203 protein-coding genes, 1 other RNA gene, 1 pseudogene, 1 riboswitch and 1 other annotated feature (2 of these 207 running past the window's edge) are annotated in these 230686 nt (G+C 43.1%); of the genes and pseudogenes, 177 read left to right on the top strand and 28 right to left on the bottom strand.

Going from position 1 to position 230686, the window contains the following annotated elements; all coding sequences use genetic code 11:
• Nucleotides 1–241 carry the end of a phosphatase gene (locus tag H8S37_RS06145; RefSeq protein WP_186875119.1) on the top strand. It extends 485 nt beyond the left edge of the window, so the window shows 241 of its 726 coding nt (coding positions 486–726); its start codon lies off the left edge, out of view; the stop codon is at nt 239–241.
• A gap of 73 nt (nt 242–314) precedes the next feature.
• Nucleotides 315–602, top strand: a complete 288-nt coding sequence (locus tag H8S37_RS06140; RefSeq protein WP_117975852.1) for a YerC/YecD family TrpR-related protein — start codon at nt 315–317, stop codon at nt 600–602.
• Nucleotides 603–687: 85 nt separating this feature from the next.
• Here H8S37_RS06140 and H8S37_RS06135 read toward each other — a convergent pair whose 3' ends face one another.
• On the bottom strand, nt 688–1278 hold the full coding sequence (locus tag H8S37_RS06135) for a DUF1836 domain-containing protein (RefSeq protein ID WP_186875118.1): 591 nt from the start codon (nt 1276–1278) through the stop codon (nt 688–690).
• A gap of 275 nt (nt 1279–1553) precedes the next feature.
• Between H8S37_RS06135 and pcrA the strand changes: the two genes are divergently transcribed.
• The 5 genes from pcrA to H8S37_RS06110 all read left to right on the top strand — a co-directional run bounded on the left by pcrA (nt 1554) and on the right by H8S37_RS06110 (nt 8056).
• On the top strand, nt 1554–3812 hold the full coding sequence (gene pcrA, locus H8S37_RS06130) for a DNA helicase PcrA (protein ID WP_186875117.1): 2259 nt from the start codon (nt 1554–1556) through the stop codon (nt 3810–3812).
• A 209-nt stretch (nt 3813–4021) separates the two neighbouring features.
• Entirely contained in the window at nt 4022–4261 is a 240-nt protein-coding gene (locus H8S37_RS06125; RefSeq protein WP_186875116.1) for a hypothetical protein, read from the top strand.
• Between the two features lie 270 nt (nt 4262–4531).
• On the top strand, nt 4532–5908 hold the full coding sequence (rlmD, locus tag H8S37_RS06120; RefSeq protein ID WP_186875115.1) for a 23S rRNA (uracil(1939)-C(5))-methyltransferase RlmD: 1377 nt from the start codon (nt 4532–4534) through the stop codon (nt 5906–5908).
• A 399-nt stretch (nt 5909–6307) separates the two neighbouring features.
• A complete protein-coding gene (locus H8S37_RS06115; protein WP_186875787.1) occupies nt 6308–6871 on the top strand; it encodes a DNA-3-methyladenine glycosylase I in 564 nt (187 codons plus the stop codon).
• 54 nt (nt 6872–6925) lie between these two features.
• Entirely contained in the window at nt 6926–8056 is a 1131-nt protein-coding gene (locus H8S37_RS06110; protein ID WP_186875114.1) for an aldo/keto reductase, read from the top strand.
• Nucleotides 8057–8130: 74 nt separating this feature from the next.
• Here the strand turns inward: H8S37_RS06110 and H8S37_RS06105 are convergent, their stop codons facing one another.
• Nucleotides 8131–8751 carry a manganese efflux pump gene (locus tag H8S37_RS06105; protein ID WP_186875113.1) on the bottom strand — a complete coding sequence of 207 codons (621 nt, stop codon included), beginning with the start codon at nt 8749–8751 and terminating at the stop codon, nt 8131–8133.
• Nucleotides 8752–8845: 94 nt separating this feature from the next.
• Here H8S37_RS06105 and H8S37_RS06100 point away from each other — a divergent pair, with 94 nt between their 5' ends.
• On the top strand, nt 8846–9796 hold the full coding sequence (locus tag H8S37_RS06100) for a calcium/sodium antiporter (protein ID WP_330604864.1): 951 nt from the start codon (nt 8846–8848) through the stop codon (nt 9794–9796).
• Here H8S37_RS06100 and H8S37_RS06095 read toward each other — a convergent pair.
• Nucleotides 9784–11505 carry an ABC transporter ATP-binding protein gene (locus H8S37_RS06095; protein WP_186875112.1) on the bottom strand — a complete coding sequence of 574 codons (1722 nt, stop codon included), beginning with the start codon at nt 11503–11505 and terminating at the stop codon, nt 9784–9786. The two genes, H8S37_RS06100 and H8S37_RS06095, sit on opposite strands and share 13 nt — an antisense overlap.
• A gap of 620 nt (nt 11506–12125) precedes the next feature.
• On the opposite strand from H8S37_RS06095, the gene H8S37_RS06090 reads away from it, so the two are divergent.
• From H8S37_RS06090 to H8S37_RS06080, 3 genes are read left to right on the top strand one after another with little or no spacing between them, the layout of a single operon-like run.
• A complete protein-coding gene (locus tag H8S37_RS06090; protein ID WP_186875111.1) occupies nt 12126–13505 on the top strand; it encodes an MATE family efflux transporter in 1380 nt (459 codons plus the stop codon).
• Nucleotide 13506: 1 nt separating this feature from the next.
• Nucleotides 13507–14454, top strand: a complete 948-nt coding sequence (locus H8S37_RS06085; RefSeq protein WP_186875110.1) for a tRNA dihydrouridine synthase — start codon at nt 13507–13509, stop codon at nt 14452–14454.
• A gap of 31 nt (nt 14455–14485) precedes the next feature.
• Nucleotides 14486–15037: a phosphatase PAP2 family protein gene (locus H8S37_RS06080; RefSeq protein ID WP_186875109.1), complete on the top strand. Its 552-nt coding sequence runs from the start codon at nt 14486–14488 to the stop codon at nt 15035–15037.
• Here H8S37_RS06080 and H8S37_RS17715 read toward each other — a convergent pair.
• A pseudogene (locus H8S37_RS17715) lies at nt 15037–15126 on the bottom strand (DUF1846 family C-terminal domain-containing protein); the annotation flags it as partial. The gene H8S37_RS06080 and the pseudogene H8S37_RS17715 overlap by 1 nt on opposite strands.
• Nucleotides 15127–15250: 124 nt before the next feature.
• On the opposite strand from H8S37_RS17715, the gene H8S37_RS06070 reads away from it, so the two are divergent.
• Together H8S37_RS06070 and H8S37_RS06065 are read left to right on the top strand one after the other, a co-directional pair.
• The gene (locus H8S37_RS06070) at nt 15251–15577 is read left to right on the top strand and encodes a hypothetical protein (protein WP_186875108.1); all 327 of its coding nucleotides are present in this window, start codon (nt 15251–15253) and stop codon (nt 15575–15577) included.
• Nucleotides 15578–15600: 23 nt separating this feature from the next.
• The gene (locus H8S37_RS06065; protein WP_186875107.1) at nt 15601–17217 is read left to right on the top strand and encodes a leucine-rich repeat domain-containing protein; all 1617 of its coding nucleotides are present in this window, start codon (nt 15601–15603) and stop codon (nt 17215–17217) included.
• A gap of 139 nt (nt 17218–17356) precedes the next feature.
• On the opposite strand, the gene H8S37_RS06060 is transcribed toward H8S37_RS06065, so the two are convergent.
• Entirely contained in the window at nt 17357–18835 is a 1479-nt protein-coding gene (locus H8S37_RS06060; RefSeq protein ID WP_186875106.1) for a DUF1846 domain-containing protein, read from the bottom strand.
• 185 nt (nt 18836–19020) lie between these two features.
• On the opposite strand from H8S37_RS06060, the gene ftsH reads away from it, so the two are divergent.
• The 4 genes from ftsH to H8S37_RS06040 all read left to right on the top strand — a co-directional run bounded on the left by ftsH (nt 19021) and on the right by H8S37_RS06040 (nt 25034).
• Nucleotides 19021–21027, top strand: coding sequence for an ATP-dependent zinc metalloprotease FtsH (gene ftsH, locus H8S37_RS06055; protein ID WP_186875105.1), 2007 nt, complete (start codon nt 19021–19023; stop codon nt 21025–21027).
• Nucleotides 21028–21120: 93 nt separating this feature from the next.
• On the top strand, nt 21121–22974 hold the full coding sequence (gene uvrC / locus H8S37_RS06050) for an excinuclease ABC subunit UvrC (protein ID WP_186875104.1): 1854 nt from the start codon (nt 21121–21123) through the stop codon (nt 22972–22974).
• A 181-nt stretch (nt 22975–23155) separates the two neighbouring features.
• Nucleotides 23156–24085: an HPr(Ser) kinase/phosphatase gene (gene hprK, locus H8S37_RS06045; RefSeq protein WP_186875103.1), complete on the top strand. Its 930-nt coding sequence runs from the start codon at nt 23156–23158 to the stop codon at nt 24083–24085.
• Between the two features lie 10 nt (nt 24086–24095).
• Nucleotides 24096–25034 carry an ROK family glucokinase gene (locus H8S37_RS06040; protein ID WP_186875102.1) on the top strand — a complete coding sequence of 313 codons (939 nt, stop codon included), beginning with the start codon at nt 24096–24098 and terminating at the stop codon, nt 25032–25034.
• 120 nt (nt 25035–25154) lie between these two features.
• Here the strand turns inward: H8S37_RS06040 and H8S37_RS06035 are convergent, their stop codons facing one another.
• A complete protein-coding gene (locus H8S37_RS06035) occupies nt 25155–27797 on the bottom strand; it encodes a transglycosylase domain-containing protein (RefSeq protein WP_186875101.1) in 2643 nt (880 codons plus the stop codon).
• Nucleotides 27798–28038: 241 nt separating this feature from the next.
• Here H8S37_RS06035 and H8S37_RS06030 point away from each other — a divergent pair, with 241 nt between their 5' ends.
• Nucleotides 28039–28695, top strand: coding sequence for a YigZ family protein (locus tag H8S37_RS06030; protein WP_186875100.1), 657 nt, complete (start codon nt 28039–28041; stop codon nt 28693–28695).
• A 58-nt stretch (nt 28696–28753) separates the two neighbouring features.
• On the opposite strand, the gene hpf is transcribed toward H8S37_RS06030, so the two are convergent.
• The 3 genes from hpf to typA form a co-directional block, all read right to left on the bottom strand.
• Nucleotides 28754–29311, bottom strand: a complete 558-nt coding sequence (gene hpf / locus H8S37_RS06025; protein WP_186875099.1) for a ribosome hibernation-promoting factor, HPF/YfiA family — start codon at nt 29309–29311, stop codon at nt 28754–28756.
• 85 nt (nt 29312–29396) lie between these two features.
• Nucleotides 29397–30008 carry a transporter gene (locus H8S37_RS06020; protein ID WP_186875098.1) on the bottom strand — a complete coding sequence of 204 codons (612 nt, stop codon included), beginning with the start codon at nt 30006–30008 and terminating at the stop codon, nt 29397–29399.
• Nucleotides 30009–30074: 66 nt separating this feature from the next.
• Nucleotides 30075–31901: a translational GTPase TypA gene (typA, locus tag H8S37_RS06015; RefSeq protein WP_186875097.1), complete on the bottom strand. Its 1827-nt coding sequence runs from the start codon at nt 31899–31901 to the stop codon at nt 30075–30077.
• A 210-nt stretch (nt 31902–32111) separates the two neighbouring features.
• Between typA and H8S37_RS06010 the strand changes: the two genes are divergently transcribed.
• The 10 genes from H8S37_RS06010 to H8S37_RS05965 all read left to right on the top strand — a co-directional run bounded on the left by H8S37_RS06010 (nt 32112) and on the right by H8S37_RS05965 (nt 44451).
• Nucleotides 32112–32747, top strand: a complete 636-nt coding sequence (locus tag H8S37_RS06010; protein WP_186875096.1) for a single-stranded DNA-binding protein — start codon at nt 32112–32114, stop codon at nt 32745–32747.
• Nucleotides 32748–32855: 108 nt separating this feature from the next.
• Nucleotides 32856–33614, top strand: coding sequence for a 4-hydroxy-tetrahydrodipicolinate reductase (dapB, locus tag H8S37_RS06005; RefSeq protein ID WP_186875095.1), 759 nt, complete (start codon nt 32856–32858; stop codon nt 33612–33614).
• 32 nt (nt 33615–33646) lie between these two features.
• Nucleotides 33647–35599, top strand: coding sequence for a fructose-1,6-bisphosphatase (locus tag H8S37_RS06000; RefSeq protein WP_186875094.1), 1953 nt, complete (start codon nt 33647–33649; stop codon nt 35597–35599).
• A gap of 15 nt (nt 35600–35614) precedes the next feature.
• Entirely contained in the window at nt 35615–36463 is an 849-nt protein-coding gene (locus H8S37_RS05995) for a sigma-70 family RNA polymerase sigma factor (protein WP_186875093.1), read from the top strand.
• Nucleotides 36464–36655: 192 nt separating this feature from the next.
• Nucleotides 36656–36973 (top strand): hypothetical protein, encoded by a 318-nt coding sequence (locus H8S37_RS05990; RefSeq protein WP_186875092.1) that lies wholly within the window; start codon nt 36656–36658, stop codon nt 36971–36973.
• Nucleotides 36974–37311: 338 nt separating this feature from the next.
• On the top strand, nt 37312–38079 hold the full coding sequence (gene hisA / locus H8S37_RS05985; RefSeq protein WP_186875091.1) for a phosphoribosylformimino-5-aminoimidazole carboxamide ribotide isomerase: 768 nt from the start codon (nt 37312–37314) through the stop codon (nt 38077–38079).
• 97 nt (nt 38080–38176) lie between these two features.
• Nucleotides 38177–40747, top strand: a complete 2571-nt coding sequence (gene secA / locus H8S37_RS05980; protein ID WP_186875090.1) for a preprotein translocase subunit SecA — start codon at nt 38177–38179, stop codon at nt 40745–40747.
• A 104-nt stretch (nt 40748–40851) separates the two neighbouring features.
• A protein-coding gene (prfB, locus tag H8S37_RS05975; RefSeq protein WP_186875089.1) for a peptide chain release factor 2 occupies nt 40852–41956 on the top strand; the annotation gives its coding sequence in 2 pieces (ribosomal slippage) (nt 40852–40926 and nt 40928–41956; 1104 coding nt in all).
• Nucleotides 41957–42008: 52 nt separating this feature from the next.
• A complete protein-coding gene (locus H8S37_RS05970; RefSeq protein ID WP_186875088.1) occupies nt 42009–43226 on the top strand; it encodes a homoserine dehydrogenase in 1218 nt (405 codons plus the stop codon).
• A gap of 16 nt (nt 43227–43242) precedes the next feature.
• Nucleotides 43243–44451 (top strand): cofactor-independent phosphoglycerate mutase, encoded by a 1209-nt coding sequence (locus tag H8S37_RS05965; RefSeq protein ID WP_186875087.1) that lies wholly within the window; start codon nt 43243–43245, stop codon nt 44449–44451.
• A gap of 123 nt (nt 44452–44574) precedes the next feature.
• On the opposite strand, the gene H8S37_RS05960 is transcribed toward H8S37_RS05965, so the two are convergent.
• Entirely contained in the window at nt 44575–45087 is a 513-nt protein-coding gene (locus H8S37_RS05960) for a ferritin (protein ID WP_186875086.1), read from the bottom strand.
• A 563-nt stretch (nt 45088–45650) separates the two neighbouring features.
• Here H8S37_RS05960 and eno point away from each other — a divergent pair.
• The 9 genes from eno (at nt 45651) to H8S37_RS05915 (ending at nt 56461) form a co-directional block, all read left to right on the top strand.
• Nucleotides 45651–46946: a phosphopyruvate hydratase gene (gene eno / locus H8S37_RS05955; protein ID WP_186875085.1), complete on the top strand. Its 1296-nt coding sequence runs from the start codon at nt 45651–45653 to the stop codon at nt 46944–46946.
• Nucleotides 46947–47087: 141 nt separating this feature from the next.
• Nucleotides 47088–47672 carry an SOS response-associated peptidase gene (locus H8S37_RS05950; RefSeq protein WP_186875084.1) on the top strand — a complete coding sequence of 195 codons (585 nt, stop codon included), beginning with the start codon at nt 47088–47090 and terminating at the stop codon, nt 47670–47672.
• A 95-nt stretch (nt 47673–47767) separates the two neighbouring features.
• Nucleotides 47768–48856 (top strand): tetratricopeptide repeat-containing glycosyltransferase family 2 protein, encoded by a 1089-nt coding sequence (locus tag H8S37_RS05945; RefSeq protein WP_186875083.1) that lies wholly within the window; start codon nt 47768–47770, stop codon nt 48854–48856.
• Between the two features lie 61 nt (nt 48857–48917).
• Nucleotides 48918–50687: a collagen-like protein gene (locus tag H8S37_RS17405; RefSeq protein ID WP_279287353.1), complete on the top strand. Its 1770-nt coding sequence runs from the start codon at nt 48918–48920 to the stop codon at nt 50685–50687.
• Nucleotides 50688–51048: 361 nt separating this feature from the next.
• Nucleotides 51049–51357 carry a metal-sensing transcriptional repressor gene (locus tag H8S37_RS05935; protein WP_186875082.1) on the top strand — a complete coding sequence of 103 codons (309 nt, stop codon included), beginning with the start codon at nt 51049–51051 and terminating at the stop codon, nt 51355–51357.
• Nucleotides 51358–51373: 16 nt separating this feature from the next.
• Entirely contained in the window at nt 51374–53905 is a 2532-nt protein-coding gene (locus tag H8S37_RS05930) for a heavy metal translocating P-type ATPase (protein WP_186875081.1), read from the top strand.
• A 100-nt stretch (nt 53906–54005) separates the two neighbouring features.
• Nucleotides 54006–54674, top strand: coding sequence for an L-serine ammonia-lyase, iron-sulfur-dependent subunit beta (gene sdaAB / locus H8S37_RS05925; protein WP_186875080.1), 669 nt, complete (start codon nt 54006–54008; stop codon nt 54672–54674).
• A gap of 9 nt (nt 54675–54683) precedes the next feature.
• Nucleotides 54684–55568: an L-serine ammonia-lyase, iron-sulfur-dependent, subunit alpha gene (sdaAA, locus tag H8S37_RS05920; RefSeq protein ID WP_186875079.1), complete on the top strand. Its 885-nt coding sequence runs from the start codon at nt 54684–54686 to the stop codon at nt 55566–55568.
• A gap of 122 nt (nt 55569–55690) precedes the next feature.
• On the top strand, nt 55691–56461 hold the full coding sequence (locus H8S37_RS05915) for an AIM24 family protein (protein ID WP_186875078.1): 771 nt from the start codon (nt 55691–55693) through the stop codon (nt 56459–56461).
• Nucleotides 56462–56679: 218 nt separating this feature from the next.
• On the opposite strand, the gene H8S37_RS05910 is transcribed toward H8S37_RS05915, so the two are convergent.
• Nucleotides 56680–57207 (bottom strand): hypothetical protein, encoded by a 528-nt coding sequence (locus H8S37_RS05910; RefSeq protein ID WP_186875077.1) that lies wholly within the window; start codon nt 57205–57207, stop codon nt 56680–56682.
• Between the two features lie 523 nt (nt 57208–57730).
• Here H8S37_RS05910 and rhaD point away from each other — a divergent pair.
• The 3 genes from rhaD (at nt 57731) to H8S37_RS05895 (ending at nt 61495) form a co-directional block, all read left to right on the top strand.
• Complete coding sequence (gene rhaD / locus H8S37_RS05905; protein ID WP_186875076.1) at nt 57731–58573, top strand: rhamnulose-1-phosphate aldolase; 843 nt, start codon at nt 57731–57733, stop codon at nt 58571–58573.
• A 298-nt stretch (nt 58574–58871) separates the two neighbouring features.
• A complete protein-coding gene (locus H8S37_RS05900) occupies nt 58872–59813 on the top strand; it encodes an L-lactate dehydrogenase (RefSeq protein WP_186875075.1) in 942 nt (313 codons plus the stop codon).
• Between the two features lie 335 nt (nt 59814–60148).
• Nucleotides 60149–61495 (top strand): MATE family efflux transporter, encoded by a 1347-nt coding sequence (locus tag H8S37_RS05895; RefSeq protein WP_186875074.1) that lies wholly within the window; start codon nt 60149–60151, stop codon nt 61493–61495.
• Between the two features lie 128 nt (nt 61496–61623).
• Here the strand turns inward: H8S37_RS05895 and H8S37_RS05890 are convergent, their stop codons facing one another.
• Complete coding sequence (locus tag H8S37_RS05890; protein WP_186875784.1) at nt 61624–61995, bottom strand: metal-dependent transcriptional regulator; 372 nt, start codon at nt 61993–61995, stop codon at nt 61624–61626.
• 308 nt (nt 61996–62303) lie between these two features.
• Between H8S37_RS05890 and H8S37_RS05885 the strand changes: the two genes are divergently transcribed.
• From H8S37_RS05885 to H8S37_RS05825, 13 genes are all read left to right on the top strand, one after another.
• On the top strand, nt 62304–62513 hold the full coding sequence (locus H8S37_RS05885) for a FeoA family protein (RefSeq protein ID WP_186875073.1): 210 nt from the start codon (nt 62304–62306) through the stop codon (nt 62511–62513).
• Between the two features lie 59 nt (nt 62514–62572).
• Nucleotides 62573–62791 carry a FeoA family protein gene (locus tag H8S37_RS05880; RefSeq protein WP_186875072.1) on the top strand — a complete coding sequence of 73 codons (219 nt, stop codon included), beginning with the start codon at nt 62573–62575 and terminating at the stop codon, nt 62789–62791.
• 47 nt (nt 62792–62838) lie between these two features.
• Nucleotides 62839–65022: a ferrous iron transport protein B gene (gene feoB / locus H8S37_RS05875; protein WP_186875071.1), complete on the top strand. Its 2184-nt coding sequence runs from the start codon at nt 62839–62841 to the stop codon at nt 65020–65022.
• Between the two features lie 68 nt (nt 65023–65090).
• The gene (locus tag H8S37_RS05870; protein WP_186875070.1) at nt 65091–65279 is read left to right on the top strand and encodes a FeoB-associated Cys-rich membrane protein; all 189 of its coding nucleotides are present in this window, start codon (nt 65091–65093) and stop codon (nt 65277–65279) included.
• Between the two features lies 1 nt (nt 65280).
• Complete coding sequence (locus H8S37_RS05865) at nt 65281–65418, top strand: hypothetical protein (protein ID WP_186875069.1); 138 nt, start codon at nt 65281–65283, stop codon at nt 65416–65418.
• A gap of 11 nt (nt 65419–65429) precedes the next feature.
• Complete coding sequence (locus H8S37_RS05860; protein ID WP_186875068.1) at nt 65430–65792, top strand: heavy-metal-associated domain-containing protein; 363 nt, start codon at nt 65430–65432, stop codon at nt 65790–65792.
• Between the two features lie 29 nt (nt 65793–65821).
• Nucleotides 65822–66241: a Fur family transcriptional regulator gene (locus tag H8S37_RS05855; RefSeq protein ID WP_186875067.1), complete on the top strand. Its 420-nt coding sequence runs from the start codon at nt 65822–65824 to the stop codon at nt 66239–66241.
• An 87-nt stretch (nt 66242–66328) separates the two neighbouring features.
• On the top strand, nt 66329–66730 hold the full coding sequence (locus H8S37_RS05850) for a YbaN family protein (RefSeq protein WP_186875066.1): 402 nt from the start codon (nt 66329–66331) through the stop codon (nt 66728–66730).
• 15 nt (nt 66731–66745) lie between these two features.
• Entirely contained in the window at nt 66746–67099 is a 354-nt protein-coding gene (locus H8S37_RS05845) for a nitrous oxide-stimulated promoter family protein (RefSeq protein ID WP_186875065.1), read from the top strand.
• Nucleotides 67100–67108: 9 nt separating this feature from the next.
• Complete coding sequence (locus H8S37_RS05840; protein ID WP_186875064.1) at nt 67109–68845, top strand: ABC transporter ATP-binding protein/permease; 1737 nt, start codon at nt 67109–67111, stop codon at nt 68843–68845.
• A complete protein-coding gene (locus H8S37_RS05835) occupies nt 68842–70524 on the top strand; it encodes an amino acid ABC transporter ATP-binding/permease protein (protein ID WP_186875063.1) in 1683 nt (560 codons plus the stop codon). The genes H8S37_RS05840 and H8S37_RS05835 overlap by 4 nt, the downstream gene beginning before the upstream one ends.
• 308 nt (nt 70525–70832) lie before the next feature.
• Nucleotides 70833–71120, top strand: a complete 288-nt coding sequence (locus H8S37_RS05830) for a DUF6110 family protein (protein WP_186875062.1) — start codon at nt 70833–70835, stop codon at nt 71118–71120.
• Nucleotides 71121–71178: 58 nt separating this feature from the next.
• Nucleotides 71179–73266 carry a heavy metal translocating P-type ATPase gene (locus H8S37_RS05825; protein WP_186875061.1) on the top strand — a complete coding sequence of 696 codons (2088 nt, stop codon included), beginning with the start codon at nt 71179–71181 and terminating at the stop codon, nt 73264–73266.
• A 185-nt stretch (nt 73267–73451) separates the two neighbouring features.
• On the opposite strand, the gene fba is transcribed toward H8S37_RS05825, so the two are convergent.
• Nucleotides 73452–74303 carry a class II fructose-1,6-bisphosphate aldolase gene (gene fba / locus H8S37_RS05820; RefSeq protein ID WP_186875060.1) on the bottom strand — a complete coding sequence of 284 codons (852 nt, stop codon included), beginning with the start codon at nt 74301–74303 and terminating at the stop codon, nt 73452–73454.
• A gap of 171 nt (nt 74304–74474) precedes the next feature.
• On the opposite strand from fba, the gene H8S37_RS05815 reads away from it, so the two are divergent.
• From H8S37_RS05815 to pckA, 10 genes are all read left to right on the top strand, one after another.
• Nucleotides 74475–75800, top strand: coding sequence for a class II D-tagatose-bisphosphate aldolase, non-catalytic subunit (locus H8S37_RS05815; protein WP_186875059.1), 1326 nt, complete (start codon nt 74475–74477; stop codon nt 75798–75800).
• A gap of 386 nt (nt 75801–76186) precedes the next feature.
• Nucleotides 76187–77563 (top strand): argininosuccinate lyase, encoded by a 1377-nt coding sequence (gene argH, locus H8S37_RS05810; protein WP_186875058.1) that lies wholly within the window; start codon nt 76187–76189, stop codon nt 77561–77563.
• 77 nt (nt 77564–77640) lie between these two features.
• Nucleotides 77641–78726, top strand: a complete 1086-nt coding sequence (gene asd / locus H8S37_RS05805) for an aspartate-semialdehyde dehydrogenase (protein ID WP_186875057.1) — start codon at nt 77641–77643, stop codon at nt 78724–78726.
• 555 nt (nt 78727–79281) lie between these two features.
• Nucleotides 79282–81420, top strand: coding sequence for an MSCRAMM family protein (locus tag H8S37_RS05800; protein ID WP_186875056.1), 2139 nt, complete (start codon nt 79282–79284; stop codon nt 81418–81420).
• Between the two features lie 74 nt (nt 81421–81494).
• Complete coding sequence (gene leuC, locus H8S37_RS05795) at nt 81495–82772, top strand: 3-isopropylmalate dehydratase large subunit (RefSeq protein WP_186875055.1); 1278 nt, start codon at nt 81495–81497, stop codon at nt 82770–82772.
• On the top strand, nt 82769–83272 hold the full coding sequence (locus H8S37_RS05790) for a 3-isopropylmalate dehydratase small subunit (protein ID WP_186875054.1): 504 nt from the start codon (nt 82769–82771) through the stop codon (nt 83270–83272). The genes leuC and H8S37_RS05790 overlap by 4 nt, the downstream gene beginning before the upstream one ends.
• Complete coding sequence (locus H8S37_RS05785; RefSeq protein ID WP_186875053.1) at nt 83269–84558, top strand: Na+/H+ antiporter NhaC family protein; 1290 nt, start codon at nt 83269–83271, stop codon at nt 84556–84558. Before H8S37_RS05790 ends, H8S37_RS05785 begins: the two co-directional genes overlap by 4 nt.
• Before the next feature lie 144 nt (nt 84559–84702).
• Nucleotides 84703–86190: a threonine synthase gene (thrC, locus tag H8S37_RS05780; protein ID WP_186875052.1), complete on the top strand. Its 1488-nt coding sequence runs from the start codon at nt 84703–84705 to the stop codon at nt 86188–86190.
• Nucleotides 86191–86200: 10 nt separating this feature from the next.
• Nucleotides 86201–86545: a hypothetical protein gene (locus tag H8S37_RS05775; protein WP_186875051.1), complete on the top strand. Its 345-nt coding sequence runs from the start codon at nt 86201–86203 to the stop codon at nt 86543–86545.
• A 150-nt stretch (nt 86546–86695) separates the two neighbouring features.
• Nucleotides 86696–88300 (top strand): phosphoenolpyruvate carboxykinase (ATP), encoded by a 1605-nt coding sequence (gene pckA, locus H8S37_RS05770; RefSeq protein ID WP_186875050.1) that lies wholly within the window; start codon nt 86696–86698, stop codon nt 88298–88300.
• 188 nt (nt 88301–88488) lie between these two features.
• Here pckA and H8S37_RS05765 read toward each other — a convergent pair whose 3' ends face one another.
• Nucleotides 88489–89271: a 4Fe-4S binding protein gene (locus H8S37_RS05765; RefSeq protein ID WP_186875049.1), complete on the bottom strand. Its 783-nt coding sequence runs from the start codon at nt 89269–89271 to the stop codon at nt 88489–88491.
• A 156-nt stretch (nt 89272–89427) separates the two neighbouring features.
• On the opposite strand from H8S37_RS05765, the gene ssrS reads away from it, so the two are divergent.
• The 5 genes from ssrS (at nt 89428) to queA (ending at nt 95589) form a co-directional block, all read left to right on the top strand.
• Nucleotides 89428–89606: non-coding RNA, 6S RNA (gene ssrS / locus H8S37_RS05760), on the top strand.
• Between the two features lie 122 nt (nt 89607–89728).
• Nucleotides 89729–90631, top strand: coding sequence for a YihY/virulence factor BrkB family protein (locus H8S37_RS05755; protein ID WP_186875048.1), 903 nt, complete (start codon nt 89729–89731; stop codon nt 90629–90631).
• 29 nt (nt 90632–90660) lie between these two features.
• Nucleotides 90661–90887: a binding site (T-box leader), on the top strand.
• Between the two features lie 198 nt (nt 90888–91085).
• Entirely contained in the window at nt 91086–92105 is a 1020-nt protein-coding gene (gene pheS, locus H8S37_RS05750; RefSeq protein ID WP_186875047.1) for a phenylalanine--tRNA ligase subunit alpha, read from the top strand.
• A gap of 27 nt (nt 92106–92132) precedes the next feature.
• Nucleotides 92133–94553 carry a phenylalanine--tRNA ligase subunit beta gene (gene pheT, locus H8S37_RS05745; RefSeq protein ID WP_186875046.1) on the top strand — a complete coding sequence of 807 codons (2421 nt, stop codon included), beginning with the start codon at nt 92133–92135 and terminating at the stop codon, nt 94551–94553.
• Nucleotides 94554–94563: 10 nt separating this feature from the next.
• Nucleotides 94564–95589: a tRNA preQ1(34) S-adenosylmethionine ribosyltransferase-isomerase QueA gene (gene queA, locus H8S37_RS05740; RefSeq protein ID WP_186875045.1), complete on the top strand. Its 1026-nt coding sequence runs from the start codon at nt 94564–94566 to the stop codon at nt 95587–95589.
• Between the two features lie 104 nt (nt 95590–95693).
• On the opposite strand, the gene H8S37_RS05735 is transcribed toward queA, so the two are convergent.
• Nucleotides 95694–96479, bottom strand: coding sequence for an IclR family transcriptional regulator (locus tag H8S37_RS05735; protein WP_186875044.1), 786 nt, complete (start codon nt 96477–96479; stop codon nt 95694–95696).
• Nucleotides 96480–96721: 242 nt separating this feature from the next.
• On the opposite strand from H8S37_RS05735, the gene H8S37_RS05730 reads away from it, so the two are divergent.
• The 38 genes from H8S37_RS05730 to H8S37_RS17400 all read left to right on the top strand — a co-directional run bounded on the left by H8S37_RS05730 (nt 96722) and on the right by H8S37_RS17400 (nt 134575).
• Nucleotides 96722–97273 carry a 2-oxoacid:acceptor oxidoreductase family protein gene (locus tag H8S37_RS05730; protein ID WP_186875043.1) on the top strand — a complete coding sequence of 184 codons (552 nt, stop codon included), beginning with the start codon at nt 96722–96724 and terminating at the stop codon, nt 97271–97273.
• Between the two features lie 58 nt (nt 97274–97331).
• Nucleotides 97332–97529: a 4Fe-4S binding protein gene (locus H8S37_RS05725; RefSeq protein ID WP_334298545.1), complete on the top strand. Its 198-nt coding sequence runs from the start codon at nt 97332–97334 to the stop codon at nt 97527–97529.
• The gene (gene porA / locus H8S37_RS05720) at nt 97529–98740 is read left to right on the top strand and encodes a pyruvate ferredoxin oxidoreductase (RefSeq protein ID WP_207723880.1); all 1212 of its coding nucleotides are present in this window, start codon (nt 97529–97531) and stop codon (nt 98738–98740) included. The genes H8S37_RS05725 and porA overlap by 1 nt, the downstream gene beginning before the upstream one ends.
• A complete protein-coding gene (locus tag H8S37_RS05715; RefSeq protein WP_186875041.1) occupies nt 98727–99599 on the top strand; it encodes a thiamine pyrophosphate-dependent enzyme in 873 nt (290 codons plus the stop codon). Before porA ends, H8S37_RS05715 begins: the two co-directional genes overlap by 14 nt.
• 22 nt (nt 99600–99621) lie before the next feature.
• Nucleotides 99622–101013, top strand: a complete 1392-nt coding sequence (locus H8S37_RS05710) for an SLC13 family permease (RefSeq protein ID WP_186875040.1) — start codon at nt 99622–99624, stop codon at nt 101011–101013.
• Nucleotides 101014–101027: 14 nt separating this feature from the next.
• Entirely contained in the window at nt 101028–102092 is a 1065-nt protein-coding gene (gene buk, locus H8S37_RS05705) for a butyrate kinase (RefSeq protein ID WP_186875039.1), read from the top strand.
• 26 nt (nt 102093–102118) lie between these two features.
• Nucleotides 102119–103021 carry a phosphate acyltransferase gene (locus H8S37_RS05700; RefSeq protein ID WP_186875038.1) on the top strand — a complete coding sequence of 301 codons (903 nt, stop codon included), beginning with the start codon at nt 102119–102121 and terminating at the stop codon, nt 103019–103021.
• Between the two features lie 55 nt (nt 103022–103076).
• Nucleotides 103077–104537 (top strand): UbiD family decarboxylase, encoded by a 1461-nt coding sequence (locus H8S37_RS05695; protein WP_186875037.1) that lies wholly within the window; start codon nt 103077–103079, stop codon nt 104535–104537.
• Nucleotides 104538–104560: 23 nt separating this feature from the next.
• On the top strand, nt 104561–105130 hold the full coding sequence (locus H8S37_RS05690) for a UbiX family flavin prenyltransferase (protein WP_186875036.1): 570 nt from the start codon (nt 104561–104563) through the stop codon (nt 105128–105130).
• On the top strand, nt 105124–105501 hold the full coding sequence (lpdD, locus tag H8S37_RS05685) for a prenylated flavin chaperone LpdD (RefSeq protein ID WP_186875035.1): 378 nt from the start codon (nt 105124–105126) through the stop codon (nt 105499–105501). Before H8S37_RS05690 ends, lpdD begins: the two co-directional genes overlap by 7 nt.
• Before the next feature lie 170 nt (nt 105502–105671).
• Nucleotides 105672–106121 carry a MarR family transcriptional regulator gene (locus tag H8S37_RS05680; RefSeq protein ID WP_186875034.1) on the top strand — a complete coding sequence of 150 codons (450 nt, stop codon included), beginning with the start codon at nt 105672–105674 and terminating at the stop codon, nt 106119–106121.
• Entirely contained in the window at nt 106118–107491 is a 1374-nt protein-coding gene (locus H8S37_RS05675; RefSeq protein ID WP_186875033.1) for an MATE family efflux transporter, read from the top strand. The genes H8S37_RS05680 and H8S37_RS05675 overlap by 4 nt, the downstream gene beginning before the upstream one ends.
• Before the next feature lie 48 nt (nt 107492–107539).
• The gene (locus H8S37_RS05670) at nt 107540–108658 is read left to right on the top strand and encodes a glycosyl hydrolase family 18 protein (protein WP_186875032.1); all 1119 of its coding nucleotides are present in this window, start codon (nt 107540–107542) and stop codon (nt 108656–108658) included.
• Nucleotides 108659–108804: 146 nt separating this feature from the next.
• Nucleotides 108805–109875 carry a cobalt-precorrin 5A hydrolase gene (locus H8S37_RS05665; protein ID WP_186875031.1) on the top strand — a complete coding sequence of 357 codons (1071 nt, stop codon included), beginning with the start codon at nt 108805–108807 and terminating at the stop codon, nt 109873–109875.
• A gap of 19 nt (nt 109876–109894) precedes the next feature.
• The gene (cobK, locus tag H8S37_RS05660) at nt 109895–110671 is read left to right on the top strand and encodes a precorrin-6A reductase (RefSeq protein WP_186875030.1); all 777 of its coding nucleotides are present in this window, start codon (nt 109895–109897) and stop codon (nt 110669–110671) included.
• 142 nt (nt 110672–110813) lie between these two features.
• Nucleotides 110814–111005, top strand: a riboswitch (cobalamin riboswitch).
• Nucleotides 111006–111216: 211 nt separating this feature from the next.
• Nucleotides 111217–111990, top strand: a complete 774-nt coding sequence (locus H8S37_RS05655; RefSeq protein WP_186875029.1) for a sirohydrochlorin cobaltochelatase — start codon at nt 111217–111219, stop codon at nt 111988–111990.
• A gap of 2 nt (nt 111991–111992) precedes the next feature.
• A complete protein-coding gene (gene cbiD, locus H8S37_RS05650) occupies nt 111993–113129 on the top strand; it encodes a cobalt-precorrin-5B (C(1))-methyltransferase CbiD (RefSeq protein WP_186875028.1) in 1137 nt (378 codons plus the stop codon).
• Nucleotides 113126–113872 (top strand): precorrin-2 C(20)-methyltransferase, encoded by a 747-nt coding sequence (gene cobI / locus H8S37_RS05645; RefSeq protein ID WP_186875027.1) that lies wholly within the window; start codon nt 113126–113128, stop codon nt 113870–113872. Before cbiD ends, cobI begins: the two co-directional genes overlap by 4 nt.
• A gap of 16 nt (nt 113873–113888) precedes the next feature.
• Entirely contained in the window at nt 113889–114698 is an 810-nt protein-coding gene (cobM, locus tag H8S37_RS05640) for a precorrin-4 C(11)-methyltransferase (RefSeq protein WP_186875026.1), read from the top strand.
• The gene (gene cobJ, locus H8S37_RS05635) at nt 114691–115422 is read left to right on the top strand and encodes a precorrin-3B C(17)-methyltransferase (protein ID WP_186875025.1); all 732 of its coding nucleotides are present in this window, start codon (nt 114691–114693) and stop codon (nt 115420–115422) included. The genes cobM and cobJ overlap by 8 nt, the downstream gene beginning before the upstream one ends.
• Nucleotides 115415–116677 carry a precorrin-6Y C5,15-methyltransferase (decarboxylating) subunit CbiT gene (gene cbiT, locus H8S37_RS05630; protein ID WP_186875024.1) on the top strand — a complete coding sequence of 421 codons (1263 nt, stop codon included), beginning with the start codon at nt 115415–115417 and terminating at the stop codon, nt 116675–116677. The genes cobJ and cbiT overlap by 8 nt, the downstream gene beginning before the upstream one ends.
• Nucleotides 116674–118077 carry a cobyrinate a,c-diamide synthase gene (locus tag H8S37_RS05625; protein WP_186875023.1) on the top strand — a complete coding sequence of 468 codons (1404 nt, stop codon included), beginning with the start codon at nt 116674–116676 and terminating at the stop codon, nt 118075–118077. The genes cbiT and H8S37_RS05625 overlap by 4 nt, the downstream gene beginning before the upstream one ends.
• A gap of 4 nt (nt 118078–118081) precedes the next feature.
• Entirely contained in the window at nt 118082–119176 is a 1095-nt protein-coding gene (gene cobT, locus H8S37_RS05620) for a nicotinate-nucleotide--dimethylbenzimidazole phosphoribosyltransferase (protein ID WP_186875022.1), read from the top strand.
• A gap of 14 nt (nt 119177–119190) precedes the next feature.
• On the top strand, nt 119191–119955 hold the full coding sequence (locus tag H8S37_RS05615) for an adenosylcobinamide-GDP ribazoletransferase (protein WP_186875021.1): 765 nt from the start codon (nt 119191–119193) through the stop codon (nt 119953–119955).
• Nucleotides 119952–120593 carry a histidine phosphatase family protein gene (locus H8S37_RS05610; RefSeq protein WP_186875020.1) on the top strand — a complete coding sequence of 214 codons (642 nt, stop codon included), beginning with the start codon at nt 119952–119954 and terminating at the stop codon, nt 120591–120593. The genes H8S37_RS05615 and H8S37_RS05610 overlap by 4 nt, the downstream gene beginning before the upstream one ends.
• Nucleotides 120594–120632: 39 nt before the next feature.
• On the top strand, nt 120633–121619 hold the full coding sequence (gene cbiB / locus H8S37_RS05605) for an adenosylcobinamide-phosphate synthase CbiB (protein WP_186875019.1): 987 nt from the start codon (nt 120633–120635) through the stop codon (nt 121617–121619).
• 25 nt (nt 121620–121644) lie between these two features.
• Complete coding sequence (locus H8S37_RS05600; RefSeq protein WP_186875018.1) at nt 121645–122721, top strand: pyridoxal phosphate-dependent aminotransferase; 1077 nt, start codon at nt 121645–121647, stop codon at nt 122719–122721.
• On the top strand, nt 122703–124217 hold the full coding sequence (locus tag H8S37_RS05595) for a cobyric acid synthase (RefSeq protein WP_186875017.1): 1515 nt from the start codon (nt 122703–122705) through the stop codon (nt 124215–124217). The genes H8S37_RS05600 and H8S37_RS05595 overlap by 19 nt, the downstream gene beginning before the upstream one ends.
• Nucleotides 124205–125095: a hydroxymethylbilane synthase gene (hemC, locus tag H8S37_RS05590; protein ID WP_186875016.1), complete on the top strand. Its 891-nt coding sequence runs from the start codon at nt 124205–124207 to the stop codon at nt 125093–125095. Before H8S37_RS05595 ends, hemC begins: the two co-directional genes overlap by 13 nt.
• Before the next feature lie 3 nt (nt 125096–125098).
• Nucleotides 125099–126646 (top strand): uroporphyrinogen-III C-methyltransferase, encoded by a 1548-nt coding sequence (gene cobA, locus H8S37_RS05585; protein ID WP_186875015.1) that lies wholly within the window; start codon nt 125099–125101, stop codon nt 126644–126646.
• 9 nt (nt 126647–126655) lie between these two features.
• Nucleotides 126656–127594: an ABC transporter permease gene (locus H8S37_RS05580; protein WP_186875014.1), complete on the top strand. Its 939-nt coding sequence runs from the start codon at nt 126656–126658 to the stop codon at nt 127592–127594.
• On the top strand, nt 127582–128406 hold the full coding sequence (locus H8S37_RS05575) for an ABC transporter permease (protein WP_334298544.1): 825 nt from the start codon (nt 127582–127584) through the stop codon (nt 128404–128406). The genes H8S37_RS05580 and H8S37_RS05575 overlap by 13 nt, the downstream gene beginning before the upstream one ends.
• A 7-nt stretch (nt 128407–128413) precedes the next feature.
• Complete coding sequence (locus H8S37_RS05570; protein ID WP_186875012.1) at nt 128414–130213, top strand: ABC transporter ATP-binding protein; 1800 nt, start codon at nt 128414–128416, stop codon at nt 130211–130213.
• 10 nt (nt 130214–130223) lie between these two features.
• Nucleotides 130224–131840, top strand: coding sequence for a peptide ABC transporter substrate-binding protein (locus H8S37_RS05565; protein ID WP_186875011.1), 1617 nt, complete (start codon nt 130224–130226; stop codon nt 131838–131840).
• A gap of 29 nt (nt 131841–131869) precedes the next feature.
• A complete protein-coding gene (locus H8S37_RS05560; RefSeq protein WP_186875010.1) occupies nt 131870–132922 on the top strand; it encodes a bifunctional adenosylcobinamide kinase/adenosylcobinamide-phosphate guanylyltransferase in 1053 nt (350 codons plus the stop codon).
• A 31-nt stretch (nt 132923–132953) separates the two neighbouring features.
• Nucleotides 132954–133580, top strand: a complete 627-nt coding sequence (locus H8S37_RS05555) for a precorrin-8X methylmutase (RefSeq protein ID WP_186875009.1) — start codon at nt 132954–132956, stop codon at nt 133578–133580.
• A 17-nt stretch (nt 133581–133597) separates the two neighbouring features.
• Entirely contained in the window at nt 133598–134035 is a 438-nt protein-coding gene (locus H8S37_RS05550) for a precorrin-2 dehydrogenase/sirohydrochlorin ferrochelatase family protein (RefSeq protein WP_330604861.1), read from the top strand.
• A gap of 408 nt (nt 134036–134443) precedes the next feature.
• Nucleotides 134444–134575: a hypothetical protein gene (locus tag H8S37_RS17400; RefSeq protein ID WP_279287352.1), complete on the top strand. Its 132-nt coding sequence runs from the start codon at nt 134444–134446 to the stop codon at nt 134573–134575.
• A 601-nt stretch (nt 134576–135176) separates the two neighbouring features.
• Here H8S37_RS17400 and H8S37_RS05545 read toward each other — a convergent pair.
• Nucleotides 135177–136547, bottom strand: coding sequence for an MATE family efflux transporter (locus tag H8S37_RS05545; protein WP_186875007.1), 1371 nt, complete (start codon nt 136545–136547; stop codon nt 135177–135179).
• A gap of 272 nt (nt 136548–136819) precedes the next feature.
• Between H8S37_RS05545 and H8S37_RS05540 the strand changes: the two genes are divergently transcribed.
• The 3 genes from H8S37_RS05540 to H8S37_RS05530 are packed head-to-tail and all read left to right on the top strand — an operon-like array spanning nt 136820 to nt 139662.
• On the top strand, nt 136820–137590 hold the full coding sequence (locus H8S37_RS05540; protein ID WP_330604860.1) for a polysaccharide deacetylase family protein: 771 nt from the start codon (nt 136820–136822) through the stop codon (nt 137588–137590).
• 20 nt (nt 137591–137610) lie between these two features.
• Entirely contained in the window at nt 137611–138342 is a 732-nt protein-coding gene (locus H8S37_RS05535) for a tRNA threonylcarbamoyladenosine dehydratase (RefSeq protein ID WP_186875781.1), read from the top strand.
• A gap of 3 nt (nt 138343–138345) precedes the next feature.
• Nucleotides 138346–139662, top strand: a complete 1317-nt coding sequence (locus H8S37_RS05530) for a replication-associated recombination protein A (RefSeq protein ID WP_186875006.1) — start codon at nt 138346–138348, stop codon at nt 139660–139662.
• Here H8S37_RS05530 and H8S37_RS05525 read toward each other — a convergent pair.
• The 3 genes from H8S37_RS05525 to H8S37_RS05515 are packed head-to-tail and all read right to left on the bottom strand — an operon-like array spanning nt 139639 to nt 142218.
• Nucleotides 139639–140151, bottom strand: coding sequence for a DUF4364 family protein (locus H8S37_RS05525; protein ID WP_186875005.1), 513 nt, complete (start codon nt 140149–140151; stop codon nt 139639–139641). The two genes, H8S37_RS05530 and H8S37_RS05525, sit on opposite strands and share 24 nt — an antisense overlap.
• Nucleotides 140144–141070, bottom strand: a complete 927-nt coding sequence (locus tag H8S37_RS05520; protein WP_186875004.1) for a TIGR01212 family radical SAM protein — start codon at nt 141068–141070, stop codon at nt 140144–140146. The genes H8S37_RS05525 and H8S37_RS05520 overlap by 8 nt, the downstream gene beginning before the upstream one ends.
• The gene (locus H8S37_RS05515; RefSeq protein ID WP_186875003.1) at nt 141070–142218 is read right to left on the bottom strand and encodes an NAD(P)-dependent malic enzyme; all 1149 of its coding nucleotides are present in this window, start codon (nt 142216–142218) and stop codon (nt 141070–141072) included. The genes H8S37_RS05520 and H8S37_RS05515 overlap by 1 nt, the downstream gene beginning before the upstream one ends.
• A gap of 340 nt (nt 142219–142558) precedes the next feature.
• On the opposite strand from H8S37_RS05515, the gene rho reads away from it, so the two are divergent.
• Nucleotides 142559–143908, top strand: coding sequence for a transcription termination factor Rho (rho, locus tag H8S37_RS05510; RefSeq protein WP_186875002.1), 1350 nt, complete (start codon nt 142559–142561; stop codon nt 143906–143908).
• Nucleotides 143909–144052: 144 nt separating this feature from the next.
• Here the strand turns inward: rho and H8S37_RS05505 are convergent, their stop codons facing one another.
• Nucleotides 144053–144814: a sulfite exporter TauE/SafE family protein gene (locus tag H8S37_RS05505; RefSeq protein WP_186875001.1), complete on the bottom strand. Its 762-nt coding sequence runs from the start codon at nt 144812–144814 to the stop codon at nt 144053–144055.
• A gap of 187 nt (nt 144815–145001) precedes the next feature.
• Between H8S37_RS05505 and cysK the strand changes: the two genes are divergently transcribed.
• From cysK to H8S37_RS05490, 3 genes are read left to right on the top strand one after another with little or no spacing between them, the layout of a single operon-like run.
• Nucleotides 145002–145931 carry a cysteine synthase A gene (gene cysK, locus H8S37_RS05500; RefSeq protein ID WP_186875000.1) on the top strand — a complete coding sequence of 310 codons (930 nt, stop codon included), beginning with the start codon at nt 145002–145004 and terminating at the stop codon, nt 145929–145931.
• A 57-nt stretch (nt 145932–145988) separates the two neighbouring features.
• Nucleotides 145989–147308 (top strand): O-acetylhomoserine aminocarboxypropyltransferase/cysteine synthase family protein, encoded by a 1320-nt coding sequence (locus tag H8S37_RS05495; protein ID WP_186874999.1) that lies wholly within the window; start codon nt 145989–145991, stop codon nt 147306–147308.
• A 6-nt stretch (nt 147309–147314) separates the two neighbouring features.
• Entirely contained in the window at nt 147315–147749 is a 435-nt protein-coding gene (locus H8S37_RS05490) for an RrF2 family transcriptional regulator (protein ID WP_186874998.1), read from the top strand.
• Nucleotides 147750–147900: 151 nt separating this feature from the next.
• On the opposite strand, the gene H8S37_RS05485 is transcribed toward H8S37_RS05490, so the two are convergent.
• On the bottom strand, nt 147901–148518 hold the full coding sequence (locus H8S37_RS05485; RefSeq protein WP_186874997.1) for a MarR family winged helix-turn-helix transcriptional regulator: 618 nt from the start codon (nt 148516–148518) through the stop codon (nt 147901–147903).
• 277 nt (nt 148519–148795) lie between these two features.
• The gene (locus H8S37_RS05480) at nt 148796–149743 is read right to left on the bottom strand and encodes a LysR family transcriptional regulator (RefSeq protein WP_186874996.1); all 948 of its coding nucleotides are present in this window, start codon (nt 149741–149743) and stop codon (nt 148796–148798) included.
• Nucleotides 149744–149974: 231 nt separating this feature from the next.
• On the opposite strand from H8S37_RS05480, the gene H8S37_RS05475 reads away from it, so the two are divergent.
• The 25 genes from H8S37_RS05475 to H8S37_RS05355 all read left to right on the top strand — a co-directional run bounded on the left by H8S37_RS05475 (nt 149975) and on the right by H8S37_RS05355 (nt 178736).
• Nucleotides 149975–151573, top strand: a complete 1599-nt coding sequence (locus tag H8S37_RS05475; protein WP_186874995.1) for an ABC transporter substrate-binding protein — start codon at nt 149975–149977, stop codon at nt 151571–151573.
• Nucleotides 151574–151741: 168 nt separating this feature from the next.
• Complete coding sequence (locus tag H8S37_RS05470; protein ID WP_186874994.1) at nt 151742–152698, top strand: ABC transporter permease; 957 nt, start codon at nt 151742–151744, stop codon at nt 152696–152698.
• Nucleotides 152695–153588 carry an ABC transporter permease gene (locus tag H8S37_RS05465; protein ID WP_243207071.1) on the top strand — a complete coding sequence of 298 codons (894 nt, stop codon included), beginning with the start codon at nt 152695–152697 and terminating at the stop codon, nt 153586–153588. The genes H8S37_RS05470 and H8S37_RS05465 overlap by 4 nt, the downstream gene beginning before the upstream one ends.
• An 11-nt stretch (nt 153589–153599) precedes the next feature.
• Nucleotides 153600–154595 (top strand): ABC transporter ATP-binding protein, encoded by a 996-nt coding sequence (locus H8S37_RS05460; protein ID WP_186874993.1) that lies wholly within the window; start codon nt 153600–153602, stop codon nt 154593–154595.
• Complete coding sequence (locus H8S37_RS05455; protein WP_186874992.1) at nt 154583–155536, top strand: ABC transporter ATP-binding protein; 954 nt, start codon at nt 154583–154585, stop codon at nt 155534–155536. The genes H8S37_RS05460 and H8S37_RS05455 overlap by 13 nt, the downstream gene beginning before the upstream one ends.
• A gap of 74 nt (nt 155537–155610) precedes the next feature.
• Nucleotides 155611–156975, top strand: a complete 1365-nt coding sequence (locus tag H8S37_RS05450; protein WP_186874991.1) for a hypothetical protein — start codon at nt 155611–155613, stop codon at nt 156973–156975.
• Nucleotides 156968–157849, top strand: coding sequence for an alpha/beta hydrolase (locus H8S37_RS05445; protein ID WP_186874990.1), 882 nt, complete (start codon nt 156968–156970; stop codon nt 157847–157849). Before H8S37_RS05450 ends, H8S37_RS05445 begins: the two co-directional genes overlap by 8 nt.
• A gap of 52 nt (nt 157850–157901) precedes the next feature.
• The gene (locus H8S37_RS05440; RefSeq protein ID WP_186874989.1) at nt 157902–159128 is read left to right on the top strand and encodes a lactonase family protein; all 1227 of its coding nucleotides are present in this window, start codon (nt 157902–157904) and stop codon (nt 159126–159128) included.
• Between the two features lie 18 nt (nt 159129–159146).
• Nucleotides 159147–159986 (top strand): DAPG hydrolase family protein, encoded by an 840-nt coding sequence (locus H8S37_RS05435; protein ID WP_186874988.1) that lies wholly within the window; start codon nt 159147–159149, stop codon nt 159984–159986.
• A gap of 47 nt (nt 159987–160033) precedes the next feature.
• Entirely contained in the window at nt 160034–161431 is a 1398-nt protein-coding gene (locus tag H8S37_RS05430; protein ID WP_330604858.1) for an MATE family efflux transporter, read from the top strand.
• A 26-nt stretch (nt 161432–161457) separates the two neighbouring features.
• On the top strand, nt 161458–161976 hold the full coding sequence (locus H8S37_RS05425; RefSeq protein ID WP_186874987.1) for an aromatic acid exporter family protein: 519 nt from the start codon (nt 161458–161460) through the stop codon (nt 161974–161976).
• Nucleotides 161945–162388 carry a hypothetical protein gene (locus H8S37_RS05420; protein ID WP_186874986.1) on the top strand — a complete coding sequence of 148 codons (444 nt, stop codon included), beginning with the start codon at nt 161945–161947 and terminating at the stop codon, nt 162386–162388. Before H8S37_RS05425 ends, H8S37_RS05420 begins: the two co-directional genes overlap by 32 nt.
• 155 nt (nt 162389–162543) lie before the next feature.
• Nucleotides 162544–162744 carry a 50S ribosomal protein L31 gene (gene rpmE / locus H8S37_RS05415; RefSeq protein WP_059069942.1) on the top strand — a complete coding sequence of 67 codons (201 nt, stop codon included), beginning with the start codon at nt 162544–162546 and terminating at the stop codon, nt 162742–162744.
• A 134-nt stretch (nt 162745–162878) separates the two neighbouring features.
• Nucleotides 162879–163793: a DUF1385 domain-containing protein gene (locus H8S37_RS05410; RefSeq protein WP_186874985.1), complete on the top strand. Its 915-nt coding sequence runs from the start codon at nt 162879–162881 to the stop codon at nt 163791–163793.
• Nucleotides 163790–164671, top strand: a complete 882-nt coding sequence (gene prmC / locus H8S37_RS05405; RefSeq protein WP_186874984.1) for a peptide chain release factor N(5)-glutamine methyltransferase — start codon at nt 163790–163792, stop codon at nt 164669–164671. The genes H8S37_RS05410 and prmC overlap by 4 nt, the downstream gene beginning before the upstream one ends.
• 30 nt (nt 164672–164701) lie before the next feature.
• Nucleotides 164702–165775: a peptide chain release factor 1 gene (prfA, locus tag H8S37_RS05400; RefSeq protein WP_186874983.1), complete on the top strand. Its 1074-nt coding sequence runs from the start codon at nt 164702–164704 to the stop codon at nt 165773–165775.
• A 269-nt stretch (nt 165776–166044) separates the two neighbouring features.
• Nucleotides 166045–166947 (top strand): DUF2156 domain-containing protein, encoded by a 903-nt coding sequence (locus H8S37_RS05395; RefSeq protein ID WP_186874982.1) that lies wholly within the window; start codon nt 166045–166047, stop codon nt 166945–166947.
• 4 nt (nt 166948–166951) lie between these two features.
• A complete protein-coding gene (locus tag H8S37_RS05390; RefSeq protein WP_186874981.1) occupies nt 166952–168139 on the top strand; it encodes a pyridoxal phosphate-dependent aminotransferase in 1188 nt (395 codons plus the stop codon).
• 16 nt (nt 168140–168155) lie between these two features.
• Complete coding sequence (gene hisC / locus H8S37_RS05385) at nt 168156–169217, top strand: histidinol-phosphate transaminase (protein ID WP_186874980.1); 1062 nt, start codon at nt 168156–168158, stop codon at nt 169215–169217.
• Between the two features lie 9 nt (nt 169218–169226).
• Nucleotides 169227–170075, top strand: coding sequence for a DUF368 domain-containing protein (locus tag H8S37_RS05380; protein ID WP_186874979.1), 849 nt, complete (start codon nt 169227–169229; stop codon nt 170073–170075).
• 102 nt (nt 170076–170177) lie between these two features.
• Complete coding sequence (locus H8S37_RS05375; RefSeq protein WP_186874978.1) at nt 170178–170615, top strand: hypothetical protein; 438 nt, start codon at nt 170178–170180, stop codon at nt 170613–170615.
• Nucleotides 170616–170752: 137 nt separating this feature from the next.
• On the top strand, nt 170753–171808 hold the full coding sequence (gene ispG, locus H8S37_RS05370; protein WP_186874977.1) for a flavodoxin-dependent (E)-4-hydroxy-3-methylbut-2-enyl-diphosphate synthase: 1056 nt from the start codon (nt 170753–170755) through the stop codon (nt 171806–171808).
• A gap of 53 nt (nt 171809–171861) precedes the next feature.
• A complete protein-coding gene (locus H8S37_RS05365; protein ID WP_408631367.1) occupies nt 171862–176286 on the top strand; it encodes a PolC-type DNA polymerase III in 4425 nt (1474 codons plus the stop codon).
• Nucleotides 176287–176479: 193 nt separating this feature from the next.
• Nucleotides 176480–177715, top strand: coding sequence for a serine hydroxymethyltransferase (gene glyA / locus H8S37_RS05360; protein ID WP_186874975.1), 1236 nt, complete (start codon nt 176480–176482; stop codon nt 177713–177715).
• Nucleotides 177716–178454: 739 nt separating this feature from the next.
• The gene (locus H8S37_RS05355; protein ID WP_186874974.1) at nt 178455–178736 is read left to right on the top strand and encodes a DUF2325 domain-containing protein; all 282 of its coding nucleotides are present in this window, start codon (nt 178455–178457) and stop codon (nt 178734–178736) included.
• Nucleotides 178737–178820: 84 nt separating this feature from the next.
• Here the strand turns inward: H8S37_RS05355 and H8S37_RS05350 are convergent, their stop codons facing one another.
• Nucleotides 178821–179510, bottom strand: coding sequence for a S1 RNA-binding domain-containing protein (locus H8S37_RS05350; RefSeq protein ID WP_186874973.1), 690 nt, complete (start codon nt 179508–179510; stop codon nt 178821–178823).
• A 336-nt stretch (nt 179511–179846) separates the two neighbouring features.
• Between H8S37_RS05350 and H8S37_RS05345 the strand changes: the two genes are divergently transcribed.
• Both H8S37_RS05345 and H8S37_RS05340 read left to right on the top strand, forming a co-directional pair.
• The gene (locus tag H8S37_RS05345; RefSeq protein ID WP_186874972.1) at nt 179847–181499 is read left to right on the top strand and encodes a putative manganese-dependent inorganic diphosphatase; all 1653 of its coding nucleotides are present in this window, start codon (nt 179847–179849) and stop codon (nt 181497–181499) included.
• 17 nt (nt 181500–181516) lie between these two features.
• Nucleotides 181517–182089, top strand: coding sequence for a flavin reductase family protein (locus H8S37_RS05340; RefSeq protein ID WP_186874971.1), 573 nt, complete (start codon nt 181517–181519; stop codon nt 182087–182089).
• A 469-nt stretch (nt 182090–182558) separates the two neighbouring features.
• Here H8S37_RS05340 and H8S37_RS05335 read toward each other — a convergent pair whose 3' ends face one another.
• On the bottom strand, nt 182559–184193 hold the full coding sequence (locus tag H8S37_RS05335) for an ABC-F family ATP-binding cassette domain-containing protein (RefSeq protein WP_186874970.1): 1635 nt from the start codon (nt 184191–184193) through the stop codon (nt 182559–182561).
• A 414-nt stretch (nt 184194–184607) separates the two neighbouring features.
• Here H8S37_RS05335 and H8S37_RS05330 point away from each other — a divergent pair, with 414 nt between their 5' ends.
• Genes H8S37_RS05330 through H8S37_RS05315 form a run of 4 tightly spaced genes read left to right on the top strand, consistent with a single transcriptional unit; the run spans nt 184608 to nt 190323 of the window.
• Nucleotides 184608–185465, top strand: coding sequence for a patatin-like phospholipase family protein (locus tag H8S37_RS05330; protein ID WP_186874969.1), 858 nt, complete (start codon nt 184608–184610; stop codon nt 185463–185465).
• A gap of 4 nt (nt 185466–185469) precedes the next feature.
• Nucleotides 185470–187572 (top strand): polyphosphate kinase 1, encoded by a 2103-nt coding sequence (gene ppk1, locus H8S37_RS05325; protein WP_186874968.1) that lies wholly within the window; start codon nt 185470–185472, stop codon nt 187570–187572.
• 19 nt (nt 187573–187591) lie between these two features.
• A complete protein-coding gene (locus H8S37_RS05320; protein WP_186874967.1) occupies nt 187592–189661 on the top strand; it encodes a DNA topoisomerase in 2070 nt (689 codons plus the stop codon).
• Nucleotides 189658–190323, top strand: a complete 666-nt coding sequence (locus H8S37_RS05315; RefSeq protein WP_186874966.1) for an acyltransferase — start codon at nt 189658–189660, stop codon at nt 190321–190323. Before H8S37_RS05320 ends, H8S37_RS05315 begins: the two co-directional genes overlap by 4 nt.
• Nucleotides 190324–190405: 82 nt before the next feature.
• On the opposite strand, the gene H8S37_RS05310 is transcribed toward H8S37_RS05315, so the two are convergent.
• A complete protein-coding gene (locus H8S37_RS05310; RefSeq protein ID WP_186874965.1) occupies nt 190406–191533 on the bottom strand; it encodes a glycerate kinase family protein in 1128 nt (375 codons plus the stop codon).
• Between the two features lie 378 nt (nt 191534–191911).
• Here H8S37_RS05310 and H8S37_RS05305 point away from each other — a divergent pair, with 378 nt between their 5' ends.
• The 5 genes from H8S37_RS05305 (at nt 191912) to H8S37_RS05285 (ending at nt 196657) form a co-directional block, all read left to right on the top strand.
• Nucleotides 191912–192790 (top strand): NAD(P)-dependent oxidoreductase, encoded by an 879-nt coding sequence (locus H8S37_RS05305; protein ID WP_186874964.1) that lies wholly within the window; start codon nt 191912–191914, stop codon nt 192788–192790.
• Entirely contained in the window at nt 192787–193587 is an 801-nt protein-coding gene (locus tag H8S37_RS05300) for an MBL fold metallo-hydrolase (RefSeq protein WP_186874963.1), read from the top strand. Before H8S37_RS05305 ends, H8S37_RS05300 begins: the two co-directional genes overlap by 4 nt.
• Before the next feature lie 289 nt (nt 193588–193876).
• Complete coding sequence (locus H8S37_RS05295; RefSeq protein ID WP_186874962.1) at nt 193877–194575, top strand: ABC transporter ATP-binding protein; 699 nt, start codon at nt 193877–193879, stop codon at nt 194573–194575.
• Nucleotides 194572–196149 carry a putative ABC exporter domain-containing protein gene (locus H8S37_RS05290; RefSeq protein ID WP_186874961.1) on the top strand — a complete coding sequence of 526 codons (1578 nt, stop codon included), beginning with the start codon at nt 194572–194574 and terminating at the stop codon, nt 196147–196149. The genes H8S37_RS05295 and H8S37_RS05290 overlap by 4 nt, the downstream gene beginning before the upstream one ends.
• 31 nt (nt 196150–196180) lie before the next feature.
• Nucleotides 196181–196657, top strand: a complete 477-nt coding sequence (locus tag H8S37_RS05285) for a methylglyoxal synthase (protein ID WP_186874960.1) — start codon at nt 196181–196183, stop codon at nt 196655–196657.
• Between the two features lie 125 nt (nt 196658–196782).
• On the opposite strand, the gene H8S37_RS05280 is transcribed toward H8S37_RS05285, so the two are convergent.
• Nucleotides 196783–197787 carry a LacI family DNA-binding transcriptional regulator gene (locus tag H8S37_RS05280; RefSeq protein ID WP_186874959.1) on the bottom strand — a complete coding sequence of 335 codons (1005 nt, stop codon included), beginning with the start codon at nt 197785–197787 and terminating at the stop codon, nt 196783–196785.
• Between the two features lie 185 nt (nt 197788–197972).
• On the opposite strand from H8S37_RS05280, the gene H8S37_RS05275 reads away from it, so the two are divergent.
• The 18 genes from H8S37_RS05275 to H8S37_RS05190 all read left to right on the top strand — a co-directional run bounded on the left by H8S37_RS05275 (nt 197973) and on the right by H8S37_RS05190 (nt 218868).
• Nucleotides 197973–198905, top strand: coding sequence for a sugar phosphate isomerase/epimerase family protein (locus H8S37_RS05275; protein WP_186874958.1), 933 nt, complete (start codon nt 197973–197975; stop codon nt 198903–198905).
• A 1-nt stretch (nt 198906) separates the two neighbouring features.
• Nucleotides 198907–200067 carry a Gfo/Idh/MocA family oxidoreductase gene (locus H8S37_RS05270; RefSeq protein ID WP_186874957.1) on the top strand — a complete coding sequence of 387 codons (1161 nt, stop codon included), beginning with the start codon at nt 198907–198909 and terminating at the stop codon, nt 200065–200067.
• An 18-nt stretch (nt 200068–200085) separates the two neighbouring features.
• On the top strand, nt 200086–201339 hold the full coding sequence (locus H8S37_RS05265; protein WP_186874956.1) for an ABC transporter substrate-binding protein: 1254 nt from the start codon (nt 200086–200088) through the stop codon (nt 201337–201339).
• Nucleotides 201340–201448: 109 nt separating this feature from the next.
• Nucleotides 201449–202327, top strand: coding sequence for a carbohydrate ABC transporter permease (locus H8S37_RS05260; protein WP_330604857.1), 879 nt, complete (start codon nt 201449–201451; stop codon nt 202325–202327).
• 12 nt (nt 202328–202339) lie between these two features.
• Nucleotides 202340–203176, top strand: coding sequence for a carbohydrate ABC transporter permease (locus tag H8S37_RS05255; protein WP_186874955.1), 837 nt, complete (start codon nt 202340–202342; stop codon nt 203174–203176).
• A 54-nt stretch (nt 203177–203230) separates the two neighbouring features.
• Nucleotides 203231–204607, top strand: coding sequence for a cupin domain-containing protein (locus H8S37_RS05250; protein WP_186874954.1), 1377 nt, complete (start codon nt 203231–203233; stop codon nt 204605–204607).
• Nucleotides 204608–204798: 191 nt separating this feature from the next.
• Entirely contained in the window at nt 204799–206328 is a 1530-nt protein-coding gene (locus H8S37_RS05245) for a sodium:solute symporter family protein (protein ID WP_186874953.1), read from the top strand.
• A gap of 1195 nt (nt 206329–207523) precedes the next feature.
• Complete coding sequence (gene recA, locus H8S37_RS05240; protein ID WP_186874952.1) at nt 207524–208612, top strand: recombinase RecA; 1089 nt, start codon at nt 207524–207526, stop codon at nt 208610–208612.
• Between the two features lie 3 nt (nt 208613–208615).
• Entirely contained in the window at nt 208616–209230 is a 615-nt protein-coding gene (locus tag H8S37_RS05235) for a regulatory protein RecX (RefSeq protein ID WP_186874951.1), read from the top strand.
• A gap of 82 nt (nt 209231–209312) precedes the next feature.
• On the top strand, nt 209313–210866 hold the full coding sequence (gene rny, locus H8S37_RS05230) for a ribonuclease Y (RefSeq protein ID WP_186874950.1): 1554 nt from the start codon (nt 209313–209315) through the stop codon (nt 210864–210866).
• Nucleotides 210867–210971: 105 nt separating this feature from the next.
• On the top strand, nt 210972–211517 hold the full coding sequence (locus H8S37_RS05225) for an NUDIX hydrolase (RefSeq protein ID WP_186874949.1): 546 nt from the start codon (nt 210972–210974) through the stop codon (nt 211515–211517).
• Between the two features lie 48 nt (nt 211518–211565).
• Nucleotides 211566–212105: a stage II sporulation protein M gene (locus tag H8S37_RS05220; RefSeq protein ID WP_186874948.1), complete on the top strand. Its 540-nt coding sequence runs from the start codon at nt 211566–211568 to the stop codon at nt 212103–212105.
• Between the two features lie 860 nt (nt 212106–212965).
• Nucleotides 212966–214276: a phenylacetate--CoA ligase family protein gene (locus H8S37_RS05215; protein ID WP_186874947.1), complete on the top strand. Its 1311-nt coding sequence runs from the start codon at nt 212966–212968 to the stop codon at nt 214274–214276.
• A gap of 1 nt (nt 214277) precedes the next feature.
• Nucleotides 214278–216023, top strand: coding sequence for an indolepyruvate ferredoxin oxidoreductase subunit alpha (gene iorA / locus H8S37_RS05210; protein ID WP_186874946.1), 1746 nt, complete (start codon nt 214278–214280; stop codon nt 216021–216023).
• Between the two features lie 2 nt (nt 216024–216025).
• Nucleotides 216026–216595 (top strand): indolepyruvate oxidoreductase subunit beta, encoded by a 570-nt coding sequence (locus tag H8S37_RS05205; RefSeq protein WP_186874945.1) that lies wholly within the window; start codon nt 216026–216028, stop codon nt 216593–216595.
• A gap of 22 nt (nt 216596–216617) precedes the next feature.
• Complete coding sequence (locus H8S37_RS05200; RefSeq protein WP_186874944.1) at nt 216618–217040, top strand: ACT domain-containing protein; 423 nt, start codon at nt 216618–216620, stop codon at nt 217038–217040.
• 34 nt (nt 217041–217074) lie between these two features.
• Nucleotides 217075–218406, top strand: coding sequence for a phenylacetate--CoA ligase family protein (locus H8S37_RS05195; RefSeq protein ID WP_186874943.1), 1332 nt, complete (start codon nt 217075–217077; stop codon nt 218404–218406).
• A gap of 18 nt (nt 218407–218424) precedes the next feature.
• Nucleotides 218425–218868, top strand: a complete 444-nt coding sequence (locus H8S37_RS05190; RefSeq protein ID WP_186874942.1) for an amino acid-binding protein — start codon at nt 218425–218427, stop codon at nt 218866–218868.
• Nucleotides 218869–219002: 134 nt separating this feature from the next.
• Here the strand turns inward: H8S37_RS05190 and H8S37_RS05185 are convergent, their stop codons facing one another.
• Nucleotides 219003–219200, bottom strand: coding sequence for a cold-shock protein (locus H8S37_RS05185; protein ID WP_004840409.1), 198 nt, complete (start codon nt 219198–219200; stop codon nt 219003–219005).
• 347 nt (nt 219201–219547) lie between these two features.
• On the opposite strand from H8S37_RS05185, the gene H8S37_RS05180 reads away from it, so the two are divergent.
• From H8S37_RS05180 to H8S37_RS05135, 10 genes are all read left to right on the top strand, one after another.
• The gene (locus H8S37_RS05180) at nt 219548–220300 is read left to right on the top strand and encodes a DeoR/GlpR family DNA-binding transcription regulator (protein ID WP_186874941.1); all 753 of its coding nucleotides are present in this window, start codon (nt 219548–219550) and stop codon (nt 220298–220300) included.
• Entirely contained in the window at nt 220297–221217 is a 921-nt protein-coding gene (gene pfkB / locus H8S37_RS05175; RefSeq protein ID WP_186874940.1) for a 1-phosphofructokinase, read from the top strand. Before H8S37_RS05180 ends, pfkB begins: the two co-directional genes overlap by 4 nt.
• 13 nt (nt 221218–221230) lie before the next feature.
• Nucleotides 221231–223168, top strand: a complete 1938-nt coding sequence (locus H8S37_RS05170; RefSeq protein WP_186874939.1) for a PTS fructose transporter subunit IIABC — start codon at nt 221231–221233, stop codon at nt 223166–223168.
• 51 nt (nt 223169–223219) lie between these two features.
• Nucleotides 223220–223477 (top strand): HPr family phosphocarrier protein, encoded by a 258-nt coding sequence (locus H8S37_RS05165; RefSeq protein WP_186874938.1) that lies wholly within the window; start codon nt 223220–223222, stop codon nt 223475–223477.
• Nucleotides 223478–223740: 263 nt separating this feature from the next.
• Nucleotides 223741–224265: an RNA polymerase sigma factor gene (locus H8S37_RS05160; RefSeq protein WP_186874937.1), complete on the top strand. Its 525-nt coding sequence runs from the start codon at nt 223741–223743 to the stop codon at nt 224263–224265.
• Nucleotides 224255–224632 (top strand): hypothetical protein, encoded by a 378-nt coding sequence (locus H8S37_RS05155; RefSeq protein WP_186874936.1) that lies wholly within the window; start codon nt 224255–224257, stop codon nt 224630–224632. Before H8S37_RS05160 ends, H8S37_RS05155 begins: the two co-directional genes overlap by 11 nt.
• Nucleotides 224629–225519, top strand: a complete 891-nt coding sequence (locus H8S37_RS05150; protein ID WP_186874935.1) for a zinc ribbon domain-containing protein — start codon at nt 224629–224631, stop codon at nt 225517–225519. Before H8S37_RS05155 ends, H8S37_RS05150 begins: the two co-directional genes overlap by 4 nt.
• A 266-nt stretch (nt 225520–225785) precedes the next feature.
• The gene (locus tag H8S37_RS05145) at nt 225786–227117 is read left to right on the top strand and encodes a putative DNA modification/repair radical SAM protein (RefSeq protein WP_186874934.1); all 1332 of its coding nucleotides are present in this window, start codon (nt 225786–225788) and stop codon (nt 227115–227117) included.
• Nucleotides 227118–227138: 21 nt separating this feature from the next.
• Nucleotides 227139–227942, top strand: coding sequence for a TIGR03915 family putative DNA repair protein (locus H8S37_RS05140; RefSeq protein WP_330604856.1), 804 nt, complete (start codon nt 227139–227141; stop codon nt 227940–227942).
• A gap of 46 nt (nt 227943–227988) precedes the next feature.
• Nucleotides 227989–230355, top strand: a complete 2367-nt coding sequence (locus H8S37_RS05135; protein WP_186874933.1) for an ATP-dependent DNA helicase — start codon at nt 227989–227991, stop codon at nt 230353–230355.
• On the opposite strand, the gene H8S37_RS05130 is transcribed toward H8S37_RS05135, so the two are convergent.
• Nucleotides 230352–230686 carry the end of a LysR family transcriptional regulator gene (locus H8S37_RS05130; RefSeq protein ID WP_186874932.1) on the bottom strand. 544 nt of this gene lie beyond the right edge of the window, so 335 of the gene's 879 nt are visible here — the last part of the coding sequence; its start codon lies off the right edge, out of view — the gene reads right to left on this strand; it ends in the stop codon at nt 230352–230354. The two genes, H8S37_RS05135 and H8S37_RS05130, sit on opposite strands and share 4 nt — an antisense overlap.

The raw sequence follows: 230686 nt of genomic DNA, 5'->3' as shown, positions 1-230686 counted from the left end.
CTCTTTAAGACCGCAGAGCTTTCGGCAGGGAGCCAGGGAAAATATGCTGACAATGCTGGACTTGTGCCGGCAGTATGATGTATTTGTGTCAACAGGAAGTGATGCCCATGTAGATGTAGATGCAGGAAATTTTACATACGTAAGAGAGGTGCTTGCGTATTGCAATTTTCCATGGGAATTGGTAGCGACGACAGATTTCCAACTCTTGAAGGGATTCTTAAATCTATATAAAACGGTATAAAAAGGTAGACTTTAAAAGTTTAGTGTGCTAAAATGTATAATAGTCATTAGGCTGTTAAAGGAGAGCGTAAATTATGAGTAAAAAGATAAGAACAGAAGCAGTAGACTATCTGTTTCGTGCGATTTTGAGTCTGGAAAATAAAGAAGAATGTTATACGTTTTTTGAAGATATCTGTACGATCAATGAGCTGCTTTCGCTTTCGCAGCGATTTGAAGTGGCGAAAATGTTAAGAGAACAGAAGACATATCTGGAAATAGCAGAAAAGACAGGAGCTTCCACTGCCACAATCAGCAGAGTGAATCGTTCTCTAAATTATGGAAATGACGGGTATGACATGGTGTTTGAAAGGATTAATAAATAGCAGAAGAAAACAAAGACGCTGATGCTTCAGACAGAAATCAGTGTCTTTGTTTTTTATGACAAAACAGCAAATATATTTTGGAGATTTACGTCTCTTTGAGACTGTCGATCAACTTTTCGATAAGCTGCTTTTTGACATATACATCAAAGCTCAGATTGCAGATAAATGTAAAGAGCTGGAGATATTCCCGATCTTTATCCGGTAAATCTGTGAACGTGGTTTCTGCCTGTTCATGGGCTGTTTTTACCGTTTCTTTTAAAGGCTCGATGCGCTCCTTTTCGATCCGGCAAATTTCCTCATACAGAGAGGACATATCTATGCTGCCGTTCCCGTCAAAATAATTTTCTGTAATAGGCTTTAAGAGAGATTCGATGTCTTTTATGGACAAAATATTTTTGAAATAATAAATAAAAATCAGGATTAGGACATGCTCTTTGGAATATTTCTTCTTAACAGGCGGAGGAAGCAGATTGTTTTTTGCATAGTTATTGATCATTGTTTTTGTCAGAATTTTATCGTCCTCATGCCGTTTAGTGGAAGCAAGCTGGCTGTCCATGAAAGTAGTTACCTGATCCATGTATAAATCAATATTAGGAATGTCACCCGGATGGATATAATCGATACGGGAAAGACTTTCTAAAATACTGTTCAACATATCATTCGTATTTATTGTCATAGTATCACCTCGATGTATTTATTATATAGTAATTAAAACTATATGACAAGTTTTTTCTATTTATAGTTAGCAGAAAGCTTTATAAGTGATACGGCGATCTGTTTTACTGATCTGGCAGACAGGCAGCAAGACGAATTATAGTTGACAATTGGGAATGTGTGTTCGATAATGATAATACCCGAAGAGAAAGCATTTATTGTATAGGAAGAAAGAAAACAAAGGAGAAAAGACAGTGCCTGCATATTTTGGCGCTGCTTGAGGATAGGAGAAGAGGTATGAGTATATATGACAGCTTAAATGAGCCGCAGAAGGAGGCGGTATTTCACACAGATGGTCCGCTTTTGATTCTGGCAGGAGCCGGCTCTGGAAAGACAAGAGTGCTGACGCACAGGATTGCATATCTGATTGAGGAAAAAGGAATAAATCCATGGAATATCCTGGCAATTACTTTTACAAATAAAGCGGCAGGAGAGATGAGGGAACGTGTAGATCAGCTGGTGGGATTCGGTTCTGAAAGTATCTGGGTGAGTACCTTTCATTCCATGTGTGTCAGGATTCTGCGGCGGTATATTGACCGTCTTGGCTATGACACAGCGTTTACTATATATGATACAGATGACCAGAAAACTCTGATGAAGGAGGTTTGTAAGCTGGCGGATATTGATACGAAGGTTTACAAGGAAAGAGTCATTTTAAGCGCTATTTCCTCTGCGAAGAATGAGCTGGTTTCTCCGGAAGAATTTGAACTGAACGCAGGAGGGGACTACGGCAGGCAGAAAATCTTAAAGGCTTACCGGGAGTATGAAAAACAAATGCGGTCTAACAATGCGCTGGATTTTGATGACCTGCTTGTAAAAACAGTGCAGCTTTTTCAGACCCAGCCAGATGTATTAGAGTATTATCAGGAACGGTTCCGCTACATTATGATCGATGAGTACCAGGATACAAATACTGTGCAGTTTAAGCTGGTCAGTCTGCTTGCACAGAAGTATAAAAATCTTTGTGTAGTCGGGGATGATGACCAGTCCATATATAAATTCAGAGGAGCAAATATAAAAAATATTCTGAATTTTGAACAGGAATTCCCAGATACTAAGGTGGTGAAGCTGGAGCAAAATTACCGTTCAACTGGAAATATTTTAAATGCGGCAAACGCAGTAATCAGGAATAATTGCGGCAGAAAAGAAAAGACACTGTGGACAGAAAATGAAGAGGGAGCCAAGATTGCCTTACGCCAGTTTGACACTGCCTACGACGAGGCAGATTTTATTGCAGAGGACATTGAGAAAAATATAAGAGAAGGCGGATCTTATAATGATAATGCAATTCTCTATCGGACAAATGCGCAGTCCCGTCTGTTTGAAGAACGGTTTGTGGCGGCGAATATTCCATATAAAATCGTTGGAGGGATTAACTTTTATGCCCGCCGGGAAATTAAAGACTTACTTGCCTATTTAAAAACGATTGACAATGGACAGGATGACCTGGCAGTACGCCGTATTATCAATGTACCTAAGCGGGGGATCGGGCTGACAACTATCAACCGGGTACAGGAGTCCGCGCTGGAAAGGGGAATCGGCTTCTACGAGGCTTTAAAAGGGCTTGATTTGATTCCGAATATCACCAGGGGAGCGGCAAAACTAGATTCTTTTGTAGCGCTGATTGAATATTTTAAGGGGCGGGCCAGGACAGAGAGTATCTCAGATTTGCTGCAAGAAATCATAGAAAAGACAGGCTATATGGAGAGCCTGGAGGCAGAGGCAAAAAGAGAGGACGAGGCACATGACAGGGCTGAAAATATCGACGAACTCCTAAATAAGATTGCTGCATATGAAGAAAACTGTGAGGATATGGGAGAAAAAGCAACACTAAGCGGATTTCTGGAAGAGGTCGCATTGGTGGCGGATATTGACAGCCTGGATGAAGAACAGGAATATGTGGTGCTGATGACTTTACACAGTGCGAAAGGTCTGGAATTTCCAAATGTCTATATGGCAGGAATGGAGGATGGCCTGTTCCCTAGTTATATGACAATCAGTTCCGGCGATCTGGAAGAGATGGAAGAAGAAAGAAGGCTCTGTTATGTAGGAATTACCAGGGCAGAGGAAAAACTGACCGTAAGTTGTGCCAGAATGCGAATGGTGCACGGAGAGACACAATACAACCGAATGTCTCGTTTTTTAAAGGAAATTCCTGTTAATCTGCTGGATACTGGCGAGGTATTTGTGAAAAAAGCAGAAGAAACAGAAAAAGAAAAGACAGTGTTTGCAGCTTCTAATCCTTATTTTCATGCTAAGAAGAGCTTTAAGGCACAGCCATTTTCAGTGATGAAGGGAGCAGAACAGTTTGCGGCATCCAAGGCAAAAGGATTGGATTATACAGTAGGAGATCGCGTGCGTCACCTCAAATTTGGCGAAGGAATCGTGGAGAACATTGCAGAAGGCGGACGGGATTATGAAGTGACTGTGGAGTTTGATACTGCGGGGCGAAAGAAAATGTTTGCTTCCTTTGCAAAATTAGTGAAAGCAGAATAGTCCTGCTTTTCATTTGAGGCGACAGATTTATTTTCTATATGCGGATAGGACGGTATTGCTTGTCTGCCTTGTGTGCTGATACAAACTATAGAAATGAACAAAATATAATTGAGATTTTGGCATAAATTAGTAGTAATCTGAAAATGATAGTGTTATAATAACAGAAAGTAAACCATTGTCGGCAGGACAGGGGAAAGGACGTGAATAGCATGAGCAAGGTAGAAGAATTAATAGCAGAGACAAAATTAAATGATTTATTACACAGAAATGAATCAGAGAAACATAAGAACACTGTAATCTGGGTACTCGCAATTATTGGGGCAGTGGCAGCAGTGGCAGCCATCGCTTTTGCGGTATATCGGTTCTTTACACCAGATTATCTGGAGGATTTTGAAGACGATTTCGATGATGATTTTGATGATTATTTCAGCGAGGAAGATCAAGTGTAACAGGTTCAAATAAGACAAAGAAAATATAGGCAGGATGTAGTCAAAGACACTGCACCCTGCCTGTTTTATGCCATGATTGCTGTAAAAGGAGTGAAGATATGGCAGCGTTGGCTTTTATGACAGAATAGCTATCCTATCTGAAGAAGATGTGTGTGGTACGCTGATTGAAAGTAACGCAACAGGACGCAAAATTTACTCTTTATCGACCGTAAGTGCTCTTGTAAAGAGAAGGTAACGAAGTAGAATATATAAAAGAGGGAACATCAGGCTATGAAAAAAGGACAAGTATTAGAAGGAACTGTTGAGAAGGTAGAATTTCCCAACAAGGGAATCGTTTCTATACCGGAGGAAGAAAAATGTGTAATCGTAAAGAATACGATGTCGGGACAGAAAATCAAGTTTTGTATCCATAAATTTAAGCGGGGAAATCCAGAGGGAAGACTTCTGGAGGTGCTGAAAAAATCTCCTTTAGAAACAAGAGAGCCAGTCTGTAGTATTTTCCCAGAATGTGGGGGATGCATGTATCAGACAATGTCCTATGACGAGCAGCTTAAGATGAAGGCGGGACAGGTAAAAGAAATTCTGGATGACGCTGTAAAAGGGGATTGGTGTTTTGAAGGAATAAAACCATCTCCGCAGGAGTTTGCATACCGCAATAAGATGGAGTTTTCCTTTGGGGATGAATATAAAGACGGCCCGCTGTCTCTGGGGTTGCATAAAAAGGGAAGCACCTATGATGTGCTGACTGCTTCAGACTGTAAACTGGTACATGAGGATATGACAAAAATTCTGTCATGCGTGCTTGCATATTTTAAAGAGAAGAAAACGAGCTATTACAAAAAAATGCAGCATATAGGTTATCTAAGGCATCTTCTATTGCGTAGGGGAGAGTATACGCAGGAGATTCTGGTAAATTTAGTGACGACGTCACAGGAGGAATTAGATCTGCAGCCTCTTGTCCAAGCACTTTTGGAACTGGAATTAAAAGGGCGGATTGTCGGGATTCTGCACATTGTGAATGATTCACTTTCAGATGTAGTGCAGAGTGATGAGACAAGGGTTTTATATGGACAGGAGTATTTCTATGAGAAGCTGCTGAACTTAGAATTTAAAGTAACGCCGTTTTCATTTTTCCAGCCAAATTCAAAGGCTGCGGAAGTCTTATACAGTACGGTACGAGAGTATATCGGGGATATTCAGGATATGACAGTGTTTGACTTATTCAGTGGAACCGGGACAATCGCGCAGCTTCTCGCGCCTGTGGCAAAAAAGGTGATCGGCGTAGAGATTGTCAGAGAAGCGGTGGAAGCGGCGCGGGAGAATGCGGCGCATAATGGGCTGTCCAATTGTAAATTTATAGCAGGAGATGTATTTAAGGTACTGGATGAAATCGAAGAAAAGCCGGATGTCATTGTACTGGATCCACCAAGAGATGGGATTCATCCAAAGACACTGCCGAAAATATTAGATTACGGGGTAGAAAAGATTGTATATATATCCTGTAAGGTGACTAGTCTGGCAAGAGATCTGGAAATGATACAGGCGAAGGGATATAAAGTAGAAAAATGCGTGGCTGTAGATCAATTTTGCCAGACGGTGCATGTGGAAAGTATCATGCTTTTGTCCCATGAAATCCTGGTGGCATAATTAATATAAAAGTGGAGTTTGGTGTGGAGAGAAAACGAGGTACCACTTGATAAGACCGTGAAGAGTTCTGCGGTGTATAAACCAAGAGAGTGTGTGAACTATAGAATGATACAGGAATATACAGAAGGAAAGTACGGTTTTGAGGTACAATCACATATATTGCAGAGGAAAAGAGAGAATTAAGATTGCGGCTGTATGATGCACAGTCTGTATGGCCTAGAAAATGCTTGAGGAAGTTAGAAAAATTTAAGTTTAGAAGAGATACGAAAGCGCTTTGACAGAGGAGTTTTTCAGAGGCTAGTTGAAAGTAGAAGCACCGGTGGTTATAATGATGAAGAGACAAAGGAACCTTTGAATCTAACTGAGGAAAACATATTACAGGGAGAAAGAAGATATATGATGAGATGGAAAGATGGAAAGTCAAGATGCTGGTGGGCGAACCCTAAAAATGAAAAGTATATACACTACCATGATGCTGAATGGGGCGTTCCGGTATATGACGATCACAAATTGTTTGAAATGCTGGTACTGGAATCTTTTCAGGCAGGACTGTCATGGGAGTGTGTATTGAATAAACGGGAGGCGTTTCGGAAAGCATTCGATGATTTCGACTTAGAGACGGTTTGTACTTATGACGAGAAGAAGATAGCAAGTCTTATAGAGAATCCAGAGATTATACGAAACCGTCTGAAAATTCAGGCCGCTGTAAATAATGCGAAGGTGTTTCGCAGACTACAGGAGGAATACGGTAGCTTTTCCGATTATCTCTGGCATTGGACGAACGGAGAGGTGATTTATGAAATGGGAAAGTCAAGCTCTCCTTTGTCCGATGCAGTATCTAAAGATTTGAAAAGACGTGGAATGAAATTTGTAGGTACAACGATTATCTACGCGTATATGCAGGCAGTGGGCGTGATTTTTTCTCACGATGAGGAATGTTTTTTGAATGTAAAAATGAATTGACATGGAGCTGGCTCCAGAGTTTATAATAAAGGAAGAAGGAAAGGAGTGGATTTTATGGAACAATATCTCGGAGAAAAGATTCCGAAGCTGGGGTTTGGACTGATGCGTCTGCCAATGAAAGACAATGCCATTGATATAGAGCAGACAAAAGCAATGGTAGACAGATTTTTAGAAGAAGGATTCTATTATTTCGACACGGCGTATGGATACAATAACGGAGAATCAGAAAAAGCAATCAAAAAAGCACTGGTGGACAGGTATCCGCGTGAAAAGTTTATGCTTGCGACAAAGCTTCCGGCATGGGCAGGGGCGAAGAACAGAGAAGAAGCAGAACAGATGTTTTATACCTCTCTTGAGCGCACAGGAGCAGGGTATTTTGACTTCTATTTATTACATAATTTAGGAGAACAGAGAACCCACTTTTTTGATGATTACGATATTTGGAACTTTCTGGCAGAGAAGAAAAAAGAGGGGCTGATTAAGCATCTCGGATTTTCTATGCATGACAAGGCAGAGGTGCTGGATGAAATATTGACTGCCCATCCAGAAATGGAATTTGTACAGTTACAGATCAACTATGCCGACTGGGAGGATCCGACAATTGAGTCACAAAAGTGTTATGAAGTGGCACGAAAACACCAAAAACCGATCATTATTATGGAACCAGTCAAAGGCGGCACTCTGGCGAATCCACCAAAAGAAGTGACAGAGGTTTTAAGGCAGGCAAATCCAAAGGCATCTCCGTCCTCCTGGGCGATTCGCTTTGCAGCATCGCTGGATGGAGTGATTACGGTATTATCTGGTATGTCTAATATGGAGCAGATGGAAGATAACCTTTCTTATATGAAAGAGTTTCAGCCACTGACAACAGAGGAACAAAAGACAGTAGAAACAGCGCGAGAGATTTTTAACGCCTTTCCGAAGGTGCCATGTACAGCGTGTGCATACTGTATGAAAGGCTGCCCGCAGCATATCGCAATCTATGGTTCCTTCCAGGCATATAATATTTACAGTATGTATGGAGATTTAGGCGGAGCGAGGAACAAATATACGTGGAATACAGATGGGCATGGCTGGAAGAAAGCGTCCGCATGTATTGCGTGTGGAAAATGTGAGAAGGTCTGTCCGCAGCATATTTCTATTCGGGAGGAGCTGAAAAAAGTAGCAGCAGCTTTAGAAGGGTAAAAGGACAGGCGGGGGCTTACAGACAGGGGCAGGATATTTCTTAAAAAGGAATATCCTGCCTGCTTTTTATAGATTCAGAGCTTTGTAAATGCGAGGATGACAAGAAAAATACCTGCGACAAAGGAGAGATCCAAGCGGAATTTTTCTCCAATCTTGCGGCCGATCAGGAGCCCTGTATGGGCGGCTGTTTCTCCAAACAGAAATGTACACAGAACTGTCAGCGGTACAGACAGCTTCATAAATGCAGCCATTGTGCCAATTACCAGACTATCCAGGGACATGGCAAGAGAGAAGAAAAAGGTCTCTTTCCAAGAAAGTGTTTTGTTGTAGTCACGGTCTGCCTCTATCGGATTTCCATAAATATTGATAATAAAATGCAGGCTGGAAAGGGTAAAATGGATATCCTTATGCATTTGTTTATGTGCTTTTAAATAACCGCGTATACTGGAATCAGTAAGCTTAAGAATTCCCAGAAAAAGAAGTGTAAAGAAACAGACTCCTTTTGTAAAGCTTTCCGGAACCCAGTAATCAATGAGCCTTCCAAATAAAAGAGAGACGCCAAGGAAAGACGAACAGACTCCATTTAGGAGCAGAATCTGTTTCCAGGAAAATTTGATACCGCCAGTTCCATATGCAGTACATGCGATGAATGTGTCCAGACAGAGCGTAGGGGCAAGCAGAAAAATATCAATCATAACCAATATGCCTTTTTCACTACTATATTCTGAAAATATATATTTGACATAAAACTATCGCTGGAATCATATAATCAGTGGAGGGGGTGAAAATGTGACAGGTTTAGGTTCTGAAGTATTACTGTTTATTATGGGAATGGTGTTTTTGGTGTGGGGCAGCAGTCTGTTTGTGGACAGTGCAGTTCGGATAGCAAAACATTTCCATGTACCGGAGGTACTGATAGGAGCGACGATTGTCAGTCTTGGCACAACACTTCCAGAGGTATTATTTTCAGTGACTGCTTCCTTTAAAGGATTACCGGATATGGCGCTGGGAAATGCACTTGGCTCCATATTGTGCAATACGGGAATGATTGCTGGAATTCTGCTGCTTCTTCGTCCCATGGAGATAAAGGAAGGCGAGAGACAAAATCTGATATGGAATGCAGGGATTCTATCAGCAGCTTTTCTTATCTATGCTGTCAGCGGATTTCTATTTGGAGGGCTGCCTGGTGTCTCGGGAGTAGTACTTTTTGGACTCTGTATATATTACCTGTGGAATATAAAAAAACGAATGACAAAGCAGGAGGAGACATTCTTAGAGGAACCATTTCAGACAAGTGACTGGATACGGGTTGTAATGGAAGCAGTATTGATTTATATAGGAGCTTCTGTGCTGGTGGATACAGGGCCTCAGCTTGCACACAGGCTAGGGGTTCCGGAAGTCGTGATTGCACTGGTATTTGTGGCGGCAGGTACCTCGCTGCCGGAATTGATTACTTCCCTTATAGCAATAAAAAAGAGACATGCGGCGCTGTCTCTTGGAAATATTATCGGTGCAGATATTCTGAATTTTGTTCTGGTCGGAGGTCTGTCCTCCCTTATACATCCGATCCATTATCCAGATACAGTTATGCGTCTGGATTTGCCTTTTGTGGCTTTGGTTTTAGTGACACTGTGCCTTCCGGCAGTCTTAAAGAAAAAGACAGCCAGAGGGCAGGGGGTGCTTTTGGTACTTTTCTATATAGGATATCTTCTGGTTTTAAACCGAGATTACATATTGTAGTAATGCGCGTAAATACCGTCTTTTTTTAGTAGGGTTTCATGCGTTCCACGTTCTGCTATGCCGTCTTCTGTAATGACAATAATTTCATCCGCATGCTTAATGGTAGAGAGACGGTGGGCAATAGTGATCGTAGTTCTGTTTTTAGCAAGTTCTTCCAAACTTTGCTGAATAAAGCGTTCGCTTTCATTGTCCAGAGCGCTGGTTGCTTCATCTAAGATAAGGATTGGCGGATTCTTTAAGAAAACACGTGCAATGGAGATACGCTGCTTCTGACCACCAGAGAGACGGGTGCCTCGTTCCCCGACAAATGTATCATATCCATCTGGGAGTTCTTCAATAAAGCCATGGATATTCGCCTTTTTTGCCGCGGCAATGATCTCTTCCATAGAAGCCTCCGGTTTTCCATATGCGATATTTTCTTTGATGGTTCCGCAAAACAGATATACATCCTGCTGTACAATTCCGATTTGATCGCGCAGGCTTTTAAGTGTCAAAGTCCGCACATCCTTTCCGTCAATGGTGATCCGTCCGCCGGATACGTCATAAAAACGAGGGAGAAGAGAGCAGATCGTTGTCTTTCCACTTCCAGAGGGGCCGACTAAAGCGATGGATTTTCCGGCAGGGATCTGAAACGATACGTGGGATAATACGGCCGTATCATCATCACTATAATGAAAAGAAACATCCTCGTAGGAAACTCTGCCGAGCACATTGTCGAGGGGCTGTGCATCCTCTGCATCCTGAATGTCAGGCTGTGTTTCGATAACATCTAAGAAACGGCGGAATCCAGACAGACCCTTCTGCATCATTTCTGTAAGCTCTACCAGGATTTGGATGGGATTGATAAATATACCTATATAAAGTGCGTACATTGCGAGATCAGCAGCGTGCATCTGTCCTTTTGCAATCAGATACCCTCCGAATACAAGGGTGACGAGATACATCATACCCTGGAAGAATAGATTCCATCCCATAAAGCTGCCCATACAGCTATAGTTTGCACGCTTGGATATAAGGAAACCGTGGTTGCTTTTCCGAAATTTTTTACGCTCGATTTCCTCATTGGCAAAAGACTGTACCACCCGGATGCCTGCTAATGTGTCCTGTAGACTGGCGTTGACGTCTCCAATTTTACGTCGGTTTTCCATAAAGGTTGCCTGCATGCGTTTATTCTGACTGAAAGAAAACAGAAACATACACAAAACTAAAAATAGGAGTGGAATAGCAAGCCGCCAGTTAATAAGAAACAGGAAGATAAAAGAACCAACGATTTTTATTAAAGAGATAAATAAATTCTCTGGCCCGTGATGTGCAAATTCGGAAATATCGAACAGGTCGGATACAAGCTTACTCATCATCTGCCCGGAATTGTGCTGATCGTAGTAAGAAAAAGAAAGGCGCTCATAGTGCTCAAAGAGCTGCTGGCGCATATCTCTTTCCATATGAGCCCCCATCATATGCCCTTGATAGCTTACGTAATATTTACAGAGACTCTGGACTACGTACATTAGAAACAGGGCAAGTGCAATCGGTACTAGAGCTTTTAATATTACGGCGCGGCTTTCTGTAAACAGAGTATTTGTCAGTGTACGGAGGATCTGCGGATATGCCAGATCTACAAAGCTAATCATAGCAGCGCAGAATAAATCAATGAAGAATACAATCTTGTAAGGACTGTAATATTTTATAAAACATTTTAACGTATGCAATAGAATTCTCCTTTCTTTTCATTCCCGCGGGCAACGAGCCAGGCGGCCAGGCCAGCATGGATATTTGACTTCCGTACGGCAAAAAGCCGGAAACTTTGAGAAACCACAACAATCTTAGCATAAATAGATAAAATGTACAAGCAGCCGGAGTTTTTGGCGAGAGGAAAGAGGGCAGATGAAGTAAAAAACAACGGAGACTTGACAGGGAAGGGGCTGTATGCTATCCTACCATAGGTTGAAAAAAGAATTGCAATGGAAGAAAAGAGAATATACAGGGTCGGCAATACCAATATCATTCCATGTAGCCTGTTTGTTTTATGGGAAAACAAAGACTACATGGTTTTTTATATAATAGGAAATTTTGATAAATTTCCTATTATATAAAAAGCCCTTCGGGCGGGGTGCTGCGTGCCAGTGGCACGCGTTTAGCACCGACCGAAGCGGCAGCGGAGACTGCGCACGCCGCAATAAGGAAATTTTACCGCTTTGCGGTATTGCGGCGGCGCGCAAAGTGGACAAGTCCCTCAAGAGAGTGAGGGGCGGGGGAGTTGAAGTGGGCTTGCCCACTTTGTTATGATTCAGGAATTTTGTACTCTGTTGAGGTAAAGGAGTGGATAGATATGGCAGCAGAGATAAAAAAAGAAGAAGATCACAATAAAATGGGTACGAAAGACATATTTCCGCTTTTGATGGGAATGTCTCTCCCAATGATGCTCTCGATGCTGGTACAGTCTCTGTATAATATTGTAGACAGTATCTATGTGTCAAGGCTGGGGACGCAGGCACTTACGGCAGTTTCTCTGGCATACCCTCTTCAGAATATTGTAGTTTCTGTTGCAGTTGGGATAGGAGTAGGTATTAGTTCTGTCCTGTCTATCAGCCTGGGTGAAAAAAACCAGCAGAGAGCAAATCAGGCCGCGACAATGGGGATATTGCTTACGGGGATTCACTGTATTCTGTTCGTGATTGCGGGAATACTAATTACAAAACCATTTTTAAGTCTTTTCACACAGGAGGAAGCGGTATTTGCACAAGCGTGTGACTATACATATATTGTGCTGTGCGTCTCATTCGGGGCACTTTTACAAGTAGCGATGGAAAAAATCTATCAGGGTGTAGGAGCCATGAAAACAACGATGTTTCTTCTAGGCGCTGGCTGCATTATCAATATTATTCTGGACCCGATTCTGATTTTTGGAATGTTCGGCTTTCCTGAAATGGGTGTTAAGGGCGCAGCAGTCGCCACAGTGATTGGGCAGATCAGTGCCTTTTTGCTTTATATTATTGTATATCTGAAAAAGAACCCTGGCGTTGTGATCCATCCTAAGTACATACGATTTGACCGGAAATTGATCAAACAGATTTATGCGGTAGGCATTCCGTCCTCTTTGATGATGACAATGCCGTCCATTTTAGTAGGAGGGCTCAATGGAATTTTAGCGGGTATGTCAGAAGTATATGTGGCGGTACTCGGCATTTATTTCAAGCTCCAGACATTTATCTACATGCCGGCAAATGGAATTGTGCAGGGAATGCGGCCGATTATTGGCTATAACTATGGCGCTGGAAAAATTAAGAGGGTAAAGACGACGATTCGTTACAGTCTCTTTGCAGCGGCAGTGCTCATGCTCATTGGCACGATTTTATCTTTAGGATTCCCGAAAATGATTCTGGGAATGTTCCAGGCAGACGCAGAGCTTTTAAGCGCCGGTACACTGGCGCTTCGACTGATATCCTTAGGGTTTTTAGTATCTTCTGTAGGAATTATCGCATGCGGTGTATTTGAGGCGGTTGGAAAAGGAATACAGTCTCTTATTATCTCTTTACTCAGGCAGTTGGTTATTATTCTGCCTCTGGGGTTTGCACTGTCCGGTTTTATCGGGGCGGCGGGAATCTGGATAAGCTTTCCGGCGGCAGAATTGCTGGCTGCTGTGGTGGCATGTATTTTGATGAAGAAACTAGACGGCGGAACATATTTCCCGTTTAGGAAAGGAGAATAAGATGCAATTTTATCTGGCTCCGCTGGAGGGGATTACAGGGTATATATTCAGGAATGCGGTACATGACTGTTTTGGAGGATTTGACAAATATTTTATTCCGTTTATCAGCCCGAATCAGAAAGGGCATTTCAGTGCGAGGGAGAAGCAGGATCTTCTTCCTGAACATAATGAGGGAATGTATGCGGTTCCGCAGATACTTACAAATTCCGCAGAAGATTTTTTAAGTACTGCAAAACGTTTAGCAGAATATGGATATGAAGAAGTGAATTTAAATTTAGGCTGTCCTTCCCGCACTGTGGTGACAAAAGGGAGGGGAGCTGGATTTTTGGGATTTCCGGAGAAGCTTCAGCAGTTTTTGGAACGGATTTTTTGCAGCTGCCCGCTGAAAATTTCTATTAAAACAAGACTTGGAGTAGAAACTTCAGAAGAATTTGCAGAGCTTCTTAAAATTTACAATCAATATCCTATGGAAGAGCTGATTATACATCCGAGAGTGCAGAGAGATTTTTACAGAAATAAGCCGGATATAGCGGCATTTGAAAAAGCATGGACAGAAAGGCAGAATAAAATATGCTATAATGGAGATGTTTTTACTAAGGAGGATGTACGGAGAATAAGAAAGCAGTTTCCAGAGTTAGAGTGTATGATGTGCGGCAGGGGTATTCTTATGAATCCCTCGCTAATGCGGGAAGTGCAGGGAGGAAAATATCTGGATAAAGAGGAGCTAAGGCAATTCCACGATCAGATATATACAAATTATCAGGAAGTCTTGTTCGGAGAAAAAACGGTACTTTTTAAAATGAAGGAGCTGTGGACATATCTTGCTCCTTTATTTACAGATTCAAAAAAGTATGCAAAAAAGATAAAAAAATCTGTATATTTTCATGCATATGAGGAGGCGGTGGAAGCGTTGTTCACAGAACAAGAAATCAGACGCCAGATACAGTGACATAGGAAATTTTGAACAGTGAGGAAGTAAGATGGAAGTATTAATACAGATAGACGAAAATATTCTTCTGTTTATACAGGAATATCTTCGCAGGGACTGGATGAATGGATTTTGGAGTACAGTGACTCATTTAGGAGACAGCGGATTTATTTGGATATTAATAGGCGTGCTGCTTTTGATTTTTAAAAGAACCAGGAAGGCAGGGGCTGCGGTTTTACTTGCTCTTATATTTGGCGCGGTTATAACGAATGTGATTCTCAAAAATGTAACAGGACGAATACGTCCCTATGAAGTGATCGAAGGACTCCATCTGCTGATTGAACGCCAACATGATTTTTCGTTCCCTTCAGGACATGCCTGTGCGGCATTTGCCGGGGCGACAGCACTGTATAGAACAATACCCGGGAAATATGGTATCTGTGCGCTTGTTTTTGCCGGGCTTATAGCGTTGTCCAGATTATATGTAGGCGTACATTATCCTACGGATGTGATGGCAGGAACGTTGATTGGGATTTTTTCAGGATGGGCGGCATGGAAGCTGATAGAATTTATAATGGAAAAAAAGAGAAAGACAAGGAAATAAGCAAGACGTGCATCCGTACTCAGTGCGGCGCTGATGTACAGCACAATCAGAACTTCATCTGTGTGGAGTCTGGGATTTTTGCTTTTCAGGCATATGAGGAGAGTGGCAGAAGCGCTGTTTGCAGAACAGGAAATCAAACGGCAGGCACAGGAATGACAAAATGAAAGCTGGTATATTTCACACGAATCTGATATAATAAAGGTGTTTCACAAAATGTGTGCAAAATTGACAGAAAGGGAGTTGACTTTTATGCCAAAGCCGTTCATAATTGGACAGACAGACAGACAGACAGACAGACAGACAGACAGACAGACAGACAGACAGACAGACAGACAGACAGACAGACAGATAAAGTCGGTCCTTTTTTATATATTCGCAAAAATAGGCGCGTTGCGCCCGTGCAGGGATTATCACGGACGGGACGCGCCTTTTTTCGGTCCAGAAACAATCCAATGTCTGTGTGAGGTTGGTTCTGGATGTGTCTTGCACAACGAGTTGGAAAGGAAACTTTCCTCTATTACGATTCGTAACTTGTTATAACAGTAGAAAGGAAAAGAGATAGTATGATAGTCAAAAGGGGCAAAATATTGTTAAGCCTGCTGTTCTGCTGTGTGATGTGCCTGGCAATAGCGCCCGTAACAGTACTTGCAGCGGAAAGAACCACAGCCGAGGGCTGGAAATATGTAGAAGACGGCGCGAGCGTAACGATAACCGGTTATAACGGAAACGAAACAAGCGTTATAATTCCGGGCGGGATAAACGGCAAGCCAGTCATCGCCATTGGAGAAAGAGCATTTAGTTCCAGCGGATTAAATAGCATAGAAATTCCAGCCAGTGTCACTACCATTGGAAGCTTTGCATTTTTTCTCTGCGATAACCTGGAGACTGTAATTTTTGCAGATGACAGCCAGCTCACCACCATTGGAAAATATGCGTTTCAAGCCAGCGGATTAAAAAGTATAGAAATCCCGTCCAGCGTCACCACCATTGAGAAGGAGGCATTTCTAAATACTTCTTCCTTGGAGACCGTGACTTTTGCAGATGACAGCCGGCTCACCACTATTGTAAACAATGCATTTAGTTCCAGCGGCTTAAAGAGCATAAAAATCCCGTCCAGTGTCACTGCCATTGGGGAGTATGCATTTAGGGATTGCGATAACCTGGAGACCGTAACTTTTGCAGATGACAGCCGGCTCACCACTATTGTAAACAATGCATTTAGGAACAGCGGCTTAAAGAGCATAAAAATCCCGTCCAGTGTCACCACCATTGGGGAGTATGCATTTACGGATTGCGATAACCTGGAGACCGTAACTTTTGCAGATGACAGCCGGCTCACCACTATTGTAAACAATGCATTTAGTTCCAGCGGCTTAAAGAGCATAGAAATTCCGTCCAGCGTCACTGCCATTGGGGAGTATGCATTTGCGGACTGCAATAATCTGACCAGTATGACCTTTAAAAGCAGAACGGCTCCCAGCCTGGGAGGTGTATATGTGTTCCTAAGGTGTGATGCGCTCACTGCTATTCATGTGCCATGTACGGCTTCCGGTTACATAGCAGACAACAATTGGCCAGGGGATAAGATAAAAGAAGATGTGCATAGCCTGACCGATTATGTTGAAGCGAAAGCGCCTGCCTGCGAAGAGGATGGCAATGCTGCGTATTGGCGCTGTGCGGATTGCAGGAACTATTTTCTTGATGCAGACGGCAAGACGGAGACCGACGAGGAGGGGACAGTAGTGGAAGCCATAGGCCATGCCTGGGGCGGACCTGTCTGGAACTGGTCGGATGACGGAAAAACAGCAACGGCAGCTTTCATTTGCAAGAATGATGCGAACCATATTCAGACTCCGGAAGTAAGCATAACCAGTCGGACGACACAACCGACCTGCACGGAGGACGGCAAAACGGTTTTCACTGCAAGCGTGACGTTTGGAGGAACAATCTATACGGATGAAAAAATAGTCAAGATTCCGTCTGCCGGCCATGCCGCAGGAACTGACTGGGAGGATGACGAAGATCCGGGTGAGCCGGGTAAATCGGATATACCCGGAACCGGTGATGAAAGGAATCCTCTGGTTCTGTATGTTACTTTTATGAGCGTGGGACTGCTCGGCACTGCTGTGGGCCTTTTTCTGAAAAAGAAACAGCAAAAGCATGTAAAGCACAGACGGTAACATAATGTAGGCGAAGCTTATGAGGACTGTTGGTGAATAGAGAGTTATAAACAGGGAGACATGTGAATCGACGAGTCACATGTCTCCCTGTAATGATCCCTGTAAAAAGAGAAGTGTCAATCAACAGAAAGTATTCTTTTTAATGATATATCTGATCCGTCTCGTAGATCGCTTCACAGGTAAGCTGAACACCAAGTTTCTTGAAAATTTTAATGTCCACATCAGAGAGCATGACCGAAGTATGTGCCTGACAGCCGTTTAATTTAGGAAGCTGTCTTAAGGCAAGACGTGCATCCGTACTCAGTGCAGCGCTGGTGGACAGCGCAATCAGGACTTCATCTGTGTGGAGTCTGGGATTTTTGCTTTTCAAGTAGTCTACTTTCAGCTTCTGGATCGGTTCGATGGATTCCGGAGAGATAATATGGAGTTCATGATCCAGCCCGGCAAGCTCTTTTAAAACATTTAACAGGAGAGCGGCGGAAGCTCCTAATAGGTTAGTCGTTTTGCCGGTGATAATTCTTCCGTCATCCAGCTCCATTGCCGCGGCAGGGCCGCCGGTTTCTTTTGCACGTTTTAGTGCTGCCCCTACGACTTTGCGATCCTGTATGTTAATGCCTGCCTGGTTCATCAGCAGTTCGATTTTCTGTGCCTCTTCCTCTGTACTGGCTCCCTTGAGTAAGGAATTTAAAGAGGTATAGTAACGGCGGATAATCTCCTGACAGGAGGCTTCCCGGCAGACTGCGTCGTCACAGATACAATTCCCTGCCATATTGACCCCCATATCGGTAGGTGACTTATAAGGACTTTTACCATAAATTTTTTCAAACATGGTATTCAATACAGGAAATATTTCTACATCGCGGTTGTAATTGACGGTCGTTTCCCCGTAAGCTTCCAGATGAAAAGGATCGATCATGTTGACATCATTTAAGTCAGCGGTTGCCGCCTCATAGGCAAGATTGACCGGATGCTTGAGAGGCAGATTCCATATAGGAAATGTTTCGAATTTGGCATAGCCCGCATGGATTCCGCGTTTATGCTCGTGATAGAGCTGGGAAAGGCAGGTTGCCATTTTGCCGCTTCCAGGTCCCGGTGCTGTGACAATGACGAGAGGACGAGTTGTCTTTATATACTCATTTTTGCCATAGCCTTCATCGCTGACAATCAGCGGAATATTGGAAGGATACCCGTTTATATTATAATGCAGATAAACAGAGATTCCCAGGTTTTCCAGATGGTTTTTAAATAAGACAGCTCCGTCCTGACCGGAAAACTGGGTAATAACGACGCTGCTTACGTACAGTCCCTGATCTTTGTAGGAGTCCATCAGACGCAGCACATCGGAATCATACGTAATTCCAAGATCACCACGTATTTTATTTTTTTCTATATCTTTCGCACTGATAGCGATAACAATTTCCGCCTGATCACTTAACTGCTTTAAAAGAAGCAGCTTGCTGTCCGGGGCAAAACCAGGAAGTACTCTGGAAGCGTGGTAGTCGTCGAAGAGCTTGCCTCCGAATTCCAGGTACAGCTTGTTGTCAAACTGGTCAATCCGATGACGGATATGTTCAGACTGCATTTTCAGATATTTTTCATTATCAAAACCAATTTTCATTTTTCTATTCCCCAATCCATGACATATTTCGTAACCAGTATACTATAAAATAGTATGGTTTTACAATATTTTCATAATCTTTTTATTGATTTATGAGTGGCCTGTATTTATAATGATAATAGCGTTGCAGCAGAAGGGACATACGTTGTTCTTTCCCTGCTTTAGTTGTATTTAGGAGGCAAAGAATGGACAATCAGAATAATAATAAAAATCCCAAGAATAACCGGCAGGGTTGGGGCGTTATTCTCGTCACGACACTGCTGGTCACTTTTATAGTACTGGGGTTGTATTCGCTGATGCAGGATAATAATCCAGAGGAAATCAGTTATGATAAATTTTTGGAACTGGTGGATGACAAAAAAGTAGAAGAAGTCACAATCGACACTTCCAGAATTTATATCACACTAAAGGAAGAGACAAAGAAGGAAGAAGCACAAAAAGACAATGGAACAGGTAATCTGGTTAATCAACTGGAGGAAAGCGTAAGAGGAAGTGAAAACAGGCAAAAGGATCCGGACTATTACACAGGTGTGGTAAATGATGAAGGGTTGACGGAACGCCTGGAAAAAGCAGGTGTAAAATTCAGCGCCAAAATTCCAGATACCCTTTCTTCGATGCTGTTCGAGCTTTTTATTACTTTGGTGATACCAATTTTGATGCTCGTTGTTCTCTTTAATTTCTTGATGCGCCGCGTATCCAAAGGCGGTGGCATGATGGGAATTGGCAAGAGTAATGCAAAGGTCTATGTGGAAAAAGAAACCGGTGTGACGTTCCAGGATGTGGCAGGACAAGACGAGGCAAAAGAATCTCTTCAGGAAGTAGTGGATTTTCTGCATAATCCAGGAAAATATACCGGAATTGGAGCAAAGCTGCCAAAGGGTGCACTTTTGGTAGGGCCTCCGGGAACAGGAAAGACGCTGCTTGCAAAAGCGGTTGCCGGAGAGGCAAAGGTTCCGTTTTTTTCCCTGTCAGGCTCGGCATTCGTAGAGATGTATGTAGGAGTAGGCGCGTCCAGAGTCCGCGACTTATTTAAACAGGCACAGCAGATGGCACCCTGTATTGTATTTATTGACGAGATTGATGCGATCGGTAAGACGCGAGATACAATGATGGGTGGCAATGATGAAAGAGAGCAGACCTTGAACCAGCTTTTGGCAGAGATGGACGGATTTGATACGAACAAAGGCCTGCTTCTCCTGGCGGCGACGAACCGTCCGGAAGTCCTGGATCCTGCGCTTCTGCGTCCGGGACGTTTTGACAGGCGTATTATTGTAGACAAGCCAGATTTAAAGGGCAGAATCGATGTACTGAAAGTACATGCGAAGGATGTAAAGATGGATGAGACAGTAGATTTAGAGGCGATTGCACTGGCGACATCTGGAGCGGTGGGTTCTGATTTGGCAAATATGATTAATGAAGCGGCGATCAATGCGGTAAAGCATGGACGACAAGTAGTCAGCCAGAAGGATCTCTTTGAAGCAGTAGAGGTTGTTTTAGTAGGCAAAGAAAAGAAAGACCGTATTATGAGCAAAGAAGAACGTCGGATTGTGTCCTATCACGAGGTTGGACATGCACTTGTGACAGCGCTGCAAAAGAATACAGAACCGGTACAGAAAATTACAATTGTGCCCAGAACAATGGGAGCGCTGGGATATGTGATGCAGACTCCGGAGGAAGAAAAATTTCTTAACACGAAGAAAGAACTGGAGGCGATGTTAGTTGTATCTCTCGGAGGCCGTGCGGCAGAAGAGATTGTATTCGATACGGTGACGACAGGTGCCTCCAATGACATTGAGAAGGCGACAAAGATTGCAAGGGCAATGATAACACAGTACGGTATGTCAGAGAAATTCGGCTTAATTGGCCTAGAATCTATACAGAACCGATATTTAGACGGCAGACCAGTCTTAAACTGTGGAGATGCTACAGCCGCCGAGATAGATGCAGAAGTGATGAAAATGCTGAAGGCTGCATATGAGGAGGCAAAAAGGCTGCTCAGAGAAAACAGGGATGCGTTGGATAAGATCGCAGACTTCCTTATAGAAAAAGAGACAATCACCGGTAAGGAATTTATGCAGATTTTCCGCGAAGTAAAAGGAATTGAAGAACCAGAGGAAAACAAAATGCAGACGGAAGATAAAGAAGAGACAGAACAGGAAGGAAGAATCACAATGAAGTCTGCGAATATATAGAGGAATATACGGCATAGCTGAAGAAAGATAGGCTATGCCTTTTTCTCGCAGCAGTTCTTGTCTTGAAAAGAAAAAGAAAGTATAATAAAAAACATGGAAAATACTAATTTTAACATCGAAGAAGAATTAAAGAAACTGCCGGGAAAACCGGGCGTCTACATTATGCATGACGAGAGAGACAATATTATATATGTAGGAAAGGCGATTAGCCTGAAGAATCGGGTGCGTCAATATTTTCAGAGCAGCAGAAATAAAGGGGTTAAGATCGAACAAATGGTGACGCATATACGCAGGTTTGAGTATATCGTGACCGATTCGGAGCTGGAGGCGCTGGTTCTGGAATGTAATCTGATTAAAGAGCATCGACCGAAATATAATACGATGCTGATGGATGACAAGGCGTATCCATTTATTAAAGTGACGATAAATGAGACGTATCCCAGAGTCATGCTGGCGCGGAGAATGCAGAAGGATAAGGCAAAGTATTTTGGGCCGTATTCCAGCACACAGGCTGTAAGAGATACGCTCGATTTGCTGCACAGGCTGTACCATGTCCGAAGCTGTAATCGGAATTTGCCTAAGGATACAGGGAAAGAGCGTCCCTGTCTGAACTATCATATTAAGCAGTGCGACGCTCCGTGCCAGGGGTATATTACGCCGGAGGAATATGGAAAGTCGATAAGCGAAGTCATCCGTTTTCTAAATGGAAATTATGAAGGCGTATTAAAAGAACTGGAAGAAAAGATGCATATGGCTTCAGAGGAGCTGGAATTTGAAAAGGCGATTGAATACAGAGAGCTCATAAATAGTGTAAAAAAGATAGCACAGAAGCAAAAAATCACAGACAGCAGCGGGGAGGACAGAGACATTCTCGCAGTCGCCACAGAGGAAGAAGACGCAGTAGTACAGGTATTTTTTATCCGAGGAGGACGCCTTATAGGAAGAGAGCATTTCTATCTCAGGATTTCAAAAGGAGAAGAGAAAGGCAGCATTTTAGACAGCTTTATTAAACAATATTATGCAGGAACGCCTTTCATTCCAGGGGAATTGATGCTGCCCGAAGAGATAGAGGACAAAGAATTGATAGAGGAATGGTTAAGCGCAAAAAGAGGGCAGAAGCTTTCTATCCGGATTCCAAAAAAGGGCACGAAAGAAAAGCTCGTTGAACTGGCAGCAAATAATGCGCGCCTTGTTTTGGATAAAGATAAGGAAAGGCTGAAACGGGAAGAAGGAAGAACTATCGGCGCTGTGAAGGAGATTGCGGCATTGTTGGGATTAGACAGTATCAGTCGGATGGAGGCGTTTGATATTTCCAATACGAATGGGTTTGAATCGGTCGGCTCTATGATTGTATATGAAAGAGGCAGACCGAAGCGTAATGATTATAGGAAGTTTAAGATAAAAGGGATTCAGGGAGCAGATGATTATGGAAGCATGCGGGAAGTGCTGACCCGCAGATTTACACATGGATTGAAAGAACGCAGAGAAAATAAAGAGCTTGGGAATTTTACAGTATTTCCAGATTTGATATTGATGGATGGAGGAAAAGGTCAGGTTAATATTGCGTTAGAGGTATTGGAGAGCCTGCATCTGCATATTCCTGTCTGCGGGATGGTAAAAGATGATTATCACAGAACAAGAGGGCTGTATTATCATAATGAAGAAATACCGATTGACAAATCTTCAGAAGGCTTTAAGCTGATTACAAGGATTCAGGATGAAGCGCACCGATTTGCGATTGAATTTCACCGTCAGTTAAGAGGAAAGGGACAGGTACATTCTATACTGGACGATATTGAAGGGATCGGCCCCGCCAGAAGAAAGGCGCTGATACGGCATTATATGAGTCTGGACGCTATTCGGGGCGCGAAGAAAGAGGAGCTTGCTGCCATTCCTTCTATGAATGAAAAAGCCGCAGAATCCGTATACAATTTTTTTCATAAATGATATAATGAACGCATAGCGACGAGCGCAGAATCGGGAAGACAACGACCGGCTGCGGAGCAGACATGGCGGTGCCGTCCGGATTCTATGAGAGTACAACGAACAGTGAGATGAAGCAAAGCAAAGCCGAACTGAGCGCGAGGAGCCGCCCCAAACGAGGGGCAGCGTCAGAAAGGAGAGAGTGATGGGACAAGGTATTAAATTGAGCGAAATTGCCGAAAAGATGGATTTGAAGAATCTTACTCCAGAAGTGAGTCTGTCAGATAAGGAGGTGCACGTACCTGATATTAACCGTCCAGCATTGCAGCTTGCGGGATATTTTGACCATTTTGATTCAGATCGTGTACAGATAATTGGGTATGTAGAATACACATATTTACAGACGTTGACAGAAGAAAAGAAGAACAGGATGTATGAGGAATTGCTTTCTCATCAGATTCCATGTATTGTTTTCAGCCGGAATCTGGAACCAGATGAGGAGCTGCTAAGGAAAGCAGAAAGGAAAGATACCCCGATTTTGACAACATCCAAGCAGACCTCTGATTTTATGGCAGAGATTATCCGGTGGATGAATGTAAAACTGGCTCCCTGTATTTCTATTCATGGCGTATTAGTAGATGTTTACGGCGTAGGGGTTTTGATTATGGGAGAAAGCGGAATTGGAAAAAGTGAAGCGGCGCTCGAATTGATTAAAAGAGGGCACCGTCTTGTCACAGACGATGTGGTTGAGATCCGCAAGGTAAGCGATGATACTCTGGTAGGTTCTGCTCCTGATATTACAAGGCATTTCATTGAATTGAGGGGAATTGGAATTGTGGACGTGAAATCTATGTTCGGTGTTCAAAGTGTAAGGGAGACACAGAACATTGATCTGGTGATTACACTGGAGGATTGGAGCAGAGAAAAAGAATATGACCGCCTGGGACTGGAAGAAAATTACACGGAATTTCTTGGGAACAGAGTAGTATGCCACAGCATCCCAATTCGCCCGGGCAGGAATCTTGCTATTATCGTAGAATCTGCGGCAGTCAACCACAGACAGAAACAGATGGGTTACAATGCCGCACAGGAGCTGTATAAACGTGTGCAGGAAAATCTGGCAAAAAAAAGATAGGAGAGCAGACATGAGATATTGTTTCGGAGTAGATATCGGCGGAACTACAGTAAAAATAGGGCTTTTACAAGAAGACGGGACGATCCTGGATAAGTGGGAAATTGTATCCCGCACAGAAAATGAAGGTGAGGCGATTCTTCCTGACATCTCGGAAGCAGTCTTGAAGAAAATGGAAGAACGCTGCATACAGAAAGCGGAAATCTTAGGAATTGGGGTAGGTGTGCCTGCTCCTGTGACAGAAGACGGAGTCGTCAATGGAAGCGCAAACCTGGGGTGGAAGTATAAGGAAGTGAAGAAAGAGCTGGAAGGACTGACATGCCTGAAAGTAAAAGCTGGAAATGATGCGAATGTGGCAGCCCTGGGAGAAATGTGGAAAGGCGGCGGAGAAGGGGAAGAAAACCTTATCATGGTAACGCTGGGAACTGGAGTAGGCGGCGGAGTCATTGTAAATGGGAAGATATTGACAGGAGCACATGGAGCCGGCGGAGAAATAGGACATATCTGTGTGAATTACAGCGAGACAGATAGCTGCGGCTGTGGAAATCATGGATGCCTGGAGCAGTACGCTTCAGCTACCGGAATCGTGCGTCTGGCGAAACAGAAACTACAGACATTTGAGAAACATACAGTGCTGCGTGAGAAAACACTTTCCGCAAAAGAGGTATTTGATGCGGTAAAAGCAGGGGATGAAGCGGCAAAAGAGATTGCGGTTCAGTTTGGAGAATATTTGGGATGGGGACTGGCAAATCTCGCGGCGGTGACAGATCCGGCAGTGATTGTGCTTGGCGGCGGAGTGTCAAAGGCAGGAGAAATACTAATCTCATTCATTGAGGGACCATACAGAGAACATGCCTTCTTTGCAAATAAAAATGTGAAATTTGTGCTGGCAAAACTTGGGAATGACGCGGGTATCTGCGGAGCAGCTAAATTGATGATGGATGATATTTAGGATGGATATACAGTAAGTAGTATACTTTGCACGCTGAAAAAGTTATATAAATAGGTGAAAAACCTCCTGGCGGATTTACCGTCAGGAGGTTTTTGCATGAGTCACTATATTTGAAAATGTCTATTGTCCGGTTCCTTCTCCAGAACTACCGCCAGAGTCGCCACCGCCAGAATTACCACCGCCGGTTTCCCCACCGGAGTCGCCACCGCCAGTCTCGCCGCCGGAATCGCCGCCGCCGGTTTCTCCACCAGAGTCACCACCGCCAGTCTCGCCACCGGAATCACCGCCAGTACCACCGCCAGTTTCACCGCCAGAACTGCCGCCGCCGGTTTCATTTCCGGTATTTCCGTTGCTGGAATCACTGGTATCTGAGGTGTCCTTATCATCTTCTTTGTTTTTCTCTGAATCATCAGATTCTGATTTATGTCCGGAACAGCTCTGTGTCGGAACTGTACCCTTTGCAAAATATTCGGTCAGGGAAGGGCAGCCGTCTACTGCCAGTAGTCCTGTCTTTGTACAGATTGTTTTCTGTTCTACGGAGGACGGCATTGAAAAGTCTTTATACTCCAGTCCCTCGTGGACACGATCCATAATATTTTTCCACAAAGTCATATGCCAGGACTGGCTGATACCGTCCATTGGTTTATTTTCATCATATCCTCCCCATACTGAGCAGGTATAATAAGGGGTGAAAGCAGAGAGCCACAAGTCTGTACTGTTCTCGGTCGTACCTGTCTTGCCGGCAGCAGGCATGCTGTTCAATCTAGCCGAAGTACCGGTGCCCTTTTCGATAACGTCTTTCATAGCGCTGGTTAAAAGCGCAGCGGTCGAATCCTTGAGCACCTGATGTGTATCGGGTGTTGTATTGTCCAGCAGGACATTTCCGTCATGATCAAGCACCTGTGTATACAGAATAGGCTTTGTATATACGCCGTTGTTTGCAATGGAAGCATAAGCAGCCGTCATCTCCATATTATAGACACCTCTTGTGATACCGCCCAATGCAGTAGCCTGCTGCACATCTGTCATACCAGGATAGTTCTCGTCATTGCCGTCTACCAATGTTGTAAATCCGAAATCGATCAGCTTGTCATAGCCTGTCTGTTCACCAATCGCAGTCAGCGTCTCTACGGCGCAGACATTGATGGAATGTTCAATAGCGTAGCGGACAGTGGACTGCCCTGGGTATACGTTGTCCCAGTTATTTGCCTTATTGCCGTCCTTGTAGGTAAACGGCCCTTTGTTGTCAATCATAGTTGCAAGTGTATAACCTGCGCTGTCCAATGCAGGAGCATAGGTAGAGAGAACCTTGAAACAGGAACCAGGCTGTCTGGGAGAGTCAGTGGCACGGTTCAGAGAAAGACTTGCCTTCTTTTCCCCACGTCCTCCGACAATAGCTTTTATCTCTCCTGTATACTGATCCATCAAAACGACAGAAGCCTGCGGCTGTGGTGTAATATCAATCCGTTCATCTACGATATCGCCCTCCGCAATATTCAAAGTCCCTTTATATTCGGCGATTGCACTGTTTGCCTCATCTTCTGAATAAAATACCAGAGGATATTCTCGTCCCCATGCAGAGCCGATATATTCTCCAAGCATTTCTTTACTGTAGTTTTCCACTGTACCATCTGCGCGGGTGATTGTCAGCGCATAATCAAGTCCGTATTCCCATACGCCCAGATAATCGCCTACATTTGCTACCTCCTCATCACAGATCTGCTGTATAGTGGGATCCTGGGTTGCTGTAATGGTAAGCCCGCCGCTGTACAAAGCATTGTGAGCCTGTGTCTCCGTAAAGCCTTTTCTATCCATTAAATCCTGGATGACTTGTTCAGCCAGGGCATCAGAGAAATAGGAGTAAGGGGTTGCATCAGAAGCCGGCGCTGTCTGTAGTACGCGTTCATATACTGGATCTGCCAGGGCTTCCTCATATTCTGCCTGTGTAATATATTCCTGATCCAGCATTTTTTGCAGAACCTCTTCCCGCCGTTTGGCATTGTGATCCGGATTTGTAACAGGATCATAGTAAGTAGGATTCTGCGTAATACCTGCAATCACTGTGGATTCAGAGAGTGTCAGCTCTGAGACATCCTTGTTAAAATACCGTTTGGAGGCTGCCTGAACTCCCAGACAGCTCTGTCCCAGATTGATTGTATTCATGTAGGACTCCAAAATTTCGTCCTTACTCATCTGCCGTTCAATCTCAACGGCGAGATATTGCTCCTGCAGCTTTCTTTCCAATCGGTCATAAAATGTTTTCTCTTCTGTAAAATTAGGAAATACATTGTTTTTGATAAGCTGCTGGGTTAAAGTACTGGCTCCTTGTGAAAAATCACCGCCGGAAGTAACCCCGACAACAGCGGCTCTTAAAATTCCCTGTAAGTCGATTCCGTTATGCTCATAAAACCGCTCGTCCTCAATTGCGACAAAAGCATTTGCCAGATATTCTGGAATTTCATCGATTGTCTTATATACACGGTTGGATCCGGATTCCTTGAACTGTTCCAATTCCGTACCGTCCTTAGCATATACAAAAGTGGTATATCCCTGCGGCTTAATATCTGCGGGAGTGACTTTCGGTGTATCATCTATGATTTTCTTTGCAAAAAAAGCGGCTCCGGCTATGCCGATAATACCGATAAGAAGCACACAGATGATTACTGACTTAAATACCCGGACACCTACCCGTTTCTTCTTCATGTTCTTTTTAGAAGATATATTTTTCTTCCTCCTGGAAAGATTCTCTTTTCCGTAATTCATGTCAAATCCTCCTTATATACGCCTGGGGCGATAAAACACAGACAGAAACAACCGTCTGTGACGATGAGACGCCGAAAATATTCCGGCGTGTAGAATCACTCTTATGATTATAGCAAATTTGCCAATCTAAATAAAGAAAAAAATAAAATCTTCACATTTCTAAGTAAATCTTAAGAAATTCTTGTAGTTTTTTTCAAGTCTGGTATAGTGTTAATAGCAGAAAAGAAATGAGGTTGGTAGTTTGGAACGTTATCAGACAGTATATCAGGGAGCCTCTGCGGAAATTACAGAGAAAAAATCCCGTTTTATTGCAGCGGTATTTCCGGTCTCCTCTGAAGAAGAAGCGACAGAAGCCTTAGAAAACATAAAGAAGCAGTACTGGGATGCAAGACACCACTGCTGGGCATATGTAATTGGAACAGAACAGGTGACAGAGAGGTTTAGTGATGACGGAGAACCAGGAGGCACTGCGGGAAAGCCGATTCTTGAGGTAATCAGGGGACAGAAATTATATAATGTATTGGTCGTGGTGACAAGGTATTTTGGCGGAACACTTCTTGGAACAGGCGGGCTCGTACGGGCATATTCCTCTGCGTGTAAGGAGGGGCTTGCTCACAGTACGATTATTACCAAAATAAAAGGATTTAAACTAAAAATCCAGACAGATTATAACGGGCTTGGGAAAATTCAGTATATTTTAGGAAAAGACGACGTGCCTGTGATAGAAATAAGCTATGCAGAACAGGTGGAGCTGATTGTTTTAGAGGAAAAAGAAAGAGAAAAGAGACTGCGCTTTGAGATTACAGAAGGGACAAACGGTAAAGCGCAGATAGAGCGAATCGGGATATGCTGGTTTGCTAAAGTGAATCAAAAGACAGAAATATTAGAAGAAGAGTAAGAAACAAAAAACCGGATCAGCGTAAGCAGATCCGGTTTTTTTACTATCTTTCATCTTCTTATGCAAATTCTGGTTCAATCAGACCAAAGGAACCATCTTTACGTTTATATACGACATTTACCTCTTCTGTTTCAGCATTGCAGAAAACGAAGAAGCTATGTCCGAGGAGCTCCATCTGAATACATGCATCTTCTGGATACATTGGCTTGATGCCAAAGCGTTTTGTTCTTACGATGCGGATTTCATCATCTTCGATGGAATCTTCCTCAGATTCAAAAAATTCCTTTTTAAAATTATTTCCGGAGGAAGAAGCGGTAGGATGTCCCTGACTTTTTGCAACCAGCTTGTTCTTGTATTTGCGAAGCTGACGTTCGATTACCTCCTCGACAAGATCGATAGACACATACATATCATTGCTTGTCTGTTCGGAACGGATAATGTTTCCTTTGACAGGAATCGTGACTTCGATTTTCTGACGTTCTTTTTCCACACTGAGAGTTACGATAATTTCTGTTTCAGGAGTGAAATACCTTTCAAGTTTTCCTAATTTTTGTTCGATGGCATCCCTTAATCCGGGAGTCACTTCAATGTTTTTACCACTGATAATAAAATTCATGCTGCTCAACTCCTTTTGTTCATATTATACAAGCAGAAAGAAAAAATCTGTTTGTATTATGTAGATATTATAGCATGAAACCTGTCTAATGTATAGAACGAATCACTTCAATTCGGGTGATTTTTCCATCTGTAATTTTGGCAACACGGAGACCAAAATCAGAAAAATATGTACATGCGCCTGTTCCAATTTCTGTATCTTCCTCTTTCAATTTTTTTGTGATTACATCCAACAGTGTTTCATCATTTTCATATGGAATATTTACATGGATGAGCCGATTAACATGTCGTACTTTCTGATTGGCGCGAAAGATCGTTTTTTCCGCCTCGTCAAAGGTTACAAAGAGAAACTTTCTGGTCGCAAACAAAATGGCAATAGCGATTACACCGAGCAGGCTGTTGACAGGAGAAGAGTGATCGATGATAACCTGCCGCGCAATCGCAAAAAGAAGGACTTCGAAAACGGTTATCGGTGTGTGCAGGTATAACATACGAATCATCTCCACACCTATAATTAAATTGAAGCATACGGTGAGCAGATCCTCGTAATTCGGATATTTACTGATGTCTGTCAGGTGGCTGAAGCTTCCCACCACCTGTACGATCATAATGATGATTCCGCCTGCCAGCAGCGCCGCAATAATATATTCCAAGGCAGTGGTCAGACTTTTGAGAAATGCTTTTGCATATTTTTTCATAAAGAGTTTCCTTTCATCAACGGTCTTTTGCGGACGCGGCATGGCGAAGCGGAAACGTGCAGAGCTTTATTTCAGATTGCTGCGCTTACGCATTCTGGAGTCCAGAATTTTTTTTCGAATCCGCAGAAATTTAGGAGTTACTTCCAGAAGCTCGTCTGTATCGATAAAGTCGAGCGCCTGTTCCAGGCTTAAAATACGCGGCGGAGTAAGGCGAAGCGCTTCATCAGCGCTGGAGGAGCGAGTATTTGTAAGATGCTTGGTTTTGCAGACGTTTAGCTCAATATCCTCTGCCTTTCCATTCTGTCCGATTACCATACCCGCATATACTTTTTCACCGGGCCCTATAAATAATGTACCACGTTCCTGGGCGCTGTACAATCCATAAGTTACAGATTCGCCTGTTTCAAAGGCAATAAGAGACCCCTGCTTCCGGTATTGAATATCCCCTTTATAGGGAGCATACCCGTCAAAGGTCGTATTTAAAATTCCATTTCCCTTTGTGTCAGTCAAAAATTCGCCGCGGTATCCAATCAATCCTCGGGCGGGAATGGAAAATTCCAGACGGGTGCAGCCTCCATTTGAGGCGCCCATATTTCGAAGCTCCCCTTTTCGCTGGCTTAATTTGTCTATTACGGTTCCAGTAAATTCTTCGGGCACATCTACATAGGCAAGCTCCATTGGCTCTAACTTTTTCCCCTTTTCGTCTGTTTTATAAAGTACCTCTGCCTTGCTGACTGCAAACTCATATCCTTCGCGGCGCATGTTTTCTATCAGGACAGACAGATGGAGCTCGCCGCGGCCTGATACCTTGAAGCTGTCTGCATTTTCCGTCTCCTCCACGCGAAGGCTGACATCTGTGTTCAACTCCCTGAAAAGACGCTCTCTGATATGGCGGGATGTAACATATTTCCCGTCCTGTCCTGCAAAAGGACTGTCGTTGACGATAAACTGCATAGAGATAGTAGGCTCTGATATTTTCTGAAATGGAATTGCCTGTGGATTCTCTGAAGAACAGAGCGTGTCCCCGATAGCAATGTCAGAAATACCGGAGATAGCGACAATGGATCCGATACCGGCTTCTTTTACTTCTACTTTATTCAGACCATCGAATTCATAGAGCTTGCTGATTTTTACTTTTTCCTGTTTATCTGGATCGTGGTGGTTGACAAGCAGCATTTCCTGATTGACGGCGATAGTACCGTTGTCGACTTTGCCGACACCAATGCGGCCCACATATTCATTATAATCAATGGTACTGATAAGCACCTGGGTAGGGGCCTGCGGATCCCCTTCAGGAGCTGGAATATAATCGATAATCGTTTCAAAGAGAGGCTTCATATCCTTTTCATCATCTGTTAAGTCCAGAACAGCAACGCCCGATTTGGCGGAAGCATAGACAAAAGGACAGTCCAGCTGTTCATCAGAAGCATCCAAGTCCATGAATAATTCCAGCACTTCGTCGATGACCTCGTCGGGTCTTGCCTCTGGGCGGTCAATTTTATTAATGCAGACAATCACTGGAAGATTTAATTCAAGTGCTTTGCGCAATACAAATTTTGTCTGTGGCATAGCTCCCTCAAAGGCGTCAACTACCAGGACGACACCGTTTACCATTTTCAGCACGCGCTCGACTTCTCCTCCGAAATCGGCATGTCCGGGGGTATCGATGATGTTGATTTTCACTCCATTGTAAAATACAGCAGTATTTTTGGACAAAATGGTAATTCCGCGTTCCCGTTCAATATCATTGGAGTCCATGACCCGTTCCGCAACCTCCTGATTTTCACGAAAAACACCACTCTGCTTGAGCAGCTCGTCCACCAGGGTAGTTTTACCATGATCTACATGGGCAATGATCGCAATATTTCTAATATCTTCACGTTTTGTTTTCATAAATAACACTCTTTCTTTATCCAATATTCGGGTTTTACTTTTACAACTGTATTATTCTATCATAAAATAGAAAATTTACAAGGGGGATAAAAAGACTGGCTCTTTTTGTCGAAGGATTCTTAAGGTATATCCGTTCTAAATAAGAGATACCCTTCATAAACTTAGTATTGACTCAAAAATACCAAACAGAGGAAGGGAGAACTACAAATTATGTCAGATAAGATTATTGAGAACAACCAGGTGACAATTATAGGCGAGGTGGCTTCTACATTTACATACAGCCACGAAGTGTTCGGGGAGGGCTTCTATATGGTGGATGTTCTGGTCAGACGCTTAAGTAATTCAAATGACCGGATTCCGCTTATGGTTTCAGAACGATTGATTGATGTGACACAGGACTACAGAGGAGCTTTTATTATGGTATCCGGACAGTTTCGCTCCTATAACCGCCATGAGGAACAGAAAAACCGGCTGGTGCTTTCTGTGTTTGCAAGAGAAGTGGAATTTATTGAGGAAGAACCGGACGGCGCTAAGACAAACTATATTTTTTTGGAAGGATATATCTGCAAAAAGCCGGTTTACAGAAAAACACCTCTAGGGAGAGAGATTGCGGATTTGCTGCTTGCGGTAAACCGCCCTTACGGGAAATCAGACTATATTCCATGTATCTGCTGGGGAAGGAATGCAAGGTATGCATCTGGATTTGAAGTAGGAGAACATGTGCAGGTGCTTGGGCGAATCCAGAGCAGGGATTATGTAAAAAAATTATCAGAAACAGAGACAGAAGTAAGGACAGCATATGAAGTGTCTGTCAGCAAGCTGGAATGTTTAAACGAAGAAGAATAGAGACTATTTGTGAAAAGGATATCAATGTTGAGGAAAGAACTCAAATGTGGTATCCTTTTTTTGACAGTATCGGTGAATACAGACACCGGAACATAAGGAGGAGCAAATATGGTTAAAATAATCTTACATGGCTGCAATGGGAAAATGGGAAGAATGATTACAGAAATCGTGAAGTGTGATGCAGAAGCAGCGATTGTAGCGGGAATCGACACATACACAGAGACAATGAATGAATATCCAGTGTTTGAGGACATCAAAACGTGTGATGTTAAAGCCGATGTGGTGATTGATTTTTCCAATGCAAAGGCGGCAGATGCGTTACTGGACTACTGTGAGGAAAAGAAACTGCCCGTTGTATTGTGTACAACTGGACTTTCCGAAGAACAGTTAGAGAGTGTGGATAAAGTATCCCAGAAGATTGCGGTATTAAAGTCTGCAAATATGTCTATGGGTATCAATTTATTGCTGAAATTGTTAAAAGAAGCAGCAAAAGTGCTGGCTCCTGCCGGATATGATATGGAGCTGGTGGAAAAACATCATAATCAGAAGCTGGATGCACCAAGCGGCACAGCCCTGGCGCTGGCAGATTCCATGAATGAGGCGCTGGACAATGCATATACCTACGTCTATGACAGAAGCCAGGTGAGAAAAAAACGGGACGGCAAAGAAATAGGTATTTCTGCTGTGAGAGCAGGAACGATTGTAGGAGAGCACGAGGTGTTTTTTGCGGGCACAGATGAAGTGATTGAGTTTAAGCATACAGCATATTCCAGAAGTGTATTCGCAAAGGGCGCAGTGGAGGCGGCAAAGTTTTTGAAGGGAAAGACAAGCGGCATGTATGACATGGGAGATGTGATTGCATTTTAATAGATAACTGGTTTTATATTAGGGAGGAATCCATGAAAGAGCTGGAGACAAAATATTTGGAGAGACTGTCGGATTTATATCCTACGATTGCGGCAGCGTCTACGGAAATTATCAACCTGCAGGCAATTTTAAACCTGCCCAAAGGAACGGAACATTTCCTTACAGACATTCACGGAGAATACGAAGCATTTGCCCATGTTTTAAAAAATGGTTCAGGTTCTGTCAGAAGAAAGATCGATGATGTCTTTGGAAATACTTTAAGTTCAAGAGACAAGCAGTCTCTTGCCACCTTGATCTATTATCCAAAAGCAAAGATGGAGCTGGTGAAGAAAACAGAAAGCAATATGGAGGACTGGTATAAGATTAATTTATACCGCCTAATTGAAGTAAGCAAGCGTGCAGCGAGCAAATATACCCGCTCCAAAGTAAGAAAAGCACTGCCTAAGGATTTTGCCTATGTAATTGAGGAGCTGATTACAGAGAAAGCAGAGATCAATGACAAAGAGTCCTATTATAATTCGATTATTATGACGATTATCCGCATAGGAAGAGCAGAAGAATTTATTGAGGCGATTTCAGGGCTGATTCAACGGCTGGTTGTAGATCATTTACATATCGTAGGCGATATTTATGACAGAGGGCCGGGGCCGCATATTATTATGGACAAGCTGGCAACTTACCATTCTTTGGACATACAATGGGGAAACCATGACGTGCTGTGGATGGGGGCCGCAGCAGGGCAAAGAGGGTGTATTGCCAATGTGATACGCATCTGTGCGCGTTATGGGAATTTGGATATTCTGGAGGATGGATATGGAATCAATCTTCTGCCGCTGGCCACGTTTGCGCTTCGGACGTATCAGGATGATCCTTGTACATGTTTTAAATTAAAGGGGCCGGAGAAACCGAATAAAGCGGAGATGGAGATGGATCTGCGTATGCATAAGGCAATCTCTATCATTCAGTTTAAGGTAGAAGGGCAGATTATAGCCCAGCAGAAAGCTTTCCATTTAGAGGAACGTGCGCTTCTGGATAAAATCAATTATGAGAAAGGTACGATTATGCTGGATGGAAAAGAGTACCGGCTTTTGGATACCAATTTTCCTACGATTGATCCTAAGAATCCCTATGCCCTAAGTGAAGAAGAAGAGGATATTATGGAACGGCTGGAACGGGCATTTACAGGCTGTGAAAAGCTGCAGGAGCATATGCGGCTTCTTCTTTCAAAAGGAGGGTTGTATAAAGTATACAACAATAATCTGCTCTATCATGGCTGTGTGCCTCTTAATGAAGATGGAAGCTTAAAAGAAGTAGAGCTGTTTGGAAAGAAGTATAAAGGAAAGAAACTATACGATGCTCTGGACAGTTATATACGGAAAGGATTTTTTGCCTTACATGAGCAGGAGAAACAAAACGGCAGAGACGCAATGTGGTATATCTGGCTGCATCCGGATTCTCCATTGTTTGGAAAGAATAAGATGGCGACCTTTGAACGGTATTTTCTGGCAGAGAAAGAAACACATGTGGAAAAAAAGAACCCGTATTATTTCCTTCTGGAAAATGAACAGGTTGTGGACACAATTATGAAAGAATTTGGCCTGAATCCAGAGAAAGCACACATTGTAAACGGACATGTTCCGGTAAAGAGAAAAGACGGAGAGAGTCCGATCAAATGTAATGGAAAAGTAATGGTAATTGACGGAGGATTTTCCAAGGCATATCAGAAAGAAACCGGAATCGCAGGGTATACGTTAATTTACAATTCTTATGGGCTTCTTCTTGTGGCGCACGAGCCCTTCGAGTCTACAGAAGCTGCTATCCAAAAGGAAAGTGATATACACTCTGAGATGATGGTGGTAAAAAGAGTATTAGAACGCCGTCTTGTAGGAGATACAGATATTGGAAAAGAATTAAAGGAACAAGTGAAAGATTTGGAATCGCTTCTTTTGGCATATAGAAGCGGAAGAATTGTGGAAAAATTATAATGGAGATTATGATTTATGGATGACAAAATAGAGCAGGAGATTACGATTCCAGAAGATGTGGAAGCGACAGAGCCTCTGAAAATCTACTTAAAAGAAATCGGACAGATTCCTCTTCTGACGGAAGAAGAGGAGCGTGTGCTGGGGCAAAAAAGTGCACAGGGAGATAAAGAAGCAAAGAGAAAATTAGAGGAGGGAAACCTGCGTCTGGTTGTCTCTATAGCGAAGCATTATACCGGAAGAGGGCTTTCCTTTCTGGATCTGATTCAGGAAGGAAATCTAGGGTTGATGCGCGCTGTGGAAAAATATGACTATACAAAGGAAAACCGGTTTTCCACTTATGCTTCGTGGTGGATAAAAGAAGCGATAATGCGGGCTTTAGATGAGCAGGCGCGGGAGATCCGTGTTCCGGTTCATGTGGCAGAAAGTATGAAAAAAGTCCAGAAAATACGAAAAGAGCTCCAGCAGAAGCTGGGAAGAGAGGCAACTGCGGCAGAGATTGCACAGAAATTAGAGAATAAAACAGAGGAATATGTAAAAGAAATTTTAAGCTACCTTCAGACACCAGTTTCACTGGAAACCCCTATAGGGGAAGAGGGGGATACCAGTCTGTCAGATTTGGTGGAGGATAAGGCAGAGCAGACTCCGGAGGAAGCAATGAATCTTCTTGTACAGAAAGAAGAAGTGAAAGAACTGTTGAACATGCTCAGCCCAAGAGAGCAGGAAGTCATAAAAATGCGTTTTGGCCTGGAAGGCGGGAAAGCATATACCTTGGAAGAAGTAGGAAAGGTACTGCATGTGACCAGAGAACGGGTGCGGCAGATTGAAGAACGCGCTATGGAAAAGCTAAGAAAAGGCGTAAAATAAAAAAAGTTTTCTCCTAATGCATAAACAAGGAAATTTGTGTGGATATTAATGTTATACCCTAAAAGGCATACCGTAATACATTCCCTTCGGGAAGGCGGACTTCGCCCGGTAAGGTATACTCTAAAGGACAGTAGAACATACATGTCCTGCAAATTAAGGGACACAATATTTTATGGAAAGGGAGAGATTCTTATGAAAAGAATGAAAAAATTTCTGCTTCTTGCTCTCTGCGCGGCAGTATTAAGTACAGCAACGGCGTGCGGCAGTGAAAAAGATGCAGACAATGGCGCAGATCAGACAAAGACAGAGGACAATGTAAACGATGCGACAAAGGGAACAGATACAGACGATAAATCTGACAAGGGTAATGGGATTGTCAACGATGCTGTAGATGATGTGACAGACGGAGTAGATGATGTGACAGACGATATCACAGATGACGTGGACAAAGCGGCTGATGACATGACAGAAAATAACGGCGTGGAAAAAACAACAGAGGAAAACCGATAGAAGGGGAGCTGCCCCTTCTATTTTTTATGTGATAAGCCTGGCAAGCGGCTGCTGGGCTTGTACGAGCAGGCATTTTCCCCATACGACAAAACCAGCCGGGAGGGATGTACAGGGACTACCCCCCCAGCGAAGGGAGGGCACTCGCGCGAATTAGAAGTATGTCGCTAAAGAGACCGCGCTCGGCGCGAGAGTTCCGTCTGCGGAACTCTTTATTAAGGGGGAAATTTTTGAATTCCCCTGGTACAAAAAGAAATGACGGTATTTTATTGACGTGATATAATGGATAAAAATTGTCTTGCAGAAAGGATTATTTAATCTAGAGGGAAAAGGAGAAAGCGATGAAATTCAGACCATGTATTGATATACATAACGGGAAAGTGAAACAGATTGTCGGGGGAAGTTTAAAAGACGAGGGAAATGAAGCGGTGACAAATTTTTCTACAGAACAAAGTGCCGCGTGGTATGCGCAGTTATATAAAAAAGACGGATTAAAGGGCGGGCATATTATTCTTTTAAATTCCAGAGAGTCTTTGTATTTTGAAGCGACAAGGCAGCAGGCGCTGTCAGCGCTTCGAGCCTATCCGGGAGGCATGCAGATAGGCGGGGGAATTACGCAGGAGAATGCGGCTGATTATATAGAAGCCGGGGCGAGTCATGTGATTGTTACCTCTTATGTATTTTCGGGAGGAAAATTCCACCAGGAGAATCTGGAAAAGCTGGTGAAAAAAATTGGGAAAAGGCGTCTGGTTTTGGATTTAAGTTGTCGCAGAAAAGGAAAAGACTACTATATTGTGACAGACAGGTGGCAGAAATTTACCGATGTAATATTATCAGAGCAGGTGCTGTACCGCCTTGCCGGAAGCTGTGATGAGTTTTTGGTTCATGGAGTAGATGTGGAAGGAAAAGCGGCAGGATTTGACAGAGAACTGGTACATATATTAAAGGAACATACCTCCTGTCCGGTTACTTATGCAGGAGGAATTGCAAGTATGGAGGAGTTAAAGGAATTTGAAAAGGAATGTGAAGGAAGGCTGGATTTTACAATAGGGAGTGCGTTGGACTTGTTTGGAGGAAAAGTCCCTTATCACATTATTGCAAAGCTGTAAAGGAATTATGAACAAGTTATGAATTGGTTGAATTAGGCAATCGTTAGTGATAAAATGGAGCGTAGAGTAAATTTAAACAAGGAGTAAATTGCAGATTATGGGTTTAGTAGAGAAGATTTTCGGGACACATAGCGAGAACGAATTAAAACGTATCTATCCGATTGTGGACCGGATTGAGGCAATGGAGCCGGATATGAAAGCGTTGTCCGATACAGAGCTAAAAGAAAAAACGCGGGAGTTTAAGCAGCGGCTGCAAGACGGAGAGACGCTTGACGATATTCTGCCGGAGGCATATGCGGTAGTCAGAGAAGCGGCGGGCAGAGCGCTTGGCATGCGGCACTACAGGGTGCAGCTGATCGGCGGGATTATCCTTCATCAGGGACGAATCGCGGAGATGAAGACAGGAGAAGGAAAGACCCTTGTATCCACTCTTCCGGCATATTTGAACGCATTGGAAGAAAAAGGAGTTCACATTGTCACAGTCAATGATTACCTGGCAAACCGTGACGCCCAGTGGATGGGGAAGGTACATGAATTCTTAGGTCTGACGGTAGGTGTTGTCTTAAACGGAATGGACAATGACGAACGCCGCGCCGCATACAACTGTGATATTACCTATGTGACAAATAACGAACTGGGATTTGACTATCTGAGAGACAATATGGTGATATATAAAGAGCAGCTTGTACAAAGAGGACTCCACTTTGCCATTATTGATGAGGTGGACTCGGTTCTGATTGATGAAGCGAGAACACCTTTGATTATTTCTGGACAGAGCAGTAAGTCTACGAAGCTGTATGAAGCCTGTGATATTCTGGCACGCCAGCTGGAGAGAGGTGAGGCAAGCGGCGAGTTTTCCAAGATGAACGCAATTATGGGCGAGGAGATTGAGGAGACAGGAGATTATATCGTCAATGAGAAAGAAAAGGCAGTAAATTTAACAGAAGACGGTGTAAAAAAAGTCGAGAAGTTTTTCCACATTGAAAACCTTGCAGATCCGGAAAATCTGGAAATCCAGCATAATATTATTCTTGCGCTGCGTGCCCATAATCTGATGTTCAAGGATCAGGATTATGTCGTAACGGCAGAAGGAGAGGTTATGATCGTCGATGAATTTACAGGGCGTATCATGCCGGGGAGACGGTATTCTGATGGGCTGCACCAGGCGATTGAGGCAAAAGAACATGTAAAAGTCAGAAGAGAGAGCAAGACGCTGGCGACCATTACTTTCCAGAATCTGTTTAATAAATTTGACAAAAAAAGTGGTATGACGGGTACTGCACTCACAGAAGAAAAAGAATTCCGTGACATTTATGGCATGGATGTTATTGAAATACCGACAAATATGCCGGTGCAGAGAAAAGATTTAGATGACGCAGTATTTAAGACAAAGCGTGAAAAATATGAGGCGGTAGTAGAGGCAGTTAAGGAGGCGCACGCAGGAGGACAGCCGGTTTTAGTCGGCACGATCACAATTGAAGTTTCCGAGCTTTTAAGTAAAATGCTGAAAAAAGAAGGAATCAAGCATAATGTGTTGAATGCGAAATACCATGAATTAGAGGCGCAGATCGTCGCGGACGCAGGTGTGCACGGCGCCGTTACTATTGCGACAAACATGGCGGGGCGTGGTACAGATATTAAGTTGGATGAAGCGGCAAGAGAGGCTGGCGGTTTGAAAATTATCGGTACAGAACGCCATGAATCCAGGCGTATTGATAACCAGCTGCGCGGCCGTTCCGGACGTCAGGGAGATCCGGGAGAATCCCGTTTCTATATTTCTCTGGAGGACGATCTGCTCCGGCTGTTCGGTTCAGAAAGGCTGATGGGGGTTTTCAATGCTCTGGGCGTGGCGGACGGCGAGCAGATCGAACATAAGATGCTTTCTAGTGCGATTGAGAAAGCCCAGAAAAAGATAGAAAGTAACAACTTTGGAATCCGTAAGAATCTGCTGGAGTATGATCAGGTGATGAATGAACAAAGAGAGATCATCTATGGAGAGAGGCGCAGAGTACTGGATGGAGAGAGTATGCGTGATACTATCTACAGCATGATTACAGAGTATGCCGAGAATACGGCGGACAGATTTGCTTCTGCCGAGGCAGAACCGGAAGACTGGGACATCAAGGGAATGGAAGTCGCTATCCACGACATCATTCCGCAGCTTATCCTTCCGCCGGAAAAAGAGCTGATGGGAATGCAGCAGAAAGAGCTGAAGCATCTTTTGAAGGAAAAAGCGGTGAAAGAATATGAGAACAAAGAAGCAGAGTTCCCAGAGGCAGAACAGTTAAGAGAGATCGAACGGGTTGTGCTTTTAAAAGTAATTGACGCACGGTGGATGGATCATATTGACGATATGGATCAGCTGCGGCAGGGAATCGGGCTTCAGGCGTATGGGCAGAGAGATCCGCTTGTCGAATACAAGATGATGGGATATAATATGTTTGGCGAGATGACAGGCGCGATTGCAGAGACGACGATTCGTACATTGTTCCATATCCGCGTTGAGCAGAAAGTCGAGAGAGAGGAAGTAGCGAAGGTGACAGGCACGAACAAGGATGAAAGTTCTGTGCGGGCGCCGAAGAAGCGAGAGGAGAAAAAGATTTATCCGAACGACCCATGCCCATGTGGAAGCGGCAAGAAATATAAACAATGCTGCGGCAGGAAATAAGAAAACGTTCGATAGGATACGCAATGATAAAGTGCGGCATTTTAACTGATGCCGCACTTTTTCGGATAATTATTTACTGAAATAAAAAGAAAGAGGTGAAAAAGGTGGTTTTATTAGAAGAATTGAAAAACAGATTGTCTGCTTACGAAGAGCCGCTGAAAGATTTGAGGGATTCACTTTGACTTAGCGTCAAAGAATGAGCAGGTAGAGGAATTGCAGAGGAAAATCGAGGAACCAGGCTTTTGGGACAATCCGGAAGAATCACAGCAGACGATGAAGGAACTGAAGGATTTGCAGGGATTTCTAGAGCAGATCGAAAAGTTAAGCGCCCAGTACGAAGATTTAAAGGTTCTGATTGAGCTAAGTGCAGAGGAAGCAGACGAGGAAGTGGCGGCAGAAATTGAGGAAGAACTGGAACAGTTTGAAAAAGAGTTCGAGGAAATCCGGATTCGGACACTGCTGACAGGTCCTTATGACAAAGACAATGCGATTGTGACCCTGCATGCCGGAGCCGGAGGGACAGAATCCTGTGACTGGGCGGGTATGCTTTACCGCATGTATGTAAGATGGGCGGAGAAAAAAGGGTTTGCCGTAGAGGTACTGGATTATCTGGAAGGTGATGTGGCAGGAATCAAAGGAGTTACCTTTGAAGTGAAGGGTATAAATGCATATGGATACCTGCGTTCGGAAAAAGGGGTTCACCGTCTTGTGCGCATTTCCCCCTTTAATGCGGCAGGAAAGAGACAGACTTCTTTTGCCTCCTGTGATGTGATTCCAGATATAGAGGAGGATATCGACATTGAGATCAATGAAGACGATTTGAAGATTGACACATATCGTTCCAGCGGTGCGGGCGGACAGCACATCAATAAAACATCCTCTGCGGTGCGGATTACGCATCTGCCGACGGGAATTGTAGTACAGTGTCAGAATGAGCGTTCACAGCATATGAACAAAGACAAGGCCATGCAGATGCTCAAATCTAAATTATATCTGATGAAACAGCAGGAACAGGCAGAAAAGATGTCAGATATCCGGGGCGAAATCAAGGAGATCGGGTTTGGAAGCCAGATCCGTTCTTATGTCATGCAGCCGTATACTATGGTAAAAGACCATCGGACGAATGTAGAGGTAAGTAATGTAAATGCGGTGATGGATGGCAGTCTGGATACGTTTATTAATGCTTATCTGAGCAGAAAGGACGCATAATGTCAGTGGAAGAGGCACGGACAACAACAAACAGTAGAGAAGGGAGAAAAAGATGGTAAATATAGCAGTGTTGGGATATGGAACGGTAGGCTCCGGTGTGGTAGAAGTAATCAATACAAATGGAAAGCGGATTAATCAGAGAGTAGGAGATGAAGTCTATATCAAATACGTATTGGATCTGCGGGATTTCCCGGGCGATCCGGTGCAGGAGAAGCTGGTACACGATTTTGAGGTGATTGTAAATGATCCAGAGATCCAGATCGTAGTGGAAGTGATGGGAGGTATTGAACCTGCATATACGTTCGTAAAACGAAGTCTGCTCGCTGGAAAAAGCGTGGCGACCTCGAATAAAGCTCTGGTGGCAAAGCATGGGGCAGAGCTTTTGTCGATTGCAAAAGAGAAAAATATTAATTTTCTGTTTGAGGCAAGCGTAGGGGGAGGAATTCCGATTATACGTGCGCTGAACTCTTCTATAACAGCGGACGAGATTGAAGAGATTACCGGAATATTAAATGGGACGACAAATTACATGCTTACGAAGATGTTTTATGAAGGTGCGGACTATGACGAGGTGTTAAAGGAAGCACAGGAAAAGGGATACGCAGAACGTAATCCGGAAGCAGATGTAGAAGGATACGATGCATGCCGTAAGATTGCGATTCTTTCCAGTCTGATTTCAGGTTATCAGGTAGATTTTGAGGACATTTATACAGAAGGAATTACAAAGATTACAAAACAAGATATGATGTATGCAAAGGCAATGGGAATGACAATCAAGCTTCTTGCTTCCAGCAGAAGAGAAAAGGAGCATCTGCATGCAATTGTAGCTCCGTATCTTCTTCCTGAAGAACATCCGCTATACAGTGTAAATGGTGTTTTTAATGCGGTTTTTGTACATGGAAATGTGCTGGGAGATGCAATGTTCTATGGAAGCGGCGCAGGGAAGCTGCCAACCGCCAGTGCAGTGGTAGCTGATGTAGTGGACGAGGCAAAGCATTTAAACAAAAATGTAATGACTATGTGGGAGAGCGAGAAAGTAGAGCTGTTCCCGATAGAAGAGACTTCAAAACGATTCTTTGTGCGTATCAGCGGAGATGCGGAGGCGATGAAGCCGCACCTGGAAAGTAAATTTGGAGCGATTGATGTAGTAAAGGTAGAGAAGCTTGCAAATGAATTTGGATTTGTAACCGGTGTGATGACAGAAGGGGAATACAGCAGAAATGCGGCGGAATTCCCGGGAATTCTGCATATGCTCCGGATAGAAGAATAAGAGGGCATGAAGGCGTATGAAATACATAATTGTACTGTGTGACGGAATGGCAGATGAACCACTCGAAAAACTAGGAGGAGAGACACCTCTGGAGGCGGCGGTGACAGTAAATATGGATAGACTTGCCCGAGATGCAGAGATTGGAATGGTGCGCACTGTGCCGGAAGGAATGGCGCCGGGAAGTGACACTGCGAATTTATCAGTGATTGGGTATGATCCAAAAAAATATTATACCGGACGTTCTCCTCTGGAGGCATTGAGCGTGGGGGTTGACATGACTCCTTCGGATGTGTCCTTCCGCTGCAATCTTGTCACACTCTCAGAAGAAGGCGATATATATGAGGAACGAAGAATACTCGATCACAGCTCCGGTGAAATCACAACACAGGAGGCAGCCATCCTTCTAAACGCATTAAAAGAAGGGCTGAAAAAAGACGGCTATGCGTTCTATGTGGGAACAAGCTACCGGCATTTACTGGTTTGGAAAAATGGAAAAGTAAGAGAGCTGACTGCTCCCCACGATATATTGACAAAAAGGATTGGAGATTACCTGCCGTCTGATCCTGTACTGCGGGAAATGATGGAGAAAAGCTATGCTATATTAAAAGATCATCCAGTGAACCAGGCACGTAAGGAAAAGGGATTAAATCCGGCAAATTCTGCATGGTTCTGGGGTGCTGGTACGCGGCCTGTGCTTACATCTTTTGAGAAAAAGAATCGGGTCAAAGGCGCAATGATTTCTGCCGTAGATCTGCTCAAAGGGATCGCAGTAGGGGCCGATATGTATAATATTACAGTGGAGGGGGCAAACGGGGGACTTCATACAAATTATGCGGGAAAAGCTAATGCTGCGGTAAAAGCACTGACAGAGGAAGGATATGATTTTGTCTATATTCATATTGAGGCGCCGGATGAGATGGGACATCAAGGAAATATAGAAGATAAAATAGAGGCGATTGAACGGATTGATGCGCAGATTATCGGGCCGGTAGCAGATAAGCTGAGAGAAGCAGGGGAAGCTTTCCGTATGCTGGTGCTTCCGGATCATCCGACACCGATACGTCTAAGAACGCATACTGGCAGTCCTGTGCCATATCTTTTGTATGACAGCACACAAAAAGCAGAAGGAAAAGAAAGCTATTGTGAAAAAACAGCAGAGCAGACAGGAATTTTTCAAGAAAAAGGACATGAACTGTTAAAGCATCTTCTGGAAAAAGGGAAATAAGCTTTATGAATATGTCAGCATCAAAGTACGAGCTGGACTTTTAAGAGTCCAGCTCGTATTTACTATTTTGGTATTGAAATGATTGGAATTTCTGTTTTTTTCAGACACTTGTCAGAGTAAAAATTACAGCACAAGAGAAGGAGCCGCATAGGTACGGGCAGCCATCTCCTGATCTAACAAATACAGGCTCTTCGGATCAGATCCAAAAAGCTCCATTTTTTTAATCAAATCAGAAGCGTTTGTCTCCTCTTCCCCCTGCTCCTTTACGAACCAGTCTAAAAACTGCATTGTACGGAAATCCTTTGCATCGCTTGCAGCTCCATAAATATTGTGAATCAATCCAGTTACATAACGCTCGTGGTTTAATGCAGCTTTTAAAATATCGATATGTTCATTTGCATTGAATTTAGGCTGCTCAATGGTCTCATAGGTTACAGGAATATCATTGTTCTGCATATACTGTACAAATAGCATGGCATGATCACGTTCTTCCTGCGCCTGTATCTGATACCAGTTGGCAAATCCATCCAGGCCCGCATCTGAAAAATAATTAGAAAATGCAAGATAGAGATATGCGGAATAAAATTCTTTGTTTACCTGCGTATTCAATAATTCTGCTACTTTTTCGTTTACCATTATATGTTTCTCCCTTCTTTTACGTTTGAAGTATGGGCGTCTGTAGTATTTGAAAATCAGAATCGCCCTTTCGTAACAAACATAGCACAGGTATATAAAAAAAGCAATTGTTCTATGCGGAAAAAATATCCTTTAAGGTAACAGTTCAGCCATACAGTGTGCGGGAAGCATAAAACATGCTTGCATATTTTTGCGAGTGTACATCTGTATGAGCTAAGCGCCCATCAATGAGTAAAACGGTGGCGGCAGCCACGATAAGCACGTAGTGCGGTTTTACGAATGGCGCGGGCTGAACTGTTACCTTTTAAGAGACAGAAAACAGATATGTATATTTTAAACAGAAATAGGAGAAAATGTATAGGAAGAATTGTATCTGAAATACCTAAAATGTTTAAAATGAGAATATCTCTCATATAATGAGTTGATTTCGAGAAAAAGTTTTGGTAGAATATAGTAGGTTAGAAATAACTAACCACATGTGAATAAGTCATGGAGAACTCCTTTTTGCCCTGTAATACCTGAGCCAGGACAAAAAGGAGCTGCCATGGGAAAGGACGTATTATATGGATTATTTAGAAATTGAAAAGGTAATAGGACGTGAAATTATTGATTCCAGAGGAAATCCGACAGTTGAGGCTGAAGTACATCTGGCAGACGGCACGATTGGGAGAGGGGCAGCGCCGAGTGGTGCTTCTACAGGTGAATTTGAAGCTTTGGAATTGAGAGACGGAGACAAGAACCGTTTTGGAGGAAAAGGGGTTTCCAAAGCAGTGGAAAATATTAATACAATTATTTGCAATACCTTAGAGGGTATGGATGCATCAGATATATATGCGGTAGATAAGGCTATGATAGAGGCGGATGGAACACAGGACAAGTCTAAGCTGGGGGCAAACGCAATTCTGGCTGTTTCTATTGCATGTGCAAGGGCAGCGGCAATTTCCCTGGATATTCCCCTGTATCGCTTTTTAGGAGGAATCAATGGAAATTGTCTTCCGGTTCCTATGATGAATATCTTGAACGGCGGGGCACATGCTGCAAACACAGTGGATGTGCAGGAATTTATGATCATGCCGGCAGGGGCTTCTACATTTCAGGAAGGACTGCGTTGGTGTACAGAGGTATTCCATGCATTGGCAGCACTTTTAAAAGAAAAAGGGCTGGCAACTTCTGTGGGCGATGAAGGTGGTTTTGCGCCTGATCTTGCAAGTGATGAAGAGGCAATCGAATACATCTTAGAAGCAGTGAAAAAGGCAGGATATGAGCCGGGAAAAGATTTTGTACTTGCAATGGATGCGGCGTCAAGTGAATGGAAGGGAGAAAAGAAGGGCGAATATGTACTTCCCAAATGCAAGAAGAAATTTACTTCAGCAGAGTTAGTTGAACACTGGGAGGCGCTCTGCGATAAGTATCCGATCTATTCTATCGAGGACGGCCTGGATGAGGAAGACTGGGAAGGATGGCAGCTTCTGACACGTAAGTTAGGTGAGAAGGTGCAGCTTGTCGGTGATGACTTGTTTGTAACAAATACAGAAAGACTGAAAAAAGGAATTTTACAAGGCTGCGGCAATTCTATTTTGATTAAATTAAACCAGATTGGTTCTGTGTCTGAGACATTAGAGGCAATCAAAATGGCGCATAAAGCAGGGTATACGGCAATTGCTTCCCACCGTTCAGGAGAGACAGAGGATACGACGATCGCCGATCTGGCAGTGGCGCTGAACACCTGCCAGATTAAGACAGGCGCGCCGAGCAGAAGTGAACGTGTGGCAAAATATAATCAGCTGTTAAGAATTGAAGAGGAATTAAATAACAGTGCGGTATATCCGGGATTCGAAGCTTTTCATGTGAAAAGATAAAAAATAAGAAATGAGTCAGGAACCGGCAGGACAGTAGTTCTGCCGGTTCTTTGTATGTGGACTTCACAGAGAATGAAAAACGGACAAGGCCGTTGTAAGAGAAAAAGAAAATGGATATAATTATAGGTGAGGAGGAAGAATATGTGCGGTAGATATTATATAGATGATGAAACAATGAAAGAGATAGAAAAGCTTGTGAGAAGCTTGGAGAAAAAACTTTTTGTTTACGGCAAAGGGAGAGATATTTATCCTTCGCAGGAGGCGGCGGTACTGTTTGAATATCAGCAAAACGTATCGGCAGATTTTATGAACTGGGGGTTTCCTGGTTACGGGAAAGGGCAGCTTCTTATTAACTCCAGGGCTGAAAGCGCTCTGGAAAAGAAAACCTTTCGGGAAAATATTTTAAACCGGAGATGTGTCATCCCTGCAAAGGGATTTTATGAATGGAATATACGAAAAGAAAAAAGTGCTTTTTTTCGTGATGACGGTATGCCCCTTTTTATGGCGGGATGTTATGGGGTGTTTGATGGACAGAGAAGATTCTCAATTTTAACTACAACAGCGAATGTGTCTGTTTCTCCAGTACATGCCCGCATGCCGCTTATTTTAGACCGAGATGAAGTATCTGACTGGATATTAGAGGGAAGAAGTACCAGAGATTTATTGCATAAAATACCGGCACCGCTTAAGAGAGCGCAGGACTATGAGCAGATGAGCCTGTTTTGATGGAAAAAGTTTAAAAGTGAGACGGAAAGCGGTATAGGTGTATCTTCTTTTTTGTGTTTTCATAAAATGAAAAATAAAAAGGAGATTACAAAATTATGGCTTCAATTAGTCTCTGTATGATTGTAAAAGATGAAAAGGAAGTGTTGGACAGATGTCTGACAGGGGCGGAAAAACTTGTAGATGAAATTATAATTGTGGATACGGGTTCTAAGGATGGGACTGAAAAAATAGCAGAAAAATATACAGATAAAATATATTATTATCCATGGAAAGATGATTTTGCAGCGGCACGAAATTTTGCTTTTGAAAAAGCAAATATGGAATATTGTATGTGGCTGGACGCAGATGACGTGATTTCAGAGGAAAATGCGGCAAAATTTCTTAAAATGAAAGATACGTTACCAGAAGATACAGATATGGTCATGCTTCCGTATCAGACAGCATTTGATGAAAGGGGAAATCCTGTATTCTCTTATTACAGAGAAAGGATTGTAAAAAATAAAAGAGGATTTTTCTTCCAGGGGAGAGTACATGAAGTGATTCCTCCATCGGGAAAAATTTTGCGCAGAAATATTCCGATCGAACATAGAAAAAAGAAACCTTCGGCAGGAGAGAGAAATCTGCGGATATATCGACAGATGGAAGAGGAAGGGACATATTTTGACAGTCGGGCTTTATATTATTACGGCAGAGAATTGTGCGCACATGCACAATATGAAAAGAGCAGGGAAATTCTGGAAAAGTTTTTAAAACGAAAGGATGGTTGGATCGAGAACCGGATAGAGGCAACGCGGCAGTTGGCTTTTTGTTTTTACCAGATGGGAGAAGAAGAAAAGGCACTGTATTCGCTTCTGTGCGCATTTCAGTATGATGTGCCGCGGGGAGAGACCTGCTGTGATTTGGGAAAGCACTTTTTTGACAGGGAACAGTATGAGCAGGCGATTTACTGGTACAAACAGGCTTTTACAGCAAAGAAAGAAACGGAATCAGGTGCATTTGTGCAGGAGGATTGCTATGGTTTTATTCCCGCTATTTCTTTGTGTGTATGTTATGATAGAATAGGAAAACAGAAATTAGCAGAGCAGTACAATGAGATGGCTGGAAGATATAGACCGGATTCCGTTTACTATCTAAAAAATAAAGTATATTTTCAAAAATATCGGCAGGGTGGCAGTGCAGAATAGGCAAAAAAGAATTCAGAACATATATTAATAGAGAAGTTTATAAGAAATGAAGGAAAAATATATGTTATGGTTTAAGAAAAATAAGGATGAGGAAGTAAGAAATCAAGAGATGCAGGAGCAATCGGTTCGTTGTGGATGCAATCAAAAACCATCTTGTCCGCCTCCTTGTCCGCCCTGCCCTCCTGGAAGACCCGGGGCTACAGGCCCAAGAGGTCCAAGAGGACCTGAAGGAAGAATGGGACCAGTAGGCCCAACCGGAGCGACTGGCCCATCTGGAGGGCCGACCGGAGCGACTGGGGCGACCGGAGCCACTGGAGTAACTGGAGCGACCGGAGCCACTGGAGCAACAGGTGCTACCGGTACAGCAGCGACGATTCAGGTTGGAACGGTGACGACAGGAGAGCCAGGAACAAATGCAGAAGTGACAAACCGGGGAGATGAAAACAACGCGGTATTTGACTTTGTAATTCCACGTGGGGCCACTGGAGCCGATGGAGCAGCAGGAGCCACCGGAGCGACTGGAGCAACAGGAACAGCAGCAACAATTCAGGTTGGGACGGTGACAACAGGAGAGCCAGGAACAAATGCAGAAGTGACAAACCGAGGAGATGAAAACAACGCGGTATTTGACTTTGTAATTCCGCGTGGAGTAACCGGTCCGACTGGAGCAACGGGAGTAACCGGTCCGACTGGAATAACGGGAGCCACCGGACCAACGGGTCCAGCCGGAGCGACTGGAGCAACAGGCCCAGCCGGAGCCACTGGTACCACCGGAGCTACAGGCGCTACAGGAATGGCGGCAACGACCCAAGTTGGAACAGTAACGACAGGAGAGCCAGGAACAAATGCGGAAGTGACAAACCGAGGAAATGAAAACAATGCAATATTTGACTTTGTAATTCCACGTGGAGCAACTGGAGCAACCGGAGCGACTGGGGCCGATGGGGCAGCAGGAGCCACAGGAGCGACTGGAGCAGACGGAGCAGCAGGGGCCACCGGAGCTACCGGAGCAACAGGAACGGCAGCAACAATTCAGGTTGGGACGGTGACAACAGGAGAGCCAGGGACAAATGCGGAAGTGACAAACCGAGGGAATGAAAACAATGCGATATTTGACTTTGTAATTCCACGTGGGGCAACTGGAGCAGCAGGAGCGACCGGAGCCACAGGAGCGACTGGAGCAGACGGAGCAGCGGGAGCTACCGGAGCCACAGGAGCGACTGGAGCAGACGGAGCAGCGGGGGCCACCGGAGCTACCGGGGCAACAGGAACAGCAGCAACAATTCAGGTTGGGACGGTGACAACAGGAGAGCCAGGGACAAATGCGGAAGTGACAAACCGAGGGGATGAAAACAATGCGATATTTGACTTTGTAATTCCAAGAGGAGAAACAGGAAGCGGCGGCGATACGCCGCGGGAATTTTTGTCAGCGTATTCGACACCACCTCATCCGGGAACCAGTGGAGCTACGTTGGATTTTGATAGAAATAATGCTTCAAATGGAACTTCGATCAGCCATACAGAAGGAAGTGCAGACTTTACAATAGAAACGCCGGGATATTATTATGTGTCTTTCCATGGCACACTCTCTCCGGCAAGCGGAGTAGATTTTCCTTTGGCACTTTCTCTGGTTTTACAGCAGCAGGGTGCCGCTGTTCCGGGGACATCGGTTTATCATACCTTCCAGACATCAACGGATACCAGTAATGTTGCCTTTACGCAGATTATAGAAGCGGCAACTGCCCCTATTACTTTGAACATGGTAGGAAGCGGCGGCAATTTTATTTATGCGAATATATCCATGGTAATTCACAGAATGAGTGGGCTGTAAAAGGATTTGTCAGGAGACACCGGCATTGGGAAACCAGTGCCGGATTTTTTGTCTATATTAGATTCGGGTGTCAAAAGGTAACTTTTCAGATTTCGGTGCGCGGAACATTCTGATGAACCTCCTAATACGAAAATCGCGTCAGCAAAGGATTCTGTGATTTTTGAGTTTCATCTCCATTGCGCATAAAGTCGTCTGGCAAGTTATCTTTTTGTGAAAATTGCCGGAAGCATTTGCAAAAGTTACCTTTTGACACCCTAATCCTATATTTAAAAAAATAAATTATGAGAAAAAATCTCAAAATAAAAAATAAACTTGAAATATACCCCTTGAGGGTATATAATCTGAAACAGAGGTGAAGAAAATGAAAGAAACAAAAGAATGTTGTTGCACACATAAAACAAAAGAACGGTCAGAAAAAGAGAGCAGGGATTTAATAAACCGCTTAAGTCGGATCGAAGGGCAGGTACGGGGAATAAAGAAAATGGTAGAAAATAATGCATACTGTACAGACGTTTTGATCCAGGTATCTGCAGTGAATGCTGCGTTAAACAGTTTCAATAAGGAGCTTCTTTCCAACCATATCAGAACTTGCGTGGCAGAGGATATACGGGAAGGTAAAGAAGAGACAATTGATGAACTAGTTACGACTTTACAAAAATTGATGCGGTAAGCGAGGAGGAGAAACAATGAAACAATATACGGTGACGGGAATGAGCTGTGCCGCCTGCAGCGCACGTGTGGAAAAGGCAGTTTCCAAAGTCCCGGGAGTGACCTCCTGTTCTGTGAGCCTGTTGACAAATTCAATGGGAGTAGAAGGGGATGCCGATGCGGCGGCCATTATATCAGCGGTGGAAGAGGCTGGATATGGGGCAGAAGAAAAAGGAAAAGAGAAGAAAAGCAGTGCTGTTTTGGCGGCAACGCAGGAAGATTCTCTGAAAGACAGAGAAACACCGTTATTAAAGAGAAGACTGATTGCTTCGCTGTGTTTCCTCATTCCTTTGATGTATTTTTCTATGGGGCATATGATGTGGAACTGGCCAGTACCAGCGGCTTTAAATGGCAATCATGTTGCAATGGGGTTAATACAGCTTCTTTTTACATCGATTGTCATGGTGATTAACCAGAAGTTTTTTATCAGTGGCTTTAAAAGCTTATGGCACAGAGCACCGAATATGGATGCCTTGGTGGCATTAGGAGCGACGGCTTCTTATGGGTACAGTATTTATGCGCTATTTGCTATGACAGACGCACAGATGCGTGGAGATATGGCAGGTGTAATGGCATATATGCACGAGTTCTATTTTGAGTCAGCAGCAATGATTTTGACGCTTATTACTGTTGGAAAAATGCTGGAGGCACGTTCAAAAGGAAGGACAACGGATGCTTTAAAGAGCTTGATGAAACTGGCGCCAAAGACAGCTACTGTACTGAGAGAAGGTACGGAAGTAGAAGTGTCAATTGAACAGGTGAGAAAGGGAGACGTTTTTGTAGTGCGCCCCGGTGAAAACATACCAGTGGATGGAATTGTACTGGATGGAAACAGTGCAGTTAATGAGTCTGCCCTTACTGGAGAGAGTATTCCAGTTGATAAGAAACCGGGAGATCAGGTATCTGCGGCGACGCTGAACAATTCCGGATTTATCCGGTGCGAGGCTTTAAGGGTAGGGGAAGATACCACCTTGTCCCAGATTATCCAGATGGTAAGTGATGCGGCAGCTACAAAGGCGCCGATTGCAAAAGTTGCAGATAAAGTGTCAGGTGTTTTTGTACCGGCGGTAATTTCTATTGCTGTAGTGACGATCATTGTATGGCTTCTGCTCGGGCAGACTGTTGGATTTGCTTTGGCAAGAGGAATTTCTGTTTTGGTAATCAGTTGTCCCTGTGCGTTGGGATTGGCCACGCCTGTTGCGATTATGGTTGGAAATGGTATGGGCGCGAAGAATGGAATTATGTTTAAGACGGCAGTATCCCTGGAGGAAACAGGAAAGATGCAGATTGTTGCATTAGATAAGACTGGAACCATCACAAGCGGGGAACCTCGTGTGACAGATATAATTCTGGCAGATCAAATGACTGAGGAAGAGCTGTTGTCTTTTGCCTATGCATTGGAGAAAAAAAGCGAGCATCCCCTGGCTCATGCAGTATTGGCGCAGGCACAGAAAAAAGGTATTGCTCCTGCAGGAGAGACACAGGATTTCCATGCTGTTCCAGGAAACGGGCTTTCTGGAAGACTAAATGGAAGCTTGCTGGAGGGCGGAAATTTGAAATTTATCAGAGAAAGAGCTATTATTTCTGACGAAATACAAAAGAGAGCAGAGCAGCTTGCAGAGGATGGAAAGACACCTTTGTTTTTTAGTAGGGATGGAAAGCTGATGGGGATTATTGCAGTAGCGGACGTAATAAAAGAGGACAGTCCACAGGCAGTAAAAGAGCTGCAGAATATGGGAATTCATGTTGTTATGCTGACCGGAGACAATGAGCGTACCGCTAAGGCAATTGGACGTCAGGCTGGAGTAGATGAAGTGATTGCAGGCGTATTACCAGATGGAAAGGAAAGTATTATCCGCAAGCTGAAGAAAAAAGGGAAGGTTGCCATGGTGGGAGATGGAATAAACGATGCACCGGCACTTACCAGAGCAGACATGGGAATTGCTATTGGTGCGGGGACGGATATTGCCATTGATGCAGCGGATGTAGTTCTGATGAAAAGCAGATTAAGTGATGTACCGGCGGCAATCCGTTTAAGCCGTGCAACTCTTAGGAATATCCATGAGAATCTTTTCTGGGCGTTTATTTATAATATAATAGGAATTCCGCTGGCTGCGGGAATCTGGATTCCGATTTTTGGATGGCAGTTGAATCCAATGTTTGGAGCAGCAGCTATGAGCTTATCCAGCTTTTGTGTTGTGACAAATGCACTGCGTCTGAATTGGGTTAAAATGTATGATGCAGCCAGGGATAAAAAAATAAAACAAAATAAAATGAATGAAAAACAGGAGGAGACAACAATGAAAAAAACAATGAAAATCGAAGGAATGATGTGTGAGCACTGTGAGGCGAGAGTAAAGAAATGCTTAGAGGCGCTTCCACAGGTGGATGAGGCGGCGGTAAGCCATAAGGACGGCACAGCAGTTGTTGTATTAAATGCAGAGGTATCTGATGATGTACTGAAAAAGACAGTGGAAGAACAGGATTATACAGTGGTTGGAATTGACTAAGAAAAAACCCGTTTTATATAGTAGTATTTACCAATATGGGGTACTATATAGATAAAACGGGTTTTTGTATTGTAACAAAGTATGGGAGGCGGAGTTAAATATGGAATTTTTAAGTATATTTGATGTATTAGGGCCTAATATGATAGGCCCGTCCAGTTCGCACACAGCAGGTGCCGCATCAATTGGACGGATGGCATGGAAGATGTTCCAGGATCGTATAAGAAATGTGAAGTTTATTTTGTATGGTTCTTTTGCCAGAACCTGTCAGGGACATGGAACAGATAAAGCTCTGCTTGGGGGGATTCTTGGATTTGAAACAGATGATATACGTATTCGTAAATCGTTCCAGCATGCAAAAGAACAAGGTATTTCCTACGAATACATTCTGGATACGGAGACAGTACCGGATCATCCTAATACGGTGGACATTAAATTAGAGGGATGTAAAGGGAAGAAGATGTGTATAAGGGGGGAGTCCGTCGGCGGCGGAAAAATAAAAATTACACGCATCAATGGAATCCATGTAGAGTTTACTGGGGAGTACAGTACCTTGATTGTAAAGCAATCTGATAAGCCTGGAGTAGCAGCCCATATCAGCCAAAGCCTTGCAGGTCAAAATGTGAACATAGCATTTATGAGACTATTTCGTGAAAATAAAGGGGAATTTGCATATACAGTGATAGAATCAGACGAAAAGATACCGGAAGCAATACTAGAAGAGATTAAGCAGAATCCGGCCGTACAGGAAATTTTACTGGTTCAGTTGTAGGAGGCAGTTATGGATTTTAAATCAGGAGCAGAATTATTAAATTTGTGTGAAAAAGAAAAGACAGTCATTTCTGCGATTATGAAGCAGCGTGAAATAGATAACGGAGAAATAACAGAAGCGGAAATAGAGGTCAAGATGCACAAAATACTGGATATTATGAAAGCGTCGATAAAAACACCACTGATACATCCAGAAAAATCAATCAGCGGATTAATAGGAGGAGAGGCGCAGAAGATTGCTATATTTGGGAAAAGTACAGGCAGTGTCTGTGATTCTTTTATGAACCGTGTAATCACCTATAGTATGGCTGTGCTGGAGGTCAATGCTTCTATGGGGCTGATTGTCGCTGCGCCGACGGCAGGGTCATCTGGGGTAGTCCCGGGGGTACTGCTGGCGTTACAAGAAGAAAAAAATTTCACAGATGAAAAAGTATATCGCGGACTATATTGCGCTGCCGCGATCGGGTATCTTCTGATGAGAAATGCGTCCGTCTCTGGGGCAGAGGCAGGATGTCAGGCAGAGATTGGCTCTGCTTCTGCGATGGCAGCAGCTGCAGTGACAGAGATAATGGGAGGGACGCCACAGATGTGTTTAAATGCTGCGGGAATGGCACTTGCCAATATGCTCGGATTAGTCTGTGATCCAGTGGCAGGACTGGTAGAGATTCCCTGCCAAAGCAGAAACTCTTTAGGTGCCTTAAATGCGATTGCCTGTGCGCAGACTGCTTTAAGTGGTATAACATTTCAAATTCCTTTTGATGAGATGGCAAAAGCAATGTATCGGGTAGGTAAGAATATGCCGATGGAATTAAAGGAAACTGCTTTAGGTGGATGTGCGGGCACGCCCACAGGATGCTCCTTGAAATGTACTACCTGTAAAACAAAGGCTCCATGAACTAGGAAAGAAAATATATTTGATGAATATGCTTTGATATTATAAAATGAGTTGGTGATTTCTCTCTTTCTTAATGATAGAATAGATATAGCGGCAGTTTGCAAAAAGAAAGGGGAAAAATTATGTATCATATTTCGAATCTGTTTAATAACGATGACATCAAAGTGCTGGATTCAAAAGGAAGCTTTTCTGTTATTGAATATCAAAGAGACTTAAGCGTTACGCCAGAATCAGCGATAGTAGCGTATTACTGCAATGCCATGAATATCCGGAAGAGACAAGTGGTATGTGTGTTGAATCAGTCGTCTGTTGTATTGCAGGCAGGAGCTATGCAGTGGATGGCAGGAGATGTCAATGCTACAACGGGAATCAAAAGTGTGGGTGATTTCTTAGGCAAAGCGGTACGGGGAAAAGCAACCGGAGAATCAGCAATTAAGCCGGAATATACAGGCACAGGGACACTGGTACTAGAGCCTACATATAAATATATCATTCTACTGGATGTAGGAGAGTGGAATGGTTCTGTGGTACTGGATGATGGCTTGTTCCTGGCATGTGATGCGGGACTTCAGCACAAAGCAGTAATGCGTTCTAATCTGTCATCAGCAGTGGCTGGCGGTGAGGGGCTTTTTAATTTGGGAGTTATGGGGAATGGGATTGTGTGCCTGGAGGCACCTTGTCCGAAAGAAGAACTTATTGAGATTACACTTAATAATGATACATTGAAGATTGACGGGAATATGGCGATTGCCTGGAGTGGAAGCCTGAATTTTACAGTAGAACGTTCTGGAAAAACATTGATTGGATCGGCTGCTTCCGGAGAAGGTCTTGTAAATGTGTACAGAGGAACGGGGAAAGTGTTGATGACACCGGTTTTGGACAAACCAGTCTGATTAAGAATTACTAAGAGCTTAAAAAGTAAAAAAGAATGTGCTTTGCACATTCTCGCGCCCAAGCGCGGCTGTGTCAGCAGTCATTTCCCGCTTGTGCACAGTATGCATCCCTCTCCCGGAGGTTTCATTTTATAGAAAACGAAATTTGCTATACAATTAAGAAGAGACTGCTGCGGCTTAAACAAGCTGAATGAAGCCCGTTTAAGCCGCAGCGGTCTTTATTCATCATCAACGTCTTTTTTAGATTTTGTTTTTGAAGAGAATCCCAGTTTATCCGGAGATTTCCATATAAATAAGGCGCCAAGCCCTGCTATGATATAGAGCAGGGTGACTAAAATAGCGGAATTATCTTGAAGCGCCCATACAATCAGAACAATAGAAGCTAGAACTGCGATTAGCTCCAGTGTAGAAAAAAAGCGTTTCTCACGACGTTCCTTGTATTGAAGAACGCGCTCTTCATGGTTGTTTTCCAAATAGGAGGTGATATGATCTTCTGTAATTCTGCATGCCACCTGATCAGAAGGCGTAAAAGCATGAAGATTTTCCAGAATCTCCTTGTAAACTGCCTCGTAGACTTCTGGATTTACTTTGGGCTCTTGTATGTCCTTACCGGCTGTGTCGTGGAAAGCTTGCTCGGGAGAGCTGGCAGTTTCGCTCTCTTTTTGCATATTTATATCTTCTGTTATCTGCGGTTTTACTTCTGGACTTTGAGATGTCATTTCATTGGCTTTGTTTTCTTGTTCCATTTTTGTACCTCCTGGCATTTCTATAAGGATTTAGGTGTGAAAAACTACTATATATAAAAACCCTTCTTCTATTTAAAACCTAGCGTCAGTGTACACCGACGTTATATATTTATCATAACAGTTATTTGCAAAAGAGAAAAGAAAAATGTCGAAAATTGAGGGTTCTTTTTTATAAAACTAGTAACAGTTCAGCCCGCGCCATTCGTAAAACCGCACTGCGTGCTTATCGTGGCTGCCGCCACCGTTTTACTCATTGATGGGCGCTTAAGCTCATACAGATGTACGCTCGCAAAAACATGCAGGCATGTTTTATGCTTCCCGCACACTGTATGGATGAACTGTTACTAAAACTATAGTTTCTATATGATTATGTATTGCATTTCACAAAAAATGTGGTACAATTAAAACAACGGAAAACCACATATAATAAAAAGAAAACTAATAAAAACCACATAAATTTGTGTGGTATTTGGTGAAAAGTAATGGAAACAGTGGGATTCAAAGAAAACATAGGAGGTAAAGTATGAAAGTCTTAGAGTGTAAATTTCTCCAGGATTTTGTCAAAATGGCAGAAGATGGATATCAGCAGGGCTGGCATGAAAGAAACGGTGGTAATTTGTCTTACCGCCTGAAAAAGGGTGAAGTAGATGCAATCCGCCAGCGCCTTTCGGAAACTGCATCTTGGCAGCCAATTGGTACTTCTGTACCGGGACTTGCAGGAGAACATTTCCTCGTAACAGGAAGTGGAAAATATTTTCGGAATATTATTGTGGATCCAGAGGCATGTCTGGCGATTATCGAAGTAGATGGAAGTGGAAATAATTATCGCATCCGTTGGGGACTTGCAGAGGGAGGAAATCCGACGAGTGAGCTGCCGACACATTTGATGAACCATGAAATAAAGAAAAAACTTACGGGTGGAAAACACAGAGTAATTTATCATGCACATACGACAAATACGATTGCATTGACATTTGTCCTTCCGCTTAATGATGAAGTATTTACCAGAGAGCTTTGGGAGATGGCGACAGAATGTCCGGTTGTATTTCCGGAAGGTGTCGGCGTCGTAGGCTGGATGGTGCCGGGAGGCCGTGACATTGCAGTGGCGACAAGTAAACTGATGGAGCAGTATAATGCGGTTATATGGGCGCATCATGGTATGTTTTGTTCAGGAGAAGACTTTGATCTGACTTTTGGACTCATGCATACCATTGAAAAGTCTGCGGAAATATTGATCAAAGTAATGTCTATGGTACCACAGAAAAGACAGACGATTGAGCCGGATGATTTCAGAGCTTTGGCGAAGGGATTCAATGTAGAGCTTTCTGAACGTTTCCTGTATGATAAGAGAAGCCTGTCTATTTAGAGAAAAGAATTAAGAAATAGAAAAACTGTCGGACACAGATGCTGGGAGAAAGGAATGCATCTGTGTCTTTTTTTGTATAGGAAACTTTGTTCCCTATACAATAAAACCCTCCAGGTGGATGCATACTGCGCGCAAGTGGAAAATGGCTGCTGACACAGCCGCGCTTCGGCGCGAGAATGTGCAAAGCACATTCTTTTTATGTATAAATGCTTGTAATCTGCGGAAAATACTGTATAATGAAAATATAAATAATTCCTAGTAAAATAGTCGGGATTATCGAAGAAAGGAGGAGCTCTAGATGATTAATATACAAAAGGCAGCAGTAATAGGGTGTGGATTTGTAGGTTCTTCTATTGCATATGCTTTAATGCAGAAAGGAACTTTTTCGGAGATTGTTCTGCTGGATGCGAATCAAAAAAAGGCAGAAGGGGAGGCAATGGACATCAGCCATGGGCTTCCGTTTGCGCATGCAATGGATATTTATGCAGGAGGATATGAAGACATTCGGGATGCATCTGTCATTATTATTACAGCAGGGGCAAATCAGAAGCCTGGAGAAAGCAGGCTGGATTTAGTACAGAAAAATGCAAAGATTATGAAATCTGTGATAGGAGAGATAAAAAGAGTCAAATGTGAAGGAATTCTGTTGGTTGTCTCTAATCCAGTGGATATTCTGACATATGTAGCTTTGAAAGAATCGGGATTCCCGCCGTCTCGGGTAATCGGATCAGGAACTGTTTTGGACACGGCAAGGCTGAAATATATTTTGAGTGAGAAACTGAAAGTAGACAGCCGGAATGTACATGCTTTTATTATCGGAGAGCATGGAGACAGCGAGCTGGCTGCCTGGAGCTGTGCAAACATATATGGGATTCCGCTTCAAGAATTTGCCAGAATGAAAGGATACAAAAGCTTTGCAAAGGAGATGGATGAGATTTATCATGCAGTGCGGGACAGTGCTTATGAGATTATTGAGCGCAAAGGAGCGACTTACTATGGAATCGGAATGGCGGCCGCGAGGATTGCCGAGTCAATTGTACGCGACAGCCACACTGTAGCGCCGGTGTCTGTTTTGCTGAATGGAGAATACGGTCTCTCTGGATTATGCTTAAGTATTCCGGCAATTGTCGGAAATGAAGGAGCAGAGCAGGTGCTGGAGATAGCGTTTAGTGAAGAAGAAAACGAGAAGCTGAAAAAATCTGCCGGAGAATTAAAAACAGTATTAGAGAACATTCGGTAGATAAAAGTATAGCATGCGATATTAAAAAAAGAAATTTCTAGAGGAATTTCTAGAGAAAAAAGGTCTTTACAATTAAAGAAATATCTGATATAGTACAGGTGTTCACTCGGAGGGTGAGTCATTCACAGGAAATGGCAAGCTGGATAAGGTGACAGGCTGAAATGTCTGTTAGTTTATCTGGCTTTTTTATTGTATAGGAATATACAATAAAACCCTCCAAGTGGCTGTACACTGCGCGTAAGCGGAACATGGCTGTTGACACAGCTGCGTTTCGGTATAAAAGGTGTGCAAAGTACATTTTTGTTTATGTTAAAAGACAGAGAAAGGAGCATACAATGGAATTTTTAAAGGAAAATGTGAAAAAACTTTACTTTAAATATTTATCTGCCGCATTTGGAAGCGCTTTAATTACTTCTATTTACGGAGTTGTGGATATGGCAATGGTGGGACAATATCAGGGGCCGGACGGCACTGCTGCCTTGGCGGTCGTTGCACCAGTGTGGAATATTATATATAGTCTTGGATTGCTTATGGGTATAGGTGGTTCTGTCTTGTTTGGTGCTGTCAGGGGGAAACAAAAAGGGGGAACAGAAGACAACGAATATTTTACGGCAGCTCTTATTGGAGCATGTATTCTTGCGGTGGTAAGCTGGATTGCAGTAGCTGTCTTTGACAGACAGATGCTGGTTCTTTTTGGGGCGGAAGAGACATTACTTCCTCTGGCAGAACGGTACTTACTTCCAGTAAAATTTGCTGTGCCGTTTTTCCTGTTTAACCAGATGCTCGCTGCATTTTTAAGAAATGATAATGCGCCGGGACTGGCTACAAAAGCTGTTTTAAGCGGCGGTATATTTAATGTTTTCGGAGACTACTGTTTTGTATTTGTGCTGGATATGGGAATATTTGGGGCAGGTCTTGCAACTGCTGTCGGAGCAGCGATTTCTTTTTTCATCATGCTGACACATTTCTTTGCCAGGACGAATACATTGCGGCTGGTAAGACCGAAACGTCTGATTTATAAACTGCGACAGATTTCTGTAAATGGGTTTGCGACATTTTTTATAGATGTGGCGATGGGGATACTGACGATGCTGTTTAACAGGCAGATTATGAAATATGCAGGCACAGACGCGCTGGCAGTATATGGGATTATTGTAAATATCAGTACATTTGTACAGTGCTGTGCATATAGTGTAGGACAGGCAGCACAGCCAATTATTTCCGTAAATTTCGGCGCAGGAAAATGGGACAGGATTCGGCAGACATTGCGATATGCGCTGCTTTCAGCCGGATTTTTCAGTATAATATGGACAGGCTTATCCCTGGCAGTGCCCAATATGTTTGTACAAATTTTTATGGAGCCGACAGAAAATGTGCTTCAGATCGCGCCTTCGATTATTCGGGCTTATGGAATTTCATTTTTATTGCTTCCCTTGAATATTTTTTCTACGTATTATTTTCAGTCTGTAATGAAACCGAAAATCTCCTTTCTTGTCTCGGTTGCGAGAGGAATGGTGATCAGCAGCTTTTTTATCTATCTTTTGCCGGCTGTGGCAGGGGGAGAGGCACTTTGGTTTGCCATGCCTATTACGGAATTGACTGTAGCCATATTTGTTGTGATATGGATGGTGCGCTGCACTAGGCAGGGAGAAGGAAAAGTTTATTCTATAGAAACAATTTAACAGATGTAGTATATATGTAAAATCAATTATGTGAACGGAAATTAAGAAGACAGGCAGAGTTTTGAACTCTGTCTGTCTTTGAATTGAGAAAGAATTTTTTATTCGATACATTCCTTTTATTTATCTGTTTATTTTGCTTTTTCTTTAATATGGTTTTTGATTGCCTCGAAGCTTTCTGCGCTGATGACATGTTCAATCCGGCAGGCGTCGGCAGCAGCTATACTAGGATCCACTCCGAGTCTCTCAAGCCAGGAAGATAGCAGCGTGTGACGCTCATATATACGGTCGGCAATTTCCTTTCCTGATTCGGTCAGCGTAATATATCCTTCAGGGGATACGATAATATGATTATTCTCCCGGAGCTTTTTCATAGCTACACTGACGCTGGATTTTTTAAATCCAAGTTCTGCCGCGATATCTACAGAACGGACAACAGGGTGTGTGTTGCTTAATATTAAAATAGTTTCCAGATAATTTTCAGCAGATTCATTTACATTCATCATCATAGATACACCTCATTTTTCTATAGTTTATGTACTGTTTGATATAGCGGCAGTGCGGGGGTGTTTACACTACGTCACTTTACATAATAGTTAGTATAACATATCCGGTTTATAACATCAAATATAACAAAATATAAAGTAAAGAATGAAAAAGGTATAAAGAAGTCCTTGACAACTAATTAGTGTTAGTATATACTAACTGTTGAATGAATAGATAAAATGAAAAAGATTATCAATTTTAATCTGAATTTTTTCATTTGTTTCATGGCTGTAACGAATTTTGTAAAGAAAGAAGAGGATGAAGGATGCCGTTGACAATGGCTGGTATTGGAGAATCAAATATCATACGCAGAGTAGGCGGAAATGAGGAGACAAAACGTTTCTTGGAAAACCTGGGATTTATAACCGGCGCGGAGGTTACAGTACTGTCCGCAATCGGAGGAAATGTGATCGTTAATATTAAAGATTCCAGGGTCGCTATTAATGCTGATATGGCGAGGCATATTATGGTCTGAAAAGACGGAAGCTTTGCTGTATATATAAAGTTTTACATCAGGGAAAGGAGATAAAGACAATGACATTAGGAGACGCAGAAGTAGGAAGCACCGTTGTTGTTACAAAAATTGAAGGGGACAGTGCGTACAAGCGCCGTATTATGGACATGGGTATCACGAAAGGTAGCGAGCTCTATATCAGAAAAGTGGCGCCACTTGGCGATCCTGTAGAGATAACTGTAAGAGGATATGAGCTTTCTGTAAGAAAAAATGATGCGCAGTGTGTACAGGTAAAATAGGATTACATAACATAATTCGACAACAGACGTTAAGGAGGTAAAAAGGAATGGCAATTAAGATTGCACTTGCCGGAAATCCAAATTGCGGTAAAACTACTATGTTTAACGCGTTGACTGGAGCAAACCAGTATGTAGGAAACTGGCCGGGAGTTACAGTTGAGAAAAAAGAGGGGAAAGTAAAAAGCAAAAAGGCAAAAGGAGAAGAAGTTGTTGTTACAGATCTTCCGGGGATTTATTCCCTCTCGCCATATACACTGGAGGAAGTGGTAAGCCGTGATTATGTGCTCAATGAGAATCCGGATGTCATCGTGGATCTTGTCGACGCCACAAATATTGAACGCAATCTGTATCTGACAACACAGCTGATCGAAACGGGTGTCCCCGTGGTAATTGCACTGAATATGGCGGATTTGATTGAAAAGAGAGGGATTAAGATTGATACAAAGCGCCTTTCTATGCTGCTTGGCTGTACAATCGTCGAGACGTCCGCTTTGAAACAGACAGGACTTCAGGAGCTGATTGATGAAGCTGTCAAGGTTGCAAAGAAGAAAGAGACAAGGCTTCCGGGAGAAATTTTCTCTAAAGAAATGGAAGCAGCGGTTGAAGATGTAAAAGGGCTCCTTCCGGATTCTATTACCGAGGAGAAGAAGAGATGGTATGCAGTGAAGTTCCTCGAGAACGACAGCAAGGTCGTGGAGGCTGTAAAGCTTTCTGACGTCGCACGATCTACGGTTGCTGACCTGCGAACCAAGATTGAGAAAAACCATGACGACGATATGGAGAGTATCGTAACCGACGAGAGATATAAATACATACAGAAAATTATAACAACAACTGTACAGAAAGGAAAAGAAAAGCTGACCGCATCCGATAAGATTGACCGGATTGTAACAAATCGTATCCTTGGTATTCCAATTTTTATTCTTATAATGTGGGCTGTTTATTACGTATCTGTAACAACTGTAGGTACATTCGTTACAGACTGGACAAACGACGTGTTTGTAGTAACAATTCAGAACGCTGCAGGCGGCTTCCTTGAGCGCATAGGAACAGGTGTAGTTGTACAGGGACTGGTTGTAGACGGTATTATCGGGGGGCTTGGAGCAGTGCTTGGATTCGTTCCTCAAATGGCGATTTTATTCCTGTTTTTGTCTATCCTTGAGGACTGCGGGTATATGGTTCGTATCGCTTTTGTTATGGATCGTGTATTCCGTCATTTTGGACTGTCAGGAAAGAGTTTTATTCCACTGCTCATTTCATCAGGATGCGGAATTCCAGGGATTATGGCTTCCAAGACGATTGAACAGGATAACGACAGACGTCTTACAATTATGACGGCAACGTTTATTCCGTGTGGAGCAAAGCTTCCGGTTATTGCCCTGATGGGCGGCGTGATTGCAGGAGAAGCAGCAGGATACGCAGAGAGTTCTTTCATTGCTCCTCTGATGTACTTTATTGGAATCGTAGCAGTGCTTGTATCTGCAATTATCTTAAAGAAGACAAAACCATTCTCTGGTAAACCGGCTCCGTTCGTAATGGAGCTGCCGCAGTATCATTTTCCACAGGTAAAGACAGTTCTTCTTCATGTTTGGGAAAGACTGAAGGGCTTTATTATCAAAGCCGGAACAATTTTATTCCTTGCATGCGTTGTTATGTGGTTCTTAAGCAGCTATGGATTTGCGGAAGGTGGCTTCGGATTGGTAGAGGATAGCGCGGACAGTCTTCTTGCGGCGATTGGCGGAGTGATCGCACCGATTTTTGCACCGCTTGGATTTGGTTCCTGGGAACCGGTGGCGGCATCGTTGTCTGGCTTTACGGCAAAAGAAGCGATTGTATCTACGATGGGTACTCTGGCAAGTGTACAAGGAGACGTAGAGGATGCAGTGAATGTAGCGTCAGGAGTAGGAGCATGGTTCCCGACAGCTATGGCAGCTTTCTCTTTCCTTTTGTTCAATCTCCTTGACTCTCCTTGTCTGGCAGCGATTGCTACAATGGCGCAGCAGATGCAGTCCAGAAAATGGTTCTGGTTTGCAATTTTGTTCCAGAATGTATTCGCATATGTAGTAGCGCTTTGTGTATATCAGATTGGTTCCTTTGCAGTTGGTGGTGGATTTACAGCCGGCACAGCGGCAGGCTTCTTGCTTGCGATTATTCTTTTGGTATTGCTGTTTAGACCAGATCCATATAAGAATCAGAAAGTATATGCAAAACGTTCTGTACAGAACGTATAAAACAGAGTTTCGGGGAAAGCTGGATACAGAAAAGTGTCCGGCTTTCCCTTTAAAGGAAGGTGTAGAGTATGATCGCAAATATTGTGATTTTGACACTCATAGTTGCTTATTGTATTTTCCTGATATACAGGGGATATAAAAATATAAAGGCAGGAAAGCACATAGGATGTGCGGGTTGTAGCGGCAATTGCGGACAATGTGCGGGCTGCGGCGGGCATTCCAAGAAAATGACAGATTCAAAGGAAAGGCGGCTGTGATATGGGAGATTCAACAGGTTCCATGTTCTACGCTTTTGGAGCTTTCCTTCTGATTTATATTGTGGGTGCCTCTATATATCAAGGGTATCTTTGGCTTAAGAAACGCCATAACCGTAGAAAAAATGATGAAAAAAAATAAGAGGGATTGCAATGGCAGATATAATTGTAGTAATAATTGTAATTATTTTACTTGGGTTTGCGTTCAAGGGCTCAATTATGCATTTTAAGGGAGAAGGTCCCTGTTGTACAGGAGGAACCGGTTCTGGGAAAAAAGCAAAAGAAAAAACTCTGGACGGACCTGTAATAGGCAGAAAAACGATTAAAATATCCGGTATGCACTGTGAGAATTGTGTAAACAGTGTGACGAAAGCGATTAATAACGTCGAAGGAGCATCGGCGAAGGTAAGCTTAAATGACGGCAGTGCAGTTGTATCTTATGATCGTGAGGTAAGCGAGATGGATTTAAAGCATGCTGTCGAGGACGCTGGATTTAATGTAATAAGTATATCGTAACGGCTGACAGAGGTGGGACGGAGGTTACCATGAGCAAGAAAGAACAAATCATTGAACGGCTGAAGGAAAACGGATGCAGGATTACAAAGCAGCGTCTCATGTTAATCGATATTATTCTGGAAAATGAGTGTTCCAGCTGCAAGGAAATATATTATAAAGCGTCTAAAATGGATGAGCGTATTGGCGTTGCGACTGTCTATCGAATGATAAACGCCCTTGAAGAGGTCGGGGCAATCAGCAGAAAGAATATGTATAAAGTGAATTGTTCTGAGAACTGTAATTTTGAACATGCCTGTAAGATCGTATTGGATGATGAAACAAGTTTTCAGTTGTCGTCGGGCAGTCTAAATAAGGTGATTCAGGAGGGACTGAAGCGGTGTGGATATGTGAAAGATCAGAAAGTGACATCTATTAAGGTTCATTCTGAAAATGAAAAGTTGAAATGTTGACAAAAAGCGCTTACTGAGAGTATTCCCGATAAGCGCTTTTTGTCTGTAAAAGTCAATTGGCATTAGAAAGAAGAAAAAGAGGTGGCTATGAAAAAAATAGTAAATGGATTTTTTATTGGATTGGGATTTTTCTTTGTCGGACTTGGGACAGTTGGAATTGTTCTTCCTGTGCTGCCGGCAACTCCATTTTTAGTGTTGGCAACGATTTGTTTCGCAAAAGGCTCTAAAAAGTTTCATACATGGTTTTTACAGACAGGGCTGTATAAAAAGTATGTGGAGCCGGCTGTACACAAGAAAGAAATGTCGAAGAACGCAAAAAGAAAGACATTGTATACACTATGTCTGATTTTTTTAATCAGCTTTTTAGTTGTTCCGATATGGTATGTTAAGGGAATCATTTTTTTAGTCGCCCTTTTTCATATTTATTATTTTACATTTAAAATTCGTACAGCTAAGACAGAGGAAAAGAAGCTGGAAATGGCAGAATAACAGGCAGGTGCAAAAATGGACAAAAATAATAGGATTGAAAAAAAGCGCAGGCAGGAAATTGAAATGCTGGACTGCATGATACGAATCTACTGTAGAGGAAACCATGGCACGAAGGAGAAACTTTGCGAGGACTGTCAGGCACTTCGTGAGTATGCGGTGACAAGAACGCAGAAGTGCCCGTTTATGGAGATAAAAACCTTCTGCAGTGCATGCAAGGTACATTGCTATTCTACACAGATGCAGCAGAGAGTAAAGGCAGTTATGCGGTATGCAGGGCCGCGGATGTTATTTGTGCATCCGGTAATGGCTTTGAAGCATGTGAAGGTGACTTTGGCAGAGAAGAAAAAGAACAGCAGAAAAGGAATGTAAAAGAAGGATATGATTAAGAAAAGACTGGTGGGATTATTGTCCCATGCGAAAAAGTATATTATATATAATGTCATCTGGCAGTGGATTGCACTGTTTTCCCAGATTGCCGCAGTATTTACGATTGCAAGTATGGCAGAACGCGCTTTGCGTGAGAGCATAAAGGCGGAGAACATCAGGAATACAGTGCTTATTTTGGCGGTAGTTATAGTTATACGGTTTGTATGTGAGAAAATGGCGGCGAAGGCTTCCTATCAGGCAAGCGCAGATGTAAAACGGATTCTGCGGGAAAAAATTTATGAAAAGCTTTTGAAACTGGGTGTTTCTTATAAAGAAAAGGTGCCCACCTCTGAAATCGTGCAGGTAAGCACAGAGGGAGTAGAACAGTTAGAAACATATTTCGGAAAATATTTGCCGCAATTATTTTACAGCCTTTTGGCACCGGTTACACTGTTTGTAGTATTAGCCCCTGTCAGTTTGAAAAGTAGTGCAGTACTTTTAGTATGTGTGCCTTTGATTCCGGTTTCTATTGTAGCAGTACAGAAATTTGCCCAAAAACTGCTGCATAAGTACTGGGGAATCTATACTGGGCTGGGAGATAGTTTTCTTGAGAACCTGCAGGGATTGACAACACTGAAAATCTACCAGGCGGATAAAAGGAAAGCGGAAGAGATGGATGTGGAGGCGCAGCGGTTCCGCAAGATTACGATGAAAGTACTTACTATGCAGCTAAACTCTACAAGCGTGATGGATATTGTGGCATATGGAGGAGCAGCCGTAGGAATGATTACAGCAGTATGGGAATTTCTCCATGGAAAGCTGGACTTGTCAGGAACACTGTGCGTCATTCTTTTAGCATCCGAATTTTTTATTCCTCTGCGGCTTCTCGGCTCTTTCTTCCATATTGCAATGAATGGAATGGCGGCAAGTGATAAAATTTTTCGGATTTTGGATATGGAGGAGCCGGCGGAAGGAACAGAAGAGCTGGAGGATAAAGAGCTTGGAATAGAATTGGAAGAAGTTTATTTTTCCTATGAGGAAGGAACAGACCTGCTAAAAGATATTACACTTACAATTCCGGCAGGTTCCTTTATATCACTTGCAGGAGAATCTGGATGTGGAAAGAGTACGATAGCAGGGCTTATTACCGGAAAAAATAAAGGATTTGCAGGAAAAATAAAAATCGGCGGAAAGGAATTGGCTTCTGTGAAGGAAGCGTCTCTTTTAAGCAGAGTTACTTTGGTGCGCCATAACAGCCATCTGTTTAAAGGCACTGTGGCAGAGAATTTAAAAATGGCAAAAGCAGATGCTTCGAAGGAGGAAATGGAAGAGGCTTTAAGAAAGGTGAATCTTTTAGAATTCTTAAATACCAGACAGGGGCTTGATACGCCATTGCAGGAACGGGCGGCAAATCTCTCCGGTGGACAAAGGCAGAGGCTTTCGATAGCCAGAGCGCTTCTGAAGGATACCCCTGTTTATATATTTGATGAAGCAACCTCAAACATCGATGCGGAAAGTGAAGACATGATTATGAATGTGATCCATGAACTGGCAAAGACAAAGACTGTACTTCTAATATCGCACAGACTTTATAATGTGACAGGATCAGACCGTATCTATATGCTTTCTGGTGGAAAAATAGCAGAGAGTGGAACTTTCCAGGAGTTAATGGAAAAACAGGGGATCTTTGCAAAACTTTATGAAAACCAGAGAAAACTAGAGGAATATAAAAAGGAGGTGCAGGCATGAAGAAGGAAAGAAAAAGAAGAAGCGGGATGAAAATCATGCTGGACTTAATTGGGCTTGTAAAACCGCTTCTTCATATTATGACTGCGGCAGTTCTCCTTGGGACTTTAGGCTATCTCTGTGCGATATTTCTCACCATACTGGCAGGAAAGGCAGTGCTTGAAGGAGTGTATGCAGGGCAGAATGTCAGGCATATTTTCATTCTGATGGCGGTTGCTGCAATCTTAAGGGGACTTCTTCACTATGCGGAGCAGTACTGCAATCATTTTATTGCTTTTAAACTGCTCGCTATCATTCGCCATAAGGTGTTTGCTGCACTTCGAAAGCTCTGTCCGGCAAAACTAGAAGGAAGAGACAGAGGGAACTTGATTTCAATAATTACAACGGATATAGAACTTTTGGAAGTGTTTTATGCGCATACGATCTCTCCAATTGTGATCGCTGTTTTGACTTCCCTGGTTATGCTTCTGTTTATTGGACGGCAAAGTCTTATTGCCGCTGGACTTGCATTTATTGCATATGTTATCGTAGGAGGCTTGATTCCGTTTTGGAATGGAAGACGGGGCGGAGAGAAAGGAATGGAATTTCGTTCAGAATTTGGAAAACTGAATAGCTTTGTTCTGGATTCCCTGCGTGGGCTGGATGAGACGATCCAGTATGGACAAGGAAAGAATCAAAAAGAGGAGATAACCAGGAGATCGTTAAAACTGGCGCAAATGCAGGGAAAATTAAGCAAAATGGAAGGGACGCAGAGATCCTTTACTAATTTGGTGATTTTGTTGTTTTCCTTTGGGATGTTTTTCCTGACGTTGTTTCTTTATAATGCAGGAAGTATGAAATTTGACGGGGTGTTGATTTGTACTCTGGCAATGATGGGGTCTTTTGGTCCGGTTGTGGCTCTTTCCAGTTTGTCCAATAATCTAAATCAGACGTTGGCAAGCGGAGAGCGTGTACTTTCTATTCTGGAGGAAAATCCAGAAGTGGAGGAGGTTCCAGATGAAAAAGACAGGCAGGCGGGATTAAAAGTACCTTTTACAGGAGCAAAAGCAGAGCATGTAGATTTTGCCTATGAGGACGAATGGATTCTAAAGGATTATAATTTCTCTGTAAAGCCAGGGGAAATTATTGGAATTCATGGGGCAAGCGGTTCAGGAAAATCTACTTTGCTAAAGCTTCTGATGCGGTTCTGGGATGTCAAAAAAGGAGAGATTAAAATATCGGGAAGAGATGTAAGAAAGATCCCTACGACGTATCTTCGGGATACAGAGAGCTATGTGACGCAGGAAACACACCTTTTCCATGATTCGATTGCCAATAATATTGAGATTGGAAAACCAGGAGCATCAAGGAAAGAGATCATAGAAGCAGCGAAAAAGGCTTCTATCCATGAGTTTATTATGACGCTTCCCAAAGGGTATGACACAGAAGTCGGAGAGTTAGGGGATACACTTTCTGGAGGGGAAAGGCAGAGAATCGGAATAGCCAGGGCATTTTTGCATAATGCGCCCTTCCTTCTGCTCGATGAGCCTACGAGTAATCTGGATTCTCTCAATGAAGGCGTAATATTAAAATCTCTGGAGGAAGCAAGAAAGAATAAAACCGTCCTCTTAGTTTCCCACAGAAAATCTACAATGAATCTGGCAGACAGAGTATTTGAGATGGATAATGGAAGGATTTCATAAGTGAGAAACAGAAAAAGGATATGTAAAAATATGGAGATTAATGATAAAATTTATCGAAAAATAGTGTTAGAATTGACTAGCCGGAAGGTCAATTGCTATGATAGGTCACTGTAAAGAATGTTTCACAAATGTTTTAATGTGTAAAGGGAGTGGTGAAAATGAAGCAGCACAGATTCTGGGCATGGGCGTCAGTCTTTTGCTTTCTCATGGTATTCTACACAGGATACAAGCACAAATAATATCCCGATAATAAGCAGGGGTATACACAGACACAGAAAAATTACATATATTAACAGGAGGTTTTAATTATGTGGGATATTTTTAAATTGAAAAAGTTAGGTATTTTTGCAGGTGGAGTATTGTTTGGGACAGCAGGAGTAAAGCTTTTGTCAAGCAAGGATGCGAAGAAGGTCTATACGAGTTGTACAGCGGCCGCACTTCGCGCAAAGGACTGCATTATGAAAACAGCGACGACTGTACAGGAAAATGCAGAGGACATTCTTGCAGAGGCACAGCAGATGAACGAAGAGAGGGCGGCGAAGGAAGCCGCTTGTGTAGAAGAAGATGCCAAGGAGCAGACAGCTACAGAAGAATAGAATGTAAGGATTATTCCCCCGCAGCTGCCTGCGGGGGAATCACTTTGGAGGTAACAGCGTGAAATTTATTATTAAGCATGAAATAAAAGGACGTCTCCGCATACATTTTGTACAGGAGCGAATGTCCTATGAGGAAGCAGATATATTGCTGTATTTTCTTAACGGTCTGTCTAATGTTACAGAAGCAAAGGTATATGAGCGCACAGCGGATGCGACAGTTTCTTATACAGAGGATCGCCAAAAAATCATACAGGCGCTGAAAACATTTCGGTATGAGGATATACAGGTTCCGGCAAATGTTTTGGAAAGCTCTGGCAGAGAGTTAAATGCAAAATATCAGGAAAAGCTGATTTTAAAAGCCCTTCTGCACTACGGAAGAAACGCGTTTCTTCCATATCCGGTGCGGGCAGCATATATTGCATTGAAGTCTGTAAAGTATATCTGGAAAGGGGTACGGTGCCTGGCAAAAGGAAAAATTGAAGTTCCTGTGCTGGACGCGACCGCAATTGGAGTCTCTATTTTTCGGGGAGATGTTAAGACGGCGGGTTCTGTTATGTTTCTTCTGGGAATTGGAGAGATTCTGGAGGAATGGACGCATAAGAAGTCAGTGGGTGACTTGGCGCGCAGTATGTCTTTGGATGTAAAGAAGGTATGGCTGAAAAGAGAAGAACAAGAAGTGCTTGTGGATGCTTCTGAAATTGAACCGGGCGACGTAGTTGTCGTGCATATGGGAAATGTGATTCCTTTTGACGGAGAGGTGGCAGCCGGTGAAGCGATGGTAAACCAAGCGTCCCTGACAGGAGAAGCGCAGCCGGTGAGAAAGCAGAAATATAAATATGTATATGCAGGAACAGTACTGGAGGAAGGGGAACTGGAGATCAAAGTAAAGGCGGTTATGGGAGCAACCCGTTTCGAAAAAATTGTCGCTATGATTGAAGATTCCGAGAAGCTGAAGTCCTCCGTCGAAAGTAAGGCAGAGCATTTGGCAGACAGGCTTGTGCCGTATACCTTGGCAGGTACTGTGCTTACCTGGCTTGTGACACGCAATACGATGAAGGCGCTTGCTGTCTTAATGGTCGATTTTTCATGTGCATTAAAGCTGGCTATGCCAATTTCCGTACTTTCTGCCATAAGAGAGGCAGGACAATACAAGATAACTGTAAAAGGAGGAAAATACCTGGAAGCAGTTGCAGAGGCGAAGACGATTGTATTTGATAAGACAGGCACACTTACGAAGGCGACGCCTACTGTGAAAGAGGTTGTTACCTTCGGGCTGGGAAATGAAGATGAGCTGCTTCGAATCGCAGCTTGCCTGGAAGAACATTTTCCACACTCTATGGCAAAGGCAGTTGTGGATGCGGCGAAGAAGAAGGGGCTGGATCATGAAGAAATGCATTCAAAGGTAAACTATATTGTAGCACATGGAATTTCTTCTTATATAGAAGAGAAGAAGGTTATCATTGGAAGCTATCATTTTGTATTTGATGATGAAAAATGTCAGGTGCGCCCAGAATACAGGGAGAAATTTGACAGGCTGCCAGAAGAGTATTCGCATTTATATCTGGCTGTAGATCAGGAACTGGCAGCGGTTATCTGTATTGAGGATCCACTGCGGGAAGAAGCGGCGGATATTGTCAGAGAGTTAAGAGAGGCAGGCATTGAAAATGTCGTAATGATGACAGGTGACAGTGAGCGTACGGCAGCGGCAATCGCACGAAAAGTTGGGATTGAGGAATATTATTCTGAAGTATTGCCGGAAGAGAAGGCTGGATTTATTGAGAAAGAGAAGGCAGCGGGACGTAAAGTGATTATGATAGGAGACGGCATCAATGATTCACCGGCTCTTTCTGCTTCAAATGTAGGAATTGCAATCAGCGATGGAGCAGAGATAGCCCGCGAAGTAGCAGATATTACTATTATGGCAAGCGATCTGCATGAGATTGTGACACTTCGTTATTTAAGCAGAAGCCTGATGAAACGGATTCATACAAACTATCACAGCATTATAGGTATCAATGCGGCTCTGATACTTTTAGGTGTGGGCGGGCTGATTCAGCCTACTACATCCGCATTGCTTCATAATATGTCTACATTGGCAATCAGCTTAAAAAGCATGAAAAATTTGATTGAAGAAGAAAAACTTTAATAATTTAATAAAAGGTACGCAAAAAACACTGTATCAGAACACAGGGCAGGACCCGCTTTACCTCATCCGTTCGAGTGGTTCCTGTCAATGCCCTGCTTATCTGACACAGTGTTTTTTGCTGTCACTTTCAGTCAGAAGTTTTTACCCTGTCACTCGGAAGGCAGCTTTATTAGTTAAATTTATATTTATGCTTTTCCTTCAGAACCGCATACGGCAATTTTTTCTTTTACGAGATGGATTACGTTATCCATGCCTGTTTTACCATATTTTTTCGGATCGAAGGCATCTGGATTCTCATGGAGATATTTTTTTACGCCGTCGCTGAAAGCAATCCTCAGTTCTGTTGCAAAATTGACTTTACAGATTCCACGTGTGATGGATTCGCGTACTGCTTCATCTGGTACGCCGGAAGCTCCATGAAGAACCAATGGAATTGAGACAACTTCGCGGATAGCGCTAAGGCGATCAAAATCTAACTTTGGAGTTCCTTTATACAAGCCGTGAGCCGTGCCGATTGCAACAGCAAGAGAAGTAACTCCGGTGCGTTCTGCAAACTCTTTTGCCTGCTGTGGATCTGTATAAGGAGAATCATCTGCGGCAACAAGGTCGTCCTCTTTTCCGCCGACCTTTCCAAGCTCTGCTTCTACACTGATTCCAGACGGTGCACAGGCGTCTGCCACACGGCGGGTAAGTGCGATATTGTCCTCGAAGGATTCGTGAGAACCATCGATCATAATGGAAGTATAACCTGTCCGAAGTGCCTGCATGGCCAATTCAAAACTACTGCCGTGATCGAGATGCATGGCAACCGGAACGCAAGCTCTTTGTGCAGCAGCACGAACCATTGCGAGATAGTAATCAAGACCAGCATATTTTACTGTGGACGGAGTTGTCTGCATAATAACCGGGGCGTTCATTTCTTCTGCTGCCTTTAATACTGACATAACCATTTCCATATTTTCTACATTGAATGCGCCGACTGCATAGTGTCCTTCCTGTGCTTTCTTAAGCATTTCATTTGTTGTAACTAATGACATAGAAATAACCTCGATTCTTTATAGATTTTACTTGGTAACAGTATAGCACACAACCGCATTTTTTGTCTCTCTATTTCTTGCTTTCTTAAAAAATGCAAATGATTGTTTAATAAATCCAAAGTATGGTATCTTTTTTCGTGCTAGGATGAAGAAAGAAAAGGAGGGATTATCATGTTGTTAAATCCACTGAAAAAAATAGTAGAACTGCAGAAAGAAGGAAAAAGCGTCGGAATCTATTCCGTCTGCAGTGCAAACAAATATGTGATTGAAGCAGCTCTAAAGAGGGGCAAATCAGATGGTTCCTGCGTACTGATCGAGAGTACGGCAAACCAATGTGATCAAAACGGCGGTTATACTGGAATGAAGCCGGCAGATTTTAAGGAGTTTGTTCTGGAAATTGCTGAGAAGAACGGGTTTGACAAACAAAAGATATTCTTGGGCGGAGACCACCTGGGGCCTCTGACGTTCGCCGGAAAGGACGAAGCAGAGGCAATGGCAGATGCGGAAGAATTAATCCGTCATTATGTGGCAGCCGGATTTACAAAAATCCACATTGATACCAGCATGAAGGTGAGAAGTGATGCGGAGGATGAAAGATTGTCTGATGAAGTCATTGCAAGGCGTGGGGCACGTCTGGCACAGGTGGCAGAGAAGACATATCAGGAGCTTTTGAAAAAAGAGCCGGATGCGATCCCGCCGGTATATATTATCGGAAGTGAAGTGCCAATTCCAGGAGGCGCAGTGGGAAGTGAGGATACGGGAGTCCAGGTAACGAAAGTAGACGACTTTAAAAGTACGGTACAGACATTTGAGAAAGCTTTTGCGGACGCAGGACTTGGACAGGATGTATGGGAACGTGTTATCGGAGTTGTTGTACAGCCAGGCGTAGAAGAAAAGGACAGTGGGTGTACAGAATATGATCGTGAGAAAGCAAAGGAATTGATGGCTTCTATTAAGGATTTTCCTAACCTTGTATTTGAAGGACATTCGACCGATTATCAGACAAAAATCAAGCTGCGGGAGCTGGTTGAGGACGGTGTCGGTATTTTGAAGGTAGGGCCGGCGCTTACATTTGCGATGCGTGAGGCAATGTTCGCCCTGGAGCATATTGAACAAGAGCTGCTCTATGGCACAGATATTACTCCGAGCCATTTTGCCGAGACGCTGGATGAGGAAATGTGTAAGGATGATAAATATTGGAAAAAACACTATCAGGGAAGTGCACTGGAAATACGTATGAAAAGGAAATATTCTTTCTCTGATAGGTGCAGGTATTATATGCCGACACCAGCAGTAGAAAAGGCTTGTGACCGTCTCCTTGAAAATTTAGAGAAATTAGGAGTGCCGCTTCATCTTTTGAGTCAGTTTATGCCGATTCAGTATACGAAAGTGCGGGAAGGACTGCTGGAGAATGAACCGGTAGCACTGGCAGAAGACCGGATTATCAATACGATTGACGAATACTTGTATGCCACACATCAGAGGGAGCTTCTGTAATGTGCAAAAGAGGCATGCAGATGACAGGGATTTAAAAAAACAGGAAACCGTTGTACTGTTGAAAAGAAGCAGAAATGTCTGTTTAACAGTATGGCGGTTTTTCTATATTAAGAAGTAACAATACCGTAACAGTTCAGCCCGCGCCATTCGTAAAACCGCACTGCGTGCTTATCGTGGTGGCCGCCACTGTTTTACTCATTGACGGGCGCTTAAGCTCATACAGATGTACGCTCGCAAAAACATGCAGGCATGTTTTATGCTTCCCGCACACTGTATGGCTGAACTGTCACACAATGCCAAAGAATTTCTGGTGATAGACTGGACAGGCTGTGCTTCTATGTGATAAACTAGTGTGAAAAATATGAGCGAAGAAAAGAGGAAGAAAAATGGCGCAGTTATGGGGCGGCCGTTTTACGAAAGAAACGGATCAGTTGGTATATAATTTTAACGCATCAATTTCATTTGATAAAAGGCTCTGTGAACAAGATATACGAGGAAGCCTTGCCCATGTGAACATGCTGGGAAAGCAGGGGATTCTGACAGAGGAAGAGAAAAACCAGATTACAGATGGCCTGGAGGGAATTTTAAAAGACGTAAGGGAAGGCAGACTGGCAATTACGGATGAATATGAGGATATTCACAGCTTTGTGGAGGCGGTGCTGACGGAAAGAATAGGTGCGGCAGGCAAAAAGCTGCACACTGGGAGAAGTCGGAATGACCAGGTTGCGCTGGACATGAAGCTGTATATTCGGGATGAAGTGACAGAACTGGACGGGCTGTTAAAAGAAATGCTGGAAGTACTGTTAAAGCTGATGGAGGAAAACACCGAAACCTTTATGCCAGGGTTTACTCATCTGCAAAAGGCACAGCCGATTACACTGGCTCATCACCTGGGAGCATATTTTGAAATGTTCAAGCGCGATCGGATGCGCATGAAAGATATTTATGCAAGGATGAATATGTGTCCGTTGGGCTCGGGAGCGCTCGCGGGGACAACGTATCCTCTGGATAGGGAATATACAGCAGAGCTTATGGACTTTGCAGGTCCTACACGTAACAGTATGGATTCTGTGTCGGACAGAGATTATCTGATTGAGCTCCTTTCGGCGATGTCTACCATAATGATGCATTTGAGCCGGTTTTCAGAGGAAGTGATTATCTGGAATTCCAACGAATATAAATTTGTAGAGATTGATGATGCATACAGTACTGGAAGCAGCATTATGCCGCAGAAAAAAAATCCAGACATTGCAGAGCTTGTAAGAGGAAAGACAGGGCGTGTCTATGGAGCATTGATGGCGCTTCTGACAACAATGAAAGGGCTTCCTCTTGCCTATAATAAAGATATGCAGGAGGACAAGGAGCTTACATTTGACGCAATTGATACGACAAAGGGGTGTCTGCTTTTATTTACTGGGATGCTGGCAACTATGAAATTCAATGAAAGGCAGATGGAGGACAGCGCCAGACGTGGGTTTACCAATGCGACAGATGCGGCGGACTATCTTGTAAACCATGGCGTTCCGTTTCGGGATGCACATGGAATAGTCGGAAGGCTTGTGCTGCATTGTATTGAGAAACATATAGCGCTGGACGATTTAAGTCTTGCGGAATTTAAAGCGGTCTCTCCAGCGTTTGAAGAAGACATTTATGAGGCGATCAGCATGAAAACCTGTGTGGAACAAAGAAATACTGTGGGGGCGCCGGGCAGACAGGCGATGGAAAAGGTAATAGAAGAAGCACGTGCCTATTTGGCAAAGTAGGATTAGATAAGAGCAGGGCTAATAGAGAAAGAAAGTCCGTAGAACATATACAGCAAGAAGAAAGAAGGAGAGGAAAAATGGAACAGAAATTAAGAGTTGGAATTTTGGGAGCAACGGGAATGGTAGGACAGAGATTTATTTCTCTTTTGGAAAATCATCCCTGGTTTGAAGTAGTGACAGTAGCTGCAAGCCCGCGTTCTGCGGGAAAAACATATGAAGAGGCAGTAGGTGGAAGATGGAAAATGGATACGCCTATGCCAGAGGCAGTGAAAAAGCTGGTTGTGATGAATGTAAATGATGTGGAGCATGTGGCTTCTACGGTTGATTTTGTATTCAGCGCAGTGGATATGACAAAGGAGGAAATCAAAGCGATAGAAGAGGCATATGCCAAGACAGAGACTCCCGTCGTATCGAACAACAGCGCGCACCGCTGGACGCCGGACGTGCCTATGGTTATTCCGGAGGTCAATCCAGAGCATTTTGAAGTGATTGCAGATCAGAAAAAACGTCTCGGAACAACACGCGGATTTATCGCGGTAAAACCAAACTGCTCCATTCAAAGTTATGCGCCTTGCCTTGCGGCATGGAAGGAATTTGGGCCAAAAGAGTTGGTTGTAACTACCTATCAGGCTATTTCGGGGGCAGGAAAGACATTTAAGGATTGGCCGGAGATGGTAGAAAATATTATCCCGTATATTGGCGGAGAGGAAGAAAAGAGTGAGCAGGAGCCGCTGCGTGTTCTTGGTAAAGTGGAAAATGGGCAGATTGTAAAAGCCGAGCTTCCAAAGATTACCTGCCAGTGTGTACGTGTGCCGGTATTGAACGGACATACCGCCGCGGTATTTATCAATTTCGAGAAAAAACCGACAAAAGAACAGCTTATTGAGAAGCTGACAAGCTTTAAAGGATTTCCACAAGAAGCTCTTCTTCCAAGCGCTCCGAAGCAGTTTATACAGTATTTAGAGGAAGATAATCGTCCGCAGGTTAAAATGGATGTAGATTATGAAAAAGGAATGGGCGTATCTATTGGGCGTCTCAGAGAGGACAGTATCTATGACTATAAATTTATCGGTCTGTCCCACAATACAGTGAGAGGCGCAGCAGGTGGAGCCGTATTGTGCGCAGAGTCCCTGACGGCAAAAGGATACATCCAGGCAAAATAATTTCAAAAATAGTAACAGTTCAGCCCGCGCCATTCGTAAAACCGCACTGCGTGCTTATTGTGGCGGCCGCCACCGTTTTACTCATTGACAGGCGCTTAAGCTCATACAAATGTACGCTCGCAAAAACATGCAGGCATGTTTTATGCTTCCCGCACACTGTATGGCTGAACTGTTACACAAAATAATTTTGTGCGTTTTTATGAATTGTCCCTTCCGGCCGGATATGCTATAATGAATATCCCAGCGAAAAGCAGATGAAATTTTTGTCTGCCAGACAGCAGCCGGAAAGGACAATTTTCTTTTTGGCGGCAGCGTTGTAAAAACACTCGTCGAAGACAGCGAATCAAACGTTAAATTCTGAAATCAAATCAGTAATTCAATTATCCGGGGAATTTCTTCCCTTGAATTCCAAACGAGTAGAAAGAAAAAATAAAAGCAGAGAGGAGGCAGGAGGAACTTCTGCATGTCCGGTGTATACGTGCAGGAGAAGAGGTATTTTCTGCTGGGGAAAATGTTGTTTTAATGGTACAGGTTTTCTTAGGACAGGAGATGTGTATGAAGGAAAAATGGAAAAAGGGCGGAAAGACCCTTTTATTTGTGTTTGTTATTTTTATATTTGCCTTTTCTTGTATACAGGTTGCGGCGGCAGAGGAAGGGCAGGAGGATATAAAGGAGGAAGTGCGCAGACCTATGTATGATGCGGCCTATCTTTCAGAGCTGTTAAAGGGAGTCGGATTTGCCGAAGAAACGGCAAATGAAATGCAAGGAAGGAACGCTGCCGCAGGAAGTACGGTGTATACCAGTGTCCTTGCTGCAGATCAGGGAACAATTGATATGGTAAGGTACAGTCCTGACGGGCAATCATGGGAAATGGTGGACAGTTGGTCGGAAGGAGTATTGGGAGCAGATGGAGAATGGGCGTTCTGCGCGGATCCGACGGTGAGCTTTCAGTCAGGAAACAAACAGGTGTATGACGCGAAAATGTATTATAGCCAATATACAATAGATACGATTGGCAGTGCCTTTGCCTGGTATGATGAGTGGAAAACGACGCTGGACTTCTCCTTTACTTCCAGCCAGGACTACTTTTTTAAACAGATCTTAGTATGGGAGGTACTAAATGAGGTGAACGGCTGGTATCCGGGTATTACGCTGGAATTTGGGAATAATGTGCTGTGTCCGGACGGAGTGCACTATGTATCGGATTATACCTGGCAGGTGCTCCAATATGGAATTGAACATGCTGTAGACCCAGAGTGGAGGGAAAAGTGGGAATGCAGCGGTGTGATTTTAAAAGGAAATGGCCAGGATCTCTGCCAATGGGAATACCATCCGGCTGGCGGTTATATAGAAATACAGAAAAGCTCTTCCGATCCAGGGCTTTCAGAGGGAAACTCCTGTTATACGCTGGAAGGAGCCGAATATGGCGTATACCAGAAGGAGGAGTTAAAGACAGTATTGGTGACAGATGAGTCAGGATATGCAAAAAGTGAGAAACTGCCGGTCGGGGAGTATACGATATGTGAGATAAAAGCGCCGTCCGGCTATAAGCTGGACATAAAAAGCTATACGCTCTTAGTAGAGAGTGGAAAGACAACAGGCTTGAAAGTAAAAGATATTCCGGTCAGCGCTAAAGCAGAATTAGAGCTAGTGAAGATAGACGCAGGGACAAAAGGCGATACACCGCAGGGGTGCGCGTCTCTTGCGGGTGCGCAGTTTGCCGTAGATTTCTATGAGGGAGAGTATACAAAGGATTCTCTTCCGAAAGAACCGGATCGGACTTGGATATTGGAAACAAAAGAAACGAAAATAACAAAAGAGAACGAAGATAAACAGGCTTTCTGGGAGCTTTCGGAGGAATATAAAATAGAAGGGGACGACTTCTACTACGTAGCAGGAAACGACGAACCGGTTCTTCCGCTTGGCACGATTGTCATCGAAGAGGTAAAAGCGCCAACGGGATATTTATTAAAAGAGGTACTGTTTAAAGCGGAGGAGGATAGAACAGAAGAACAGGAAAAAGAAAATGTGGCTGCAGAAGAGGAAGGGTGGCTTACCGCGTGTGTCATACCAATAAAGCAGGAAGGAGAAGAAGTGAAGCTAATCGGAGGCAACAGGTATCAGGCGGCGGACAAGGTGATACGGGGAGATTTCTCATTTACAAAGATAGAGGAAAAGACACAGAAGGCAATGGCAGATATTCCTTTCCGTATTACGTCTGTGACGACAAAAGAGAGTCATGTCATTGTAACAGATGAAAATGGGTATTTTTCCTCTTCTTCAGAATATGTGAAACATTCTGTGGATACCAATGCAGAGAAAGCCGGAGCAGGGCTGTGGTTTGGAATAGGAGATGAAAATGCATGTATTCCGGTAGATGACGGACAGGGAGCACTGCCATTTGACACTTACAAGATCGAAGAGCTTCGCTGTGAGAACAATGAAGGAAAACAGCTCTATGAAGGAGAATTTGTTATCTCGAGAGATGAATTTACACTGGATATGGGGACGATTGAAAATGCAGATTTGCCAAAAGAAAATCCTCCGGCAGATGAGGAAATGCCGAAAAAGGAAAAACAAGAGACGATACATACCGGGGATGAAACAGTTATGCGTATGTATATTGTGGGGATTCTTATAAGCCTTGGCGTCCTGCTGCTGATATTTGCAGACAAACCTCGTAAAAGAAGATAAGATTCCTGTCTTTTCTTTAAAGCCTGTGTGTGATAAAATGTCTCACATAGGAATAGGAAAAGGAGGCTGTCACAATGGGAATGACAATGACGCAGAAGATCCTGGCGGCGCATGCGGGACTGGATTCGGTTTCCGCCGGACAACTGATTGAAGCGAAGCTGGATGTGGTCATGGCAAACGATATTACCGGGCCTATGGCACTGCCAATTTTTAAACAAATGGCAGACGTAGTCTATGATAAAGAGAAAGTAGTGTTGGTGCCGGATCATTTTACACCAAATAAAGACATTAAATCGGCAGAAAATTCAAAAGCAATCCGCGAATTTGCAAAGGAACAGGGACTGAAATGGTATTTTGAACAAGGAAAATCCGGTGTAGAGCATGCTATTTTGCCGGAGGCGGGCGTGGTGGCCGCCGGTGAGTGTATCATCGGGGCGGATTCACATACCTGTACATATGGGGCAATCGGCGCGTTCTCTACAGGTGTAGGAACAACAGATATTGCAACAGGAATGGCGACAGGAGAACTATGGTTTAAGGTGCCAAGTGCAATCAAATTCATTCTGACCGGAAAACCAGGACCGTATGTCAGCGGAAAAGACATCATTATCCATATTATCGGAAAAATCGGAGTGGATGGAGCACTATATAAATCCATGGAATTTACAGGGGACGGAATTGAAAACCTGTCCATGGACGACCGCTTTACAATGGCGAATATGGCGATTGAGGCGGGCGCAAAGAATGGAATCTTTCCTGTAGATGAGAAGGCAGAAAGGTATTTAAAGGAACATACACAAAAAGAATATAAGATCTATGAAGCCGATGAAGATGCATCCTATGATGAAGTGGTAGAAATTGATCTTTCAAAGGTGCGTCCGACTGTAGCGTTTCCACATTTGCCAGGAAATGCAAAAACCATCGATGAAATTGAAGAGATGGAGCCAATCAGGATTGACCAGGTGGTGATCGGCTCCTGTACGAATGGAAGAATGGAAGATATGAGAAAAGCAGCTGCGATTTTGAAAGGACATACCGTACATCCAGATGTACGCGTTATGGTAGTACCTGCAACGCAGAAAATTTATAAACAATGTATTCAGGAAGGACTGCTGGATATTTTTGTGGATGCAGGATGTGCAGTAAACACACCGAGCTGCGGCCCTTGTATGGGAGGCCATATGGGAGTTATGGCAGCGGGAGAGAAGTGTGTGTCTACGACAAACCGAAATTTCGTAGGCAGGATGGGACATGTAGATTCTCTGATTTATCTGGCGTCACCGGAAGTGGCGGCTGCGAGCGCGATTGCCGGTTATATCGCGAATCCTGAGAAAGTAGGTGAGAAAGAATGAAAGCACTGGGACATGTATTCAAATATGGAGACAATGTAGATACAGATGTCATCATTCCGGCGAGATATTTAAACAGCTTTGATGCAAAGGAGCTGGCGAGCCACGCAATGGTGGATATAGATCCGGATTTCGTGAAAAAAGTACAGCCGGGCGATCTGATTGTGGCAAATAAAAATTTTGGATGTGGATCTTCTAGAGAACACGCTCCTCTTTGCCTAAAGACGGCTGGGGTAAGCTGTGTGATTGCAGAGACATTTGCCCGTATTTTTTACCGGAATGCAATCAACATCGGGCTTCCGATTATTGAATGTCCGGAGGCAGCCAAAGGGATCGAAGCCGGAGACGAGGTAGAGGTGGATTTTGACAGTGGAAAAATTTATAATCGTACGAAAGGCACGCAGTACCAGGGCCAGGCATTTCCGGAATTTATGCAGAAACTAATTGCGGCCGGAGGGCTTGTGAATTATACGAACAGTAAGAAAAAAGAGAATAAGCTATGAGGAAAGAAGAAGTAAAAGGCAGAGGAATAGCGCTTTTGCCGATCGGGGTGTTTCTGGTTATTTTCCTTGGTTTGGGGATTGTATTTGGAGATTTTAATGCAATGCCTGCAGTGGTAGGATTTTTGATTGCGCTTTTTGTAGCATTTTTACAGAACCGCCAATTGTCTTTTGCGGACAAAATTAAGGTGGTTTCGGCAGGGGTAGGTGAGGAAAATATTATTACTATGAGCCTTATCTTCCTGTGTGCAGGCGGATTTTCTGGTGCAGTAACGGCGGCGGGAGGTGTGGACAGCACTGTGAATTTGGGTCTGTCCTTCATTCCTTCACATTTTGCAGTGGCAGGGCTGTTTATCATCGGTTGTTTTATATCTGTTTCTATGGGAACTTCTATGGGGACGATTGCCGCACTGGCGCCAATCGCTGTGGGAATCAGCGAGAAGACGGGATTTTCGCTTGCTGTCTGCATTGCGGCTGTAGTGTGCGGCGCGATGTTTGGGGACAATCTGTCGATGATTTCCGACACTACGATAGCGGCGGTTAAAACACAGGGATGTGAAATGAAGGACAAATTCAAGGCAAACTTCCTGATTGTACTTCCTGCGGCTGTATTGACGATGGTCTTTTTCTGGATGATCACGAGGAACGGAAACTTTCATATGGAAGGCGAATTGTCTTATAATCTGTGGAAGGTTTTGCCGTATGTGATTGTACTGGCGGGTGCTTTGATTGGAATCAATGTGTTTCTCGTATTAATCAGTGGTATTGTGGTGTCTTTGATCGTGGGAGTGTTCACCGGCAGCATTGCAGTTTCAGAAATTTTCAGTGTAGTGGGCGGCGGTATTACGTCCATGTATGACATTACCGTTATTTCTATTGTGGTGGCATGCGTGGTTTCTCTGGTAAGAGAATACGGGGGAATACAGTTTATTCTGGACATGATTAAAAAACGGATTCATGGGAAAAGAGGAGGAGAGCTTGGGATTGCCATTCTTGCCCTTTTTGTAGACTTGTGTACAGCGAATAATACCGTAGCGATTGTCATGGCAGGGCCGATTGCGAAGGAAATCAGTGATGAATTTGAAATTGAGCCGAAACGTTCTGCATCACTTTTGGATATGTTCACTTCTGTCGGGCAGGGAATGATCCCCTATGGGGCACAGCTTCTTTCGGCGGCAACGCTGACGGGGCTGACGCCGTTTCAGATTATTCCCCATCTGGTATACCCGATTTTGATGGCAATATGTGGCCTGGTGGTTATTTTGTTCCGCAGACAGAAAAACAACTGACAAAAAGACATAAAAAGCGAAGGAAACAAAATTGCTTAAAAAAGAAACTTATGATATAATGCAGAGCAGTAGCGTAAAAGCAGAGACGCGTACTGCTCTTTGTATATAAACGCAGATATAGTGAAAGAAAAAGAGGGAGAAGACATGGAGTTATTATACAGAAGTACACGCAGCACAGAAAAAACAGTGACTGCCTCCGAGGCAATATTAAAAGGTCTTGCAGACGACGGCGGACTATTTGTGCCAGAGAGGATTCCAAAGCTGGATGTGTCGATGGAAGAACTCAAAGAGATGACGTATCAGGAGACGGCGTATACGGTGATGAAGCAGTTCCTTACAGATTTTACAGAGGAGGAGTTGAAGCGCTGTATCGCAAGTGCCTATGATTCTAAATTTGACACAGAGGAGATTGCACCTCTGGCAAAGGTAGGGGATACATATCATCTGGAGCTTTTTCATGGGGCGACCATTGCGTTTAAAGATATGGCGCTGTCCATTCTGCCGCATTTGCTTACAACATCGGCAAAGAAAAACCATGTGAAAAATGAAATTGTAATTTTGACAGCGACGTCAGGAGATACAGGAAAAGCGGCGCTTGCAGGGTTTGCGGATGTGCCGGGGACGAGAATTATCGTATTCTATCCAAAGGGCGGGGTAAGCAGAGTGCAGGAATTGCAGATGGTGACCCAGAAAGGGGCGAACACCTCTGTTGTGGCAATTCATGGGAATTTTGACAATGCGCAGAGCGGAGTGAAGGCAATCTTTGAAGACAAAGAACTGGCAAAGGAACTGGATGTATGCGGATACCAATTTTCTTCTGCAAACTCCATCAATATCGGACGGCTGGTTCCACAGGTTGTCTATTATGTGTACGCCTATGCGAAGCTTTTGAAGAATAAGGAAATTTCTGCGGGGGAGACAATCAACGTGGCAGTGCCTACCGGAAATTTTGGGAATATTCTTGCGGCATATTATGCGAAGCAGATGGGAGTACCGATTGCCAGGCTGATCTGTGCGTCCAATGAAAATAAAGTACTTTTTGACTTCTTCCAGACCGGAAAATATGACAGAAACAGAGAATTTGTGCTTACTTCTTCTCCTTCTATGGATATTCTGATTTCTAGTAATCTGGAGCGTCTTATCTATACGATTGCCGGAGGAAATGCAAGGAAAAATGCAGAATTGATGCAGTCGTTAAAAGAAAGAGGGGTATATGAAATCACCAGTGAAATGAAAGAGAAACTGGAAGATTTTGTCGGCGGGTATGCGACGGAAGCACAGACAAGCACGAAAATCCAGAAAACATACCAGGAGACCGGATATGTGATGGATACCCATACAGCTGTGGCTGCATATGTGTGCAGAGAGTACAGGGAGAAAAGCGGGGATGTAAGAAAAGCCCTTGTGGCCTCTACGGCAAGTCCGTATAAGTTTGCGCACAGCGTAATGACGGCGATCGATGAAAAATATAAAGACTGGGAGGAATTTGAACTGATCGACGAACTGCACAAGATCTCAGGCATGGAGATACCTGCGGCGATAGAAGAGATCCGCAATGCGAAAATCCGACATACGAGAGAGTGTGATGCGGATAAGATGAAAGAAACAGTAAAAGAGATACTTAAGGGTTGAGGTGTAAAAAATGGATGATTTTTTTGGAATTATCAGCGTGATAGTCTTTGGATGTGGGATTTATGGTTTTTACGCTTATATTCAGATGAGAAGAGACGGGCATATCAATGCGACACTTTTGCTGGGAAAAGATTATACTGAGCAGATGTGTAAAGACAAAGAAGCCTATATGCAAAAGGCGGTTCCCGCAGTGCTGGTATTCAGTATTGTTGCGACCTTATACGGCGCGGTTGATATGTTTCATTATTTTGTGCAGCCGATTATGCTGATCGATGTGATTGGAATGGTTGTCTTTCTTATTATGCTTGTATGGTTTATGGTATACACAACAAAATTGAAAAATAAGTATTTTTGATTGATTTTTAACAATATATTGTGTATAATGTATTCTGGCACGAAATTTTTGTGCTCCCCTGTTTAATGACCGGGGAAAATATGAATGTCAAATATTATTTTACTGTATTTGACAACCCTATACTATAGAAAGAGAGAGGTTGAGTGCAAGATGGCAAATATTGATTTAAGTCAGTATGGTATTACAGGAACCACAGAAATTGTTTACAATCCTTCTTATGAGATGCTGTTTGAAGAAGAGACAAACCCCAGTCTGGAAGGGTATGACAAGGGACAGGAAAGTGAGCTTGGTGCAGTCAATGTTATGACTGGTATCTATACAGGCCGTTCTCCGAAAGACAAATATATTGTAATGGATGAGAACTCCAGGGATACTGTCTGGTGGACTTCAGACGAATATAAGAATGATAATCATCCTGCTACAGAGGAAGCATGGAATACAGTAAAAGAAATTGCACAGAAAGAGCTTTCAGGAAAGAGACTTTTTGTAATAGATGCGTTCTGCGGTGCAAACAAGGATACCCGTATGGCGATTCGTTTTATCATGGAAGTTGCATGGCAGGCACATTTTGTTAAAAACATGTTTATCCGTCCGACAGAAGAAGAATTAAAAGACTTTAAGCCGGATTTTGTTGTTTACAATGCATCTAAGGCAAAAGTAGAAAACTATAAAGAACTCGGATTAAACTCTGAAACAGCGGTAATGTTCAACATTACAAGCCGTGAGCAGGTTATCGTCAATACATGGTACGGCGGAGAGATGAAAAAGGGTATGTTCTCTATGATGAACTACTATTTGCCGCTGAAAGGCATTGCTTCTATGCATTGTTCTGCAAATACAGATATGAACGGAGAAAATACAGCAATTTTCTTTGGACTTTCCGGAACAGGAAAAACAACACTTTCCACAGATCCAAAGCGTCTTTTAATTGGAGACGACGAGCATGGCTGGGATGACAACGGTGTATTTAACTTCGAAGGCGGATGCTATGCAAAAGTAATTGACCTGGATAAAGAATCCGAACCAGACATTTACAATGCAATTAAACGCAACGCTCTTTTAGAGAATGTTACGTTGGACAAAGACGGAAAAATCGACTTTACAGATAAGAGTGTGACAGAGAATACACGTGTATCTTATCCGATCGATCATATTGAAAAAATCGTACGTCCGGTTTCTTCTGCTCCGGCAGCAAAGAATGTAATCTTCCTGTCAGCAGATGCATTCGGCGTACTTCCTCCGGTATCTGTTCTGACTCCGGAACAGACAGAATACTATTTCCTGTCAGGATTTACAGCAAAGCTTGCGGGTACAGAGCGCGGAATTACAGAGCCTACTCCTACCTTTTCCGCATGCTTTGGACAGGCATTTTTGGAGCTGCATCCGACAAAATATGCAGAGGAGCTCGTCAAGAGAATGAAAGAAAGCGGAGCGAAGGCATACCTGGTAAATACAGGATGGAACGGAAGCGGAAAACGTATTTCCATCAAAGATACACGTGGTATCATTGATGCGATTTTAGACGGTTCTATTTTGAGCGCGCCGACAAAGAAGATCCCATTCTTCAACTTTGAGGTTCCGACAGAACTGCCAGGTGTAGATCCGAAGATCCTGGATCCACGTGATACGTATGCAGATGCTTCTGAGTGGGAAGAAAAAGCGAAAGACCTTGCAGCCAGATTTGTTAAGAATTTCGCAAAATACGAAGGAAACGAAATCGGAAAAGCATTGGTTGCAGCAGGACCACAGAAATAATAAAGAGATTTCTTAAGAAAATGAAAAAGTATCCCAAAGTTCTTCTGGACAATGGGATACTTTTTTTGCGCGATACGCCCGGAAAGCGGCCGGACGAGCGGGCGGGCCTGCTCGCACGACAGGACGGTCATTTGACGGGCAACGGACAGCATTGCTGTGAGCTGTTCGTTGCCCGTCAGAGAGAGTATTTACAGAAAAATATCGGCTGATTTGTCACTCTGACAGACTTTTGTAAGCTTTTTTGTAAGCATATTCAGCTTCATTGTACTGACGCTTCTTGCTTTCTGGCGGCAGAGGCGCACACATTTCTGGCAGCTGATGCATTTTTTCTTGTCTGTCTTTTTCGGATCTGCCAGGGAGATGGCGCCGGAGGGACAGACCTTTGCGCAGGAACTACATTCTGTACAAAGATTTACATCTACTTTAGGATATAGGCCTGCAGTTCCGTATTTCCGGTATGGATGATTACCAGGGACATGTATGTCATAGCTGCTAAAGGGCTGTTCTGCCTTTAACCTTCGGTTTAACTGGATGCCAAAATCAGAGATGCCTTTTAAATCCTCTTTGTTCGGACGTCCAAGTCCGATAGAACGTACAATAGAGTGTTCCGTTGGGAAGGCGCCGGCGCCGATCACCTTGAAGCCTCTGTTTTCTACTTCTGTTTTTAATTCGAGAAGAGCATCCTCATATTCCCGACACCCGTAGGTTGCGATAAGTGCGGCGGGGGTGTCATTCCCATGAATTTGTTCTAGATAATCTATGAAGGTACGGGGAACCCTACCGGCATATACGGGAATTCCAAAGAGTACAAAGTCGTTTGGCATAAATGTAAGGGCAGGCCTTTTTTCTTTATGTACAGAAAAGTCAAAAGATACAGATTTCAGGTCAATATTTTTTGCAACTTCCATAATGACCTTTCTGGTGGTTCCTGTAGGGCTGAAATAGACAAGTTTTAATTCATTCATTTTCATAAAGCAAAACTCCTTATCTGATGAAATAATACCGCCAAAAATATATTGGCAATAAGGTAACTATATCATATTATGGAATAGAATGCACGCTGCCGATATGGGAAAATTGGTTGTAAATTTGAGATAAATGGGGTATAATACTTTTAGAGTTAAGAACATAACCTGAAATGTACGACAACCCTGTAATTTTGAACCTACATTTACTTGAAACGGGATTCCTATATTTCTGTAATATGTCAGGCCTCCGTTCGCAGTGGAAGACAAAAAAACAGATGCGGTTGCCCACCTAGCTGTGGCTAGGAGTCAAAATACAGGACCGGCATTTTGGGGAACTACTAAAGAGAAAGGCGGCTGTTTCGTGCAGCCGCTTTTTGTTTGATGAAAATCCGATGCGGTTGCTTAAGCGGGGGAAGTATGGTATGATTTGGAAAACTGGTGAAAAGTCAGGAGTTTATAGATGGCGGGGAAAAGTAAGAATATAAGAAAGAATATAGAGACGGTTTTGGAAACTATATCATCGCATCATACAGGGGCATATGCAGCACAGGCGGCATATTTTTTTGTGTTGTCATTGATACCGATTATCATTTTGCTTCTTACAATGGTACAGTTTACCTCTGTGACAATGGAGGATGTGATGACAGCGGTGCTTCAAGTGTTTCCGTCGTCAGTAGAAGGGCTGATTCGCTCCATTGTGCTGGAGGTCTACACACGCTCTGGAAGTATCATTCCGATTACGATTTTGGTTGCCCTCTGGTCGGCAGGCAAGGGCGTTTTGTCTGTGACATCAGGTCTGAACTGTATATATGATAACATAGAGACGCGGAATTATTTGTATCTGCGCGTCAGGGCGTCTTTTTATACGGTGATATTCATACTGGCGATTATGCTTTCTCTTGTATTGTCTGTCTTTGGGAACAGCATCAGTTTAATGGTATATGAACATGTTCCGTTTTTGAGCAAGGTTGTAGATTTTATAATCAGAATCCGCACGGTAGTGACGCTGGTAGTGCTGACCGTATTCTGGGATCTGGTTTATAAATTTCTTCCCAACCGGAAAAATATGGCGAAAACTACATTGAAGAGGCAACTGCCGGGCGCTTTGTTTACTGCATCAGGATGGCTGCTGATTTCTTTTTTCTTTTCTGTCTATCTGGATGTATTTACTGGATTTTCAAGTATGTATGGGAGTCTTACAACGATTATATTAATTATGCTCTGGCTGTATGTCTGCATGTATATTATTCTTTTGGGAGGAGAAGTAAATGCCCTTTTGGAAGGGTTTACAACGAAAAAAGAAAAAGCGGATAGAGATAAATTTCTTGACAAACAAAAAACGTATGATAAAATGAAAGAGTAATTCCGTCAGGATAGGACGGAAAAAAACAGAAAAAAGCGATGAACGTGTAAAGTAGAGACCCATTTTCTATCAGAGAGAGAAAATCACCGGCTGTAAGTTTTCTTTAGTTCAGATGGCAATCGAATTTCCCACGGAAGCTGCACTTTTGAAAAATGAAGTAGAAAGTGCCGTATGTTGTACGTTACACAAATTTGAGTGTCCGCTGGTTTACAGCGGGAAACAGGGTGGTACCGCGATTTCAGACTTCGTCCCTTTGCAGGGAACGGAGTCTTTTTTTGTATAGGAAATTTTTTCTTATACAATAAAACCCTCCGGGGGATGCACACTGCGCGCAAGTGGAAAATGGCTGCTAACACAGCCGCGTTTCGGCGCGCAAAGTGTACAAGCCCCTCAAGAGTGAGGGGCAGGGGAGTTGAAGTGGGCTTGTCCATTTTGTTTAGAAAGGAGAAGAAAAATGAAGGAAAAATTAGAGCAGATAAAAGCAGAAGCAATTGCTCAGATTCAGGCGGCAGACGCACCGGAAAAATTAAATGATGTGCGTGTGAAATTTTTAGGAAAGAAAGGAGAACTGACGGCGGTTCTAAAAGGGATGAAAGACGTTGCGCCGCAGGACAGGCCGAAGGTGGGACAGCTTGTCAATGAGACGAGAGCACAGATAGAGAAGCTTTTAGAAGATTCAAAGACAAAAATGGAGAGAGCAATTCGTGAGGCAAGGCTGAAAGCAGAAGTGATTGACGTTACACTGCCATCTAAGAAAAACAGTGTCGGGCACAGGCATCCGAATACGATTGCTTTGGAGGAAGTGGAGCGTATCTTTATCGGTATGGGATATGAAGTGGTAGAAGGACCGGAAGTAGAGTACGATCTGTATAACTTTGAAAAATTAAATATTCCGGCGGATCATCCGGCAAAGGACGAACAGGATACGTTCTACATCAATAAGGAGATTGTACTGCGCACCCAGACCTCACCGGTTCAGGCGCGTGTAATGGAACAGGGAAAACTCCCGATTCGCATGATTGCCCCGGGAAGAGTATTCCGTTCTGACGAGGTGGATGCGACACACTCCCCGTCCTTCCACCAGATAGAAGGACTTGTAATTGACAAGAATATTTCTTTCGCGGATTTAAAAGGGACTCTGGAGGTTTTTGCGAAAGAATTGTTTGGGCCAGAGACAAAGACAAAATTCAGACCGCATCATTTCCCGTTTACGGAGCCAAGTGCAGAGGTGGATGTAAGCTGCTTTAAATGTGGAGGAAAAGGCTGCCGTTTCTGTAAAGGTTCCGGATGGATAGAGATTTTAGGATGCGGAATGGTGCACCCACATGTTTTAGAGATGTGCGGAATCGATCCGGAGGAATACAATGGCTTTGCCTTTGGTGTTGGTCTGGAAAGAATTGCGCTTCTAAAATATGAAATTGACGATATGAGACTGTTGTATGAGAATGACATCAGATTTTTGAAACAGTTCTAGTGTCAGGGAAAGGAAAGGGTTTAAATTATGAATACTTCATTATCATGGATAAAAGCATATGTTCCGGATTTGGATGTGACCGCGCAGGAATATACAGATGCGATGACACTTTCGGGAACAAAAGTAGAAGGATATGAAAAACTGGATGCAGATTTGGACAAGATTATCATCGGACAGATTGAAAAAATTGAGAAGCATCCGGACGCAGATAAACTGATTATCTGTCAGGTCAACATCGGAGCAGAGACGGTGCAGATTGTCACAGGAGCGCCGAATGTAAAGGAAGGCGACAAGGTTCCGGTTGTATTGGACGGAGGACGGGTTGCCGGAGGACATGAACCGGGACAAAAAGTTGCAGGCGGTATCAAAATCACAAAAGGAAAACTGCGCGGCGTGGAGAGCTGCGGTATGATGTGCTCGATTGAAGAGCTGGGTTCAACAAGAGAGATGTATCCGGAAGCTCCGGAATACGGTATCTATATTTTCCCAGAGGAGGCAGAAGTAGGGGCAAGTGCAGTTGAAGCGCTGGGACTGAATGACGTTATATTTGAGTATGAAGTCACATCGAATCGTGTAGATTGCTTCAGTGTTATTGGAATTGCGCGGGAAGCGGCAGCGACCTTACGCAAGGAGTTTGTACCTCCGGTTGTAAAAGAGACAGGAAACGCAGAGGACGTAAATGATTACATCAAAGTGACTGTCGAGAATACAGAATTATGTCCGCGCTACTGCGCGAGAGTGGTAAAAAATATTAAAATCGGGCCTTCTCCGAAATGGATGCAGAGGAGACTTGCCTCTGTCGGAATCCGGCCGATCAACAATCTGGTTGATATTACGAATTATGTAATGGAGGAATATGGACAGCCGATGCATGCCTATGATCTGGATACGATCGCAGGACATCAGATCATAGTAAAGACAGCCGGGAACGGAGAGAAGTTTACGACGCTGGACGGACAGGAGCGTACAATGGACGAAAATGTCCTGATGATCTGTGACGGTGAAAAAGCGATCGGAATCGCCGGAATCATGGGAGGAGAAAATTCCATGATTACAGACAATGTACAGACGATGCTGTTTGAAGCGGCGTGCTTTGACGGGGTAAACATCAGAAAATCAAGCAAACGTGTGGGACTGCGTACAGATGCGTCAGGGAAATTTGAAAAAGGGCTGGATCCGAATAATGCGAAAGCAGCAATCGATCGTGCATGTCAGCTGGTGGAAGAAATGGGCGCCGGAGAAGTAGTCGGTGGTACAGTCGATATATACGGGAAGAAAAAAGAGCCGGTCAGGGTTCCCTTTGATGCGGAAAAAATCAACGCTATGCTGGGGACAGATATTACAGAGAAGGAAATGCTGGCATATTTGGAAAAAGTCGGACTTGTATATGATGCACAGACAAAAGAAGTAATTGCACCGACCTTCAGGCATGACATATTCAGACTTGCCGATTTGGCAGAGGAGGTGGCCAGATTCTATGGGTATGACAATATTCCGACGACTTTGCCAAAGGGAGAAGCTACGACGGGAAAATTGTCCTTTAAACTGCGCATAGAACAGACAGCGAGAGATATTGCTGAATTTTGTGGATTTAGCCAGGGTATGACCTATTCATTCGAGAGCCCGAAGGTATTTGACAAGCTGCTGCTTCCGGAGGACTCACCGCTTCGGAAAACAGTGGATATTATGAATCCATTAGGAGAGGACTACAGTGTGATGCGGACAACCTCTTTAAACGGAATGTTGACTTCCCTTGCTACAAATTATAACCGGAGAAATAAAAATGTCCGCCTCTATGAATTAGGAAATATCTATCTTCCAAAGCAGCTTCCCATAACAGAATTGCCGGAGGAAAGAATGCAGTTTACACTCGGAATGTACGGAGACGGAGACTTTTTCAGCATGAAAGGTGTAATCGAAGAATTTTTTGAAAAAATCGGTATGAAGAAGAAAGAAACCTATTGTCCAGACGCTGGGAAGCCATATCTTCATCCAGGACGTCAGGCGGAAATACGCTATGAAGGGAAGGCGGTCGGATACCTGGGCGAGGTACATCCGGATGTGCTGGACACCTATGGAATCGGGGAGCGCGCTTATATAGCGGTGATCGACATGCCGGAGGTTCTGCACTATGCGACATTTGACAGAAAATATACAGGAATCGCAAAATATCCGGCAGTTACCAGAGACATCAGTATGGTTGTTCCAAAACAGGTGCTAGTGGGACAGATTGAAGAAGCGATTGCCAAAAAAGGGGGAGAATATCTGGAGAGCTACGCTCTGTTCGACCTGTATGAAGGTTCCCAGATTCGAGAAGGATTTAAGTCTGTGGCATATTCCATTGTATTCCGCGCTAAGGATAAAACGCTGGAAGATACGGAGGTTTCTGCTGCTATGAAACGGATTCTGAAAGCATTGGAAAACCTGGGAATTGAATTGAGACAGTAGGGGAAACAGAATGAAAACAAGTGATTTTTATTATGAACTGCCCCAGGAATTGATCGCGCAGGATCCTCTTGCAGATCGCTCCAGCTCCAGGCTTCTTGTACTGGACAAGGAGTCTGGAAAAACGCAGCACCGTGTATTTAAAGAGATTGTGGACTTTCTGCATCCCGGAGACTGCCTTGTAATCAATGACACGAAGGTGATTCCGGCGCGGTTGATTGGTGTAAAAGAAGAAACCGGGGCGAAAATAGAAGTGCTTCTTTTAAAACGTGTGGAAAAGGATATATGGGAAACGCTTGTAAAACCAGGAAGGAAAGCAAAGCCAGGAACAAAAATCAGTTTTGGGGACGGACTGCTTACCGGAGAAGTGATGGAGATTGTGGACGAAGGAAACAGGCGGATCCATTTTGAATACGATGGAATATTTGAGGAAATATTGGATCGGTTAGGGCAGATGCCTCTTCCGCCGTATATCACACACCATCTGAAAGAGAAGGAACGTTACAATACCGTATATGCTTCCCATGAGGGGTCAGCGGCGGCGCCCACTGCGGGACTGCATTTTACCCCGGAACTTTTAAAAGAAATAGAAGAAAAAGGCATTGAGATTGCGAGAGTGACCTTGCATGTGGGACTGGGCACTTTCCGTCCGGTAAAAGTAGATGACGTGGAAAAGCATCATATGCATGCAGAATTCTATATGATTGACAGCGAGGCGGCAGAAAAAATCAACCGGACAAAGGAACAGGGAGGGCGCGTTATCTGTGTCGGCACGACAAGCTGCAGGACAATCGAATCTGCGGCGGATGAAGACGGACATATTAAGGCATGCAGCGGCTGGACAGATATTTTTATCTATCCGGGTTACCGGTTTAAAGTGCTGAATTGCCTGATTACCAATTTTCATCTGCCGGAATCTACACTGATTATGCTGGTTTCAGCGCTTGCGGGAAAAGAACATGTACTGGCGGCATATGAAGAAGCAGTAAAAGAGAAGTATCGCTTTTTTAGTTTTGGAGACGCAATGTTCATTCAATAGAAAAATAATATACTATTTTTTATCCAACGATTTAAGAGGGTGTCGCAAAATCATCTAATTTGATGATTTTGCGACACCCTCAACTTTGTCTACCCTCTTAAAAGTTATTTCCCATCGGGAAAAATGGCAGAACATAACATGTCTGTGATTGCCTTCCCGGTTTCTGACACGAGCATAATATTCCGTTCCATATTTTCTAACATTCTTGCAGTTGGACCGGAGATACTTACAGCGGCAATTGCCTGTCCGCTAAAATCAAAAATCGGTGCAGCGATGCAAAACAATCCATATTCACTTTCTTCATCATCAATGGCATACCCCTGTTTTTTAATTTTTTTTAGTTCCTTCATAAGAGCATCTCCGGAGAGAATACTTTTTTTGGTCATAGCATCAAAAGAAACATTTTGGATATAGTTTTCCTGTGTTAAATCGGAGCTATATGCCAGCAGGATTTTTCCGCCCGCAGTATAGTGAGAATGTCGGATAAATCCAGTATGTGAATCCATATGAATCGTAGCATTACTTACCACTTTATCGATGAAACGAATGTAAAATGTGCGGTAAGAAATTGTAAGGTGTGAAGTTTCGCCGGATTTTGCAGATAATGTTTCGAGATATGGATGGCAGTATTTAATAAGGTTGTCCTGATCCATTGCCGCCTGTCCTAAATAAGCAAGCTTAATATCTAGAGAATATCTTGCGTCCTCTGATTTTTTAACATAATTCTTATCTTCTAATGTGGCGAGAATACGAAATACAGAGCTTTTTCCGAAACCGGACAATTCTGCGATTTCCGGAACGCTTAAATTTTTGTTTTCAGCAAGAAGATCTAAAATATCTAATGAATTTGATACAGATTGTAAAATATATTTATCATTTTTTTCTGACATAAAAATCCTCCTATTTTTTTAAAACGAAATCCTATATTTAGAATAACATATTTATTTCGCTATGTGAAGTGGTGTAAAAAATAGTGCAATTCGCATAAAGAAAAGTAAAATTCACTAAAAATGGTTGTGAATATTTGGTAACTACGGCTAATGACAAAATTGAGTTTACCAAGTATAATACACTTAATAATTCTTTATAAGAATTAAATAGTTCGTATAGAGAAACAAAAGGAGGTAGAAAAATGCAAAAAATTAAATTTTACGGAATAGGAGGGCAGGGAGCTGTTACAGCGGCAAAAATTCTTTCTATTGCTGTATCGCTCCACCAGAGTGAGTATGCAATCACAGTTCCTGCCTATGGACATGAGCGTCGGGGTGCTCCGGTTTTTGCACATATTATCGTAGATGATAAGCCAGTGCTCCTCAATTGTTATGTGTATGAGCCGGATATTATTGTTGTTTTTGACGAGAATCTGATTGATATGGGAGTCAATGTAGGAGAGGGATGTACAGAAGATACTATTATGGTTATCAATGCATCTAATCAGGAGATTGTAGACAGATATAAGAAAGAGTATGGACTTAAAAAGGTCTATGCGTGTAATGCGACAGAAGCGGCATTAAAAAATATTGGATTAAATATTCCGAACAGTGCAATGCTCGGAGCATTGGCGAAAAGCGGAGTTGTAAAAATCGAAGCAATCGAGAAAGCAGTAACAGAGAGTTTTGGAAAGGTTGGTGAAAAGAATGGCAATGCAGCAAGATATGCATACGAGCACACCTGGGAAGCGTAGAGTTCTGGGGCCTTGTTCTCATATATTTGCGGCTTCCAATACCGGAAGCTGGAGACTTATGAGACCAAAGGCAGATAACGAGACATGTATTAGATGTGGAATTTGCGAAAGATATTGTCCGACGGCCTGTATTACAGTTGACAAAGAGAAGAAAGTACTAGAGTTTGATTGGGATTATTGTAAAGGGTGCGGAATTTGTGCAAATGAATGTCCGAGGAAAGCATTGGAAATGATACCGGAAGGGAGTGAGAAATAATGGCAATTAAAATGTTTGACGGAAATGGAGCTGCGGTAGAAGCGATCCGACTTGCCAGACCGGGTGTAATTGCAGCGTATCCAATTACACCACAAAGTTCCATTGCAGAGCATCTGGCAGATGAAGTGGCAGAAGGAAAAATCAATGCAGAATATATTCGTGTGGAATCGGAACATTCCGCAATGTCTATGGCAGTCGGAGCGCAGCTTACGGGAGTAAGAGTTGCGACAGCGACGGCATCTGTAGGACTTGCACTGATGCATGAGGTGTGCGGTGTGGCGGCAGGATGCAGAGTTCCGATTGTAATGCCTGTAGTAAACCGTTCTCTTGTAGCTCCATGGTCTTTATGGTGTGACCATTCTGACACAATGGCAGAAAGAGATACAGGGTGGCTTCAGTTTTACTGTTCCACAGTTCAGGAGATTTTAGATTTGCAGTTATGTGCATATCGAATCAGTGAGCATGAAAATGTAATGACTCCGTCCATGGTCTGTTTTGACGGTTTCTATTTATCTCACTCTATGCAGAGAGTTGACACACCTTCTGATGAAGATGCGTGGGATTTCGTAAAACCATATGTGCGTAAAAATATGTATCTGGATACAAAGGATGTTATGTTTATCAACGACTTATGTCCGACCGTAGAGCATACGGAGATGAAATATCAGCAGAAAGTAGGCTTTGATGAGGCGGCGAAAGTAGCAAAGGAAGTTTTTGCCGAGTATGAAGAACGTTTTGGAAGAAAGCTTCAGGCGGTAGAAACATATTGTCTTGAAGATGCAGAAGTAGCAGTTGTGACAATGGGTTCTATGTCGGGAACCGGAAAATATGTTGTTAATCAGCTTCGTGAACAAGGAATTAAGGCAGGACTTCTTAGAATCTGTATGTTCCGTCCATTCCCGGCAGAAGAAATCAAAGAGGCGTTAAAGAATATTCCGATTATCGGAGTTGTAGACCGTTCCAGCGGATTAGGAGCTGCGCAGGGGCCAGTATGCAGTGAAGTAAAAGCTGCTCTTAGCGGTATGGATAATAAAGTATTCGGCTATGTTGGCGGAATTGCCGGACGTGACATTTCTGACGGCTCATTCAGAAAGATTTTCGGCGAGTTACTGGATATTCATGCCGGAAAAGCAGACGCAGTTACAACATGGTTTGATGTAAGACCAGATGCTATGGATATGAGGGAGGTGGAAACCAATGTTAACGTATAAAGTTCAGCCAAAAAGCTCAGTGTCTCCAGGGATCAATACATGTCAGGGATGTATGATTGATGTGATTTTTAGAAATCTTCTTGATGTTATGGGAGAGGATACGGTTCTTGTAATTCCGCCGGGATGTGCGGCACAGTTTTCGGGATGTGGGCCGGAATCTGCAGTGACAGTTCCAGGAATTCAAGGTAACTTAGAGAACTCAGCGGCAATCGCAGCAGGGATTGCCGCAGGTTATAAACATCAGGGAAATGACCATACACAGGTAGTGGCAATCGCAGGTGACGGAGGCACGGTAGACATCGGACTGCAGTCATTAAGCGGCGCTATGGAAAGAAATGATAACATCTTATACATATGCTACGATAACGAAGCATATATGAACACAGGAATACAGGGAAGCAGTTCCACTCCTATGGCAGCAGAAACAACAACTACCCCTGCCGGAAAGCTGGTGAATAATAAAGACTTAATCCAGATTGTAATGGCGCACCATGTGCCTTATGCCGCTACAGCATCTGTTGCAAATATTCCGGATTTGAGAAAGAAACTGGAAAAAGCAAAATCTGTAAAAGGATGCCGCGTTCTTCACATTATGAGTCCATGTCCGACAGGATGGGGATATAAGATGGAGAAAACGGTAGAGGTTGCCAGAGAGGCAATGAACAGCGGAGCCTGGGTCTTATTAGAGTATGAGGGCGGAAAAGTAAAACTTGGTAAAAAACCGAAGAACTTAGGAGACGTAGATAAGTATTTTTCTATGCAGAAGAGATTTAAAGGAATTGACGATGCGAAAAAAGAAGAGATAAAAGAGCATTTAATTGCACGTTACGAATATCTAGAAAAGCTCGCTTCAATTTAGCAGAGGAAGGAGAGATGAGGGTATGAAAAAATCAACAAAAATATATATTGAGTTATTCATAGCAATTTTGTTTTATCTGGCACTTTCCAATGTTGCTCCTCCAGAGGGACTTTCTGGAACTGGCTGGAAAGCGTTACTGCTTATGGTTTGCTGTGTATACACATGGGTAACAGAATTTATTCCAATAGGAATTTCCTCCTGTTTCCTGCTGTTTTTACCGGGACTTTTAAAGATTGAAGAAACCACAGCTGTACTAAGTAACTTTGGTATTGCTACGATGTTCTTTGTAATGGCAGCATTAGTGATCGCAAAAGTATTTATCAGCAGTGGATTGGGCTATCGAATTTCTCTGTATATCACACCACTTTTTGGTGCGAAAAGCAGCAGAGTACTTTTAAGTCTTATGTTGTGTGGATGTCTGATTTCTTCTGTTCTGGTAGATATTCCGACAGCAATTATTCTGGCAGGTATCGCGCTTCCATTACTAAAAGAAAGCGGATGCGAGCCTGGAAAAAGCCGTTATGGTAAAGCGGTAATGATTGGTATTCCAATATCCGCGGCGTTAGGTGGAATTGGAACACCTGCAGGAAGTGGGCTGAACATTTTAACGATCAATCTGCTGAACAATGTGGCCGGTAAAAATATTACATTTATGCAGTGGACAGCAATTGGATTCCCAATGGCAATTATTCTCGTATTAATTGCATGGCTTGTAATCATTCTTGTATTCAGACCGGAAATTGATACGGTAAAAGGTCTGGATGATATTAAGTCAAAGAGAAAAGAATTAGGACCAATGAGCAAAAATGAAAAGAAATTCTTAGTTATTTTTATCATTGTTATGGTTATGTGGTTTACACAGTCTATGACAGGCATTGAGACAGCGTTTGCCTCTCTGTTAGCTGTATGCGTATTCTTCCTACCGGGTGTGGATCTCATGGATTGGAATACCGCCAAAGAATCTATCAGCTGGGACTCTGTTTTATTAATGGGTTCTGCAAATGCTCTGGCAATGATTTTAAGTACGCAGGGAACGGCAGAGTGGATTTCCAACAGTATCCTTGGCTCTATGGCAGGCGTATCTTTATTTGTATTAATTATGGCTGTTACCGCATTTGGAATTTTCAGTCACTTACTTGTGCCGGTTGCAAATGCAGTATTGTCTGTCTGCGTACCGATTGTAACGGTGCTGGCGACATCCATGGGAGTAAATCCGCTTTATCTGGTACTTCCACTAGGATTTACAGCGTCCGCAGTATTTATCATTCCGCTTGATCCGATTCCGCTTACGACCTATGGGTATGGATACTGGAAATTAGGCGAAATGGCAAAACCGGGCATTATCATTTCTATCATATGGATTCCAGTCTGTGCAATATGTGTATTGCTTGGAAAGATGATAGGAATTATTTAACAGGAGGCGTATAAATGAAGAAGATTGTAGCGATTAATTTAGGCTCTACGTCTACGAAAATTGCTTATTATGAAGATGAAACATGTGTTTTTAAAGATAATATTAAACACGAAGCGTCTGTCATAAAAGGGTTTAACAGTATCTGGGATCAGTTAGATTATCGTACAGAGCAGATTGAAGCGTATCTGGCTAAGAAACATATTAAAATTGAAGACCTGGATGCAGTGGCAACAAGAGGCGGACATACAGAGCCGATTGTAGGCGGCGTATACCGTATTAATGAGAAAATGCTGGAGCAGTCCGGAAGTGAGAAATATGGAAATCATCCGACAGACTTGGGGCTTCGCATTGCAAATGAGTTTGCAAAAAGAGGAGTACAGGCATTTACTGTAGACCCTCCGACTACAGATGAGTTTGAGAAGCTGGCGCGATATTCAGGGATTCCATCTATCGAGAGAAGAAGCAGTTTTCATGTATTAAATCACCGTGCAGTAGGTATGCAGTATGCAAAAGACATGGGAAAAAAATACGAAGATTTGAACCTGGTAGGAGTGCATATGGGAGGGGGAATCAGTGTATCCGTACATAAAAAAGGCAAACTTGTAGATGCCAATAATGCATTGGACGGTGACGGACCATTTTCAGCGAACCGCTGCTGTACAGTTCCAATCGGCGAGCTGATTAAGTTATGCTACTCTGGAGATTATACCTATGATCAGATGCGTAAGTTAATTAACGGAAACTCCGGACTTATGGGATATCTGGGAGAAAATGATGCTAAGATTATAGAAGACCGTGCTTTAGCAGGAGATGAAAAATGTAAAGAAGTCATGGAGGCAATGTGCTATCAGGTGGCAAAAGAAATCGGCGCAGATGCAACTGTATTAAAAGGGGATGTAGATGCTATCTTATTTACGGGCGGTATGGCACATTCCAAGTGGATTGTAGGCATGATTTCTGAATATGTAAAATATATTGCGCCTATCGCAGTATATCCGGGCGAATATGAGATGCAGTCATTAGGCTTAAATACACTGGCAGCATTGAATGGACAAACGGAAATTAAAGAGTTAAAATAAGAAAGACAAACAGATAGGAGAGAAATATGTTTCACAGTTTTAAAGAAATTGAAGAATATATTTTAGAAAAAAATATTAAAAAGAGACTGGCGCTTGCCAACGCTCAGGATGAAGATACACTTTCTGCAGTTGTAATGGCAGCAAAAAGAGGGGTAATTGAGCCGGTGTTAATCGGTGTTCCGGAGAAAATCAAAGAGCTTTTAAAAAGCATGGGAGAGAATCCGGAAGCTTATGAAATCCTCGAAGAACGGGATGAAAGAAAAGCGGGTATGCTGGCGTGTCAGATGGTAAAAGACGGCGAAGCGGATATGCCTATGAAGGGACTGATGCAGACCGCAACATTTATGCGCTGTATTCTCGACAAAGAGCGTTATGGTTTTGTCCCGGACGGAGCGCTGTTAAGTCAGGCGACTGTTATGGAATTCCAGGATCGCATGATGATTGTGACAGACTGTGCGGTAAATGTGACACCGGATTATAATGATAAAGTAAAGCTTATCAGAAATGCTGTGAAGCTGGCAGGGGATATTCATATTGAATACCCCAAAGTAGCGGTTGTTTCAGCGCTTGAGACCGTGAATCCAAAGATGCAGTCTACAGTGGATGCAGCAATGCTGAGTAAAGCGGCAGACCGCGGACAGATTAAAGGATGTATCGTAGACGGACCATTTGGACTGGATAATGCAATTTCAGAAGAAGCTGCGCTTTGCAAAGGAATTAAAAGTCCTGTTGCCGGAAAGCCGGATATCCTTCTTATGCCGGACTTATGTGCCGGAAATATATTTACCAAATCCATTCACTATTTTGCAAATATTGTTTCCTCCGGTACATTATGTGGTACAACAGTTCCGGTTGTCATGACAAGCAGAACAGATTCACCGGAAGACAAATATTATTCTATTTTGACTGCTATTATGCAATGTGTATAGCAAGAAAGGGGAGGCAGGAGCCTCTCCTTTATGTGATAGAAAGGAAAAGTAAGATATGAGTAAAAAAATAGACGATTTGAGAAGTGCATTAGAGCTTCTAAAGGAATTAGATGGTCAGTTGATTGAGACGGATGTAGAGGTGAATCCGGAAGCGGAGCTGGCAGGTGTATATCGGTACGTTGGGGCCGGTGGAACTGTTATGCGTCCGACGAAAGAAGGCCCGGCCATGATTTTTAACAATGTAAAGGGACATCCGGATGCAAAGGTTGCAATTGGCGTGCTGGCAAGCAGAAAACGTGTGGCAGCGCTGTTAGATTGTCCTGCAGAAGATCTTGGAAAGCTTCTTCATAAGAGTTTGGAAAATCCAATCTCACCGGTAGTGTCAGAAGAAAAAGCAAAATGCCAGGAAGTAGTACACTTGGCGACAGAGGAAGAGTTTGATATTCATAAAATCATTCCTGCGCCTACCAATACGCCGGATGATGCCGGCCCGTACATTACAATGGGAATGTGCTATGCGACACATCCAGAAACTGGAAAAAGTGATGTGACGATTCATAGAATGTGTCTTCAGAGCAAAGATGAGATTTCTATTTATTTTGTTCCGGGAGCAAGACATATCGGCGCAATGGCAGAGTGCGCGGAAAAAAGAGGCGAGCATCTTCCGATTTCCATCAGTATCGGAGTAGACCCTGCTATCGAAATTGGCTCTTGTTTTGAGCCGCCGTCTACACCGCTGGGATATGATGAGCTGGCAATTGCCGGAGCACTCCGAGGAGAAGCTGTAAAATTATGCCGGTGTTTGACTGTAAAACAAAATGCCATTGCCAATGCAGAGTATGTCATTGAAGGAGAGGTTGTTCCGAATGTGAGAGTACAGGAAGACCAGAACAGTCACAGTGGTTATGCTATGCCGGAGTTTCCGGGGTATACGGGGCCTGCAAGCAACCAGTGCTGGATGATTAAGGTAAAGGCAGTGACGCATCGGAAGAATCCGATTATGCAGACCTGTATCGGGCCAAGCGAAGAACATGTATCCATGGCAGGTATTCCGACAGAAGCGAGTATTTACGGAATGGTAGAAAAAGCGATGCCGGGGAAACTACAGAATGTGTACTGTTGTTCTTCCGGCGGCGGAAAATATATGGCAGTGCTGCAGTTTAAAAAGACGGTGCCAAGCGATGAGGGACGTCAGCGCCAGGCTGCTCTTCTGGCGTTTGCTGCATTTGGTGAGTTGAAGCACATCTTCCTGGTAGACGAAGATGTAGACTGCTTTGATATGAATGATGTACTTTGGGCGATGAATACAAGATTCCAGGGAGATGCAGATATTATTACAATTCCGGGAGTGCGCTGCCATCCATTAGACCCGTCCAATGACCCGACCTGTTCACCGGGAATCAGAGATCACGGAATTGCATGTAAAACAATTTTTGATTGTACAGTGCCATTTGACCAGAAGCAGCGTTTCCGCAGAGCAAATTTCATGGAAGTAGATGCGGAAAAATGGGTATAGTAAAAAGTCAGAGGTGAAAAGATATGCGTATCATTGTTGGGGTTACGGGAGCTACAGGTGTGGAGATGAGTTACTATCTGGTAAAGGCGTTAAAAAATATTTCAGATTGTGAAGTGGATTTAATCTTAAGTGAGAGCGCAAAAGTAACATGGGAAATGGAAAGTCAGATTCCAATGGAAGAACTTCTGAAACTGGCAGACCATGTCCATGATGCGTATAATCTGGCGGCATCTGTGTCCAGTGGTTCTGTTATGACAGATGGAATGATTATCATGCCATGCAGCATGAAAACATTGGCTGGAATTGCCACAGGATACGCAGAAAATCTGATTGTGCGCGCAGCGGATGTGTGTATGAAAGAAGGACGCAAGGTAGTGTTGGTTCCAAGAGAAATGCCGCTGGGGAAAGTGCATATTAGAAACTTAAAGGAGGCGGCGGATCTGGGCTGTGTGATTGTGCCGCCGGTACTGACATTTTATAATCATCCACAGACCATTGAGGACATGATTCATCATATTGTGGGAAAAGTCTTAATGCAATTTGGAATCGTGCATGATAAATTTATCTCATGGACAGGGGTGGAAGAATGTTAAAAGAGAAATTGTTTCACGGCTATGAAATTCAATGTGATGTAATTCAAATGGGAAAAGACTATACGATAGCGTTATATGGCGGCGGACGGCCGCATGTAGGCTGCGTAGTGATGTCAACTGCCAGGCCCAGTTTAAGTGGAGTTGGTATTGGTGTGACATCTTCTGTGATTTCCGGTGTAGGGCATAAGGAGGAGTTTGTGGCCCGGCAGTTTGCGGAAAGTCTGGCGAAAGAGAAGAATTGTACGGTTGTTTGTTCCTGTGGAATCCATATAGATAATATTACAGCAGAGCAGATAGATATGATTCAGAAAAAATGTGAAAAATTAATAGAAAGAATACTAGCAGGAGAGGCTGCCGCACTAAATACATAGTGTGGCAGTATTATTTTGCAACGAAGTGTGTCGAAAATTACAAAAAAATTAAAGATTTGAGAGAGTTGACAAAATAAGAAACCAGCGTATAATAAGTATCGGATAAAAAAGTTTATTAAAAAACCATTTTTATATAAACTGTTTTTGAATAAACGAAAAGGAAGGGCAAAATGTATATAAATACAGAATATTGGGTTCGGATACGAAAAATTATGAAGCTGTATGAAGAAATGTTAAAGGGCGTCGCTCTCCAATATGGACTTACTACAATAGAGACAGACATTATCAGTTTTCTACAGCATAATCCGGGGAAAGATACGGCAGTGGATATTGTGGAATTTCGCATGTTGTCAAAGGGTTGTGTTTCTAAGGCTGTGGAGTCTTTGATTCAGAAGGGGCTGCTTAGGCGTCAGCAGGATGAGAGGGACAGGAGGAAGATACATCTGAAAATACTGAAAAAATGCGAGCCGGTTATGGAAAGCATAGAAAGCGTACAGGAAAAATACTGGCATACAGTATTTAAGGGATTTACAGCAGAAGAGAAGACAATGTATTTTCAGTATAACAGCAGAATTTCACAAAATGTACAGGAAGCAATAGAAGGGAGCGCGGACAGATGAATAAAGAAAAAGACTTTCTGGAAAAGGAGCCGGTAGGAAAGCTGCTTTTTAAGCTTGCCTTTCCTACTGTTGCAGCACAGTTGATCAACATGCTGTACAATATTGTAGACCGTATATATATCGGACATATTCCTGATATTGGGGCAATGGCACTGACAGGGGTGGGCGTATGCATGCCGTTGATTATGATCGTGGCTGCTTTTGCCGCTCTGGTCGGATATGGGGGCTCTCCGCGTGCTTCGATTTTTATGGGGAAGAAAAAACCAGAAGAGGCAGAGCGCATATTAGGCAATTGCTTTAGCCTCCAAGTTATGATTTCTATTCTTCTGACCGTCATTTTGTTTCTGTGGAACCGCGAATTTTTGCTGGCATTTGGAGCCAGTGAAAATACGATCGAGTATGCAGTCAGTTATATGAATATCTATGCCCTCGGCACAATTTTTGTACAGCTTACACTTGGGATGAATGCGTTTATTACTGCGCAGGGATTTGCAAAAACGGGAATGCTTTCTGTTCTTATCGGTGCGGTTGCAAATATCATTTTAGACCCTGTATTTATATTTGTTTTCAATATGGGAGTGCGCGGAGCTGCACTGGCTACCATTTTATCGCAGGCGCTTTCCTGCATATGGGTACTGCATTTCCTTTTTGGAGAGAAGACATTTCTGAAAATAAAGAAAGAAAATTTAAGGTTAAAAAGTAAAGTAATCTTGCCTTGTCTTGCCCTGGGTATTTCTACATTTATCATGCAGGCAAGCGAGAGTGTAATTTCTGTCTGCTTTAATTCATCTCTGTTGAAATATGGTGGAGACATTGCCGTTGGAGCAATGACGATCCTAACCAGTGTAATGCAGTTTGCCATGCTGCCCTTGCAGGGATTAGGACAGGGCGCGCAGCCAATCATCAGTTATAATTATGGGGCACGCAATACAGGGAGAGTGAAGGCTGCGTTCTGGCTGCTTTTAAAGGTCAGTCTGTGCTATGCGGGGATTCTGTGGCTGTGCGTAATGCTATTTCCACAGGGATTTGCGGCGATGTTTACATCAGATGCAGAATTGATGGAATATACAAAGACCGCGCTTCGAATTTATATGGCTGTGATGTTTATGTTCGGAATCCAGATGGCATGCCAGATGACCTTTAATTCACTTGGAAAGGCGAAAGAGTCTATTTTGGTGGCAGTTATGAGAAAATTCGTCCTGCTGATTCCTCTGATCTACATTATGCCTGCTCTGTGGAGATCTAACCAGACATTTGCCGTATATATGGCAGAGCCTGTGGCAGACGCGATTGCCGTTACTTTCACTGCAATACTCTTTACGGTGCAGTTCAAAAAGGCGCTGGCGGCAATATCGGAAAATGGAAAATAAAGCATAAAGAAAAAATCACCTTCATATGTTTGATACGGAGGTGATTTTTTGATTTATATTGTAAATGCGGGGGATACAGTGTCTTCGATTGCACGAAAAACAGATGTTCCAGTGCGGAAAATTGTATATGATAATGAGTTGACAGACAGAGAACAGCTTGTACCGGGGCAGGCATTGCTTGTTGTGCCGCCGGGCGGGGAAGCAGGGGAAAGAGGGCGTCTGTCTGTCTCAGGATATGCATATCCGTTTATTGAACCCTACATTTTAGAACAGTCCTATATTGCACTGAATGAACTGCTTATCTTTTCCTATGGTTTTACCTTTGAGGGGGATCTGGTTCCGCCGCCCCAGGATGACTTATGGATGATAGAATCTGCATGGAAAAATGGAATTTCCCCTATGCTTGTTCTGACGCCGTTTTCAGGGGGAGGTTTTAATAATCAGCTTATCAAGGTAATCGTAGAAAACGAAGAGATACAGAAAAAAGTAATGGAAGAGCTGCTTTTTGTTGTGAAAGACAGAGGGTATGCAGGGGTTAGTGTGGATTTTGAATATATTCTTCCGGAAAATAAGATACAGTATGCTGTCTTTATGGGAAAGTTAAAGGAACTGATGAATGAAAATGGATATAAAGCGTCTGTGGCGGTAGCTCCAAAGACAAGCGCAGAACAGAAAGGGCTTCTCTATGAAGGGATGGACTACAGGCTGCTGGGTGAAAATGCAGATTCGGTTTTTTTGATGACCTATGAATGGGGATACACATATGGCCCTCCTATGGCAGTGGCGCCTATCAACAAGGTACGAGAAGTAGTAGAGTATGCAGTGACAGAAATTCCGGCCCAAAAGCTGGTTATGGGAATTCCAAACTATGGGTATGACTGGCAGCTTCCTTATGAAAGAGGAATCACAAGGGCGATTACAATCGGAAATGAGGAGGCGGTGTCCATTGCTGTAGAGAATGGGGCTTTCATTCAGTTTTCAGATAGTTCTATGAGTCCCTGGTTTACTTATCAAAAGGCAGGGATGACACACGAAGTATGGTTTGAGGATGTAAGAAGTATACAGGCAAAATTAAAGCTGGCAGAAGAATATGGACTGTCCGGAGTCGGCTACTGGAATCTGATGCGTCCATTTCGGGCGAACTGGCTTCTGCTTGGGAAGTTTTAAATAAGGGAGTAGTTTTATTTCAAGAGTATGATATACTGATGATAGCGTCGGTGTATATATCTGACTTGGAATTGTATTGCCTTGTACATCGACGGTACCATGTGAAGAATACAGAGATAAAAAAGAGGGAGAGAAAGATACGGGATATGGAAAAAAAGCCTCTTGTAATATTTAGTTTTACAAAGACAGGAAGCAGGAGAAACAGAGAAATCATAGAAAACCTTTCTGAATATGAAGGAATATGTAAGGGCTACACACTTCCTAAATATGCAGAGGAAGAAGCGTTAAAGCCATTGCCGCCTGACCTGGCAGAATGGATCGGGGCACACTGGGGAAAAGCTTCATTTCTGTTTGTAGGGGCGGCTGGAATCGCAGTGCGCTTAATCGCGCGCTGGGTGAAGGACAAATATACGGATTCCGCGGTTTTGGTGATGGATGAAAAGGGGCAATATATTATACCTCTTCTTTCCGGACATATAGGAAATGCAGTGGAGATAGCAAAGTGTATCGCTTCCTGTACGGGGGCGGAGCCTGTGCTTACGACAGCGACGGACGTGCAGGGAAAGTTTGCGGTAGATGTATTCGCATGTAAAAATCAACTGTACCTCTCGAACAGAGAATTGGCAAAAGCAGTGTCTGCGGCGGTATTAGAAGGCAGAAGGATTGGGTTTTACAGCGCATATCCATGGGAGGGAAGGCTGCCGGAGGAGCTGGCGTTGTGTGAGAGTATAGATGAGATGAGAGAGAAATGGGAGCTGGGAGTCGCAGTAACCGGAGAAATAAAAGAGGATCTTGCCGCTTACAAAGGTATCCTTTTTCTTCCGCCGAAGAATATCATCGCGGGAATTGGATGCCGTAAGGGCATTTGGCAAAGCGCATTAGAGGAACAGATACGCCGCGTGTGTAAAGAGCAGGGGATCTGGCCGGAGAGAATACGGGCTGTAGCGAGTATTGACTTAAAGAAGGAAGAAAAGGGAATCCAGGAATTTGCCCGAAAATATCGAATTCCTTTTTATACTTATACAGCAAAGGAGCTTCAGTCGGTGCCGCTTTTAAAAGAAGGCTCTGCATTTGTAAAACAGGTGACAGGGGTGGACAATGTCTGTGAACGGGCAGCGCTGTTTGCCTGTCCTGACGGCAAAATACTTTTGCCAAAGCAAAAGCGGGATAAAATGACGATTGCACTCGTGGAACAGGCAGCAAAGCTGCGATTTTAAAGAGGAAAGAACAAGAGATATGAAGAAGATATTACTCTTTGCCGGAACGACGGAGGGAAGGCTGCTCGCTTCAAAAGCAGGCGAATTGTGTCTGGACTGCTATGTCAGTACGGCGACAGAATATGGAAAAGAAATTTTAAGAGATATAAAAGGTGTGCAGGTTTTAAGCGGGAGAATGGAAGAAGCAGAGATTGTAAAGTTCATCCGTAAGGAAGAGATAGAGCTGGTGATCGACGCCACACATCCGTTTGCCTGTGCCGTCACAGAAAATATACGGAAGGCATGCGAAGAGACACGATGTGAATATCTGCGGTGTCTGCGCCAAAGAGAACAGACAGGCAGTACAGACGGAAAGAAAAAGGTATTTTGTGATGTGCGGACAGCGGTAGAGTTTTTGAAACATACCGATGGGAATATACTGATTGCGACAGGCGGAAAAGAATTAAAAGAATATACGAAAATTCCTGATTACGAAAAGCGGTGCTATGCGCGTGTGCTCTCTACGCTGGCTTCTGTAGAGCAGGCGACAGCACTGGGATTTGAGGGGAAGCATTTGATTGCTATGCAGGGCCCATTTTCAAGGGAGTTGAATACAGCATTGCTCCGTCAAATACAGGCAAAATATTTTGTGACAAAGGAATCGGGGCAGGCGGGCGGCTTTGCAGAGAAAGTTAAGGCGGCGAAGGAGACAGGCGCGCTGCTTGTAGTGATTGCAAGACCGCAGGAGAAAGGAAAAAGTCTGGAAGAGGTGCTGCGCTATTTAGAGACATGGAAAGACAGTTTCATTGGAAGATAGGAGGAAATATATGCAGCCTTCTTTGTACCAAAAGAAGGAACGGTGCTGTAAAAGCAAAAATGCCGCGGGCTTTACTTGCCTGTTTGTATATGATAAAATAAAACAGATTTTAAATGCAAAGGAAACATCCTTTATAAAATATAATTGGCATACATTTAAAAGAAGGTCCGCGTAAGTTAGCGGACGGAGGAAGACAGGTGAGAATCCTGCACAATACCCGTTGCTGTAATAGCTTAGCGGTGTTCCACAGTGCCACTGTAACAAGGTTATGGGAAGGCGGAGCAGCCGTGCCGGAGGCTTAAGTCAGAAGATTCACTTTTAAATGCATTAGATGGTTACGGGAATATAGCCGGGTATGTGCCGCACTTTTTCGTGGCTGCCTGGTTGCTTAAGAACGGGCAGTCTATATATCTGGCCGTCCTGCGCGTAAAAAGGAAATTTTTGCGCAGGCTTTGTTCGTCTGCCGGTTCTGGCAGCAGTATTTCCATTTTATGACAATCGTTATATGTAAGAGAAAATGAAAAGGAAAAAGGAGACACAGAAAAATGGATGGAAAGAAAGCGATATTAGTTGTCAGCTTTGGAACCAGCTATCTTGACACGTTGGAAAAAACGATCGGGGCGATTGAAAGAAGAATTGCCGGAGCCTATCCGGATTATAAGGTTTACCGCGCCTTTACAAGCCAGATGATTATAAACAAATTAAAAAGAACGGAAAATCTGCGGGTGGATACTGTAGGAGAAGCATTAAAAAGGATGGCGGCAGAAGGGATAGAAAGAGTGATTGTACAGCCGACCCATGTGATCAACGGGATTGAGAATGACAGGATGATGGAGGACTTGATGGAATATATGGATAAATTCCGCAAGATCAGTGTCGGAAAGCCTATGTTAAGCAGCGTGGATGATTATAAAAAGGCAATCCATGCAGTGATGGCGCAGACAGAATTAAAGGAAGAGGAAATGCTTGTCTTGATGGGGCATGGGACAGATCACCACGCAAATGCCGCCTATCCTACGTTAGAGTATACCTTTCACGCGCTGGGCTATCAGCAGGTTCTTGTGGGGACAGTAGAAAGCTTTCCAGAATTAAAAAATGTGATGGACAAGCTGCGCATCTCCGGAAAGAAAAAAGTGCTTTTGATGCCCTTTATGATTGTGGCAGGGGATCATGCACAGAATGATATGGCAGGGGAAGAAGACTCCTGGATGAGCGCGCTTACCGAAGACGGATATGAGGTTCGTGCGGCCGTTCGGGGACTGGGAGAAATGGAAGGAATCCAAAATCTGTTTTTAGAGCATATTGAAGAGGTATTGTAAACGTGACAGTAGAAATCGGACGTACAAAAGAGGGGCTGCGGTTTGGATATACCACAGGAAGCTGCGCTGCCGCCGTTGCAAAAGCGGCGGTTTTTATGCTGCTTACCGGTACGGAGATCCGGCAGGTGAAATTGATGACGCCAAAAGGAATTCTGCTGTATCTGGACGTGGAAAGCATTGTGAGGACAGAAGCTTTTGTAAAGTGCGCAGTAAGGAAGTACAGCGGAGACGATCCTGACGTGACGGATGGAATCCTGGTGTTTGCCAAAGTAGAAAAGACAGAGACGCCGGGCATTTTTCTGGAGGGCGGAGAAGGGGTCGGCAGGGTGACGAGAAAAGGTCTGGAACAAAGTATCGGTGAAGCTGCAATCAACAAGGTTCCGCGTGAAATGATTGTAAAAGCGGCGCAGGAAATGTGCAGGGAGATGAAGTATACAAAAGGCATACAAATTGTCATCTCCATACCTGAAGGAAAAGCACTTGCCAGGCGTACATTCAATCCGAGGCTAGGGATTGAAGGGGGTATTTCTGTTCTGGGGACAAGTGGGATTGTGGAGCCTATGAGTGAAAAGGCGCTGACAGATACCATCTATCTGGAAATGAAGGTATTAAGAGAAAACGGACACAAAATGTGCTATCTGGTGCCAGGAAATTACGGCAGTGATTTTCTAAGAGAAGAACTTGGCTATGATGGGGAATTGGCAGTGAAATGCAGTAACTATATTGGGGAAGCCTTAGATGATGCGCTTCATCTTCAAATGGAGGCAGTGCTTCTCATTGGACATATCGGGAAATTTGTAAAGCTTGCAGCGGGGGTAATGAATACCCATTCCCGCCAGGCGGACTGCCGGATGGAGGTCTTTGCCTCCCATGCGGCTGTAAAAGGTGCAGACAGGGAGTGTGTGCAGAGGATAATGGGATGTGCGGTAACGGCAGAAGCACTCGGATATTTAAAGGAGGCGAAAATACTGAAAAGTGTGATGGAATCTATAATGGAGAGGATAGCCTTTCACTTAGGGCAAAGATGCCAGAACAGATTACAGGCAGAGGCGATTGTGTTTTCTAAAGAAGAGGGGATTCTGGGGAAAACGAAAGGTGCGCAGGCTCTGTTAGAACAGATAAAAGGAGAAGGAACATGAGTGGAACATTTTTTTGTGTCGGCGTCGGGCCGGGAGATCCAGAGCTTTTGACATGGAAGGCAATAAGCGTGCTAGAACAGGCGGACGTGCTTGTTATCCCTGTGTCAGATAAGGGCTTGGAAGAACCGGTTTATACAGATAAAACGGATGTAACTATGGAAAAATATCTTGTACAATGTATGGCGTACCAGATTGTAAAGGAAAAGCTTCCTGGTCTTAGAGAAAAAGAAAAATTGTACCTTCCTATGCCGATGATAAAGGATAAAGAAAGGTTAAAACAGATACATGACAAGGACACAGCGTTACTTTTACATATACTCGATCAAGAAAAGACAGCCGCGTTTATTACGCTGGGAGATCCGAGTGTCTATTCCACCTGTCTGTATATACAAAAACGGGTAAAGAAAAAAGGCTATCCGACAGATTTAGTTCCCGGAGTACCATCTTTTTGTGCGGCTGCCGCAAGGCTGAATAAAGGGCTGGCGGAAAATAAGGAGCAGATACATATCATTCCGGCGTCATACGGCGTGGAGGAGGCGCTTTGCCTTCCTGGAACGAAAGTACTGATGAAGGCAGGGAGGAAAATGCCGGAAGTAAAACAAGCAGTAAAAAGACGCGGCATGGAGATGGAAATGGTAGAAAACTGCGGCATGAAAGGGGAGAGAATCTACACAGATATAGAGGAGATTCCCGATGAGGCAGGCTACTACTCGCTGCTGATCATCAAGGAGAAAAAGGGATAAAAACAGGAGGAAGAAAATGGTTGTATTTGTCGGCGCCGGCCCCGGGGCAGTGGATCTGATTACGGTGCGGGGACAGGCGTTTTTAAAAGAAGCAGATATTGTGATATATGCCGGCTCTCTGGTAAATCCAGAGCTGCTTAAGCTGTGCGGGCCAGACTGTGAAATCTATAACAGCGCTTATATGACATTGGAGGAGGTCATACAGGTGATGGAGGAAGGGGCGCGAAAGGGAAAGCACGTTGTCCGTCTGCATACAGGCGATCCTTCCCTGTATGGGGCAATCAAAGAGCAGACGGATATTTTAGAGGAAAAGGGAATTTCCTATGAAATTTGCCCTGGCGTCAGTTCCTTTTGCGGGGCGGCGGCCGCGTTACAGGCAGAATATACACTGCCAGGGATCTCCCAGTCGGTTGTGATCACGCGCATGGCAGGGCGTACCAGTGTCCCAGAGAAAGAATCTATCCAAAGTCTGGCTTCCCACCAGGCGACAATGGTGATTTTCTTAAGTGCGGGGCTGCTAAAAGAATTGCAGCAGGCACTTATAGAGGGCGGCTATCCGGAAGATACTCCGGCAGCAATTGTCTATAAGGCGACATGGGAAGATGAAAAGGTGTGCCGCTGCAAGGTATGTGAGCTCTATGATACAGCGCGAAAGGAGCAGATTACAAAGACCGCGCTGATTATCGTAGGAGATATACTAAAGGGTGCATACAGGCGGTCTGAGCTTTACAACCCGTCTTTTTCCACTGCATACAGAAAAGCACATGTCCCATATGAAAAACAGACAGTAAAAAAGGAGAGAAAGGAGCAGGAATCACATGGGTAAGATATATGTGGTGGGATTAGGGCCCGGAGCAGGCAGCCAGATGACGCTCTGCGCGAAAGATGTGATAGAACACTGTCCGGTGATTACAGGATATACCGTATATGTAGATCTGCTGAAGGAGGAATTCCCTGATAAGGTATACCTGACAACTCCGATGAAGCAGGAAGTGCAGCGGTGTGAAATGGCCTTTCAGGAGGCAGAAAAAGGACACGACGTAGCGATGGTGTGCAGCGGGGACGCAGGGATATATGGTATGGCAGGCCTGCTGTATGAGGTGGGAAAGAAGTATCCGGATATAGAGCTGGAAATCATACCGGGAATTACCGCGGCATGTGGAGGCGCCGCAGTTTTGGGAGCGCCTCTGATGCATGATTTTGCGGTGATCAGCTTAAGTGATTTGCTGACGCCCTGGGAAAAGATTGAAAAAAGACTAAGGGCGGCAGCCATGGCAGATTTTGTCATCTGCCTTTATAATCCGTCCAGCAAGAAACGGGCAGATTATCTTTCCAGAGCGTGCGACTGTATGCTGGAGTATAAAAGAAAAGATACAGTATGCGGAATTGTCCGCAATATTGGGCGAAGGGAAGAGTCCTATGAGATACTGACCCTGGAAGCATTAAAAGAGAAGCAGACGGATATGTTTACCACTGTATTTATCGGAAATGAACAGACAGACATCATCAGAGGCAAGATGGTGACGCCGAGAGGGTACCGAAATGTGTAAAAGAGAAAAGACAGTATATTTGCTGGGAATTGGAATGGGAAGCCAGTCTGGTTTTACAGAAGAGGTGAGGGAGGCGCTTTTAAAATGCGGCTGTATCATCGGGGCGGCGCGTATGGTTCAAAGCGCTTTAGACGGAATTTCAAAAGTCGGAGGACAGGAAGGAAAACAAGAGGAGTTTTCGAAAGAAACCTTCATAGAGTACCGTGCGGAGACGATTGCACGTTTTGTAAAGGAGCATCAGACATGCACCGTGTTTGCGGTTGTACTTTCTGGGGACAGTGGATTCTACAGCGGAGCAAAAAGCCTGGCGCAGGAATTAAAAGGGGTCAGGGTGAAGCTTTTGCCGGGCATTTCTACTGTGTCTTATCTGGCGGCAAAGATTGGCACATCATGGGAGGACGCGAAGGTGGTAAGCCTGCATGGGCAGAAGGCAAACTTTATCTATGAGATCACCCACCATGAAAAGACCTTCCTTTTACTTGGAACAAAAGGGCAGGGGCGTACGCTCTGTGAGAAATTAAAAAAGTATGCGCTTGCGGATGTCCAGGTAACAATCGGAAAAAATCTATCCTATGCGGAGGAAGAACTGATTACCAAAAAGGCGGGAGAGCTTGTGCCTGAAGACTGGGAAGGGCTGTCCGTGGCGCTGGTTGTCAATCCACATCCTGTCAAAAGATATAACCGGGCAGTGGAGGACGCAGAATTTATAAGAGGTAAGGTGCCTATGACAAAAGCAGAGGTGAGGACGGTCTGCCTTGCAAAGCTGCGTCTTGCGGGAGGGGCAGTTCTCTATGATATTGGAGCAGGTACTGGCTCCATCTCTGTGGAAGCCGCGCTTTCGGGGCCGGATATCCGGGTATATGCGATAGAAAAGAAGCCGGAGGCAGTACAGCTTTTAGAAGAAAATAAAAGAAAATTTGCGGCCGACTGGATGGAAATTGTACAAGGGACGGCACCGGAGGCGATGGAAGGGCTGGAACAGCCAAGCCATATATTTATTGGCGGGAGCTCCGGCAATTTAAAGGAGATTCTTTATACAGCGCTTACGAAAAATCCTAAGGTTCGTATTGTAATGACCGCCATTTCTTTAGAAACAGTGAAAGAGGCAGTGGAGGCAATGGAAGAAGGACTGCTTCCGTCTGCGGAGGTGGTACAGATAACAGTGGCGAAGTCACGCAAGCTTGGTAGCTTTCATATGATGATGGGAGAAAATCCTGTCTACGTTATTTCTGCCGGAGGAGAGGAGGGCTTATGAGGATTCCGCGAATTTTGCTCGCCGCTCCCGCAAGTGGAAGTGGAAAGACTGTGCTGGCATGCGCGCTGATGAAAGCGCTGGAAATGAGAGGAGAGAAGGTTGCGGCATATAAGTGCGGCCCAGACTATATTGATCCAATGTTTCACCGAGAGGTGCTGGGAATTGACTCGGAAAATCTGGATTTGTTTTTTGAAAGCAGGGAAGAACTTCCGAGGGTATTTGCCCGTCATGCAAAGGAGAAGGAGATCGCGGTCATTGAAGGTGTGATGGGATATTATGACGGAATGACAATGGGATCTTTGTCGGCGAGTTCTTATGATGTGGCGCGGGTGACAAAGACTCCCGTACTGCTTGTGCTGTCCTTAAAGGGCATGGCACTCTCCGCGGCAGCGCTTGTAGAGGGAATGATCGGATTTCAGAAAGACAGTAATATCCGGGGACTGCTTTTAAACCGGATGTCAAAGAATCTATATCCCCGTATGAAGCAGATGTTAGAACAGGAGCTTCAAAAAAGAGGATATACAATCCCTGTTTTAGGGTATCTTGCACAGGACGAAATATTTTCCCTTGAGAGCAGGCACTTAGGGCTTGTAACACCAGAGGAAATACAAGGACTTAAGGGACAAATGGCACAGGCGGGAAAACGGCTGGAGGAGACGGTAGACTTAGACGCTATCTTACGGATCGCACAGTCCGCCCCGGAGCTTTCGGTATCGGACTGTAAAAAAGGGAGCAAACAAAAGGAAGAAAAGAGAGCTGGAAAAGGACATACCCCTGTTTTGATCGCTGTGGCGCGGGATAAGGCATTTGGATTTTATTACAAGGAGAATCTGGAGTTGTTAAAAGAGCTGGGGTGTGAACTTGCGTTTTTCAGCCCTCTTTCGGATACCGGGCTTCCCAAAGGAAGCAAAGGACTGGTATTGGGCGGCGGGTATCCCGAGTTGTATGCAAGGAAGCTGTCAGAAAATAAAGCAATGTTAACCTGTATTCGGGAAGCAGTACAGGGAGGTATGCCCTGCATGGCGGAATGTGGGGGCTTTCTCTACCTGCATGAAAGTCTGGCAGATCCAGATCAAAAGGAATACCCGATGGCGGGCGTGATAAAGGGAAAAGCGGCTTCCCGGGGAAAACTTGTCCGGTTTGGTTATATTTGTATAGAAGGCCAAAAAGACGGCGTGTATTTAAAAAACGGGGAAGTTATCCGGGGACATGAATTTCATTACTGGGACAGCACAGACAGCGGCAGAGATTGTCTTGCGGTGAAGCCGGACAAAACACGTTCCTGGCAGTGTATCCATATGGAAGGAAATCTTTTTGCGGGGTACCCGCATTTGTATCTGCCCTCCTTTGTTCCTTTTGCCAGGAGATTTGTAAACCAGTGTACGCAGACAGGAGAATGAGCAGATGAAAGACGGTCGAATAAGAGAAACGGACAGGAAAAAAGCGTGTTTAGAGGCATTGTTAAGCCAGATTGTCCCCGTAGATGAAGTGAGCAAAGAAGCGGCCAGGAAGCGTTGGAGGACAGTGGGGAAACCTTTGTTTAGTCTGGGAAAGTTAGAGCAGGCGGTGATCGACATCGCGGGGATAAAAAGGACGGCAGAGTATACCTTGAAGAAAAAAGGACTTTTGATTTTCTGTGCCGATAACGGTGTGGTAAAGGAAGGCGTGACCCAGACTGGTCAGGAGGTAACGGCAATCGTGGCGGAGAACTTTACCAGGCGTGCGGCGAGTGTCTGCATGATGGCAGAGCGCGCCGGCGTGGATCTTTTCCCGATTGACATCGGGATGGTCAGGGACGTAGAGGCTGTGACGAAGAAAGAATACAAAGTTGCGTATGGAACAAGAGATCTTTTAGAGGAAACAGCGATGACAGAAGCACAGACGCTTAAGGCAATTCTGACGGGAATCAGGCTCGTGAAGGAGAAAAAAGAAGAGGGATATGAGATTCTTGCAACCGGAGAGATGGGGATTGGAAATACAACGACCAGCAGTGCGGTTGCCTGTGTTCTGTTAGGAGAAGATGTAGAAGCAGTGACGGGAAAGGGAGCAGGATTGAGCAGCGCCGGTCTGGAAAGAAAAATAGAAGTGATACGCCGGGCGATAGAGAAGCACCGGCCAAATCGGGAGAATGTGCTGGATGTACTGTCCAAAGTAGGCGGTCTGGATCTCGCGGGACTTACCGGAGCGTTTTTAGGAGGCGCGATCTATCATATTCCCGTTGTGTTGGATGGGTTTATCTCTGCCGCCGCCGCACTGTGCGCGGTTCGGCTGTCTCCGTCTGTAGCGGGTTACATACTGCCGTCCCATGTGTCGAAGGAGCCGGGAGGACGAAAGCTTTTAGATGCGTTACAGTTAGAACCATTCCTGACCTGTGATATGTGTCTGGGAGAGGGAAGCGGGGCAGTGGCAGTTATGCCCCTTATAGACATGGGATTGTCTGTATACCGCGAGATGAGCACGTTTGAGGAAATCCATGTAGAAGCGTATGAAGTATTATAAAAGAGGAGAATCCAATGAGGCTTATGCAGGCGTTTTTGATTGCCTTATCTATGTATTCTAAAATTCCAGTGCCGCGGGCAGAGTGGAATGAAAAAAATATGAAGTATGCGATGTGTTTTTTCCCAGTCGTAGGCGTTGTGACAGGAGGATGTGTATACCTGGCAGGCTTTTTTCTGCTTCGTTTTACCTCCTGCGGTTCGGTATTTTTAGGGGCGGCGCTTACGCTTGTTCCAATATTGATAAGCGGAGGGATTCATTTGGATGGATTTATGGATACGACAGATGCCCTTTCCTCTTATGGCGACAGGGAGAAAAAACTCTCTATTTTAAAGGATCCCCATACAGGAGCATTTGCCATTTTAGGAATAGGCTGTTATCTGTTGTGGAGTGTGGCGGTGTACAGTGAAGTGAAAATAGAAATGCTTCCCTCCTTATCTTGTATGTTTGTTCTGTCCCGCGCCTTGAGCGGATTTTCTGTAGTGACCTTCCCTGCCGCAAAGGACAGCGGGCTTCTTAGGACTTTTCAGGATAAAGCACAGAAAAAGAATGTCCGTATTGTGATGCTTCTCTGGGCTGCGGCAGCGCTTTTGTTACTTATCTGGCTGGATGGAAAGACCGGAGGGATGGCGGCGCTTTGCGCGGGCGGAACATTCCTCTACTATGGTTGGATGAGTAAGAAGAAGTTTGGCGGAATCACTGGCGATCTCGCCGGATACTTCCTAAGTCTGTGTGAAGTATGTATGGCGACAGGTATTGTACTGGCAGGAGGCGGAATATGAAACTTATTTTTATCCGGCATTTTTCTACGGCGGGAAATGAAAAGAGACAGTATATCGGCAGAACCGATGAAGCGATTACGAAACAGGCGCGAAAGACATACTTAAGAGAGCCGTTTCATTATCCAGACGTAAGGCAGGTAGTGGCGAGTCCTATGAAGCGATGCGTGCAGACGGCAAAGCTTTTATATCCGAAGAAAAAAATCTGGACACAGGAATTGCTAAGGGAATGTGATTTCGGAGAATTTGAAGGCAGAACCTATGAAGAGTTAAAAGAAGACTCCCGCTATATCCAATGGATGGAATCAGGCGGTACACTTCCTTTTCCGGACGGAGAATCACAGGAGGAGTTTTGCGAAAGATGTGTGGCAGGATTTAGAAAATGTATAGAGTATCTGCAAAAGGAAAAGGGGACTGCCGGAGAAAAAGCATGTCAGGCAGAAGCTACAGCCGCATTTGTTGTACATGGCGGTACGATTATGGCAATTCTCTCTGCTCTGGATAAAAAGCACCGCGGATTTTATGAATGGCAGGCGGCGAACGGACAGGGATTTCAAGCTGTTCTGCAGGAGGAAAAGTTTGAGGCAGGAAAGAGATGTCTGTATGAGATAGAACCGTTAAAGCAGATGTACGGAGCATAAAAAAGAGACAAATTTAAGAAGGAAAGGAAAGCATAACAGATGGTTTCACTGGCAGCATGTGTGGCAGGGTTTATATTGGATTTACGATTCGGAGATCCGGCGTGGCTTTATCATCCGGTACGCCTGATCGGAATGTGGATTTCTTTTCTGGAGAAGCGCGTTTTGTGTTTTTGCAGCCGACATGAAGGGGAGAAAAAACAAAAAAGGGCCTTGCTCCTTGGGGGAGCCCTGCTGTGGGTATGTGTTGTGACAGTAAGTACGGCAGTTCCATTGTTACTGCTGATTCTGGCAGGGAAAATACATCCTTTTTTACGGTTTGGACTGGAAACATTTTGGTGCTGGCAGCTTCTGGCAGCAACGTCACTTCGAAAGGAGAGCAGAAAAGTATATGAAAGGTTACAGGAAGAAAATCTGCCAGAGGCGAAAAAAGCAGTTTCTATGATTGTAGGAAGAGACACAGAGAATTTAGATGAGAAAGGCGTCATAAAGGCGGCGGTGGAGACTGTTGCGGAGAACACATCAGACGGAGAAGTGGCGCCTCTGTTTTATCTGCTGCTTGGAGGCGTCCCATTCGGATTCTTTTATAAAGCAGTCAATACAATGGATTCGATGGTAGGATATAAAAATGAAACCTATTTGTATCTGGGAAGGATTCCGGCGCGTCTGGATGATGTGATGAATTTTTTGCCGGCACGTATCAGTGCAGGGCTTATGATTGTCGCTGCTTTTCTGCTGAAAATGGATGGTAGGAATGCGTGCGCGGTGTACAAAAAAGACAGAAAAAAGCATGCGAGTCCCAATGCGGGACAGACAGAGGCTGTATGCGCGGGAGCGCTTGACATAGAGCTTGCAGGAGATGCGTATTATTTCGGAAAATTGGTTCACAAAGAGACGATCGGTACGGCTTTCCGTAAGCCGGAGCCGGAGGACATCAACCGAGTGGGGAAACTAATGTATATGACGGCAATTCTGTCTCTTTTGCTTCTGGGGGCGGCAAAGGCATGCGTACTGTTTTTCTTTTGGTGAAAGCAGCAAAAAAGGAGGAAGAAGGATGGAATATTTGCATGGAGGAGATATTTACACATATGAGAATATGCTGGACTTTTCGATCAATATCAATCCGTTTGGACCGGGCGAAGAGGTGCTTCGTGCAGTGCAAAGAGCAGTGCCGGAGATTGCGAAATATCCGGACAGCCGCTGCCGGAAGCTTCTGAGGGCATTAGCAGAGGAAAAAGAAATGCCGGTCTCCTGGTTTATATTTGGAAACGGCGCCGCGGAGCTTATCTTCTCTTTGGTACAGGCAGAGAGGCCAAAAAAAGCGCTGCTGCCGGTTCCGTCCTTTGGAGAGTATGAACGTGCGCTTCACAATGTAGGATGTGAGATTACCTATTTCGGTTTAAAGAAGGAGCAGCATTTTGACGTGACAGAAGCGCTCTTGGACAGGCTGGATGACAAGACGGACATTCTATTTCTGTGTTCTCCATCGAATCCTGCCGGCAGGGCGATAGAAGAAACGCTGCTTGGGCAGATACTTGACGCCTGTGAGCGTCTGCATATCCGGCTTGTATTAGACGCCTGCTTTATGGAATTTCATTCTAAGACAGAGGAGAGCGTGAAAAAACTGTGTCAGGAAGACTCCCGCATGCTGTTTGTGCTGGGGGCGTTTACAAAAACATATGGGATTCCGGGACTGCGGCTTGGATATGGAATTTCGAAAGACAAGGCATTGCTGGAGAAAATGAAAGAAGGAATGCAGCCCTGGAATATTTCTGTACTTGCGCAGGCAGCGGGAGTGGCCGCATTGAAGGAAAAGAAGCGCACTGTAAAAATGCGATCCTTTATAGAGCAGGAAAGAAACTGGATGGAGCTGGAATTAGAAAAAGCAGGGATAGAATACATTCCGTCTGCGGCAAATTATATGCTGCTGTTTAGTCCCTATGATTTGTTTTCTTTACTTCAGGAGGAGAGTATTTTGATACGCGACTGTCAGAATTATCGGGGATTGGAGAAAGGATATTACCGGATTGCCGTCAAACAGCATGAGGAAAATAAAAGACTTTTGGCAGCGCTTAAGAAAATCTACCAAAAAGGGCAGGAGGAAACAGAAACATGGCGAAACCGATTATGATACAGGGGACAATGTCGAATGTGGGAAAGAGTATTCTCGCGGGAGGCTTATGCAGAGTGCTTATGCAGGATGGCTACAAGGTGGCGCCTTTTAAATCTCAGAATATGGCGTTGAATTCTTTTATTACAGAGGAAGGGCTGGAGATGGGGCGGGCACAGGTGATGCAGGCGGAAGCGGCAGGCATTTCTCCTTTGGCGGCGATGAACCCGATCCTTTTAAAACCTACGAATGACACAGGCTCTCAGGTGATTTTAAACGGCAGAGTAAAAGGGGTGATGGCAGCCGCAGAATATTACCGCAGGAAAAAAGAATTCATCCCTTATATTATGGAAGCGTACAGCCAGCTTGCAAAAGCGTTTGATGTGATTGTCGTAGAAGGAGCAGGAAGCCCCGCCGAAATAAACTTAAAAAGCGGAGATATTGTGAATATGGGCCTGGCAGAGATGATTGACGCGCCTGTTCTGCTTGTGGGAGATATAGACAGAGGCGGTGTTTTCGCCCAGATTGTAGGGACGATTGCACTGCTTGAGGAGCAGGAGAGAAAAAGGGTGAAGGGAATCGTTATCAACAAATTCCGCGGAGATAAGGAGATCTTGAAACCAGGACTTTCCATGCTGGAGGAACGGATTCAAATTCCGGTGCGCGGAGTGATTCCTTATTTTCATCTGGATATTGATGAGGAGGACAGTCTCACAAGCCGGTTTGAAAAGAAAGAAAAGGCGGGGCTTATCGATCTTGTGGTTGTGCGTGTGCCGCGGATTTCAAACTTTACGGATTTTGCGCCTTTAGAGTGTATGGAGGAGGTGTCTGTCCGGTATGTAACAGATCCGAAGGAACTGAAAAATCCAGACGCCGTACTTCTGCCGGGAAGCAAAAATACGATAGAGGATCTGCTCTGGCTGCGCCAAAGTGGGATGGAGGCAAAGATCCTACAGTACGTAAAAAAAGGGGGTGTGGTTTTCGGTATCTGCGGCGGATACCAGATGTTAGGAAGCCAGATATCCGATCCGGAGGGGATAGAAAAAAAAGGAACCGTCAAAGGAATGGATCTGCTTCCTATGCACACGGTGTTTGAAAAGGAAAAGACGCGAACCCAGGTACAGGGAACATTTCTTCCCATGTCAGGTGCCTTAAAAGGGCTGGAGGGGGCCTTCCTGGAAGGCTATGAAATCCATATGGGAAGAACCGTCTTAGAAGAAGGGGGACACCCCCTCCTTATGCTTGCGGAGCCTGCAAACGCGGACGGCACCCAGGCGGGCAATGTGTATGGCTGTTATATACACGGGATTTTTGACAGTGCAGATGTCTGCGGCAGATTTGTGTCCTGTCTGCTGACAAAGAAGGGATACAGTCCGGACAGTGTCCATGCGGTAGATCGCAGGGAGTATAAAGAGAAGCAGTATGATCTTTTGGCAGAGATTATTCGGAAGGATCTGGATATGGGTGCGATATATGAAATGATAGAGAAAGGAAAGGATATGTCATGTCACCGGTAATTCGAATTGGCAGCAGGCAGAGCAGGCTTGCAGTGATGCAGGCAGAAATTGTAAAAAGGCAGATAGAGCGCTTACATCCACAGGTGAAAGCAGAGATTATCACAATGAAAACAACCGGAGATAAAATCTTAGACAGGAGCCTGGAAACAATCGGAGGAAAGGGATTGTTTGTCAAAGAATTGGACAGAGCGCTGTTAAACGGGGAGATTGATATTTCGGTACATAGCCTAAAGGATATGCCTATGGAGACAGACGAGCGCCTTCCTATTCTCGCGTATTCGAAGCGGGAGGATCCGCGGGATGTGCTGATCGTAAGGCCGGGGAAAACAGAGGAAGAGGCAAGAAAAACAGGCGCGGTGATCGGTACCTCCAGCAGAAGGCGCTCCCTCCAGCTGAAAAAACTGTACCCGAATTGTGTCTTTCATGGAATCCGAGGGAATGTACAGACCCGTCTTTCAAAGCTGGAGCAGGAGGAATACAGTGCAACTGTGCTCGCGGCAGCAGGACTGCACCGGCTGGGAATGCATGGAATCATTGAGAGATATTTTGAGGTGGATGAAGTGATCCCGGCAGCAGGACAGGGAATTTTGGCTGTGCAGGGAAGAAGGGGGGAGGTCTGGCCGTATCTGGAAGGACTGGACGATCCAGAAGCAAGAACGGCAGCACTGGCGGAACGTGCATTTGTGAAAGCGCTGGACGGAGGCTGTACTTCTCCTGTGGCAGCGTATGCACAGATAAAAGGAACTACATTAAAGCTAAGAGGACTTTATTATGAGGAAGGCGCGCAGCAGTATATAGTAGATACCATTGTCGGAGAGGCAGAAGAGGCGGAGGCATTAGGAGAATATCTCGCCATAAAGATGAAAGAGGAGGCGTAAAGGATGTCTGGATATAGAGAGCAGGCAGGCAAGGTCTGGATTGCAGGGGCAGGGCCGGGAGATAGGGAGCTTTTGACTGTAAAGACAGCGCGGCTTATAAAAGAGGCGGACGTGATCGTCTATGATGCTTTGATTAGTGCAGAGATTCTGACACAGATACCTGAACAAAAAGAGCTCATCCATGTAGGAAAACGCTCCGGAAATCATACGGTGCCGCAGGAAGAGATCAGCCGGATTCTGGTACAGGAGGCAAAAAAAGGAAAGAAAGTCCTACGATTAAAGGGCGGAGATCCCTTCGTGTTTGGACGGGGAGGAGAAGAAGTGGAGCTGCTTGCAAAAGAACAGATTCCATTCGAGGTGGTACCTGGAGTTACCTCCTGTACCGCAGTTCCCGCCTATGCCGGAATTCCGGTGACACATAGGGACTGTGCCTCGTCTTTTCATGTGATCACCGGACATGCACAAAGAGATGGAGAAATCCGGATCGATTTTCCTTCGCTGGCGCGTCTGGGAGACACACTTGTATTTTTGATGGGGTTGGCGCGTCTTGGCTGGATTGCAAAAGGGCTTCTGGAAGCAGGAATGAAAAAAGACACTCCGGCGGCAGTGGTGGAAAATGGGACAACAGCAAAACAAAGAAAGGTGATTTCTGTTCTTTCGGATATTGAAGAGAAAGCAAAGGAAGCAGATATACAGACACCGGCTATCATTATAGTAGGAGAGGTCTGCGCATTTTCTGAATCCTTCGACTGGACGGTGAAACGAAAGCTGGGAGGCAGACAGTTTCTGACAACCAGACCAAGACAGAACAGCTCACGTCTGGCTAAGCGTCTGCGGGATTTAGGCGCGCAGGTAATTGAAATGCCGTCGATTCGGACAGAGGAAATTCTGCCGAATCCGAGGTTGGAAGATGCGCTGGCGCGTATGGGAGAGCGAAGCGGCGAGCAATGGCTTGTCTTTACAAGCCCCATTGGTGTATCTGTATTCTTTGACGGACTGCGCAGACGAAAAACAGACATCCGAAAACTGCTGGGAGGTTCGGCAGTCATAAAAGTGGCGGCGATTGGTTCAGCGACAGCGGCGGCGCTGGAAGAAGCAGGAATATTTGCAGATTTAGTTCCGGAAAAATATAATGCAGAAGAGCTGGGAAGAATACTTGCAGAAACTGCGGATAAGAACAGTCATATTACTATTTTAAGAGCAGAGGCAGGCTCTCCTATGCTACTGCCTCCTCTGTATAAAGCCGGTATTTGGGTGGAGGATGTGGCATTGTACCGAACTTGTACAGAGGGAGAAAGCAGATGGAAGGAGAAGCTGACCGAGATGCTAAAAAGAGGAGAGATCGACGCGGTAGCTTTTACAAGCGCTTCCACAGTAAGAGGGTTTGCCCAGATGATGGAAGGATTTCCCCTCTCACAGATACATGCGCTGTGTATCGGTGAACAGACAGAAAAAGAAGCGGCAAACTATCACATGCAGACAGAAGTGGCCCTGAAAGCGTCTATGGACGGGATGGAAAAGCTGATTTTGCAAAAGTACGGCATCAGATAAGGAGTACATATGGCAGTCTATACAATGAAGAGAATCACAGTGGGAATGATTTCCCTGTTTGTTCTGGTGACTGTGACCTTTTTTCTGACCAGAATGATGCCGGGAAGTCCTTTTGAGGACGGAAACGTGTCCGCCTCTGTGACAGAGGCGATGGAGGAAGAATACGGACTTAGGGATTCTCCTGTGAAGCAGTACAGGACATATATGACAAATCTTTTAAAAGGCAGACTTGGAGTTTCTTATAAACAGCAGGGAGTCACCGTAGAAAGTATTATCGGAAATGCAGCGCCTGTGACGGCATCTCTGGGGGCGGCGGCAGTCATAACGGCGGCAGTGGCGGGAACAGGTCTTGGCGTCTGGAGGGCTGTGTCAAAGAAAAAAACAGTCAGAATTCTGCTGTCCGGAGGAACCCTTCTCGGTGCGGGAATTCCCAATTTTGTGGCAGCGCTTTTGCTTCTGCTTGTATTTGGAGTGACTTTAAAATGGTTCCCTGTGACGGGATTGTTTACTCCGGCTCATTATGTACTTCCGGTTCTCTCCCTTTCATTCTATCCGACAGCGGTAGTGGCGGAGATGATATATAATACGTTTGCAGAAGAAATGAAAAAAGAGTATGTAGTGCTTGCCAGGGCGAAAGGGATGGGGTTCTGGCAGATAGCAGTATTCCATGTGTTGAAAAACGCCTGGATACCGGTTTTGAATTATCTGGGGCCTCTGTCCGCTTTTCTTCTGACAGGCAGCTTTGCAGTGGAGAGTATCTTTAACATCCCGGGGCTTGGCAGGGAATTTGTCAGTTCTGTTATGAACAGGGACTATACATTGATTATGGGATTGACGATTTTCATGGGAAGTGTGGTGATCGGAGTGAACCTTTTTACAGATCTGCTCTGCGCATGGCTGGATCCCAGGGTGAGGAACAGCTATCTGGAAAAGAGGTGGGGGGATTGAAAAAGAAAAAAAATCCATGTTTGCTGTACGGGGCGGCGCTACTTTTGCTCTGGATAGCGGCAGCGCTTCTGGTGCCGGAGCTTTCCCCCTATACGTACACAGGTATAAATGCGGATATCCGGAATCAGGGGAGCTCCTGCCTGCATCTGTTCGGTACGGATAAATTTGGAAGAGATATTTTTGTGCGGGTATGGTATGCGGCGCGTATCAGCCTGCTTGTAGGAGTGACAGGCGCCGGCATAAACGCGGCTTTCGGACTGCTGTATGGGAGTATTTCTGGATATGTGGGAGGAAAGGCAGACTTTCTTCTGATGCGCATAGCAGATATTTTAGCGTCCATACCGTCTCTTTTGTATGTGATTTTGATTACACTTGTTATGGGCGCTGGAGTAGAAAGCATCATTGCCGGTATCTGTGTGGCAGGATGGGTTGACATGGCAAGAATTGTGAGAGGAGAGATTATCAGGGAAAAAGGAAAGGCGTATATTCGGGCGGCACAGATGGAGGGAATCCGTCCGCTTCGTATTCTTTTCGTACACCTGCTCCCTAATGTGGCGGGGCCGATATTGGTCAATCTGACATTTTTAGTTCCTCAGGCGGTTTTTACGGAGGCATTTTTAAGTTTTCTGGGAGTTGGAATTGCCCCTCCATCGGCGAGCTTAGGTGTGCTGATCCAGGAGGCAAAGAGCCAGATTCAGTTGTATCCGTATCAAATGCTGTATCCGATGTGTATTTTGTGTCTGTTGATTCTGGCTTTGCGTCTGTTTGGACGAGGGCTGGAGAATGTATATGGAGAAAAGACAGAAAGGTAAATAGAAGATGAGTCTGCTGGAGGTTGGCAACTTAAATGTACAATTTCATAAAGATGGAAAGAAAATCAGAGCAGTCAAAGACCTTAGCTTCCATGTAGGAGAAGGCGAGATTGTGGGGGTAATCGGAGAGTCCGGATGTGGGAAAAGTACGGCGATGCGTGCGTTGATGGGATTGCTTGGGAAAGAGGCGGATGCCTCCTGTGGGAGATTTTGCTTTCTGGGAGAGGAAGGAACCTTTTCTCCGAACAAGGTACAAAAGAAGATGGCAATGATTTTTCAGGATCCTTTTTCGTACTTAAATCCTACAGTGAAGATAGGAAAGCAGATTGAGCAGGCAGTGCGTATTCACAGCGGAGGGAACAAAAAGGAAAGAAAGCAGAGAGTATGTGATTTGTTAGAGATGGCAGGTATTCGTATGCCTAAGCAGCGCATGTCCCAATATCCTCACGAGCTTTCCGGAGGCATGCGGCAAAGGGTGGTAACGGCCATTGCGCTCGCCTGCAATCCAAAGTTGATTATCGCAGATGAGCCGACAACGGCTCTGGATGTCATTGTACAAGGACAGATGATCCTGCTGTTAAAAAGGATTGCAAAGGAGACGAAAGCGGCAGTCCTGCTTGTCAGCCATGATTTTGGAGTGATCGCCTCTATGTGTGAACGGGTATATGTGATGAAAGAGGGAACCTTTATTGAGCAGGGAACAGCGGAGGAGATTTTCTATGCCCCGCAAAAGACATATACAAAAGACCTTCTGAAAAATGCAAGGCGCACGAGAATAAAAGCAGATGCGACAGAGACAGAAGAAGTGCTGCTGAAGCTTTCCAATGTCACAAAATTATATTCAAACAGATTCACACAGGGAAAAGCTGCACAAAAAGAGGGGGTACAAAATATTTCTTTTGCGATCAGAGAAGGAGAGACCTTTGGTCTGATTGGAGAAAGCGGATGTGGAAAAAGTACGCTGGCTGAAATCGTTACCGGACAGAAACGACCGGATGCGGGAGAAATGTATTACAGGTCATTTAGGACAGATTTGTTAAAAAAGAGTGCGCGCAAAAAATATCTGGAAAAAATTCAGATGGTGTTTCAGGACACTTGTGAATCCCTGAATCCCAAAATGACGGCAGGAAAGGCGCTTATGGAGGCTTTGAGGGCAGATAAACGGCAGATACTTACGGCAGAGGAAAGAAAAGAAAGAGCAGTGCAGATATTAAAGGATGTCGGGTTGACAGAGGAGGACATGTGGAAGTACCCAAAGGAATTTTCCGGCGGACAAAGACAGCGCGTCTGTATTGCCCGCGCCCTGATACGAAATCCAGAGCTTCTGGTATGTGACGAGGCGGTATCTGCGTTGGACGTCTCTATCCAGACACAGATTTTAAGGCTTCTTAAAGAGATCCAGAGAAGAACAAGGATAGCCTGTCTGTTTATCTCCCATGATTTGGAGGTTGTGGGGAAAATCAGTCAGAATGTAGGCGTGATGTATCTGGGAAGCCTGGTGGAATGTGGGAACACACAGGAAATATGTACAGATCCGTGGCACCCTTATACAAAACAGCTTTTGGAGTGCAAGCCGGATCCAGATCCCAAAAAGGCGAGGAGGAAGAAATACGCCCCGCTGCGGGAACGGCAGGAGAAGCCGAATAAAGGCTGTCCCTATCTGGGACAGTGCGGCTACCGGATGGAGTGCTGTGAGAAAGCAGCGCCGCCCCGCTATCAATTTGGCAGCAGAAAGGTAGCGTGCTTTTTGTATTCTAAGGAACACAGGAAAGGCAATACAGACATGCCGATGACATCACAGATTTGAAAGGAAGAAAATGAGGAAACGATTTGTTGCATTTATACTGGTAATTTGTATTTTCTGTTCCGTTTTTGCCGGAGGGTGTATAAAAAGACAAAAAGCTCCTGCGGCAGAGGGAAAATCTATTACAATCGCCATAGGAAGTGATACGGGTTCCATGGATCCTGCCGGCTCTATCGCGCTGACATTTCTTTCCTATAGTGTAAGCGCTTTGGACGAACTGTTGACATTTGATGAAAATGGAAATATAGAATATCGTGCCGCACAGTCCTATGAAGTCAACGAAGAGAAAACCATATGGACTTTCCATTTACGGGAAGAGGCATGCTGGTCTGATGGAAGTGCAGTGACTGCGGCGGATTTTAAAAATACAATAAAGCGTGCATTAGACCCGAAGAACGGCAGCGGCTATGTGAGCTATCTGTTTCCTATACAAAATGCAGAAGAGATTTATAACGGGGAGCTGTCGTATGAAAGTCTGGGCGTAGAGACTCCGGATGAACAGACACTCGTGTTTTATTTGGAAGAGCCCTGTGCATATTTTCTGGATTTACTGCGTCTGCCTGTATATATGCCGTCTTGTGAAAAATACGCAGATTCGGCGCTTAGCGGCTGGGACAAAAACCCAGAAACCAGTCTGACAAACGGTCCGTTTTTTCTTGCAGAGTATGAGCCGAAGCAGTATTTTGTGCTGAAAAAAAATGAGAAGTACTGGAATACGGATGAAATTCATCTGGACACAATCATCTACCGCTTTTTTGATGACCAGCAGTCTATGGCGAATGCTTATGAGACGAAAGAGGTGGACGTGGCTGTATCTTTACAGTCTGCTGTCATGGAGCTCTATGAAGGAAAACCAGATCTGCTGGTGACAGAACTGATAGCCACAAGATATATATATTTGAATCTGGAAGCAGAGCCCCTGGATGACGTGCGGGTAAGAGAGGCGCTCAATCTTGCGATTGACAGGGCGGAGTTATGCAAGATTGTAGGAAAGGACGTAAGTCCGGCATATAACCTGGTCGCAAATTATATGGTAAATAAGAATACAGGGGCGTATTTTGTAGAGGAGGACAAACAGCCGTTTCAGGAAAATAAAGAACGGGCGAGGGAGCTGCTTGCCGAAGCAGGATATCCGGACGGAGAGGGCTTTCCGGTTCTGACCTATAAGTATCCTGCCTTAGAGATGGATTCGGACACAGCGCAGGTCATTCAGGAGCAGTTAAAGCAAAACTTAAATATTGATATAGAGCTTAAAGCACAGGAGCTTCAAACCAACTATGCGGATCGCCATGCAAAGGATTTTGAGCTGTGCCGGATGAACTGGACGGCAGATTTCGCAGATCCATATACGTATCTGTCTATGCTGCTTTCTAATAACAGCTATAATTGCAGTCATATTCAAGATGAAAAATATGACGCGCTTATCCGCCGGTCAGAAATGGAACTGGATGTAAACAAACGGTTCCAGTTGCTGCATGAAGCGGAGCAATATGCTGTGGGAGAGCAGTTCTATATTATCCCCCTGTATGGGATGAAAAGCTGTAACCTGGTAAGCAGGCGGATAACAGGGATTCGACAGATTCCTGCAAGCGGCGCGCTGGAATACAGATACGCGGATGTAACCGAGTAAATAAGGCAGAGGAGAAGGAAAAAACCAGTATGTTTTGTGTTATTACGGGAGGAAGCGGCAGCGGAAAATCAGAATATGCAGAGAATCTGATACAAACGCTTTGCAAGGAAAGCGGGGGAGGAATCATGTACTATTTTGCGACAATGGTTCCCTTTGGAGAGGAGACAGAAAAGAAAATCCAGAGACATAGAACGCTGCGCGCCGGAAAGGGGTTTTCTACCGTAGAGTGCTATACGGGACTGAAAAATACGGTGGAGAATGTAAGGAAAGAGCAGGAAAAACAAGGAGACGGTTCTAAAAAAACATGCGTCCTCTTAGAATGTATGTCGAATCTGGCAGCAAATGAGTTATATATGGAAAACGGGGCAAAAAAGCAGACGGTACAGGAAATTCTGGAAGGAATCAGAGTCCTTCAAAAATGGTGTGAACATCTGGTAGTAGTGACAAACGAAATTTTCTCTGAGGCGGAGAAATATACGGAGGAAATGCAGTGTTATAAAAAGGTATTAGGAGAAATCAACTGCCGGATGGGAGAACGGGCGGAGTATATCGCAGAGGTCGTATATGGGATTCCATTTCCGGTAAAGGCAGAGGCAAGATTAATAGAACAAATCACAAAAAGAAATAGTAAAGATACCAGAGAAAGGATGACAATACAGATGAAGCTGATCGTCGGCGGATCGTGCCAGGGGAAACAAAAAGCTGCACAGGAAGAATATCCGGAAATTGAATGGTGCGACGGGGCAGTTTGCAGTATGGATGCAATATACAGTTGCCAGGGGATATATCATTTTGAGGCTTTCATAAGACGCAGGCTGAAAGAGAATCCAGATCTGGATGCAGAGAGATTTGTCAGCAGCCTGGCAGAGAAGAATCCAAAACTCGTACTTATAAGCGATATAGTCGGGTGCGGGCTTGTTCCTGTGGATGCGTTTGAGAGGCTGTACAGAGAACAGACAGGCAGAATTTGTACCTGTATTGCCAGACGGGCAGAGGAAGTTCTTTATGTTATATGCGGAAGAAAAATCTGGCTGAAAGGGCCGGAAAATAAGCACGCCGATGCTATAGGCGGTGAAAAATAATAAAAGAAAAGAGAAAAAAGGAGCATAGACAATGAAAACAGAATTAGAAAAGGTTCTTCCGTCAGAGATAGAAAGGCGGAGCTTTGAAATCATTACAAAGGAATTGGGAGGGAAAAAAATACTTCCCGGGACAGAAGCGATTGTAAAACGGTGTATCCACACCAGTGCAGATTTTGAGTATGCTGACAATCTGGTCTTTTCAGAAGGAGCAGTGGAAAGGGCGCTTAGAGCAGTACATAAGGGCGCGTGTATCGTTACGGATACACAGATGGCAAAGGCAGGAATCAATAAGAAGAAATTGGCAGAATACGGCGGAGAAGTATATTGCTTTATGTCAGATGAAGATGTGGCGAAAAAGGCAAAGGAAATCGGGACAACGCGGGCAAGTATAAGTATGGATAAGGCGGCAGAGCTTGCAAAACCGTTGATCTTTGCGATAGGAAACGCACCGACAGCACTGATGAGGCTCTACGAGCTGATTCAGGAAGGGAAAGTAAAGCCACAGCTTATTATTGGCGTTCCGGTAGGCTTTGTCAATGTAGTACAGTCAAAGGAACTGATTTTATCTCTGCCAGATATTCCTTATATTGTAGCGAGAGGAAGAAAAGGCGGAAGCAATATTGCCGCATGTATTGTAAACGCACTGCTGTATATGTAGCGGGAGGGAAGTTGGAAGTGTATTTTCCATTATTTGTTGATATTTCTGAAAAAAAGATACTGGTAGTTGGAGCCGGTAAGATTGCCGCGCGCCGCATAGCGGCATTGCAGATGTTTACAGAGCAGATATTTGTGGTGGCTCCAGATGTGTGCCCTGCAATAGAAAAGCTGGAGAAAGAAGGAAAAGTAATTTTAAGCCGCAGAGAATTTCGGGAGTCTGATTTAGAAGAAAAAGAAATCGTGCTGGCAGCGACAAATAATCCAGAAGTAAATTTTTATATCTGGAAAGCATGTAAAAAACGGGGGATTTTAGTCAATGTATCGGATCGAAAAGAATTATGTGACTTCTATTTTCCAAGCATTGTCAAGAAAGAGGAGATTATTATCGGGATTAATTCTTCCGGCGCTTCTCCGGGAAAAGTAAAGGAAATCAGAAAGAAAATCGAAAAATTATAAAACGGATATAGCGTCAGTGTACAAGGGGCAACACGCCTCAAACCGCATAATTTCGGCAATTTTCAGCGTTATCCTCAATCGGCGTACGTCCAGTACGCCTCAATCGTCTGCCTTGAAAAGCACCGAAATTTCTGCGGTTGAGGTCTTAAGAGTCGTGAAAAGACAAATTTAAGCCTCTTTTAGGCACTTGAACGACGCGTACAAAGACGTACGCGGAGTGAAAGTAACGACAAAGCGGCTTAAATTTGTCCTTCATCGACCGTATTGCCCCCTGTACGCTGACGCTAAAGTATTATAAAATAAGTGATATAGTCACTGACAGTCAGAGTATCTTCTGTTAGAATACAACCAGCAGCAGGAAAAAGAAACAGTAAGAACAAAGAAAGCAGTTGGTTTAAGGAGGTTAATATGACTATAGAAAGATATTACATTTTCATAAATAAGGGAATCGGCAGAAGATTAAAAGAGATCATTAACGGACTAATTCCAGGACTCATAAAAGAACCAGTGCCGGTGCGGGTTCCAGTGAGAAAAATATAAATTTAAGCGACAAAAGGGTCGTGTGAAAGAGATGCTTTGCATCGTTCGTCAGGGCTTCGCCGAAATTCCTCACTCACGCAAAGCATCTCTTTCACACTCACACTTTCGCCAGCTTAAGTTTATAATTCGTAACGGAAAAAATCGGCTTTACGCTACTATGCATTTCCAATCGGAAGTAGTATAGATACTTCTAATTGGAGGGCTATAACAACGTGAAGCCGTTCTCTTTTTTATGAATTTCAGTTAGGGCGCCACCTTCCTATAGATGAAGGAAAAACTTCTGACTGGAAGTTTGTAGCAACGTGAAGGTGGTTCTGTTCTGTCTGAAATTATAAACTTAGGCTGGCGAAAGTGTAAGCACATGAGGGCGTGTGTTGCAAAAGTGAGGAATTTCGGCGAAGCCCTGACAAACGTTGCAATACACACCCTCTTGCGCGAACCATTTCGTCAGCTTCCGCAGTGCTAGCTCAATTCCGCGTACGCTCCATTTCGCTGTCGGCAGTCGCCGAATGAAAAGAAACAGACAAACTTCTGCTTACATGCAAGCATGACACAGAGGTTGCCTGTTTCTTTTCGCACTGCTTGTTGCTTCGTTAACTTTTTATATATTCGTTTTTAATGGTTTGAGCTTGAGCCGGTTGATTCTTTTGAAAAGCAGCGTGGACAATACCACAGAGACAACTTCTGCAATTGGAATTGCGAACCAGACTGCGCTTAATCCCCATATATTGGCGAAGATGTAAGCCACCGGCAGGATAACAAGAAGCTGTCTTGCAATAGAAATAACCAGGCTGTATACGCCGTTTCCGAGCGCCTGGAATACAGATCCCATTATGATACAATATCCGGCAAAAATAAAACTTAAGCTGATTGTCCTAAGCGCTGGGATTCCAATACTTAACATATGCTGTGAGGCGTCAAAAAGTTTTAATAAGCTGCCCGGAAGCAGTTGGAAGATAAGCAGTCCGATCAGCATGATGCCGACAGCAATATAAACGCTTAGACGAATCGTAGATAGTATCCGTTCGCGTTTTCTTGCACCATAGTTATAAGCCACAATTGGTATCATTCCATTATTTAAACCAAAGACAGGCATAAAGATGAAGCTCTGTAGTTTGAAATAAACGCCAAATACAGCAGTAGCGGTTGAAGAAAATGGCATCAGTATTTTGTTCATGCCAAAGACCATAACAGAACTGATAGACTGCATGATGATGGAAGGCACCCCTACCTTATAAATGGTAGAAATAATTCTTGCACTGGGGCGAAATTTTCTCATATTTAAGTTTAATTCTGTATTCTTCCGACAGTTAAACATCAAGGCAAGGAGCATAGCAACAATCTGACCGAATACAGTGGCAAGTGCAGCGCCCGCAACCTCCAGTCTCGGAAATCCAAACAATCCGAAAATCAGAATCGGATCCATGATAATATTAATGATAGCGCCGGTTCCCTGTGTAATCATGGTATAAAAGGTTTTTCCTGTAGCCTGCAAAAGGCGTTCAAAAGTGATTTCCAGAAAAATACCAAAGGACAGAATTGTGACAATCATCATATATTGTGTTCCATAGTTGGCAATTACAGTATTGTCTGTCTGTGCGGAGAAAAAGATGCGGGATCCTGCAAGGCCAAGTAAAGCAATACAAATAAAACTGATGAAGCCAAGAAAAATTCCGTTTCTGGCAGCTAAGTTTGCCTCCTCAAAACGTTTCTCCCCTAGATTTCTAGATAACAGCGCATTGATTCCGACCCCGGTTCCGGCAGCGATGGCAATCATAAGGTTCTGCACTGGAAAGGTGAGTGAAACGGCAGTTAAGGCGTCCTCGCTTAATTGAGCAACGAACATGCTGTCAATGATGTTATATAAAGCCTGTACGAGCATAGAGATAATCATAGGAAGAGACATGCTGATTAAAAGCTTGGGAACGGGCATGACTCCCATTTTATTTTCCTGAGAATTGATAGCGTCCATAAAAATCCTCCTTTGTAATTTGTAGACTAACTAAAATATTATAACATCAATAAATGAGAATCACAATGCATATATTTTTAAGAAAAGGTAGTAAAGGGTAACAGTTCAGCCTGCGCCATTCATAAAACCGCGCTTCGTGCTTATTGTGGCTGCCGCCACTGTTTTATTCATTGACGGGCGCTTAGCTCATCTGTATATCAGTCGCCGGATTCTTATGCAGGCATAAATCCGTCTCCTGCTAACAGATGACTGAACTATTACAGTATAAAGATATGAAAAAAGACAGGGTTGCGAAGGGGCAGTTAAAGAGAATGATACAGGCAATAGGGATGATCTATGTGTTCTTGATGCTGCCGGTCTGCCTCCCGTTTACATTTCAGGAAGAGGATAGGGAAGAGGTAATGGACTCCGGAAAAACAGTGAGTACGGATTCTGAAGACATAAAATCAGAAAAAAATATGCAGAAAGAGAACAATGATACAAAACCGAAAATCGCCCTTACATTTGATGATGGTCCGAGTGCATTGTACACGCCTGTATTGTTAGAAGGCTTAAAAGAACGAGGTGTGAAAGCCAGCTTTTTTCTGATAGGGGCGAATATAGATAAGGAGAATAATAAAGAAATAGTAAAACAGATGTACGAGGATGGACATTTAATCGGAAATCATACGTATCATCATGTAGATCTGGCTGGATTAAGCAGAGAACAGGCGCTTACAGAATTAGAAGAGACCAGTCAGTGTATTGAAGAAATAACCGGAGAAGCAGTGGAGTATGTAAGGCCGCCGTTTGGTTCCTGGAGAGATGATTTTGATGAAGAATACGAAGCAATTCCGGTAATGTGGAGTGTAGATCCCCTTGACTGGACTACAGAAGATGTAGAAGGAATTGTAAATAAAGTAGTGACGGAGACGGAAGAAAATGATATGATTTTGTTGCATGACTGTTATAAAAGTTCAGTGGAAGCAGCACTTCAGATTGTCGATATTTTAAAAGATAAGGGATTTGAGTTTGTTACCGCGGATGAACTGCTTCTAGATTAAGAAAAAGGGTGGAAATGAAGATGTATGAATATTCCAGGACAGAACGTCTGCTTGGAAAGGCCGGAATGGAACGTCTTTCTAAGTCTTCAGTTATTATATTCGGGGTGGGAGGCGTTGGCTCTCATTGTATTGAGGCATTGGCAAGAAGCGGCGTCGGGAAGCTGACGCTGGTGGACAACGACAAGGTAGGACTGACAAACATCAACCGCCAGGCGGTGGCGTTTCACAGTACTATTGGCAGATATAAGACAGAAGTAATGAAAGAGCAGATAAAGGATATTTGTCCGTCCATAGAAGTAAATACCTATGAAAGTTTTGTACTGCCGGAAAATGTGGATACGTTTTTTGAAGAGCGATATGACTATATCATAGATGCGGTAGATACTGTAACGGCAAAGCTGGCATTGGCTCAAAAAGCGCTGGAAGCACAGATTCCGATTATCAGCAGTATGGGGACAGGAAATAAACTGCATCCAGAGCTGTTTGAGATTGCAGATATAGCGGATACAAGTATGTGCCCTCTTTGCAAAGTAATGCGAAAAGAATTGAAAAAAAGAGGGATTTCGCATTTGAAGGTACTTTATTCCCAGGAAAAGCCGATAGAACCATTGGAGACGAATACAGAAGGTGCTATGGAAAGAAAAGAAGGAGCAAGGCGCAGCATTCCGGGAAGTGTTTCTTTTGTTCCTCCCGCAGCAGGGCTTTTGATCGCCGGAGAAGTAATCAGAAGTTTAAGTAAAATAGGAGAATGATATATGGATTTATTTGATTATATGAGAGAGACAAATAAGGAAAAAGAGTCGCCGCTTGCATCCAGGATGCGCCCGTCGACTCTGGAAGAAGTGGCAGGACAGCAGCACATTATAGGAAAGGATAAGCTGTTGTACAGGGCAATTAAGGCAGACAAGCTTGGCTCTGTTATTTTTTATGGACCTCCGGGGACGGGCAAGACAACACTTGCCAGAGTGATTGCAAATACGACACAATCTAGATTTACACAGATAAATGCAACAGTGGCAGGCAAGAAGGATATGGAAGAAGTCGTAAAGGAAGCAAAAGATTTGTATGGTATGTATCAACAGAAAACGATTTTGTTTATTGATGAGATTCATCGGTTCAATAAAGGACAGCAGGATTATCTGCTTCCTTTTGTAGAGGATGGGACGCTTACGTTAATTGGGGCAACAACAGAAAACCCGTTCTTTGAGGTAAACGGAGCCCTTCTTTCGCGCTCCAGTGTATTCGAATTAAAGGCTTTGGAAAAAGAAGATATAAAAAAATTAATTGAAAGAGCTGTATATGACAAAGAAAAGGGAATGGGAAATTATCATGCGGTTATAGACGAAGATGCTTTAGAGTTCTTAGCAGAGATAGCCGGAGGGGACGCAAGAAGTGCCTTGAATGCGGTAGAGCTTGGTGTGCTTACAACAGAGCGTGCGGACGACGGGAGAATACATATCACGTTAGATGTGGCGGCAGAGTGTATACAAAAACGAGTGGTCCGTTACGATAAAACAGGGGACAATCATTATGATACAATTTCAGCTTTTATTAAGAGCATGAGAGGATCTGATCCGGATGCGGCGGTATATTATCTGGCAAAAATGCTTTATGCGGGGGAGGATATCCGTTTTATTGCCCGCAGAATTATTATTGCCGCGTCAGAAGACGTAGGAAATGCAGATCCAATGGCACTGACAGTAGCAGTATCAGCGGCACAGGCAGTGGAGAGGATTGGGATGCCAGAAGCGAGAATTATTCTTTCCCAGGCAGTTCTTTACGTAGCGTCAGCGCCAAAGAGCAATGCAGCAGTGAAGGCGATTGGCGCGGCAGATGAGAATGTCAGGCAGTATAAGACGACAGTACCGTCCCATCTTCAGGATGCACATTATAAAGGAGCGCAGAAATTAGGACATGGTATCGGATATAAATATGCACACGACTATCCGGGGCATTATGTTCGTCAGCAGTATTTACCGGATGAAATAAAAGATGCCAGATTCTATGAACCTGGCGATTTAGGGTATGAAAGAAAAATCAAAGAACGATTAGAGGAGCTTAGAAAGGAGTAGGGAATAAATCTCCTGGCTCTGCGCCGTCCAGCGTCCTGCAATGGTTTCGGCTTCTTTTTCAGTAGGTACAGTCAGTTTTAAATCAATGAGGCTGAAGCCATTTTCTACAATCTGACACCGAACCTCATATTCATGGTTCGTGTTCAGATAATAGTCTGCTTTGACGGCAGATTCTTCTTTTAAATCATACTGCTTTTCTTTTAAGAAATCATCAATGTCTTTCTGAATTGCCGGTGAAAGCTTACTGTGAAAGAAATGAATGGTTTCTTCCCCATTCTCTGTCAGATGATAGAGTGTCCGATTATGTGTGGTTTCCACATCGAGAAGATGGGAGGATGCCATTTCAGAAAGTGTTTCCTGGAGTTTAAAATAAGAAGTATAACCTTTGTCCAGAATAAATTCAGATATCTGTGAGGTTGTCAGCGGAAAATCCACTTTATCCAGCATATATAAAACAATGAGTTTATATAAAGTATATGTTTCAGCCATGATACTCCTTTCCCTGCCATATATCTTTTTCTTTCAGGCAGTGTTCCAGTGTGTTTAAAACCGTCCGTTTTCTGCCAGTCCAAAGAGGGGCAATTAAAAGTTCCTTCGGCCCGTCTCCGGTCAGCCGGTGAATAACCGTACGCGGGCTTAAGTGTGAGATACATTCTCCCAGCAGCTCGACGTATTCTTCCATATCCGGCACATGAAAAGGATTTGCCAGAAAATCAGAGGCAAGATCTGTTCCTTTTAAAATATGCAGAAGCTGTAGCTTAATTCCCTGAATGTCCATATGATTCAAATATGCGATTGTCTGCAGCATTTGCTCCTTTGTTTCCCCAGGGAGGAAAAGGATTGTATGAACAATGACAGTAACCCCGATTCCTCGTAAATTGCGTACCGCCTCATCAAATACAGAGAGGGGATAGCCCCTCCGAATATAGGAGGCAGAATCCGGATGAATGGTCTGTAAACCTAATTCTACCCAGACAGGTGTTCTTTTGTTTATTCGGGACAGAAGTGCAAGTACCTCCTCTCCTAAACAGTCCGGCCTGGTAGCAATGGAGAGAATTTTTACATCGGGATCCGCAATTGCCTCGTTATAGAGGGATTCTAACTTGTCAACCGGAGCATAGGTGTTTGTAAATGCCTGAAAATAGGCAATATAGGAATGAACAGGGCGCTTCCCATTTAAATCTGCTTTTCCTTTTGCAAGCTGCACTGCAATAGAATCTTCCGGGCATCCTGCAAAATCTCCAGATCCTTGACCGCTGCAGAAGATACATCCTCCGGTTCCGACTGCACCGTCGCGGTTGGGACAGGTCAGATTTGCGTTCAATGTAATTTTATAGAGCTTTTCTCCATAGGTCTGTTTGAGAAAATAGTCCAGAGAATAGTAGCGTTTTTCACCCCAGCGTTCCATTAAATCAGTTCCTTTACAGCGCTGCTCACAGCATCAGCGACGCGTGGATCAAAAGCCTCCGGAAGAATGTTATCTTCGGACAACTCTTCCTCTGGAACCAGAGAAGCGATTGCTGTTGCTGTGGCAAGCTTCATTTCTTCTGTAATTTGTGAAGCCCTGCCTTCCAAAACACCTTTAAAGATACCAGGGAAAGCGACCACGTTGTTTACTTGATTAGGAAAGTCAGAACGTCCGGTTCCGACTACTTTTGCCCCCGCCTCTTTGGCAATATCCGGCATGATTTCCGGCACAGGGTTTGCCATAGCAAAGAGAATGGCATCTTGGTTCATGGATGCTGCCATTTCTTTTGTTACAATATTCGGTGCAGATACCCCGACAAAAATATCGGCGCCTTTTAATGCGTCAGCGAGTGTGCCGGTCTTGTTTTCCAGATTTGTTACTTTTGTCATTTCTTTCTGCATCCAGTTGAGATTTGGAGAATTTTTACCAATGATTCCATGGATATCACACATTGTGACATGCACAAATCCGTAGGTGAGCAGAAGCTTTGTGATAGCGACGCCGGCGCTTCCGGCGCCATTGACTACAACGCGGCAGAGCTCCTTTTGCTTTTGGGTTACTTTTAAAGCGTTGATGATACCGGCGAGCACGACGATTGCAGTTCCGTGCTGGTCATCGTGAAAAACCGGAATGTCCAGAAGCTCTTTTAGCCGTTGTTCTATTTCAAAACAGCGTGGTGCAGATATATCTTCTAAGTTGATTCCGCCGAAAGCAGGGGCGATATTTACAACGGTACGGATAATTTCCTCTGTATCCTGTGTATTCAGACAAATCGGGACAGCGTTGATTCCTCCGAATTCCTTGAATAAAACAGCTTTTCCTTCCATAACCGGCATAGCTGCACGGGCGCCGATGTTTCCAAGGCCGAGTACAGCGCTTCCGTCGGAGACAACAGCGATGGTATTGGATTTCATTGTGTACTTGTAAGCGGCTTCGGGATCTGAAGCAATAACCTTGCATGGCTCTGCTACACCGGGAGTATAGGCGACTGCCAGATCTTCACGGGTATTGACATGTGCTTTTGCGGTAGTTTCTATTTTCCCGTTCCACTGTTCGTGCATTTGTAATGCTTTTTCACTGTTCGTCATAACGATTATACCTCATTACTTTTTTAATAGTTTATCTGCTGACTATCATAACACTGTTGCAGGATACGTGCAACCAGTAGAAAAAAGACTTTTCTTTTTGATGTATTTAGAGTATAATAGGAACAGCGCAAGAGAAAACAGCGTGTTGAACTCTTTGTTCGTAGATATTTTCAATTTCAGTCAATTCAGACTACTTTTTCTTGAAAAGAGAGAGTAAAATTCCCGAAAGTATACGAAAGAATCAAATAATTAAGTAAGTGAAGAAACATAGGAAAGACTGTGGTTTATATAGAGAAGCTTCTATGAAATATGTTGAAGGAAAGAAAGGACAGGTATTTTTATGACACGGGAAAAGTATGAGTCACTGCCGCTTGCAACCTTAAAGGACTTGGCAAAAGCAAGGAAGATGAAAGGCATCTCTGCCATGAAAAAGGCAGAACTGATCGAGGCAATGCTCGCTCAGGATGAAAAAGAAAAACAAGAAGTGGCAAGGGAAGAGGCAAAGGAAGAAGTTAAGGAAGAATTAAAAGAGAAGAAGGACGGAACCGATATTGAACAGTTGGACAGCGGGAAAACAGCCAACGGGATTTTAGAAGTACTTCCGGATGGATATGGATTTATCCGGTGTGAGAATTATCTTCCAGGGGAAAATGACGTCTATGTGTCGCCGTCACAAATACGCCGGTTTAATCTAAAGACTGGGGATATTATTATGGGAAATACGCGGGTAAAGACACAGTCAGAGAAATTCAGCGCACTCTTGTATGTTTCTACGGTAAATGGAGTTCGCCCGTCAGAAGCTGCAAGACGTCCTAATTTTGAGGATCTGACACCGATTTTTCCAGATAACAGGTTAAAATTAGAGACGCCGGGCAGTTCTACAGCGATGCGGATTGTGGACTTGCTTTCTCCGATTGGAAAAGGGCAGAGAGGAATGATCGTGTCTCCTCCAAAAGCTGGTAAAACGACGCTTTTAAAAGAGGTGGCGCTTTCTGTACAGAAGAGAGAGCCGAAGATGCACCTTCTGATTTTGCTTATTGATGAGCGGCCGGAGGAAGTGACAGATATTAAAGAAGCGATAGCAGGCAAGAATGTAGAAGTAATCTACTCAACATTTGACGAACTGCCGGAACACCACAAGCGGGTATCCGAGATGGTGATTGAACGGGCAAAACGTCTGGTAGAACACGGGAAAGATGTGATGATATTATTAGATAGTATTACAAGGCTGGCGCGCGCCTACAACCTGACGGTACCGCCTTCAGGGAGAACTCTGTCCGGCGGCTTGGATCCGGTAGCTCTGCATATGCCGAAACGTTTCTTCGGCGCTGCCCGGAATATGCGCGAAAGGGGAAGCCTTACTATTCTTGCGACAGCATTGGTAGAAACCGGGAGTAAGATGGACGATGTGGTATATGAAGAATTTAAAGGGACAGGAAATATGGAGCTGGTACTAGATAGAAAATTACAGGAAAAAAGGGTGTTCCCGGCGATTGATATTCCAAAATCAGGAACCAGAAGAGAAGATCTGCTGCTGAATAAAGAAGAGCAGGATGCAGTCTATATCATCCGCAGGGCGATGAATGGAATGAAAGCAGAAGAGGCGGTGGACAATCTTTTAAATATGTTCTCTCGGACAAAAACAAATGCAGAACTGGTACAGATGGTAAACCGGCAGAAATTTATATAATAGAATTGATGTAAGAGAAAAAGAGCAGCTTTACATACCATAAATGATGTAAAGCTGCTCTTTTTATAAAATATAAAGGAACTGTTTTTGTGTAACGTCGACGTACAAGGCGTATTGCCCCTCCCTTGTACATCGACACTATATTTAGTAGATACCGAAAATTTTGAAAAGTAGGAGAAACAGGACGAAAAGAATACTGGGTTTTACGATTTTTGCGCCGTTTTTCATTACAAGCCCTGCGCCCAGGTAACCACCTGCCATATTGCACAATGCTGCTGCAATTCCAAGTGTCAGGAGAACCCGACCGTTTAAAAGGAAGATGACAAGAGCAGTGACGTTGGTTGTAAGGTTGATAATTTTTGCCTGGGCATTAGATGTCCGTATACTTAAATGGGCAAATACAGTAAAAGCGATAATGAGGAAAGTACCGGTTCCGGGACCGTAGAATCCGTCGTAGCTACCGATAAAAAAGGCAGAGAGAACTGCTGTTAAATATGTTTTTCTATCCAGAGAGACTTCTGCTTTGCCGTGATCATGAAATAACTTTTTATTTAGTACTAAAAAAGCAGAAACAGGAAGAATGAACACGAGAATATAGAGCATCATTTCTTCCGGAACAAGCATAGAGATTCTGGCTCCCAAAGAAGAACCCAGGATTGCCGCAAAGACAGATGGGATGGCAAGTTTAAAATTTATCAACCGGTTTTTTATAAAACGTAGGGTTGCTAAAAGCGTACCACAGGTGGAAGAGAGTTTGTTGGTGGCGACTGCCATATGAGGAGGAAGTCCGGCTATAAGATAAGCAGGTATAGAAATCAGTCCGCCACCACCACCGACAGCATCGATTATACCGGCAAGGAAAAGGAGGGGACATACGATAAGAAAAGTAACAGGTGTCAGTTCCATGATAATCTCCTTTCTGAGGAAGGTGACAGATAGCAATAAATGCTGTATGTTCATTTTAATGTTATCACAAGAGAGGGTGAAAAGAAAGAAAAAAGAAAACCTACAAAACATACTTGACAAATAGGAATTTAAAAAATATAATACAAAAATAAACATACTAAATTGATAGGAAAAGGAGGTATTTGTTATGTCGAGAATTTATAAAGGTACATTAGAACTAATAGGAAATACACCGCTTGTTGAAGTTACAAATCTGGAGAAAGAGCTGGAGCTTGAAGCGAGGATATTGGTAAAGCTGGAATATTTTAATCCGGCAGGCAGTGTGAAGGATCGTGCTGCCAAAGCGATGATTGAGGATGCAGAAGAGAGAGGGATTTTGAAGCAGAATTCTGTTATTATTGAGCCTACATCCGGGAATACAGGGATTGGACTCGCGGCGATGGCTGCGGTAAAGGGATACCGCATGATTCTTACCATGCCGGAGACGATGAGTGTGGAGAGAAGGAACATATTGAAAGCATATGGTGCAGAGATTGTGCTGACAGATGGAACAAAGGGGATGAAAGGAGCAATTGAAAAAGCAGAGGATCTTGCAAGAGAAATTCCAAACAGCTATATTCCCGGACAGTTTGTAAATCCTGCCAATCCAGAAATACATAGAAGAACGACGGGGCCAGAAATATGGAAAGATACAGACGGCAAAGTAGATATATTTATCGCCGGTGTCGGAACAGGAGGGACATTGACAGGAGTTGGAGAATATTTAAAGGAACAGAATCCAGAAGTGAAAATAGTAGCATTGGAGCCGGCGTCCTCTCCGGTTTTGTCGGAGGGAAGAAGTGGTGCACACAAAATACAGGGAATAGGAGCAGGGTTTGTACCGGAGGTTCTAAATACAGAGATCTATGATGAAATTATAAAAGCAGATGCAGACGATGCGTTTCGTATGGGAAAACTACTTGCAAAAACAGAAGGGATATTGACAGGCATTTCTTCAGGGGCTGCTTTATGGGGAGCAACAGAGCTTGCAAAACGTCCCGAAAACAGAGGAAAGACAATCGTTGCATTGCTTCCGGACAGCGGAGACAGGTATTATTCTACCCCATTGTTTACATAGGAAATATATAAGGAAGAGAATAGAAAACGAGAGAGCTGGTAAAAAGGAGAGATGATAATGGACAGAAAAGTAAAACGAGAAGACAGAAAATTAAAATTTGAAACACTGCAGCTTCATGCAGGACAAGAACAGGCAGATATAGCAACGGACGCAAGAGCAGTTCCGATTTATCAGACCTCTTCTTATGTATTTCACAGTAGCGCGCACGCAGCGGAACGGTTTGCTCTTAAAGAGGAGGGGAATATTTACGGAAGACTTACAAATCCTACAGCGGATATATTTGAAAAGAGAGTTGCAGCGTTAGAAGGAGGCAGCGCGGCTCTCGCGGTAGCATCAGGCGCTGCGGCAATCACGTATACATTCGAGAATCTTGCACAGCAGGGAGACCATTTTGTATCCGCAAAAAATATTTATGGTGGTACATACAATCTATTGGCACATACGCTTCCGCAGTATGGAATACATACTTCATTTGTAGATATTTTTAATTTAGACGAGGTAGAAACAGCAATCAGGGAAAATACAAAGGCTATTTTTATTGAAACATTGGGGAATCCAAATTCGGATGTTGCGGATATTGAAGCAGTAGCACAGATCGCACACAGGCATCAGATTCCGTTAGTTGTGGATAATACATTTGCAACCCCCTATCTTGTCAGACCGTTTGAGTACGGAGCAGATATTGTTGTCCACTCTGCTACCAAATTTATAGGAGGACATGGCACTACATTGGGTGGGGTGATTGTAGAAGGCGGAAAGTTTGATTGGGAAGGTTCCGGAAAATTTGCAGCATTAACGGAGCCAAATCCAAGCTATCATGGAATCAGTTTTACGAAGGCGGCAAAAGGAGCAGCATTTGTAACGAAAATCCGTGCTGTTTTGCTTCGAGATACAGGCGCCTGCATTTCTCCTTTCCATGCATTTCTTCTGCTACAAGGCCTGGAGACATTATCGCTTAGGGTGGAGCGCCATGTGGAAAATGCGCTGAAGGTGGTGAAATTTTTAGAAAACCATCCGCAGGTAGAGAGAGTACATCATCCATCTGTGTCCACAGACAAAATCCAGAGAACACTTTATACGAAGTACCTTCCAAAAGGCGGCGGCTCCATTTTTACATTTGATATCAAGGGAGATAAAGAAAAGGCGCAGGCGTTTATCGATAATCTGGAAGTATTCTCTCTGCTTGCCAATGTGGCAGACGCAAAATCTCTGGTAATTCATCCGGCAACAACGACACACAGCCAGTGCACAGCGGAAGAATTGGAGGAACAGGGAATACAGGAAAATACAATCCGTCTTTCGATCGGAACAGAGAATATCGACGACATTATCCAGGATTTAGAGGAAGCGTTTAAGGCAGTAGAAAACAAGGAGTAAAGAAACATGAAATTATCGAAGAAGACACGGTATGGTCTGCATGCACTGATAGATTTGGTGATACATGCAAAGACAGAACAGATTGCATTAAACAGTATTGCCCAGAGAAACAGTATCTCCGAGCAATATCTGGAACAGGTATTTTCTGCTCTTAGAAGGGCACGTATTGTCAAAAGTGTAAAAGGCGCCCAGGGAGGATATTTTTTGGAAAAAGATCCGAGCGATATTACGGTATCCGAAATCGTCGAGATTTTAGAAGGAAATTATTTTCTGGAAGATGAGGCAGGAGGAACAGAAGAAGGAAGAAGAGTAATTCAAGAGCTGATTGTTGAAAGGGTAAATAAAAGCTTAAAGGAAATTTTGGAAGGTATTACCTTACAGGATCTGGCAGAACAATTTATGGAATATCGGAATTATCCGCAGGATATGTATTATATTTGAAAAAAGATTGTGTAATCTATGTTCGGGGAGAAAAGTAAGAGAAGGGAATATAACGTGTTTTCATGGCTTTGAAAGAAATACCGGTATAAAAAGAAAAGATAAAAGGCAGAGATTCGAGAGAGTCTCTGCCTTTTACGAACGCTGCCGGTAATTAAAAATTTTTCCAGGCGGACAGAAGCTTTTTCAGGAGTGATTTTAATTCTGCCTGCTCGTCCGCTGTGAGAACTTCGAACCCACTGTGTCTGTTGTCTGTAGATAATCTTTGTGCCGTCTTTGTGCCGTTTTTCGTAAGATGGAGAATGCTCTTTCTGCGATCAGATTCGTCGCGGGTACGTATGATGAGCCCCTTATCTTCCAGTTTCGTGAGAATTTCACTCATAGAACCGGGCTGAATATGCAGCATGTCCTGCAATTCCTTTTGTGTGAGAGGGGTTTTCTCATTTAATATGGAAAGGATATTATCCTGTCCGTGTCGTCTGGCGGAATGGTGCAGACAGTGAGCACAGGTGTGGAAAAGGACTTCCAGACTGTCTGACTGCCAGTTATGCCGAAGCTCGCCTTTGTGTTTGCGACTGTGTCCATGTCTACTCCCATATTCGCTTTTGTGTCGGTGGTCTCTGCTATGCGTACTCTCATAAGCATTTTCTGTCTCTTCTGTTTTAGAAACCTCCAGCACTCTTCTCCCTTTGCCGCACTGCAGATTATCAATTGGGCAGTGTTTCGGGCATTGATTACAGGTCGATACTGTTGTATTTGTCATATCTGTCATTATGATTCCTCCTAATTTTATTTATTCAAAACGGTTTGCTGTATATTCCTATTCTGCCTCGAATCTAAATAAGACAAAATAGAAATATGCAGAACAAAAGTTTCGGTACCTAAATAATAGGACATTCAAGAACAAATGTAAAGGTACCTAAGTAAAATAATAAAAATAACTCACAAGTTTTCGCTTGTGAGCCAAAAAGCGCTTCTGTGTTGGACAAATTGTTTGAAAGATTGTACTATTTTAATAAGAAAAATAGTAAAAATGTATATGGAAAGAATTATTTGTCGATTGTTTCTGTGAAAAATGCACGAGCTTCCTTGATGAAACAAATTTCAGCCGAATGAAGATGCTTACCCCTTTCATACGAAATAGCAAGGCATGGTCTAAAACCTGTTACCTGTATTCGATAGCAGAGCAACTCGGCAAAATCCTGTGAACGGTTAAAAAAGAAACGACGTCGGATGAAATCGGTTGGGGCGAGGAGACATCCGGAACCAGATAAACACATCTCAGCATTTAAATCACCACTCTCGGATAAAAATCCGATTTTAGGAGTTAGACGATACTGTTCAAAGATGCTGTTTAAATCTCGGGCTATCTGACCTTGCCTGTCTTTTAACACACAGAAGGGCATCTCCTTTAAAAGGGAGAGATCGCAGGTTTTAAGGAGCTTTTCTTCCAGGATATTCCATTGGTTTCCATAGACCCGTTCTGCCAAGTCTTTGCGGAAAAGGACAGAGTAAGGGTCATGTTCCAGAAGGAAAACATGTTCCAGGCTTTCATCTAGGGGAAGGTAGCTGATATACAAATCCACGCCCCGCATGCTATGGGAAATGTCGGTATGCTGGCGCTTGATGACACTGACATCATACTGCGGATACTTGGAAGAAAAACGAGCCAGTAATTCCGGAAGGAATGGAGGAATGGAATATGTAGCGATTCCAATGGTAATTTTGCTCCGCCGTTTTGCTGTTACATTGTCGATATTGGCGAGCATACGGTCGTAGGCACTTAGAAGTTCTTTTGCTCCTTCGAAGAAACACTCACCGGCGACTGTCAGAGACAGAGGGGAGTTTCGCTTAAAGAGAGGAACCCCGATTTCATTCTCCATCTTTTTGAGGTGTTCACTTAAGGATTGCTGAGAGACAAATAGTTTGCGCGCGGCACCACTGATACTCTGTTCTTCTGCAATAGTTATGAAATATTTGAGATTTAAAAAATTCATACAGTTCACCATCTTCTCCACAGTTTTTACTTATTGTATCATTAAAAGAAATTTACATGCAAGGAGAAGAAAATACATTTTACTATTTTAGGCATTCGTTCAGCTGTATAAATGATGTGGGCAGATTGATGCACCTGAAAAGGCGTGGAAGAGCCGGCATCTATTTATAGAGTGTCAGGCTGTAACGGAAGCTTGTCACCGAAGAAAAGGGAAAAAGTAGGAGGTACAAAAATGGCAGGAAAAAAACTGAAAAAATTTATGGCGGCACTGCTGGCAGGAGTGATGGTTTTGTCAATGACAGCATGTGGCTCTGGCAAAACATCAGGAAATGAGGGGGCGGCCGCAGAAGAAGCAGAAGAAGGCGCTCTGGTTGTAGGTATCTACAGTGGGATTGATACATTAAATCCATGGGCGAACGGCAGAATTATGCACGACATGGTGACGTACATGCTCTATGAGACACTTGCCAGCAGACAGGGGGGAGCTACAGATCTTGATTATATCCTGATGAAAGGCTATGAACAGATTGACGATACGACTTATAATGTTGAGATTTATGACTACATAAAGGATGCAGAAGGAAACAGTATTACGGCAGCGGATGTGGTGTTTAGCTTTGAACAATACATGGCAAACTGGGCGACGGATGTAGAATCCATATCAGCGATAGATGACTATCATGTGCAGTTAAAGATGAACAGCACTGCAGAAGGAACTTTTGAGTATATTGTGTGTAAAGTACCGATTGCCAGTGAGAAGGCATACAATGACAGTCCCGATCAGTTTGCAACTACATCCTGCGGTACCATGCCATATACAGTTGCGGGAGGAGAGGATTATGTAAACGGTTCTAAGATTATAGCCAGAAAGACCGACAGCTATTGGCAGACTGATGAGAGTCTCATCTATCCGGGAAGTGTGGCAAACAGTGACGTTATCCAGCTGGATATCATCGAAGAATCGACACAGATGGCACTGGCAATTGAAGAAGGCACTGTTTCCTTTGCACAGTACCTTGACCCGCAGCTTTTGGACGAGGTAAAGTCCCGGGAAAATCTGGAAGTATTTCCACTGTCGGCAGCGGAGGACAGAGGAATACTGTTCTGTATGACAGAGGAGAGCCCGTTCTACGATAACCTTGCATTGCGTCAGGCAGTACTGTATGCGATTGATAATGAAGCGGTAGCAGAGGCCTGTGGATATGGTTATGCTACACCGTCAAAAGTATCCTGCGGCGATGCAGAACTGACAATTGGTTACGATTCTTCCTGGGAGACAGAACCTTATGCGTATGATCCAGAGAAGGCAAAAGAACTGTTGACTGAAGCGGGGTATGATGCGGGCGAATTGACTATTCGCTGTCTATGCAATGACAATCAGACAATTACAACGATGTGGACGATTATCCAGGCGAATTTGCAAGAGGTTGGAATCAATGCAGAACTGAATGTATGCGAAGGCACAACATATGGCTCTTATCGTGACGGTACCAGCGGGCAGTATGATCTGGCTTATCCGGGGCCGGGAAATGACGGATATGTGACAGGAGATTTATGGAAAACGCTGTTTAACCGCAACAATTATTCTTCCGGCAGAACAATGGGAGGCGGACTGGACGACGAATTGCAGGCGTTATATGATGCGATTGCTGCACCAGACGGATATACACAGGAAAATCTGAACGCATTCTATGAATATATTACAGATAATGCACTGTATTATCAGATTTATAGTCTTCCGTTCTACGGCGCATATGATAAAGACAAAATTGCAGACTACTATACCGATTATAATAGATTTGTTCGTCCGAATACGATCGTTGTCAAATAAGTAATTAATGCTTTGCAAGTGAATACGGGATATGGTTTTATGTGCTCTGTCATATCCCGTTTCCCTTCGGAGAATGGAGAAGACACCCGCTTAAAAATAGAAGAAATCTTTTCGAAGCGGATAAATAAAAGGCGGCAGATGAAATTATAAAAATTGGAGTAGAAGCTTATGGGCAAATATATTTTAAAAAGGATTTTATTGATGATACCTGTCATTATTGGCGTCATTATACTGGTCTTTACCTTAATGCAGATAGCGCCGGGAGATCCGGCGGAAGTTATACTGGGTATGACAGCGACGGATGCGCAGAAAGAAGCCATGCGCCAGTCATTAGGGCTCAATGACCCTTATATTGTACAGCTTGGAAGATATATGTCGGATTTGTTTTTCCATTTTGATTTTGGTTCTTCCTATATCACGGGTGTATCTGTGACAGTCGAGATGATGGAACGGTTCCCGAAAACATTGATATTTGCAGTATCCTCCATGGTATTATCTCTTGTTATCGGAATTCCGTTGGGAGTTACAGCGGCGGTACATCAAAATAGTGTGGCAGATTACGGGACTATGGGACTTGCCTTGGTGGGAACCTCTCTTCCAGGTTTCTGGTTTGCTCTGGTTCTCATCCTGTTCTTCAGCGGAAAGTTGGGATGGCTTCCCGCGTATGGAATTGGCGGAATTGAGTACTGGATTATGCCGATTATATCTACTGCTTTTGCAGGAATTACAACTATGGCGAGGCAGATGCGTTCCGGTATGCTGGAAGTAATCCATTCGGATTACATTACCATGGCAAAGGCAAAAGGTGTAAAAAAGCGTTCTGTTATCTATAAACATGCGCTTCCCAATGCATTGATACCGGTTATTACAGTTGCCAGTATGAGCTTTGGGACAAGTCTTGGCGGTACTTTGATTGCAGAGACAATTTTTTCTATTCCCGGTGTTGGTGTGTATATTGTCAATGCGGTAAATAATCGTGATTATCCGGTTGTGCAGGGGGGAGTCATCATTCTGGCAGTTACATTTTCTATTATTATGCTTCTGTGCGACCTTCTGATTGCGGCGATTGACCCGCGCGTGAAAGCGCAGATTACCGGCGGCAGGAAAAGAGGTAAGAAAAAATGACAGATACGATGAATATAAAAAAGATAGAAGAAACGATGAAAGCAAAAAAGAAAAGCCAGGTGCTGGAGGTAATGAAGCGTCTCTCCTATAATAAAGGGGCTGTCGTAGGGGGAATTTTGTTCCTGCTTGTTTTGCTGGCGGCAGTTTTTGCACCGCTGTTGGCTCCATTTGACTATGCGGAAATCAATATACAGGACCGCTGTATGTCTCCTTGCCTTGCACATCTGTTTGGAACAGACCAGATGGGAAGAGATATTTTAAGTCGCGCGTTATATGGAGCGAGATATTCCATGATAATCGGAATCGGTTCAGTTGTATTCAGCGCGGTATTCGGAATCATAATAGGAGCCATTGCAGGCTACTATGGCGGGTGGCTTGACAATTTTATCATGCGGCTCTGCGATATCATTCAGTCGATTCCGGGACTGATTTTGAATATTGCACTTGCCTGCGCACTGGGACCGGGTATCTTTAATATTATTCTGGCTCTCGGAATCGAGGGAATTGCCGGAACAGCAAGGCTTATGAGGTCTTCCATACTAAATGTCAGAAAGATGGAATATCTGGATGCGGCGAGAACCAGCAACTGTGGTAATTACCGGATCATATTAAAACATGTGTTTCCGAATACATTCGCGCCGATTTTGGTGCAGTCCACCATGGGGGTAGGATCGAGAATCATGCTGGCGGCAAGTATGAGTTATGTGGGGATTGGCGTGCAGCCCCCTACACCGGAGTGGGGCGCTATGCTCGCTGACAGTCGGGATTTTCTGATGGAATATCCTTATATGTGTCTGATTCCGGGCATTTGCATCATGGTAGTCGTCCTGGCGCTCAATCTGCTGGGAGATGGTCTCAGGGATGCATTGGACCCAAAACTTAAGAAATAAGGGGAAGTGTCATGGATGAGAAAAAAGCATTTTTACAGATAAAAAATTTAAATGTGGAATATGTAACAAAAGAAGAGACTGTTCATGCGGTAAACGGCGTCTCATTTAAACTGGAAAAGGGAAAAGTCCTGGGGCTTGTCGGAGAGACAGGAGCAGGCAAGACAACAATAGCCAGAGCGATTCTGCGGGTTTTACAGGAACCACCGGCAGTGCTCAAAGAAGGCGAGATTTTGTTGGCGGGGAAAAATCTTCTGGAATTACCTGAGGAAAAGATATGTCATGTCAGAGGAAAGAAAATTACCATGATATTTCAGGATCCTATGACATCCTTAAATCCAGTTATGTCTGTGGGTAGTCAGATTGCAGAAGTCATCGCACTGCATAATAAGATTTCAAAAAATGAAGTGCGCAAAAAAGCCGAAGAGATGCTGGAGACAGTAGGGATTCCCGCAGAACGGTATGATGAGTTTCCACATCAGTTTTCTGGAGGTATGAAACAGAGAGTCGTTATCGCAATTGCTCTTGCGTGCAATCCTGCACTATTACTGGCAGATGAACCGACCACTGCCCTTGACGTTACCATTCAGGCGCAGGTACTGGAACTGATGAAGAAGCTGAACAGAGAAAACAATACAACGACGATTCTGATTACGCATGACTTGGGCGTTGTGGCAGAGATGTGTGATGAAGTTGCTATCGTCTATGCAGGGGAGATTGTGGAATCTGGCTCACTGGAGGATGTGTTTGAAAATCCCTCCCATCCTTATACAGTAGGTTTGTTTGGAGCTCTGCCGAAGATAAGGGAGGATGTAGAGTGGCTGAGTCCCATTGAGGGTATGCCCCCGGATCCTACAGATCTGCCAAAAGGATGTAAATTTCATCCGCGTTGTCCGAAAGCGACAGAACAATGCAGGAGTTGTCAGCCAGATTTGAAAGAAATAACACAGGGACATAAGTGCCGCTGCCATTTCGCCGAAGAGAAGGAGGGATCAGGATGCCCAAATTAGTGGAAATAAAAAATCTGAAAAAATATTTTAAGACCTCAAGGGGGATGGTGCATGCGGTGGACGGCGTGACACTGGATATCAAGCAAGGGAAGACAATGGGGATTGTTGGAGAGTCCGGCTGTGGGAAATCTACGTTGGGAAGGATACTTGTGCATCTGGAGGAAAGTACTGGAGGGCAGATTATTTTTAATAATGAGGATGTCACACAACTGAAGAAAAACGATATGAAAAAATTTCGTGAGCATGCGCAGATTATTTTCCAGGACCCGTATTCTTCCTTGGATCCGCGCTATACAGTGGAAGACTCTATCAAGGAATCTCTGATGATGTCCGGAAAATATAACCGAGCGAAGGCTCTGGAGAAGACACAGGAGTTGATGGATTTAGTGGGTATCGCTCCCAGGCTGCGGCTTGCTTATCCACATGAACTGGACGGTGGACGCCGTCAGAGAGTAGGGATTGCCCGTGCTCTGGCGCTGGATCCGGAATTCATTGTATGCGATGAGCCGGTTTCCGCTTTGGATGTATCCATTCAGGCACAAATTCTGAATCTGCTGAAAAAGCTTCAGCAGGAGCAGAACCTGACTTATATGTTCATTACGCATGATTTGTCAGTAGTAAAGCATATTTCCGATGATATCTGTGTGATGTATTTGGGACAGCTTGTGGAGACCTGTTCCTCAAAAGAACTGTTCCATAGGCAGTATCATCCTTATACAAAGGCATTGCTCTCAGCAATTCCTTCTGTGAATATCCGACATAAGATGAATCGCATTGTGCTTAAGGGAGAAATTACCTCCCCAATCAATCCCAAACCGGGATGCCGGTTTGCGGCGCGTTGCAATTATGCCTGTGAAAAGTGCCATGAACCGCAGAAACTTATGGAAGTCAGTCCGGATCATTTCGTGTCCTGCTGCAGGGCAAAGGAAATAAATAACTGATTGGATTGTAAGATATCCGCAGCACAGAAAGGAAAAGCAATTAGTAAGATGGATTTACAGAAAGGAAACAGACTATGAAAAATGAACAGGAAAAAGAAAGGAAAAGCATATTTCTGTGCGGAACGGGAAAAGAGAAAATCACCCCGCAGGATGAGTTGATTCCAAATCTTAGAGGTCTGATGGATTCGCGGTTTGGAGGAGTGGTGGATGATTTGTATGTAAGGGCGGTGGCTCTGAAAAATAATAAGACTACATTACTGTTTCTTTCTTTTGATTTAGATAAGGTACCCTGTCCCGAAGAAAATCTGGAATTTCTTGAAAAGCAGACAGAAGTAGCAAAAGAAGCAATTATGCTGGTCAGTATCCACACCCATTCGGCGCCTGTGGCGGGATACCGACCCTATGAAGGACCGAATGATATTACAAGAAAATCTCCAGAAGTACAGCAGGCGACAAAAGCATATGAGAAATTTATACAAAATCAGATGTTAAAAGCAGTCAGGCAGGCTCTTTCCGGCATGCAACCGGCAGTATACGGATATGAATATGGTAAAAGTTATGTAAATGTCAATCGCATTGCCTTTTATGAAACATTGGATAGAGAGGGAAATCTGCACACAGTATTAGGAACGGGGACGAACTTTGCAAGAGAGGCAGATCGAACACTATTTGTCATGCGGTTTTCTACACCTGATGGAAGACCTCTTGCGTTTCTTATCAATTATCCCTGCCACAATACGGTGATGATATTAAACAGTTGCGGAGAAGGAAAGAAAGTAGGGATTTCCAGCGACATGGGCGGGAATGTGAGTCAGCACATGGAGGAGATATATGAGGGCGCTGTCGCTGTCTGGACAAGCGGAGCAGCGGGGGATTTAAATCCGGTGATGTCCAACCAGGTATACCGAGAGGAATTAAAAACCGGTGAACCTGTAGAATATTACGAAAAAGACGGAAGTATTCCTCTGGCTATGCTGGAAACACTGGCGGCACATCATCTTGCTGATATACGAAAAACAGAGAGAAAGATCTGTAATCTGAAAACTCTGCCGGTTTTGGATGCAGGCGTGCGGTGGGTCACAGCTCCGGGAAGTATGGAGAATGGGGAAGAAGTTCCCTACAAAGTAAGAATCCATAAAATGAGAGTAGGCTCCGTGGTTTTCATAGGATTTAATGGGGAAGTTTATTCCGGCCTTGGCAGAAGGCTCAAAGAAAAATCCGCGGAGAAAGACCTCATCCTTGTCAACCATGACGCGAGTCTTCTGTATAATACAGGGTATATCTATGGAGATGAGATTTTTTGCCTGAAAGAAAAATATGAGGGTGAAATCGTAGGGATGAATCATACTTGGCTGAAACCGGGATACATCGAGGATATGTTGGAGAGAGGGATCACGTCTCTTTGCAAGAGCAAAACGGGGAGAATAGAAAATGAATGACCATATTTTGTCGGAAGAGCTTATAGCACATGTAAAAAAGAAATTGTTTGATATTCCTTATGCCGGAGAATCTTTGTCACAGGTGCTGGATATCTGGTATCCCAATGAACCGGGGATTCAACCGTTGCCGACGATTGTCCATTTTCATGGGGGTGGATTTGCAAAAGGCGGACACCGCGAGGACAGCCTGGAACCCATGCTGCGGGGACTAGACTACGGGTATATTGTTGTCAGCGTAGAGTACCGAAAGAGTGAGGAGGCACATTTTCCTGCAATGCTTTATGATGCAAAGGCAGCAGTACGTTTTTTGAAAGCACATGCCGACGAATACCAGATAGATACCGGAAAAATAGCTCTCTGGGGCCCCTCTGCCGGAGGATGGATTGCCGCCATGACAGCGCTGACTGCAGGAAATCCTGCGTTTGAGGCTGTAGAGATGGGGAATGGAGCATTTGATAGTAGTGTGGCGGCTGTGGTGGACTGGTGCGGTCCCTGCGGTAGTTTCTTGAAGATGGATGAAGCATTGAAAAAAAGTGGTGCGGGGGTACCAAATCACAATACGGCGCATTCCTGTGAATCGCAGTTTTTAGGTGTTCCTCTGCCAAAGGTAAAGGAATTGGTGCGGCTGGCGAATCCCTGTACATATGTAAACCCTGCTATGCCACCATTTTTGATTATGCACGGAGTAAAGGATGCTGTTGTACCAGTAGAACAATCCTATGAATTTGCCGAAGCGATACAAAATGCTGTTGGAGAAGACAGAGTAGAACTGGTGATTGATGAGGAAGCGCCTCATCATGGAAGAATATGGTGGCATGAAGTGCAAGTATCAGACAGGGTATTTGAATTTTTGCACCGGGTATTGAGAAACTAAGAGACCTTATAAAGTCTCTTGTATGCGACAAAAGGAAGGAAGGGTTAAAAAGATGTCCCAAAAGGTATATACAATCGTGGGAAACTGGGGATTTGCCCCTGCACCGAAAGGAATTTCCACATTCCATTATGATATGGAAAACGGAACACTGGAACCGATAGAGACGATTCATCCGGAGATTGCCGCAGGGCAGCTGTGTCTGGACGAAGAGAGACAGATTTTGTATGCGGTGAATGAATGTGGAGAGCGTAGGGGGGAGATAGGCGGGGGCGGCTATGTGCTTGCCTTTTCCATCGACCCTTTCAATGGGAGACTGAAGCTTTTAAATGAGCAGAGTTCACTTTCTCCGGAGCCGTCCTATCTGTGCATGAGCCAGAATCAGAAGTATCTGATTACCTGCCACTGTGCGGATCCCTGGCATGTGACAAAGATTGTCAAAAAAGAAGACGGAAGTTTTGAGAATGAAGTCCTTTTTGATGATACGACGCTGGTTCTTTTCCCGATTCTGGAAGACGGAAGAATTGGGGAGCCATGTGATGTATTGCTGACAGAAGGTACGGGAGGAAAGGGGGAACATTCTCAGAGAAATGTAGATCCAGTCACACAGCATATACAGCTGGTGGAAGTTATATCGCGCCTGCATGCTGTAGTCCGTGCTCCGGATAAGAACTTTTTTGTAGCATGTGATAAGGGAATGGACAGGCTGATTACATTTAAGGTGGATGAGGAAAAAGGAAGATTCATAAAACTGGGAGAGTACAAGGTGGAAGAAGTAGCAAGCTTTCCGCGGTATGGTGTTTTTCATCCCACACTTCCTGTATTTTATGCAAACAATGAAAATCTGGCAGTGCTGAACTGCTTTCACTACAACGAGAACGGCGAACTGAAACCCTTTGATAAAATTTCCCTTCTGTTTGAGAAAGTAGGACTTATAGACGGAAAGCCTGTAGGCGCACAGGATATTCTTATGCATCCGAATGGGAAAACACTGTATGTCACGCTCTGCGGTCTGAATGATATCGTGGTGCTCTCTCTGGACGAGGAGGGACATCCGAAGCTGCGCCAGCATATCAACAGTCGGGGAAATCTGCCAAGAGGAATCTGTCTGTCACCGGATCAACGTTTCCTGCTTTCGGGAAATATGGTATCCGGAGATATTACGGTGTTTAAAGTGCTCAAAGACGGTACTCTTGAGGATACAGGGAAGAAATATGAGGCGGTATCCCCTTCCGCTATCCGCATGATGGTGGTAGATGAAACAGATAATATCAGTAAATAATAAAGGAGGAAGATAAAAATGAGTTATTCAAAATTACCAGAATTATTTCCAGAAGAAAAAGAAATGCCGCTGGCAAGATTTTACTATGACTATCCGGTGAGAGATTTGCCGGAAGACTTAAAAAAGCAGGTGTTCGGACCACCCATGAATCCGGACGATGCGGTGAAGCCTCAGAACTTTATTCAGTGGCTGAAGCCCTGCGGAGAGTATGAGAAGGTAGAAAATGGTTATTGTATGCTGGAAGACGGCACGGGATACATATGTACGTATCTGAAGATACCAGAAGAAATCGATGTGAAGAAAATATTCTGGTATCTGAATTGGCTGAATATCCATTCAAAGAGTATGGTGCTGGGACATGGGAATCTGCGTTATAAGATTTGGAATCCGGCGGATCACTGGGATCATTACTTTGTGAACTGGACAGATAAATCGGACGGCATACACACCACAGAAAGCTTGGATATGGGAGAAGGGGATCGCAAATACGATACAATCCGCCATGCGTTTAATTTGAGAGAGTTCGGGCTTACGGATGAGATGATTGAAAAAATAAAAGCATCTGGCTGTAATGTGAATGAAACATCGGATTGGGAGTCTTTTGATGAACCGGGAGCTCATCTTACAATGGGGCAGATTCGTCCGTGTCCCGAAGGTGGTTTTGAGAGAAGGTCAGTGGAGTGGATTGGTTGGCGTCCCGCAAAAGGCGGCAAGTTGATTCGAGAGACTCGGACAAAATGTGATGAAGCGTATCTGCGAAAGGTGGCATATCATACTTTAATAGAATGGCAGCATATGATGGATTTTATCAACGATCTCTATGAGGAGTACCATGATAAGCCGATTGATGCAGACTAAAGTGTAAGGATGGAAAACCGCACGACATAGAAAGCGAAGGTTAGGGAGTGGGAAAATATAAAATTCAGACTTTAATTTATCCGGACAGAAGGTTCTACAGAGAAGTTGCACTCATTGCACTTCCGGTCGCTTTGCAGGGACTTATCACCATAGGAGTTAATATTACAGATACTCTGATGATTGGAATGTTGGGGGAACGGCAGTTGTCTGCCGCTTCCCTTGCAACACAGTATATGAACATGTTTCAGAGCTTTTGCATGGGGTTGAGTATGGGAATCTCGGTGATGGCATCTCGGTACTGGGGAATGCAAGAATTGATTTCCATGAAGAAGACGATTACTGTCATGTTTCGCTGCTGCCTGTTGCTGGCAGCTTTTTTTACACTGACTACGGGATTCATACCGGAGCAGATCATGTGGATGTACACGAAAGAGGAAGACATCATTGCGTATGGAGTACAATATTTAGAGTATTGTACATATAGTTATATATTTTTCGGCTTGTCGCTAACGACAACGGTTGTTCTGCGCAGCATGAAAAAAGTAAAACTTTCATTGCTTACATCGATTCTGTCGTTTCTGCTTAATATAGCAGGAAATTATGTTCTGATGTTTGGAAAACTGGGGTTTCCTAAAATGGGAATCGCTGGGGCGGCGCTTAGCACTCTGCTGGTACGTATGTTTGAGTTTGTTGTTATCTGCGGATACCTATTCTGCGGGGAAAAGCGGTTGAACTATACAGTACGGGATTTTTTCCACAAAGCAGGCGATCTCTTCCCAGAGTATATCCGTATTGGTTTCCCGGTATTGATAAGCGATATCGTTCTGGCTTTGGGAAATAATGTAGTGATGATGATAATCGGCAGAATAGGAGCTGCATTTGTGGCAGCGAATGCTATCGCGTCAGTAGTGGACAGATTGTGTAACATTTTCATTCAGGGTGTATCCCAGGGAAGTGCAGTTATAACAGGGAATACACTGGGGCAGGGCAGAAGTGAAGAGGTAAAACAGCAGGGCTGGGCATTTCTGGGAATTGGCATTGTTCTGGGAGTCTTGTCCGCAGTTGTGCTTTTGCTCATCAAAAAGCCGGTTATACTGATTTACCATCTGACGGATGATACAGCGGAAATAACACAACAGTTGATGTATGCCATGAGTTTGACGGTGGTCTTTCAGTCGGCAAATCATATTTTGACAAAAGGGACATTACGGGGTGGAGGAGATACAAAAGCGTTGATGGTAGCGGATAATCTCTTCCTCTGGATGGTGGCAATCCCACTGGGCTTGGTGACAGGAATTGTGGGGAAGGCTTCCCCATTTTTCGTGTATGTATGTCTGAAAATGGATAATCCGATAAAGACATTGTGGTGTGTTATGAGGCTTCGGAACGGAAAATGGATAAAGCGGATTCACACTGCTGGTGTGCAGGAAGACACTGCAGTTTAGAGAGAATACAACATAGGAGTTAAGGTATGATGAAACAGAAAATTGGAAACCAGGAAATACGAATTGGAATTGGAATTATATTCTGCCTCTTTCTTTCTTATTTAGTGCCGCAAATACAGCGACTGGCTGCATGTACAGCGGTTGTGATGTGTACGCAGGAATTTACGGATATGACGCTAAAATCAGGACTGATTCGTCTAAAAGGTGTTATCTGTGGAGGAGTTGCCGGAATCCTCGTGGTACTTCTGGATTACGTTATACAGATAGAATTTGTATTTTTTATACTTTGTGGTATTGGGATTATCTTAAATCTATTTATATGTGCTATAATACATATGCCGAAGGTGACAGACAGGGTCAGTGCTATTACATTCTGTCTGGTTGTCTTACTGGCAGAGGGAAACGCAAGAATGTATTATGCGTTTAGCCGTTTCGTCGGAACATTGGCAGGGGCACTTATTGCATTGGGAATTACAGCAATATGGTGTGCGATACAGAAACGAGGTAATGTGGATGCTCAACAAAAAGGAAAAGTCAATCATTAGGATCTATGAACAGCCGGTGCTGCCTGCACTGGCAAGGATTTTATTCTGGATGATGCTGATTTTGCTGATAGCAATGCTGGCGGCAGATGTCAGTTCATTTATTCGCTACGGGACAGAAATGGAAGCCGGACATCTATTTTACAATATCTGCATAACGGGAGTTGGTGAATGGTTTATCTGCTGTATATTTCTGGTGCCGGTGTGTATGCTGGGGATGAGACAGAATGAGAAGATATATCGAAAACGCAGGGAAGAAGACGGTATTACAGTAGAAGGAGAGGAAGAGAGAGAAAGAGAAAAGCGAACGGTGAGGAGACAGAATGAAACGTATCTGTTATACCGTAAGGTTTGCTTGATCGGACTGGCTGTTTGGATGCTGCTTTTTGCCGCAGCATTGCTTTTTTACGCATGATGGCAGAAAAAGCGAAAGAAATTTCTAATATAACACATTTTCATGGTTTTGCTGGTTTTGAAAGAAAAATGCTTGCCAAAGGAAGAAACTTATGCTACAATAACATAGCTGTTTAGAGATTATAATAATTATTTTAAAATAGAGAGGTGAAAAGCATGCGCGAAGGAATCCATCCAGAATACCATCAGGCGACTGTAACTTGTAACTGTGGAAATACATTTGTAACAGGTTCTACAAAGGAAAATATTCACGTGGAAATCTGCTCCAAATGCCATCCGTTTTATACAGGACAGCAGAAAGCAAGCCAGGCTCGTGGCCGTGTTGATAAATTCAACAAGAAATATGGTATTAAATAAGAATGAGGAAACACAGGCTGAGGTAAAATCTCAGCCTGTTATATTATATTTGAAAGGGCAATCATAACGTATTCCCCAGGGGATACCAGACTTTGTCCGGCAAGGAAAACTCGGAGTACAAAACAGGAGGCAGTATGAAATCATCAAATATAGGCGGCCAGGCAGTATTGGAAGGCATTATGATGAAAAATGGTGAAAAGTACGCTGTAGCAGTAAGGAAACCAGATAAAGAGATTGCAGTGGATGTGAAAAATTACAAAAGCTGTATTCCATGGAAAACGCCGGCAAAGATTCCGTTTATAAGAGGAATTTTTAATTTTATAGATTCTTTGGTTCTTGGAATGCGGACACTTACTTATTCTGCAAATTTTTATGAGGAAGAAGAACCGCGGCAGATGACAGAGGAAGAGGCGCGAAAGCAGGAGAGAAAAGATAGAGTATTTATGAATGTTACAATCGGGATTTCGGTTGTTCTCGCCGTAGCAGTTTTTATGATTCTTCCTTATTTTCTAAGTAGCTTTCTGAAACAATTTACGGAATCTCGGACAGTGATGGTGATCCTCGAAGGTGTAATCAGAGTTTTGATTTTTCTTGGATATATTCTTTTGGTATCCCGCATGGAAGATATACAGAGGACGTTTATGTATCATGGGGCGGAGCACAAATGCATCAATTGCATCGAACAGGGGCTTGCGCTTAATGTTGAAAATGTAAGAAAAAGTTCGAAGCAGCATAAACGCTGTGGAACCAGTTTTCTATTTTTTGTAATGATTGTCAGCATTTTGTTCTGTTTTTTTATCACAGCGGAATCACAGCTAGTAAGAATACTTTTAAGGATTGCGTTGTTTCCTCTGATAGCCGGAGTTTCCTATGAAATTATCCGGCTCGCAGGAAACAGTGATAATGCGATAATCAATCTTTTAAGCAGACCGGGGATGTGGGTGCAGAATTTGACAACGAAAGAACCGGATGACAGTATGATTGAGGTTGCCATCTGTGCGGTGGAAGCAGTGTTTGACTGGAAAACATGGCAGAGGGAGAATCTATGAAACCAGTAACAGAAACGATGCAGGATACATATGAATGGGGGAAAAACAGGCTAAAGCAGGCTGGTATTCAGGAATATGTATTGGATGCATGGTATCTTTTGGAGTATGTGACTGGAATCGATAGAACACGATACTATGCAGAACCAAAACAGGAGATAGAGAGAGAACAAAAGCTAAGATATGCGTGCCTGATTGAGAAGAGACAAAAACGGGTTCCTTTGCAGCATCTGACAGGAGAACAGGAATTTATGGGTTTGAAGTTCAAGGTAAATGAACATGTCCTGATTCCGAGACAGGATACAGAAACATTGGTTGAGACAGCTTTGGAATTTCTGCAAAAAGAGGAGGTTCCGGAAAAGAGAGGCGGCATACATCTTCTGGATATGTGTACCGGATCGGGATGCATTTTGTTGAGTATTCTGCATTGGGCAAAAGAAAAGAGCAGAATAAAAGGCATTGGCGCCGATATTTCAAAAGAAGCGCTTGCAGTGGCGAAAGAAAATGCAAAAGCCCTGATGCTGTGCGCCGAATTTATCGAGGGAAATCTGTTTGAAAATATAAAAGGAAAGTTTGGGATGATTGTTTCTAATCCGCCGTATATTCGGACTTCGGAAATTGAAAATCTGGAGCCGGAGGTAAGAAATTATGATCCAATCCAGGCGTTGGACGGGAAATGTGACGGGCTGCATTTCTATAGAGAGATTATAAGAATATCTGGAACATATCTGGAAAAGAGAGGTATTCTGCTTTTAGAGATCGGATGCGATCAAGGCGCAGAGGTCAAGGTGATGATGCATAAGAACGGTTACAGTAACGTGACTGTAAAAAAGGATTTGGCAGGGCTTGACCGTGTAGTCTGGGGCGTGTATGATAGGTAGAGTGAGTAAAGTAGAAAGGATAGAAAAAAGATGTTTGACAAATTGGAGGATTTATTAATCCGCTATGAGGAAATCATGGGGGAGCTGCAGGAGCCGGGTGTGGCAGACGATCCGGAACGTTTCCGCAGACTGATGAAGGAACAAAGTGATCTCGCTCCGATTGTAGAGGCATATAGAGAATACAAACAGTGCAGGCAGAACATTGAGGACAGCTTAGGTTTGCTGGAAGAAGAGGCAGATGAAGAATTGAGAGAGCTTGCCAAGGAAGAATTAAATGAATCTAAAGTACGGGTGGAAGAACTGGAAAAAGAATTGAAGATTTTGCTGCTTCCAAAAGATCCGAATGATGAGAAAAACGTAATCGTGGAAATTCGGGCGGGCGCCGGCGGAGATGAGGCGGCATTGTTTGCGGCTGAAATTTACCGGATGTACGTGCATTATGCAGAAGACCGCAGATGGAGAACGGAGTTGATTTCTTTAAATGAGAACGGAATCGGCGGTTTTAAGGAATGTGTATTTATGATTACCGGACAGGGAGCGTATTCCCGACTGAAATATGAAAGCGGCGTACACCGCGTACAGCGTGTGCCGGAAACAGAGAGTGGAGGCAGAATCCATACTTCTACAGTGACGGTAGCGATTATGCCGGAGGCGGAAGAAGTGGATATTGTGATCGATGAAAAAGATATCCGGATTGATGTTATGAGGGCATCTGGAAATGGAGGACAGTGTGTCAATACCACAGATTCTGCTGTGCGATTGACCCATTACCCGACAGGGATTGTGATTTACAGCCAGACAGAGAAGTCTCAGTTGCAAAATAAAGAAAAAGCGTTTAGGCTGCTACGTTCCAAGCTGTATGATCTGGAACTGGAGAAACAACAGGCGTCCGAGGCAGAGGCAAGGAGAAGCCAGATTGGGACAGGAGATCGTTCAGAAAAAATCCGGACGTATAATTTCCCGCAGGGACGTGTTACGGATCACAGAATCAAATTGACGCTGCATAAACTGGATACTATTCTAAACGGAGATTTAGATGAAATCATAGACAGTCTGATAGCAGCAGACCAGGCGGCAAAGCTGGCAAATATGAATGAAGAATAGAAAAACTAAAGTAGCACTGCCGCTGATGGTTTCACCGGCTTAAATGTATAAAAAGAAAAAAATGGCTTCATGTTTTGCAATATTCTAATCAGAAGTAAACAAATCCTTCTGGAAGGGAATAGAGGAAATATGAAGCTGTTTTTTTAGGACATTCGACGGACATAAACACGTCTGAATCTACTTTTAAGTTTTTGCGTTTTAGAGAATAATATGATATACTAACCAAATATGAGTAATTGTTTTACAATATCAGGAAGTGAAGGAGAACTATGGAAGAAGTCAATTTTAAAAGGCCGGAGCTTGAAGATCAGGCATTGATACGTTCCTATTTTGACAAGGCGCCGAGCAGAAGCTGTGAGAGAACCTTTGTGGATATATATTTGTGGTCGCGGCATTATAAAGTGACCTTTGCGGTGATAGAAGATGCCCTTGTATTCCGGGACGGAGGAAAAACACCGGCGTTTTCTTATCCGGCAGGAGAGCCGCAGAATGTAAAAAGAGCGATCGAATTCTTGAGAAGATATATGGAAGCGAGAAAGGAACCGTTCAAGCTTTACAATGTGACAGAGAAACACTTTGAACAGTTAAATGAATGGTATCCAGATGAATTTGAGATTGCATATGTAAGAGATATAGCAGATTATATCTATGAGACAGAGAAGCTTGCCACACTTGCAGGCAAAAAGTTGCATGGAAAGCGAAATCATATCAATAAATTTAAGAAAACATATCCAGACTGGAGTTACGAGCCGCTGTGTGATGAAAACATGGAGGAATGCTTTCAGATGGCTTTAAAATGGAGAAATGCAAATGGATGTGAGGAAGATCCGGAAAAGAATGCAGAGATGTGCGTGACACTCAATGCACTGCGCCTGTACAGAGAAATGGATCAGGTTGGGGGTGTATTAAGAGTAAACGGCGAAGTTGCAGCCTTTACAATCGGGGAGCGTCTGTGTGAAGATACATTCGTTGTCCATATAGAAAAGGCATTTGCAGAGATTGACGGCGCTTACCCGATGATAAACCAGCAGTTTGTGCAGCACGAATGTATGGACTATAAGTATGTGAACCGGGAGGACGACGCAGGAAGTGAAGGATTAAGAAAGGCAAAACTATCCTATCGTCCTGCATTTTTAGAACAAAAGGGAATTGTGACGAAAAAAGGAGTGTAAGGAAATGATCTCAAAAAAAATGGAAAATATGGTGGCAAACAGCTCGGCAATCCGTGCGATGTTTGAGGAGGGAAACCGGCTAGCAGGAATTTACGGGGCGGAGAATGTCTTTGATTTCAGCCTTGGCAATCCGAACGTTCCGGCGCCGAAAGCCGTCAAGGAGGCGATTATAGAGGCGTTGAATGAAGAGGATCCGGTTGTGCTGCATGGGTATACAAACAGTAATGCAGGATATGAGGACGTCAGAGAGGCAGTGGCACAGTCGTTGAATAAGCGGTTTGGTACAAGCTTTTCGGCGAATAATATTACAATGACAGTCGGCGCGGCAGGAGGGTTGAATGTAATCTTAAAAGCCCTTCTGAATCCGGGGGATGAGGTGATGGTATTTGCTCCATATTTTGGAGAATATAGAAGCTATATCAATAATTATGATGGTGTCCTTGTGGAAGTGTCTCCAAATACGGAAGATTTTCAGCCGAAATTAGATGAGTTTAAAGAGAAGATTACGGCAAAGACAAGAGCGGTCATTGTAAATACACCGAATAACCCGACGGGTGTGGTATATTCTGAGGCGACGATTCGAAAGCTGGCGGAGATTATGGAAATGAAACAAAAAGAGTTCGGTACGGATATCTATCTGATTTCAGACGAGCCATACAGAGAACTTGCATATGACGGAGTGGAAGTGCCGTACTTGACGAAGTACTATGCCAATACAATCGTAGGATACTCCTATAGCAAATCGTTGTCTCTCCCAGGTGAACGGATAGGCTACCTTGTAATTCCAGATGAAGCGGCAGACAGTGCGAATCTGATCAGCGCGGTAAATGTAGCGACCCGTATTCTGGGATTTGTCAACGCACCTACCTTGCAGCAGAAGGTGGTAAAAGCATGTTTGAACGAAAAAACAGATATTTCCTACTATGACAGAAACAGAGAGACACTGTATAACGGTCTGAAAGAATTGGGATTTGCATGTATCAAGCCGGAAGGGGCGTTTTATCTGTTTGTGAAATCGCCGGTGCCAGATGAAAAAGAGTTCTGTGCGGCAGCGAAGAAGTACAATATTTTGCTTGTGCCGGGAAGCTCTTTTGCGTGTGCGGGGTATGTGCGTCTGGCGTACTGCGTAGCTTATGAGACAATTGTAAATGCGCTGCCAAAGTTTAAAGAGCTGGCGGCAGAGTATAAATAGAAAAAGGACTGCAGTTATGGGAATCCATCCAAATGTATTAAAAAATATCCGTCACGTCACGCCGTATGTGCCGGGAGAACAGCCGCAGAGAAAGGTAATTAAGCTAAACACGAACGAAAATCCGTATCCGCCTGCGCCAGGGGTGCGCAAAGTGCTGGAAGAATTTCATACAGATGCGTTGAGGCTGTATCCGGATCCGGCGGCTGAACTTCTGACAGAAGAGTTAGCCAGGTTTTACGAAGTGGAAAAAGAGCAGGTGTTTCCAGGAGTTGGCTCCGATGATGTGCTTTCGCTTTGCTTTTTGACCTTTTTTAACTCAGAGAAGCCGATTCTCTTTCCAGATATTACATATTCATTCTATAAAGTATGGGCAGAACTGTACCGGATACCATACCGCTGTCCGAAATTAGACAAAGAATTCCGAATGAATCGTGCAGACTATTATCAGGAAAATGGAGGCATCATCTTTCCGAATCCGAATGCACCGACGGCTGTCTATGAAGAATTAGAATTCATAGAAGATATTCTCGAACACAATCGAGAAAGTGTGGTGATTGTGGATGAAGCATATGTAGATTTTGCCGGAAAATCTGCTTTAGAGCTGATTGAAAGATATGACAATCTGCTGGTTGTACAGACCTTTTCTAAGGCGAGGAGCATGGCAGGAATGCGTATTGGTTATGCGATAGGAAACAAGGAATTGATCCGGTACTTAAATGATGTGAAATATTCATTTAACTCTTATACACTGAATCAGCTTTCCTTAATCTGCGGAGCAGAGGCAGTGCGTGACAGGGCATATTTTGAAAAAAATATCCGTAAAATAATACAGACGAGAGAAAAGGCGAAAGGAGAGCTTGCGAATCTAGGTTTTGCATTTCCAGATGCGAAAGCGAATTTCATTTTTGCCACGCATCCTGATTATTCCGCAGAAGAATTGTTTCTGGCATTGAAAAAAGCAGATATTTACGTCAGACATTGGAATAGTGAAAGGATAAAGGAATATTTACGTATTACAGTTGGAACCGAAGAAGAAATGAGGATATTATTTGACTTTTTGAAACATTATATAAAGTAAGGAGAAAAAATGCTGAAAAAAATATTACAAGGAATGGTAGTAGGAATTGCCAATATTATCCCCGGAGTAAGCGGCGGAACCATGATGGTTGCGATGGGACTTTATGATAAACTGATTTACTCTATTACACATTTAAAAAGTGACTTTAAAAACAGTATGAAACTGTTAATTCCCATTTTTCTGGGAGCGGGTATTGCGATTGTGGCTCTGTCCCGACTGTTTGAGTTTCTGCTTCGCGACTATCCGATCCCTACGAACTTTGCATTCTGCGGTCTGATAGCGGGCAGCCTTCCGTTTATATTTAAGAAAGTACAGGGGCATGTAATTTCTGTCGGAAAGATAGTTGCGTTTATCATTTTTTTTGCGATTGTAATTCTGATGGCTGTGCTGGGCGAGACAGGAGGAAAAAGCGCAGATGTCACTTTTGGAATGATCAATGTGATAAAACTTCTTCTGGTAGGAATCATTGCTGCAGCGACAATGGTAGTCCCGGGCGTAAGTGGTTCTATGATGCTTATGCTGCTTGGATATTATGATACGATCATAAAAACAATTAACCGGTTCATAGATGCGCTTGTTATTTTAAACTTTGAAAAGCTTCTGGAAGCCTGCACAGTGCTGATTCCGTTTGGAATTGGAGTAGTGCTCGGGATTTTCCTGATCGCAAAGCTCATTGAATTTATCTTCCAGAAAGCGGAGATTCATGCGTATTATGCGATTTTAGGTCTGATTATCGCTTCTCCAATCGCTATTCTTCTGAAAACAGATTGGTCTGGCGGATCAGTTCTGACAGTAGGAATAGGAGTTGTTACTTTTGCGGCAGGCTGGTTTGCAGCTTCAAAACTAGGCGGGGAATAGTACGCTGTCTAAGATGAGGATAGTTTTAGAAAAGGCGGGGCGTTGACACCGCTATTGAAAATTCGTATAATGAGACATAAGGAAAAGAAGGGACGGTAACGGATGATTTTCAAAAACGATGAAGGGAAAAGAAACAGCATCTGGAAGATTGTAATGTCTGTATCTACGGTACTGATTGTTATTATCGCTGCCTTTTTTATCATAAAACTGTTTACAGCAAATCCGCTGGAAGGAACGTGGCACAGTACAGACAACGGGCTTACCATGACGGTGAATGGAGATGGGACAGCAGAGTTTGAATGGCAGGAAGAAGAAGGCGGGCCTGTGAAAACAGACGTCAAATATAAGATTGACAAAGAAGAAAAAGTATTTAACCTTTATACGGATGAAAGTACCGGTGAAGGGACAGACGCAGACAGTGAAGAAGTAGAACGGCTGCGCAGTACACTGGATACCTCATATGATTACAGCATAGAACAGGAAGAATTGACACTGACAGATCGGGAATATGGGGAACAACTGGTATTTGAAAAGCAATAACGCTGGAACATGCCAGTGTTTGGAGAATATGGGAGGGTTGGCAGATGCCATCGCTCCCATATCTTCTATATCTGCGCAGGAAATAAAGCCATCCGGCGGCTTATAGAAAGGCAGAGGTGCCTTTAGGAGGACAAGAGATGTTAAGAAATGAGACAAAGGAAATCAGAATCGGAAAGGTCTGTATTGGAGGAAGTCATCCCGTAGCGATACAGTCCATGACGAATACAAAGACAGAGGATGTACAGGCAACAGTGAATCAGATCCTAAAACTGGAGGCGGCAGGATGTGAGATTATCCGATGCGCGGTTCCAACGATGGAGGCCGCAGAAGCATTGAAGGAGATAAAAAAGCAGATTCATATTCCTCTTGTGGCGGATATTCATTTTGATTACAGGCTTGCGATCGCGGCGATTGAGAACGGCGCAGATAAAATTCGTATCAATCCGGGGAATATCGGCAGCTTGGAGAGAGTACGCGCGGTGGTAGACAAGGCAAAAGAGAAGAAGATTCCAATCCGTGTAGGAGTCAACAGTGGTTCTCTGGAAAAACATATTCTGGAGAAAAATGGCGGGGTGACAGCAGAAGGAATTGTGGAGAGCGCGCTTGATAAGGTACATATGATTGAAGAGATGGATTATGACAATCTTGTCGTGAGTATAAAATCTTCAGATGTGCTGATGTGTATAGAAGCCCATGAACAAATTGCAAGACAGTGCAAATATCCTCTGCATGTCGGTATTACAGAATCCGGGACGGTCTATTCGGGAAATATCAAATCGTCTGTCGGACTTGGAATCATTCTTCATGCAGGGATAGGAAATACGATCCGTGTGTCTCTGACAGGAGATCCAGTGGAAGAAATTAAGACGGCAAAGCTTATATTGAAGACACTGGGCTTAAAAAAAGGGGGAATTGAGGTTGTATCCTGTCCTACCTGCGGAAGGACGAAGATCAATCTAATAGAGCTGGCGAATAAAGTGGAGCATATGGTGGCAGATATTCCTCTGGATATTAAAGTTGCTGTAATGGGCTGTGCCGTGAACGGCCCTGGCGAGGCAAAAGAAGCAGATATTGGCATCGCGGGGGGAGTCGGAGAGGGATTGTTAATTAAAAAAGGTGAGATTATCAAAAAAGTGAAGGAAGAAGAGCTTCTTCCGGCACTTCGTCAGGAGTTGTTGAATTGGAAAGAGTAAGCAGTGAAAAGGTCTTTTTTGACGTATTTCCGACATTAAAGGCGGAAAATGATATGCAGTTGTTGTTTCAGGATGTTGAAGTAAAGAAAATCACGACAAATACAAACCGTGATTTTCTTCATGTACATATTTTCAGCCGGCACCTGATACAGAAAAAAGACATATGGAGAATGGAGCAAAAGATTAAAGAGCAGTTGTTTGGGACTTCTCCGGTTGCGATCCGCATAGAAGAACAGTATGCACTTTCAGGGCAGTATTCTGCGGAGGCTCTTCTGAAAGAATACAGAGACAGTATTATTGAAGAATTAAGTGTGGACAGTGTCCTTGCGGCAAATATGTATGCGCAGGCAGAAATACAGTTTAAAGAAAATACAGTCTGTCTGGAACTGTTGGATACCATTGTGTCGGAAGGACGAAGGGAAGCAATCATAGAGTATTTGGAAGAAATACTAAATAAGCGTTTTCAGATTGGGGCTGAGGTTCGGGTTTCCTATAAAGAGGTATCTAAAAAAAGTGGACGGGAACAAGAGGAAGAGAGGATTCAGCAGGAAATCAATGAGATATTCAGGCGAAGAGCAGTGCAAAGAGGCGAAGAAGAACCAAAAGCTGTAGAAAAGAAACATACATCTCCAAAGGAAACTATAAGCCTTAAAAGAAGAGAAAAAGATACGGGAAAAAGAGAATTTAAGAAGAAAGAATTCTACCGCCCGTTAAAGCAGGGAGACGATCCAAGTCTTATCTATGGAAAAAGCTTTGAAGACGAACCAATTCCTCTAGAGCAGGTAGTCACAGAGATGGGAGAAATTACGATTCATGGAAAAATTATCAGCTTTGATACCCGTGAAATACGTAATGAGAAAACGATCGTTATGTTTTCTGTGACAGACTTTACGGATACGATTACAGTAAAAATGTTTGCGCGAAATGAACAGCTTCCAGAGCTTTTAGGAGAGATAAAAAAGGGAGCGTTTATTAAAATTAAGGGTGTTACCACGATAGACAAATTTGACGGAGAACTGACGATCGGCTCTGTAACCGGTATTAAAAAGATTGGAGATTTTACTGTTTCCAGAAAAGATTTAAGTACACAGAAGAGAGTAGAGCTTCACTGCCACACAAAGATGAGCGATATGGATGGAGTTTCCGAAGTAAAAGACATTGTGAAACGCGCCCATGACTGGGGGCATCCTGCGATTGCCATTACGGATCATGGAGTGGCGCAGGCATTTCCCGATGCAAACCATTATATAGAGACACTGGATAAATCCGATCCTTTCAAGATTATCTATGGCGTAGAGGGGTATGTCGTAGATGATTTGACGGAGATTGCAGTAGGGGCAGGAGAACAGACGCTGAATGATACGTATATTGTATTTGACTTAGAGACAACTGGATTTAGCTCAATTAAAGATAAGATTATAGAAATCGGTGCTGTGAAAGTAGTGGGCGGAGAGATTGTAGATTCTTTTAGTACCTTTGTCAATCCAAAGAGACCGATTCCGTTTGAGATTACGAAGCTGACCAGTATTACGGACGAGATGGTAATGGATTATCCAGATATCGAGACGCTGCTGCCAGAGTTTTTGAAATTTGTAGGAGACGGTATTTTAGTGGCGCACAATGCCGGCTTTGACGTAGGCTTTATTGAGCAGAACTGCCGGTACCAGGATATAGAACCGCATTTTACCTATGTGGACACAGTGGCTTTGGCAAGAGTACTGCTTCCGACACTGTCTAAATATAAGCTGAATGTGGTGGCAAAGGCGCTCAATATTTCACTGGAAAATCATCATCGGGCGGTGGATGATGCGAAAGCGACGGCGGAGATTTTTGTAAAATTCGTAGAGATGCTGAAAAAGGAAAATATCACGACTCTAAAGGAGATGAACCAGTTTGGGGATATGAACCCCAATGCGATTCGAAAATTGCCGACGTATCATATTATTATTCTGGCAAAGAATGACATTGGAAGATATAACCTTTATCAGTTGATTTCAGAATCTCATCTGACCTATTATGCAAGACGGCCGCGTATTCCTAAAAGTCTTTTAAACAAGCACAGAGAAGGCCTGATTATCGGAAGTGCCTGCGAGGCGGGGGAGCTCTACCAGGCGCTTTTAAATAAGAAATCCGCTGAATTTATCGCAAGACTGGCGGACTTTTATGACTATTATGAGATACAGCCTTTGGGAAACAATCGGTTTATGATTGAGAGTACTCGTTTGCCGGATATTACCTCTGAGGAAGATTTAATAGAGATAAACCGCCAGATTGTAGAATTGGGAGAAAGATTTAAAAAGCCGGTGGTAGCGACCTGTGACGTACATTTTCTTGATCCTGGGGATGAAGTGTACAGAAGGATTATCATGGCGGGAAAGGGATTTGATGATGCAGATGTACAGCCTCCGCTGTACCTTCGCACGACGGAAGAAATGCTGGAAGAGTTTTCCTATCTTGGATCTGCAAAGGCGCGTGAAATTGTCATTGAAAATCCGAATAAAATTGCAGAGATGGTAGAAAAGATTTCTCCTGTCAACCCGAATAAGTGTCCTCCGGTTATTGAAAATTCAGATCAGGAATTAAGAGACATCTGCTATAAAAAAGCGCATGAGATGTACGGGGAAGATCTGCCTGTGCAGGTTTCTTCGAGACTGGAAAAGGAATTGAACTCTATTATATCAAACGGATATGCCGTTATGTATATCATTGCCCAGAAACTAGTGTGGAAGTCCAATGATGACGGGTATCTGGTAGGATCACGCGGCTCTGTCGGTTCCTCATTTGTAGCGACAATGGCAGGCATTACAGAAGTAAATCCGCTGAGCCCACATTACTACTGCCAGGAATGTCACTACAGTGACTTTGAGTCTGACGAGGTGAGAAGCTATGCCGGCGGATGCGGCTTTGATATGCCGGACAAGCCTTGCCCTAAATGTGGCGCTCCGCTTGTAAAGGCAGGATTTGACATCCCATTTGAAACTTTCCTTGGTTTTAAAGGAGACAAGGAACCGGACATTGATTTGAATTTCTCGGGAGACTATCAGGCGAAAGCACACAAATATACTGAGGTTCTCTTTGGAACCGGTCATACCTTTAAGGCGGGGACGATTGGAACCTTAGCAGATAAGACGGCATATGGATTTGTGAAGAATTACTACGAAGAAAAAGGACAGAGAAAACGCAGATGTGAGATTGACAGGATTACATTGGGATGTACTGGAATCCGGCGCAGCACAGGTCAGCATCCGGGAGGAATTGTTGTATTGCCGCATGGACATAACATAAATGAATTTACACCGGTACAGCATCCGGCAAATGATATGGAAACAGACATAGTCACAACCCATTTTGACTATCACTCGATTGACCATAATCTCTTAAAATTAGATATTCTGGGACATGATGATCCGACCATGATCCGTACTTTGGAAGATTATATTACTTCAGATGCGATGGAAAATGAGTATAACAAGGAAAATCCGTTTATTGCTACTAAGATACCACTGGACGATGAACAAGTCATTTCCCTGTTTCATAATACAAGCGCGCTTGGAATTAAGCCAGAAGATATAGACGGCTGTAAGCTTGGCTGTCTGGGGATTCCAGAATTCGGGACAGAGTTTGTCATCCAGATGGTACAGGATACGAAGCCGCAGACACTCTCTGATCTGATTCGTATTTCCGGACTTTCCCATGGCACGAATGTGTGGCTCGGCAATGCGCAAGAACTGGTAAAATCTGGGAAGGCTACGATTTCTACAGCTATCTGTACAAGAGATGATATTATGATTTACTTGATTAATCAGGGGGTAGAAAGTGCTCTTGCATTCACTATCATGGAGAGCGTGCGTAAAGGAAAGGGATTAAAGCCGGAGTGGGAGGCGGCAATGAAGGAAAAGAATGTGCCGGACTGGTATATCTGGTCTTGTAAAAAGATCAGCTATATGTTTCCGAAGGCACATGCGGCTGCATACGTTATGATGGCATACCGGATTGCCTATTGTAAAATTAACTATCCACTGGCGTATTATGGAGCTTATTTCGGAATCCGTGCCGACGCCTTTTCCTATGAGATTATGTGTCAGGGAAAGGAAAAACTAGATTATTATATGAAGGACTATAAACGCAGAAGTGATTCGCTGAGTAAAAAGGAACAAGATGTATTAAAGGATATGAAGATTGTACAGGAAATGTACGCACGTGGGTTTGAGTTCCTTCCGATTGATATTTATAAAGCGAAGGCAACTAAATTCCAGATTATGGACGGAAAACTGATGCCTTCTTTATCCAGTATCGAAGGTATGGGAGAGAAGGCGGCAGAAGCTGTGGAAGAAGCGTCAAAGGATGGCCCGTATCTTTCGTTGGATGATTTCAGGATGCGGACGAAGGTCAGTAAAACAGTGATTGACTTAATGGCGGATTTGGGGCTCTTTGGGAATCTGCCGCAGAGTAATCAGCTTTCTCTGTTTGATTTTTAAAAGAGAGGTTCTAAGCTTTTAAAACAGATTTTCCCAGGCACGCCTGTACAGAGGCGCAAGGCGTGTGTTATAATAGTGCCAATAGGCTTAAAAGCCGATCAAAGAATATCTTCCAGGGTACGCAGTCTATGCTCCTTAAGGGGGCTTTGCCCGATAAGGTATGCAGAATAAAATAATATGGAGGAATACGAAAATGTACGATTTCGAAGAAATCAAGAGGACAGATGCCGAGATTGCAGAGGCGATTGAGGAGGAGATGAAAAGACAGAACTCACATATTGAACTGATTGCTTCTGAAAACTGGGTAAGCAAGGCAGTGATGGCAGCAATGGGAAGCCCTCTGACGAATAAATATGCAGAAGGATACCCGGGAAAGAGATATTACGGCGGCTGTCAGTGTGTGGACGTGGCAGAGAATCTTGCCAGGGAAAGAGCGAAAAAGCTTTTTGACTGCGAGTATGTGAATGTACAGCCTCATTCCGGAGCACAGGCAAATATGGCGGTGATGTTCGCAATGTTGACGCCGGGAGATACTGTGATGGGAATGAATTTAGATCATGGCGGCCATTTAACACACGGTTCACCGGTCAATATGTCAGGAAAGTATTTTAAAATTACCCCTTACGGCGTCAATGAAGAAGGTGTAATTGATTATGACAATGTCCTTAAAATTGCAAAAGAATGCAGGCCAAAGCTGATTATTGCAGGTGCGAGCGCTTATGCCAGAACAATTGATTTCAAACGTTTCCGAGAAATCGCAGATGAAGTAGGAGCGTATCTGATGGTGGATATGGCACATATTGCAGGGCTGGTGGCAGCAGGGCTGCACCCAAGTCCGATTCCGTATGCGCATGTGACGACAACGACAACACATAAGACATTAAGAGGCCCAAGAGGGGGAATGATTCTCTCCAGCAATGAGATGAATGAGAAATTCAATTTTAACAAGGCGGTATTTCCTGGAATACAAGGCGGCCCTTTGATGCATGTGATAGCCGCGAAGGCGGTATGCTTTAAAGAGGCTCTGGAACCACAGTTTAAGGAATATCAAGAGCAGGTGGTGAAAAATGCAAAGGCACTCTGCGCAGGGCTGATTAAGCGTGGTGTAAAAATTGTCTCCGGCGGGACAGATAATCACCTTATGTTGGTAGATCTTACGGAAAAAGAGGTCAGCGGAAAGGAACTGGAGAAACGGCTGGATGATGCACACGTGACATGTAATAAAAATACGATTCCAAATGATCCACGCTCTCCGTTTGTGACAAGTGGTGTGAGACTTGGAACACCGGCAGTGACAACCCGCGGCCTGAAAGAAGAAGATATGGATAAAGTGGCAGAGATTATTGCGATGGTAATTGAAAGTGAAGAGAATGTAGAAAAGGCAAAAGAAATGGTAGCCGAACTGACAGAAAAATATCCTCTGTGTTAAAGGAAATATAAAGTTAACTGACAAAAATGATCCGCGCAAAAGGGAGCGTATTGCAACGTTCGTCAGGGCTTCGCCGAAATTCCTCACTTTTTCAACACACTCCCTCCCTCGCTTACACTTTCGCCAGGTTAAGTTTATATTTCCAGACGGAAGAGATCGACTTCACGTTGCTGCACATTTCCAATCGGAAGTAAACAAATTTTTCTGGTTGGGAACTCGTGACAGCGTGAAGTCGATTTCTTTTTAATAAAATTTTACTAACAAGGCTGCCTTCCGAATACGGTTCGCCTGGGTTTTTAGTGCAAAGCATCTGCGTGTTCCAATGGACACACAGATGCTTTGCACTAAAAACCCAGGCGAACGGATGAGGTAAAACGGGTCCTGCCCTGTGTTCTGATACAGTGTTTTTGGCGTACCTTCTGTTAAAGCTTTTCTTCCAGACGAGGAAGGTATTTTGCCAGCTTCCGCAGTGCCAGCTCAATTTCGCATACGCTTCATTTCGCTATCGGCAGTCGCCGAATGAAAAGAAGCAGAAAGCCCCTGCTTACATGCAAGCAGGGGCTTTCTGCTCTTTTCGCACTGCTTGTTGCTTCATTAAATTTATATTTTGGTAATAATGAGAAATAATATCACAAAAAAATATTGATATTGGTTCTCAATTCATGTATTATATACACATAAGTTAGTTATAACTAACTTTAAAAATATTATAAATCTATCAGAGTATAAGGAGGCTATTATGAGTGTTGTGATCATTGGTGGACATGACAGAATGGTCTGTCAATATAAAAAAATATGTAAACAATATAAATGTAAAGCAAAAGTATTTACACAGATGTCAGCCAGTTTAAGCAAGCAGATTGGCAGTCCAGATTTAATCGTACTTTTTACGAATACGGTGTCACATAAAATGGTACGCTGTGCGGTGGAAGAAGCAGGAAGATGTAATGTAGACATTGTAAGGTGCCATACAAGTAGTAAAAATGCTCTGGAAGAGATTTTAGAAAACGTGTGCGCTTAATATTTAGTTTCTTATACAATAAAAAACAGGAAAAGAATCTGATACTATTCTTTTCCTGTTTAAATCCGATATAATGAATCAGTATTACAGATTTAAGTTTTTAAATAAATCACCGAGATTTGTTCCGATATTTTCACTTTTTGGAATTTCTACCTTTTCTACTTTTTCCTCTGGAATTTCTTCCAGGGCTTTCATACTCAGACTGATTTTTCCATCCTTTACACCGATAATTTTTACATTGACTTTGTCGCCTGTATGCAGAACATCGGAAGGAGTTTTTACTCTTTTCTGGGAAATCTGAGAAACATGAACGAGTCCGGACAGTCCATTTTCCAGCTTGACAAAGGCTCCATAGTTCTGAAGTGTTTCCACAGTGCCTTCCATAACAGTACCCACTTTGATATTTGCAATTTTTTCTTTTTGCGCCTGTTTTTCTTTTTCTTTCAGAATTTCACGCGCAGAAAGTACAAGGCGATTGTTTGCCTGATCCACATCAATAACACGGACTTCGATATCTTTTAAAAGATATGTTTCCAAATCTTCAATGTAGGAAAGGGATAGTTTAGAGGCAGGAACAAATCCTCTAAGTCCTTCTACCATAGCGATTACGCCGCCGTTTACGACACCTTCTACTTTTACAGGAAGGATTGTCTTGTTTTCCATATATTCCACAACCCGGTTCCAAGGATTGGCATCATCAAAATGCTCCTCGTAATCTGCCATTGTTTCTGTTTGTTCGTTTGTTTGTAATTCTTCTTTTAATTCTTCGCTCATCGTAGCACCTCAATCTAATTTTTTTACATAAAATCAGTATAGCATATGTATAGATAAAAAGACAGAGAATCTTGAAAATTTGATACAAACACTAGGGATTGGCAATGGGAAACGAAAGAAATATAAGAAAAGCAGCATTGGAACGTAATGCAAAAAGGGTTGACGAATAATCTAAAAAATGGCAATCTATATATACATTTAATGTCGATGCGGGTGAAAAAGCAGTTCTATATCTTGGACAGCTCTGAAATCAGCCCATATATATTGCTGTAGGAAAAAGAATTTGATGAGACACTGGTAAAGTGTACTGTAATGGATGACAGAAAAGAGGAAAATATGAAAAAGGAAGAAAATGGAAGAAAAGTATATGTTGTAGGGCATAAAAATCCAGACACAGATTCTATCTGTTCGGCGATTGCCTATGCGGATTTAAAGACAAAATTGACTGGAATTGAACATACGCCGAGAAGAGCAGGACAGCTCAATGAAGAGACACAGTATGTGTTGGAACGTTTTGGCGTGAAGGTTCCTGCACTTTTATCAGATTTGCGTGTACAGATTAAAGATGTGGAGTTAAGACATGTGGAGGGTATACAGGGGAGTGTGTCGATTAAAACTGCCTGGGCAGAAATGAAGGAATTAAATATTAAAACGCTCCCAGTCACCAGGAATGGAAAGTTGGAAGGATTAATTACAATTGGAGATATTGCCACTTCTTATATGGACGTGTATGACAGTACCATTCTCTCTACAGCGCGGACGCAGTACAGGAATATTGCCAGTGCAGTAGGGGGAAAGGTAATCACAGGAAATGCACACAGTTATCTCCAGAAAGGAAAGGTTGCGATTGCGTCATCCAGCAAGGTGCTGATGTCAGAATTTATTAAAGAAAATGATCTTCTGATTGTAGGAGATCGGCCAGATGCACAGCAGTATGGAATAGACGCAAATGTTGGATGTATTGTAGTATGCCACAATGCACCTATAGCAGATAGAATTATACAACAGGCAGAAGAAAGACAGATTGTTATGATTCAGACTCCATATGATACATTTACAGTGGCAAGGCAGATTAACCAGAGTATACCGGTCAGACATTTTATGAGTAAAGAAGGACTGGTTACTTTCCGGATGAGGGATTATGTGGACGATGTAAAAGAAGTGATGGCGCGAAAGAAATTTCGTGATTTTCCAATATTAGACGGGAAAGGAAATTTCCTCGGATTTATTTCAAGAAGACGTCTGTTAAATTGCAGAAAAAAACAAGTTATTCTAGTAGATCACAATGAGAAAAACCAAGCAGTTGACGGAGTGGAAGAGGCAGAGGTTTTGGAAATTATCGATCACCACAGACTCAGCAGCATTGAAACAATGGGGCCGGTGTTCTTTAGAAATCAACCGGTTGGATGCACAGCGACGATTATTTACCAGATGTACCAGGAGGAGGATATATTGGTGGATGCCCAGAATGCGGCTCTTTTGTGTTCCGCAATTATTTCTGATACACTGATGTTTCGTTCTCCTACGTGCACTCCATTGGATGAACAGAGTGCAAGAAATCTTGCAAGAATAGCGGGAATTGAGATTGAAGAGCTGGCACAGGAAATGTTCCATGCCGGAAGTAACCTGAAGGGAAAAACGGCAGAAGAAATCTGCTTCCTGGATTTTAAGCAGTTTACAGTCAATGATACAGTATTCGGAGTGGGGCAGGTTAACTCTATGAGCGCAGATGAGTTAAAAGAGATTAAAGAAATTGTGCTGCCGCATTTGGAAAAAGCACGAAAGAGCCATAGTTTGGATATGATTTTCTTTATGCTGACAGACATTATCGCAGAGTCATCTGAATTATTATGCTGTGGTATGGAGGCAAGAGAAAAAATTATCAATGCATATGATTTGAGAGAAGATACAGCAGATTTGATGCTAAAAGGTGTTGTCTCGCGTAAAAAACAGCTTGTTCCTACTCTGGTAGGAGCGCTTCAGCAATAGAAAAGAGGGGAAAGAGGATGGGAAAACAAATATGGAAGGCGGGGAATATGCTGTATCCTCTTCCGGCAGTGCTGGTAAGCACAGGAGATAAAAACGGAAATAGCAATATTTTGACAGTCGCGTGGACTGGAACAGTGTGTACGAATCCGCCGATGGTATATATTTCAGTAAGACCGGAAAGATATTCTTATCATATGCTTCAGGAATCTGGAGAATTTGTAATCAATCTTACAACAGAAAGGCTTTCCAGAGCAACAGATTACTGTGGAGTACGTTCTGGAAGAGATACGGATAAATGGAAGGAATGTTTTTTGACACAAAAGAAAGCACACAGCTTGAAATGGGCGCCGGTAATCGAAGAAAGTCCTGTCAATATTGAGTGTAAGGTTACAGAGATAAAAGAATTAGGCAGCCATCATATGTTTTTGGCAAAAGTACAGGCAGTGCAGGCAGATGAGGCCTATTTGAATAAACAAAATAAATTCGAACTGAACAAAACCGGATTAATTGCATACTCTCATGGAGAATACCTAAATCTTGGGAAAAAAATTGGAACCTTCGGTTATAGCGTGAGAAAAAAGAAAAAGTAGAATATAAAGTTAACTGACAAAAATGATCCGCGCAAGAGGGAGTGTATTGCAACGTTCGTCAGGGCTTCGCCCAAATTCCTCACTTTTGCAACACACTCCCTCCCTCGCTTACACTTTCGCCAGCTTAAGTTTATAATTTCAGACTAAACAGAATCGGCTACCCGTTGATGCAAACTCCTGGTCAAAAGTTTTCGATTCACCTATCGGGAGACGGTGTCCTCACTGAAATGTATAAAAATAAAACGGCTTTACGTTGCTGCAATCTCCGCTTAGAAGCATCTATTATTACTTCTGATTGGAAATGTGTAGCAATGTGAAGCCGATTTTTCCGTCTGGAACTATAAACTTAAGCTGCGAAAGTGTGAGTGTGAAAGAGATGCTTTGCGTGAGTGAGGAATTTCGGCGAAGCCCTGACGAACGATGCAAAGCATCTCTTTCACACGTACCTTTTGTCAATTAACTTTATATTTTAATCATTTTCTTCTGTCTGGACGGAGTAGGTCTGGCGTTTTCTTGCCATTTCATCGTTCTCCAGGTATTCATCATAGGTGGTGATTTTATCAATCAATTTTCCGCCTGGAACGATTTCCATAATCCGGTTGGCAGTAGTCTGTACAATCTGATGATCGCGGGAGGTGAACAGAAGAACACCGGGGAACTTGATCATTCCGTTGTTGAGCGCTGTAATTGCTTCCATGTCAAGATGGTTGGTAGGTTCGTCTAAAAGCAGGACATTGGCTCCGGAAATCATCATTTTTGAGAGCAGGCAGCGCACTTTTTCACCACCGGAGAGCACTTTCAGGCGTTTGACGCCGTCCTCACCGGAGAAGAGCATTCTTCCGAGAAAGCCGCGTACATACGTTGCGTCTTTATTTTCTGAATACTGGGTTAGCCATTCTGTAATAGAGTAATCATTGTCGAATTCACCGCCAAAATCTTTAGGAAAATATGCCTGTGAAGTAGTAATTCCCCACTTGTAAGTTCCTGCATCGGGTTCCATTTCTCCGATCAGAATTTTGAAAAGTACAGTTTTAGCCAGTTCATTTCCACCGACAAATGCCACTTTATCATCATGTCCTAAGGTAAAGGAAATATTATCGAGTATTTTTTCTCCGTCAATGGTTTTAGAAATACCGTCGACTATCAGTACTTCATTTCCAATGTCTCTGTTCGGACGGAAATCAATATATGGATATTTACGGCTGGAAGGCTTGATTTCATCCAGCTCAATTTTTTCAAGAGCACGTTTTCTGGAGGTAGCCTGTTTGGATTTAGACGCATTGGCGCTGAATCGGGAAATAAATTCCTGCAGCTCCTTAATTTTTTCCTCTTTTTTCTTGTTTGCTTCTTTCATCTGGCGGATAAGAAGCTGGCTGGATTCATACCAGAAATCGTAATTTCCGGCATAGAGCTGAATCTTTCCATAGTCTATATCTGCAATCTGTGTACAGACTTTATTTAAGAAATACCGATCGTGCGAAACCACAATGACAGTATTATCAAAATTAATCAAAAATTCTTCCAGCCATGCGATAGCGTCCAGATCTAAATGGTTGGTCGGTTCATCGAGAAGCAAAATGTCGGGATTTCCAAATAAAGCCTGTGCCAGAAGAACTTTTACCTTTTCCGGACCAGTTAAATCTTTTAAGTATTTAGAATGAAGTTCTGTATCAATGCCAAGGCCGTTTAAAAGTGTAGCGGCGTCAGATTCCGCTTCCCATCCGTTCATGGTTGCGAATTCACCTTCCAGTTCACTGGCTCGTATTCCATCTTCGTCAGTAAAATCTTCTTTGGCATAAATAGCTTCTTTTTCTTTCATAATTTCATAAAGTCTTGCATTTCCCATAATTACTGTATCTAGGACGGGATATTCGTCATATTTGAAATGATCCTGTTGTAAGAAAGAAAGCCGTTCGCCCGGGGTAATGGCAACTTCTCCCTTGGTAGGCTCCAACTGTCCAGAGAGGATTTTTAAGAAAGTAGATTTTCCCGCCCCGTTAGCGCCGATCAAACCATAGCAGTTTCCTTCTGTAAATTTGATATTGACATCTTCAAATAACGCCTTTTTACCGACGCGAAGGGTTATATTATTTGCACTAATCATATGGATTCTCCTTTTTATATGTTTTTTCTATACATTGTTCCAAAGAATGGCTGTTGTTCGGGTCATATATACCTTATCGGGCGAAGCCCGCCCTCCCGAAGGGAATAAATTACGGTATGCCCTTTAGGGTATACCTTATCGGGCAAAGCCCGCCCTCCCGAAGGGAATAAATTACGGTATGCCCTTTAGGGTATACCTTGTCAGGCGAAGCCTGCTTTCCCAAAGGGAGTGGATTACGGTGTACCCTTTAGGGTATAAATTGACTTTTCCTTTCAGACAGATTCCAACGCTTATATTACCATGAGATTACTGAAAATGGCAAGGTTTACAGTGATTTAAAAAAATTTAACAATATTTAAGGTTTGCGATTTAAAAAAAACGTTATATAATGGAAAGAAAAAGCGAGGGGATTCTATGTTGAAAGCAACGATCGTTTTAGAAGGCGGAGCAACAAGAGGTGTATTTACATCAGGAGCCTTAGATTACCTGATGGAGAAAGATATATATATGTCACATGTAATCGGTGTTTCGGCGGGCGCCTGCAACGCGGTAGACTATGTGTCGAAACAGCCGGGCAGGACAAGGGACTGTATGATACCGACAGATAAAGGGAGCAGCTATTATTATGGGGTTCGGGAATTTATCAAGGAGAAAAGTCTGATGAATATGGATTTGATTTTTGATACATTTCCAAATGAGAAAATCAAATTTGACTACGATACGTATTTTCAATCGGAGATGGAATGTGAGATTGTGACGACAAACTGTATAACGGGTAAAGCTGAGTACATGAAGGAACGGTCGGAAAAAGAAAGACTTATGAAAATCTGCCGCGCTTCATGCAGTATGCCGCTTGTAACCCCGATTGTGAATATAGGGGAAGTGCCTTATTTAGATGGAGGACTTGCGGATTCGGTTCCGATTTTAAGAGCGCAGAAGGCGGGAAATGAGAAAATCGTAGTGATACTGACAAGGAACGCAGGATACCGTAAGAAAGTAGTTTCCAGGGGAATGGCAAATGTATATCGCAAAGCATACAAATCCTATCCAAATTTGGTGCGCACGATTTTGCGCAGAAGCTTTCAGTATAATAAAACCATGAATTATCTGGAACATCTGGAGAGAGAAAAGAAGGTATTCGTACTGCGGCCTCTTGTGAAACCAGTGGCAAGACTGGAGCGCAATAAAGAGACATTGATGGCGTTTTATAGACATGGATATGAGCTGATGGAAGAAAATTTGGAACGTATGATGGAATATTTAGAGGAGTAAAAATATGAGTGAAGGTAAGCTGGAATATACGCAGAACAGAGAATTATCTTGGCTTAGGTTTAATCAAAGAGTTTTAGAGGAGGCCAGGGATGAAAGTGTGCCGCTTCTGGAGAGAATGAAATTTGTAGCAATTTTTACGAGCAATCTGGATGAATTTTTTATGATTCGTGTCGGGAGTCTCTATGCGATGGAGGAGGCGGATAATAAAAAAGTGGATATAAAGTCTGGACTGACGCCGAGAGGCCAGTTGGATGCGATATATGCCGCAGTAGCGCCTCTTTATAAGGAACGGGATAAGACGTACGCAGAAATTAAAAAACAGCTTCATCCATATGGTGTGTGCGGACTGGACTTTAAAGAATTGGAAGCGCAGGAAAAGAAGTATGTAAAGAAGTATTTCAAAGAACAGATACTTCCCGTACTTTCTCCACAAATCGTAGACGTCAATCATCCATTTCCACATCTGCTGAACAAAGAAATCTATGTGGTAGCCGATTTGAAAATGGATAATAAATCTATGCTGGGAGTGGTACCCGTACCTCAGTTTATTTCTGATATTTTATATCTGCCGGGACATGATATTCGGTATATACGGATGGAGAAAGTGATTTTAGAGTATTTGCATCTTGTCTTTGAACAGTATGAAGTGTCAAATGGAAATTATATATGTGTGACGAGAAATGCGGACGTATCGCCGGATGACGAGGCGTATGCGGATAATGAAGATTTTCGGTATATTATGCAGGAGACGCTGAATAAGAGAAGAAGAATGGCAGTCGTGCGTCTGGAGACAGCAAGTCCTCTTAGCAAAGAGATGGAAAAATATTTTTGTGAGAAGTTTCATATTACGCCAAAATGTATTTTCCGGACAAAAATGCCGATGAAGCTGGACTATATATTCGCAATTGCAGATAAAGTTCCGCCTGCCATGAAACGTTCTCTGATTGACAAACCATTTACGCCCCAGCCTTGTGCTGCTTTGGACGGAGGAAGCGTCATGGCGCAGGTGAAGAAGAAAGATATATTGCTGTCTTATCCGTATGAAAGTATGGATCCGTTTTTGAAAATGCTGAAAGAGGCAGCGGTTGATCCGAATGTCATTACGATTAAAATCACAATTTACCGTCTTGCAAAGAAGGCGAGGCTTGTGGAATATCTCTGTGCCGCTGCGGAAAACGGCAAAGAAGTGACGGTGCTGATTGAACTGCGCGCCCGCTTTGACGAGCAGAATAACATCGACTGGTCGGAGCGCATGGAAGAGGCGGGGTGCAGGGTTATCTATGGATTTGAAGGGTATAAGGTACATTCTAAAATATGCTTGATTACATACCGGAATAAAAATGAAATCAGATATATTACACAGATTGGAACAGGGAATTACAATGAAAAAACAGCGAAAATGTATACGGACTATTCTCTGTTGACGGGAAATCAGATGATTGGCGAGGATGCCGCTGTATTTTTCAAAAATATGTCTATCAGTAATTTGAACGGAGCTTACCAGCATTTGATTGTCTCACCGACCAGCCTGAAGCAGAAAGTGCTTGCCTTGATGGAGGAAGAGATAAAAAAGGGAAGTCAAGGCAGAATTGTGATGAAAATGAATTCGGTTACAGATATTGACTTTATCCGGAAAACAGCTCAGGCTTCCCAGGCGGGAGTGCACATTGACTTGATTGTAAGAGGGATTTGCTGTATACTTCCGGGGATACCGAAAAAGACGGAGAACTTAAGAGTGACCAGCATAGTGGGGCGTTACCTGGAGCATCCACGAGTATTTGTCTTTGGAACGGGAGAGGCGGCAAAGGTATATATTGGTTCTGCTGACATGATGACGCGGAATACAGAAAAAAGAGTAGAGATTGCATGTCCGATTTATGACAGAGATATTAAGAAACGTCTGATAAGAAATTTAAATATTATGCTGTCCGACAATGTGAAGGCAAGGGAGATGGCAAGTGACGGAACCTATAGAAAGAAGAAAGGCGATGAGAGAGCTGTTAATTCGCAGGAAGTATTTATGAAAGAGGCGATGAATTCCAGGCGGGTATATCCACAGAAGAAAAAGACGGTGTTCGAGAAGGTGAAGCACTGGCTGAAACGGTAGGATGACAGCAAAGGAAAGAATGGGAAAATCAGTATATATAGCGGAAAAGCCCAGTGTGGCACAGGAATTTGCAAAAGCATTGAAGTTAAATACAAAGAGAAAAGACGGGTATCTGGAAGCGGAGGAAGTAATTGTGACATGGTGTGTCGGACATCTGGTGACAATGAGCTATCCAGAGGAATATGACCCTGTATTGAAACGGTGGAGTTTGCAGACTCTGCCGTTTATACCGAAAGAATTTAAATATGAAGTGATTCAAAATGTAGCAAAACAATTTGAGATTGTAAAAAGGATTTTGACACGAGAAGATGTAGAAAAAATTTATGTCTGTACAGACTCTGGACGGGAAGGAGAATATATTTACCGACTGGTCGAACAGGAAGCGCATGTGGAGGGGAAAAAGCGTCTTCGTGTCTGGATTGATTCACAGACAGAGGAAGAAATTTTGCGGGGAATACGGGAAGCAAAGGACTTGTCAGAGTATGACAATTTAAGTGCTTCGGCATATTTAAGAGCAAAAGAAGATTATTTGATGGGAATTAATTTTTCCAGGCTATTGACTTTGAAATATGGAAACAGTATTTCAGGCTATCTGAACACAAAATATGCTGTCGTATCGGTAGGCAGGGTGATGACTTGTGTGTTGGGAATGGTTGTACGCAGAGAACGTGAAATCCGGGAGTTTGTAAAAACACCGTTTTATCGTGTGATCAGTGCTGTGGATGCGTCCGGACAAATATTTGAAGGGGAATGGCGTGCCGTAACAGGATCACGTTATTTTGAATCCTATGATTTATATAAAGAAAACGGCTTTAAAAAAGAAGAAAAGGCAAAAGAGCTGATTGCATATCTGTCAGAGGAAAAACCTGTAACCTGTATGGTGCAATCGGTAGAAAAAAAGAAGGAAAAGAAAAATGCACCGCTTCTCTATAATCTGGCAGAACTGCAGAATGACTGTTCCAGAAGGTTTAAGTTAAGTCCAGATGAAACACTTAGAATTGTGCAGGAGCTATATGAGAAGAAACTGGTTACTTATCCAAGAACTGACGCCAGGGTGCTTTCCAATGCAGTTGCCAAAGAGATTACAAGAAATTTAAACGGACTGTCAAAATATCAGATGGCTGCGCCGTATCTGCAGGACATTCTTCAGTTGGGAAGCTATAAAAATTTAGCAAAAACAAGGTATGTCAATGACAAGCAGATTACGGATCATTATGCAATCATACCGACGGGACAGGGGCTGACAGCATTGTCTGCACTGTCTTATACGGCAAAAAAAGTGTATGATTGTATTGTACGGCGTTTTTTGAGTATTTTTTATCCGCCTGCAGTATATCAGAAAGTATCGGTGGTTACAAAAATCCGGGGGGAGCAGTTTTTTTCCAGCTTTAAGGTACTTGTGGAGGAAGGATATTTAAAAGTTGTAAAGCCGATGCAGGACAGACAACCAGCGAAAGAAAGTGAAAAAGATACAGAAAAAAGAGCAGAAGAAGACAGTATGCAGAATCAGGAAGGGCAGGAGCAGAATTTAGACAGCACGATGCTGGCAGTCATTAAAAAATTAAAAAAAGGAGATGTTCTGCCGGTTCAGTCTCTGGAAATTAAGGAAGGGGAGACTTCTCCACCAAAACGATATAATTCAGGCTCTATGATCCTGGCGATGGAAAACGCAGGGCAATTGATTGAGGATGAGGAGCTAAGGGCGCAGATTAAAAGCAGCGGAATCGGGACAAGTGCTACCAGGGCAGAGATTTTGAAAAAGTTGATTCATATCAGCTATCTGGACTTGAATAAAAAGACGCAGATTATTACGCCTACCTTACAGGGGGAAATGGTCTATGAGGTAGTGAACCATTCAATTAAATCACTTTTAAATCCGGAACTGACAGCGAGCTGGGAGAAGGGCCTCAATTATGTGGCAGAGGGAAGCATTACCCCAGAAGAATATATGCAGAAGCTGGATCATTTTATTGTAAGCCGGACAAACGGCGTAAAAGGTTTAAATAACCAATATCAGCTTCGCAGCTGTTATGAAGCTGCGGCTGTATTTTATAAAAAGAAAAAAGCAAAGAAGGGAGACAAAACATGAAAGGACTTACAGTAGGAGAGCTTTACACACTCGAGGAAACCATTGCAAAGGAGATTTTTGAAGGGGTCACATATCCGTGGGAGGTATTGCCGAAAATCAGCAGCTTTATTCTGGAGCTTGGAGAAAAATTAAGCGAGGAAGAGTATGAAAAAAGAGGAGAAAATGTGTGGATTGCAAAATCGGCAAAAGTAGCTCCGACAGCTTATATAAACGGCCCTGCTATTATTGGAAAGGATGCGGAAGTCAGACATTGTGCATTTATCCGCGGCAATGCGATTGTAGGGGAAGGAGCTGTAGTAGGCAATTCTACAGAGCTTAAAAACGTCATTTTATTTAATAAAGTACAAGTACCACATTATAATTATGTGGGAGACTCGATTCTCGGGTATAAATCACATATGGGCGCCGGTTCGATTACCTCCAATGTAAAATCAGACAAGAAACTGGTTGTTGTAAAGACCCCGGAAGAGAATATAGAAACAGGCATGAAGAAATTTGGAGCGATGCTTGGGGATGAGGTAGAAGTAGGATGCGGAAGTGTTTTGAATCCGGGAACTGTAGTGGGAAGCCACAGCAATATTTATCCACTTTCCTCTGTAAGAGGATATGTGCCGGGAGGAAGTATCTATAAAAAACAAGGAGAAATAGTAGAGAAAAGATAAAGAAGCGAAAGCTGCCGCTAAGTATACACAAAGAGCCTTCTATGACTAAGAAAACATAGAGAGCTCTTGTGTTTACGAATGTTTATAACAGCCGGAATACTTGTTCAGCAGTCGCTTTCATATTGGCATATGCATTTTCAGGGTTCATGGCAGCTTCTAATGTTGTAACCCCCCGGACTATAGGAAAGAAAGCGTCGATTCCAGCTTGATTGCAGGCGGAAGCGTCTAGGGTCACGCTTCCGGCAAACGCAATCACTTTTATCCCATATTTTTTAGCAAGGCGGGCAACTCCAACCGGCGCCTTGCCCATGGCAGTCTGGGAATCCATCCGGCCTTCTCCGGTAACGACAATGTCCGCATCTTTTACATCTTCTTCCAGATGTACGGCGTCTAAAATCAATTCTACTCCAGGTATGAGCTTGGTATTCAAAAAGTTTAAGAAGGCGAATCCAAGCCCGCCGGCAGCTCCTGCACCGGCATAACAGGAAAAGTCCTTTTCGAATGTCTGATTTACAACCTGTGCATAGTGGTTCATGGCAGAATCTAAAACAGGCTTTAACTCGTCGGTAACTCCTTTTTGAGGACCATAAATATAAGTGGCCCCATTTTCACCGCAAAGAGGATTGGTTACATCACAGGCAATGCGGAAACGACAGTCAGATAATTCCGGTAATTTGTTTGAAATATCAATCGAAGAAACTGTATCTAATGCCTGCGCCCCCTCCAGTGTTTCTTTTCCATTTTTATCTAAAAAAGAGAATCCCAAAGCTTTGAGCATACCAATGCCGCCATCGTTGGTGGCGCTGCCTCCGATTCCAATAATGAAATCACGACATCCTTTTTGTACAGCGTCTTTGATCATTTCGCCGACTCCGTAAGTAGTCGCGCGAAGAGGATCTTTTTCAGATTCTGTAAGAAGCGTGATTCCAGCGGCGGACGCCATCTCCATTACAGCAGTATTGGTGTCAGGCAGCAGTCCGTAATATGCATGGACAGGAGAACCCAAAGGCCCTGTTACAGTGATATTTATTTTCTTTGCACCCAGTCCTTCAATGAGTGCGTCTGTTGTACCCTCGCCTCCGTCTGCGAGAGGCTTTAGGATGACGTCTGCATGAGGGTGAATTTTGAGAATCCCCTCTTTTACAGCATTTCCAGCCTGTATAGAGGAAAGGCTGCCTTTTAGAGAATCAATTGCAAGGACAACTTTCATATAAGTATAACCTCCTGTTTTTTTATTCTCGCGAAGCAGCCGTTCAACTGTGTATATTTGTATATGAGGCTGTAGCTGCCGCGAGGAAAATCTGGCAGTTATTTTGGCAGTATCTTATGGGAGATACTAGTGTCAGTGTACAAGGGGCAACACGCCTCAAATCGCGTAATTTTGTCCTTCATCGACCGTATTGCCCTTTGTACACCGACGCTAGGTTAAGTATAACAGAAAAGAAAAGAATTTATATGTTATAGATAATAAAAAAGTAGAAATATTTCTGAAAAAAATGTAATAAGTAACAAAAAATGAAAGAAAGTTCACAGGTTGAAAAAAGTATGATAAGGTAGGAAAAGAAAGAAATGACAGGAGGGACTATAAGTGAAGAGAATCGGATTTATCGGTGTTGGTATTATGGGGAAATCTATGGTGCGCAATCTGATGAAGGCAGGCTATGAACTCCATATTTATGCCAGAAAAAAAGAAAAAGTAGAAGATGTAATACAAGAGGGAGCCAGATTTCACAGTAGTATAAAGGAATGTGTATCAACAGTAGATACAGTAATTACGATGGTAGGTTTCCCGAAAGATGTAGAAGAAGTATACTTTGATAAAGGAAATATTATGGACAGTGTGAAGTCAGGGACTGTGCTGATTGATATGACTACGACGAGTCCTCAGATTGCAAAGAAAATATATGCGGAAGGCAAAAAGAAGTCTCTTTTTGTTTTGGATGCACCGGTGACGGGCGGAGACGCCGGGGCAAAAGCAGGAACCCTCTCTATTCTTGTAGGCGGAGAAAAAGAAGTTTTTGAAAAATGTCTGCCGCTTTTTCAGGCGATGGGAACGAATATTAATTACCAGGGAGAGGCTGGATGCGGACAGTATTGTAAACTGGTGAATCAGATTATGATTGCGGGTACACTTTCAGGCGTCTGCGAAGCATTGTCGTTTGCAAAAGCAAAAGGTTTAAATCTTGAGACCGTATTGGAGTCTGTATCAACTGGGGCGGCAGGAAGCGCACAGCTTAATACTCTGGGCCAAAAGATTGTGTCGGGAGATTTTGAGCCGGGATTTTTTATGAAACACTTTGTAAAAGATATGAAGCTGGCATTGATTGAGGCGAATATGAGCGGATTGGATCTGGGTGTTTTAAGTCAGACTCTTGCCAATTACGAAGAACTCGAAGCAGAAGGGTTTGGGGAAATGGGAACACAGGCACTAATTAAGTATTATGAGGAAGGAAGTATACAGGGATGAAACTGACAATTTTAGGGACAGGCAATGCGCTGGTTACAGAATGTTACAATACTTGCTTTGTAATTTCCGATAATAAAAAGCATTTTTTGGTAGATGCAGGAGGAGGCAACCAGATACTAAAAATCTTAAAGGAGAAAGAAATTGCTTTGGAGGAAATACACGATATTTTTATTACCCATGAGCATATCGATCACCTGCTCGGACTCATCTGGCTGGTGCGTATGATTGGACAAAAAATAAATCAGGGAAAATATGAGGGGGTACTCCATATATACTGTCATAATGAGCTTGTTACGGTTATTAAAACGATAACCAGTCTGACTATCGAAAAAAAAGTGGCGAAGCATATCGGTGAAAGAATCTGTCTGACTCCTGTTAAAAGTGGTGAGACAAGGGGAATTCTTGGATGTCCGGTGACATTTTTTGATATTGGATCAACAAAGGCAAAACAGTTTGGGTTTTCTATGATTCTTCCAGATAAGAAAAAGCTTTCCTGTTGTGGAGATGAGCCGTATAATGTATGCGAAGAAGTATATGTAAAAGGGAGCGACTGGCTGATGCATGAGGCATTCTGCCTGTATAAAGAGGCGGACAAATTTCATCCGTATGAAAAACACCACAGTACAGTGAGAGAAGCATGTCAGCTCGCAGAAAAGCTTGAAATTCCGAATTTAATTCTCTATCATACAGAAGACACGCACATAGCAGAACGCAAAAAATTATATTGTGAAGAAGGAAAAGAATTTTACAGTGGCAGCCTGTATGTTCCAGAGGATGGAGAAGTATTTGAACTATAAAATCTTCGTAAAAGTTCAGCCATACAGTGTGCGGGAAGCATAAAACATGCCTGCATGTTTTTGCGAGCGTACATCTGTATGAGCTTAAGCGCCCGTCGATGAGTAAAACGGTGGCGGCAGCCACGATAAGTACGCAGTGCGGTTTTACGAATGGCGCGGGCTGAACGGTTACAAATTTTCTGACCTAAAAGAGAAAAAGATTGACAAAAAAAGAAAAGTCACGTATTATTGTATTAAATTAATAATACAATAAACGGGACTTTTTATTGCTTTTATGTAGGAGGGTATTATGCTGGAAATACAGGGATTGAGTAAAAAATATGGAAAGCATCTGGCAGTAGATCAGGTGAATTTATCGGTGCCGGATGGAAAGATCGGAATTCTTCTTGGACCAAATGGAGCAGGAAAATCTACAATTATCAAATCTATAGCGGGACTCCTTAGGTATCAGGGAATGATTAAAATACAGGGAAATCCCGCAAAAACATTGGAGGCAAAAAAACAATTCGCCTATGTACCGGAAATTCCGGCAATGTTTGATGCGCTGACAGTCAGAGAACATATCGAATATATGCGCAGGGCATATGACAGCACGATAACAGACGGGGAAGTAGAAGAACTTTTGAAACGTTTTGAACTGGACGATAAGCAGGAAAAGCTGGGCAATGAATTGTCTAAAGGAATGATGCAGAAAGTAAGCATCTGCTGTGCGCTTTGTGTGCATCCTAAAGTGATACTGCTGGATGAGCCAATGGTAGGGCTGGATCCAAAAGCGATTAAAGAATTAAAAGAAGTGATTTTGGAACTAAAAGAACAGAATGTAACTGTTTTAATCAGCACACATATGCTGGAAATGGTAGAAGATATATGGGATATCATGTTTGTAATGGAAAAGAGCCATATAATAGGGGCTTACCGGAAAGAGGATGTAGGAAATAAAGATTTGGATGATCTGTTCTTTGAACTGACAGGTGGTGAAAAAGAATGAAAGCATTGATGTATCTGACGAAACGAAGCTTTGTGAACAGCATAAAGAAAGCAGTGAAAAAGCCGGTTACACTGATCGCGCTTATCTTTGGAGTGGCATATGGCATTTTTCTATTTGCCATGCTGGCAGGATTAGCTGTGGGAGTCCGGTTTAATTCCAGCAGCGGGCTGGTTATCATTATGACGCTGTGGGCGATTTATATTACCTTGAGTAATTTTATGATGTATTCTTCAAGAAAAGGAGTTATTTTCCGTCCTGCACATACACATTTCGTCTTTACTGCGCCAATTAACCCGAAACTCATACTTTTACATGGCGCCTGGATGAATTATGTATTTTCTGTTATTGTCTGGATTATATTGGCAGTTGCAGGACTGACTGTATTCCAGGTAGAGCCGTGGAAGGTGGGCTTGTTTTTTCTGGCGGGATGTGTACTGGAAACCGTTCTGGAAGTCTCTGTGATGGTGACAATTTACGCAAATGACCGTCTGCCGGAAAAGCTGATGAAGGGAATCTGTAGGGGAATAAAAATACTTCTTATAGCAATTACCATAGTGATTGTCCTGTATTTCAGAAAAGAAGGAATTTCCATGGAATCTGCCCGCGGATTCATAGATTGGAAAGGGTTACAGATTTTTCCGGTTGTAGGGTGGAGTATTGCTGTTTATCGTCTGATTTTGTTAGGGCCAGACATGCTGAATATTGTTTGCTCTATTTTATATATGCTTACAGTATTCTTTATGGCAGGGCTTGCAGTGAAAATGGACTGCGGCGGAGGATACTATGAGGACGCAGCTAAATTTGCAGATGACTATGCCGATATGAAGAAAAGAAAGAAGAACGGCGAAATGGTCATGGGAATTGAAAAAAAGAAAAAGAAATTCCGGAAAATTTCAGAAACAATACAGGCATCTGGCGCAAAAGCAATATTTTACAGGCAGCTTCTCGAATATAAGAAAGAGAAATACTTTATTTTTTCCAAGATAAGTGTATTCTGCCTGTTTTTCGGAGTGTTTTTTGCATATGCAATGAGAAAAAATGCGATAGAGTCCGGATATCCTCAGATGTTCCTGCTTGGGATGGCGGCCTATATTTCCCTTGTGATGACGGGGTATCTTGGAAAATGGGAGAATGAGCTGAAAACTCCATATTTATTTATGATACCGGACAGTGCGTTTAAAAAGCTGTGGTATTCTACATTGATAGAACATATAAAAGCGCTTGTGGATGGCAGCCTTCTATGTATTCCAATGGGATTTTTCTGGAAAATACAGCCCGTGTATGTGATTTTGTGTATTCTGATTTATACTGCACTGCAGGCAAACCGGATGTACACGAAAGTAATCGCCCAGTGTCTGGTTGGAGATGTTTTGGGGAAAACAGGACAGAATCTGGTGCGGGCATGTATCCAGATGACAGTGCTGGGGATGGGAGCAATAGTGGCAGTGCTTATAGGAATTTTTGTAAATATGAATCTGATATTTCCAATTTTACTGATTTATAGTATTATGGTAACTGTAGCGGTTGGTCTTCTGGCTTCGCTTCGATTTGGTTCGATGGAGCAGCTTACCTGATGAACTTCCGTAACAGACAGGAGGGAATAGGATGTTAAATGAAAACTATGTGACAATGGAAATAGGAAAAGCAAAACATATTGCGTTGGTAGCGCATGACGGAAAGAAAAAAGAGTTGGTGGACTGGTGTGACAGAAATAAGGAAGTGCTTAAAAGTCATTTCCTGTGTGGTACGGGAACGACTGCGAGACTGATTTCTGAGCGCACAGGACTTCCGGTAAAAGGATATTGCAGCGGGCCGCTGGGCGGAGATCAGCAGATCGGTGCAAAAATAGTAGAAGGACAGATTGATTTTATGATTTTTCTGTGGGATCCATTAGAGGCGCAGCCGCATGATCCTGACGTTAAGGCGCTCCTTCGTATTGCAGTTGTATATGATATTCCAATCGCCAATAATCTGGCGACGGCAGATTTTATGCTGCACTCTGAATATATGTCTGAAATTTACAGCCGGCGTATAGAGAACTTTAATAAGACGATTCAAGAACGGGTTGAAAAAATGAAATAAGAAAAATATAAATGACGGAAATGAATGTTATTTATATTTGTAAATAGGTGAAAGAATATGCAAAAGGCGTTGAAACATAAAATATCAACGCCTTTTTTGTGTTCAAAGAGGTTACTTATTCATTTTCATGTGGAATCTCTTACGATTAGTTCTGTATTTAGCAATATGTGCTGGGTTGGCGAAGATGGATTTTCTATTAAATTTAATAATAATTCGCATGATTGATGTCCCATTTGCATTTTAGGCTGGCTAATGGTAGTTAAGGAGGGCACTACCATTTTAGCCAAATCGATATTATCAAATCCGATTACGGCAATATCTTCAGGCACCCGTAGATTACTGTTTTGGATGGCTTTTATCGCGGCTGCTCCACAAACGTCAGATACGCAATAGAAAGCATCAGGACGATCTTGTTCCTTTAACAAGGCTGATATAACGGAAACGGTTATATCAAAATCAATATTGGATATATGTATGATCCAATCATTATTCGGAATTAAACCAGCCTTTGATAATGCTTCCAGAAATCCTTTTTCTCGGAATCTGGCATAGGCGTTTGTTAGCATACTGTTTATTAATGCAATACGGGTTCTGCCAGTAGAAAGCAGGTAATTGATCGCAATTTGTGATGAATATATATCATCAATCGACACGAATGAAATCTCTGGGGCATTACAATGTTCAGAACACATTACAACAGGATATTTTAGGCGTAATCTGCTTAGCTTTTCTTCATCCGGAATATTGTGAGCCAGAAGTAGTCCGGCAAAATTGTTCTGTTCCATGATAATTTCATATTCATTTAATGCATTTTTATAATCGGATGCCTCATAGTAAAAGGTACGAAATCCTCTAGAGGCAGCCGCTTTTTGGATTCCGTCAATTATATCGGCGTAAAAGGGATTTCTAAAATCCGGGAAACATACAAGGATTGCATTCCGGCTGCTGTCATTTTCCAATATATGGAAATCTTTTGGAGTTAGGCCAAAGTCCGAAATAGCCTGCATTACTTTTTGTACAGTTTCGGGCTTTACACGTCCACTTTTATTTATGATACGTGATACGGTTGCAATAGATACGTTTGCTTGCTTAGCAATCTTTGCGATAGATACAGTTTTTGAAATAGCCATAATAACCTCCTGTTACAATATAATGTAAAATTTACATTATAATTAGTGAAAATGCTTAAAAATAAAAGAGTATATTGCTTATATTAATGAAAATTATATATGCTATTGAAAAGAATGTCAATTAATAATATAATTATAATGTAAAAATTACATAAAAAAGTAAAAAATAAGAAAGGAGAGTTTATATGAGGCAGGGATTTGTTACGGCTGTTATGGATCAATATTCATTTGAAGAAGTCGTTGACTTTGCATCTGAAAATGGGTTTGAATGTATAGAAGTATCCTGCTGGCCCAGAGAAAAGGCTGAAAGGCGCTATGCAGGAGTTACACATATTGATGTGGATGAACTGGATAATGAATATATAACACATATTTTGAAATACTGTAAAAAAAAGAAAGTAGAAATATCTGCATTAGCATATTATCCAAATGTGTTAGAACCGGATTTAGAAAAAAGAACGCAGTATATTGAACATTTAAAAAAAGTTATAGTAGCGGCAAAGAAACTGAATGTAAATATGGTGACTACTTTTATAGGAAGAGTTCCGCAGCTAAATGTGCCAGAGAATTTAAAACTGGCAGAAAAAGTCTGGAATCCTCTTTTGAATTTTGCAGAAAATTTAGGAGTGAGGATTGCGATTGAAAATTGCCCTATGCTATTTACAGAGGATGAATGGCCGGGCGGGAAAAATATTGCAATATCACCGGCTATCTGGAGGCAATTATTTGAAAAATTAAAAAGTCCTAATCTGGGACTAAATTATGATCCATCTCATTTTATATGGCAGGAAATAGATTATATTAAGCCTGTTTATGAATTTAAAGATAAAATATTCCATGTGCATTATAAAGATATAAAACTAAATAAGAACGCTAGGAGTGAGGTGGGGGTGTTAGCGACTCCATTATCTTATATGACCCCAAGAATTCCTGGACACGGAGATGTAGACTGGGGAGAGTATATTGCGGCGTTGTTGGAAGTCGGATATGATGGTCCCGCCTGTATAGAAATTGAAGATAAGTCTTTTGAAAACAGCAAAGAGGGTATTGAAAACGCTTTGAAGATCAGCAGAGAATACTTAAAGCAATTTGTTGCTTATCCAGAGAAAGGGGTATAACATGCAGAAATTTAGAGTAGCTGTGATTGGATTAGGGTTCATAGGTAAACAACATATAGAGGCTCTGCGGAGAATACCAAGTGTAGAAATCGTTGCAGCGGCAGATACAAATGCAGAAATGGAAAGCTGGTGTGGGGACAATCGAATAGAAAATTTTTATACGGACTGCAGTCAGATGCTGCAGACAGAAAAATTAGATGTTGTGCATAATTGTACACCTAATTTTATGCATTATGATATCAACAAAATGATTTTAAACTATAATTGTCATGTGTATAGTGAAAAACCATTGACATTGCGTTCGGAAGAGGGGGAGGAATTAGTTAGACTCGCCTGTGAAAAACAAAAAAGAACAGCAGTTAATTTTAATTATAGAAATAACTTAATGGTTCAAGAAATTCACGATAGATATATACATAACCATTTAGGAAAAATCAGTCATCTCCAGGCAGAATACTTACAGGACTGGTTATTATATGACACGGACTTTGATTGGAGAATACAGACGGAAAAAGGAGGTGAATCCAGAGCGGTGGCAGATATAGGCTCGCATTGTTTTGATACAATTCAATATGTGACAGAACAGAGAATTGTATCTGTTTATGCCAAATTCCATAGACAATATGCATATAGAAAGTATGCCGGACAAGGGGATACATTTTCTGGAAACAATAAACAAAACAATGAGCCTGTGGGCACAAAGGAAATAAGTGTAGAAAATGAGGATGCGGCATATATTTTATTTCGTCTGGAAGACGGAACGATAGGAACGATAAATGTTACGCAGGTATGTGCCGGGAAAAAGAATGGGTTGAAATTGTTGATTAGCGGTACAAAAGAATCTTGTGAATGGACACAGGAAAATCCAGACAAACTGTGGATAGGTCACAGAGACAGAGGAAATGAAATCCTCTGTGCAGGTCCGGAAAATCTGTCCAATGAAGTAAGAAAATTCGTTGATTTGCCAAGTGGACATCCGGTAGGATGGAAAGATGCGTTAACGAATGGAGTTAAAATTTTTTACCAGAGTTTGTCACAAAAAAATATATCAATGAAAAGTCCGGAGTTTTCCGATGGTTGTTATGTATCTAAGATTGTAGAGGCATGTGTCAAAAGTAACAAAACGAATCAATGGACAGATGTATGTTTGAAAAATTATTAAAATTATGGAGGGAAAATTATGAGAAGAAAAGTGATTAGTACATTTTTATGTGTATCAATGCTAGCAGGACTGTTAAGCGGCTGTGGCGCACCGAGTGGAGACGGGGCAAAAAAAGATACAGAAAAAAGCGGAGAAGATAATAAGATTACGATGTTTCTGGATGACGCGGCAACGCAGAGTAACTTCCAAGATTATTTGGATGCCGCAGAAGAAGCGACAGGATTGGAAATTGAAGTAGTTCCCATGCCAACGAATACGGCTGACAGAACGGCAAAATTTATGACAATACTTTCCTCAGGGGACGATACGATCGATATAATATCGGCAGATCAGGAAATGATTTTGTCGGTGGTTAATACAGATTATCTTGAGCCCTTAGACGATGTGCTTACGGATAATGTAAAGAGTGCATATCCAGAATCCTTTATTGAAATGAGCGATGGAAAAGGCGTTCCAATGTTTATGGAGATATTTTGCTTTTGGTTAAATAGTAAATATGTAAAAGAAGCAGGTATGGATTCTGTGCAGACGAAAGAAGAATTTGTGAAATATCTGGAAACTGTTTCAAAAGACGGCGTATATGGATACGGCGGGGGCTGGGAACAAACGTATGTCTGGAATGATATAGGTGAATTTATCAACCTGTTTGGTGGTAATTTATATGACTGGTCTGATGAAAAAACACAGGAGGCAGTAAAATTTTTAAAAGAAATGGTAGACAATGGCTGGACTTCAAAATCACAGATTGCAGATCAGTATACAGAATTGAATCAAAAGATTATGGATGGAACAGTTGCCTCTATGCTGAACTACTCAAGTTTTATGCCGACTTATGAATCAGCAGGAAGATATGGTACAGACGATATCTATATTGCGCCCATGTTAAATCTTGGAGAAGAAACCACCTATGCGAACGGATGGCAATATGTATTAAATGCGGCATCTCCGCATAAAGAAGCTGCAAAGAAATTTTTGAATTGGGCGGCAAGCTTAGAAGGACAAAAGGTTTACGCAGAAACCTTCTCTAGAATTCCGGCAAGGACAGATGTGATTGATGATCCTGAATTTTCCGTGCCTGGGATCGAAGAACTGAAACCATATTTAGAGGAAACGAATTTAGTTGTACGCCCACTTCCTTCAAATTCATCAGAATATATCAATGAAGTTGGGGCACAATTCCAGAAATATGTCAGTGATGAAATTACATTTGAAGAATATATTGAAGCTATGGACAAATGCATGAAGAATTATTTTCCGGACGAGACAAAATAAAAAGTAAGGGAATTTTGAATAGTATTGCGATAGACAGGGTAATGCGATACTTGGAAGGCGCGTTCGTACGGTGCCTTCCAATCTAAAAAGAATGGTGAGGTAGAGATTAGTGACAAAACGAAATAAAAAATGGTGGCTTCCCTGGGTTATGATTCTGCCTGTAATATTGGTTCGGGGCCTTACTACGTTATATCCGGTGATTATGACCTTCATTAACAGTTTTAGAGACATGGATGTGATTCGAGGAGGTCAGGGTGGCTTTATAGGGTTGCAAAACTACATTCGTATGTTATCGGATGATAAAATAGCTACATCTATGGAATTTACTATCATTTTTACAGTAGTTTCTATGGCTTTTCATATCATTTTGGGAATCTGCCTGGCTCTTATATTGAATATGAAATTTAAAGGAAAGAAGTTTCTGCGGACAATTGTTTTGATTCCCTGGGCGATGCCGATGATTGTTGCTGGACGGGCCGCCAGATGGGGATTTAACGGGCAGTATGGTTTTATAAATGATTTGATAGGTAAATTTATTGACAATTTCCATTTCGATTGGCTGGTCAATGTGGATACGGCCAGAATAGCGGTAATTTTGGTGGATCTTTGGAAAGACATACCGTATTTTGCTATTTTAGTTTTGGCAGCTCTTCAATATATTCCGGGGGATATTTATGAAGCGGCTAAAATTGATGGCGCCAGCAGCATAAAAGCGTTTTTCAGTATTACTCTTCCGAATATCATGAAAACTGTTATGTCCATATCTATTTTCTTTACGATGTGGAGGGTTACAAACTTCGAATTAGTATATGCAATGACGTCGGGAGGGCCTTATGATGGAACTTCTGTGTTATCATACAGAATTTTAATAGAAGCGTTTAATAATTTGAATTTAGGATATGCGTCTGCAATAGCAGTAGTATTGTTCCTCATTATGTTGATTTTGAGTGGACTGAATGTTGCCGGCATGAAAAAATTTTCGGATTAGTAGGTGAAGGATATGAATACAACAAAGAAAAGAACATTTAAAATATTTCAGTGGCTTATTACTATTGTGATAGCGCTTATTATTCTGATTCCTATTTATTGGATTTTTATATCTTCTATAAAACCGAATGAAGATTTGTTTGCTGTGCCAATCGAATGGATACCCCGACATTTTACACTGAAGAGTTATGTCACACTGATAGAACAAGTGGGGATAGTACCGCAAATAATAAATACATTGATTATTACAATTCCAACCTTAATAATCTCTACATTTATCTGTGTACTTGCAGCATACGCTTTCGAAAGATTCGCGACAAAAAAACTGACATTTGCATATGGAATTATTGTTTTTTCTGCACTGATCCCTGCGATTGTTACGGCAAGGCCATTATATGATTTTTTTAAAAAATTATCTCTGGTTGATACATATCCGGGATTAATTTTATTGTATATCAGCGCGCTGGTTCCATTTTCTGTATTGATTATAAGGAATTATTTAAGCGGGATACCAACAGAAATAGAAGAAGCAGCGGAAATTGACGGTGCTGGTTTTTTTCAAAAAATATTTTATGTGATTATTCCGCTTCTTAAACCTGCGATAGCGACAATTTGCATAATTAATTTTATAAATTGCCTGAATGAATTCTTTATACCTCTGTTTTTCTCGCAGAAGATTAAGGTTCTAACCATAGGAATATCTACTTTACCACGTGCAAATGCGTATGATGTACCCTGGGATTTGCTGAGTGCAATGGGATGTATTATTTTGATTCCTATTATTGTGTTCGTTATGATCTTTGAGGAAAAAATTATGGATGGAATTATGGCGGGCGGTGTAAAATCTTAGCTGGAGAGGACATGTTTTGATGAATAACAGTGTATATTTTTAGGAGGTAAAAAAGTGTATCGTTTGAATATGAAACTTGTACGTACAGATGCTGATGCAGAGCAGAGTAAAAAGGACAGGCAGGAGGCATGTAAAAATCCGTTAGTTCCAGGAGCCAGGATTATAAGAGGGGCAGATGCAGTTCCTGTGTATGTGAATGAGACAGCTTGCAGGCAATGGTTTTATCCGTTATCTGAAGTAAATGATCTGGGAATGTTTACTTATATAGAAAAAAAGGCAGAGACAGATGTTGAAAGACCGTGGGTTACGCAGTATCATCCGGATATAAATCTGTATTTTTATATTTTAGAAGGTGAAGGGCGTGTTATTTTTGGCGATGGCGGATGCTCTTTTGAAACGGAAATATATGAATTTCAGGAATTAGAAGTAGTTATTATTCCAAGAGAAGTTCCTTACCGTATGGAAGGAGAATGGAAAGCAATCTGCCTGCATGCCCGGACGGGAGTCTATGGAACCACAGCAGGGACAAACAGATATCCGCACCCAGTTGTAACTGTAGATGTTCCAAAACGTCCTACTACGGCAGAAATGCAAAATTTAAAGGCAAGCGGTAGTTTGACTTGCTATAATCAAACCAGAACGCATGAAATATGCTTTGGTGAAGTTGCAGGAAGTAAGAAAAAATACATGGATTTAGGTGAAAACAGAAAAGATTTAGATCAGAATTATAAAGCCTTAGATACAAATGAAATATATAGAGAGGTGACACCGATAGATGAACAGACAAATGTAAAAAAGAATATAGAAGAGGCGAAGAAAAATGCTTCTGTTTTAGGAGCACGTGTGCTAAAAAGAAAAGATGCACCTCCGGTTTATAATGCAAATGCAGGTCTGAAGCAGTCAAGCTATCCATTAACGTGGACGGATGATATAGCAATTTGTAATTTAGCTGAAAAGTTAGCTTCATCAGATAAGGAGAGACCTTTCGATTCTCATTCTCATCCGGATATTGAAGAATATAAATTTATACTTTCAGGTAGCGGGAGTGTTACAATTGGTGTGGGAGATGATACTTGTGAAGAAGAATATTATGAATTTAAAGCAGGAGATCTGGTGATTTTGCCAAGAGGGCTTGCGCATGTAGATGCAGGTGGATATTCTGCTTTATATTTTCATACAAAACAGAGCGTTTTTGGAAAGACACCGGGTGATAGTATGTATCCTCATATTGCATATGTGTATACTCGTCCGCCAAGGCCGACGAAGGAGGAAGAGGCAGCACTAAATGATCCGGGTACATTTATAAAAATGAATTCCAGGGAGACTTATAATGTCTATTGTCCAAACCCTATCGAGCGTATAGAGAAAAATCCTACAGATATGACACATTTAAGACCGGATTTGTTTCCAGATAATGAAAGAAATTTTTAGGGTATAAGGGGAAGGAGAATTGTATAAAATTAATTTAAGTTCGAACTTGAAATTCCCAATTTCCAAATAAGTTCTTTGGTACAAAAATTAGGTTGACACGGAAGGAAATTCCGTGTTAATCTATATATGTTTACTTTAATGCTTTAAAGCGTTGCGCTTTAAAGCGAATTGGCGGAGGCGAGGAAGAGAAGATGGGGATTAAAATTATTTTGTTAATTGTATTTTTTGCAGTGATGGCAGGTGTAGGATTGTATTCCAGAAAACATGCCAGAAGTGTAGATGGATTTGTTTTGGGCGGGAGGAGCGTCGGCCCATGGCTGACAGCATTTGCATATGGCACTTCATATTTTTCAGCAGTTGTTTTTGTAGGGTATGCCGGACAATTTGGCTGGAAATATGGAATTGCATCTACCTGGATTGGGATTGGGAACGCATTTTTGGGCAGCCTTCTTGCATGGGTGGTATTAGGGCGCAGAACGAAGGTTATGACACAGCATCTGGGTGTAAAAACAATGCCGGATTTTTTCGGTGCTCGTTTTGACAGTAAAGCATTGAAAATTACAGCATCTATGATTGTGTTTGTATTTTTAATTCCTTATACAGCATCCGTTTACAACGGTCTGTCCAGGCTGTTTGGAATGGCATTTGATATTCCGTATACGTACTGTGTAATTGCAATGGCAGTTTTTACAGCTCTGTATGTGATTCTGGGAGGGTACATGGCGACAGCGATCAACGATTTTATACAGGGAATTATCATGCTTTTTGGAATTGTGGCGGTGATTGCAGCAGTATTAAACGGACAGGGAGGATTTATAGAGGCAATTGGTAAAATGGCAGAAATTCCGAGTGATATTGCAGTGACACAAGGACAGCCTGGTGCATTTACTTCTTTTTTCGGGCCGGATCCTCTCAATTTGCTCGGTGTAGTCATTCTGACATCTCTTGGAACCTGGGGGCTTCCGCAGATGATCGGAAAATTCTATGCAATAAAAGATGAGAAATCGATCAACACTGGTACAGTAATCTCAACAGTTTTTGCAATCGTAGTATCTGGCGGCTGCTATTTTCTAGGCGGTTTTGGAAGATTGTTTGACGCTCCGGAGATATATGACAAGCATACTAGAACAGTTGTTTTTGATAGTATTGTTCCGCATATGTTATCTACACTTCCGGATATTTTGATCGGAATTGTAGTTGTGCTGGTACTTTCTGCATCTATGTCTACACTGTCTTCTCTTGTATTGACCTCCAGCTCTACGATGACATTGGATTTGCTCAAAGGAAATGTAATGAAAGATATGAGTGAAAAGAAGCAGATTGTCACAATGCAAATTTTTATTGTATTTTTTATTCTGGTCTCTGTGGTGCTTGCGTTGGATCCTCCTACTTTTATCGCCCAGTTGATGGGAATTTCTTGGGGAGCACTGGCAGGAGCATTCCTGGCTCCATTCTTGTATGGTCTGTATTGGAAAAGAGTGACACGCTGTGCCGTGTGGGCAAGCTTTATCTGTGGGATCGGCATTACCGTGTCGAATATGTTCCTGCATTATATTGAGTCATCCATTAACGCGGGAGCTGTGGCGATGGCAGCAGGACTTGCTGTTGTCCCGTTAGTCAGTCTTATTACACCGAGAATGAAAAAAGAAAAAACAAGCCAAATATTCCAGTGCTATGAAGAAAAAGTGACAAGTACAAAGAAAAGATCACTGGAAATATAAAGTTAACTGACAAAAATCCCTTCCTCGTTTGGAAGAAAAGCTTTAACAGAAGGTACGCAAAAAACACTGTATCAGAACACAGGGCAGGACCCGCTTTACCTCATCCGTTCGAGTGGTTCTTAGTGCAAAGCATCTGTGTGTCCATTGGAACACGCAGATGCTTTGCACTAAGAACCAGGCGAACTGTATTCGGAACGCTCCTTGTCAATGCCCTGTGTTCTGATACAGTGTTTTTGGCTGTCACTTCCAGTCAGAAGTTTTTACCTGTCATTCGGAAGGCAACTTTGTTAGTTGAATTTCATTAAAAAGAAATTAACTTCACGCTGCCGTGAGTTCCCAACCAGAAAAATTTGTTTACTTCAGATTGGAAATGCATAGCAGCGTGAAGCCGGTTCTGTTCTGTATGAAATTGTGAATTTAATTGGGGAAGAACGTAAGCAGAAAGAGAAGGAGTGCATAAGCAGGGAATTTTAAGCGGAGCGTGGTAGATACAGATTGTTCTGTTTGTTAAGTGAGAAGTATGGAGTTCCAATGGACGATATGTTTCTACACTATTACAAACATTCAATCGAATTTACCACAGTGGAGCCCTGACCTGCGTTGCACTGCCTTCTCTTTTTGCGTACCATTCTTTACCAACTTCCGCAGTGCCAGCTCAATTCCGCTACGCTTCATTTCGCTATCGGCAGTCGCCGAAGGAAAAGAAGCAGACAAACTTCTGTTTACATGCAAGCATGACACAGAGTTTACCTGTTCTTTTCGCACTGCTTGTTGCTTCGTTAAATTTATATTTAGTCTTGTTTGTGAGGCGTGCACATGTTATGATAAATGAGACAGAGGATTTTAGCTTCTGACACAACAGCATTCATGGCGTTTCTGCCGGCTGGTTTTGTTAAATTTTCCCAATTATAATGATTAAATTTAATTTGTTTTAGAGAGTAAAAAAAATAGTGTAAATAGCAGAAAAAGGATTTTAGATGTAACAGTAACTGCTGGTTTGTAATCGTAGTTGCAAGCAAAAACTAGCGTTTTTAAATTCAATTAAAGGAAGAAAGGGGGATGAGACCGTTTTATTGTACATGTAATATTGTATAATAAAAACAAGAAAATTCTATTGACATTTTCGAAGCAATATAATACTATAATAAACAGAATCGAACGATTGTTCGAAAAACGAAAAGGAGTAACGGATACTATGGCAAATAAAATAGAGATGACAAAGGCTGTGAATACGGAAGAAAAGAAAAAAGCTCTGGATGCAGCTATTGCAAAATTAGAGAAGGACTTTGGAAAAGGAACGGTTATGAAGCTTGGAGAGTCAGGAGCACAAGTGGCGGTAGAGACAGTACCTACAGGATGTTTGAGCCTGGATTTGGCGCTGGGACTTGGTGGTGTCCCCAAAGGACGTGTCATAGAGGTATATGGTCCGGAATCTAGCGGTAAAACTACAGTAGCACTGCATATGATTGCAGAAGTACAGAAAAGAGGCGGCATTGCAGGGTTTATTGATGCAGAACATGCGTTAGATCCCGTATATGCGAAAAACATAGGAGTTGATATTGACGAATTATATATTTCCCAGCCGGACAGCGGAGATCAGGCATTGGAGATTGCAGAGACAATGGTACGCTCTGGAGCGATTGATATTATTGTTATAGATTCTGTTGCAGCGCTTGTACCAAAACAGGAAATTGAAGGAGATATGGGGGATAGTCATGTAGGGCTGCAGGCAAGATTGATGTCCCAGGCACTTAGAAAACTGACACCGGTTATCAGTAAGTCTAATTGTGTAGTTATTTTCATCAACCAGCTTCGTGAAAAGGTGGGAGTGATGTTTGGAAATCCAGAGACAACCACAGGAGGACGAGCGCTGAAATTTTATGCTTCTGTCCGTATGGATGTCAGAAGAACGGAGACATTAAAACAAAGCGGAGAGATGGTTGGAAACAGGACTCGTATTAAAATTGTAAAAAATAAAATTGCGCCTCCGTTTAAAGAGGCAGAATTTGATATTATGTTTGGAAAAGGAATTTCGCGTGCTGGAGATGTGCTGGATCTTGCAGCAGGAATTGATCTGGTGAAAAAAAGCGGGGCATGGTATGCTTACGAAGGAGAGAAGATTGGGCAGGGGCGAGAAAATGCAAAAGTTTATTTAGAATCTCATCCAGAAGTAATGGAAGAATTAGAACAGAAAGTAAGAGCACATTATCATTTGAACGGCGAAGGGGATTCTGGAGAAACGGCAGAGGATTTGAAGCTTACTCCTAAAACAGAAAAGGAATAAGGTATGGTTGTCACAAAGATCGAGGCGTTGACAAAGATAAAATATAAAATTGATATAGATGGACAGTTCGCTTTTGTTTTATATAAAGGCGAACTGTCATGCTATGGTGTTGCAGAGGAAGAAGAAATTTCGCAGGAGACCGTTGAGAAGATCCGGACAGAGATTGTACTGAAAAGAGCAAAACGGCGTGCGCTGCATCTTTTGGAGGATATGGATAGAACAGAAGATGAGCTTTCCAGAAAACTGATACAAGGAATGTATCCAGAGGATATTGTAGAAAAGGTGTTGGAATATGTAAAATCTTTTGGATATTTGAATGATTTACGTTATGCAGAACAGTTTATTTTAAGTCGGAAAGATAAGAAAAGCCGTAAAGAAATATATGCGCTGCTTACGCAGAAAGGAATTGACAGAGAAAAAATAGAACAGGCATTTGTTACCTGTTATGAAGAGGAAGCAGAAGAAGAAGCGATATTAGCAGTATTTCGTAAAAAGCGGATAGACCCAAGAAAAATGGACGAGATGCAGATGCATAAAATATACGCGTATTTGGCACGAAAAGGGTTCCGATATGAGGCAGTCCGTCAAGTGATACAAAATTGTAATGACAATGCTTGACAGAGTTGTGAAAACAGTATAAAATTTAAGTGTTGTATTTAAGTGAATTTGTACAATGAAAATTAAATAAGGAGGTGCTCCTGTGCCGATAATTGGATGTGTAGTTATTGCTGTGGCCCTCGCGTTGATAGTTGGTATCATTACTCATTTTGTAACGATTTCTAATCTGAAAAAGAATGCAGAATCTAAGATAGGAAATGCGGAAACGAAAGCAAGAGAAATCATTGATGATGCTGTGAAAACTGCTGAAGCGACGAAAAAGGAAGCTCTTTTGGAAGTCAAGGAAGAGTCAATTAAGACGAAGAATGAACTGGAAAAAGAGACAAAGGAGAGACGGACTGAATTGCAGCGCTATGAAAAAAGAGTGCTGGCCAAGGAAGAAGCCGTAGATAAACGTTCAGAGGCTATCGAACATCGAGAAGCTAAATTTGTAGCGAAAGAAGAGCAATTAAGACAACGTGAAGCCAAGGTAGAAGAACTGAATCAGAAAAGAGTACAGGAACTGGAACGAATCTCAGGATTAACCTCCGAACAAGCAAAAGAATATCTGTTGAAAACTGTTGAAGAAGATGTGAAGCATGATACAGCTAAAATGGTCAGAGAATTGGAGTTACAGGCGAAAGAGGATGCAGACAAAAAAGCGAAAGAATATGTTGTCAATGCAATTCAAAGATGTGCGGCTGACCATGTGGCTGAGACTACAATTTCAGTTGTGCAGCTTCCAAGTGATGAGATGAAAGGCCGAATTATAGGGAGAGAAGGAAGAAATATCAGAACTCTCGAAACACTGACAGGTGTAGAATTGATTATTGACGATACACCAGAGGCAGTTGTTTTATCCGGCTTTGATCCGATTAGAAGAGAAGTTGCGCGAATTGCCCTAGAAAGACTTATTGTGGATGGACGTATCCATCCCGCCAGAATAGAAGAAATGGTGGAAAAGGCTCAAAAGGAAGTCGACGCCATGATACGGGAAGAAGGAGAAGCGGCGGCAATCGAGGTCGGTGTACCCGGTATTCATCCGGAACTGATCCGACTTCTCGGACGTATGAAGTTCAGGACAAGTTATGGACAAAATGCATTAAAGCATTCTATAGAAGTGGCACAGCTATCGGGGCTTCTTGCCGGAGAAATCGGGCTGGATGTAAGAATGGCGAAGCGTGCAGGACTTTTACATGACATTGGAAAGTCAATCGATCATGATGTAGAAGGATCGCATATACAGATCGGAGTAGATTTGTGCAGAAAATATAAAGAATCTGCTACGGTTATTAATGCGGTGGAATCACATCATGGAGATGTGGAACCGCAGACATTAATTGCGTGTGTGGTTCAGGCTGCAGATACAATATCCGCAGCAAGACCAGGGGCAAGAAGAGAGACAATTGAAACGTATACCAACAGATTAAAACAGTTAGAAGAGATCACCAATCAGTTTAAAGGTGTAGATAAATCTTTTGCTATTCAAGCAGGAAGAGAGATTCGTGTAATGGTAGTTCCGGAGCAAGTATCTGATGACGATATGGTACTTATGGCCAGGGATATCGCGAAGCAGATTGAATTTGAATTGGAATATCCAGGTCAGATTAAAGTAAATGTAATTCGCGAATCACGGGCTACAGATTATGCCAAATAGATAGAATCAGAACAAGCCAGTGAAAGTAAAGCCTTTGTCAGTTGACAAGGGCTTTCTTTAGTTAAAAGCGGTTCTGTATGATGGAAAAATAGAAGGAGAAGAATAATGGAAAATAAAATTAAAAGGCTTAGCAGAGAGCTAAAATTTAAAGGAGAAATTTTGGAATTTTATCAGGACACAATGGAGATTGACGGAACACATACAGCAACCTGGGATTTTATCAAACATAAAGGTGCGGCCGCGGTTGTACCTGTTACAGATGAGGGGAAAATTTTAATGGTCAGGCAGTATAGAAATGCGTTGGAGAGATATACATTGGAAATTCCGGCGGGTGCGCTTGACAGTACAGATGAACCGGGAATTTCCTGTGCATCAAGAGAATTAGAAGAAGAAACAGGATTCCGCAGTGAACATCTAAAGTGGTTGATTACCTTGCGGACGACGGTAGCATTTTGTAATGAAAAAATCGAGGTATATGTGGCAGATAAGCTGATACCTTCCAGACAACATTTAGATGAAGATGAGTTTATTGAGATACAGGCATATACAATAGAAGAATTAAAAGAAAAAATATTTACAGGAGAAATAGAAGATGCAAAGACAATCTCCTCTCTTCTTGCGTATGATGTGAAATATAGAAAGAATAAATAATAGTAGCGGGCATATAATGAAATATCTTAACGATAGGGGGAACACCTTGTGAAGATACTTCATACGAGAAAGCAGCTATTTATTTTCTTTATGCCTGGATTTCTCGCCGGTATTCTTTATATTAATCTGCTTGCAAAACAGTATGTAGCAGAGCCGGGGATTTTCAGCGATTATTTTTTAAAGCAGTTTGGAAATGTTGAAATTATTATGGAGGAATATATTTGGTATTTGCTGCGATTGCGTATTCTTCCGTTTTTGGTTCTGCTGGGATTGTCATTTACAAAAATGAGAAAGATTTCAGCAATCCTGTTTTTGGTGTGGACGGGCATTTCCAGCGGTATCTTGATTTCAGCAGCGATATTAGAACTAGGAATTAAAGGGAGTTTGTTGTGTATTGTTGGAATTTTTCCGCAATTTCTGTTTTATATACCGGCCTATGTGGTTCTTATCTGGTATTGTTATTCTTATCCGCAAAACCGATGGAATTCACAGAAGTCCATTTTTGTTGCTATTATGATATTTATAGGAATAATTGTAGAGGCATATGTAAATCCCATACTAGTAGCAGCTTTTTTATCAACTTTGTAAAATATAAAGTTAACTGACAAAAATCCCTTCCTCGTTTGGAAGAAAAGCTTTAACAGAAGGTACGCAAAAAACACTGTATCAGAACACAGGGCAGGACCCGCTTTACCTCATCCGTTCGAGTGCTTCTAAGCACAAAGCATCTGTGTGTCCATTGGAACACGCAGATGCCCTGTGCTAAGAACCAGGCGAACTGTATTCGGAACGCTCCTTGTCAATGCCCTGTTTATCTGATACAGTGTTTTTGCTGTCACTTCCAGTCAGAAGTTTTTACCCCGCCATTCGGAAGGCACCTTGTTAGTTAAATTTTATAAAAAAGAAATCGGCTTCACGTTGCTATGCATTTCCAATCAGAAGTAGTGTAGATACTTCTAATTGGAGGGCCATAACAACGTGAAGCCGATTTCTTTTTTTAGGATGCCACTTCCCTATAGACGGAGGAAAAACTTCTGACTGGAACTCTGTAGCAGTGTGAAGTCGGTTCTGTTTTGTCTGAAATTATAAACTTAAGCTGGCGAAAATGTAAGCGCAAGAGAGCGTGTGTTGCAAAAGTGAGGAATTTCGGCGAAGCCCTGGCGAACGTTGCAATACACGCTCTCTTGCGCGAACCATTTCGTCAGCTTCCGCAGTGCCAGCTCAATTCCGCTACGCTTTATTTCGCTATCGACAGTCGCCGAATGAAAAGAAGCAGAAAGCCCTCTGCTTACATGCAAGCATGACACAGAGTTTACCTGTTCTTTTCGCACTGCTTGTTGCTTCGTTAAATTTATATTTCATTTTTCTCTTTGCTACTTTAATTCGAAAAAGTATTGTGGTATACTGGAAAAGACAAATGTTTGAAAGCCTAAAGGAGGAAAAAGGACATGATATGGGCAAAGGAGGAAACCCTGCCAAGAAGCGAAATTGAAGACATACAGCTTAACAAGCTAAAGGAAACGGTTCATTATATTTATGACCGCGTTCCGTCTTACAGAGCGAAGATGGATAAGGCAAAAGTAAAGCCGGAGGATATCGTTTCTTTAAAAGATTTGAAAAAACTTCCGTTTACATATAAAGCGGATTTTCGGGATAATTATCCGGATGGTCTGTTTGCGGTGGACAAAAAGGAGCTTGTTCGTTATCACGCCAGCTCGGGCACGACGGGAAAGCCTACAGTTGTAGGATATACAAGAAAAGACTTAGATGTGTGGCTTAACAATGTGGCGCGTATCGCCTGTATGGGTGGAGCGACGGAGGAGGATGTAGCACAGATTTCATTTGGCTACGGAACATTTACTGGAGCATTAGGACTGCATGGAGGTTTGGAGAAAATCGGAGCTTCCGTAATTCCGATGTCATCGGGAAACACAAACAAACAGATTATGTTTCTCCAGGATATGGGGGTAACACTGCTTGTAGCAACGCCTTCCTATGCACTTCATCTAGGTGAGGTGTTAAGAGAACGGGGAATCGATCCGGCGAAAGATTTGAAAATCCATATCGGGCTGTTCGGCGGAGAAGGTATGACAGAGCCGATGAGAGAAGAGATGCACAAGGTATGGGGAGAGCAGTTTGTCTGTACACAAAATTACGGGATGAGCGAACTGTGCGGTCCGGGAGTCTCAGGGGAATGTACGGAATTATGCGGCATGCACATCAACGAGGACTGGTTTATACCGGAGATTATTGATCCTGAGACAGAGGAAGTGCTTCCGGCGGGAGAGACAGGAGAACTGGTGATTACCTGCTTAGGAAAAGAGGCGCTCCCACTTGTCAGATACCGTACAGGAGATTTGACCAGGCTTATGTATGAACCATGCAAATGCGGAAGAACAACGGTAAGAATGGCGAATCTGTCCGGACGTGCAGATGATATGCTTGTGATTCGCGGCGTCAATGTATTTCCGGGACAGATTGAGGAGGTACTGTTTAAGATAGAGGAAATCGGCCCTCACTATGAGATTTTGGTGGAGAGAAAGAATCGCCTGGATGTTATGACAATCACAGTAGAGCTGGTGGACGACAGGCTGCTTGACAGCTATGGAAAATTGAGCGATCTGGAGCAGCGTATCAAGTCGGCTTTGAAATCACAGCTCGGTCTTGCTACACAGATTCGCCTGGTGGCGCCGAATTCTCTGCAGAGATTCGAAGGAAAAGCAAAGAGAGTAACAGATTTACGAAAGGATGGGCTGTAAAATGGCAGAAAAAGTAATCATGCTCGGCAATGAAGCAATTGCCCGCGGTGCATATGAGGCAGGAGTGAAAGTATCCTCTGCATATCCGGGAACACCGAGTACAGAAATTAGTGAATATCTGGTGCAGTACAAAGAAGATGTATATGAAGAATGGGCGCCAAATGAGAAAGTGGCGGCAGAAGTAGCGGTAGGAGCAAGCATTTCTGGAGTGCGAGCTATGGCGTGTATGAAACATGTAGGTTTAAATGTGGCGGCAGATCCGCTGTATTCAGTCTCTTATATGGGCGTAAACGGAGGGCTGGTTCTGGTTGTTGCAGATGATCCAGGACTGTACAGTTCTCAGAATGAGCAAGATACACGTATGGTAGCGCGTGCGGCACAGATTCCGGTTATCGAACCATCGGACAGCGCGGAGGCAAAGGATTTCTTCAAAACGGCGTTCGAATTAAGTGAGAAGTATGATCGTCCGTTTATCTTCCGTACAACAACACGTCTTGCACACTCTCAAGGACTTGTGGAATTAAAAGAGAGAGAAGAAGTGGAAGATAAGCCATATAAAAAGCAGATTCAGAAGAATGTTATGATGCCGGGAAATGCAAAACTGCGTCATATCGAGATTGAAAAGCGGAATCTGGAGCTTGCCGAAGCGGCAAATACACTTTCTATAAACAAGGTGGAGATGAACGATACCAAAATCGGTGTCATTACAAGCGGTATTCCTTACCAGTATGTAAAGGAAGCTCTGCCGCAGGCTTCTGTGCTAAAGCTTGGAATGGTAAATCCTCTTCCAAGAAAATTAATTGAAGAATTCGCAGCTAAGGTAGAGACGCTGTATATTGTAGAAGAACTAGATCCGGTGATTGAAGAGCAGGTGAAAGCCTGGGGGATTCAGGCAATAGGAAAAGAAATTTTCACTGTACAGGGAGAATACAGTGCCAATATGCTGCGCAAGGGAATTTTAAAAGAAGAACTTGTGTTGGAACAGCCGGCAGCCGCACCGGGGCGTCCGCCGATTTTATGTCCAGGATGTCCGCACAGAAGCGCATTTTATGTGCTAAAAAAGTTAAACATGCATGCGGCTGGTGACATTGGATGTTATACACTGGGAGCTGTGCCGCCTCTTGGTGTGATTGACACAACTATGTGCATGGGATCTAGTATATCTACTCTACATGGTATGGAGAAGGCAAAGGGAAAAGAATATATTAAAAACTGGGTTGCGGTGATTGGAGACTCTACTTTTTTACATACGGGTATTAATTCGTTGATGAACATGGTCTATAATAAGGCGACAGGGACAGTAATGATTCTGGATAATTCTACCACAGGAATGACCGGCCATCAGGATCATGCAGCTACGGGCAAGACATTGCAGGGAGACATAACCTACGCAATAGATATTGCGGGGCTGTGTCGGGCAATGGGAATTAAAAATGTAGTGGAAGTCAACGTTTTTGACCTTACACTTTTAGAAAAGACAATCAAAGAAGAAGTAGCAAAAGACGAGGTTTCTGTTATCATTACAAAATCTCCTTGTGTTCTTCTGGATAAATCTAAAAAGCCTTTATACGTTGCGCATGAGGAGAAATGTAAAAAGTGTGGTATGTGTATGAAACCGGGATGTCCTGCAATGACAAAAAATGCGGACGGGACCATTCACATTGACGATACAATGTGTACGGGATGTGGTCTGTGTGAATCCCTATGTAAATTCGGTGCAATAGAACTGGTAAAGGCGGGTGAATAAAGATGGCAGCAAAAAATATTATGATAGTAGGCGTCGGCGGACAGGGAACACTGCTTACGAGCCGGATTTTAGGAGGGCTTACGATTGCGGGCGGTTATGACGTAAAATTATCAGAGGTACATGGAATGGCACAGCGAGGCGGAAGCGTTGTTACATTTGTACGTTATGGGGAAAAGGTGGCTGAGCCGATAGTGGAAGAGGGACAGGCAGATGTTATTATTGCATTTGAACGGTTGGAGGCGCTTCGGTATGCACATTTTCTGAAAAAAGACGGGGTTCTGATCATCAATGACTGGCGTATTGATCCTATGCCAGTTGTAATCGGAGTGGCAGAATATCCGCAAGGAATTATAGAGAAGCTTGAGAAGGAGCATAAAGTTTATAAAGTGAATGCCACAGAAGAATCCAAAAAACTAGGAAATCCGAAAGTGTTTAATTTAATTGTTTTAGGGGTTGCTGCACAGCATATGGATTTTACAAAAGAGCAGTGGTATGACGTAATTGAAAAAACAGTACCACCAAAGACAATCGAAATAAATAAAAAAGCGTTTGACGTAGGGTATCATTTATAACAAAAAGAAGGCAGGTGAAAAGATGATTAGACAGATTTCCGTATTTGTGGAAAACCAGCCGGGAAGTATGATGAAAGTGACATCTGCCCTGGTTGAGGCACACATAAATATTCGGGCAATTTCTACGTTTGATACACCAGAATTTGGAATTATGCGCCTGGTTGTAGACAAGCCCAAAGAGGCAAAGGAGCATTTGACAAAGGAAGGATTTGTAGTCCGTGTCAGCGATGTGATTGGAGCAGAGTTAAAAGACGAAAAGGGAAATTTGAATCAGATGCTTACAATTCTGGCAGAAGGAAAAATCAATATCAATTATATCTATTCCTTTGTGATCCGTGCGGATAAGGCTCCGGTAATGGTGTTTCACACCGATGATTTCAGCCGTGCGGAGAAAGTGTTAAAGGCAGCAGATGTCAGGATTGTGGAAGAGGACGAATTGGATTAGAACAAGAAAATATCAACAGACAAGGAGTAAAAAAATGGCAGCAGTATCGTTGGAGAACTGGAAGGAAAGAATCAGAGATCCGAAAATTGAGTGTATGAGCAGTGATGAAATGGCGCATTTGCAAAGTGAGCGCCTTGTAGATGTAGTAAACAGAGCTTATCATAATGTGGAATTTTATCACAAAAAGATGAAAGAACAGGGAGTGGAGCCTGGAGATATCAAAGGAATTGAGGATATTCATAAGCTCCCGTTTACGACAAAGGAAGATTTGAGAGATAATTACCCCTTTGGGCTTCTGGCAATTCCGACAAAGGATGTTGCGCGTGTGCAGGGAACATCTGGAACAACAGGAAAGCTTACCATTGCACCCTACTCTAAAAAGGATGTGGAAGTGTGGGGAGAATGTGTAGCCAGATGCCTTACAATGGCAGGTCTTACTTCTGAAGACATTATTCATGTGTGTTATGGCTATGGATTGTTTACAGGCGGCATGGGATTGGACTATGGAGCGCAGGCGCTTGGCGCTGTAGCGATTCCAATGTCTGCCGGAAATACAAAAAGACAGATGATGTGTATGGAGGATTTGGGAGCAACCGCGTTCGCGTGCACACCGTCCTATGCACTTCATCTCGCTGAATCCATGCAGGAGGCAGGTGTTGTAGATCGCTTGAAAATCAAAGCAGGAATCCATGGAGCAGAGCCCTGGACGGTAGAGATGCGCAAGAAGATTGAAAGTATTCTTCATATCAACTGTTTTGATATTTATGGACTGTGTGAGATCTCTGGTCCTGGTGTGGCACAGGATTGTATCCACCACGAAGGACTGCATGTACATGCAGACTACTTCTATCCAGAAGTGTTAAATCCTTCTACACATGAAGCTTGTGGAGATGGGGAGACGGGAGAGCTGGTATTTACAACGTTGGCGAAGGAGGCAATGCCGCTTATCCGGTACCGCACAAAGGATTTGACAAGTATGAACCGCAGTAAATGCAAATGCGGAAGAACACTGCCGCGTATTTCTAAATTTACGGGACGTACAGATGATATGAAAGTTATCAGAGGAGTAAATGTATTCCCAACACAGGTAGAGACAGCACTCTTGAGTATGGGTGGAGCGATAGCACCGCACTATATGATGATTGTGGACAGAGAAGACAACATGGATGTACTGACAGTTATGGTAGAAGTGGACGAGAGTATGTTCTCTGATGAAATCCGCAAACTGGATGCACTGCGTGACAAGATTGGAGCAGTATTAAAACAGGCATTGGGAGTGTCTGCGCGTGTGAAGCTGGTAGAGCCAAAGACGATCCAGAGAAGCGAAGGCAAAGCAGTGCGTGTAATTGACAACCGGAATCTGTAGGAAAGAGAGGAAAAGACAATGGGTATCACAATTCAACAATTATCTGTATTTCTGGAAAACAGGGAAGGCAGGCTGGATGAGGTGTTGTCGGTGCTTGCAGGAAATGAGATTAATATCGTGGCATTGAGTCTGGCGGACACGTCGGACTATGGAATGCTTAGAATGATTGTGTCTGATCCAAATAAAGGCAAAGCAGTACTAAGAGATAATGGTATTACCGCTATGCTGACAGACGTGGTGGCGCTGCGCGTACCGCATGAGACAGGATCCTTAAGCAAGGCAATGCACCAAATTGTGGAAGGAGAGGTAAATATCGAGTATATGTACGCTTTTGCAAATGGAGCGGACGCCTCTGCCGTACTAAAAACCGATGATCCTGCCAGAGTCGTGGACATTCTAAGAGGCAGCGGCTTTGACGTGTGGGAAGCATCTGAAGCATATGTTTCCAACATCCGTGAATAAATAAAAGGAATTGGAAAAGAGCCGTACGCACGACGATTTCGTGCGGCGGCTCTTTTTTTAATCTCATTTCTTTGTATTGCTTTTAAATATTAAATCCACAATTTATATATTAAAAGGTACATAAAAAAATCTGATTAAAGTTTTACTACGTTTGTTGCCTGAGGTCCTTTGGCGCCTTCTGTCACTTCGAATTCAACAGCCTGGCCTTCTTCTAAGGATTTGAATCCGTCCATAACCAATCCGGAATAATGTACGAATACATCATTTCCTTCGGAATCGGAAATAAATCCATAGCCTTTTTGGTTGTTAAACCATTTCACTGTACCTGTCATTTTGTTGTCCTCCATAAAAATTGAAAATAATATAGTTCTATATCGTTTTAACTTTGAAAAACGATACTGTGTCAGTTTAGCATGTTTAACAATAAAAGTCAACGGATTTATTGAAGGTTTCGTAAAAGTATACAAAAAGTGTCGAAAGACAGTGCTTTGCCTGGATTTTTAAGCCTGAAAAGAGTATAGACGGGGTGAATTTCCTATAAGTTCATATAGATGAAAATGGAAACATATGTTTGCGCGTGGCTGAATTTGAATTAATTTGATTGAAAATAAAGGAAAGTGATTGACATTGAGTGAAAATGGGTGTATCTTATAATTAGAAAAAGAAAGAAGGTGGCGTTATGTTGACAGAAGAGCGATTTTCAGAGATTTTAAAAATCGTAAATGCGAGAAAATCAGTGACAGTCCAGGAATTAAAAGAAATGCTTGAAACCTCGGAGTCTACTATACGAAGAGATTTGACAACACTTCATAAGAAGAAGCTTTTAAAGAAGGTTCATGGAGGAGCTACAGCAATCGGGATGAACTATGAAACAAAAGATATGACGGTGGCATCGCGAATGGATATGAGTTCAGAGGAAAAGGTACAGATTGGAAAATATGCTGCACAGCAGATTCAAAAGGGAGATTTTGTTTATCTGGATGCAGGGACAAGTGTCAGCCATATGGTGGAATATATCACCGAGACAGATGCTGTCTATGTCACAAACGGTATTTCCAATGCCCAGCAGCTTTCGAAAAAAGGGTGTCGTGTATTTTTGCTCGGAGGGAGATTTAAAGCTGCTACAGAAGCCACTGTAGGGACAGAAACGATCAGGAGTCTGAAAAAATACAATTTTACAAAAGGCTTTTTCGGAACGAACGGGGCGGACAGGGAACATGGATTTACAACACCGGATGAAAGTGAAGCGGCAACAAAGGAGACTGCAATGCAGCGCTGCCGACAGAAATATGTGCTTGCTGATACGACAAAGATAGGAAAGATTTCCTCCGTACAATTTGGGGAATTTGAAGAGGCATTTATTATTACTACAGAAATTCAGGATGAAAAGCTGAAAAAAGAAAAGAATATAATTGAGGTGAAGAAAAAATGATTTATACAGTTACATTCAATCCATCTTTGGACTATGTCATACAGATAGAGAATATGGAGCTGGGCCGGATCAACCGGACAAAAAAAGAGAACATTTATCCGGGCGGGAAGGGAAATAATGTATCGGTCATTCTGTCAAATTTGGGGCTTGAAAACAGGGCACTGGGATTTAAAGCGGGCTTTACAGGGGAAGCAATGGAGGAAATGTTAAAAGAATATGGGTGCCAGACAGACTTTATTTCACTGCCGGAGGGAAACAGCCGGATCAATGTCAAGATAAAATCGAATAAAGAAAGTGAAATCAATGGACAGGGGCCTGAAATATCAAAGGAAGCTGTGGAGCAGCTGTATACAAAATTAAAGAGCCTGACTCCGGATGATGTTCTTGTATTGGCGGGCAGCATCCCAGATACACTTCCTAAAGATGTATATGAGCAGATTATGGGCTGTCTGACTGAAAAAGAGGTACGTGTTGTGGTGGATGCAACAGGAGAGCTTTTAAAAAAGGTATTGAAATATAAGCCTTTTCTTATCAAGCCTAATCAGTATGAATTGGGGGAGTTGTTTGGAGTCAACATTCAAACAGAGGAAGAAATCATTGAGTATGCAGGAAAACTACAGAATATGGGCGCGGTGAATGTGCTGGTTTCCCTGGCTGAAAAAGGTGCGCTTTTATTGTCAGAGGATGGAAAGATTAGGAAAATGAAGCCGCCTAAGGGAAGGGTAGTAAATTCAGTAGGAGCAGGTGATTCTATGGTAGCAGGCTTTCTGGCAGGATATTTGAATACAAAGGATTATGAGAAAGCACTGGAACTTGGGACGGCGGCGGGAAGTGCCACAGCGTTTGTTTCCTGGCTTGCGACAAAGGAAGAAATTATTGGAAAACTTGTAAGACCGGCATCTGAATATGGATTATAGGGAGGAGAAAGTGATGAGGATTACAGATTTGTTGAAACCGTGTAGTGTAGAATTAAATGGGACGGCTTCCTCAAAAGAAGAAGTTATCTGTAAAATGGTAGATTTGATGGCGGAGGCTGGAAATATCAGCGATAAAGAAGCATACAGGGCTGGTGTCTTTAAAAGAGAAGAAGAAGGTACGACGGGAATTGGAGAGGGAATTGCAATACCACATGCCAAGACAGAGGCAGTAAAAGCGCCTGGTCTTGCGGCGATGGTACTTCGAGATGGCGTGGACTATGATGCGTTGGATGGCGAGCCGGTACATCTGATTTTTTTGATTGCTGCGCCGGATACAAAAGATAACGTGCATCTGGAGGTGTTAAGCCGCCTTTCCATGCTTTTGATGGATGAAGGCTTTAAAGAGCGTCTCATAAACGCAGAAAGCGTAAAAGAATTTTTGGAATATGTGGATCAAGCTGAACATACAAAGTCAGAAGAAGAAAATAAAGAAAAAGAAGCGCCTGCACAGGGGTATCAGATACTCGCTGTTACAGCATGTCCGACTGGAATTGCACACACATACATGGCGGCAGAAAGCCTGGAAAATGCTGCAAAAGAGATGGGATGCAGTATCAAAGTAGAAACCAATGGTTCTGGCGGGGATAAAAATGTCCTGACAGCCGAAGAGATTGCCCAGTGTACGTGCATTATTATCGCCGCGGATAAAGATGTGAAAATGGCAAGATTTGATGGGAAACCAGTGATTGTGACAAAGGTGGCAGATGGAATTCATAAACCAAAGGAGCTGATAGAAAAAGCATTGAGTAAAACGGCGAGTATCTATCATAGTAGTGGGACAGACAAGAGTGAAGCCGGAAGTATCGGAGAGGAGAAGCTGGGAAGAAAAATATATAAGGCACTGATGAATGGAGTGTCTCATATGCTTCCATTTGTAATTGGCGGTGGAATTCTGATTGCACTTTCTTATATTTGCGACAGTGCAAATGCAGGGACAGAGGTCTTTGGAACTGGAACGGAACTGGCGAGGTTCTTTAATTTGGTTGGAAATGTATCCTTTGGGATGATGTTTCCTATTTTAGCGGGCTATATTGCAATGGCGATTGCGGACAGGCCGGCCTTGATGCCGGGAATTGTCGGGGGATTACTTGCAAAAGCCGGTACTTCGGTGGCTTTGCCGGAAGAACAATGGATTTCCTCTGGTTTTTTTGGAGCTTTAATTGCGGGCTTTCTGGCGGGGTTCTTCATGCTCTTGATAAAAAAGCTCTTAGAAAAGCTTCCGCGTGCACTGGAGGGAACAAAGCCGGTACTCTTATATCCGTTTTTAGGAATACTGTTTATGGGTGCTGCGATGATTTTTGTCGTAAATCCTCCAGTGGGGGCGTTTAATACATGGCTGAATGACGGCCTTTCGAGTATGGGAGAGGGAAGCAGGATACTGCTGGGACTTCTCTTAGGAGGAATGATGGCGATCGATTTTGGAGGACCTTTTAATAAGGCAGCATATGTATTTGGGACAGCGTCTATTGCGAGTGGACAGTTTGATATTATGGCGGCAGTTATGGCAGGAGGAATGGTACCTCCGATTGGAATCGCTTTGGCGACAACATTTTTCAAAAATCGCTTTACAAAGAATGAACAACAGACAACAGTGACAAACTATATTATGGGACTTTCATTTATTACAGAAGGTGCGATTCCATTTGCAGCGGCAGATCCGCTTAGGATCATACCGCCGAGTATCGCAGGCGCCGCAGTGGCAGGAGCGCTGTCCATGGTATTTGAGTGCGGATCGCGGGCGCCTCACGGAGGAATTTTTGTAATTGGAATTATGGATCATGCGCCGATGTTTCTGGCAGCAGTTTTAGCCGGGGCGGTGGTCAGCATGCTTGGCATTGTTTTATTAAAAAAACCTATAAAAGTAGAGAAAACGCAGATTGAAAAACAATAGAACATGGTATATACTTAATTCATAATTACCATATCAAGGAGGAAATGAAAAATGAAAGAATTCAAATATGTGGTTACAGATCCGGAAGGAATCCATGCAAGACCGGCAGGAATACTTGTAAAACAGGCAGCAGGTTATCAGTGCGATGTAAAAATTGCAAAGGGAGATAAAAAAGCAGACGCTAAGAGAATTTTCGGAGTTATGGGGTTAGGTGTTAAGACTGGGGAGGAAGTGACGATCTCCGCAGATGGAGCAGATGAGGACAAGGCGATTGAGGAGCTGGAGGCATTCTTCAAAGAGAATTTATAAAAGCAGATAAAAGAATCAGCGCTGTGAAAGAAAGTGTGTAGGTTTGAGAAGAACAAATTCAAAACTTACACACTTTTTATTGTGCAGGAAACTTCGTTCCCTATACAATAAAACATGCGCACTGCGCGTAAGTGGAAAATGGCTGCTGACACAGCCGCGATTCGGTGCGAGAATGTGCAAAGCACATTTTTTTCTTTAGAAAAAAATGAACCTCATACAAGGTTATGACGAATATAGGGTGAACAGGCAGTGGAGGTGAAACGGTGAATGCAAGAGAAGTGGAAAAATGTATAGACGATTTCGGTACAGACATATATAGATTTTGCTTGAAACTCTGTGCGGACAAGACAAATGCTGAGGATCTATATCAGCAGACTTTTTTAAAAGCATTAGAAATAGAATGGACACTTGACTGGGAGAAAAATCCGAAAGCGCTGTTTTTCTCTCTGGCGCATAATCTTTGGAAAAGTGACAGGAGAAAACAGGCGCGCCGAAACACGATTGCACCTTGCGGCAGTTATGGGGAGGAAGTAGAAACAACAGCACATTCTGAAGAAAGTATTGAGGAAAGCTATCTTCAAAAGGAATTGGTTACGGAAGTCCGTCAAATCATACAGAATCTTCCGGAAAAATTTCAAGTACCATTGATATTATTTTATTTTTCTGCTTGTTCCATAGAGCAGATAGCAATGATTATAAAGAAACCGCCTGGTACTGTAAAAAGTCGATTGTTCAAGGGAAGAAACTTAATTAAAAAAAGATTGGAGGAGGCTGGTTATGAAAGATAATCGTTCTGACTTAGAAATTGAAAAAATTATCAGGGATTCTATGAAAATAACAGATATTCCGGCGCCGGAGCTGGATAAGAAACTCAAAGTGGCTCTGTACCAAAAAGAAGCCATCCTGCAAAAGCAACATGTCGTGCATAAAGTATCGCTTTGGTATCTGCCAATGGTTTTAAATTTGTTAATCTTTTCCCTGCTGACTCTTTTGGCCCTGCTGACGATTGAAAATATATATGTATCTTACCTTGTCGCCGGTATCTGTCTCTATGTGGGAATAGCTGGCATATTACTTACCATAGCAGGAGTAAAAAAAGCGAACATAAAAGAGGATATTACAATACGTATTGAGAAACGAGGTGTATGTATATGAATCATGCGAAAAAGAAGAAACTTCCGTTTTATATTGGGATTCTGGTTATTTTATTACTGCTCTTTCTTAGATTTGGCTTGTATTATCTGAAAAGTGGTGGTTTCAGTGGTCTTTCCATGTTATTTCCTGTGCTGCTTCTCTGCTTTTTCTTTTTTGCGGTATGTACGGCGGCTTTTTTTGCGGCATGGGTGTATCAGGACTGCAAAAAACGTAAGGCGGATCCTGTGTTATGGGTGGTTATAGTTTTTGCAGCTACGCCCTTTATCGGCTTGCTGATCTATTTTCTGCGCCGTCCGGAAATCAAAACAATATGTCCGGCCTGCGGACGGCGAATTTCAGTAAAAGCAAAATATTGCGAGGAATGTGGAACGCATATCGAAAAGGAGGAAAATGATAGTATGGTTAAAGAGGGAACACATCACTTAAAATTTATTGTTGCAGGTATTGTAAGCATGGTGCTTATGCTGGTATGTCTGACAGGTTTTATTGTCAGTGCGGCTGTGGGAAAGGGAGTCAATACGAACGTGGCTTCCAGTGAACGAGTCTGGAATATGGGAGTGATCACCATGGAGTACAACACGTATCTGGACGGTGTATGGAATCTGGACTTCAAAAGCGCCAGCAATGGTTTTGTGGAAGAACAGAATATGAGAATTACAGATGCAGATACCCAACTGCTTTACGCAGACATTTCCTGCGGTAAAGTACCAGACGGAGCAACACTTGTCTTGTGGCTGGTGCAGGAAGATGTGGTAAAATCTATAGATGTTACAAATCTTGACAAACCATTGGAATACCCTTTGCATGAGTTTGAGAATGGGAAGGTTCATGTCAGACTGCAAATCAATGGTGTGGAGAACACTGTTTCAGAAATATCTATTCAATAATCAGTAAAGCAGTGGCGGTTCGGTAATGACGAACCGCCTTTATTATTATAAGAAGCTCCGTTCCCTATACGATAAAACCCTCCGGGGATGCATAGCGCGCAAGTGGAAAACAGCTGCTCACTTAGCCGCGCTTCGGTGTGAGAATACGCAAAGCACATTCTGCTTTATATAAGATTTAAAAATACATTTTAAGTTCTTGTAATTTGGCAAGGCTTGTGATATTATAAAAATAGAACGTATGTTCTATATAAAGCGGAGGGACTGGGATGTACGATAAGATTCAAGAAAAGATGTCTATTTATGATAAATTGCATATATTGTCTGACGCGGCAAAATATGACGTGGCATGTACCTCCAGTGGTGTGGACAGAAAAGGAGACGGCAGAGGAATGGGAAACTGCAGTAGTGCGGGAATTTGCCACAGCTTTTCTGCGGATGGAAGATGTGTATCTCTGCTGAAAATTTTGTTTACAAATGAGTGTATTTATGACTGTAAATATTGTATTAACAGATCTTCGAATGATGTGCTTCGCACCTCTTTTACACCGGAGGAAGTATGCACGCTTACGATGGAATTTTACCGCAGAAATTATATTGAAGGTCTGTTTTTAAGTTCTGGGGTATTGAAAAGCCCTGATTATACAATGGAGCTGATTTATGCGACATTGTACCAGTTGCGGCATGTGTATCATTTTCAGGGGTATATCCATGTGAAAACGATTCCGGGAGCAGATGCAGAAATCATAAAGAGAGTTGGATTTCTGGCAGACAGGATGAGTGTGAATCTGGAATTGCCTACAGCCGAAGGGCTGAAGCTGTTGGCGCCGCATAAAAACCGGAGGAATATTCTGGCTCCTATGCGGCTTGTACAGAATAAGGCGAATGAGAACAAACAGGAGATTGCCTTGTACAAAAACACGCCGCAGTTTGTTCCGGCGGGACAGAGCACCCAGATGATTATTGGGGCAACGCCGGAGACGGATTTTCAGATTTTGAATGTAGCGGAATCTTTATATAAGAAGTTTGAACTAAAACGAGTATTTTATTCTGCTTTTGTGCCGGTGAATAAAGAGTGTTCTCTGCTTCCTAAGCGGACGGAGGAGGGGCCGCCTCTGCTAAGAGAGCACCGACTGTATCAGGCGGATTGGCTGCTGCGTTTCTATCATTTTGAGGCACAAGAATTGCTGGATGAAAAGAACCCCAATTTTAATATTTTTCTGGATCCAAAATGTAACTGGGCACTGAAGCATCTGGAGTATTTTCCAGTAGAGGTAAACCGGGCTGATTACAGGATGTTATTAAGAGTACCGGGAATTGGATGCAAGTCGGCGTCCAGGATTGTGAAGGCGCGAAGGTTTGGAAATTTGAGATTTGAGGATTTAAAGAAAATGGGGGTGGTGCTCAAGCGGGCGCTCTATTTTCTGACATGCAGCGGAAAGATGTTATATCCTGTGAAAGTAGAAGAGGATTATATTACAAGGAATCTTCTGCGTACAAAGGAGAAACTGCCGGACAGCATGACATACCAGCAGTTGTCTCTGTTTGACGACATGGGATTTGGAGAAAAACAGGCAAGGCAGATTGTCAGCCAGTCGTAAAAGAAAAGTGAGGCAGACAAAGTGAGAACAATTAGAAAAATAGAAGGAGGTGCCGGACAAATGACAGATGTCTATCTGTGCTGTGATACGATAACGGGACTGTATTCCGCTATTTATGACGCCTGGAGAGAACACCGGGAAGGAGAGGCAAAGATCGCGGTGCAGGGGAATATGGAGCCGGAGCTATTCTGTGAATACCAGGAAGTAAAAGAGTCTCAGAAAAAAGCGCGGGCAGTAGAGCAGCTGATTCGCGTGAATCTTGGAGAGGAAGCTTATAAGGAACTGTATTACGCCCTTTTATCAAAAGATGCCGGCAAAGGAAATGCAGTGTTTTGGACAATGCAGGAAGCAAGGAAATTAAAAGACAGCAGAAAAATCATGGAACATCTAGATCATCCTGCTGTGGCAAAGGTATTTGAACTGAGTAGAAATGTTGCGAATGAAGCCCATTGTTTTATTGAATTTATAAGGTTCAGAGAACTGAAAAACGGGATTCTTTTTTCGGAAATTGCACCCAAAAACCAAATACTAACTTGCATAGGGGAACATTTTGCCGACAGATTTCCTCTGGAAAATTTTATGATTTTTGACAAAACGCATCAGGTGTTTCTGGTACACAAGGAGAAAAGTCCCTGGTATCTTCTGTGGGGAGAAGTTCCAAGCGAAGAGGCAATCCACTGTGTCTCAGACAAGGAACTAGAATATGAAAAACTTTGGAAAAACTTTTTTCATACCATAGCCATCGAGGAACGTAAAAATCCGGCTTGTCAAAGGAATCATCTTCCTATACGCTATCGTGCGGATATGCCAGAATTTGGCGAATGAAGGAAAAGATTGGTCTTGTGCCGTCAAATGAGGTATAATAGACTGCATGGAAAAAGAAAAAATAATGAAAATATCAGTCCGCAGTCTCGTAGAGTTTATTTTGCGGGAGGGGGACATTGACAACCGAATATCAGGCGGAATGGAAAAGGACGCGATGCTGATGGGAAGCCGTCTTCACCGAAAGATTCAAAGGAGGATGGGATCGGATTATCACGCAGAGGTGAGCTTGAAAATACAGGTGCCCTGTGAGGGATTTCTTTTGCAGGTGGAAGGCAGAGCAGATGGAATTATAAAGAAAGAAGATACAGACGAAGTTACAGTAGATGAAATCAAAGGTGTCCTAAGAGACTTAGAATATCTTACCGCACCAGTTGGAGTACATCTGGCACAGGCAAAGTGTTATGCCTATATGTATGCGAAACAGGCGGCATTAAAAAAGATATGTGTCCAGATGACATACTGCCATCTAGAAAGTGAAGAACTGAAACAGTTTACAAGGGAATATTTGCTTGAAGATTTGGAGGAATGGTTTCTAAGTCTGGCTGGGAAATATGAAAAATGGGCAAAATTTCAGATTATGTGGAGGGAAAAACGAAATACGTCTATTCAGGGGCTTATCTTTCCTTTTTCCTACAGAGATGGACAGAGAGAATTGGCCTATAGTGTGTACCGGACGATCCTGCGCAGAAAAAAGCTGTTTATTCAGGCACCTACCGGAGTGGGAAAGACAATGGCCGCTGTATTTCCGGCTGTAAAAGCAGTGGGGGAAGAATTAGGAGAGAAGATTTTTTATCTTACTGCGAAAACGATCACGCGGACAGTCGCAGAACAGGCGTTTTTGACCTTAAAAGACCAGGGACTCTCCTGTAAAGTGCTCACACTGACTGCCAAGGAAAAAATTTGCTTCATGGAACAGACAGTCTGTAATCCGGAAGCCTGCCCTTATGCAAAAGGGCATTACGACCGCGTCAACGACGCTGTGTTTGAGTTGCTTACTGCACAGAACACATTTACACGAGGCGTACTAGAAGAGCAGGCGCAAAAATACAGAGTATGTCCCTTTGAAATGTCTCTGGATATATCCAATTGGGTGGATGCGGTGATCTGTGATTATAATTATGTTTTTGACCCGAACGCGCATCTGAAGCGGTTTTTCTCTGAAAGTACAAAAGGAGAATACCTCTTTTTGATTGATGAGGCACATAATCTGGTGGAACGAGGGAGAGAAATGTACAGTGCAGTCCTGTACAAAGAGGAGTTTCTTTTGGCGAAACGCCTTGTTAAAGGGGAGGACAGAAAGCTGTACGGAAGGCTTGGAGAGTGCAACAGGCTTCTGCTTGCCTTGAAAAGAGAATGTGAAAATTATGAAGTTTTAAACAGTGTGTCCCATATTGTGTTGAAGCTGATGAATCTAATGTCAGAGATAGAACGATTTCTTGAAGAATGTAGCGATGAGGAGAAGCGGGAAAAAATTTTAGAACTTTATTTTCGGGCGCGGGATTTTATCAATATACATGATTTACTGGATGAAAATTATGTGATCTATACAGAACTGGAACCAGACGGAAGATTTAAGCTTAAGCTGTTCTGTGTAAACCCGTCGGTGAATCTTGCCTCTTATTTAGAACAAGGGAACAGCACGATATTCTTTTCTGCCACATTACTTCCTGTCAATTATTATAAGAAGCTGCTCAGTGTGGAAGAGAAGGATTACGCGGTATATGCAAAATCTTCTTTTCCGGAGAAAAATCGGCTTCTTTTGCTGGGAACGGATGTAAGCACAAAGTATACTATGCGGGGAGACGTGATGTATGAAAGATTTGCCGATTATATTTTGAAAATAGCAGAATCGCGGAGGGGGAATTACATGGTCTTTTTTCCTTCCTACCGTTTTCTAGAAGATGTCTATGAAAGATTTGCAGGAAGAACGGCGGACAGGCCAGAACTGGAGAGTATCATACAGTCTCCCTATATGGGGGAAGAACAAAGAGAACAATTTCTTGAGAAATTCGAAGAGGACAGGGAGACGACATTGATTGGGTTTTGTGTCATGGGCGGCATTTTCTCTGAGGGGATCGATCTGTCCAGAGACAAACTAATCGGCGCTGTTATCGTTGGAACCGGATTGCCGCAGGTATGCAACGAGCGAGAGATATTAAAACAATTTTTTGACAAAAGAAATATGCGGGGGTTTGACTTTGCCTATCTATATCCAGGAATGAATAAGGTTCTGCAGTCGGCAGGAAGAGTGATTCGCACAGAAAAGGACAAGGGGGTTATCCTTCTGCTGGACGAACGGTTTCTGGGAATCCGGTATCAAGAAATTTTCCCGCGGGAATGGAACCAATACCAAACATGCAGCCTGGAAAATGTGGAAGGACTGGTCAGAAATTTCTGGGACAGCCGAGACTAAGAAGAAAAATAACTTAAGAACTCTCGGGCTGCTTTGGAAAGAGGGATTTGTTCATTGTACGCGATTACCAATTCTCTTCCAGGCAGCTCTTCTTTTGTTTCCACAATGAACAGTTCGGACATATTGCCTGCGATACAATAGTCTGGAAGAAAGGCAATGCCAAGTCCGATCCGCGCCAGATCGATAAGCAGATCGTTGCTTGTCAGCTCGATCTCCGGCACAAGATCCAGCTGATGCTGCTGAAAGAGCCGGTGGAGAAATTCATTGGTGGTACTGTTTTTATCCAGCATTAAGATTGGATAATGAGAGAGCTCTCTTAAGGTAAGCCGTT

The organism is Mediterraneibacter hominis (genome assembly GCF_014287475.1).
Taxonomy (GTDB): domain Bacteria; phylum Bacillota; class Clostridia; order Lachnospirales; family Lachnospiraceae; genus Mediterraneibacter; species Mediterraneibacter hominis.
This window is presented reverse-complemented; position numbering and strand designations above follow the sequence as displayed.

Bases quoted from the DNA above. Each gene is read 5' to 3' on its own strand.
- H8S37_RS06140 (WP_117975852.1), top strand. From the start codon at position 315: ATGAGTAAAAAGATAAGAACAGAAGCAGTAGACTATCTGTTTCGTGCG.
- H8S37_RS06135 (WP_186875118.1), bottom strand. From the start codon at position 1,278: ATGACAATAAATACGAATGATATGTTGAACAGTATTTTAGAAAGTCTT.
- pcrA (WP_186875117.1), top strand. From the start codon at position 1,554: ATGAGTATATATGACAGCTTAAATGAGCCGCAGAAGGAGGCGGTATTT.
- H8S37_RS06125 (WP_186875116.1), top strand. From the start codon at position 4,022: ATGAGCAAGGTAGAAGAATTAATAGCAGAGACAAAATTAAATGATTTA.
- rlmD (WP_186875115.1), top strand. From the start codon at position 4,532: ATGAAAAAAGGACAAGTATTAGAAGGAACTGTTGAGAAGGTAGAATTT.
- H8S37_RS06115 (WP_186875787.1), top strand. From the start codon at position 6,308: ATGAGATGGAAAGATGGAAAGTCAAGATGCTGGTGGGCGAACCCTAAA.
- H8S37_RS06110 (WP_186875114.1), top strand. From the start codon at position 6,926: ATGGAACAATATCTCGGAGAAAAGATTCCGAAGCTGGGGTTTGGACTG.
- H8S37_RS06105 (WP_186875113.1), bottom strand. From the start codon at position 8,751: ATGATTGATATTTTTCTGCTTGCCCCTACGCTCTGTCTGGACACATTC.
- H8S37_RS06090 (WP_186875111.1), top strand. From the start codon at position 12,126: ATGGCAGCAGAGATAAAAAAAGAAGAAGATCACAATAAAATGGGTACG.
- H8S37_RS06085 (WP_186875110.1), top strand. From the start codon at position 13,507: ATGCAATTTTATCTGGCTCCGCTGGAGGGGATTACAGGGTATATATTC.
- H8S37_RS06080 (WP_186875109.1), top strand. From the start codon at position 14,486: ATGGAAGTATTAATACAGATAGACGAAAATATTCTTCTGTTTATACAG.
- H8S37_RS06070 (WP_186875108.1), top strand. From the start codon at position 15,251: ATGTGTGCAAAATTGACAGAAAGGGAGTTGACTTTTATGCCAAAGCCG.
- H8S37_RS06065 (WP_186875107.1), top strand. From the start codon at position 15,601: ATGATAGTCAAAAGGGGCAAAATATTGTTAAGCCTGCTGTTCTGCTGT.
- H8S37_RS06060 (WP_186875106.1), bottom strand. From the start codon at position 18,835: ATGAAAATTGGTTTTGATAATGAAAAATATCTGAAAATGCAGTCTGAA.
- ftsH (WP_186875105.1), top strand. From the start codon at position 19,021: ATGGACAATCAGAATAATAATAAAAATCCCAAGAATAACCGGCAGGGT.
- uvrC (WP_186875104.1), top strand. From the start codon at position 21,121: ATGGAAAATACTAATTTTAACATCGAAGAAGAATTAAAGAAACTGCCG.
- hprK (WP_186875103.1), top strand. From the start codon at position 23,156: ATGGGACAAGGTATTAAATTGAGCGAAATTGCCGAAAAGATGGATTTG.
- H8S37_RS06040 (WP_186875102.1), top strand. From the start codon at position 24,096: ATGAGATATTGTTTCGGAGTAGATATCGGCGGAACTACAGTAAAAATA.
- H8S37_RS06035 (WP_186875101.1), bottom strand. From the start codon at position 27,797: ATGAATTACGGAAAAGAGAATCTTTCCAGGAGGAAGAAAAATATATCT.
- hpf (WP_186875099.1), bottom strand. From the start codon at position 29,311: ATGAATTTTATTATCAGTGGTAAAAACATTGAAGTGACTCCCGGATTA.
- H8S37_RS06020 (WP_186875098.1), bottom strand. From the start codon at position 30,008: ATGAAAAAATATGCAAAAGCATTTCTCAAAAGTCTGACCACTGCCTTG.
- typA (WP_186875097.1), bottom strand. From the start codon at position 31,901: ATGAAAACAAAACGTGAAGATATTAGAAATATTGCGATCATTGCCCAT.
- H8S37_RS06010 (WP_186875096.1), top strand. From the start codon at position 32,112: ATGTCAGATAAGATTATTGAGAACAACCAGGTGACAATTATAGGCGAG.
- dapB (WP_186875095.1), top strand. From the start codon at position 32,856: ATGGTTAAAATAATCTTACATGGCTGCAATGGGAAAATGGGAAGAATG.
- H8S37_RS06000 (WP_186875094.1), top strand. From the start codon at position 33,647: ATGAAAGAGCTGGAGACAAAATATTTGGAGAGACTGTCGGATTTATAT.
- H8S37_RS05995 (WP_186875093.1), top strand. From the start codon at position 35,615: ATGGATGACAAAATAGAGCAGGAGATTACGATTCCAGAAGATGTGGAA.
- H8S37_RS05990 (WP_186875092.1), top strand. From the start codon at position 36,656: ATGAAAAGAATGAAAAAATTTCTGCTTCTTGCTCTCTGCGCGGCAGTA.
- hisA (WP_186875091.1), top strand. From the start codon at position 37,312: ATGAAATTCAGACCATGTATTGATATACATAACGGGAAAGTGAAACAG.
- secA (WP_186875090.1), top strand. From the start codon at position 38,177: ATGGGTTTAGTAGAGAAGATTTTCGGGACACATAGCGAGAACGAATTA.
- H8S37_RS05970 (WP_186875088.1), top strand. From the start codon at position 42,009: ATGGTAAATATAGCAGTGTTGGGATATGGAACGGTAGGCTCCGGTGTG.
- H8S37_RS05965 (WP_186875087.1), top strand. From the start codon at position 43,243: ATGAAATACATAATTGTACTGTGTGACGGAATGGCAGATGAACCACTC.
- H8S37_RS05960 (WP_186875086.1), bottom strand. From the start codon at position 45,087: ATGGTAAACGAAAAAGTAGCAGAATTATTGAATACGCAGGTAAACAAA.
- eno (WP_186875085.1), top strand. From the start codon at position 45,651: ATGGATTATTTAGAAATTGAAAAGGTAATAGGACGTGAAATTATTGAT.
- H8S37_RS05950 (WP_186875084.1), top strand. From the start codon at position 47,088: ATGTGCGGTAGATATTATATAGATGATGAAACAATGAAAGAGATAGAA.
- H8S37_RS05945 (WP_186875083.1), top strand. From the start codon at position 47,768: ATGGCTTCAATTAGTCTCTGTATGATTGTAAAAGATGAAAAGGAAGTG.
- H8S37_RS17405 (WP_279287353.1), top strand. From the start codon at position 48,918: ATGTTATGGTTTAAGAAAAATAAGGATGAGGAAGTAAGAAATCAAGAG.
- H8S37_RS05935 (WP_186875082.1), top strand. From the start codon at position 51,049: ATGAAAGAAACAAAAGAATGTTGTTGCACACATAAAACAAAAGAACGG.
- H8S37_RS05930 (WP_186875081.1), top strand. From the start codon at position 51,374: ATGAAACAATATACGGTGACGGGAATGAGCTGTGCCGCCTGCAGCGCA.
- sdaAB (WP_186875080.1), top strand. From the start codon at position 54,006: ATGGAATTTTTAAGTATATTTGATGTATTAGGGCCTAATATGATAGGC.
- sdaAA (WP_186875079.1), top strand. From the start codon at position 54,684: ATGGATTTTAAATCAGGAGCAGAATTATTAAATTTGTGTGAAAAAGAA.
- H8S37_RS05915 (WP_186875078.1), top strand. From the start codon at position 55,691: ATGTATCATATTTCGAATCTGTTTAATAACGATGACATCAAAGTGCTG.
- H8S37_RS05910 (WP_186875077.1), bottom strand. From the start codon at position 57,207: ATGGAACAAGAAAACAAAGCCAATGAAATGACATCTCAAAGTCCAGAA.
- rhaD (WP_186875076.1), top strand. From the start codon at position 57,731: ATGAAAGTCTTAGAGTGTAAATTTCTCCAGGATTTTGTCAAAATGGCA.
- H8S37_RS05900 (WP_186875075.1), top strand. From the start codon at position 58,872: ATGATTAATATACAAAAGGCAGCAGTAATAGGGTGTGGATTTGTAGGT.
- H8S37_RS05895 (WP_186875074.1), top strand. From the start codon at position 60,149: ATGGAATTTTTAAAGGAAAATGTGAAAAAACTTTACTTTAAATATTTA.
- H8S37_RS05890 (WP_186875784.1), bottom strand. From the start codon at position 61,995: ATGAATGTAAATGAATCTGCTGAAAATTATCTGGAAACTATTTTAATA.
- H8S37_RS05885 (WP_186875073.1), top strand. From the start codon at position 62,304: ATGCCGTTGACAATGGCTGGTATTGGAGAATCAAATATCATACGCAGA.
- H8S37_RS05880 (WP_186875072.1), top strand. From the start codon at position 62,573: ATGACATTAGGAGACGCAGAAGTAGGAAGCACCGTTGTTGTTACAAAA.
- feoB (WP_186875071.1), top strand. From the start codon at position 62,839: ATGGCAATTAAGATTGCACTTGCCGGAAATCCAAATTGCGGTAAAACT.
- H8S37_RS05870 (WP_186875070.1), top strand. From the start codon at position 65,091: ATGATCGCAAATATTGTGATTTTGACACTCATAGTTGCTTATTGTATT.
- H8S37_RS05865 (WP_186875069.1), top strand. From the start codon at position 65,281: ATGGGAGATTCAACAGGTTCCATGTTCTACGCTTTTGGAGCTTTCCTT.
- H8S37_RS05860 (WP_186875068.1), top strand. From the start codon at position 65,430: ATGGCAGATATAATTGTAGTAATAATTGTAATTATTTTACTTGGGTTT.
- H8S37_RS05855 (WP_186875067.1), top strand. From the start codon at position 65,822: ATGAGCAAGAAAGAACAAATCATTGAACGGCTGAAGGAAAACGGATGC.
- H8S37_RS05850 (WP_186875066.1), top strand. From the start codon at position 66,329: ATGAAAAAAATAGTAAATGGATTTTTTATTGGATTGGGATTTTTCTTT.
- H8S37_RS05845 (WP_186875065.1), top strand. From the start codon at position 66,746: ATGGACAAAAATAATAGGATTGAAAAAAAGCGCAGGCAGGAAATTGAA.
- H8S37_RS05840 (WP_186875064.1), top strand. From the start codon at position 67,109: ATGATTAAGAAAAGACTGGTGGGATTATTGTCCCATGCGAAAAAGTAT.
- H8S37_RS05835 (WP_186875063.1), top strand. From the start codon at position 68,842: ATGAAGAAGGAAAGAAAAAGAAGAAGCGGGATGAAAATCATGCTGGAC.
- H8S37_RS05830 (WP_186875062.1), top strand. From the start codon at position 70,833: ATGTGGGATATTTTTAAATTGAAAAAGTTAGGTATTTTTGCAGGTGGA.
- fba (WP_186875060.1), bottom strand. From the start codon at position 74,303: ATGTCATTAGTTACAACAAATGAAATGCTTAAGAAAGCACAGGAAGGA.
- H8S37_RS05815 (WP_186875059.1), top strand. From the start codon at position 74,475: ATGTTGTTAAATCCACTGAAAAAAATAGTAGAACTGCAGAAAGAAGGA.
- argH (WP_186875058.1), top strand. From the start codon at position 76,187: ATGGCGCAGTTATGGGGCGGCCGTTTTACGAAAGAAACGGATCAGTTG.
- asd (WP_186875057.1), top strand. From the start codon at position 77,641: ATGGAACAGAAATTAAGAGTTGGAATTTTGGGAGCAACGGGAATGGTA.
- H8S37_RS05800 (WP_186875056.1), top strand. From the start codon at position 79,282: ATGAAGGAAAAATGGAAAAAGGGCGGAAAGACCCTTTTATTTGTGTTT.
- leuC (WP_186875055.1), top strand. From the start codon at position 81,495: ATGGGAATGACAATGACGCAGAAGATCCTGGCGGCGCATGCGGGACTG.
- H8S37_RS05790 (WP_186875054.1), top strand. From the start codon at position 82,769: ATGAAAGCACTGGGACATGTATTCAAATATGGAGACAATGTAGATACA.
- H8S37_RS05785 (WP_186875053.1), top strand. From the start codon at position 83,269: ATGAGGAAAGAAGAAGTAAAAGGCAGAGGAATAGCGCTTTTGCCGATC.
- thrC (WP_186875052.1), top strand. From the start codon at position 84,703: ATGGAGTTATTATACAGAAGTACACGCAGCACAGAAAAAACAGTGACT.
- H8S37_RS05775 (WP_186875051.1), top strand. From the start codon at position 86,201: ATGGATGATTTTTTTGGAATTATCAGCGTGATAGTCTTTGGATGTGGG.
- pckA (WP_186875050.1), top strand. From the start codon at position 86,696: ATGGCAAATATTGATTTAAGTCAGTATGGTATTACAGGAACCACAGAA.
- H8S37_RS05765 (WP_186875049.1), bottom strand. From the start codon at position 89,271: ATGAAAATGAATGAATTAAAACTTGTCTATTTCAGCCCTACAGGAACC.
- H8S37_RS05755 (WP_186875048.1), top strand. From the start codon at position 89,729: ATGGCGGGGAAAAGTAAGAATATAAGAAAGAATATAGAGACGGTTTTG.
- pheS (WP_186875047.1), top strand. From the start codon at position 91,086: ATGAAGGAAAAATTAGAGCAGATAAAAGCAGAAGCAATTGCTCAGATT.
- pheT (WP_186875046.1), top strand. From the start codon at position 92,133: ATGAATACTTCATTATCATGGATAAAAGCATATGTTCCGGATTTGGAT.
- queA (WP_186875045.1), top strand. From the start codon at position 94,564: ATGAAAACAAGTGATTTTTATTATGAACTGCCCCAGGAATTGATCGCG.
- H8S37_RS05735 (WP_186875044.1), bottom strand. From the start codon at position 96,479: ATGTCAGAAAAAAATGATAAATATATTTTACAATCTGTATCAAATTCA.
- H8S37_RS05730 (WP_186875043.1), top strand. From the start codon at position 96,722: ATGCAAAAAATTAAATTTTACGGAATAGGAGGGCAGGGAGCTGTTACA.
- H8S37_RS05725 (WP_334298545.1), top strand. From the start codon at position 97,332: ATGAGACCAAAGGCAGATAACGAGACATGTATTAGATGTGGAATTTGC.
- porA (WP_207723880.1), top strand. From the start codon at position 97,529: ATGGCAATTAAAATGTTTGACGGAAATGGAGCTGCGGTAGAAGCGATC.
- H8S37_RS05715 (WP_186875041.1), top strand. From the start codon at position 98,727: ATGTTAACGTATAAAGTTCAGCCAAAAAGCTCAGTGTCTCCAGGGATC.
- H8S37_RS05710 (WP_186875040.1), top strand. From the start codon at position 99,622: ATGAAAAAATCAACAAAAATATATATTGAGTTATTCATAGCAATTTTG.
- buk (WP_186875039.1), top strand. From the start codon at position 101,028: ATGAAGAAGATTGTAGCGATTAATTTAGGCTCTACGTCTACGAAAATT.
- H8S37_RS05700 (WP_186875038.1), top strand. From the start codon at position 102,119: ATGTTTCACAGTTTTAAAGAAATTGAAGAATATATTTTAGAAAAAAAT.
- H8S37_RS05695 (WP_186875037.1), top strand. From the start codon at position 103,077: ATGAGTAAAAAAATAGACGATTTGAGAAGTGCATTAGAGCTTCTAAAG.
- H8S37_RS05690 (WP_186875036.1), top strand. From the start codon at position 104,561: ATGCGTATCATTGTTGGGGTTACGGGAGCTACAGGTGTGGAGATGAGT.
- lpdD (WP_186875035.1), top strand. From the start codon at position 105,124: ATGTTAAAAGAGAAATTGTTTCACGGCTATGAAATTCAATGTGATGTA.
- H8S37_RS05680 (WP_186875034.1), top strand. From the start codon at position 105,672: ATGTATATAAATACAGAATATTGGGTTCGGATACGAAAAATTATGAAG.
- H8S37_RS05675 (WP_186875033.1), top strand. From the start codon at position 106,118: ATGAATAAAGAAAAAGACTTTCTGGAAAAGGAGCCGGTAGGAAAGCTG.
- H8S37_RS05665 (WP_186875031.1), top strand. From the start codon at position 108,805: ATGGAAAAAAAGCCTCTTGTAATATTTAGTTTTACAAAGACAGGAAGC.
- cobK (WP_186875030.1), top strand. From the start codon at position 109,895: ATGAAGAAGATATTACTCTTTGCCGGAACGACGGAGGGAAGGCTGCTC.
- H8S37_RS05655 (WP_186875029.1), top strand. From the start codon at position 111,217: ATGGATGGAAAGAAAGCGATATTAGTTGTCAGCTTTGGAACCAGCTAT.
- cobI (WP_186875027.1), top strand. From the start codon at position 113,126: ATGAGTGGAACATTTTTTTGTGTCGGCGTCGGGCCGGGAGATCCAGAG.
- cobM (WP_186875026.1), top strand. From the start codon at position 113,889: ATGGTTGTATTTGTCGGCGCCGGCCCCGGGGCAGTGGATCTGATTACG.
- cobJ (WP_186875025.1), top strand. From the start codon at position 114,691: ATGGGTAAGATATATGTGGTGGGATTAGGGCCCGGAGCAGGCAGCCAG.
- cbiT (WP_186875024.1), top strand. From the start codon at position 115,415: ATGTGTAAAAGAGAAAAGACAGTATATTTGCTGGGAATTGGAATGGGA.
- H8S37_RS05625 (WP_186875023.1), top strand. From the start codon at position 116,674: ATGAGGATTCCGCGAATTTTGCTCGCCGCTCCCGCAAGTGGAAGTGGA.
- cobT (WP_186875022.1), top strand. From the start codon at position 118,082: ATGAAAGACGGTCGAATAAGAGAAACGGACAGGAAAAAAGCGTGTTTA.
- H8S37_RS05615 (WP_186875021.1), top strand. From the start codon at position 119,191: ATGAGGCTTATGCAGGCGTTTTTGATTGCCTTATCTATGTATTCTAAA.
- H8S37_RS05610 (WP_186875020.1), top strand. From the start codon at position 119,952: ATGAAACTTATTTTTATCCGGCATTTTTCTACGGCGGGAAATGAAAAG.
- cbiB (WP_186875019.1), top strand. From the start codon at position 120,633: ATGGTTTCACTGGCAGCATGTGTGGCAGGGTTTATATTGGATTTACGA.
- H8S37_RS05600 (WP_186875018.1), top strand. From the start codon at position 121,645: ATGGAATATTTGCATGGAGGAGATATTTACACATATGAGAATATGCTG.
- H8S37_RS05595 (WP_186875017.1), top strand. From the start codon at position 122,703: ATGGCGAAACCGATTATGATACAGGGGACAATGTCGAATGTGGGAAAG.
- hemC (WP_186875016.1), top strand. From the start codon at position 124,205: ATGTCACCGGTAATTCGAATTGGCAGCAGGCAGAGCAGGCTTGCAGTG.
- cobA (WP_186875015.1), top strand. From the start codon at position 125,099: ATGTCTGGATATAGAGAGCAGGCAGGCAAGGTCTGGATTGCAGGGGCA.
- H8S37_RS05580 (WP_186875014.1), top strand. From the start codon at position 126,656: ATGGCAGTCTATACAATGAAGAGAATCACAGTGGGAATGATTTCCCTG.
- H8S37_RS05570 (WP_186875012.1), top strand. From the start codon at position 128,414: ATGAGTCTGCTGGAGGTTGGCAACTTAAATGTACAATTTCATAAAGAT.
- H8S37_RS05565 (WP_186875011.1), top strand. From the start codon at position 130,224: ATGAGGAAACGATTTGTTGCATTTATACTGGTAATTTGTATTTTCTGT.
- H8S37_RS05560 (WP_186875010.1), top strand. From the start codon at position 131,870: ATGTTTTGTGTTATTACGGGAGGAAGCGGCAGCGGAAAATCAGAATAT.
- H8S37_RS05555 (WP_186875009.1), top strand. From the start codon at position 132,954: ATGAAAACAGAATTAGAAAAGGTTCTTCCGTCAGAGATAGAAAGGCGG.
- H8S37_RS17400 (WP_279287352.1), top strand. From the start codon at position 134,444: ATGACTATAGAAAGATATTACATTTTCATAAATAAGGGAATCGGCAGA.
- H8S37_RS05545 (WP_186875007.1), bottom strand. From the start codon at position 136,547: ATGGACGCTATCAATTCTCAGGAAAATAAAATGGGAGTCATGCCCGTT.
- H8S37_RS05540 (WP_330604860.1), top strand. From the start codon at position 136,820: ATGAAAAAAGACAGGGTTGCGAAGGGGCAGTTAAAGAGAATGATACAG.
- H8S37_RS05535 (WP_186875781.1), top strand. From the start codon at position 137,611: ATGTATGAATATTCCAGGACAGAACGTCTGCTTGGAAAGGCCGGAATG.
- H8S37_RS05530 (WP_186875006.1), top strand. From the start codon at position 138,346: ATGGATTTATTTGATTATATGAGAGAGACAAATAAGGAAAAAGAGTCG.
- H8S37_RS05525 (WP_186875005.1), bottom strand. From the start codon at position 140,151: ATGGCTGAAACATATACTTTATATAAACTCATTGTTTTATATATGCTG.
- H8S37_RS05520 (WP_186875004.1), bottom strand. From the start codon at position 141,070: ATGGAACGCTGGGGTGAAAAACGCTACTATTCTCTGGACTATTTTCTC.
- H8S37_RS05515 (WP_186875003.1), bottom strand. From the start codon at position 142,218: ATGACGAACAGTGAAAAAGCATTACAAATGCACGAACAGTGGAACGGG.
- rho (WP_186875002.1), top strand. From the start codon at position 142,559: ATGACACGGGAAAAGTATGAGTCACTGCCGCTTGCAACCTTAAAGGAC.
- H8S37_RS05505 (WP_186875001.1), bottom strand. From the start codon at position 144,814: ATGGAACTGACACCTGTTACTTTTCTTATCGTATGTCCCCTCCTTTTC.
- cysK (WP_186875000.1), top strand. From the start codon at position 145,002: ATGTCGAGAATTTATAAAGGTACATTAGAACTAATAGGAAATACACCG.
- H8S37_RS05495 (WP_186874999.1), top strand. From the start codon at position 145,989: ATGGACAGAAAAGTAAAACGAGAAGACAGAAAATTAAAATTTGAAACA.
- H8S37_RS05490 (WP_186874998.1), top strand. From the start codon at position 147,315: ATGAAATTATCGAAGAAGACACGGTATGGTCTGCATGCACTGATAGAT.
- H8S37_RS05485 (WP_186874997.1), bottom strand. From the start codon at position 148,518: ATGACAGATATGACAAATACAACAGTATCGACCTGTAATCAATGCCCG.
- H8S37_RS05480 (WP_186874996.1), bottom strand. From the start codon at position 149,743: ATGAATTTTTTAAATCTCAAATATTTCATAACTATTGCAGAAGAACAG.
- H8S37_RS05475 (WP_186874995.1), top strand. From the start codon at position 149,975: ATGGCAGGAAAAAAACTGAAAAAATTTATGGCGGCACTGCTGGCAGGA.
- H8S37_RS05470 (WP_186874994.1), top strand. From the start codon at position 151,742: ATGGGCAAATATATTTTAAAAAGGATTTTATTGATGATACCTGTCATT.
- H8S37_RS05465 (WP_243207071.1), top strand. From the start codon at position 152,695: ATGACAGATACGATGAATATAAAAAAGATAGAAGAAACGATGAAAGCA.
- H8S37_RS05460 (WP_186874993.1), top strand. From the start codon at position 153,600: ATGGATGAGAAAAAAGCATTTTTACAGATAAAAAATTTAAATGTGGAA.
- H8S37_RS05455 (WP_186874992.1), top strand. From the start codon at position 154,583: ATGCCCAAATTAGTGGAAATAAAAAATCTGAAAAAATATTTTAAGACC.
- H8S37_RS05450 (WP_186874991.1), top strand. From the start codon at position 155,611: ATGAAAAATGAACAGGAAAAAGAAAGGAAAAGCATATTTCTGTGCGGA.
- H8S37_RS05445 (WP_186874990.1), top strand. From the start codon at position 156,968: ATGAATGACCATATTTTGTCGGAAGAGCTTATAGCACATGTAAAAAAG.
- H8S37_RS05440 (WP_186874989.1), top strand. From the start codon at position 157,902: ATGTCCCAAAAGGTATATACAATCGTGGGAAACTGGGGATTTGCCCCT.
- H8S37_RS05435 (WP_186874988.1), top strand. From the start codon at position 159,147: ATGAGTTATTCAAAATTACCAGAATTATTTCCAGAAGAAAAAGAAATG.
- H8S37_RS05425 (WP_186874987.1), top strand. From the start codon at position 161,458: ATGATGAAACAGAAAATTGGAAACCAGGAAATACGAATTGGAATTGGA.
- H8S37_RS05420 (WP_186874986.1), top strand. From the start codon at position 161,945: ATGCTCAACAAAAAGGAAAAGTCAATCATTAGGATCTATGAACAGCCG.
- rpmE (WP_059069942.1), top strand. From the start codon at position 162,544: ATGCGCGAAGGAATCCATCCAGAATACCATCAGGCGACTGTAACTTGT.
- H8S37_RS05410 (WP_186874985.1), top strand. From the start codon at position 162,879: ATGAAATCATCAAATATAGGCGGCCAGGCAGTATTGGAAGGCATTATG.
- prmC (WP_186874984.1), top strand. From the start codon at position 163,790: ATGAAACCAGTAACAGAAACGATGCAGGATACATATGAATGGGGGAAA.
- prfA (WP_186874983.1), top strand. From the start codon at position 164,702: ATGTTTGACAAATTGGAGGATTTATTAATCCGCTATGAGGAAATCATG.
- H8S37_RS05395 (WP_186874982.1), top strand. From the start codon at position 166,045: ATGGAAGAAGTCAATTTTAAAAGGCCGGAGCTTGAAGATCAGGCATTG.
- H8S37_RS05390 (WP_186874981.1), top strand. From the start codon at position 166,952: ATGATCTCAAAAAAAATGGAAAATATGGTGGCAAACAGCTCGGCAATC.
- hisC (WP_186874980.1), top strand. From the start codon at position 168,156: ATGGGAATCCATCCAAATGTATTAAAAAATATCCGTCACGTCACGCCG.
- H8S37_RS05380 (WP_186874979.1), top strand. From the start codon at position 169,227: ATGCTGAAAAAAATATTACAAGGAATGGTAGTAGGAATTGCCAATATT.
- H8S37_RS05375 (WP_186874978.1), top strand. From the start codon at position 170,178: ATGATTTTCAAAAACGATGAAGGGAAAAGAAACAGCATCTGGAAGATT.
- ispG (WP_186874977.1), top strand. From the start codon at position 170,753: ATGTTAAGAAATGAGACAAAGGAAATCAGAATCGGAAAGGTCTGTATT.
- H8S37_RS05365 (WP_408631367.1), top strand. From the start codon at position 171,862: ATGCAGTTGTTGTTTCAGGATGTTGAAGTAAAGAAAATCACGACAAAT.
- glyA (WP_186874975.1), top strand. From the start codon at position 176,480: ATGTACGATTTCGAAGAAATCAAGAGGACAGATGCCGAGATTGCAGAG.
- H8S37_RS05355 (WP_186874974.1), top strand. From the start codon at position 178,455: ATGAGTGTTGTGATCATTGGTGGACATGACAGAATGGTCTGTCAATAT.
- H8S37_RS05350 (WP_186874973.1), bottom strand. From the start codon at position 179,510: ATGAGCGAAGAATTAAAAGAAGAATTACAAACAAACGAACAAACAGAA.
- H8S37_RS05345 (WP_186874972.1), top strand. From the start codon at position 179,847: ATGAAAAAGGAAGAAAATGGAAGAAAAGTATATGTTGTAGGGCATAAA.
- H8S37_RS05340 (WP_186874971.1), top strand. From the start codon at position 181,517: ATGGGAAAACAAATATGGAAGGCGGGGAATATGCTGTATCCTCTTCCG.
- H8S37_RS05335 (WP_186874970.1), bottom strand. From the start codon at position 184,193: ATGATTAGTGCAAATAATATAACCCTTCGCGTCGGTAAAAAGGCGTTA.
- H8S37_RS05330 (WP_186874969.1), top strand. From the start codon at position 184,608: ATGTTGAAAGCAACGATCGTTTTAGAAGGCGGAGCAACAAGAGGTGTA.
- ppk1 (WP_186874968.1), top strand. From the start codon at position 185,470: ATGAGTGAAGGTAAGCTGGAATATACGCAGAACAGAGAATTATCTTGG.
- H8S37_RS05320 (WP_186874967.1), top strand. From the start codon at position 187,592: ATGGGAAAATCAGTATATATAGCGGAAAAGCCCAGTGTGGCACAGGAA.
- H8S37_RS05315 (WP_186874966.1), top strand. From the start codon at position 189,658: ATGAAAGGACTTACAGTAGGAGAGCTTTACACACTCGAGGAAACCATT.
- H8S37_RS05310 (WP_186874965.1), bottom strand. From the start codon at position 191,533: ATGAAAGTTGTCCTTGCAATTGATTCTCTAAAAGGCAGCCTTTCCTCT.
- H8S37_RS05300 (WP_186874963.1), top strand. From the start codon at position 192,787: ATGAAACTGACAATTTTAGGGACAGGCAATGCGCTGGTTACAGAATGT.
- H8S37_RS05295 (WP_186874962.1), top strand. From the start codon at position 193,877: ATGCTGGAAATACAGGGATTGAGTAAAAAATATGGAAAGCATCTGGCA.
- H8S37_RS05290 (WP_186874961.1), top strand. From the start codon at position 194,572: ATGAAAGCATTGATGTATCTGACGAAACGAAGCTTTGTGAACAGCATA.
- H8S37_RS05285 (WP_186874960.1), top strand. From the start codon at position 196,181: ATGTTAAATGAAAACTATGTGACAATGGAAATAGGAAAAGCAAAACAT.
- H8S37_RS05280 (WP_186874959.1), bottom strand. From the start codon at position 197,787: ATGGCTATTTCAAAAACTGTATCTATCGCAAAGATTGCTAAGCAAGCA.
- H8S37_RS05275 (WP_186874958.1), top strand. From the start codon at position 197,973: ATGAGGCAGGGATTTGTTACGGCTGTTATGGATCAATATTCATTTGAA.
- H8S37_RS05270 (WP_186874957.1), top strand. From the start codon at position 198,907: ATGCAGAAATTTAGAGTAGCTGTGATTGGATTAGGGTTCATAGGTAAA.
- H8S37_RS05265 (WP_186874956.1), top strand. From the start codon at position 200,086: ATGAGAAGAAAAGTGATTAGTACATTTTTATGTGTATCAATGCTAGCA.
- H8S37_RS05255 (WP_186874955.1), top strand. From the start codon at position 202,340: ATGAATACAACAAAGAAAAGAACATTTAAAATATTTCAGTGGCTTATT.
- H8S37_RS05245 (WP_186874953.1), top strand. From the start codon at position 204,799: ATGGGGATTAAAATTATTTTGTTAATTGTATTTTTTGCAGTGATGGCA.
- recA (WP_186874952.1), top strand. From the start codon at position 207,524: ATGGCAAATAAAATAGAGATGACAAAGGCTGTGAATACGGAAGAAAAG.
- H8S37_RS05235 (WP_186874951.1), top strand. From the start codon at position 208,616: ATGGTTGTCACAAAGATCGAGGCGTTGACAAAGATAAAATATAAAATT.
- H8S37_RS05225 (WP_186874949.1), top strand. From the start codon at position 210,972: ATGGAAAATAAAATTAAAAGGCTTAGCAGAGAGCTAAAATTTAAAGGA.
- H8S37_RS05215 (WP_186874947.1), top strand. From the start codon at position 212,966: ATGATATGGGCAAAGGAGGAAACCCTGCCAAGAAGCGAAATTGAAGAC.
- iorA (WP_186874946.1), top strand. From the start codon at position 214,278: ATGGCAGAAAAAGTAATCATGCTCGGCAATGAAGCAATTGCCCGCGGT.
- H8S37_RS05205 (WP_186874945.1), top strand. From the start codon at position 216,026: ATGGCAGCAAAAAATATTATGATAGTAGGCGTCGGCGGACAGGGAACA.
- H8S37_RS05200 (WP_186874944.1), top strand. From the start codon at position 216,618: ATGATTAGACAGATTTCCGTATTTGTGGAAAACCAGCCGGGAAGTATG.
- H8S37_RS05195 (WP_186874943.1), top strand. From the start codon at position 217,075: ATGGCAGCAGTATCGTTGGAGAACTGGAAGGAAAGAATCAGAGATCCG.
- H8S37_RS05190 (WP_186874942.1), top strand. From the start codon at position 218,425: ATGGGTATCACAATTCAACAATTATCTGTATTTCTGGAAAACAGGGAA.
- H8S37_RS05185 (WP_004840409.1), bottom strand. From the start codon at position 219,200: ATGACAGGTACAGTGAAATGGTTTAACAACCAAAAAGGCTATGGATTT.
- H8S37_RS05180 (WP_186874941.1), top strand. From the start codon at position 219,548: ATGTTGACAGAAGAGCGATTTTCAGAGATTTTAAAAATCGTAAATGCG.
- pfkB (WP_186874940.1), top strand. From the start codon at position 220,297: ATGATTTATACAGTTACATTCAATCCATCTTTGGACTATGTCATACAG.
- H8S37_RS05170 (WP_186874939.1), top strand. From the start codon at position 221,231: ATGAGGATTACAGATTTGTTGAAACCGTGTAGTGTAGAATTAAATGGG.
- H8S37_RS05165 (WP_186874938.1), top strand. From the start codon at position 223,220: ATGAAAGAATTCAAATATGTGGTTACAGATCCGGAAGGAATCCATGCA.
- H8S37_RS05155 (WP_186874936.1), top strand. From the start codon at position 224,255: ATGAAAGATAATCGTTCTGACTTAGAAATTGAAAAAATTATCAGGGAT.
- H8S37_RS05150 (WP_186874935.1), top strand. From the start codon at position 224,629: ATGAATCATGCGAAAAAGAAGAAACTTCCGTTTTATATTGGGATTCTG.
- H8S37_RS05145 (WP_186874934.1), top strand. From the start codon at position 225,786: ATGTACGATAAGATTCAAGAAAAGATGTCTATTTATGATAAATTGCAT.
- H8S37_RS05135 (WP_186874933.1), top strand. From the start codon at position 227,989: ATGGAAAAAGAAAAAATAATGAAAATATCAGTCCGCAGTCTCGTAGAG.